Annotated in this window: 209 protein-coding genes, 4 pseudogenes and 1 riboswitch; of the genes and pseudogenes, 114 read left to right on the top strand and 99 right to left on the bottom strand. The window is 53.8% G+C overall.

Features of this window, described 5'->3' with window-relative positions; translation table 11 throughout:
• The 11 genes from QMZ65_RS16225 to QMZ65_RS16175 form a co-directional block, all read left to right on the top strand.
• A partial coding sequence (locus QMZ65_RS16225; protein ID WP_283216351.1) for a type VI secretion IcmF C-terminal domain-containing protein occupies window positions 1–266 on the top strand: 266 nt, incomplete at its 5' end.
• Window positions 266–1,846, top strand: coding sequence for a type VI secretion system protein TssA (tssA, locus tag QMZ65_RS16220; RefSeq protein ID WP_283216350.1), 1,581 nt, complete (start codon window positions 266–268; stop codon window positions 1,844–1,846). The genes QMZ65_RS16225 and tssA, both read left to right, overlap by 1 nt.
• 80 nt (window positions 1,847–1,926) lie before the next feature.
• The gene (locus QMZ65_RS16215; protein ID WP_202404593.1) at window positions 1,927–2,274 is read left to right on the top strand and encodes a hypothetical protein; all 348 of its coding nucleotides are present in this window, start codon (window positions 1,927–1,929) and stop codon (window positions 2,272–2,274) included.
• Window positions 2,275–2,466: 192 nt separating this feature from the next.
• Window positions 2,467–4,230 carry a type VI secretion system baseplate subunit TssF gene (tssF, locus tag QMZ65_RS16210; protein ID WP_283216349.1) on the top strand — a complete coding sequence of 588 codons (1,764 nt, stop codon included), beginning with the start codon at window positions 2,467–2,469 and terminating at the stop codon, window positions 4,228–4,230.
• Window positions 4,185–5,282, top strand: a complete 1,098-nt coding sequence (tssG, locus tag QMZ65_RS16205) for a type VI secretion system baseplate subunit TssG (protein ID WP_283216348.1) — start codon at window positions 4,185–4,187, stop codon at window positions 5,280–5,282. The genes tssF and tssG overlap by 46 nt, the downstream gene beginning before the upstream one ends.
• Window positions 5,257–5,796 (top strand): type VI secretion system lipoprotein TssJ, encoded by a 540-nt coding sequence (gene tssJ, locus QMZ65_RS16200; RefSeq protein ID WP_502921531.1) that lies wholly within the window; start codon window positions 5,257–5,259, stop codon window positions 5,794–5,796. The genes tssG and tssJ overlap by 26 nt, the downstream gene beginning before the upstream one ends.
• On the top strand, window positions 5,796–6,236 hold the full coding sequence (gene tssE, locus QMZ65_RS16195; protein WP_283216346.1) for a type VI secretion system baseplate subunit TssE: 441 nt from the start codon (window positions 5,796–5,798) through the stop codon (window positions 6,234–6,236). Before tssJ ends, tssE begins: the two co-directional genes overlap by 1 nt.
• Window positions 6,237–6,255: 19 nt before the next feature.
• Complete coding sequence (locus QMZ65_RS16190; protein WP_211728703.1) at window positions 6,256–7,383, top strand: VasL domain-containing protein; 1,128 nt, start codon at window positions 6,256–6,258, stop codon at window positions 7,381–7,383.
• Between the two features lie 150 nt (window positions 7,384–7,533).
• Entirely contained in the window at window positions 7,534–8,865 is a 1,332-nt protein-coding gene (locus tag QMZ65_RS16185; RefSeq protein WP_283216345.1) for a sensor histidine kinase, read from the top strand.
• A gap of 4 nt (window positions 8,866–8,869) precedes the next feature.
• Window positions 8,870–9,481 (top strand): response regulator transcription factor, encoded by a 612-nt coding sequence (locus QMZ65_RS16180; RefSeq protein WP_045834320.1) that lies wholly within the window; start codon window positions 8,870–8,872, stop codon window positions 9,479–9,481.
• An 86-nt stretch (window positions 9,482–9,567) separates the two neighbouring features.
• Window positions 9,568–10,041, top strand: a complete 474-nt coding sequence (locus tag QMZ65_RS16175) for a GlcG/HbpS family heme-binding protein (RefSeq protein WP_097118724.1) — start codon at window positions 9,568–9,570, stop codon at window positions 10,039–10,041.
• 130 nt (window positions 10,042–10,171) lie between these two features.
• Here the strand turns inward: QMZ65_RS16175 and QMZ65_RS16170 are convergent, their stop codons facing one another.
• The 3 genes from QMZ65_RS16170 to QMZ65_RS16160 form a co-directional block, all read right to left on the bottom strand.
• Window positions 10,172–10,954 carry a molybdate ABC transporter permease subunit gene (locus QMZ65_RS16170; RefSeq protein ID WP_283216344.1) on the bottom strand — a complete coding sequence of 261 codons (783 nt, stop codon included), beginning with the start codon at window positions 10,952–10,954 and terminating at the stop codon, window positions 10,172–10,174.
• A complete protein-coding gene (locus QMZ65_RS16165; protein WP_283216343.1) occupies window positions 10,954–11,877 on the bottom strand; it encodes an extracellular solute-binding protein in 924 nt (307 codons plus the stop codon). The genes QMZ65_RS16170 and QMZ65_RS16165 overlap by 1 nt, the downstream gene beginning before the upstream one ends.
• 114 nt (window positions 11,878–11,991) lie before the next feature.
• Window positions 11,992–12,552, bottom strand: coding sequence for a DsbA family protein (locus QMZ65_RS16160; RefSeq protein WP_283216342.1), 561 nt, complete (start codon window positions 12,550–12,552; stop codon window positions 11,992–11,994).
• Window positions 12,553–12,840: 288 nt separating this feature from the next.
• Between QMZ65_RS16160 and QMZ65_RS16155 the strand changes: the two genes are divergently transcribed.
• The 3 genes from QMZ65_RS16155 (at window position 12,841) to ahr (QMZ65_RS16145) (ending at window position 15,511) form a co-directional block, all read left to right on the top strand.
• Window positions 12,841–13,110, top strand: a complete 270-nt coding sequence (locus QMZ65_RS16155) for a hypothetical protein (protein ID WP_034830226.1) — start codon at window positions 12,841–12,843, stop codon at window positions 13,108–13,110.
• Window positions 13,111–13,220: 110 nt separating this feature from the next.
• Window positions 13,221–14,237, top strand: coding sequence for an NADPH-dependent aldehyde reductase Ahr (ahr, locus tag QMZ65_RS16150; RefSeq protein ID WP_211728700.1), 1,017 nt, complete (start codon window positions 13,221–13,223; stop codon window positions 14,235–14,237).
• Between the two features lie 257 nt (window positions 14,238–14,494).
• The gene (gene ahr, locus QMZ65_RS16145; protein ID WP_283216341.1) at window positions 14,495–15,511 is read left to right on the top strand and encodes an NADPH-dependent aldehyde reductase Ahr; all 1,017 of its coding nucleotides are present in this window, start codon (window positions 14,495–14,497) and stop codon (window positions 15,509–15,511) included.
• A gap of 43 nt (window positions 15,512–15,554) precedes the next feature.
• On the opposite strand, the gene QMZ65_RS16140 is transcribed toward ahr (QMZ65_RS16145), so the two are convergent.
• Both QMZ65_RS16140 and QMZ65_RS16135 read right to left on the bottom strand, forming a co-directional pair.
• Complete coding sequence (locus tag QMZ65_RS16140; RefSeq protein WP_097118728.1) at window positions 15,555–17,312, bottom strand: DUF2534 family protein; 1,758 nt, start codon at window positions 17,310–17,312, stop codon at window positions 15,555–15,557.
• A 62-nt stretch (window positions 17,313–17,374) separates the two neighbouring features.
• A complete protein-coding gene (locus QMZ65_RS16135) occupies window positions 17,375–17,791 on the bottom strand; it encodes a DUF2946 domain-containing protein (RefSeq protein ID WP_097118729.1) in 417 nt (138 codons plus the stop codon).
• Between the two features lie 186 nt (window positions 17,792–17,977).
• On the opposite strand from QMZ65_RS16135, the gene QMZ65_RS16130 reads away from it, so the two are divergent.
• Window positions 17,978–18,919, top strand: coding sequence for a D-2-hydroxyacid dehydrogenase (locus tag QMZ65_RS16130; RefSeq protein ID WP_160834155.1), 942 nt, complete (start codon window positions 17,978–17,980; stop codon window positions 18,917–18,919).
• 4 nt (window positions 18,920–18,923) lie between these two features.
• Here the strand turns inward: QMZ65_RS16130 and glsB are convergent, their stop codons facing one another.
• Window positions 18,924–19,850 (bottom strand): glutaminase B, encoded by a 927-nt coding sequence (gene glsB / locus QMZ65_RS16125; RefSeq protein ID WP_058962017.1) that lies wholly within the window; start codon window positions 19,848–19,850, stop codon window positions 18,924–18,926.
• Window positions 19,851–20,114: 264 nt separating this feature from the next.
• Here glsB and QMZ65_RS16120 point away from each other — a divergent pair, with 264 nt between their 5' ends.
• Entirely contained in the window at window positions 20,115–20,462 is a 348-nt protein-coding gene (locus tag QMZ65_RS16120; protein WP_283216340.1) for a cupin domain-containing protein, read from the top strand.
• A 100-nt stretch (window positions 20,463–20,562) separates the two neighbouring features.
• Entirely contained in the window at window positions 20,563–21,966 is a 1,404-nt protein-coding gene (clcA, locus tag QMZ65_RS16115) for a H(+)/Cl(-) exchange transporter ClcA (RefSeq protein WP_283216339.1), read from the top strand.
• Here the strand turns inward: clcA and QMZ65_RS16110 are convergent.
• Entirely contained in the window at window positions 21,963–23,159 is a 1,197-nt protein-coding gene (locus QMZ65_RS16110) for an L-talarate/galactarate dehydratase (RefSeq protein WP_097118733.1), read from the bottom strand. The genes clcA and QMZ65_RS16110 overlap by 4 nt on opposite strands.
• Window positions 23,160–23,358: 199 nt before the next feature.
• On the opposite strand from QMZ65_RS16110, the gene QMZ65_RS16105 reads away from it, so the two are divergent.
• Together QMZ65_RS16105 and QMZ65_RS16100 are read left to right on the top strand one after the other, a co-directional pair.
• On the top strand, window positions 23,359–24,372 hold the full coding sequence (locus QMZ65_RS16105; protein WP_283216338.1) for a LacI family DNA-binding transcriptional regulator: 1,014 nt from the start codon (window positions 23,359–23,361) through the stop codon (window positions 24,370–24,372).
• 93 nt (window positions 24,373–24,465) lie between these two features.
• On the top strand, window positions 24,466–24,930 hold the full coding sequence (locus QMZ65_RS16100; RefSeq protein ID WP_034830236.1) for a heme-degrading domain-containing protein: 465 nt from the start codon (window positions 24,466–24,468) through the stop codon (window positions 24,928–24,930).
• A 252-nt stretch (window positions 24,931–25,182) separates the two neighbouring features.
• Here QMZ65_RS16100 and QMZ65_RS16095 read toward each other — a convergent pair whose 3' ends face one another.
• From QMZ65_RS16095 to QMZ65_RS16075, 5 genes and pseudogenes are all read right to left on the bottom strand, one after another.
• Entirely contained in the window at window positions 25,183–26,496 is a 1,314-nt protein-coding gene (locus QMZ65_RS16095; protein WP_283216337.1) for a cytochrome c, read from the bottom strand.
• A 2-nt stretch (window positions 26,497–26,498) separates the two neighbouring features.
• A pseudogene (locus tag QMZ65_RS16090) lies at window positions 26,499–26,783 on the bottom strand (GMC oxidoreductase); the annotation flags it as partial.
• Window positions 26,767–27,339 (bottom strand): gluconate 2-dehydrogenase subunit 3 family protein, encoded by a 573-nt coding sequence (locus QMZ65_RS16085; RefSeq protein WP_283216336.1) that lies wholly within the window; start codon window positions 27,337–27,339, stop codon window positions 26,767–26,769. The pseudogene QMZ65_RS16090 and the gene QMZ65_RS16085, both read right to left, overlap by 17 nt.
• A 273-nt stretch (window positions 27,340–27,612) precedes the next feature.
• Window positions 27,613–28,437 carry a sugar phosphate isomerase/epimerase family protein gene (locus QMZ65_RS16080; protein ID WP_283216335.1) on the bottom strand — a complete coding sequence of 275 codons (825 nt, stop codon included), beginning with the start codon at window positions 28,435–28,437 and terminating at the stop codon, window positions 27,613–27,615.
• Between the two features lie 17 nt (window positions 28,438–28,454).
• Window positions 28,455–29,468 carry a LacI family DNA-binding transcriptional regulator gene (locus QMZ65_RS16075; protein WP_283216334.1) on the bottom strand — a complete coding sequence of 338 codons (1,014 nt, stop codon included), beginning with the start codon at window positions 29,466–29,468 and terminating at the stop codon, window positions 28,455–28,457.
• A gap of 453 nt (window positions 29,469–29,921) precedes the next feature.
• Here QMZ65_RS16075 and QMZ65_RS16070 point away from each other — a divergent pair, with 453 nt between their 5' ends.
• From QMZ65_RS16070 to QMZ65_RS16060, 3 genes are all read left to right on the top strand, one after another.
• Window positions 29,922–31,100, top strand: a complete 1,179-nt coding sequence (locus QMZ65_RS16070) for a Gfo/Idh/MocA family protein (protein WP_283216333.1) — start codon at window positions 29,922–29,924, stop codon at window positions 31,098–31,100.
• Between the two features lie 8 nt (window positions 31,101–31,108).
• Entirely contained in the window at window positions 31,109–32,050 is a 942-nt protein-coding gene (locus QMZ65_RS16065; protein WP_283216332.1) for a sugar phosphate isomerase/epimerase family protein, read from the top strand.
• A gap of 87 nt (window positions 32,051–32,137) precedes the next feature.
• Complete coding sequence (locus QMZ65_RS16060; protein ID WP_058962005.1) at window positions 32,138–32,488, top strand: ArsR/SmtB family transcription factor; 351 nt, start codon at window positions 32,138–32,140, stop codon at window positions 32,486–32,488.
• On the opposite strand, the gene QMZ65_RS16055 is transcribed toward QMZ65_RS16060, so the two are convergent.
• Entirely contained in the window at window positions 32,485–33,330 is an 846-nt protein-coding gene (locus QMZ65_RS16055) for an MBL fold metallo-hydrolase (protein ID WP_283216331.1), read from the bottom strand. The genes QMZ65_RS16060 and QMZ65_RS16055 overlap by 4 nt on opposite strands.
• Window positions 33,331–33,459: 129 nt before the next feature.
• Here QMZ65_RS16055 and QMZ65_RS16050 point away from each other — a divergent pair, with 129 nt between their 5' ends.
• Window positions 33,460–34,341, top strand: coding sequence for a LysR family transcriptional regulator (locus QMZ65_RS16050; RefSeq protein ID WP_283216330.1), 882 nt, complete (start codon window positions 33,460–33,462; stop codon window positions 34,339–34,341).
• Here QMZ65_RS16050 and QMZ65_RS16045 read toward each other — a convergent pair.
• A complete protein-coding gene (locus tag QMZ65_RS16045; RefSeq protein ID WP_058962008.1) occupies window positions 34,334–34,786 on the bottom strand; it encodes a GNAT family N-acetyltransferase in 453 nt (150 codons plus the stop codon). The two genes, QMZ65_RS16050 and QMZ65_RS16045, sit on opposite strands and share 8 nt — an antisense overlap.
• Window positions 34,787–35,003: 217 nt before the next feature.
• Between QMZ65_RS16045 and sfnG the strand changes: the two genes are divergently transcribed.
• Window positions 35,004–36,092: a dimethylsulfone monooxygenase SfnG gene (sfnG, locus tag QMZ65_RS16040; protein ID WP_058962009.1), complete on the top strand. Its 1,089-nt coding sequence runs from the start codon at window positions 35,004–35,006 to the stop codon at window positions 36,090–36,092.
• A 2-nt stretch (window positions 36,093–36,094) separates the two neighbouring features.
• On the opposite strand, the gene QMZ65_RS16035 is transcribed toward sfnG, so the two are convergent.
• From QMZ65_RS16035 to QMZ65_RS16025, 3 genes are all read right to left on the bottom strand, one after another.
• Window positions 36,095–37,285 (bottom strand): CynX/NimT family MFS transporter, encoded by a 1,191-nt coding sequence (locus QMZ65_RS16035; protein WP_211728692.1) that lies wholly within the window; start codon window positions 37,283–37,285, stop codon window positions 36,095–36,097.
• Window positions 37,286–37,414: 129 nt separating this feature from the next.
• Window positions 37,415–37,723: a CcdB family protein gene (locus QMZ65_RS16030; RefSeq protein WP_058962010.1), complete on the bottom strand. Its 309-nt coding sequence runs from the start codon at window positions 37,721–37,723 to the stop codon at window positions 37,415–37,417.
• A 2-nt stretch (window positions 37,724–37,725) separates the two neighbouring features.
• The gene (locus tag QMZ65_RS16025; protein ID WP_058962011.1) at window positions 37,726–37,965 is read right to left on the bottom strand and encodes a type II toxin-antitoxin system CcdA family antitoxin; all 240 of its coding nucleotides are present in this window, start codon (window positions 37,963–37,965) and stop codon (window positions 37,726–37,728) included.
• 154 nt (window positions 37,966–38,119) lie between these two features.
• On the opposite strand from QMZ65_RS16025, the gene QMZ65_RS16020 reads away from it, so the two are divergent.
• Window positions 38,120–38,650 (top strand): sterol desaturase family protein, encoded by a 531-nt coding sequence (locus QMZ65_RS16020; RefSeq protein ID WP_058962012.1) that lies wholly within the window; start codon window positions 38,120–38,122, stop codon window positions 38,648–38,650.
• Here the strand turns inward: QMZ65_RS16020 and crtB are convergent.
• From crtB to QMZ65_RS15995, 5 genes are read right to left on the bottom strand one after another with little or no spacing between them, the layout of a single operon-like run.
• Window positions 38,589–39,518: a 15-cis-phytoene synthase CrtB gene (crtB, locus tag QMZ65_RS16015; protein ID WP_283216329.1), complete on the bottom strand. Its 930-nt coding sequence runs from the start codon at window positions 39,516–39,518 to the stop codon at window positions 38,589–38,591. The two genes, QMZ65_RS16020 and crtB, sit on opposite strands and share 62 nt — an antisense overlap.
• Window positions 39,515–40,996, bottom strand: coding sequence for a phytoene desaturase (locus QMZ65_RS16010; protein ID WP_283216328.1), 1,482 nt, complete (start codon window positions 40,994–40,996; stop codon window positions 39,515–39,517). Before QMZ65_RS16010 ends, crtB begins: the two co-directional genes overlap by 4 nt.
• Complete coding sequence (crtY, locus tag QMZ65_RS16005) at window positions 40,996–42,162, bottom strand: lycopene beta-cyclase CrtY (protein WP_283216327.1); 1,167 nt, start codon at window positions 42,160–42,162, stop codon at window positions 40,996–40,998. Before crtY ends, QMZ65_RS16010 begins: the two co-directional genes overlap by 1 nt.
• Window positions 42,162–43,433: a glycosyltransferase gene (locus tag QMZ65_RS16000; protein ID WP_283216326.1), complete on the bottom strand. Its 1,272-nt coding sequence runs from the start codon at window positions 43,431–43,433 to the stop codon at window positions 42,162–42,164. Before QMZ65_RS16000 ends, crtY begins: the two co-directional genes overlap by 1 nt.
• A 14-nt stretch (window positions 43,434–43,447) precedes the next feature.
• On the bottom strand, window positions 43,448–44,353 hold the full coding sequence (locus QMZ65_RS15995; protein ID WP_097118748.1) for a polyprenyl synthetase family protein: 906 nt from the start codon (window positions 44,351–44,353) through the stop codon (window positions 43,448–43,450).
• 241 nt (window positions 44,354–44,594) lie between these two features.
• On the opposite strand from QMZ65_RS15995, the gene QMZ65_RS15990 reads away from it, so the two are divergent.
• The 5 genes from QMZ65_RS15990 to QMZ65_RS15970 all read left to right on the top strand — a co-directional run bounded on the left by QMZ65_RS15990 (window position 44,595) and on the right by QMZ65_RS15970 (window position 48,892).
• Window positions 44,595–45,536, top strand: coding sequence for a 2-hydroxyacid dehydrogenase (locus QMZ65_RS15990; protein WP_211728688.1), 942 nt, complete (start codon window positions 44,595–44,597; stop codon window positions 45,534–45,536).
• A gap of 117 nt (window positions 45,537–45,653) precedes the next feature.
• Complete coding sequence (locus tag QMZ65_RS15985; protein WP_283216325.1) at window positions 45,654–46,835, top strand: NAD(P)/FAD-dependent oxidoreductase; 1,182 nt, start codon at window positions 45,654–45,656, stop codon at window positions 46,833–46,835.
• A gap of 119 nt (window positions 46,836–46,954) precedes the next feature.
• Entirely contained in the window at window positions 46,955–47,980 is a 1,026-nt protein-coding gene (locus tag QMZ65_RS15980) for a Gfo/Idh/MocA family protein (RefSeq protein ID WP_283216324.1), read from the top strand.
• A gap of 100 nt (window positions 47,981–48,080) precedes the next feature.
• Complete coding sequence (locus QMZ65_RS15975) at window positions 48,081–48,572, top strand: GNAT family N-acetyltransferase (protein ID WP_283216323.1); 492 nt, start codon at window positions 48,081–48,083, stop codon at window positions 48,570–48,572.
• Between the two features lie 101 nt (window positions 48,573–48,673).
• Complete coding sequence (locus tag QMZ65_RS15970) at window positions 48,674–48,892, top strand: hypothetical protein (RefSeq protein WP_409566158.1); 219 nt, start codon at window positions 48,674–48,676, stop codon at window positions 48,890–48,892.
• 37 nt (window positions 48,893–48,929) lie between these two features.
• On the opposite strand, the gene mazF is transcribed toward QMZ65_RS15970, so the two are convergent.
• The 8 genes and pseudogenes from mazF to QMZ65_RS15930 all read right to left on the bottom strand — a co-directional run bounded on the left by mazF (window position 48,930) and on the right by QMZ65_RS15930 (window position 54,993).
• Window positions 48,930–49,262: an endoribonuclease MazF gene (gene mazF / locus QMZ65_RS15965; RefSeq protein ID WP_097118753.1), complete on the bottom strand. Its 333-nt coding sequence runs from the start codon at window positions 49,260–49,262 to the stop codon at window positions 48,930–48,932.
• Window positions 49,262–49,507 (bottom strand): AbrB/MazE/SpoVT family DNA-binding domain-containing protein, encoded by a 246-nt coding sequence (locus QMZ65_RS15960; protein WP_058961633.1) that lies wholly within the window; start codon window positions 49,505–49,507, stop codon window positions 49,262–49,264. Before QMZ65_RS15960 ends, mazF begins: the two co-directional genes overlap by 1 nt.
• A 113-nt stretch (window positions 49,508–49,620) precedes the next feature.
• Window positions 49,621–50,709: a mechanosensitive ion channel family protein gene (locus tag QMZ65_RS15955; RefSeq protein ID WP_097118754.1), complete on the bottom strand. Its 1,089-nt coding sequence runs from the start codon at window positions 50,707–50,709 to the stop codon at window positions 49,621–49,623.
• A 279-nt stretch (window positions 50,710–50,988) separates the two neighbouring features.
• Complete coding sequence (gene proP, locus QMZ65_RS15950; protein ID WP_160834133.1) at window positions 50,989–52,497, bottom strand: glycine betaine/L-proline transporter ProP; 1,509 nt, start codon at window positions 52,495–52,497, stop codon at window positions 50,989–50,991.
• A 459-nt stretch (window positions 52,498–52,956) separates the two neighbouring features.
• Window positions 52,957–53,421, bottom strand: a pseudogene (locus QMZ65_RS15945) (Qnr family pentapeptide repeat protein); the annotation flags it as partial.
• A gap of 22 nt (window positions 53,422–53,443) precedes the next feature.
• Window positions 53,444–53,926: a glutathione peroxidase gene (locus tag QMZ65_RS15940; RefSeq protein WP_283216322.1), complete on the bottom strand. Its 483-nt coding sequence runs from the start codon at window positions 53,924–53,926 to the stop codon at window positions 53,444–53,446.
• Between the two features lie 85 nt (window positions 53,927–54,011).
• Entirely contained in the window at window positions 54,012–54,242 is a 231-nt protein-coding gene (locus tag QMZ65_RS15935) for a cytoplasmic protein (protein WP_160834131.1), read from the bottom strand.
• Between the two features lie 4 nt (window positions 54,243–54,246).
• Window positions 54,247–54,993, bottom strand: a complete 747-nt coding sequence (locus QMZ65_RS15930) for a YggS family pyridoxal phosphate-dependent enzyme (protein WP_283216321.1) — start codon at window positions 54,991–54,993, stop codon at window positions 54,247–54,249.
• A 123-nt stretch (window positions 54,994–55,116) separates the two neighbouring features.
• Between QMZ65_RS15930 and ptsJ the strand changes: the two genes are divergently transcribed.
• Both ptsJ and QMZ65_RS15920 read left to right on the top strand, forming a co-directional pair.
• Entirely contained in the window at window positions 55,117–56,445 is a 1,329-nt protein-coding gene (ptsJ, locus tag QMZ65_RS15925; protein WP_097118759.1) for a MocR-like B6 salvage transcription factor PtsJ, read from the top strand.
• A 34-nt stretch (window positions 56,446–56,479) separates the two neighbouring features.
• The gene (locus QMZ65_RS15920; RefSeq protein ID WP_097118760.1) at window positions 56,480–57,199 is read left to right on the top strand and encodes a type 1 glutamine amidotransferase; all 720 of its coding nucleotides are present in this window, start codon (window positions 56,480–56,482) and stop codon (window positions 57,197–57,199) included.
• 165 nt (window positions 57,200–57,364) lie between these two features.
• Here QMZ65_RS15920 and pckA read toward each other — a convergent pair whose 3' ends face one another.
• Window positions 57,365–58,984: a phosphoenolpyruvate carboxykinase (ATP) gene (pckA, locus tag QMZ65_RS15915; protein WP_097118761.1), complete on the bottom strand. Its 1,620-nt coding sequence runs from the start codon at window positions 58,982–58,984 to the stop codon at window positions 57,365–57,367.
• Window positions 58,985–59,140: 156 nt separating this feature from the next.
• Between pckA and QMZ65_RS15910 the strand changes: the two genes are divergently transcribed.
• Window positions 59,141–60,031 (top strand): LysR family transcriptional regulator, encoded by an 891-nt coding sequence (locus QMZ65_RS15910; RefSeq protein ID WP_097118762.1) that lies wholly within the window; start codon window positions 59,141–59,143, stop codon window positions 60,029–60,031.
• A 153-nt stretch (window positions 60,032–60,184) separates the two neighbouring features.
• Here the strand turns inward: QMZ65_RS15910 and QMZ65_RS15905 are convergent, their stop codons facing one another.
• On the bottom strand, window positions 60,185–61,384 hold the full coding sequence (locus QMZ65_RS15905; protein ID WP_097118763.1) for an MFS transporter: 1,200 nt from the start codon (window positions 61,382–61,384) through the stop codon (window positions 60,185–60,187).
• Window positions 61,385–62,335: 951 nt separating this feature from the next.
• On the opposite strand from QMZ65_RS15905, the gene QMZ65_RS15900 reads away from it, so the two are divergent.
• Window positions 62,336–63,991, top strand: a complete 1,656-nt coding sequence (locus tag QMZ65_RS15900; RefSeq protein WP_097118764.1) for a methyl-accepting chemotaxis protein — start codon at window positions 62,336–62,338, stop codon at window positions 63,989–63,991.
• 232 nt (window positions 63,992–64,223) lie between these two features.
• Window positions 64,224–64,397, top strand: a complete 174-nt coding sequence (locus QMZ65_RS15895; protein ID WP_176505781.1) for a hypothetical protein — start codon at window positions 64,224–64,226, stop codon at window positions 64,395–64,397.
• A gap of 166 nt (window positions 64,398–64,563) precedes the next feature.
• Here the strand turns inward: QMZ65_RS15895 and QMZ65_RS15890 are convergent, their stop codons facing one another.
• The gene (locus QMZ65_RS15890; RefSeq protein ID WP_176505782.1) at window positions 64,564–64,803 is read right to left on the bottom strand and encodes a helix-turn-helix domain-containing protein; all 240 of its coding nucleotides are present in this window, start codon (window positions 64,801–64,803) and stop codon (window positions 64,564–64,566) included.
• Between the two features lie 715 nt (window positions 64,804–65,518).
• On the opposite strand from QMZ65_RS15890, the gene QMZ65_RS15885 reads away from it, so the two are divergent.
• From QMZ65_RS15885 to QMZ65_RS15880, 3 genes are all read left to right on the top strand, one after another.
• Window positions 65,519–67,333 (top strand): bifunctional diguanylate cyclase/phosphodiesterase, encoded by a 1,815-nt coding sequence (locus QMZ65_RS15885; RefSeq protein ID WP_097118896.1) that lies wholly within the window; start codon window positions 65,519–65,521, stop codon window positions 67,331–67,333.
• 1,621 nt (window positions 67,334–68,954) lie between these two features.
• Complete coding sequence (locus tag QMZ65_RS25370) at window positions 68,955–69,242, top strand: YmdA family protein (protein WP_502921532.1); 288 nt, start codon at window positions 68,955–68,957, stop codon at window positions 69,240–69,242.
• Window positions 69,243–69,424: 182 nt separating this feature from the next.
• On the top strand, window positions 69,425–70,327 hold the full coding sequence (locus QMZ65_RS15880) for a LysR family transcriptional regulator (protein ID WP_097118765.1): 903 nt from the start codon (window positions 69,425–69,427) through the stop codon (window positions 70,325–70,327).
• Between the two features lie 107 nt (window positions 70,328–70,434).
• Here QMZ65_RS15880 and QMZ65_RS15875 read toward each other — a convergent pair whose 3' ends face one another.
• A complete protein-coding gene (locus QMZ65_RS15875; RefSeq protein ID WP_097118766.1) occupies window positions 70,435–71,289 on the bottom strand; it encodes a helix-turn-helix transcriptional regulator in 855 nt (284 codons plus the stop codon).
• 116 nt (window positions 71,290–71,405) lie between these two features.
• Between QMZ65_RS15875 and QMZ65_RS15870 the strand changes: the two genes are divergently transcribed.
• On the top strand, window positions 71,406–72,815 hold the full coding sequence (locus QMZ65_RS15870) for an MFS transporter (protein ID WP_283216320.1): 1,410 nt from the start codon (window positions 71,406–71,408) through the stop codon (window positions 72,813–72,815).
• A 35-nt stretch (window positions 72,816–72,850) separates the two neighbouring features.
• Here QMZ65_RS15870 and QMZ65_RS15865 read toward each other — a convergent pair whose 3' ends face one another.
• Window positions 72,851–73,051 (bottom strand): hypothetical protein, encoded by a 201-nt coding sequence (locus QMZ65_RS15865; protein ID WP_202404597.1) that lies wholly within the window; start codon window positions 73,049–73,051, stop codon window positions 72,851–72,853.
• Between QMZ65_RS15865 and bamA the strand changes: the two genes are divergently transcribed.
• A complete protein-coding gene (gene bamA, locus QMZ65_RS15860) occupies window positions 73,020–75,458 on the top strand; it encodes an outer membrane protein assembly factor BamA (RefSeq protein ID WP_283216319.1) in 2,439 nt (812 codons plus the stop codon). The genes QMZ65_RS15865 and bamA overlap by 32 nt on opposite strands.
• 189 nt (window positions 75,459–75,647) lie before the next feature.
• On the opposite strand, the gene QMZ65_RS15855 is transcribed toward bamA, so the two are convergent.
• From QMZ65_RS15855 to QMZ65_RS15835, 5 genes are read right to left on the bottom strand one after another with little or no spacing between them, the layout of a single operon-like run.
• Entirely contained in the window at window positions 75,648–76,730 is a 1,083-nt protein-coding gene (locus QMZ65_RS15855) for an ABC transporter ATP-binding protein (protein ID WP_283216318.1), read from the bottom strand.
• 3 nt (window positions 76,731–76,733) lie between these two features.
• Window positions 76,734–77,675, bottom strand: a complete 942-nt coding sequence (locus tag QMZ65_RS15850; protein WP_097118897.1) for a carbohydrate kinase family protein — start codon at window positions 77,673–77,675, stop codon at window positions 76,734–76,736.
• Between the two features lie 8 nt (window positions 77,676–77,683).
• A complete protein-coding gene (locus tag QMZ65_RS15845; protein ID WP_097118770.1) occupies window positions 77,684–78,523 on the bottom strand; it encodes a carbohydrate ABC transporter permease in 840 nt (279 codons plus the stop codon).
• On the bottom strand, window positions 78,513–79,421 hold the full coding sequence (locus QMZ65_RS15840; RefSeq protein ID WP_097118771.1) for a carbohydrate ABC transporter permease: 909 nt from the start codon (window positions 79,419–79,421) through the stop codon (window positions 78,513–78,515). Before QMZ65_RS15840 ends, QMZ65_RS15845 begins: the two co-directional genes overlap by 11 nt.
• Window positions 79,422–79,430: 9 nt before the next feature.
• Window positions 79,431–80,678, bottom strand: coding sequence for an extracellular solute-binding protein (locus tag QMZ65_RS15835; RefSeq protein WP_097118772.1), 1,248 nt, complete (start codon window positions 80,676–80,678; stop codon window positions 79,431–79,433).
• 261 nt (window positions 80,679–80,939) lie between these two features.
• On the opposite strand from QMZ65_RS15835, the gene QMZ65_RS15830 reads away from it, so the two are divergent.
• Window positions 80,940–82,109: an ROK family transcriptional regulator gene (locus tag QMZ65_RS15830; RefSeq protein ID WP_283216317.1), complete on the top strand. Its 1,170-nt coding sequence runs from the start codon at window positions 80,940–80,942 to the stop codon at window positions 82,107–82,109.
• Window positions 82,110–82,236: 127 nt separating this feature from the next.
• Here the strand turns inward: QMZ65_RS15830 and QMZ65_RS15825 are convergent, their stop codons facing one another.
• Both QMZ65_RS15825 and QMZ65_RS15820 read right to left on the bottom strand, forming a co-directional pair.
• Complete coding sequence (locus QMZ65_RS15825; protein ID WP_283216316.1) at window positions 82,237–82,938, bottom strand: GNAT family N-acetyltransferase; 702 nt, start codon at window positions 82,936–82,938, stop codon at window positions 82,237–82,239.
• Window positions 82,939–83,330: 392 nt separating this feature from the next.
• Window positions 83,331–83,579 (bottom strand): hypothetical protein, encoded by a 249-nt coding sequence (locus QMZ65_RS15820; RefSeq protein WP_160834116.1) that lies wholly within the window; start codon window positions 83,577–83,579, stop codon window positions 83,331–83,333.
• Between the two features lie 363 nt (window positions 83,580–83,942).
• On the opposite strand from QMZ65_RS15820, the gene QMZ65_RS15815 reads away from it, so the two are divergent.
• From QMZ65_RS15815 to QMZ65_RS15805, 3 genes are all read left to right on the top strand, one after another.
• Complete coding sequence (locus tag QMZ65_RS15815) at window positions 83,943–84,401, top strand: acyltransferase (protein WP_097118776.1); 459 nt, start codon at window positions 83,943–83,945, stop codon at window positions 84,399–84,401.
• A gap of 107 nt (window positions 84,402–84,508) precedes the next feature.
• The gene (locus tag QMZ65_RS15810) at window positions 84,509–84,970 is read left to right on the top strand and encodes a helix-turn-helix domain-containing protein (RefSeq protein ID WP_097118777.1); all 462 of its coding nucleotides are present in this window, start codon (window positions 84,509–84,511) and stop codon (window positions 84,968–84,970) included.
• On the top strand, window positions 84,970–85,545 hold the full coding sequence (locus tag QMZ65_RS15805; protein WP_160834115.1) for a PIN domain-containing protein: 576 nt from the start codon (window positions 84,970–84,972) through the stop codon (window positions 85,543–85,545). The genes QMZ65_RS15810 and QMZ65_RS15805 overlap by 1 nt, the downstream gene beginning before the upstream one ends.
• Before the next feature lie 46 nt (window positions 85,546–85,591).
• Here QMZ65_RS15805 and QMZ65_RS15800 read toward each other — a convergent pair whose 3' ends face one another.
• Genes QMZ65_RS15800 through QMZ65_RS15790 form a run of 3 tightly spaced genes read right to left on the bottom strand, consistent with a single transcriptional unit; the run spans window position 85,592 to window position 89,965 of the window.
• On the bottom strand, window positions 85,592–87,382 hold the full coding sequence (locus QMZ65_RS15800) for an ABC transporter ATP-binding protein (RefSeq protein ID WP_283216315.1): 1,791 nt from the start codon (window positions 87,380–87,382) through the stop codon (window positions 85,592–85,594).
• Window positions 87,379–88,821, bottom strand: a complete 1,443-nt coding sequence (locus tag QMZ65_RS15795) for a M81 family metallopeptidase (protein WP_283216314.1) — start codon at window positions 88,819–88,821, stop codon at window positions 87,379–87,381. The genes QMZ65_RS15800 and QMZ65_RS15795 overlap by 4 nt, the downstream gene beginning before the upstream one ends.
• 10 nt (window positions 88,822–88,831) lie before the next feature.
• Window positions 88,832–89,965 (bottom strand): ROK family transcriptional regulator, encoded by a 1,134-nt coding sequence (locus QMZ65_RS15790; RefSeq protein WP_283216313.1) that lies wholly within the window; start codon window positions 89,963–89,965, stop codon window positions 88,832–88,834.
• Window positions 89,966–90,166: 201 nt separating this feature from the next.
• Here QMZ65_RS15790 and QMZ65_RS15785 point away from each other — a divergent pair, with 201 nt between their 5' ends.
• The 5 genes from QMZ65_RS15785 to QMZ65_RS15765 all read left to right on the top strand — a co-directional run bounded on the left by QMZ65_RS15785 (window position 90,167) and on the right by QMZ65_RS15765 (window position 95,882).
• The gene (locus QMZ65_RS15785) at window positions 90,167–91,702 is read left to right on the top strand and encodes an ABC transporter substrate-binding protein (protein ID WP_160834113.1); all 1,536 of its coding nucleotides are present in this window, start codon (window positions 90,167–90,169) and stop codon (window positions 91,700–91,702) included.
• Window positions 91,703–91,705: 3 nt separating this feature from the next.
• Window positions 91,706–92,626, top strand: coding sequence for an ABC transporter permease (locus QMZ65_RS15780; protein ID WP_283216312.1), 921 nt, complete (start codon window positions 91,706–91,708; stop codon window positions 92,624–92,626).
• A complete protein-coding gene (locus tag QMZ65_RS15775; RefSeq protein WP_283216311.1) occupies window positions 92,626–93,492 on the top strand; it encodes an ABC transporter permease in 867 nt (288 codons plus the stop codon). Before QMZ65_RS15780 ends, QMZ65_RS15775 begins: the two co-directional genes overlap by 1 nt.
• Complete coding sequence (locus QMZ65_RS15770; protein WP_097118785.1) at window positions 93,489–94,421, top strand: ROK family protein; 933 nt, start codon at window positions 93,489–93,491, stop codon at window positions 94,419–94,421. The genes QMZ65_RS15775 and QMZ65_RS15770 overlap by 4 nt, the downstream gene beginning before the upstream one ends.
• Before the next feature lie 228 nt (window positions 94,422–94,649).
• Window positions 94,650–95,882, top strand: a complete 1,233-nt coding sequence (locus QMZ65_RS15765) for an MFS transporter (RefSeq protein WP_160834111.1) — start codon at window positions 94,650–94,652, stop codon at window positions 95,880–95,882.
• A 38-nt stretch (window positions 95,883–95,920) separates the two neighbouring features.
• Here QMZ65_RS15765 and QMZ65_RS15760 read toward each other — a convergent pair whose 3' ends face one another.
• The gene (locus tag QMZ65_RS15760; protein WP_283216310.1) at window positions 95,921–96,799 is read right to left on the bottom strand and encodes a LysR family transcriptional regulator; all 879 of its coding nucleotides are present in this window, start codon (window positions 96,797–96,799) and stop codon (window positions 95,921–95,923) included.
• Between the two features lie 123 nt (window positions 96,800–96,922).
• Between QMZ65_RS15760 and QMZ65_RS15755 the strand changes: the two genes are divergently transcribed.
• Window positions 96,923–97,648 carry a pirin family protein gene (locus QMZ65_RS15755; protein WP_211728665.1) on the top strand — a complete coding sequence of 242 codons (726 nt, stop codon included), beginning with the start codon at window positions 96,923–96,925 and terminating at the stop codon, window positions 97,646–97,648.
• Between the two features lie 199 nt (window positions 97,649–97,847).
• On the opposite strand, the gene iolG is transcribed toward QMZ65_RS15755, so the two are convergent.
• Entirely contained in the window at window positions 97,848–98,846 is a 999-nt protein-coding gene (gene iolG / locus QMZ65_RS15750) for an inositol 2-dehydrogenase (protein ID WP_182057933.1), read from the bottom strand.
• Between the two features lie 238 nt (window positions 98,847–99,084).
• Between iolG and QMZ65_RS15745 the strand changes: the two genes are divergently transcribed.
• The 3 genes from QMZ65_RS15745 (at window position 99,085) to QMZ65_RS15735 (ending at window position 100,901) form a co-directional block, all read left to right on the top strand.
• Window positions 99,085–100,107 (top strand): LacI family DNA-binding transcriptional regulator, encoded by a 1,023-nt coding sequence (locus QMZ65_RS15745; RefSeq protein WP_283216309.1) that lies wholly within the window; start codon window positions 99,085–99,087, stop codon window positions 100,105–100,107.
• A 117-nt stretch (window positions 100,108–100,224) separates the two neighbouring features.
• A complete protein-coding gene (locus QMZ65_RS15740) occupies window positions 100,225–100,479 on the top strand; it encodes a type II toxin-antitoxin system Phd/YefM family antitoxin (protein WP_034831240.1) in 255 nt (84 codons plus the stop codon).
• Window positions 100,476–100,901, top strand: a complete 426-nt coding sequence (locus tag QMZ65_RS15735) for a type II toxin-antitoxin system VapC family toxin (protein ID WP_097118791.1) — start codon at window positions 100,476–100,478, stop codon at window positions 100,899–100,901. Before QMZ65_RS15740 ends, QMZ65_RS15735 begins: the two co-directional genes overlap by 4 nt.
• A gap of 265 nt (window positions 100,902–101,166) precedes the next feature.
• Here the strand turns inward: QMZ65_RS15735 and QMZ65_RS15730 are convergent, their stop codons facing one another.
• Both QMZ65_RS15730 and QMZ65_RS15725 read right to left on the bottom strand, forming a co-directional pair.
• Window positions 101,167–101,667: a hypothetical protein gene (locus QMZ65_RS15730; RefSeq protein ID WP_283216308.1), complete on the bottom strand. Its 501-nt coding sequence runs from the start codon at window positions 101,665–101,667 to the stop codon at window positions 101,167–101,169.
• 107 nt (window positions 101,668–101,774) lie between these two features.
• Window positions 101,775–102,449, bottom strand: coding sequence for a GntR family transcriptional regulator (locus tag QMZ65_RS15725; RefSeq protein ID WP_097118793.1), 675 nt, complete (start codon window positions 102,447–102,449; stop codon window positions 101,775–101,777).
• A 114-nt stretch (window positions 102,450–102,563) separates the two neighbouring features.
• Here QMZ65_RS15725 and QMZ65_RS15720 point away from each other — a divergent pair, with 114 nt between their 5' ends.
• From QMZ65_RS15720 to mdcH, 12 genes are all read left to right on the top strand, one after another.
• Window positions 102,564–103,244: a DUF2848 domain-containing protein gene (locus QMZ65_RS15720; protein ID WP_211728660.1), complete on the top strand. Its 681-nt coding sequence runs from the start codon at window positions 102,564–102,566 to the stop codon at window positions 103,242–103,244.
• Between the two features lie 11 nt (window positions 103,245–103,255).
• Complete coding sequence (locus QMZ65_RS15715) at window positions 103,256–104,599, top strand: amidase (protein ID WP_283216307.1); 1,344 nt, start codon at window positions 103,256–103,258, stop codon at window positions 104,597–104,599.
• A complete protein-coding gene (locus QMZ65_RS15710; RefSeq protein WP_283216306.1) occupies window positions 104,599–105,234 on the top strand; it encodes a DUF4286 family protein in 636 nt (211 codons plus the stop codon). Before QMZ65_RS15715 ends, QMZ65_RS15710 begins: the two co-directional genes overlap by 1 nt.
• Complete coding sequence (locus QMZ65_RS15705) at window positions 105,227–106,540, top strand: MFS transporter (protein WP_160834102.1); 1,314 nt, start codon at window positions 105,227–105,229, stop codon at window positions 106,538–106,540. The genes QMZ65_RS15710 and QMZ65_RS15705 overlap by 8 nt, the downstream gene beginning before the upstream one ends.
• 271 nt (window positions 106,541–106,811) lie before the next feature.
• Entirely contained in the window at window positions 106,812–108,467 is a 1,656-nt protein-coding gene (mdcA, locus tag QMZ65_RS15700) for a malonate decarboxylase subunit alpha (RefSeq protein WP_283216305.1), read from the top strand.
• A complete protein-coding gene (locus tag QMZ65_RS15695; protein ID WP_097118797.1) occupies window positions 108,467–109,318 on the top strand; it encodes a triphosphoribosyl-dephospho-CoA synthase in 852 nt (283 codons plus the stop codon). Before mdcA ends, QMZ65_RS15695 begins: the two co-directional genes overlap by 1 nt.
• Window positions 109,319–109,331: 13 nt before the next feature.
• Window positions 109,332–109,631 (top strand): malonate decarboxylase acyl carrier protein, encoded by a 300-nt coding sequence (gene mdcC, locus QMZ65_RS15690; RefSeq protein ID WP_160834100.1) that lies wholly within the window; start codon window positions 109,332–109,334, stop codon window positions 109,629–109,631.
• Complete coding sequence (locus tag QMZ65_RS15685; RefSeq protein ID WP_160834099.1) at window positions 109,624–110,460, top strand: biotin-independent malonate decarboxylase subunit beta; 837 nt, start codon at window positions 109,624–109,626, stop codon at window positions 110,458–110,460. Before mdcC ends, QMZ65_RS15685 begins: the two co-directional genes overlap by 8 nt.
• A complete protein-coding gene (gene mdcE / locus QMZ65_RS15680) occupies window positions 110,457–111,257 on the top strand; it encodes a biotin-independent malonate decarboxylase subunit gamma (RefSeq protein ID WP_283216304.1) in 801 nt (266 codons plus the stop codon). The genes QMZ65_RS15685 and mdcE overlap by 4 nt, the downstream gene beginning before the upstream one ends.
• Before the next feature lie 140 nt (window positions 111,258–111,397).
• On the top strand, window positions 111,398–112,357 hold the full coding sequence (locus QMZ65_RS15675) for an AEC family transporter (RefSeq protein ID WP_058961684.1): 960 nt from the start codon (window positions 111,398–111,400) through the stop codon (window positions 112,355–112,357).
• A 2-nt stretch (window positions 112,358–112,359) separates the two neighbouring features.
• Complete coding sequence (locus QMZ65_RS15670; protein ID WP_160834164.1) at window positions 112,360–112,968, top strand: malonate decarboxylase holo-ACP synthase; 609 nt, start codon at window positions 112,360–112,362, stop codon at window positions 112,966–112,968.
• Entirely contained in the window at window positions 112,965–113,864 is a 900-nt protein-coding gene (gene mdcH / locus QMZ65_RS15665; protein ID WP_160834097.1) for a malonate decarboxylase subunit epsilon, read from the top strand. The genes QMZ65_RS15670 and mdcH overlap by 4 nt, the downstream gene beginning before the upstream one ends.
• Here mdcH and QMZ65_RS15660 read toward each other — a convergent pair.
• From QMZ65_RS15660 to QMZ65_RS15630, 7 genes are all read right to left on the bottom strand, one after another.
• Window positions 113,846–114,793 (bottom strand): LysR family transcriptional regulator, encoded by a 948-nt coding sequence (locus QMZ65_RS15660; RefSeq protein ID WP_283216303.1) that lies wholly within the window; start codon window positions 114,791–114,793, stop codon window positions 113,846–113,848. The genes mdcH and QMZ65_RS15660 overlap by 19 nt on opposite strands.
• Window positions 114,794–114,890: 97 nt before the next feature.
• Window positions 114,891–116,264, bottom strand: coding sequence for a Fic family protein (locus tag QMZ65_RS15655; protein ID WP_202404588.1), 1,374 nt, complete (start codon window positions 116,262–116,264; stop codon window positions 114,891–114,893).
• Between the two features lie 256 nt (window positions 116,265–116,520).
• Window positions 116,521–117,366, bottom strand: coding sequence for a metal ABC transporter permease (locus QMZ65_RS15650; protein ID WP_283216302.1), 846 nt, complete (start codon window positions 117,364–117,366; stop codon window positions 116,521–116,523).
• Window positions 117,359–118,222 carry an iron/manganese ABC transporter permease subunit SitC gene (sitC, locus tag QMZ65_RS15645; protein WP_097118805.1) on the bottom strand — a complete coding sequence of 288 codons (864 nt, stop codon included), beginning with the start codon at window positions 118,220–118,222 and terminating at the stop codon, window positions 117,359–117,361. Before sitC ends, QMZ65_RS15650 begins: the two co-directional genes overlap by 8 nt.
• A complete protein-coding gene (locus QMZ65_RS15640; protein ID WP_160834095.1) occupies window positions 118,206–118,991 on the bottom strand; it encodes a manganese/iron ABC transporter ATP-binding protein in 786 nt (261 codons plus the stop codon). The genes sitC and QMZ65_RS15640 overlap by 17 nt, the downstream gene beginning before the upstream one ends.
• Window positions 118,988–119,857: a metal ABC transporter substrate-binding protein gene (locus QMZ65_RS15635; protein ID WP_283216354.1), complete on the bottom strand. Its 870-nt coding sequence runs from the start codon at window positions 119,855–119,857 to the stop codon at window positions 118,988–118,990. Before QMZ65_RS15635 ends, QMZ65_RS15640 begins: the two co-directional genes overlap by 4 nt.
• A gap of 276 nt (window positions 119,858–120,133) precedes the next feature.
• A complete protein-coding gene (locus QMZ65_RS15630; RefSeq protein ID WP_034830445.1) occupies window positions 120,134–120,571 on the bottom strand; it encodes a 6,7-dimethyl-8-ribityllumazine synthase in 438 nt (145 codons plus the stop codon).
• 177 nt (window positions 120,572–120,748) lie between these two features.
• Window positions 120,749–120,868, top strand: a riboswitch (TPP riboswitch).
• 115 nt (window positions 120,869–120,983) lie between these two features.
• Here QMZ65_RS15630 and QMZ65_RS15625 point away from each other — a divergent pair.
• The 8 genes from QMZ65_RS15625 to fepB all read left to right on the top strand — a co-directional run bounded on the left by QMZ65_RS15625 (window position 120,984) and on the right by fepB (window position 127,506).
• The gene (locus QMZ65_RS15625) at window positions 120,984–121,928 is read left to right on the top strand and encodes an FAD-dependent oxidoreductase (RefSeq protein ID WP_283216301.1); all 945 of its coding nucleotides are present in this window, start codon (window positions 120,984–120,986) and stop codon (window positions 121,926–121,928) included.
• Complete coding sequence (gene thiS, locus QMZ65_RS15620; protein WP_034830370.1) at window positions 121,912–122,109, top strand: sulfur carrier protein ThiS; 198 nt, start codon at window positions 121,912–121,914, stop codon at window positions 122,107–122,109. Before QMZ65_RS15625 ends, thiS begins: the two co-directional genes overlap by 17 nt.
• Before the next feature lie 3 nt (window positions 122,110–122,112).
• Window positions 122,113–122,871, top strand: a complete 759-nt coding sequence (locus tag QMZ65_RS15615) for a thiazole synthase (protein WP_283216300.1) — start codon at window positions 122,113–122,115, stop codon at window positions 122,869–122,871.
• An 8-nt stretch (window positions 122,872–122,879) separates the two neighbouring features.
• Window positions 122,880–123,845, top strand: coding sequence for a HesA/MoeB/ThiF family protein (locus QMZ65_RS15610; protein WP_283216299.1), 966 nt, complete (start codon window positions 122,880–122,882; stop codon window positions 123,843–123,845).
• Window positions 123,842–124,555 (top strand): ABC transporter ATP-binding protein, encoded by a 714-nt coding sequence (locus QMZ65_RS15605; RefSeq protein WP_097118812.1) that lies wholly within the window; start codon window positions 123,842–123,844, stop codon window positions 124,553–124,555. The genes QMZ65_RS15610 and QMZ65_RS15605 overlap by 4 nt, the downstream gene beginning before the upstream one ends.
• Window positions 124,539–125,273, top strand: coding sequence for an ABC transporter permease (locus QMZ65_RS15600; RefSeq protein ID WP_283216298.1), 735 nt, complete (start codon window positions 124,539–124,541; stop codon window positions 125,271–125,273). Before QMZ65_RS15605 ends, QMZ65_RS15600 begins: the two co-directional genes overlap by 17 nt.
• Window positions 125,274–125,282: 9 nt before the next feature.
• Entirely contained in the window at window positions 125,283–126,218 is a 936-nt protein-coding gene (locus QMZ65_RS15595; RefSeq protein WP_097118814.1) for an ABC transporter substrate-binding protein, read from the top strand.
• Window positions 126,219–126,546: 328 nt separating this feature from the next.
• Complete coding sequence (gene fepB, locus QMZ65_RS15590) at window positions 126,547–127,506, top strand: Fe2+-enterobactin ABC transporter substrate-binding protein (protein ID WP_283216297.1); 960 nt, start codon at window positions 126,547–126,549, stop codon at window positions 127,504–127,506.
• A gap of 43 nt (window positions 127,507–127,549) precedes the next feature.
• Here the strand turns inward: fepB and entS are convergent, their stop codons facing one another.
• The 4 genes from entS to fes all read right to left on the bottom strand — a co-directional run bounded on the left by entS (window position 127,550) and on the right by fes (window position 138,860).
• Window positions 127,550–128,806, bottom strand: coding sequence for an enterobactin transporter EntS (entS, locus tag QMZ65_RS15585; protein ID WP_283216296.1), 1,257 nt, complete (start codon window positions 128,804–128,806; stop codon window positions 127,550–127,552).
• Between the two features lie 70 nt (window positions 128,807–128,876).
• Window positions 128,877–137,261, bottom strand: a complete 8,385-nt coding sequence (locus QMZ65_RS15580) for a non-ribosomal peptide synthetase (protein ID WP_283216295.1) — start codon at window positions 137,259–137,261, stop codon at window positions 128,877–128,879.
• 53 nt (window positions 137,262–137,314) lie between these two features.
• Window positions 137,315–137,536 carry an MbtH family protein gene (locus QMZ65_RS15575; RefSeq protein WP_034830344.1) on the bottom strand — a complete coding sequence of 74 codons (222 nt, stop codon included), beginning with the start codon at window positions 137,534–137,536 and terminating at the stop codon, window positions 137,315–137,317.
• Window positions 137,529–138,860, bottom strand: a complete 1,332-nt coding sequence (gene fes / locus QMZ65_RS15570; protein ID WP_283216294.1) for an enterochelin esterase — start codon at window positions 138,858–138,860, stop codon at window positions 137,529–137,531. The genes QMZ65_RS15575 and fes overlap by 8 nt, the downstream gene beginning before the upstream one ends.
• A 300-nt stretch (window positions 138,861–139,160) precedes the next feature.
• On the opposite strand from fes, the gene QMZ65_RS15565 reads away from it, so the two are divergent.
• Window positions 139,161–141,350 (top strand): TonB-dependent siderophore receptor, encoded by a 2,190-nt coding sequence (locus QMZ65_RS15565; protein ID WP_283216293.1) that lies wholly within the window; start codon window positions 139,161–139,163, stop codon window positions 141,348–141,350.
• A 185-nt stretch (window positions 141,351–141,535) separates the two neighbouring features.
• Window positions 141,536–141,994: a hypothetical protein gene (locus tag QMZ65_RS15560; protein ID WP_097118821.1), complete on the top strand. Its 459-nt coding sequence runs from the start codon at window positions 141,536–141,538 to the stop codon at window positions 141,992–141,994.
• Window positions 141,995–142,032: 38 nt separating this feature from the next.
• Here QMZ65_RS15560 and QMZ65_RS15555 read toward each other — a convergent pair whose 3' ends face one another.
• Window positions 142,033–142,662: a LysE family translocator gene (locus QMZ65_RS15555; RefSeq protein WP_283216292.1), complete on the bottom strand. Its 630-nt coding sequence runs from the start codon at window positions 142,660–142,662 to the stop codon at window positions 142,033–142,035.
• A 75-nt stretch (window positions 142,663–142,737) separates the two neighbouring features.
• Entirely contained in the window at window positions 142,738–143,487 is a 750-nt protein-coding gene (locus QMZ65_RS15550; RefSeq protein ID WP_200680658.1) for a YoaK family protein, read from the bottom strand.
• A 218-nt stretch (window positions 143,488–143,705) separates the two neighbouring features.
• Here QMZ65_RS15550 and QMZ65_RS15545 point away from each other — a divergent pair, with 218 nt between their 5' ends.
• The 3 genes from QMZ65_RS15545 (at window position 143,706) to QMZ65_RS15535 (ending at window position 147,344) form a co-directional block, all read left to right on the top strand.
• The gene (locus tag QMZ65_RS15545; RefSeq protein WP_283216291.1) at window positions 143,706–144,608 is read left to right on the top strand and encodes a lipid kinase; all 903 of its coding nucleotides are present in this window, start codon (window positions 143,706–143,708) and stop codon (window positions 144,606–144,608) included.
• 290 nt (window positions 144,609–144,898) lie between these two features.
• On the top strand, window positions 144,899–146,800 hold the full coding sequence (locus QMZ65_RS15540; protein WP_283216290.1) for an acyltransferase family protein: 1,902 nt from the start codon (window positions 144,899–144,901) through the stop codon (window positions 146,798–146,800).
• A gap of 244 nt (window positions 146,801–147,044) precedes the next feature.
• A complete protein-coding gene (locus QMZ65_RS15535) occupies window positions 147,045–147,344 on the top strand; it encodes a helix-turn-helix domain-containing protein (RefSeq protein WP_034830328.1) in 300 nt (99 codons plus the stop codon).
• Here QMZ65_RS15535 and QMZ65_RS15530 read toward each other — a convergent pair.
• Entirely contained in the window at window positions 147,341–147,958 is a 618-nt protein-coding gene (locus QMZ65_RS15530) for a class I SAM-dependent methyltransferase (RefSeq protein WP_283216289.1), read from the bottom strand. The two genes, QMZ65_RS15535 and QMZ65_RS15530, sit on opposite strands and share 4 nt — an antisense overlap.
• A 59-nt stretch (window positions 147,959–148,017) precedes the next feature.
• Window positions 148,018–148,623 carry a hypothetical protein gene (locus QMZ65_RS15525; protein ID WP_283216288.1) on the bottom strand — a complete coding sequence of 202 codons (606 nt, stop codon included), beginning with the start codon at window positions 148,621–148,623 and terminating at the stop codon, window positions 148,018–148,020.
• 246 nt (window positions 148,624–148,869) lie between these two features.
• Here QMZ65_RS15525 and QMZ65_RS15520 point away from each other — a divergent pair, with 246 nt between their 5' ends.
• A complete protein-coding gene (locus QMZ65_RS15520) occupies window positions 148,870–149,058 on the top strand; it encodes a hypothetical protein (protein WP_283216287.1) in 189 nt (62 codons plus the stop codon).
• Between the two features lie 67 nt (window positions 149,059–149,125).
• On the opposite strand, the gene QMZ65_RS15515 is transcribed toward QMZ65_RS15520, so the two are convergent.
• On the bottom strand, window positions 149,126–149,791 hold the full coding sequence (locus tag QMZ65_RS15515) for a LysR substrate-binding domain-containing protein (protein ID WP_313374126.1): 666 nt from the start codon (window positions 149,789–149,791) through the stop codon (window positions 149,126–149,128).
• 33 nt (window positions 149,792–149,824) lie between these two features.
• The gene (locus QMZ65_RS25270) at window positions 149,825–150,025 is read right to left on the bottom strand and encodes a helix-turn-helix domain-containing protein (RefSeq protein WP_313374128.1); all 201 of its coding nucleotides are present in this window, start codon (window positions 150,023–150,025) and stop codon (window positions 149,825–149,827) included.
• A 152-nt stretch (window positions 150,026–150,177) separates the two neighbouring features.
• Between QMZ65_RS25270 and QMZ65_RS15510 the strand changes: the two genes are divergently transcribed.
• Window positions 150,178–151,497, top strand: a complete 1,320-nt coding sequence (locus QMZ65_RS15510; protein ID WP_283216286.1) for an LLM class flavin-dependent oxidoreductase — start codon at window positions 150,178–150,180, stop codon at window positions 151,495–151,497.
• 1,179 nt (window positions 151,498–152,676) lie between these two features.
• Window positions 152,677–154,800: a KAP family P-loop NTPase fold protein gene (locus QMZ65_RS15505; RefSeq protein WP_283216285.1), complete on the top strand. Its 2,124-nt coding sequence runs from the start codon at window positions 152,677–152,679 to the stop codon at window positions 154,798–154,800.
• A 253-nt stretch (window positions 154,801–155,053) separates the two neighbouring features.
• Here QMZ65_RS15505 and QMZ65_RS15500 read toward each other — a convergent pair whose 3' ends face one another.
• Window positions 155,054–155,218 carry a hypothetical protein gene (locus QMZ65_RS15500; RefSeq protein ID WP_283216284.1) on the bottom strand — a complete coding sequence of 55 codons (165 nt, stop codon included), beginning with the start codon at window positions 155,216–155,218 and terminating at the stop codon, window positions 155,054–155,056.
• A 218-nt stretch (window positions 155,219–155,436) separates the two neighbouring features.
• Complete coding sequence (locus QMZ65_RS15495; RefSeq protein WP_283216283.1) at window positions 155,437–155,922, bottom strand: SbmA/BacA-like family transporter; 486 nt, start codon at window positions 155,920–155,922, stop codon at window positions 155,437–155,439.
• Between the two features lie 1,096 nt (window positions 155,923–157,018).
• On the opposite strand from QMZ65_RS15495, the gene QMZ65_RS15490 reads away from it, so the two are divergent.
• The gene (locus QMZ65_RS15490) at window positions 157,019–157,999 is read left to right on the top strand and encodes an Abi family protein (RefSeq protein WP_283216282.1); all 981 of its coding nucleotides are present in this window, start codon (window positions 157,019–157,021) and stop codon (window positions 157,997–157,999) included.
• Between the two features lie 310 nt (window positions 158,000–158,309).
• Here the strand turns inward: QMZ65_RS15490 and QMZ65_RS15485 are convergent, their stop codons facing one another.
• The 5 genes and pseudogenes from QMZ65_RS15485 to QMZ65_RS15465 all read right to left on the bottom strand — a co-directional run bounded on the left by QMZ65_RS15485 (window position 158,310) and on the right by QMZ65_RS15465 (window position 162,127).
• Window positions 158,310–158,729, bottom strand: coding sequence for a bleomycin resistance protein (locus QMZ65_RS15485; protein WP_283216281.1), 420 nt, complete (start codon window positions 158,727–158,729; stop codon window positions 158,310–158,312).
• A 120-nt stretch (window positions 158,730–158,849) separates the two neighbouring features.
• Window positions 158,850–159,728 carry an AEC family transporter gene (locus QMZ65_RS15480; RefSeq protein WP_283216280.1) on the bottom strand — a complete coding sequence of 293 codons (879 nt, stop codon included), beginning with the start codon at window positions 159,726–159,728 and terminating at the stop codon, window positions 158,850–158,852.
• Between the two features lie 103 nt (window positions 159,729–159,831).
• On the bottom strand, window positions 159,832–160,020 hold the full coding sequence (locus tag QMZ65_RS15475; protein WP_097118832.1) for a YjfB family protein: 189 nt from the start codon (window positions 160,018–160,020) through the stop codon (window positions 159,832–159,834).
• A gap of 150 nt (window positions 160,021–160,170) precedes the next feature.
• Window positions 160,171–161,121 carry an aliphatic sulfonate ABC transporter substrate-binding protein gene (locus tag QMZ65_RS15470; RefSeq protein WP_283216279.1) on the bottom strand — a complete coding sequence of 317 codons (951 nt, stop codon included), beginning with the start codon at window positions 161,119–161,121 and terminating at the stop codon, window positions 160,171–160,173.
• Between the two features lie 100 nt (window positions 161,122–161,221).
• Window positions 161,222–162,127, bottom strand: a pseudogene (locus QMZ65_RS15465) (LysR family transcriptional regulator).
• A gap of 143 nt (window positions 162,128–162,270) precedes the next feature.
• On the opposite strand from QMZ65_RS15465, the gene QMZ65_RS15460 reads away from it, so the two are divergent.
• Together QMZ65_RS15460 and nfsB are read left to right on the top strand one after the other, a co-directional pair.
• Window positions 162,271–163,272 (top strand): zinc-binding alcohol dehydrogenase family protein, encoded by a 1,002-nt coding sequence (locus tag QMZ65_RS15460; RefSeq protein WP_160834370.1) that lies wholly within the window; start codon window positions 162,271–162,273, stop codon window positions 163,270–163,272.
• An 86-nt stretch (window positions 163,273–163,358) separates the two neighbouring features.
• The gene (gene nfsB / locus QMZ65_RS15455; protein ID WP_283216278.1) at window positions 163,359–164,012 is read left to right on the top strand and encodes an oxygen-insensitive NAD(P)H nitroreductase; all 654 of its coding nucleotides are present in this window, start codon (window positions 163,359–163,361) and stop codon (window positions 164,010–164,012) included.
• Between the two features lie 64 nt (window positions 164,013–164,076).
• Here nfsB and QMZ65_RS15450 read toward each other — a convergent pair whose 3' ends face one another.
• From QMZ65_RS15450 to QMZ65_RS15440, 3 genes are read right to left on the bottom strand one after another with little or no spacing between them, the layout of a single operon-like run.
• A complete protein-coding gene (locus tag QMZ65_RS15450; protein ID WP_283216277.1) occupies window positions 164,077–165,456 on the bottom strand; it encodes a heavy metal sensor histidine kinase in 1,380 nt (459 codons plus the stop codon).
• Entirely contained in the window at window positions 165,453–166,127 is a 675-nt protein-coding gene (locus tag QMZ65_RS15445; RefSeq protein WP_283216276.1) for a heavy metal response regulator transcription factor, read from the bottom strand. Before QMZ65_RS15445 ends, QMZ65_RS15450 begins: the two co-directional genes overlap by 4 nt.
• Window positions 166,128–166,153: 26 nt before the next feature.
• Window positions 166,154–166,915, bottom strand: a complete 762-nt coding sequence (locus QMZ65_RS15440; protein ID WP_097118838.1) for an alpha/beta hydrolase — start codon at window positions 166,913–166,915, stop codon at window positions 166,154–166,156.
• A gap of 251 nt (window positions 166,916–167,166) precedes the next feature.
• On the opposite strand from QMZ65_RS15440, the gene QMZ65_RS15435 reads away from it, so the two are divergent.
• Both QMZ65_RS15435 and QMZ65_RS15430 read left to right on the top strand, forming a co-directional pair.
• Entirely contained in the window at window positions 167,167–167,937 is a 771-nt protein-coding gene (locus QMZ65_RS15435) for a transporter substrate-binding domain-containing protein (protein ID WP_283216275.1), read from the top strand.
• A 24-nt stretch (window positions 167,938–167,961) separates the two neighbouring features.
• Window positions 167,962–169,050, top strand: a complete 1,089-nt coding sequence (locus tag QMZ65_RS15430; RefSeq protein WP_283216274.1) for a DUF2817 domain-containing protein — start codon at window positions 167,962–167,964, stop codon at window positions 169,048–169,050.
• Here the strand turns inward: QMZ65_RS15430 and QMZ65_RS15425 are convergent.
• The gene (locus tag QMZ65_RS15425) at window positions 169,035–169,805 is read right to left on the bottom strand and encodes a HalD/BesD family halogenase (RefSeq protein ID WP_283216273.1); all 771 of its coding nucleotides are present in this window, start codon (window positions 169,803–169,805) and stop codon (window positions 169,035–169,037) included. The two genes, QMZ65_RS15430 and QMZ65_RS15425, sit on opposite strands and share 16 nt — an antisense overlap.
• A gap of 98 nt (window positions 169,806–169,903) precedes the next feature.
• Here QMZ65_RS15425 and QMZ65_RS15420 point away from each other — a divergent pair, with 98 nt between their 5' ends.
• From QMZ65_RS15420 to QMZ65_RS15405, 4 genes are all read left to right on the top strand, one after another.
• On the top strand, window positions 169,904–170,803 hold the full coding sequence (locus QMZ65_RS15420) for a LysR substrate-binding domain-containing protein (protein WP_097118847.1): 900 nt from the start codon (window positions 169,904–169,906) through the stop codon (window positions 170,801–170,803).
• Window positions 170,804–170,905: 102 nt separating this feature from the next.
• Window positions 170,906–172,192 carry an SLC13 family permease gene (locus tag QMZ65_RS15415; RefSeq protein WP_283216353.1) on the top strand — a complete coding sequence of 429 codons (1,287 nt, stop codon included), beginning with the start codon at window positions 170,906–170,908 and terminating at the stop codon, window positions 172,190–172,192.
• Window positions 172,193–172,220: 28 nt separating this feature from the next.
• A complete protein-coding gene (locus tag QMZ65_RS15410) occupies window positions 172,221–173,078 on the top strand; it encodes an AraC family transcriptional regulator (RefSeq protein ID WP_160834379.1) in 858 nt (285 codons plus the stop codon).
• 34 nt (window positions 173,079–173,112) lie between these two features.
• Window positions 173,113–173,520 carry a DUF2000 family protein gene (locus tag QMZ65_RS15405; RefSeq protein ID WP_045833270.1) on the top strand — a complete coding sequence of 136 codons (408 nt, stop codon included), beginning with the start codon at window positions 173,113–173,115 and terminating at the stop codon, window positions 173,518–173,520.
• 26 nt (window positions 173,521–173,546) lie between these two features.
• Here the strand turns inward: QMZ65_RS15405 and QMZ65_RS15400 are convergent, their stop codons facing one another.
• On the bottom strand, window positions 173,547–174,890 hold the full coding sequence (locus QMZ65_RS15400) for an amidase (RefSeq protein WP_097118849.1): 1,344 nt from the start codon (window positions 174,888–174,890) through the stop codon (window positions 173,547–173,549).
• Window positions 174,891–174,894: 4 nt separating this feature from the next.
• Window positions 174,895–175,716 carry an MBL fold metallo-hydrolase gene (locus tag QMZ65_RS15395; protein ID WP_283216272.1) on the bottom strand — a complete coding sequence of 274 codons (822 nt, stop codon included), beginning with the start codon at window positions 175,714–175,716 and terminating at the stop codon, window positions 174,895–174,897.
• A 102-nt stretch (window positions 175,717–175,818) separates the two neighbouring features.
• On the opposite strand from QMZ65_RS15395, the gene QMZ65_RS15390 reads away from it, so the two are divergent.
• Complete coding sequence (locus QMZ65_RS15390) at window positions 175,819–176,742, top strand: LysR family transcriptional regulator (protein WP_283216271.1); 924 nt, start codon at window positions 175,819–175,821, stop codon at window positions 176,740–176,742.
• Window positions 176,743–176,804: 62 nt separating this feature from the next.
• On the opposite strand, the gene QMZ65_RS15385 is transcribed toward QMZ65_RS15390, so the two are convergent.
• Entirely contained in the window at window positions 176,805–177,485 is a 681-nt protein-coding gene (locus tag QMZ65_RS15385) for an SDR family NAD(P)-dependent oxidoreductase (protein WP_283216352.1), read from the bottom strand.
• Between the two features lie 132 nt (window positions 177,486–177,617).
• Between QMZ65_RS15385 and QMZ65_RS15380 the strand changes: the two genes are divergently transcribed.
• On the top strand, window positions 177,618–178,529 hold the full coding sequence (locus QMZ65_RS15380) for a LysR family transcriptional regulator (RefSeq protein ID WP_283216270.1): 912 nt from the start codon (window positions 177,618–177,620) through the stop codon (window positions 178,527–178,529).
• On the opposite strand, the gene QMZ65_RS15375 is transcribed toward QMZ65_RS15380, so the two are convergent.
• Together QMZ65_RS15375 and QMZ65_RS15370 are read right to left on the bottom strand one after the other, a co-directional pair.
• On the bottom strand, window positions 178,513–179,796 hold the full coding sequence (locus tag QMZ65_RS15375) for a histidine-type phosphatase (RefSeq protein ID WP_283216269.1): 1,284 nt from the start codon (window positions 179,794–179,796) through the stop codon (window positions 178,513–178,515). The two genes, QMZ65_RS15380 and QMZ65_RS15375, sit on opposite strands and share 17 nt — an antisense overlap.
• Window positions 179,797–179,856: 60 nt before the next feature.
• Window positions 179,857–180,891, bottom strand: a complete 1,035-nt coding sequence (locus tag QMZ65_RS15370) for a LacI family DNA-binding transcriptional regulator (protein ID WP_211729715.1) — start codon at window positions 180,889–180,891, stop codon at window positions 179,857–179,859.
• A gap of 216 nt (window positions 180,892–181,107) precedes the next feature.
• Here QMZ65_RS15370 and QMZ65_RS15365 point away from each other — a divergent pair, with 216 nt between their 5' ends.
• From QMZ65_RS15365 to QMZ65_RS15345, 5 genes are all read left to right on the top strand, one after another.
• Window positions 181,108–182,136: an ABC transporter substrate-binding protein gene (locus QMZ65_RS15365; protein ID WP_283216268.1), complete on the top strand. Its 1,029-nt coding sequence runs from the start codon at window positions 181,108–181,110 to the stop codon at window positions 182,134–182,136.
• 118 nt (window positions 182,137–182,254) lie between these two features.
• Window positions 182,255–184,477, top strand: coding sequence for an ABC transporter permease (locus tag QMZ65_RS15360; RefSeq protein ID WP_283216267.1), 2,223 nt, complete (start codon window positions 182,255–182,257; stop codon window positions 184,475–184,477).
• The gene (locus QMZ65_RS15355; protein WP_160834386.1) at window positions 184,474–185,535 is read left to right on the top strand and encodes an ABC transporter ATP-binding protein; all 1,062 of its coding nucleotides are present in this window, start codon (window positions 184,474–184,476) and stop codon (window positions 185,533–185,535) included. The genes QMZ65_RS15360 and QMZ65_RS15355 overlap by 4 nt, the downstream gene beginning before the upstream one ends.
• 14 nt (window positions 185,536–185,549) lie before the next feature.
• Complete coding sequence (locus tag QMZ65_RS15350; protein WP_160834387.1) at window positions 185,550–186,350, top strand: inositol monophosphatase family protein; 801 nt, start codon at window positions 185,550–185,552, stop codon at window positions 186,348–186,350.
• Between the two features lie 158 nt (window positions 186,351–186,508).
• Window positions 186,509–187,309, top strand: coding sequence for an AraC family transcriptional regulator (locus tag QMZ65_RS15345; RefSeq protein WP_283216266.1), 801 nt, complete (start codon window positions 186,509–186,511; stop codon window positions 187,307–187,309).
• Here QMZ65_RS15345 and QMZ65_RS15340 read toward each other — a convergent pair.
• Window positions 187,280–187,918 carry a LysE family translocator gene (locus tag QMZ65_RS15340; RefSeq protein ID WP_283216265.1) on the bottom strand — a complete coding sequence of 213 codons (639 nt, stop codon included), beginning with the start codon at window positions 187,916–187,918 and terminating at the stop codon, window positions 187,280–187,282. The genes QMZ65_RS15345 and QMZ65_RS15340 overlap by 30 nt on opposite strands.
• Before the next feature lie 195 nt (window positions 187,919–188,113).
• Between QMZ65_RS15340 and QMZ65_RS15335 the strand changes: the two genes are divergently transcribed.
• The 5 genes from QMZ65_RS15335 to QMZ65_RS15315 all read left to right on the top strand — a co-directional run bounded on the left by QMZ65_RS15335 (window position 188,114) and on the right by QMZ65_RS15315 (window position 193,309).
• Window positions 188,114–188,971: a MurR/RpiR family transcriptional regulator gene (locus QMZ65_RS15335; RefSeq protein WP_283216264.1), complete on the top strand. Its 858-nt coding sequence runs from the start codon at window positions 188,114–188,116 to the stop codon at window positions 188,969–188,971.
• Window positions 188,972–189,099: 128 nt separating this feature from the next.
• The gene (locus QMZ65_RS15330) at window positions 189,100–190,428 is read left to right on the top strand and encodes an aspartate aminotransferase family protein (RefSeq protein ID WP_283216263.1); all 1,329 of its coding nucleotides are present in this window, start codon (window positions 189,100–189,102) and stop codon (window positions 190,426–190,428) included.
• Entirely contained in the window at window positions 190,425–190,988 is a 564-nt protein-coding gene (locus tag QMZ65_RS15325; RefSeq protein WP_176505785.1) for a carboxymuconolactone decarboxylase family protein, read from the top strand. The genes QMZ65_RS15330 and QMZ65_RS15325 overlap by 4 nt, the downstream gene beginning before the upstream one ends.
• Complete coding sequence (locus QMZ65_RS15320) at window positions 190,985–192,004, top strand: C45 family autoproteolytic acyltransferase/hydrolase (RefSeq protein ID WP_097118864.1); 1,020 nt, start codon at window positions 190,985–190,987, stop codon at window positions 192,002–192,004. Before QMZ65_RS15325 ends, QMZ65_RS15320 begins: the two co-directional genes overlap by 4 nt.
• A 195-nt stretch (window positions 192,005–192,199) precedes the next feature.
• Window positions 192,200–193,309 carry a lactonase family protein gene (locus tag QMZ65_RS15315; protein WP_097118865.1) on the top strand — a complete coding sequence of 370 codons (1,110 nt, stop codon included), beginning with the start codon at window positions 192,200–192,202 and terminating at the stop codon, window positions 193,307–193,309.
• Between the two features lie 40 nt (window positions 193,310–193,349).
• Here QMZ65_RS15315 and QMZ65_RS15310 read toward each other — a convergent pair whose 3' ends face one another.
• From QMZ65_RS15310 to nthA, 6 genes and pseudogenes are all read right to left on the bottom strand, one after another.
• Window positions 193,350–194,249, bottom strand: a complete 900-nt coding sequence (locus tag QMZ65_RS15310) for an alpha/beta hydrolase (RefSeq protein WP_097118866.1) — start codon at window positions 194,247–194,249, stop codon at window positions 193,350–193,352.
• Window positions 194,250–194,440: 191 nt separating this feature from the next.
• Window positions 194,441–195,427 carry a HoxN/HupN/NixA family nickel/cobalt transporter gene (locus QMZ65_RS15305; RefSeq protein ID WP_283216262.1) on the bottom strand — a complete coding sequence of 329 codons (987 nt, stop codon included), beginning with the start codon at window positions 195,425–195,427 and terminating at the stop codon, window positions 194,441–194,443.
• Window positions 195,428–195,442: 15 nt separating this feature from the next.
• Window positions 195,443–195,901 (bottom strand): nitrile hydratase accessory protein, encoded by a 459-nt coding sequence (locus QMZ65_RS15300; protein ID WP_176505786.1) that lies wholly within the window; start codon window positions 195,899–195,901, stop codon window positions 195,443–195,445.
• A pseudogene (locus QMZ65_RS25265) lies at window positions 195,894–196,262 on the bottom strand (SH3-like domain-containing protein). The gene QMZ65_RS15300 and the pseudogene QMZ65_RS25265 overlap by 8 nt, the downstream one beginning before the upstream one ends.
• A 9-nt stretch (window positions 196,263–196,271) precedes the next feature.
• Window positions 196,272–196,574 carry an SH3-like domain-containing protein gene (locus QMZ65_RS25260; protein WP_097118870.1) on the bottom strand — a complete coding sequence of 101 codons (303 nt, stop codon included), beginning with the start codon at window positions 196,572–196,574 and terminating at the stop codon, window positions 196,272–196,274.
• Window positions 196,575–196,587: 13 nt separating this feature from the next.
• On the bottom strand, window positions 196,588–197,172 hold the full coding sequence (gene nthA, locus QMZ65_RS15290; RefSeq protein ID WP_160834399.1) for a nitrile hydratase subunit alpha: 585 nt from the start codon (window positions 197,170–197,172) through the stop codon (window positions 196,588–196,590).
• A gap of 447 nt (window positions 197,173–197,619) precedes the next feature.
• Here nthA and QMZ65_RS15285 point away from each other — a divergent pair, with 447 nt between their 5' ends.
• From QMZ65_RS15285 to QMZ65_RS15260, 6 genes are all read left to right on the top strand, one after another.
• Window positions 197,620–198,855, top strand: coding sequence for an urea ABC transporter substrate-binding protein (locus QMZ65_RS15285; protein ID WP_160834400.1), 1,236 nt, complete (start codon window positions 197,620–197,622; stop codon window positions 198,853–198,855).
• A gap of 12 nt (window positions 198,856–198,867) precedes the next feature.
• Complete coding sequence (locus QMZ65_RS15280; RefSeq protein WP_160834401.1) at window positions 198,868–199,737, top strand: branched-chain amino acid ABC transporter permease; 870 nt, start codon at window positions 198,868–198,870, stop codon at window positions 199,735–199,737.
• On the top strand, window positions 199,737–200,768 hold the full coding sequence (locus QMZ65_RS15275) for a branched-chain amino acid ABC transporter permease (protein ID WP_283216261.1): 1,032 nt from the start codon (window positions 199,737–199,739) through the stop codon (window positions 200,766–200,768). The genes QMZ65_RS15280 and QMZ65_RS15275 overlap by 1 nt, the downstream gene beginning before the upstream one ends.
• Window positions 200,765–201,496: an ATP-binding cassette domain-containing protein gene (locus QMZ65_RS15270; protein WP_166932726.1), complete on the top strand. Its 732-nt coding sequence runs from the start codon at window positions 200,765–200,767 to the stop codon at window positions 201,494–201,496. Before QMZ65_RS15275 ends, QMZ65_RS15270 begins: the two co-directional genes overlap by 4 nt.
• The gene (locus QMZ65_RS15265) at window positions 201,489–202,193 is read left to right on the top strand and encodes an ABC transporter ATP-binding protein (RefSeq protein ID WP_160867158.1); all 705 of its coding nucleotides are present in this window, start codon (window positions 201,489–201,491) and stop codon (window positions 202,191–202,193) included. The genes QMZ65_RS15270 and QMZ65_RS15265 overlap by 8 nt, the downstream gene beginning before the upstream one ends.
• Window positions 202,194–202,321: 128 nt before the next feature.
• Window positions 202,322–202,912 (top strand): ANTAR domain-containing response regulator, encoded by a 591-nt coding sequence (locus QMZ65_RS15260; protein WP_283216260.1) that lies wholly within the window; start codon window positions 202,322–202,324, stop codon window positions 202,910–202,912.
• A gap of 12 nt (window positions 202,913–202,924) precedes the next feature.
• Here QMZ65_RS15260 and QMZ65_RS15255 read toward each other — a convergent pair whose 3' ends face one another.
• Both QMZ65_RS15255 and QMZ65_RS15250 read right to left on the bottom strand, forming a co-directional pair.
• Window positions 202,925–203,860, bottom strand: a complete 936-nt coding sequence (locus QMZ65_RS15255) for a helix-turn-helix domain-containing protein (protein ID WP_097118877.1) — start codon at window positions 203,858–203,860, stop codon at window positions 202,925–202,927.
• Window positions 203,861–203,977: 117 nt separating this feature from the next.
• Window positions 203,978–205,372, bottom strand: a complete 1,395-nt coding sequence (locus QMZ65_RS15250) for an amidase (RefSeq protein WP_283216259.1) — start codon at window positions 205,370–205,372, stop codon at window positions 203,978–203,980.
• A 223-nt stretch (window positions 205,373–205,595) separates the two neighbouring features.
• Between QMZ65_RS15250 and QMZ65_RS15245 the strand changes: the two genes are divergently transcribed.
• On the top strand, window positions 205,596–207,017 hold the full coding sequence (locus QMZ65_RS15245; RefSeq protein ID WP_283216258.1) for a hypothetical protein: 1,422 nt from the start codon (window positions 205,596–205,598) through the stop codon (window positions 207,015–207,017).
• Window positions 207,018–207,124: 107 nt separating this feature from the next.
• On the opposite strand, the gene QMZ65_RS15240 is transcribed toward QMZ65_RS15245, so the two are convergent.
• On the bottom strand, window positions 207,125–208,027 hold the full coding sequence (locus QMZ65_RS15240; protein WP_283216257.1) for a LysR family transcriptional regulator: 903 nt from the start codon (window positions 208,025–208,027) through the stop codon (window positions 207,125–207,127).
• 100 nt (window positions 208,028–208,127) lie between these two features.
• Here QMZ65_RS15240 and QMZ65_RS15235 point away from each other — a divergent pair, with 100 nt between their 5' ends.
• Window positions 208,128–209,195: an SDR family oxidoreductase gene (locus QMZ65_RS15235; RefSeq protein WP_097118881.1), complete on the top strand. Its 1,068-nt coding sequence runs from the start codon at window positions 208,128–208,130 to the stop codon at window positions 209,193–209,195.
• 110 nt (window positions 209,196–209,305) lie between these two features.
• Here the strand turns inward: QMZ65_RS15235 and QMZ65_RS15230 are convergent, their stop codons facing one another.
• The gene (locus QMZ65_RS15230) at window positions 209,306–209,677 is read right to left on the bottom strand and encodes a hypothetical protein (RefSeq protein ID WP_283216256.1); all 372 of its coding nucleotides are present in this window, start codon (window positions 209,675–209,677) and stop codon (window positions 209,306–209,308) included.
• Between the two features lie 138 nt (window positions 209,678–209,815).
• On the opposite strand from QMZ65_RS15230, the gene QMZ65_RS15225 reads away from it, so the two are divergent.
• Window positions 209,816–210,166 carry a TonB family protein gene (locus QMZ65_RS15225; protein ID WP_058960242.1) on the top strand — a complete coding sequence of 117 codons (351 nt, stop codon included), beginning with the start codon at window positions 209,816–209,818 and terminating at the stop codon, window positions 210,164–210,166.
• 116 nt (window positions 210,167–210,282) lie between these two features.
• On the opposite strand, the gene QMZ65_RS15220 is transcribed toward QMZ65_RS15225, so the two are convergent.
• Window positions 210,283–211,014, bottom strand: a complete 732-nt coding sequence (locus tag QMZ65_RS15220) for an SDR family NAD(P)-dependent oxidoreductase (RefSeq protein ID WP_283216255.1) — start codon at window positions 211,012–211,014, stop codon at window positions 210,283–210,285.
• A gap of 100 nt (window positions 211,015–211,114) precedes the next feature.
• Here QMZ65_RS15220 and QMZ65_RS15215 point away from each other — a divergent pair, with 100 nt between their 5' ends.
• A complete protein-coding gene (locus tag QMZ65_RS15215; protein WP_097118885.1) occupies window positions 211,115–211,510 on the top strand; it encodes a winged helix-turn-helix transcriptional regulator in 396 nt (131 codons plus the stop codon).
• Between the two features lie 94 nt (window positions 211,511–211,604).
• On the opposite strand, the gene QMZ65_RS15210 is transcribed toward QMZ65_RS15215, so the two are convergent.
• The 5 genes from QMZ65_RS15210 to QMZ65_RS15190 form a co-directional block, all read right to left on the bottom strand.
• Complete coding sequence (locus tag QMZ65_RS15210) at window positions 211,605–212,249, bottom strand: hypothetical protein (protein WP_283216254.1); 645 nt, start codon at window positions 212,247–212,249, stop codon at window positions 211,605–211,607.
• Window positions 212,250–212,382: 133 nt separating this feature from the next.
• Window positions 212,383–213,012: an NrsF family protein gene (locus QMZ65_RS15205; protein WP_283216253.1), complete on the bottom strand. Its 630-nt coding sequence runs from the start codon at window positions 213,010–213,012 to the stop codon at window positions 212,383–212,385.
• On the bottom strand, window positions 213,005–213,556 hold the full coding sequence (locus QMZ65_RS15200; protein ID WP_283216252.1) for a sigma-70 family RNA polymerase sigma factor: 552 nt from the start codon (window positions 213,554–213,556) through the stop codon (window positions 213,005–213,007). Before QMZ65_RS15200 ends, QMZ65_RS15205 begins: the two co-directional genes overlap by 8 nt.
• Before the next feature lie 17 nt (window positions 213,557–213,573).
• The gene (locus QMZ65_RS15195) at window positions 213,574–214,803 is read right to left on the bottom strand and encodes a protein-disulfide reductase DsbD family protein (RefSeq protein WP_283216251.1); all 1,230 of its coding nucleotides are present in this window, start codon (window positions 214,801–214,803) and stop codon (window positions 213,574–213,576) included.
• Between the two features lie 15 nt (window positions 214,804–214,818).
• The gene (locus tag QMZ65_RS15190; protein ID WP_058960236.1) at window positions 214,819–215,391 is read right to left on the bottom strand and encodes a peroxiredoxin; all 573 of its coding nucleotides are present in this window, start codon (window positions 215,389–215,391) and stop codon (window positions 214,819–214,821) included.
• A gap of 144 nt (window positions 215,392–215,535) precedes the next feature.
• Between QMZ65_RS15190 and QMZ65_RS15185 the strand changes: the two genes are divergently transcribed.
• Together QMZ65_RS15185 and QMZ65_RS15180 are read left to right on the top strand one after the other, a co-directional pair.
• Window positions 215,536–216,078, top strand: coding sequence for a chorismate mutase (locus QMZ65_RS15185; RefSeq protein WP_160867171.1), 543 nt, complete (start codon window positions 215,536–215,538; stop codon window positions 216,076–216,078).
• A 226-nt stretch (window positions 216,079–216,304) separates the two neighbouring features.
• On the top strand, window positions 216,305–216,510 hold a 206-nt coding region (locus QMZ65_RS15180; RefSeq protein ID WP_502921530.1), incomplete at its 3' end, for a DUF8684 domain-containing protein.

The following is a 216,510-nucleotide window of genomic DNA, read 5'->3' as shown; positions in this document are numbered from 1 at the left end:
AGTATGGTGACATGCCGGGCAGCTGGGGCCTGATTCGCCTGCTGGATAAGGCTCAGGTCAGCGCCAATCCGGGCATCAGCAGCAGCTGGCGGCTCACCTGGCAGGCTCCCGACGGCCGCCCGCTGAACTACATTCTGCGAACAGAAGCGGGTGAGGGGCCGCTGGCGCTGCTGAAGCTGCGCAACTTCACGCTCCCGGCAGACATATTCATTATCAGTGACACACCGGAAGTGCCGGATGAAACTTTTGTCAGCGAGGAAGACTAATGCCACTGCAATCCCTGATTAATGCCTGCGGTGCGAATGTGGACCATCTTCGGGTGCTGGCCACGGAGTCTGTTTCGCTGTGGGAGCCGTGGCTGAAGCCCCTGGCGGACACTCACGCTACAGGGGAAGACCCGACCTACAACGATGCGTTCCAGCAGATGCAGGAAGAGATGAACCGTTTGTCTGGCGCGGATACGACGCTTATCTGTGCGCTGGCGGAACAGGTACTGACGACGGAAGCCAAAGACATCCGCGTGGCAGTCTGGTACTGCTGGGCGCGTTTGCAACGAGACGGTGAAGAAGGGTTTGCCGACGGTCTGGCCCTGCTTGCCGGCCTGCTGCAGCGCTTCGGTGATGCTTTGCATCCACAGCGGGCGCGCAGTCGTGAGGCGGCGCTGGGCTTTCCCGCCAGCGCGCGCGTGCTGGATACGCTGACGCTCTATCCCGAAGTGATGACATCTTCGGCGCAGCGTACCGTGGCGGCGTTGCTGGTGATTGATGACGTATGCAGAGCGCAGGGCGGGGCCGGCCTTGGTAGCCTTTACGGCGCGCTGGAGGCAAGGTTGCTGAGGGCAGGCGGCCCGGATGCGGTTGTGCCCCAGACGGCGGCAGACGGTCCCGCATCCCAGTCGTCTTCAGCCTCCGCCGCCCCCGCTCTGGCGGCTATCAGTTCCGGGCGTGATCTGCTGGACCAGGCACGAACGCTGGCCGCTTATCTGCGCGATCAGCCAGGCGGATGGCTGGCCGCGCATAGGCTGATGAAAACCATCCGTCATGACACGCTCAGCCAACTGCCACCGTTGTCCGGCGACGGCAAAAGCCGTATCGAGCCACCCAAGCCGGACCAGCGCGCACAGCTCAAGCGCCTGTGGCTGCAGCAGAGCTGGGCCGAACTGGCCGAGCAGGCCGACAGCCTATTCAGCCGGGGCGGCAATCACTTCTGGCTTGACCTGCAGTGGTATCAGCACCAGGCGCAGCTGCGCTCGGGCAATGCGACGCTGGCGGCGATTGTTCAGGACGACCTTAAGGGCCTGCTGTCGCGCCTCAACGGGCTGGAGACGCTGGCCTTCAGTGACGGAATGCCGTTTGCGGATGAGGTCACCATGGGCTGGATCCAGCAGCATGTGCTGATGTCTGCGGGAGTGTTTGGATCGGAGGCTGTCTCTGTGACTGCTGGCGCAGAGGATGATGTGTTGCAGCTGGAGAGCGAGGCCACTGACCTGGCAGACAGGGAGGGCATTGAAGCTGCGCTGGCCTGGCTGCAGCAACGGCCCGGCATAACGTCACCTCGCCAGCAGTGGTTATTACGTTTGCTGATGGCCAGACTTGCCGAGCATTTTGGCCGTCAGGAAATGGCGCTTCATCTGCTATGTGCGCTCGATACGCAAGCGGAGAACATGGTACTAAGCGAATGGGAGCCGTCTCTGCTGTTTGAAGTGAAGTCTCGCAGACTCAAAATGCTGCGTGCACGAGCAGTTAGAGGGGGTGCAGATAAGCTACAAACAAATAAGGAAATTGAGCTATTGATTTCAGGTCTTATTAGACTTGATCCCGCAAAGTCTGTTGCAATTTGTGGATGAGTATTTCGCTAACGACTAAGTGTGGTAATTAAGCCATATTTACTCATATCTAATATGTTTTTAATAACCAAGGTGGATTTATGCTTTCATTGATTCGTGTTGTCAATTTTATGGTTTCAATCCTATTCCTTATTGGAGGTGTGTTGAGTTTTTTCCTTGGTGGGATGTTGATAGGTATATTCCCAGAGTTTGCTGCTTTTTCAATGCTCTTTGCAATCCTTCCAATAGTTTTAATCTTCCTTTCAATTCTGGGCTTATATGGCGTGCTAAATAATAACATCAAAGTACAGATGGCTTTTGATATTTTATTGCTTCCATTCTGGAACGTAGGAACTGTGGTAGGTGCTGTTTGTTTAATCTTATTCTTAGTCGAGCGATATAAAGTCACTGGCAAATCGATTAGCTCCGACGCACCTGACAAGCCATAGTGTTTTCTCTAGTTTTTAATTTTGATTAAGATTGCTCGAACAAATCATTTAGCGAACTGTAGTGAGTGAAAGTTAAATTCATTTGAAAAAAAGGGTCGGTTTTATATCGCATAAAACATTCAGCTACATTGATTTTAATTGCCCCACAATAACTTCCAGTTGATACAGTCTATTTACAGAAATAATTTTATTATGAAAGACTTAACTCTACGCTATTACGATAACGAAATGCGCTATCTGCGCGACGCCGCCAGAGAATTTGCCGAAACTCACCCTGACCGCGCCGCCATGCTCAACCTGGACCGTGCAGGCACGCCAGATCCTTTTGTGGAGCGCCTGCTTGAAGGATTTGCTTTTTCCGTCGGTCGACTGCGTCAGAAAATTGACGATGACCTGCCGGAGCTGACCGAAGGGTTGGTCAGCATGCTCTGGCCGCATTATCTGCGCACGATCCCTTCACTGAGCATAGTGTCGCTCTCGCCTGATCTGCCGAAAATGAAAATGGCGGAGACCGCTCCCGCCGGGCTGGAGGTGTATTCCCGCCCGGTAGGCCCCAAAAATACTGTCTGCCACTACCGCACCACAAAGCCGGTTACGCTTAATCCGCTGTCAATCTCAGGCGTGGTCATGGGCACCGAGCCGGACGGACGCTCCGTGCTGCGCCTGCGCATAGCCAGCAGCGGGCAGGCGGACTGGAGCCAGTGTGACCTGCGTCATCTCAGCCTGTGGCTGGGAGAAGACGTGCCCGTGGCGACCGCGCTGCATCAGAGGCTGACCCGCCGTCAGGCCGCGATATACGTCCGCCTGGCCGGGCAGCAGGAGCGGATCGCCCTCAACGCCTGGTTCAGCCCGGGTGGATTTGGTGAGGACGACAGGCTGTGGCCAAAGGGTGACAGCGCCTTCAGCGGCTATCAGTTGCTGCTGGAGTACTTCACCTTCCCGGAGAAGTTTCGCTTTGTGACCCTGAACGGACTGGAAGCTATCCCTCTTCCACCCGGGCTCACGGGGTTCGATATTGAGGTGGTATTCAGTGAGGCGTGGCAGAGTGATTTGCCGGTGACCGATGCTTCGCTGAAACTGCACTGCGTACCGGTGATTAACCTGTTCACGCTGGAAGCTGACCCGCTGACGGTTAACGGACTGGAGAGCGAGTACCTGCTGCGCGCGAAGCGCCTGCAGGACGGACATACCGAGATTTACTCGGTGGATGCAGTCAGCGGTTCAGGGCTGACTGGCGCGGCAGAGTACGTTCCGTTCACCAGCTTCCGGCATCGGGGCGGCATGATGCGACGCCTCGCACCTGAGCGCTATTTTCATACGCGCGTTCGAAAAGGCGTGACCGGGATGCACGACACCTGGCTGATACTCGGCGGTCAGCAGTGGGAGGAGGGGGAGGAGCTTTCCCGCGATACGCTCTCGCTGCGCATCACCGGCACCAACGGCCAGCTTCCCCGTCGTGCGTTGCAGAGCACCCTGCTGGACCGCTGCGAACAGGTGTTGCAGACCCCTGTCACGGTGCGCAATCTGACTCGTCCGACACTTCCTGCTTATCCACCTGCTGAGGACCGCTTTCACTGGCGGGTGCTAAGCCACCTCGGTTCCGGCTTCATCAATATGATGAATAGCGCAGAAGTGCTGCGCGGCACGCTGGCGTTGTACAACTGGCAGGATGACGAACTCTGCAACCGCAGGCTGGATGCGATTCTTGACGTACAGCATCACCGTCTGCAGCGGTTTGAGTCTGGTTACCTGCTGCGTGGTCTTGACATTGAGGTGACGCTCGACAGCAGCGGTTTTAGCGGTGATGGCGACATACACCTGTTTGGCGAGATGCTCAACCGCTTCCTGTCGCTTTATGCAGACATGAACCAGTTCATTCAGCTCTCCTTGATTATCCGGCCTGAAGGAAAATGCATCCGGTGGAAAGAGAATCACAGTCAGCGCCTGCCCGGCTAATCGCGCGGCTGGGTGACCGGCTGCCTTACATGAATTTTTACCGCTTCTGTCAGCTTCTGGAAAGGAGCGATCCCGAGGCACCTGTGCCGGGCAGCACTTGGCAGGTGCGGCACGAGCCAGTGCGCTTCCGGCCTCATCCCGGCATGGGCTTTCCGGCAGGAGAAATTCGCGGTGCAGAAGCGCCCGCTCATCCGCATCTGCCGCCCACGGTACGCATTAATTTCATGGGGCTCTATGGCACGGCGTCTCCGCTGCCGTCGCATTACATTGATGATGTGACGCGGCAGCGCGAAGGGCACGAGGCCACGCAGGATTTCCTGGATATCTTCAGCCACCGCCTGACCACGCAGTTTTACCGCATCTGGCGCAAATACACCTACCCGGCAACTTTCGCTCCTGGTGGCACCGATGACACCTCTCAGTACCTACTGGGGCTGGCGGGTCTGGGGATAAGCGGCTGTGCGCAGAATATCGCGACGCCGGTCTCGCGTTTCCTTGCGCTGCTGCCGGTGATGCTGCTGCCCGGTCGAACCGCCGAAGGAGTCTCCTCGCTAGTGAAGCTGCTGGCACCGGACACGCGCGCGCAGGTCGTGCCCTGGGATTCACGTCGTATTCCCCAATCCTCAATACTGAATATGAGCACGCGCCACCCTGTCAGTCTGACGCATCGACCGGTGGTGGGGACGCATGCCACAGACGTCAACGGTCAGGTATTGCTGAGGCTGTTCACCGGCAACCCTGAGGAAGTCCGGGGATGGCTCCCCGGCGGGCAACTGCACGGCGACTTGATGGCGCTGTTGCACGTCTACCTGGGATCAAAGCTAGATGCGCGACTGGAGCTGTGCGTTTACCGCGCAATGATGCCTGTTGCACAGCTAAGCTGCCGGAAGGAGGGGGCGCAGCAACTCGGGCGCACGGCGGTGCTGCCTCTGACACAAATCACGGGCTCCCGCGAGTCTAACCAGATAACCATACAGCTCGGTCGCTATCAGCGCGTCCGGGTGCAACCTTCAAGGATCGAAACCGATGAACAGGGCGACTATCGCTGGTAAAATGCTTATCCCTCTTATGCTGGCACTGAGCGTCAGCAGCTGCGGTCTGACGCAGAAAGTATCAGAGGGCACCGTCTCCGTAACAAAATCCATTTTTTACAAGCAAATACGCACACTGCATCTCGATTTTCGCGCCCGTGAAGGGGCAAACCGCAACGCACAGGGTGCTGCGCTCTCAACCGTGGTGCGCATCTGGCAACTGAAGGACAGTAGCGCTTTTGACGCCTCAGACTACCCCTCGCTATTCACTGCTGACAGTCAGGTTCTGAAGGCGGACCTGCTGGCACAAAAGGACATCCGCATCCGCCCGGGTGAGTCAGTCAGTATTGATATGCCGATGGACGATAAGGCGGAATTCGTGGCAGTGGCTGGGCTATTCCTGTCGCCAGACACGCAGGATGATAAGTGGCGAATCTTACTGACCCGCAATGACCTCGATCCGGACAACGCGCGCGTGATTGAACTGGGTGACGGTACACTGACTTTGGTCGCGGAAAAGGCTAAAAGACCCTGATGATGCCTTCACTTTATGAGATCCTTTACGGCAATTTTAGTGGCGGGCTGGCGCTCGATGCCGTGAGCGAACGGGACCAGGTCATTCTTTCGGTGCTGGATAACCTGCAGCGCATCCTCAACACCCGCGCTGGTTCAATTGCACACATCCCCGACTACGGTTTGCCGGATATGACCCGCATCCTGCAGGGGATGCCGGGCACTGCGCACCAGCTGCTTCACACCTTTTCAAGCGTGTTGCTGAAGTACGAACCGCGCCTCAAGCGTATTGAGGTGGCATTGCTGGAACAAACGTTGCCAGGCGAATTGCGCTACGCCATTGAAGCCGAACTCACCGGTATTGGCCTGGTGCGCTACGGCACGGAATTCAAACCAGAGGGCAGAGTGTTGCTGCGTCACTTAAAGCAACAGCAGTTAATGGGCAGTGGTTTGACGGGATAAACAAGGAAGGTTGCTGAATATGAATCAGGTGATTAAAACCGGTGCAGATCCGCGCACCTTACCAGGCTATTCCCAGTTGCGGGAAGAGATGAGTAAGCTGACGCATCCCGCCCGGCCCGATGTTGATTGGGGGAAAGTGGAGAGACTCACGCTGGGGTTGTTTGAACAAAATGGACTGGAGTTGCAGAGTGCGGCCTGGTTCACTTTGGCGCGTGCCAACAACGCGGGTTTGAGGGGGCTCAATGAAGGCTTGAATCTGATTGACGCGCTGGTGGTACATCAGTGGTCGATTTTCTGGCCGCTGGCGATTGATGCGCGCGCCGATATCCTCAGCGTGATGTTTCGACGTCTGCAAAGTCTCTACCGTGGCTGGCAGGTGGTGGGCAGCGAGATGGCGGCGCAGCTATTAGAAACGGAGCGGTTGCTGATATCCTTGCGTGAAGCGTTGTTACGTTTTGGTATCAGGGAATTCGCGCAGGCCAATACGTTATTGCATCAGGTCAAACACTCCATAACGCAGCTTCAAGAAAGACTGCCCTCTCCGGTACAGCTTATTCCGGCAGCACTCAACAGTGAACACCACAGCCATCCGGCTCGCGTTTATGTGGTCTATCCTGATGCGGATGAGCAGCAAGACGCGCCCACAACGGCTTCATCATTAAAATCATTTGTGAGTGGGGCCTGCTGTGCCTTACTGGCTGGCGTTTTAGTCTTTGTCTGTGGCAGTTGGTATCGATACGAACAGCATCAGCACTTGATGGCCTCTCAAGCCCTGCTCGAACAACAGCGCAGAGAGAAACAAGCGATATCGTTGGAAAAATTACAGAGCTGGCATCGTGGTATGGCGCAGTTGGAAAATATGGCTGAACAACTCAATGGACTGGATAAAACTAAAGGAAAATATCTCACGGTGAGTGAGCTTAAAACGGGGATTTTTTCCGCGATGCAGGCCTTTAACCAGCAGATTCCGGTTGAAGAGCAACTTCGACGTTACGCTGAAGGTAACGGTGATCAGCTGAGTGAACAAACACAGACGGGATTACTGTTAAAACAGCTGATGTTTCGTTATCAACTCATACAACAGGATAACGCAGAGTCGCTTACCGATCGGGAAAAAGCCAATCTAAATCAAAGTCGTACCTGGTAGACTTCTGAAATCAGCGCTAAACCAGTAAAACTGATTGAATCCAATGGGTGGGCAGGTTACAACGTTGCAAAACTATGAATGGATGCTGGTGCAGTATCGACAACCCTCCTGACCCGGAGGGCTTTTTTATCGCTTTAACAACGGAAAACTATGCCTCACACTTACCGCCCATGGATGAAAAGGTATTGGCTGGTCTGGCTACTTCTCACGCTGGTGACTTTGTTCGCATTACTTGCCGAACAAATCCTGGATCAACAGCGCACGCGTGAAGCGGAATTCCATCAGCAGTTCAGTCGTATTGCGGCCTATTTAACGCAGAATGAAACTCTGTTGCCATTATTGACGGGTGATGAAAACCTCACTGAATTGCAGAAGAAATTTCCGCAAATCGTGCAGCTTGAGCACACACAGAACAGGCCGCTAACCGGCCCGCGGTTTGAAGATGCCAGCGAAGGACGGTACTGGCTGTATAACCCCTATCGACAATTCCGCATGCTGGTGGATTTGCATTTTGCCGTGCAAGCCCCAGAGGTCGGGCTGGCACTTGCATTTCATATTCATGCTCAGCCCGCAATATTAACTTCGGCCTATTCTGAAACGGCGCGCTGGCAATGGCAGCGTCCGTTTATCAACCTCTACCAACCTTTTCTAATTAAAGGCAGCGCGAATCCTGATTGGCGTGCGCTGCATGTCGCTCCGCCCCTGCTGGCTTTGACGTTGTGGCTCATCATCGGTTTTCTCGGTTGGGGATTATTGCGTCACTGGCGACAAAACGTCGAAATGCGTCTGCGGGCTGACTATTTCCAGCGCACGCGGCGTGAATCTTTGGGTGAATTCACGGCGGGTATCATCCATGAAATTAACCAGCCGCTCACCGCGATTAACACGTGGTTACACACCAGTCAGCTGCTGCTTAAGCAAGGCAAACACGATAGCCTGCCGCAGACACTCGGTGCCATCAGTTTACAAACTGAACGATTGGCCGGATTGCTGCAACGTTTTCGCGACATTGTCAGCGAACGCCCGGTGGCGATGACTGCGATCGGTGTTGAATCAACATGGCGGCGAGTCACGGTGCTATTACAACAAGAACTGGATGCGGGCGCTGTGGTGCTTCATCAGCAGTTTCAGCATGACCACGCGCGTGTTATCGGCGACGAACAATGGCTCGAACAGGTCTTTCACAATCTGCTACAAAATGCGATCCACATGCAGCAAGGGCAGGCGGATGCGTGGGTGGCTATCAATTCAGAACGCCTGGCGCACGAGATTAAAATCATCATCAGTGATAACGGACCAGGCTTTTCTGTCGAAGGATTAGCGCAGGCCTGTATGCCGTTTTACAGCTCGCGACCAGAAAGCATGGGGCTTGGCATGACGCTGGTTGAGAGCTTGATGTTACGCATGAATGGCCAGCTGCGGCTGGCAAACCGCGCCGAAGGCGGCGCGGAAATCACCCTAAATTTCCCACTGGCGGAGTAACGGAATGAGCGCAAAAGTTTGGTTAGTGGATGATGATTTGTCGGTGCGTGAATCATTGGGTTTTCTCTTGAGAACGCTGGAATATGACGTTGCCGACTTTGCTGATTTGGCCTCATTTGAGGCGGCTACGTCAGCGCAGGAACCGCTGCGCGGCTGTTTGTTGCTGGACGTCCGCATGCCGGGCATCAGTGGCCTTAGCTGGTTGGCAGAGAAGGGCGAAAGGCATCCGCTGCTGCCGGTGATCATCATGACCGGTCATGGCACGATTGAAGCCTGTCGCCGTGCGTTCCGTCAGGGGGCTTTCGAGTTCTACACCAAACCGTTAGAGATTGAACCGTTGCTGGAAAGCGTGCACCAGGCAATGCATGAAAGTGAACAGCGCGCGCAGCGCTGGCAGGCGCAACAGATTTTGCAGTCGCGTTTTGCATTGTTGTCGGTGCGTGAAAACGAAGTGATGCAACTGATGATTGCCGGGCAGACCAGCAAAGAGATAGCGCGTGATTTATCGCTGTCACCACGAACGGTTGAAGCCCATCGCGCCGCAGTTCTGACTAAACTGGAAATGGACAATCTTGCGCAACTGATTCACGCCTGGCAGCAACTTAACCAGGTATAACTACCTGGCAGAACGCGTGATCACCCGAATATTTATTAACCTGCTCTCATTTTACAGTGTCACCTAACATAACTCAGGAGTGACACATGACTATTCGCCTTTCTTTGATTGCTGCTGCGGCGGCATTTGTTTCTTTTGGCAGCCAGGCCGCCGTGACTGAATCCAATCTGTCATTGGCTGAGGCGCAAAAACTGGCCAGCGTAGCTATTCAGTCCTGCGCAGCAAAAAATTACAATGTCACCGTGACAGTAGTAGATCGCGCAGGTTTAGTGACTGCGGTACAGCGTATGGACAATGCCGGTCCGCACACCGTAGAAGCGAGCCGTATGAAGGCCTACACCGCGTTGAGTACCAGGAATCTGAGTGGCAAAGTGATGGAAACGGCACAGAACAATCCAGGCGCGCAGAATATGCGTGACGTACCAGGCTTTCTGCTGTTAGCCGGTGGCGTGCCGGTAAAAAGTGGTAATCAGGTGATTGGTGCGATTGGTGTCGGTGGTGCGCCGGGCGGTAATCTTGATGAGGCTTGCGCGCTGGATGCATTGAAAGCGATTGATTAAGTCATGATGGGCGCAATATATTGCGCCCATTAAGCACATGGTCTGTCGTGTCATTTCAATTAGCCTGTCCAACATAGCCTGTGCACGTCCTGCAGGCTACCCGCTACGGAATATCGGTTTCCCTGCCGCGCTATGACTCCACTGATGAACTGCCATAACGTACGCGTCTTGACGCCACAAAACACAGCAGCGGCACCGGTAAGGTAAACAACAGCAGCAACCACAGCAATACGTACACCGCATCAACGCCGTCATTTTGCAGATTATTATAAAGCTGTACCGGCATGCCCTGAGGGAAATAGGCGAAAATCATAACAATGCCGAACTCACCCATGGCGCGCACCCACGCCAAAGCGGTGGCAGAGGCCAAACCCGGCGCGGCCAGCGGAACCGACAAACGCCAAAACCGCTGCCACGGTGAGGCACCTAAGGTACGACCGGCATCCAGAATATCCTGCGGAACGCCCGCAAAGGCGGAACACGCGGTAGTGATGAAGTAGGGCAGTGCGCCGTACCATTGCGCCAGAATAAACGCGGCAGGATTGTTGACCAGCGTCCAGCCAAATTTCCCCAGTAATTCCCCCGGAACACTATAAGGTCCGTAAGCGCTCACCAGTAAAATTCCCATTGCCAGCGGAGGCGTCAGTAATGGAATCATCACCAACAGTTCCACAATGGCGCGCGCGCGGCCCTTTGCCTGCGACAACCACCACGCCACCGGCAATCCGCTGATAAAGATCAACAGCAGCGCAATCGCGCCCAATCCCAAAGAGGTGGAGATGGCACTGCCATCGCCCCAGGCAAGGTGCATGTGCTGCCATTGCGTAACGCCAATCAGGGTGACGAATGGCACTGCCAGCAACATCAGTGCTGGCAGTGACAACCAAAGCGCGGTGGCGTGACCGGTCTTCATTACTGATAAACAGCTCCGCCTTTCGGTGCGGCGTAACCATTCTGTTTAAACAGCGCCTGACCTGGCTGGCTCAGCATGAAATCGACAAAGGCTTTACCCGCTGCCGTACCGTGCGGGGCGTTTTTCAGCACTGCTGCGTAGTAAACCAGCGGCTGGGTATGCAGTACTTTATCTTTGCCCGCGCTGTCTTTGACGCTGAAGCTCACAGTGTCATACCACTGTTTTGCCATGTCTGGATTGCTCAGGTTGATCTCATCCGGCAGCGCCACGTAAGGCAGATGTGCGGAAATCACTTCACTCTCATAACCTGCCGCGGCATCGACCTGACCACTCTCCAGGCGAGCTAGCAGGCCGCCTTCGAGATGGGTCTGAGCAGGGTTTTGGTAGCCACCAAGAATTTTATCGGCGATGCCCGGCTGCTTGTAATACTTCTCAGCCAGCAGCAGGGTAAAGATAATGTTCTGGCCTTTTGGATCGTTAATCGGATCGGTGCGCCCGAACTTAATGCCCGGCGTGGCCAGCACTTTCAGCCAGCTGGCATCAGCGCCTTTGGCCTGTGCGAACTGCTGGGCAAATTTCCCTTTCGGGCTGTACGCCACCACAATGCTGGTGCTGGCAACCGGTACGGCACCATCAATCAATCCAGCATCTTTTAAGATCTGCATCGGGCCTGGCGTGATGGAGACGAACACGTCAGCAGTGATTTTTTTACTCGCCAGCAGACGTGCCATGCCGTATGCGCCCTGGCCTTGCCCTTCATATTTTCCGTCGTTCTGTTTGGCAAAGGCTGGACCTAAAGACTGGTCCATCACTTTCCCCATCGAACCAGCATAAGTTACGCGAATATCGGTACTGGCTTGTGCTTGCAGGCTGAGGCCCGCGGCGGCGGTTAACATCAATGCTGTGAGGTATCTGACTTGCATTCCCGTTCTCGCTATATAATTAGGTAGATAACGATTATCGGAAATTGTGCAATCAGTGCAAGCTGAAATCTGTTGCGAAATATGGGGATAGCCCGCCGGAGCGGGCTGACGACATCAGGCGAGAATACGCTGAGCCCAGGATTCAATATCATCACCGCTACCCATATCCAACTGCACCAGACCGTTGGTGATAAAGGTGGGTGAGACGTGAATACCGTTCTGGCGCGAATACTTGCAGTGCCACTTGATTTCATTTTGCAGCTCGGCGCGCAGGAACGGCGCATGGGCATCGATACCGCTATATTGTTGCAAACGATCAAGAATTTGGTGCGGTGTGGCGTCCATGTTCGGCCCATGACTGTGATCGGTGAACTCAAACTCTTCACGATGATCGGCGACCGCCTGCAGCACGCGTTTTGCAGCAGCTTTGCCCTCAGGCAAAGTGGAAGCGGCGAGGATGTAACGAACGATCAGTCCGGAATACATATGCCACGGCTGGGATTGCAGCCGAATCTTTAGCGTTATCTTATCTTCCCCCACCAATGCCAGCAGCGCATCCAGCTTATTAAAAGCACGGACTGAGAACGGGCAGGTAGGTTCCAGAAACACTTCAAACACTTTGGGGCCGTGGCCCCAGATTAATGGATCGGCGTGTAAAGCAGTGGTTTGACTCATATTCATTCCCTGTTGCGAGGTTAAACGTCGCCCTACTTTGGCAAAGCGCGGCGACGACAGCCAGCTTAGGTTTATGCTTTTTTGTTACAAGGACATTTGCGGTCGTCAGCACGATGCAAAATAAAAATCATTTTATAGATCCGTTAACTACAAGAATGTCCGCTGTTCCGGCATTTGCTCAGAAAATAAGCGGCTATAGTTATGCCAGCTTTGTTCTCTTTTTGTGCGGTCAGCGCCGCACGGTTTATTCATTTGCCTGGAGCCAATAGATAAGCAACGAGGTTCAATGTGTTTGCCGAAATATCCTGGAAAATCATCCATCAGGTCATTAACCAGACCATCGCGGAGATGGTGGATGAGCAGCAAACGTTGGATGTGATAACCCTGCGTAGACGGTTGCGTGAAATGGCCGAAAACGAAACAGATGAAGAGATGGTGCTGTGTTACTGGCAGGCCAGCAAAGTGCTGACGCGCTTGCCGGCCACAGTAACAGCCAGCCAGTTGGTTGAAGCGGCACGCCACGCTTTTCGCAGCCCACTCAATCATGATCCGCTTTAACCTTGAATGCTTTTCTTACAAATCGCGGATAATTGATTGATTTATAGTCATAATCCTGGCGTACGCTCTGCTAGACTAGTGAGTCGAAAACGCTGAAACAGAGGACAGTAATGAAAATCAAAAGTTATGCCGCGATGAATGCAGGCGAAGCGCTGGTGCCTTTTGAGTATGAGGCCGGTCCGCTGGCAGCTGAAGAGGTACAGGTTGAGGTCGATTACTGTGGCGTTTGCCACTCTGACCTGTCGATGATTGATAACGAGTGGGGCATCTCCTCGTTTCCAGTGATCGCGGGCCATGAAGTGATTGGTCGCATCAGCGCGTTGGGTGATGCCGCGCAAAACAAAGGACTGAAAGTCGGTCAGCGTGTGGGCATTGGCTGGACAGCGAAAAGCTGCCAGCACTGTAATGCCTGTATCAACGGCGAGCAGGTCAACTGCGAAAACGGTTCAGTGCCAACCATCATGAACAAAGGTGGTTTCGCCAGCCATCTGCGTGCTGACTGGCAATGGGTGATCCCGCTGCCAGAGTCAATGGATATCACCACTGCCGGCCCACTGCTGTGCGGCGGTATCACCGTGTTCAAACCGCTGCTGATGCACAACATCAATGCCACCAGTCGTGTGGGCGTGATCGGCATCGGTGGCCTTGGCCACATGGCGATCAAACTGTTGCGTGCGATGGGTGCGGAAGTGACTGCGTTCAGCTCCAACGCCAGTAAAACGGAATCTATCCTGGCGATGGGTGCGGATCGCGTGGTGAACAGCCGTGATCCACAAGCATTGAACGCGCTGGCAGGCCAGTTTGATCTGATCATCAGCACCGTTGCGGTTGATTTGGACTGGCAACCGTACTTCCAGGCGCTGGCACCGCACGGTAAATTCCACACCGTGGGTGCCGTGATGAAGCCCTTTGAAGTTCCGGCTTTCAGCCTGATCATGGGTGACCGTGCCGTGACAGGATCATCCACCGGTTCTCCGGGCCAGTTGCGTTCGTTAATGAAACTGGCATCGCGTGCTGACGTTGCGCCAACGGTAGAAGCGTTCCCGATGTCGAAAATCAACGACGCGCTGGATCATGTCCGCGCCGGTAAAGCGAATTACCGCGTAGTGCTGAAAGCGGATTTCTAACATGGTGATAAAGTCGGCAGCCGTGCCCTTGCAACTTCAATGTCAGATGAGGGTCCGACTATTGCGTTGCAGTGCAGCCATGCCGACCTGAAGTCTTACGGTGCGCAGCGTGCGCACCGATTCTTCGCCCCTCCATTCTTAAGCTGCATCGTCCTTCCAAACAGCATTCCCCTTACTAATAACCTGATTATTCAGCATTATATTGCTCATCACTTTGCTACTCTGATGCTCTATCGAGCAAAACTCCGAGGACAGCGATGAAGATTTCCAGCTATGCCGCTCTGCAAGCGGGTGAGGCGTTAGTGCCTTATGAATATGATGCCGGCCCGCTGGCAGCGGAAGACGTACAGGTTGAAGTCGATTACTGCGGCGTGTGCCATTCCGACTTGTCGATGATCGACAATGAGTGGGGCGGTTCACGTTATCCGTTGATTGCCGGACATGAAGTGATTGGTCGCGTGGCGGCGCTGGGAGAGGCGGCGCAAAACAAAGGGCTCAGCATCGGGCAACGCGTCGGTATCGGCTGGACGGCAAAAAGCTGCCATCACTGTGATGCCTGCATCGCAGGCGATCAGGTCAATTGCGAAAATGGCAAAGTCTCGACCATTAATAACCGTGGTGGTTTCGCCAGCCATCTTCGTGCCAATTGGCAATGGGTGATCCCGTTGCCCGAGTCGTTGGATTTGGCGTCTGCGGGTCCACTGCTGTGCGGTGGTATCACGGTATTTAAGCCGTTACTCATGCATAACATCAACGCCACCAGCCGCGTAGGGGTGATTGGTATCGGTGGGTTAGGACACATGGCGATTAAGCTGCTGCGTGCGATGGGCGCGGAAGTCACCGCCTTCAGCTCCAATGCCAGTAAAACCGACTCCATTCTGGCGATGGGCGCCAATCGGGTGGTAAACAGCCGCGATGCGGAAGCCCTGAATGCATTAACTGGTCAGTTTGATCTGATCATCAGCACCGTTGCCGTGGATTTAGACTGGAAGCCCTACTACCAGGCACTGGCGCCACAAGGCAAGTTCCACACGGTGGGCGCGGTGATGAAGCCGTTTGAGGTTCCGGCGTTCAGTTTGATTGTCGGCGATCGTGCGCTAACAGGATCTTCAACCGGTTCTCCCGCTCAGTTGCGTACCTTGCTCAAGTTAGCCGCCCGCGTGGATATCGCTCCACAGGTGGAGGAATTTCCGATGTCGCAGGTCAATGCCGCGTTAGAACATGTGAGAGCGGGAAAAGCCCATTATCGCGTGGTACTCAAAGCGGATTTTTAAGTCTCGTTGATGAGATGAGGTGCGCATCCTTGCGCACCAACCCTTATTTACCTTGTGGATCGCTTTCGCCCAGGAAGAAATACCACAACGGAATCGACATCAGTGCGGTGAACACTGCGCTGTATAAGGCAATCATCAACCCCTGCGTGATGTACATCGTCAATGACCAGTGGCTAAACGGGATACCGTATTGATCGATCACTCCGCCAATAATCGCATTGCTCATCACCGAAACGACAATCACCGCCAGAATGCACACGCCGCGCAGGAAGTTACGCATCTCCTTGCGCTTCACCGTAAAGCGAGCGCGAATAATGCCAAGCGGTGACTGCTGCGACGCCAGAATCTCTGCTTCGGTCATCGGAACACGTTGCTGTTTACGCCAGCGCAGAATATCGATCAGTAAAAACGCCAGCAGGCTTACGCCCATCACCGGCAGCGCATAACCCAGCGCCAACGCCACTATCAAGCAGGTGCCTTTACTGTAGTGCGGTATGGCGAGCCAGGTTTCGGTTAATGTTTTCGCCGGGCTGGCTTCCGCTTGCTGCGGACGGCGAGCCCACCACATGCGATAACCCAGCACGATCATCGTGCATAAACCAAGTCCAAAGAACGCCAACAGCAGTTGGTTAGGCAAGCCAAACAGCACGCCCATATGCGCATCCACGCCCCAGCGCGTCAGTTTTGCCACCAGTGGGAACTGGGCGAAATAGACGTGATCAACAATCGTGAAGTCCTGCGGATTTACGGAAACCGCATCAACCCGTGTCGGCCAGCTTCGATCGATTTCGGTCACTGCCCATGCTTTGTCCGCGCTTTTCGGCTGACGTAACTCTAGCTTACTGGCGCTCAATCCATCCTGGCGGGCGGCGTTGAGTACGCGATCCCAGTCACTGTCCGGCAGATTGTCAGGCATTGGCTTCGCGGGCTGTGCAACCGGTTTTGTCATTGATGACATCGACATTTTGGACATGTCCATATCCGACATATCCATATCAGGCATCCCTGGCATGCTGTGATGGTCAGCATGAGGATCGGCGGGCGCCGTATCGCCATTGAGTGAGGTGTTGACCTGCGGTGTCAGCCAGTTCAACTCCGTACGCCAGCGGTCAATATTATTACCCGCCCACTGCGACCAGGTTAAACCGGTGGCGGAGAAGAATACCAATCCCAGCACCAGCGTTAGACCCAGCGTGATATGCCAGTGGCGGCTAAAGGCGAATCCCTTGCGCGCGGCTTTCAGCTTACGTTTCGGGCGCGTGCCCAGCCACAGCACCACGCCGCCCAGTGCGGCAACCCACAACCAGGACGCCGCGAGCTCGCTGTAGTTGCGGCCAAAATCACCCAACAGCAGACTGCTGTGCAGCAGATCAAGCGTGGTACGCAACGGCAGTACACCGCTGGTGCCGTACACCGTCATATCGCCTTTAACTTTCAGGCTATAAGGATCGATAAACACCGCGCGAGACTGCGAAGCACCCAGTGAGGCATCGCTGAACTGTACGCGAGTGGTATCCGTTGCGCCTGGCGCAGGCCGCACAGCGTAAATGTGCTGTTTCTCACCTGCGTAGGCGCGTGCCGCGCTGATTTGCGCAGACAGTGGCTGCGCAGGGCCATTGGGTTGTGCCGTTAACGCATCGGAGTAGATGACGTTTTCCAGTTGTGGCGTCAGCACATAGAGCGTGCCGCTGAGTGCCGCGACAAAAATAAAGGGCGCGACAAACAGGCCAATATAAAAATGTAAGCGACGAAGTAGATTAAGCACCGCACCACGCGGTGCTGCAGAGTAAGCAGCAGACAAAGCCGTCTTCCTTCCGGTTAGAGAATGCCGTGACGCAAAAAGGTGCGTCGTTAATGATGTTATCAGCAGGAGAGAACAGCAGGCGGCGCACGCGGACGGTGTGTTGGGCTAAAGCGTCGGATCACCGGAGCCTGCAGAGGCGGCAGCGGTGGGGCGCGAGAAATCACCATCATCAGCCAGATGAACGGGATGAACACCCACATCATCAACGGCACATGCACCAGCAAGTCACAGTAGCCGCAGGCGAATTCACCGTCTTCCATCATGTGATGGTCCATGCCCGGCATCGCCATATCCATCATCATTTCGTGATGATGCATCGACATTTCAGACGTCATGCCGTGGGACGGCATATCCATCATGCGGCTTTGCCGTTCCATCAACGACTTCGATACGATCGGCGCGACAAACAGCAGCAGCACCGCCAGGATGGCGATACAGGCAGTCAGGCGCTGGCGAAGTTGATGTGAAAAGGTCATGGCGGCGACGAAATGATTCAACAAATGAGGCCGAAGTGTAACGCCATTGCCGCAGAAGGGTTACAGAAACTCAGGCTAATTTAGAAAAAATTCGCACCTTTTGAAAAAAGTCACTTTACGCGCTGTATTTGTTAACCTAAATGCAACCTGATGAGAACAGTGCGGAAACATGTAAACGGAGAAGCGATGAAAATAGTGATGCTGGATGGTGATACGCTGCCTACACCGCCGACACGCCCGGAGTGGTGTACGGAATGGGATTTTCGTGGAACAACGGCACAGCACGACATTATTTCTGCCTTAAAGGGCGCGCAGATTGCCATCACCAACAAAGTGCCGCTGCGCGCGGAAACACTGAAACAGTTGCCGGATCTGCGCTACATCTGTGTCGCGGCAACGGGTTACGACTGCATCGATTTGGATGCATGTCGTGAACGCGGCATTGTGGTCAGTAATGTGCCCGGCTACTCCACGCGAAGCGTCTCCGAAGGCGTGATTGCCGCCTTATTTGCCCTGCGTCGCCATCTGGTGGATTACGCCAACAGCACGCGCGCGGCCTGGCCTGCATCGTCGCATTTTTGTGTGCATCGCCAGCCGATTCAGGATATTTTCGGTGCGACCTTAGGGATTGTCGGCAAAGGCGACATCGGCAGCGCGGTGGGTGCGATGGCAGAAGCGCTCGGCATGACGGTACTCTACGCGGACCGCAAAGGCAGTTCAGCGCCGCGCGCTGGTTATGTTCCGTTTGAAGAGGTGCTGGCGCGTAGTGATGTGTTGAGCTTGCATTGCCCGCTGACGCCGCAAACTCAGCAGTTAATCGATTTGCAGGCGCTGGCGCAGATGAAGCCGTCAGCCTGGCTAATCAACACTGCACGCGGTGGACTGATCAATGAAACGGAACTGGCCCACGCGCTGCGTCAGGGTGCAATTGCCGGTGCAGCGCTGGATGTGCTCAGCAGTGAACCACCAGCAGCCGATCATCCGCTGTTGCAATCGGAAATTCCTAACCTGCTGCTGACACCACACATCGCCTGGGCCAGCCAGCAGGGAGTGAACAATCTGTTGCGCGGTATTGAAGCTAATCTCGAGGGATTTGCTCAGGGCAATCCAACGCATGTGGTGAGCTAAGCGCTTAAAAAATCGAGCGGCCCAGTCGCTCGGTGAGTTTCTCCAGCAGCGCGGTGCCCGCCAGAGAGTTACCGGAGTGATCCAGCGCCGGCGACCATACCGCGATACACATCTCACCGGGGATGACCGCGACAATGCCGCCACCTACGCCCGACTTCGCGGGCATTCCCACACGCCAGGCGAACTCGCCAGCACCGTCATACATGCCGCTGGTCATCATCAGCGCATTGACCTGGCGTGCCTGACGCGGTGAGATCACGGCCCACTCATCGTGCTGACTGCGTCCCTGGTTAGCGAGATAGAGAAAGGTGCGCGCCAGCTCTTCACAGCTCATGGAGAGTGAGCAGTAGTGGAAATAGGTTTCCATCACTTTGCTGACATCATTGTGGAAATTGCCAAACGACTTCATCAGCCAGGCAATGGCGGCATTGCGAGCCGAATGCTCGTATTCAGAGCGCGCAACCACACGGTCATAATTGATGTCGCTTTGCTGGGCCAGACGGCGCACAATCTCCAGCATACGCTGGCGCGGGGCAGTTAAACGACTCTCCAGCAAGTCACACATCACCAGCGCACCGGCGTTAATGAAGGGATTGCGGGGTTTGCCCTGTTCCAGCTCCAACTGCACCAGCGAGTTAAACGCCTGACCGGAGGGTTCCTTACCCACACGCTGCCAGATCTCGGCATCGTCATACAGCGTCAACGCGACCGTGAGTGACAGCACTTTGGAGATCGACTGAATAGAAAAACGCGTGGAAGCATCGCCAGCCTGAAAGCGCTGGCCATCGGGTGTGACAATGGCGATGCCGAGCTGATCGGCATCGACACCGGCCAATGCGGGAATGTAGTCCGCCACCTTGCCCTGTCGCGTTAAAGGACGGACTTCAGCGACAATTTCTTCCAGCAATCCATTCGTGAGTTCTGACACCAGATGGCTCCAATTTTCTTGTTTTTCCGTTTCAAATACGTTTGCGGCTTGTTTTATAGCGCATATCTGCAGTCATGAAGCCGCTATCAGCTGCGCAATCAATAGAATGGCAATCGAAGTGCGGTAGTAGAGACAGCATGATCTTTAAGGCCAGGATCATGGTGATTTGCCCCTAACTCGTCAACGGGCGACGTAAAATTCTGTGAGCCTTCCGGGTGAAGCCTGCGTTACAGTGCATAAATCCAGCAAAAACATCGGGCTCACATTATGTTGACCAATCTGTTGCGTGATTTTCCGTCAGCGGTGCAAAGCGGCAGCGCTGAAACCTTCGAAGCGCTGTTGTCACAACCCAATCTCCTGATTGAACGTATCGTTTCAACCGGACAGGCCAGTCCGCCAGATTTCTGGTACTGCCAGACACAAGGTGAATGGGTGATGATTTTACAGGGTTCGGCTGGATTGCAGTTGGAAGGCGAAAGCGAAGCGCGCACACTGTTACCCGGCGATTTCATCGATATTCCGGCAGGCTGCCGCCATCGCGTTTGCTGGACCGATAGCCAGGGCCCTACGGTATGGCTGGCGGTGCATTACGGAGAGCTGCCCAGCCAACCGTAAAATTCTGTTGCCAATGATTGCGTTACGCGATCGCCTGAGTTAGCTATGCTGACGGTTTTTCGTCGCGGGAGATGCGGCGCTGATGTAATTGAGGATCTGCATGTCTGTTTCGCAAAATGCCACTCAGCCTGAGAATACGATGCGCGCCGGGCGCTTTATGCTGCTGCAAAAGCTGTTGCGCCGCGATAAAACACCCGTGGCTTTATTGCTGCTCGCCGCACTGGTCGGTGTGCTTACCGGTTTGGTCGGTGTGGCCTTTGACCGCGCGGTGAATTTCATCCTGCATTCGCGCCTGAACTGGCTGGAAAACGCTGCCACTCATCCCCTTTTTAAGGTCCTGTGTGCTTTTCTGGTTTCCGCTGCTTTGGGGGCCATTGGTTATTATCTGGTGCGGCGATTCGCGCCGGAAGCGGGTGGTTCAGGCATTCCCGAAATCGAAGGGGCGCTGGAAGAGCTGCGTCCGGTGCGCTGGTGGCGCGTGCTGCCGGTGAAGTTTCTTGGCGGTATGGGAGCGCTGGGCTCAGGCATGGTGTTGGGGCGCGAAGGCCCAACCGTGCAGATCGGCGGCAATATTGGCGGTATGTGTCTGGATCTGTTCCGCGTTAAGTCGTCTGAATCCCGGCATACCTTGATCGCCACCGGGGCGGCGGCAGGATTGTCGGCGGCTTTCAATGCGCCGCTGGCCGGCATTCTGTTTATTATTGAGGAGATGCGTCCGCAGTTTCGCTACAGCCTGATTTCAATCAAAGCAGTGTTTGTCGGCGTGATCGTTTCCAGCATCGTATTTCGTTTATGCAATGGTAATGAAGCCATTATCAACATCGGCCAGTTGCGCGATGCGCCTACCAACACGCTTTGGCTCTATTTGTTGCTTGGCATCCTGTTTGGCGGCTGCGGTGTGGCGTTTAACCGCCTGATATTTCTCGCGCAGGATCAGTTTCAACGATTACATCAAGGCCGTATTGCCGCCTGGGTAATGTGGGGCAGCCTGCTGGCGGGATTGTGTGGTGTGCTTGGCCTGTTTCTGCCTGCTGCCGTGAGTGGGGGGATCACGCTGATTCCCGATTTCTCAGCGGGAAGTTACAGCGCGCTGGCCTTATTCGGTCTGTTCGTCCTGCGGACATTGGTGACAATTTGCTGCTTTTCTTCAGGCGCGCCGGGCGGGATCTTTGCGCCGATGCTGACGTTGGGCACCTTGCTGGGTACCTGTTTCGGTCAACTGTGCATTCACTGGTTCCCCGGTTATCAACTGGAGGCCGCGACCTTTGCCGTGGCTGGCATGGGCGCACTGTTTGCCGCTTCGGTGCGCGCGCCCTTAACCGGCATTGTGCTGGTGCTGGAAATGACCAACAACTATCAGCTGATTCTGCCGATGATCATCACGTGCCTGGGCGCAACCCTTGCTGCACAGTTCTTTGGCGGCAAACCGCTGTACTCTTCGATTCTGGCGCGCACGCTGGCTAAGGCTCAGCTCAGCGGTCACGCCAGCGCAAAGATCCACTAAGGACGTTTACCCACGCTGTGCGTCAGCGTGGTCCAGCGGCGCGCCTGTTCGCTAAGACTGAAGCCGAGGCCGTGACGATCGGATATCAACATACGGCCGTCACGCAGTTCTAACTGCTCATTGAACAGCGGGTTGAGCCACTCAAAATGCTCCAGCCAGGGTTCAATCGGATAGGCTGCTGCGAGATGAATGTGAATCTCCATCGCGAAGTGGGGTGCCAGTTTACGTCCGTGGCGCGCCGCCAGACCCATGATCTGCAGGAATGGCGTAATACCGCCCACGCGCGGCGCATCCGGCTGCACAAAGTCGCTGGCGTTGCCAAGGATGAGTTGCTCATGTTCACGGAAGCTGGTGAGCATCTCACCGGTGGCAATCGGCGTATCTAACGCGGCAGTCAATGCTGCGTGGCCTTCCACGTCATAGGCATCGAGCGGTTCTTCGATCCACACCAGATTGAATTGCTCCATCTTACGTCCCATGCGAATCGCTGTTTCACGATCCCACTGCTGGTTCGCGTCCACCATTAACGGGAAATCATCGCCCAGTGTCTGACGCACCGCAGTGAGGCGCCGCAAGTCTTCAGCGGTGTTGGGTTGGCCGACTTTGAGTTTGATGCCGCCAATGCCATTTTCACGCGAGATCGCCACATTTTTGATCACCTGATCAAGCGGCGTATGCAGGAAACCGCCCGAAGTGTTGTAGCACTGCACGGAATCACGATGCGCGCCGAGCAGCTTTGCCAGGGGTAATTGGGCACGCCGTGCTTTCATATCCCAAAGTGCAATATCAAACGGTGAAATCGCCTGCACCGCCATGCCGCTGCGGCCCACGGACGCGCCTGCCCACAGCAGTTTGGTGTAAATCTTGTCGATGTCGTTGGGATCTTCACCAATCAGCGCATCGGCAATTTCACAAGCATGGGCGTAAATGCCCTGGCCGCCCGCGCGTTTGGAATAGCTGAAGCCGATGCCCTGGAAACCGTCACGCGTTTCGATCTCCGCCACGATGATCGCCACTTCTGTCAGCGGCTTCTGGCGTCCAGTCAGCACTTTGGCATCGCTCACCGGTGTGGCCAGCGGCAAAAACGCCAGTGACAGATTGACCCAAACGATGCGGTCACCGCTCTCGGAGGCATTACCGGCTCCTGTTGTTTTGGCATAGCTTACGGCACTGGAATTCACACTCGACATGATGTTCTCCTGTAAATGATTGCGCTAACATTTTGAATCGGAGAAGACTATGCGCCAATAACGTTGAGCTTTAATGCAAAGCCGATCACAGAATGGACAATTCGGGGATTTAAATGATAGCCCTAACATTCTCAGCGTTTTGCGCTGGCTTTGATAGGGCGGCCTGCTATGCTAGCGCTATCTGCTTCTACCCTGAGCCGCCATGAAACTACGCAACCCCGAGCGCAATGCTGCCCCTACGCTGGAAGATGTCGCCCGCGTCGCGGGAATATCGCCGATGACGGTGAGTCGTGCGCTCAATTCCCCGCATCTGGTTCGACCGGCGACTGTCGCCAAAGTCAAAGCGGCAATCAGCGCCACCGGCTACATTCCCAACGCGCAAGCGGGCAGTCTGGCGAGCAATCGTAGTCGCCTGATTGCCGTTGTGGTGCCGCAAATCAATAACAACATGTTCGTGGACACCATTCAGAGCCTGAATGACAGCCTGAGTGCGCAGGGCTATCACATGTTGCTGTGCGTCACCGGTTATGAAGCGGAAACCGAAGCGGAAACCGTAGCCACGCTGTTGTCTCGCCGGCCGGATGGCATCGTGCTCACCGGTATTCATCACAGCGCGCAGCTGAAAAAAGTGTTGTTACAAGCCAATGTTCCGGTGGTCGAAATCTGGGATATGACGCCCACCCCCATCGATATGCTGGTAGGTTTTTCCCATGAAAAAATCGGCGCGCGCGTTGCGACCTACCTTGCCGAGCGCGGTTATCAAAAGCCGGGTCTGATATGGACGGATGATCGCCGCGCATTGCAGCGTAAACAGGGTTTGCTGGATGCGTTAACGGCATTGGGCATTAATCCGCTGGTCGACACTCCAGTACAACTCCCGGCGCTAATGGCACGCGGTCGCGAAGCCAGTTCGCAATTGCTGGAGCAACATCCGGATGTCGATGTGTTAGTTTGCAGTTCAGACACGCTGGCGCAGGGCGCATTGATGGCGGCGCAGGCGCGTGGTTTAAACATTCCGCAGCAGCTGGCGGTGATTGGTTTTGGCGACCTGGATTTCGCAGCGGCAAATTATCCGGCGATTTCGACGGTCCGCATTGACCGACACCGCATGGGCGAGCTTGCTGCAGAGCAATTGTTAAAGCGCCTGCAACATCAGACGGTGGATAATCCGATAATTGATATGGGATTTACCATGGTGTCGCGTGATTCAGGTTGACCCAAACTGAACTGCGATCTTCATCACATGCGAAAAATATCTTCCATGTTATAAAAATTGGAAAATAAATTTTATTTTGAGAGGATCCTATCAATGTCAGCACTGCCTTCATTAGAAACCCTGCTACAGCAGGAAGCTGAGCACCGTTTACCGCAGTTTGATTTCGATTTGGCCTGGCAAATTGGTCAGGGCATTCAACAGCGTGGCCGCGAAATGAATGCGCCAATTGCTATCGAAGTTTATGCTTTTGGGCAGGTGCTGTTTCTGGCGGCGTTACCCGGTTCCGCGCCCGAAAATCTGGAGTGGATGCGTCGTAAACGCAACACGGTGCTGTTGACCGGCCACTCTTCGATGTATGTAGGGTTCGCTAATGAGCAGAAGGGCGAACGTATGGCGCAGCAGCGTAACATTCGCCAGGAAGATTACACCGATCACGGTGGCTCCTTCCCGCTGCTCAGCCCGCAGGGCGCGATCATTGGTGCAGTTAGCATCAGTGGCTTACCTTCTGAAGACGATCATGCTTTAGCGCTGTGGGGAATCAACCAACTGCTGCGCTAATTCCGACGCAATGAGACGTCATCGAGCACAAAACTGGAAAGCCGGTTTAGCGAAAATGTTAATGGTTGTTGGATGAGGGGAGTGATACAGAGCGGCCTGTTTTTTAAATTCCGGTGAATGCTTACGGCAGCTCATTGTTGAACCCCCTACTCGTTGGCATGGTGTCCAATTTTCGGAATTCACTTCAGAGCTTGCGCCGCTATTCTTTGCACAGAAAGGAATAGCGGCGCGTTGATGAAAAACGAGAAGCCGTTATTTCGCTGCCGGTACTTTCAGCTTATCTCCCGCATCCGTGGCTTTGCGCAGCGTGGCAACATCGCTGGCTTTCACCTCGGCAGCCTCGTTGCCCCATGAATTGCGCACGTAGTTAAGCACATCTGCCATCTCTTGATCGTTCAATTTCCATGAGAAGGCAGGCATGCCGGCAGACGTTGGGCGTCCTTCGGTGTGCGGTGCGCGCGCGCCATCTAACAGCGCATGGATCATGTTGGTGGGATCATTCTGCATCGCGGTGTTACCCGCGAAAGCCGGCACCATGCCGGTGATACCTTCTCCCGACAAGCCATGACAGGCTGAACAGTCCACCTCATAGCGCAGTGCCGCCTGATCGTGTTTCGTCTTATCCATGACAAATGCAGTTGGCTTAGCCGTTGCAGAAGCGGGCAGGCTGCGCAAATAGGTGGCAATGGCTTTCAGGTCCTGGTCATTGAAATATTGTGTTGAGTGCTCAACCGCTTCTGCCATCGGACCGGCCGCAACACTCTCCCCGTTGGAGCCGGTTTTCAGGTAATCCGCGATCTGCTCATCGCTCCATTTTCCGATGCCAGCATGAGGATTCGGCGAGATATCAGGTGCATACCAAGTCCCTAAGTTGCCACCTTGCAGATACTGGCTGCTGATCTCTCCTCCTAACGCATTACGTGCGGTGTGACACACACTACAGTGCGCGGGGCCATCAACGATGTACTTACCGCGGTTCCAGGCATCATTCTGCGCACTCTGGGGCTTGAACGCTCTGTTATCAAAGAACAACAGGTTCCACCCTGCCATTGCCAGGCGAATGTTATACGGGAAGTTCATGCCAGCATTTTCATTGATGGCATTTTTCACCGGCTTCTGCGCGGAAAAATAGGCCCAGAGATCGTGCATGTCGGCATCGCTCATCTGCGTATAAGCGGTGTAAGGCATCGCAGGATAAAGGAAGCCGTGTTCGCCGCGTCCCTGACGGACCGCATTAAAGAAATCGTGCTCCGTCATGTTGCCGATGCCGGTTTCACGATCGGGTGAAATGTTGGAGGTTTGCAGTGCACCAAAGGGGGTGTCGATCTTGTAGCCGCCGGAAAAGTCCGCGTTGTGGCACGCCGCGCAATCCGCCAGGCGCATCACATATTCGCCACGTTTAATGGCATCTGCGTCACTGCTGTGGAAATCGGCTAACCTGACCTTATCATCAGCCACATTTGAACGTGAGCTGTCCATCACAACCCACATTCTGCCGGTCACGCCAATGGCGGCGACCACGGCCAACGCCGCGAGGGTATAGGTAATTTTCTTTGCCTTCGCCATGATTATGCCCCCACCAGCGGTGCCGGATTATTGATGTACTTCTGGTGGATAGCTTGCGCCGCACGCACCGCCAACGCCCCCACGGTGACTGTTGGGTTGTAGCCGCCATTGTTGGGGAAGGCCGAGGCACCGACCACAAACAAATTATGCGCATCCCAACTTTGCAAGTATGGGTTGAGCGCGGAAGTACTTGGATCGGCACCCATGACTGCGCCGCCAATGGTGTGCGAGCTGTGCTGCATGTAAGGGTTCCAGCTTTTCTCGGCTTGGTTATCGACCACAATGTGCTATTAATTCAAAGAAGGCCTGGCTATTCACCTGTGCCCCCAAATCGATTTTTCCGTCTTCCATTTTTGTGAGGAAATCATCAACCTGCTCAGCATTTAACGCATGGAAGGAGGATTGATATTTTTTTTGTGCCCAGTTTTCCAGCGCTTTTAAACCCGTTAAATAACGTTCCTTTGGTGCGGAAAGAAATTGAGGGCTGCCCATAATTTTTTCTTCGTTTTCAGGATGCAGTGGAGCTTGCAAATAAAGCGCGGCTCCTGAACCGTAATCCCCCGCTAACTGATTATCGAGGAACTCATTACAGCCCGCTTCAGTAGCTGAAGGCCCTGGCTTATCGGCCGGGATTAAACGATCAAAAATGGCTTGTAGATTCTGGCGATCCAGTGGGTTGGTGAGCACCTGGTAACCGTCTTGCCACGCTGGCTGTGGCAAATGGTCGGCACTGAGCTGGGTTTCCAGCGGCACATTGTGCAGCTCTTTGGCGCGCAGTTGCGGTGCCACGGCAAGTGAGGCGACAATACCGCTCAGCGAAAAGAGCGCTTCTCTTCGGTTCATACTTCTTTCCCTTGATCATTCCATCGTCTGATGGACACGGCAGATTAATATTGACAGAGCACGACGTTCCGGACATTCAGACATAGACCGGCCACACGTTAATTAGCGCGCAGCCGTCCACGACGAATCCATGTTCGTTATTATGATTTCTCAGAAAGTATTGAAAGACGTTATGCGCGTGTTGTTAATCAACACGCGATTCCGTAGGCTGGATTTTTCCCGCCATTGCCAAATGTCTTCACGGAAAACCCGTTATTCGGGCCTCCTTTATTTTTAATAAATATATTTTTTCATGTCGTCGATGCTGTGACGGGCAATATCCCAGAGATCATCTTCCCAGTTGCGCGGGCTCAATAATTCCGGTGACCATACGCCGTTGTATCCCGTGGCTTTCACTGCCGCCACCCAGGCTGGAATATCAACATCTCCCTCACCGAGCGCGTAATTGCGCTGGACCCATTCATCCCAGTCTTCGCCCGGATAGGCGGCGCGACCATCACAGAAATGCACACCGTAGATCAAATCCTTGTCCATGCGCGCCACTTCATCCGGTGTGGTGCCACCGCCGGCGTGCAGGTGCCAGAAATCGACCACCACGCCAAGGTTATCTTTGCCACTCTGTTTAATCAGATCCAGCGCGTGTCGCAGTGAATTGAAGGCAGTGAAGGCCACCACCTCTATCTGGAATTTAATGCCATGTGGCTTGCCGATATCGGCGATGGCGCAGAGGTTTTCCAGCAAGATGGCGTCACGTGCGGCGTCTGGCAGATGATCTAATTCGGTCAGCGCCATAATTTGTACCACCGGGCAGCGCAGTTCCACGGCCGCCTGCACCACTTTCTCCGCTTCACGCAGCAGGGCGGCACGTTCTTCTGGCTGGAAACGACCCATCCGCTTCAAAGCATTAATGCAGGTGATCTCAATCTGATACTTCGCCAGCAGATTACGATATTTTGCGTAACTGCCGCCGTTATCCAGATAGCGATACAGATGTTCAGGCAGAATCTCCAGTCCGCTGTAGCCTGTTTCGTGGGTGATGCGTAACTGAGTGACGGCATTGCTGTACCAGACAGAAACACCATGCAGTGGCAACTTCATCTCTCCTCCTTGTTACCTCAGGGTTTCAGGTGAGAGCGTCGTAAGCGCAATTCTCCCTGAGACCAAACACCACCTGGAGTGGCCTTTCCGTCAATCAAGCGGTTGAGGGCTTCATTGACAATTAAATCCAATCGCTGGCTAAACGTGGTCAGTTGCCAGCTGGACAAACTGGCTTCATCGATATCATCAAAACCCACCACCGCCATAAAACGGTTGCCTGCATGCTCTTTAAGCGCCTTCAATGCGCCGAGTGCCAAAATGTCATTCTCGCAAAACAGGGCGTCAACCCGCTGCTGAGGGGCGTGCGCGTTGAGATAATCACTCAGCACTTCATAACTCCGCTCACGAGAGTACTCGCCTGCAGTGAGCAGTAACTCCAGCGTCAATCCAGCCTCCTGGAGTGCCAGCTTTAGGCCATCCAGGCGCTGGGTATGATTGCTGCTGGTTTCCGGTCCCATCATATAGCCGATACGGGTGTAGCCCTGTGCCAGCAACAGTTCGCCCAGCTGTTTACCCGCGCGTAAACCGTCAACGTTCACCACATCGATATCGGGCTCGTCATTGTTTCGGCACACCTGCACCAGCGGAATCTGATGCATCTCGCGCGCCACGCTAATCAGTTCGTCGGTTAACACGGTGCCGAGAAACAGCAGGCCATCCACTTGCAACTGATCGGCGAGCGTCAGCACGGCGCTGTAATTTTTTCCGCTACCAATATTCAGTAACAACGCCATATAGCCGCGCTGTTGCAATTGACGTGTGACCATGTCGAGCATCAGCATCGAGTGAGGATTCTTCATCTCATCGATCACCACGCCGATAATGTGCGTTTTCTTCTGCGACAGGCTGCGCGCCAGCAGGTTAGGGCGATAGCCCAATTCTGCGGCGATTTTCAATATCTGTTCACGCGCCTTGTCAGAGATGGATGCACCGGGCGTGAAAGCGCGGGATACGGTCCATTTTGAGACGCCGGCAAGTCGTGCGACATCACTTGCTGTGGCTTTGTGGGGCTTCTTTGTTGGTTTATTCATAGCACCTGCGTAGGGATAAAAGGCGGAGTCCCCTGCATTGAACGTGAAAGCCAACTGAAAATAAACACCTAAGCGCAGGCAAATGAGGCAAATGACATTGAATAACCCTGTTTTTATGATGTTACGACCATGTTTGATCTTTGCACCCGATTGCAATGAGTTTTGCATTCGGGTGCAAATTTAACGGTTTTTGTGATCTTCTTCGCTGAATTGCATGTTGCCAGATTGACTAAAAAGTCGGCATCGCTGACATTCAGCGCTTGTAAGCACAAGAATCAACCTTTTTATGCCCGATTCTGATGCGATTTGCACTCGGTAGCATCTCGTGAAGTACGGCAGTACGTGCAGTGCAATGGATTCCAGTGCGTGAATAAATAACAAGAATCGGCAATAACAGATAAGAACATCTACCCTCAACCTAATTTGCACCCGGGTGCAAAAACAGGAGTGACTATGTTAAATGGTGAAAAACACATTCCACGCCCGCTCCGCTGGGCAATGATCGGTGGCGGCCGCCTGAGTCAGGTGGGTTATAAACATCGGTCCGGTGCCTTGCGTGACAATACCGCCTACCAGATGGTAGCCAGCGCCTTTGATATTGATGCTACACGTGGGCGCGAATTTGGCGTCAATCTTGGACTTGCGCCGGAACGTTGTTATGACAACTACCAGCAATTGCTTGAGGAAGAGGCAAAGCGTGACGATGGGGTGGAAGTGGTATCAATCGCCACCCCCAATGGCACCCATTATGAGATCACGAAAGCGGCGCTGAATGCCGGTATTCATGTGATTTGTGAAAAACCGCTGTTCTTCACCAGCGCGGAAGCGCAGGAGATTAAAGCACTGGCAGAGGCAAAAAAGCTCATCGTCGGCGTGACATACGGCTTCTCCGGCCATCCATTGTTGATGCAGATGCGAGCCATGATCGCCAACGGCGAGATCGGCGAAGTGCGTATGGTTGAGCTGCAATATACCCACGGCTTCAGCGCCAATGACAGTGCCGATAAATTTAGCGAAGCACAGAAATGGCGTGTCGATCCAAAAATCGCTGGTCCCTCGTTTGTACTGGGCGATATCTCCACTCACACCTTCTACATCTCGCAGCTGGTGCTGCCGCAGCTGAAAGTCAAATCGCTGCTGTGCGATCGCCAAAGCTTTATTCCCTCACGCGCACCGCTGGAAGACAACGCGATGGTGCTGATGCATTACGACAACGGGGCGGTAGGGCGCATGTGGGCGTCATCGATCAACGCCGGTTCAATGGACAGCCAAAGCATCCGCATTATCGGTTCACGCGCCAGTCTGGAGTGGAGTGATTACAACCCGGGCGAATTGAAATACGAAGTGCAGGGCCAGCCAAATCAACTGATGCATCACGGTATGCCGTATTTGCATGAAAGTGCGCTGGCGGATGAGCGTCAGGGTGCATTGCATACTGAAGGCCTGGCCGAGTCCTGGGCCAACATCTACCTCAAATTTGCCATCGCTATCAGTGCCACCCAGCGTGGCGATCAGCACACGCTTGATAACCTGATCTATCCCGACATTAATGCCGGGCTGGAAGGCGTGCGCTGGATTGAAAACTGTGTTCGTTCTGCCGACAACGGCGCGACCTGGGTCAACTACCAATAAGGACTGCCATGAAACTCTCTTTTTGTACCGACAGCCTGGGGCATCTGCCGTTTGAGCAAATGCTAGACAAACTGCTGGAACTGGGCGTTTACGGCGTTGAAATGACGACGGGTGGCTGGTCTTCTGCACCGCATTTGCCGACAGAAGCGTTACTGGGTAGTGCCACGCAGCGTCAAAACCTGCTGAAAGCACTGGAAACGCGTGGGATGTCGATTGCCGCCCTGAATGTATCGGGCAATCCGCTGGCTCCTGGTGAACTGGGGCAGAAACATAAACGCGATACCGAGAATGCCCTGGCGTTGGCGGGTGAGTTAGGGGTGAAGAAAATCGTCATGATGAGTGGGTTACCGCCTGCCAGCCCGCATGACACCATTCCCAACTGGATCACCTATACCGTGAGCTGGCCGCCGACACTGAAAAACTGCCTCGACTATCAATGGAATGAAGTGGCGATCCCTTACTGGCAAGGGCTGGTGGCGCGTGCGAAGCAAAGTGGGGTCGAGAAATTTGCGCTGGAGAACTTCAGCTCCATGCTGGTGTGGAATCCAGAGACCCTGTTCCGGCTGCGCAATGCGGTGGGCGACATGGTAGGGCTGAACCTTGATCCCAGCCATTTACTGTGGATGGGCGCCGATCCGATTGCCGCAGCTCGGGCGCTGGGGCCGGCGATTCATCACTGCCATGGTAAAGATGTGCGGATGGAACGGGGTCTGGTCAATATCAACGGTCTGCTGGAAACCAAACCGGTGGAGGATGTGGCAAACCGCGCCTGGAACTACGTTGCTGTGGGCTGCGGCCAGGATTTGCAATGGTGGAAGGAGTTCTTCTCGGTGGTCCGTATGATGGGCTACAACGACTGGGTCTCACTGGAAATGGAAGATCTCACCATGTCGGTGGAAGCGGGCATCACCTCATCGATTGCCGCGTTGAAACAGACCATCAGTCAGTAGGCGTTGAGCGCGGTGTGCTGCCGCGCTGTACATCCCGCATCCGCTGCCCGATACTTCGTGTTTATACGAACTATCATGAGGCAGCCTATGCTGGAAAATCACCCGCAGCGCGATGAAATCCGTCTGGAAAATGTATTGGCCGCGCTCGGCAATCCCCTGCGCATGAGTGTGGTCGCTATCCTGGCTGAGGGGGGTGAGCACACGTGCGGATCGCTGCTGAAGGGCGTGTCCAAATCCACTCTAACGCATCACTGGCGCGTACTGCGCGACAGTGGCGTCATCTGGCAGAAACCTTCAGGCCGTGAAAACCTCTTGTCACTGCGTCGTGACGACCTGGACGCACGCTTCCCCGGGCTGCTGGACGCATTTCTTACGGCGACCACGCAGGATGGTCTGACGCGTGGCACCGTCAACGACTTTCACAGCTCAGCGTCTTAATCCGTTTTTGGCCGCAACAGATAGCCGGAGCGCACATCACCCTCAATATAGCCAAATGCGGATGCGCCAAAGTGCATGCCTGCTACCCGCGTTTTGTCCCTTGAAACCTGTTCGATAATCGCTTTGCGCGTGGTTTCAGCCAGTGCCGGATCGTTATCAAAGGAAATGGAAACGTCTGGTCGGGCTAACTGGATATGCGGGTAATGCACAATATCGCCCCAGATCAGTAGACGTTCATTGTCGGAATCAATCAGATATCCGGTATGCCCCGGCGTATGGCCTGGCAGACTGATAGCCTGGATATCCGCAGTGATATTATCCTGCTCAATCAGGTGCAGGCTGGGCCGATAGGCCTCGAGCGTACGACGCACCAGCAAGGCATTTCTCTGAGTGCGTTCGTTGGCTGTTTCAAGCTTTTCATCATCCCGCCAAAATGCCGCTTCAGCCGTAGAGAGATAAAGTTGCGCATTAACAAAGGCAGGTTGACCGTTGGCTGTTAGTAAGCCGCCAATATGATCGGGATGGCAATGCGTGAGCAACAGAGTATCAATGGCGTCGGGGTTAACACCCAGCGCTAACAGATTAGGCTGCAATTCCCCGCCAATATGATTGACGGCGCCCATGCCGCTATCAATCAAGATCGTGCGTCCTTCACCGCGAATCAGATAACAGTAAATATGAATATCACCCGGCACATCGATACCCGATTGCGCTTGAATTGACTCTGCGCTGGGGATATCAATGCCGGAGAGCAGCGTAAGGCTGGCTTTCATGGTGCCATCACTGATAGCCGTGACCAGATAGTGACCCACGCGTTGTGAGGAGAAATGTTTGACCATCATTACCGCCTTTGTTCTTCACCGAAAGAGAAAACGCTGTTTAATCATTAAGCTGCATCAGCAATGAAATATTGCAGGGAACCGGCGGGTGTGACTATCATCCTTTTCGACTGAGTTGAGACCGAAAAAGCTGTGGACATTAAATTATTGCGATCTTTTGCTACTGTGGCGCTGCTGGAACATGTCGGTCAGGCGGCGGAAAAGCTGCATATCTCGGCATCCCCGCTGAGCAGGCAAATTCAACAACTTGAGAGTGAACTCGGCGTCACGCTGTTTCATCGTGAGAAAAAGCGTCTGCGATTGACGGAAGCAGGGCGAAAATTTCTGGATGAGGTCACGCCTTTTCTGCAACATCATGCGCGTCTCACCGATTATGGCCGCAGCCTGACGCAGACGGCCAGGGGGCGTCTGGATATTGGTTATGTTGAGGCGGCGATACATTCGCGCATACTGCCAGATGCCATTGCCCGGATTGATCAGCAAAGCGGCACCGCTATCCATCTGCACGCGATGCGATCCCAGCAACAACGCGAATTACTTGAGGAAAGGGCGCTGGATGTAGCGCTACTGCATACCCCTCCCGAAAAGGGCGACTGGTTTTTGCAGAACAAAGTGCTGACGGAACCGATTCTGTTAGTCATGCCAAAAGCACAAACCATCGCTACACCCACACCGGCAGATTTACAAAAACAGCGCTGGATAGCCGATCATGCGCACCTCAATCCAGCTGCGCGCGCCCGCTTACTGGCTGCATGTGAGCAAGCGGGTTTCCAGCCGGATATTACCTTTGAGGTGAACGGGCCGCTGGCTGCCCTGGCCTGCGTGGAAGCGGGCCTGGGGTTTACCTTCATTCAACAAAGCCTGGCGAGTCGGGTCGCAGATACCGTTTCACTGGTGATGCTGCCGTGGTTACCGCTGGAGATAATCTTATATGCTGTGTGGCGGAAGGACGATAACAGGCCGCAGATTCGGGAGTTTATTGACGCGCTACCGAGGAGGGATGCGCTCACTTAGTCGCGGCAATGAGCTGTAGCCGATGCGTGCTGATATCCTGATCCGCTAAGCAATGAAAACCCAACCGTTCATAGAAGGAATACGCTGCGTGCGGTGCATGGGTATTGATCAGAGCAAAATGGATGACCGCATCCTGAATGATCTGTTGCAGTAACAACGTTCCCAGCCCCATGCCGCGATAACATTGACCTAAATAGAGATGACGAACCCTGCCAGCCCGACAATTTGTCATGAATGGGTCCTGATTCAGCCCGCCAACACCAATCAGTTGATGGCATGAAAACAGCCCCAATAGTTTTTCGCCAGGGAGATCGAAACAATTGGTGCCGTTGCGCCAATTATCATCGAGCCTGCGAAGCATATTGAAACCCAGGTCGATGCTCTCCGCTTTGAGTGACGAAAATCCGGGGACATACGGGGTGATGGTTTCAACGCGCAGATTCAATTTCTTCTCCTCTCACTGTTGCAATGGCGACGGGCGTTTTACAACGGCTGTTGTATTTGCAACTTCTCACCCGTTAAGTAACGCTCCCATCTCAATAAAATCAACTGCTTAAATTCATGAAAATCTGGCACAGCTGCTGCATTACCCTTTATATATCGAAAAGATAGAACTTGATTGAAATTCATATTTTTAAGCTATATATCGACAGGAGAAGCCGATGTCAGATAAGAAACCCCTGCAATTTGCGTACTGGGTGCCCAATGTGTCCGGTGGATTGGTGATCAGTCAGATTGAACAGCGCACCCGTTGGGACGCGGAGTATAATCGCGAACTGGCAAAAATCGCTGAAAAGGCAGGATTCGACTATGCCCTGACGCAGATCCGATTTACTGCCGGATACGGTGCAGATAACCAGCATGAATCGGTGACCTTCTCACAGGACTTGCTGAGCCATACCTCAACGCTCAAAGTGATTGCCGCGCTGCTGCCCGGCCCATGGAATCCCGTGCTGGCCGCCAAGCAGATCGCTACCATCAGCCATCTTTACGGTCCACGCATTGCCGTTAACATTGTCAGCGGCTGGTTCCGGGGCGAATTTAAAGCGATTGGCGAACCCTGGCTCGATCATGAAGAGCGTTACCTACGGTCTGAAGAATTTATCCATTGCCTTAAAGGTATCTGGCGTGAAGACAGCTTCACCTTTGCCGGAGACTTCTATCGCTTCCGCGATTACGCATTAAAACCCAAACCTCTTTTACCTTTACCTGAAATCTTCCAGGGCGGCAGTTCCCGTGCAGCGCGTGATATGGCGGCACGCGTGTCGGATTGGTACTTCACCAACGGCAATACGCCGGAGGGCGTTCAGCAGCAAATTGAAGACATTCAGGTGAAAGCCATCACGCAAGGACATCAGGTTAAAATTGGTTTAAACGGTTTTGTCATCGCCCGCGATACAGAGCAGGAAGCACAGTCCGTCCTGCAGGAAATCATCGCCAAAGCCAATCCGGATGCCGTTAAAGGTTTCCAGCATGAAGTAAAAAACGCGGGAAGTGCGTCACCGGAAGGTGAGGGCAACTGGGCAAAATCGTCGTTTGAAGATCTGGTGCAGTATAACGACGGCTTTAAGACCAATTTAATTGGCACCCCACAACAGATCGCTGAGCGCATCATGGCGTTGAAGCAGGCAGGCGTCGATTTATTGCTGCTGGCCTTTTTGCACTTCCATGAGGACGTTGAGTTCTTTGGCCGCGAGGTGATTCCGCGAGTGCGTGAACTGGAACGTCAGGAAAGCCGGGTCTCCGCCTGATATCAAATATGGCGGGCGCGGCCCGCCAGTAGCGCCATCATCATCTGAACCACGGTAACCGCCAGTAACATGATCAGCGGCACCAGCCAGTTACCGCTGGCATCATGTAGCATACCGAAACACAGCGGGCCAAGTGCCGCCAGCCCGTAACCGACGCACTGCGCCATGCCGGAGAGTTTTGATGCCTGGCGATGATCCTGGGTGCGCAGATTAAACAGTGAAAGACTGATCACCAGTGACGCGCCTGCGCCCAATCCTGCCAGAATCAGCCACAAAAGTGACCATGACGGCAGCAGCAGCAAGCCGACCACCGCAACAAAGATCAGGAATGAAGCGATAAAGCCAATAGCGCGCTGATCTTTCAGGCGTTTGAGGGCGCTCATGCAGGCGAGATTGGAGACGATAGCGACGATCTGATAGACGAACAGCATGCCGCCTGCCTCAATCTGGCTAATACCGTTGTCTTGCGCAAACGGGGTGAACCAGCCAATCAGGGTATAGAACAGCAGTGACTGACTGGCCATAAACAGCGAAACTTGCCAGCCCAATGCTGAGCGCCAGGGCGATCGCGTCACGCTGTGGGTTGCTGCGGCGTGCACCTGCGGCCCCGACTTTTTCAGATAAGGTAGCCAGGCGAGCAGTGCGATAAACGCGGGCACCAGCCACACCGCGAGCGACAGACGCCAACCTGCGGAGCTGATTTCAGCCAGCGGCACCGCAATCCCTGATGCAATACTGGCTGAAATCCCCATCACCATGGCATACAACCCGATGTAGCGTGCCGTGTGCTCAGTAAAGTCACGCTTGATCAGCGGGGGCAACAGCACGTTAGCGGCGGCAATACCGGAGCTCAGAATTAGCGTGCCCGCCCACATGGCATTTTCACTGCCGGTAATGCGCAGCAACGACCCCAGCGTGATCAGCAGCAGCGAGCCCCACAAACTGCGTTCCAGGCCAAAGCGATTACCAAACCAGGCGGCAGGCGGTGCCAGCGTGGCAAACATCAGCAGCGGTAAAAAGTTGATCACGCCTGCGGCACTGGCGCTCAGACCAAAACTGGCGCGGATATTCTCCAGTATGGGGCCGGTGGCGGTGATCGGCGTGCGCAGGTTGGCAGCAGTAAGCAGCAACAGAAACAAAAAAAAACCCGCGCGTCGCAGGGCTGGATTTTGGGCAATAGTGGTATGGGACATATTTGCGCACCATAGAGTTGAGGCAGAACGATTCTGCATATGGTGCGTTGATTGACGTTAACGCTTACGCAGCAGTTCATTTCCGCTGAGGAGGGGAATACTAACGAGGGACGTTTGACATGTAAAGTTTCAAAATCCATCAAAGATAAAATCAATAGAATCTTTGATTTGCTGGCGATAAGGGCGCGCATCCATCACTTGTTTTCCTAACAGAGATGCGGGCACACTTGCCATTTCATGGGTCATGACGAGATAGCCTTCTCCCTCAATTTCGATGACGGGGTTAAGCCGTTTTACCTGACCAGCCTTAAGTCGATTCATAGGGTACAAAGGAATGACAATACGCGTTGTGAGCTGATCAATGATATCGCTTTGAACATCGACCAGATAAGGGTAAGCACTGTTTTTACTGGTGTTGTTATAAATCATGTACTGCATATTTAGAACGTCCTGTGTTCATCCGACAATAAACCATGCTCTTCAGTTATGCGGTTCAGTTCCTGTAAACCGGCACTATTTTCTTGTTTCCATTTTTCTGCAGCGGCTACCCGTATTTCTTGTCGCAAAGCCTCAGCAAGAATCGCGGATAAGTTTAAACCGGCCTCTCTGGCTTGTTGCAATAGCATGGGTTCGACGGTGACGCTGACGGTTTTCTTCTGGTTTACACTGGTATTAGGCATAAATCCCCCGTGTGGACTACACGTGTAGCAATGTCGATGAGTATGGATGAAAACTCAATTGCCATCAATCCAACAAAAATAAACGTTATTGACTTGCCTCTCGACCTATCCGCGTCCACTTTTAAAGCCTCTGTTCAACACAAATGGATGCACGATGCTTTGGTTATGGAATACGCTGATCCTGCTGGCGTCAGTGGTGGTGATGGAAGTGGTGGCGGCACTGTCGCATAAGTACATCATGCACGGATGGGGCTGGGGCTGGCATTTATCACACCATGAACCGCACGACGGCAAATTTGAACTCAACGATCTCTATGCCGTGGTGTTTATGTTCTTGGCGATTGCGCTGATCTACATCGGCGTAAACGGCTACTGGCCGCTGCAATGGATTGGTGCGGGCGTAACCTTGTACGGCGCACTCTATTTCATGGTACATGACGGGCTGGTGCATCAACGCTGGCCGTTCCGCTATATCCCGCGCAAAGGTTATCTCAAGCGTCTGTATATGGCGCACCGCATGCATCATGCGGTGCGGGGCCGCGAGGGGTGCGTCTCATTCGGCTTTCTTTATGCGCCGCCTTTGCATAAGTTGCAGGCGGCGCTGCGACAGCGGCATAAATCCGTTAACGCGGACGCTGCCACAACCCCTCAGGACGCGACTCCGGACGAGTCAAACGTGAAGTAAGCGCCAAGCCAGCACCTTTCACCAGCAGCGCCAGTTTTTCGCCGCTGCTGGTGCGTTGTCGCGCATCCCAGGCATGTGCGCCTGCATGTTGCACCTTCACCCCAATTTCACGATAGACGCCGCGTGCAGTGGCGATGGCCCATGCGGAGCGCAGCGGCAATCCGGGTAAGCCGGAAAGAGCAGAGTGATAATAGGGTTCTGCTTCGCTCACCAGTCGCGCGGCCAGTGGTGCCAGGGCAGCGCGATGTTGCGGATCGGCCAGATTCTGGCCGGTTAAGCCCGCTTGGTCCAGCCAGCTTTGCGGCAGATAGCAGCGCCCATTCTGCGCATCTTCAACGATGTCGCGGGCAATGTTGGTGAGCTGGAAGGCGAGCCCCAGATCGCAGGCGCGATCCAGCACCGCTTCGTCACGGACGCCCATCACACGGGCCATCATCAGGCCCACCACTCCCGCGACGTGATAGCAGTAGCGCAGAGTATCGTCGAACGTCACGTAGCGCGCCTCACGCGCATCCATCGCAAAGCCTTCCAGGTGATCAAACGCCAACTGTGGCGGCAACTGGTGAATTAACGCCACCTCCTGGAATGCTTTGAACGCGGGTTCATCCATGTGCGCACCGCTGTAAGCACGGCGGGTTTCAATTTGCAGATGCAGCATGCGCGCTTCGGCATCTTCTACCACATGTTGTGTGCCGCCTTCGCCCAGCGTTTGTCCATCAATCACGTCATCGCAGTGGCGACACCACGCGTACAGCATCAGCGTGCTGCGCCGCGTGGGCGCATCGAACAGTTTCGCGGCCGTGGCAAAACTCTTTGAGCCGATCGCCATGGTCTGAGTCACTTGCTCTAGCAGGGGTTGGCGATTCATCCAGCGAGATCCTCCTGCATCAGTTGCGCAGTGGCTTTCGCCGAGCCAATCACACCGGGTACCCCGGCGCCGGGATGTGTGCCAGCACCAACCAGATAGAGGTTGGCGATATCCGCATCGCGGTTATGTGGGCGGAACCATGCGCTCTGCGTCAAAATCGGTTCCAGCGAAAACGCTGAACCCTGATGGGCATGCAGCGTGTCGCGAAAATCAAACGGCGTAAACATGCGGTGCGTAACCAGTTGCTGACGTAGTCCCGGCATATAGTGCTCCTCCAGATAAGCAAAAATGCGGTCGCGTAAACGCGGTCCTTCCTGTTGCCAGTCGATCGCCGCCGTGCCGAGATGCGGCACCGGTGCCAATACATAGAAACTGCCACAGCCTGCCGGAGCCAGTGATGGATCGCTGGAGCAGGGTGCATGCAGATAAAGCGAAAAATCGTCTGAAAGCTGGCTGCTGTTAAAAATCTCGTCGATCAGCTCACGATAGCGCGGGCCAAAGCACACGGTATGATGCGCCAGCTGTGAATGCGGGTGATTCAGACCGAAATAGAGTACAAACAGCGAATTGCTCATGCGTTTACGTTTCAGTGAGGCCGCACGTTTGCTGGCGGCAGGATGCCCACGCAGCAACCGATCATAGGTATGCACCACATCGGCATTCGACGCCACCGCATTAGCTGCAAACCGGCGACCATCTTTCAAATGTACGCCACTTATGCGATTGCCCTGGGTTTCAAGCTGACTCACTTCGGCGTTGAGCAACAATTCGCCACCCATGTCGGTAAACAGCTTAGCCAGGCCTTGCACCAGCGCTCCCGTGCCGCCACGTGGGAACCATACGCCCCATTCGCGTTCCAGCGCATGAATCAAGGTATAGATCGAGGACGTTGCAAAAGGATTACCGCCAACCAGCAGCGAGTGAAAAGAGAATGCCTGACGCAGGTGATCGTCCTGTATAAATTTTGCCACCATACTGTAAACGCTGCGCCAGGCCTGCAAGCGGCCTAACTGAGGGCCAGCATGCAGCATGTCACGGAAATGCAAAAAAGGCACAGTCCCCAACTTAAGATAACCCTCTTTGAACACCTCGCGTGAATAGGCGAGAAACTGCCGATAGCCTGCGACATCGGCCGGGTTGAAGCGGGCAATTTGCTGCTCCAGCAACGGTTGATTATTGTCATAGTCGAGCTGTTTGCCGTCTTCCCAGCATAAGCGATAGAAAGGCGTAACCGGCATCAATTCAACATAATCACTGAGCGATTTACCGGCCAGCGTAAACAGCGCTTCAATCGCTGTCGGGTCGGTGATCACTGTCGGTCCGGCATCAAAAGTAAAGCCCTGTTCCTGCCATGCGTAGGCGCGTCCGCCGGGTTTATCGCGCTGCTCAAGTAGCGTGGTAGGAATGCCAGCTGCCTGCAGCCGGATAGCCAGCGCCAGGCCGCCGAAACCGGCGCCAATCACATAAGTACGTGTCATTATTTCTTCCCTGGTTTAGAAGAGGTCGTCATCAGTGCGCGCACCGCTTCGCCAATCGGCACCGGCGGTTTGCCACATAAAATGCGCGCTTTATCGCCGAGCTGGAGTTGCCCGGCGTAAAAGCGGCTGATTAATCCGGCATTCAGCCGATAAAAGCGCTGCATGACACGCCAGCGCTGGTCCGGGTGCCCGGCCAAGAACAGCATTCGATTGAGCAGCCGGAAAAAACGCTGTGTTCGCCACTGCTCGTGTGCAAACTGTTCGATGGCGCGACTGAGCGTTGTCGCATCACAGGGCAACAGTTGGGCAATGCGTTCAGCCAGCGCCAGTGCTGTGGGCAACGAGTAGCCCGTGGTGGCGTGAAACAAACCGGCGCGCAATCCACTGCACGGTTGACCACGCTGTTGCAGCCAAAAGGCATCAATATCGCCACTCAATGTTATTGGCAGTGAACCTTGCTCCTCACGCAGCAGAAGGCTCAAGCTCCAGTGATGCGCTTTGGCGTAATCGGCGATATTCAGCCGCGCGGTGTGCTCTGTCAGCGTGGGCTGATTAATGTAGTGCGTATCTTCAATTAAAAGACGATCTGTACTCAGCGGTAAGGTGTAAACAAAGCGGTAGCCCTGTTGTTGATCCACTGTCGCATCCATCAAGATCGGTTGTGTTAAACCGTGAGGCCTAGCCAGATGCCACTCCTGACCGATAAAGGCTTGATAGCCGAGTTGCAGATGCGGCGTGTGTTGCAGGCCGCGACCATCAATCACCACCGCAGCATGCAGTACGCGATGGTCGGCCAGGGTGACCTGAGTGGGGCGCACCTCATTCACCGGGGTATTGATCCAGAGATCATCCGCCATGACCTCATAAAGCCGTTGGGCAAAATCTGCAGAGGTGATTGAGCAATATTCTCCGCTGAGATTGCGGCGCAGTGAAGGGAATCGCACCTGATAGCCGGGCCAGCGGTGGGCAATCAACGGTTGCAGCCACTGTAGCTGATTGGGGCTGAGATCGTCCTGATGAAAGGACCAGGTATGATTACCTGCCGGATGCGCGTGACTTTCCAGCATCAGAATGCGCAACTGGGGTTGGCGCTGACGCAGCTTCAGCGCAATCAAGCCATTAGCCAGGCCGGCCCCCACTAAAATCACGTCATAATTCTCGGGCATCAGGTCGCCTCCGCCAGCACAACACGGTGTTGCCCCAATGCCTGCTCAACGATATCAGCGGCGCGCTCGCAACTGCCTGAGCGCTGCAGCTGCGCCTGAATCGGCGAGATACGCAGCCGATAGCCGTCATCCGTCAACAGTTGCTGCAGGTGCTGCTCCAGCTGATGCACGCGGCTAAAGCGAGACGCGCGATGACCGACACCGTGCCAGGCAATACGTGACGCCACGCCGGGTTGGTCAAAGGCCAGCGGCAGCGCCAGCATCGGGGTGCCCCATTCCAGTGACTCTAACGTGCTGTTGAGTCCGGCATGGGTGATAAACAGCTGCGCATGTTGCAGCGCGGCTGGCTGATCGAGAAAATCCGTCACCCACGCCGCACCGGCGCGCTTAAGCTGCTGCACCTGATTGGCGTCCAAACCGCCACAATGGGCAATCACCAACGAGAGCTGCTGGTTGCGGCACGCTTTTGCCAGATGCAGGAACAAGCGAAAACGATGACCTTGCAAGGTGCCAAAAGAGGCATAAACCACCGGCTGTCGCAATTCTGGCCAGGGCGCGCTGGCACTGCGGGGAGGATTCGATGCCTGCAGCAGACCCACAGCGTGAAAATGGCTGGGCAGATGCTGGCGCGGAAAATCAAATGCCGGAACGAGTTGGCTAATCTGCGCCAGCGGTGACAAACATTGATGCAGGCTGTGGCGATCGGGTAAACCCCATCGTTGCGCATGGTGGCTGATCACCGCGCCATGGCGCTGCATCAGGCGATCATAAATATCCTGACTGGCCTGAAAACGTTGCAGTGATTTTTCATCCTGACCAAAGCGAAACGGCATCACCGCCAGCGGTATGCCAGGCTCGCGATTCACCGGCAGCGCGCAGGCCACTGAAACAAAGGGAAGGTGCAACGCTTCTGCCACTAAGCCACCCGCCGCTTCCATCTGATCGGCAATCACACCATCGACTTGCAACGAGGTTAAACGCGCAGGCAGTTCACGACACAACATATCGGTGCTGGCGGCGATATCACTGATTACCCGCCATAACGAAAGGGGCGAGGCCAGATGCTGTAACACCCGTGCCAGAGAACCGGCGGGATGGCTGCGCTCACCTACGGTGCTGAATCCTATACATTCATCCGTTAGCAGGAGACGTGCATCATCCTGTTGCACAAAGGTGATGCGATGACCGCGCGCAATCAGCGTCTGTGACAACGCCTGCAGCGCGTGAAAATGGCTATACAGTGGCGGCGCAATCACGGCAAAGTGCCCCATCGGCAGTCCCGCGATCAGTGAAACATCGCCAGCTGTTGATTAAACAGGGCGTGCATATATTGGCGGGTCGCTATGCCACGATGGCAGGCGCAGGCGAGGTGCGCATCGGCACTGCGCAGATGTTCACGCAAGCGGCGCTCAGCACCTTCAGAACCGAGCATCTGTACCAGCGTCGATTTACCCTGATCCTGATTAATGTCCTTGCCGGTGTGTTTGCTGCCGTCGGCGAGATCATCGAGCAATTGGAAAGCCTGACCCAAATCCTGCGCGAAATAGCTGAGCTTCTGGCGCATAGCGGGGGTTGCTTCCGCGGCAATCGCCGCCATTTGCAAGGTGGCTCGGAACAGCACGCTGGTTTTGAGTTCATTGGTTAATGCGACGGCTTCCGGGCTACGCGATTGCGCGCCCTGATGCAGATCCTGGAATTGACCCTGCACCAAACCTTGTAAACCCACGGCAGAAGAGAGTTCGGCAATCGCCTCTGATTTCTGCAGGGCGGCTAAACCTGGCGCAACGGCGATCACTTCAAAGGCGCGGCTCAGCAGGGCAATCGCCGCCAGAATCGCCACGCTTTCGCCAAATTCGCGATGCACCGTTGGGCGCCCGCGTCGCATCTGAGCATTGTCCATGCATGGAATATCATCGAGGATCAACGACGCGGCATGCACCATTTCAACTGCGCAGGCGAGATCAAGAATGCCCTGTTGCGATGCTTTGCTGCCCATATCTCGCGCAGCCAACAGCAGCAGCAGTGGACGAATGCGTTTACCCGGTGCCAGTGCACCGGCGCGCATGGCGGCACGAACTTGATCGCTCGGCTGACCCGCAGGCAGCAGTTGCTCAAGATGCGTCTGCAATAATTGCTGCAAAGAGTGTAGTTCGTGTTCCGGGCTTGCGGTGATGTCGACATGGGCGGTCATAGCGGCTTTCCATGGTAAGTTGAATTGTTATGGTTTTTTTATTAACCGTAGACTGCGTAAGGTGAGTTCGCCAGCGCGCTCAACGCATTACGGTAAAAACAGATCCGAAATAAAACCTGATTCTCCACCAGGATTCATTGCACTTTCCCCGTGATCGTATTAGCGAAAAAAGTAACAAGGGTGCCGTAACATAAATTCATCCGGTAGTCTGAAACGACACGCTTATCCATCCAGGAAAATAATGATGTCTTCGCAACCTCATATTCTGATTATTCAGCCACTGATGCCGCAGCTGGACGAAAAACTCTCGCAACATTTTCATTGTCATCGTTTATATAATGAGCAGGACCCTGCGCTATTTCTTCAGCGCCAGGGCAAAGAGATTCAAGGCATAGTGACCCGCGGTGACGTGGGGGTAGAAACGTCGATTCTGGAACAGGTGCCGGCCTGTAAAGCGATTGCGGTGTTTGGGGTGGGAACCGATCGTATCGACCTGAATTACACCGCTGCACATGATATTCAGGTGAGCATCACCAGCGATATTCTTACCGATGATGTCGCCGATTTAGCCATGACGTTGACCTTAGCTTTTTCACGCAACCTGGTGGCCAATCATCAGTTCGCCCGCTCTGGCGCGTGGGAAAATACCGCTACTTCACTTTCCAGTAAAGCCAGCGGGAAACGCATGGGCATTGCGGGTTTGGGTGCGATTGGTCTTGCGATTGCCCGGCGTGCTGAGGCATTCGGTATGGAGATCGCTTACACCGCGCGCAGTCAAAAAGATGTGCCTTACCAACGCTGTGAGAACATAGAACAGCTGGCGGCGTTCAGTGATTTCCTGGTGCTGGCGCTGCCGGGTAGCCCGGAAAATATCCAGCTGGTGGACGCAAAAGTGCTGGCGGCGTTGGGGAAATCGGGTGTGCTGATCAACATTGCACGCGGTACGGTGGTGAATGAAAACGATCTTATCCAGGCATTGCAGCAGGGTGTGATAAAAGGCGCCGCGCTGGATGTTTTCCCACAAGAACCGATTATTCATCCTGCGCTGCGTGAATTAGATAATGTGTTATTAACCCCACATATTGCGAGTGCCACCCATGAAACCCGTGAAGGCATGGCGAATAATGTGCTGGAGAATTTGCTGGCCTATTTCTCAAATGGGAAAATGCTGACAACGATATAAATTTATTCTCTGGCATCAGAGGATTTTCTTATATCCTGCGCAGTAAGCGTTATATAGCAATTGCAATCTCTGCCGATGAACGTTGTTATGATAGGGCTATTCATTCAGGAGCCATTCATGACAACTCAAAAGATTGCGATAGTGGGCGGCGGCGTCATCGGTTTAGCGGTGGCGCGCGCATTAGCCTTGCAGGGCGTACAGGTTACGATTTTTGAGCAGCAGCATATTGGTGCCGGCACCAGCAGCACCACCTTCGCCTGGGTCAACTCCAATGGTAAACAACCCCTCAGTTATCACCAGCTCAATGCCCTCGCTATGGAAGAACATACTCGTTTGCAGCTTTCGCAAACCAATGGTCTGCGCTGGCTGGAAACCTGTGGTACCTGGGAGTGGGCGTCAGAAGGCGAGGCGCAGCAGAGGCTACTGCGGCGTGTTACCTCCCTGCAATCGCTGGGTTATCCCGCGCATGAGGTGACACCGGATGCGTTGCAGCGTGAAGTGCCGGATCTGCGTTCACAGGCGGTAAGTGGCAGCGTCTGGCATTTCCCAACGGAATCGGTATTGCATCCGACGCTGTATCTCTCGCGACTCTGGTCTGAAGCGCGTGCCAATGGGGCGGTATTGCATCAACAACATGCGATTGAACGTCTTAGCGAACAAGCTGATGGCGTCACGCTGCATCTGGTAAACGGTGAACAGTGGCAGGGTGATCACGTGGTGATTGCCACCGGGCGCTGGGCCAATCAACTGCTTAACACCCTTAATCTTGATTTGGCGCTGCTCGATACCAGCAAACCCAACGCGGTGGCCTGTAGTTTCCTGGCACGCACGGCGCCACAGCCGCTCTCGCTGGCAACCAATTTAATCTCTCCTCAGCTCAACGTGCGCCCGGATGGCGGCGGGCGGTTGTTATTACAAGCACTGGAACTGGACGATCTTACCGATCCTGCCTCGCCACCTTCGCTCCATGGCGATATTGCCCAGCAGTTCCGCGATCGCTACCACGCGTTGTTTGCAGATGCAGGCGAATTGCAGATTGAGAACATTGTGATTGGTCAACGCGCCAGACCGGCGGATGGATTACCTGCCATTGGCTACGTCACGCCTCATCAGCGTGTATATGTGGCAGTGACACACAGTGGAATCACATTGTCACCGTTGATTGGCAAGCTGGTGGCGCAGGAACTGGTGCAGGATCAGGCCAGTGAGTTACTGGCAGATTTCCGCCCTCAGCGATTGTTAGGCAAAAACGCCAGTGACTTTGCGCCGATTAAGCGCAACTTCCCTGCGGCACAGTAAAGCCATTTTTCCTAAAAATGATATTTTTGTGCCATTTTTGCGTGAGCGAGCAGTTTTAGTTGTTGCGATTATGTTATTACTGATTGCCTTACCACTCTCCTCTATCACAAGGAGGCAGCATGAAAATCGGTATCGTGGGCTATGGAACGGGCGGCAAACACTTTCACGCGCCATTCATTAATGCGGCTGAGGGCGTGGAGTTAGCGGGCATCGTGGCGCGTGCGCCAGCCACTATTGCACGCGTGAGAGCGGATTTTCCCGACATTCCGATCTATGCCAGCCTGACCGACATGCTGGTGGCAGGTGTCGATGCCGTCACGATCACGACACCACCGCAAACGCGCCGCGAACTGGTGCTGGAAGCGATTGCTGCGGGTGTGGCGGTGATTGCCGACAAACCCTTTGCACCCGACGCGAAAACGGGGCGTGAGTTGGCCAATGCCGCGAAAGCGAAAGGCGTCGTACTGAGCGTGTATCACAACCGTCGTTTTGACCATGATGTGCGCACGCTGAAAAAACTGATTGAGCAAAATCGCGTGGGAAAAGTGTGGCGTTTGCATAATCGTATGGATTTTGACGATGCCAATACCCTCGAAGGCGGCGAAACTGGCGGCCTGCTGCGTGATTTAGGCAGTCATATTGTTGATCAGGCGCTGTTCCTGTTGGGTCCGGTAAAATCAGTTTATGCTCAGCTGGATATTATCGACCTGCCGGAAGGGCCGACCGACGCCAGTTTTGTGCTGACGCTCACTCATCAAAACGGGACTAAATCCTATCTTTCCGCCACCAAACTGAATCGCTTTGTTTGCCGTGAGTTTCGTCTGTATGGCGATGCCGGTAGCTTTGTTTCACAAGGGACGGATGTGCAGGCGCAGGCCATTTTTGCGGGCCAGCGTCCGGCGGACGATCGGGATGCATGGGGCTATGAGCAGCCTGAGTGCTGGGGCACACTTAATACGCCGCAAGGCTCAGAACGGGTGCCTTCTGAACAAGGTGCCTATCACGCCTATTACGAAGCTTTTGCTCAAGCGGTACGCGATGGCAGTGAGCCTCCGGTGACGCCAGAGCAGGCGATTGAAGTCCTGGCGGTACTGGATGCTGCTTTTGTTAGCGCACGTGAAAATCGGGTTGTGGAAGTGATTTAAACGGTAGCGCTGCAGCAATGCAGCGCTCTATTCTCTTAACCTTTCCCCATGACACCCTGCTAATATGGCGCTCACGAGATGTTATGTTTAGAGGTCTGTTGTGTCGAATCTAAAGTTTCGAAGTGCCACCTTAGCCGATGTTGATCGCTGCTATGCCATTGAAATTAATGCCTACGAAGGCGATGAGGCTGCCACGCGCGAAAAAATCGCAACCCGTATAGCACACTATCCTCAAGGGTTTATGTGCCTTGAAAACGAGGGTCAAGTCATTGGCTTTATCAATGCAGGTTGCGCCTGGGATGTGGTGATGTCAGATGAGGAATTTAAGGAGTTAATCGGGCACGATCCTGCAGCACCTAACGTGGTAATTATGTCAGTGGTGCTCGATCCGGCTTATCAGGGTAAAGGTTACAGCACAATGATGATGCAACAGTTTATCAAGCTTATGAAGCAGATGGATAAGCAGACCATTCATTTGATGTGCAAAACCCATCACGTTGATCTGTATAAGAAGTTCGGCTATCAGTACATCAAACCTTCGGCGTCCGATCACGGCGGCATGGCGTGGCACGAGATGCTGATGACGCTGTGATTATTTTTTAACCAAAAATAATTCATCACCTGATCGCGATCATAAAATTACGCTGAAAACTGCTCAACCATGTCAGTTAAATCACATGCAACGAGGAGGTTATGATGCGTACTACACTGATGACCTTGCCGGAGGTGGCGCGCTATCTTGGCGTGCCCTCCGCCACTTTAGCCTGTGCGATTTGCAATCGTGGCACGCTAGAGAAAGTCCCGCTACCCGCCGCGGTTGACGATACCGCGCCGTTGTCCTGCCGCTGCTGGACGCCACAAGATGTCCGCCAGTTCAGGCTGGCGATGATGCGGGCGCGGCGTGGGCACTGAAGAACAACTGCCGGCTTCAGGCTGCAAGTTTTCGTGCTTATCCAATCAGCGCTTTCGCCTTGGCGCGAATCTCAGCCAGTTCATTCGATGTGACATGGCTTTTTTTCACCACTTTTCGGGCGTGCCAGTCAATGCTGGTCACCTGATCAGCCAGCGCGACACTCTCACGTGCGCCTGACAAGTTGACTTCAAAGGGATAACCCTTGGCCTGAGTGGTGCAGGGAACGCAAAGCAGCATGCCCACTTTGTTGTTATAGGCAAAAGGACTTAGGACGACAGCAGGGCGATGTCCACCCTGCTCGTGCCCCAGTGTAGGGTCAAAATCCAGCCAGATCAGGTCTCCGGCATCGGGTACAAAACGTGAAACCATTAGAGCAATTCCTTGCCAACTGAAGGTCCAAAATCAATTTTTTCATGGACGTTATCTTCAGTGATGCCGTCCAGCAGAGCATCAAGGGAATACTCCTTTTCTCTCACCGGGACAAGTATCAACTTGCCATCTTCCACGCTGAGTTCCAGTTTGTCGTCAACACTCAGCGCAGCAGATTGCATTACGCTGGCAGGGATGCGGATTGAAGGACTATTGCCCCATTTTTTTAACGTCACCGTGGTCATAACCAACCTCCTGCGAAATGTCGATACACTGTATATCATCGTTAAGGTTGATACAACGTAGCTACATCATTACCGCTTGAGCTGCCACCTTTAAACGCAGGAAAGCGTATCATCTAAGATAACGTTTTCGTGCTATTAGATACTCCAGTCTCGGTCAACGTCGCCCGCACATGAGGAAGACTCTGCGGGTAATTCTGTTGAATAAACTCAATCATCTTCTCACGCACATAGCAGCGTAAATCCCAGGCGGTTGGGGAGTTTTGTGCGGTCATTAATAAACGAATCGTCATGGTTTTGTCCGTAGTATCAGTCACCTGAAGCACCTGCGTTTGTTGATCCCAAAGTTTGGTTTCACTCAAGACTTTTTCAAAATGCTGACGCAGCGGTTCGAGTGGCATCGAGTAATCAAGATATAGAAATACTGAACCCAATATTTGGGCATTATTGCGCGTCCAGTTCTGGAAGGCGTTCTCGGTAAAGTAGGTAATTGGCAGCACCAGTCGGCGCAGGTCCCAGATACGCACTACGACATAGGTCAGGTTGATCTCCTCAATCCAACCCCATTCATTTTCAACCACAACCGCATCATCAATTTTGATCGGTTGTGTGAAAGCGATCTGAATGCCAGCAAACAAATTAACCAGTGATTTCTGCAATGCAAAACCGATAATGATGCCGGCCACCCCAGCTCCGGCGAGGATAGTGGTGCCGAATTTTCTCACGCCGGGAATGCTGATAAGAATTAGAGAAAGGCAGAATGATACAAGGAGGACAATCGCGACCTTTTTGACATAAATGATCTGGGTGCGAATCTTCCTGGCGCGCAGGTTGTTTGACAGATTAATATCATAGCGAATAAATAGCATGTCCTGCGCGACGTTGGTCAATCTTATTAAAATCGAGCACAATGACAATATTATGAAAACATTCAGCGTGGGGGTAATGAACGAAAGCGAATCGGGGTGAATATTTACATACTCGGCTCCGACGTTGATTAACATCAGTGGAATAAATAGAAACATTGAACCACGAAGATGCTTCTCAAGTGATTTGAATAATTTCCTGTCGCGATCCTGCCAGTAACGTATAAATCTAAGCAGTAAAAAACGAGCCAAAAAACCTGCGACAAGCGAAAGGGTGACAAGTAACACAGCAGGCACCCATGAAGGGGCGTCAGATAACTCATCAAATATCGATGGCATTATTTTCCCTCATTCTCAGCTGACAATATATCATTGTCAGGTAAATTACATATTCAGTAACCGTTGTCTATCCGGTTATCTGCTAACTATCTATTCGCTAATAATGAAATTAATTTAATACCCATCATTGATTCTGATGAAAACAATTTCATCATTATCGAGTTTTAATTAAAAATAGTGAATAAACCAACTCACTGAAAGTATAGACGATAATAAGTCTTCTGTGTCAGGAAGAGCGATTGAGGGGGGAATCCGCTGCCCTGAGGCAGCGGCTGTTATTTATTGCGTGATTTCGGGGTGCTGAGCAACTAAATTGCGGCGTTTATTTTTCAACTCCTCAATTTGTTCATCAATATCCTCGATGCGCTGCTCAATGCCATCATGATGCTCCTGCAGCAACTCTTTGGCTTCTTCAAGCGAGGAGGCAGCTGGGGTGTCACCATAGAGCGGTTTGTTAGCGGTTTCCCTCACGGTAAAACCGGTCACCACACCGATCGCACCCACTACCATCAGATACCATGCCGGCATATAAAGGTTGCCTGTCACTTCCACTAACCAGGCGGTAAGGGTAGGGGTAATACCCGCAACCAAAATGGAGATGTTATAGGTGCTGGCCAACGCGCTGTAACGCACTTCTGTCGGGAATAACGCGGGCAGGGTCGAGGCCATCACGCCAATCAGACAGTTGAGTATGACCGCCTGAATCAACAATCCGAAAAAGAGTGCGACTAAACTGTGATGAGTAATCAGCATAAAGGAGGGAATGGATAACAGCACCATTGCCACGCTACCAATAATGATAAACGGACGACGTCCAAATTTATCACTGAGTAATCCCATCACCGGTTGCACAAACAGCATCGCCAGCATGATAACGACAATGATTAAAACGCCACGGTCTTCTGAATAGTGCAGATTGTGGGTCAGGTAACTCGGCACATAAGTCAGCAGCATGTAATAAGCCACGTTGGTGGTGATAACGATGCCGATGCAGGAGATCAGATTTCGCCAGTGTTTGCGTGCAATCTCTTTGAAAGGAACAGAAGGGCCTTCACTCAAACCTTGCTTGGAACCTTCTTCCAGTGAATCCACATGTTTCTGGAATGCTGGGGTCTCTTCGAGCGCATGACGCAGGTAAAGGCCGACTAAACCTAATGGCAACGCCATAAAGAAGGGGATGCGCCAGCCCCAGTCATTGAAGGTTTCCTGGCCCAGGATCGTGGTGAGCAGCACAACCACACCGGCGCCACAGACGAAGCCAACCAGCGAACCAAAATCAAGCCAACTGCCTAAAAATCCGCGTTTACGATCGGGTGAGTATTCCGCCACAAAGATTGAAGCACCGGTATATTCGCCTCCCACCGAGAATCCCTGAACCATTTTTGCAATCAGCAGCAAGACCGGCGCCCAGAAGCCGATGGTGGCATAGGAAGGAATAAGTCCGATACTGAAGGTGCTGAAGGTCATCAATATGATGGTGATGGCCAGAATCTTCTGACGGCCGTATTTATCACCCAATACGCCAAAGAACATTCCCCCTAGCGGACGAATGATGAACGGAACCGAGAATGTGCCCAAAGCGGCGATGATCTGAATGCCAGGCGAGGCACCCGGGAAAAAAACTTTGCCTAAAACGGCTGCGACATAGCCGTATACCCCAAAATCAAACCACTCCATGGCATTACCCAGAGCGGCGGCGGTAATCGCCTTCTTGAGACGAGCATCATCAATGATTGTCACGTCCTTCAACCGCATCGGTTTAACCTTTTTACGTCTTAAACTAAGCATTCCCATTCCCTTAAAAATCAATTACTTTTGATTGATATCTAGTTATAAACAAACAGTAAAACGTCATAGTGAACCCAGCAAAAGCTCATGATCCTGATACAGCATAGACATAAATTTACAATTTGCCGGGAGAAACCCCGATTTAGCGGCTTTTTTAGGCTGACGTATATAAGTAATCGCGAAGATTTGAGACGTAAGGACGGGCGTTCTCAGTGGGCAAGACGGACTCACTGATGCTGGTTAAGCTCACAGGCCCCTAGGCATCGTCACTGCGCCTTCATTCCGTGACAGGAGTGAAGGCAACACGATGGGGTGAATAGTATATGGTCGACCATGCCAGACAATCGACCTTGTGCTGATGACTAGCGGTATTGCCATAATATGTTGTTTACTGGCAGTCCGTATTCATTCACTCAAGCAATGCGATAAATTTAAAATGAGTGGTTAACATGCAGCTTATTAATTAACAACCGAGATGCCAAGATGCTGCAATATTAATGAGGCCTGGTAGTTGTCCAGCTTCACGCCCTGCATATCAACTTCACGCACATCGATTTCACCTAGCTCCGAGTTAGTCAGATCGCAATAAGTGAAATTGGCAGAAGGCCAGTCAAATGAAGAAAACTCACCGCCTGAGAGATCTGAACCACTGAATGTTGCGCCCAGAATATGAGTACCAATCCAGCGGTTATCCCATAGCTCGCACTTCTCTAATACCACCTTGGATAAATTGGCGTAGCTGAGGTTTGTTTTGGTGATGTATGCACTGCAGAACCAGGTACGGGTTGTAATCATGTTCATGAAACTGGCACCGCGAAAATCGGCACCTTGTGCCATACAGCTACGAATCTCAATACCCAGCGCACTAACGTTTCTAAAGTCCGCCATGGAAAGATCGCAACTATTAAAGATGGCATCTTTCAGCGCGAATGACGCTCAGGAATGATTAGATTTCAAGTGCAGCTATAATCGCAGATTCCATTTTCTCTGGCGTGGTAAACGGTGCAAAACGCTTAATCGGTTTGCCGTCGCGTCCGATGAGGAATTTAGTGAAGTTCCACTTGATCCTACCGCCCAGCACGCCGGGTAATTCGTCTTTCAGATAACCAAACACCGGATGCGTAGCCGCTCCGTTGACCTCCACCTTCTCGAACATCGGGAAGCTTACACCGTAGTTAATGTGGCAGGTTTGCGAGATCGCGTCGGCATCACCGGGCTCCTGCTTTCCGAACTGATTGCAAGGGAACCCCAGCACCATCAGCCCCTGGGCGGCATACTTCTTATAAAGCGCTTCAAGGCCTGCGTACTGTGGCGTGAAGCCGCAATGGCTGGCGGTGTTCACTACCAAAACCAGTTTGCCAGCGTAATCAGCCATGGAGATAAGCTGGCCGCTCAGGCTGGTGGCGGTAAGTTGATGGAAAGTGGTCATGTTGGCTTCCTTAAAGCAGAAAACAGTTCGACGTCGACATTACCACGTTGCTTGAAGGCGCTGCTTGTCGATTGTCGCGATAGATTTATGCCTGGCGGAAAAGCTTTTCACTGCTTATAAGTTTGATACCCGTAGGGCTACTCTCAAGAATACGTTTTTCCTGATCCGAAACCCATCTGACAGTAGACCATCCCTCTTCGGCAGATAGTGCGCTCTGAATTTTTGTGATGAGTGCATCGGCCTGATGACTTTCACAGTCAAGATTACCGACCAGGTTGTTATTGAGGTACACGCTGAGGCGGTGCGTCGTGATCATTGCCTTAGTCTCCTGTTGGCCAGAAGTGATCATCTGGGAGCGAGCGGGCACCAAAAATGGCCTGACCTACGCGCACCACATTGGCGCCTTCTTCGATAGCGATTTCGAAATCACCCGACATCCCCATCGACAGCTGCAAATGGCCATACACATCAGCAAGTCCATCACGCAGTTTCCTCAAACGGATAAAGCAGGCCCGCACACGATCGGCATCTGAGCTGAATTCTGCCAATGTCATCAGCCCCATCACTCGCAGGTTTTTGAGCGGGCTCAGTTGTACCATGAAGTCCGCAACTTGCTCAGGAACCAAACCATATTTGCTCGGTTCAGCAGAGGTATTCACCTGCACAAACACCTCCAGCGTGCGGCCTTCAAGCTGTAAACGCCGATCCAGTATCACTGCCGTGTTGAGTGAGTCCAGAGCTTGAAATTCACTGGCAAATCTGGCAACCAGTTTGGCTTTGTTGGACTGAAGATGACCAATCACAGACCATCTCAAGTCAGTGAGATCTGACATGGCCTGCGATTTCCCCCATGCTTCCTGCACTTTGTTTTCACCCAGCAACTTACATCCGGCCTGATGCGCCAGACGGATATGGTTTTCATCCATGGTTTTACTGACGGGTAGCAGGCGAACGTCGGATACATCACGCCCCGCGCGCAGGCAAGCTGCATCGATTCGGGATTGCACGGCGGCCAAATTGTCGATGAAATCCTGCACACTCTCTGCGCGAGGCCAACGATTATGCATGTCGTGACGGGGCTGAGTGTCAGGATTTAAGGTTCTGATTTCGGTGTTTTTCATGGCGTATAGACAAGCGCTCAGCAGTCAATTAACATTGACCTAGGCTAAACTTTTATTTGTACCAGATCAATGAAGATAAACGGAAAAACAGCGGGTGATATTTTCGATCAGATTCGCGCAAAGATTCAGTCCGGTGAACTCGCGCCCGGCACGATGCTTCCTACACTACGTGATTTAGCCGGTGAGTTGGGCATTAATCGCAACACGGTTGCTCTGGCCTATAAGCGCCTCACGGATGCAGGTTTTGTGCTGTCCAGAGGCAGAAACGGCACCATTGTGCGTGAACCGATCGCGACGATTGATATTGAAGGCAGCGCACCGGGCCTGGCGATACGCGATCTCGCCAGTGGCAATCCTGCATCTTCGGTTCTTCCCTCTGTTAACCAACTTGTTACGCATATTCAAAATACACCGGGTTTGTACGGCGAACCGGAAATCCGCCCTGAACTTGAGGCGGCGGGTCTCGAATGGCTACAACCCGATCTCGATGTTCACTTTGAATTAAATTTGACCAACGGTGCGGTTGATGCGGTTGAGAGGGTGCTTGCCAGTTACCTGATTGCAGGCGATCGCGTGGCGGTTGAAGACCCCTGCTTCCTGAGTAGCATCAGCACCTTGCGGCACAATCGTCTGCAGGCTGCGCCTGTAGCAATGGATACGGAAGGAATGCAGATTGAGGCACTATCACGTCAGCTTTCTGCGGGCGTCCAGGCGGTGATCATTACCCCTCGCGCCCACAATCCAACCGGCTTTGGCCTGAGCGCTGGCAGGGCAGAGGGCATACGTACTTTGCTGGCAAGTTATCCGCAGGTACTGGTGATTGTGGATGACCACTTTTCTCTGCTCTCAACACAGGATTATCACCACATTGTTCCGGCAAATACCCGTAACTGGGTGCTCATCCGCTCCCTGTCCAAGTTTCTTGGTCCTGATATGCGCATGGCCTTTGTTGCCAGTGATGAAGAAACTTCACAGCGTCTGCGTCAACGCCTGAATGCCGGGACAAACTGGGTCAGCCATATTTTGCAAGATATGGCTGCGGGCCATATGCGTTCGCCTGACTTTCAGCAATCCATTCTGGCCGCACGCAGGCGCTATTTGGGCCAACGAGAATTGCTGGTCAGCGCGTTGAAACAGCACGGCGTCACCGTTTCAGAACATCACGACGGCTTAAACGTGTGGGTTCCTTTAGCGCACAACAGTGCGGCAACGGTAATGCAAATGGCGCAACGGGGTTGGCTGGTTCGCGGCGGAGAAGGATTCATGCTGGACAGCACGCGTTCAGGGTTACGGATCACCGTCTCTGAGCTTGATGCACCCGAAACTGAATTAATCGCAAAATCCCTGGCCGGGATTCTGTCACAGCAGCGTCAGATTCAGGCTACCAATAAGGTCTGAACAGGCCAGTACATTACTCATGGAGTTCTCTGCAATGCGCGTACATTTCATCGTACATGAAGATTTTGAGGCACCCGGCGCCTACGAAACATGGGCCATTAATCACGGCCATGATGTGTCTTACTCGCGGGTTTACGCCGGTGATAAGTTGCCAGGAGACGCGGAAGGTATCGATTTTCTGATTGTGATGGGAGGGCCACAAGATCCCTCCACCACATTAGCTGAATGCCCGCACTTTAATGCGAAAGGTGAACAGGCGTTGATTGCTTCGGCGGTTCAAACCGGTAAAGCCGTTATCGGTATCTGTCTCGGTTCACAACTGATTGGTGAAGCGCTAGGCGCATCTTTCGCTCACAGCCCTGAAAAAGAGATTGGTAAATTCCCGATCACGCTGACAGAAGAGGGTAGTAAGGACGAACTGTTCTCTCACTTTGCCAGCACGCTGGAAGTGGGGCACTGGCATAACGACATGCCGGGTCTGACGGCAGATGCAAAAATCATCGCTTACAGCGAAGGTTGCCCGCGCCAGATCGTGGCGTATTCAGACCGCGTATATGGTTTCCAGTGCCATATGGAACTGACGCTAGAGGTTGTGGAAATGCTGATCGCGCATTCAGAGAAAGATCTGAATCGCGCCGCAGAATACCGGTTCGTCAACACGCCAGAAGAACTTCGTGCACACGACTACAGCGAGATGAATCAGGTGCTGTTTGGCTTTTTAGATAAGTTGGAAGCTCGTTTTAAATCAGCATAAGCACTGAGTACGTCAGGCTAACTGTGCCTGGCATTCTTTCTGCTCTATTAATTAATAACGCTGCCCGGCGATTTTACGCGGGGCAGCGTCAGTTCAGTCAGCTTTTAGCGCCTCACTGGCGGCGACAGAGTGCCACTGTATGACATCCATCTTATATGCCATCAATTACAATTGCGGACCTGCCTGCGCAATACGCGCACCGGCCTCGTTGTTGCTGTACTGTTTGAAGTTATTGATAAACAGCTGTGCCAGTTTCTCGGCCGCTTCCTGCCAATCTGCCGGGGATGCCCAGCCGTTACGCGGATCGAGTGTGTTCACATCGACGCCAGCAATCTCCTGCGGAATGGCGAGGCCAAAGATCGGCAGTGTTTCTTCACGCATTGCGCCAGTTTCCCCTTCGAGGATGGCGTTGACGATCTGGCGCGTATCTTTCAGCGACAAACGTTGGCCTGCACCGTTCCAGCCGGTATTCACCAGCCACACTTCAGCACCGCTTTGTGCGACCTTTTCCTGCAGCACATCAGCATACTGCGTTGGATGCAGCATCAGGAAAGCCGCTCCGTAGCAAGCTGAGAACGTTGGCGTCGGAGCGGTAATGCCGCGCTCGGTGCCCGCCAGCTTGGAGGTGAAGCCAGAAAGGAAGTGATACTGCATCTGCTCTGGCGTCAAACGTGAAACCGGAGGGAGCACGCCAAATCCGTCCGCAGCAAGGAAGATAATGCGTGAAGGGTGACCCGCGCGAGACACCGGCTGCACGATATTCTCGATGTGCGACAGTGGATAAGAGACGCGTGTGTTCTCGGTTTTGCTGCCATCGGCATAATCCACGCTGCCATCTTCACGAACGACAACGTTTTCCAGCAGCGCGTTACGGCGGATAGCACCATAAATTTCCGGTTCAGATTCCGCTTTCAGATTGATGGTCTTGGCATAGCAGCCGCCTTCAAAATTGAATACGCCGTCAGCATCCCAGCCGTGCTCATCATCACCAATCAGCTGGCGACGCGGATCGGTCGACAGTGTGGTTTTACCGGTGCCGGAAAGGCCAAAGAACAGCGCCACGTCGTCTTTTTCGCCACGGTTCGCTGAGCAGTGCATTGACGCAATACCCTTCAGCGGCAGCAGGTAGTTCATCACTGAGAACATCCCTTTTTTCATTTCGCCGCCGTACCAGGTCCCGCCAATCAGCTGGATATTCTCTGTCAGGTTGAAGGCAACAAAGTTCTCCGAGTTTAACCCTTGCTCCTGCCACTGCGGATTGACGCAACCGGCGCCATTAATCACCGTGAAGTCCGGGTTAAAGCTTGCCAGTTCTTCGGCGGTCGGGGCGATAAACATGTTTTTGACAAAGTGCGCCTGCCAGGCCACCTCAGTGACAAAACGCACGGCCAGACGGGTATCCGCGCTGGCACCACACCAGGCATCCACGATATACAGCGCTTTCTCAGATAAGTGATCGGCTACCAGCGATTTCAGGTGTGCCCATACTTCAGTGGACATCGGTTTATTATCGTTGCGCCCCAGGCCAGCATCGGACCACCAAAGGGTATCTCGCGTCACATCGTCACGAACGATGTATTTATCGCGTGGAGAACGGCCAGTGAATTCGCCGGTATCAACGGTAACCGCACCAGACGTCGTCAATATTCCGCGCGCCGGGCCTTTAAGCTCGGCTGACGTTTCATGCTCGAACAGCAATTCGTAACTCGGGTTGTAAACAATCTCGCTGACATCGTTGATGCCAAGGCTTGAGAGATGTTGCATGACAGATTTAATTGCGCTCATAAAATACCCTGACTCATTGGATGATTGGCGAGGCGGCAAGGGCCGACCCGAGTAAGGGATGGATAGTAGCACTGGCTTTTTGATGCAGAAATTGCATATAAATCATTTGTCATGTAAAAAATGCATAGAATTGGGGGCTGCAATTGGAGAAAAGACGTGCTAAGTAACCTCGAAGTGAAGTGGTTCTATGATGTGATTGCATTAGAAGAATGCCGCAGCTTTACGCTTGCGGCAGAGAGACGAAATATTTCGCAATCCTCGTTTAGCAGAAGGATTCAGGCACTCGAATCGAACCTGGGTTTCAGCGTCTTTAATCGTGAAGTGAACCCGCCACAGTTGACGCCGCAGGGCAGGATATTTGTCGGCTATGCCAGGAACATGCTCGACGATATGGACTTCCAGATCAGCCGAATTAAGGGGGAAGATAAGCTTAAGCAGAGTATCCGTATCGATGCGGCGCCTTCGCTTTCCGTCCTGCTGCTGCCCGATATACTGGCGGATTACCGTGACAGCCCTGATAAAGTTTTCTTTGTTGAATCGATTAACGTCAACGATGCCGTATTTAACCTGAAAGAGGGGAAAAGTGATTTCATCCTGTCCTTTTATAATGAAGAGCTGATGAATTATCCGTTTATCAATCACAAAATTTTCGATTCCGCGCTGCACCTGGTTTCACCCTGTGACCAGCACGGTAAGCCGATTTTCTCCATCAATGGCGATACACTGCCGCTGGTCAAGTATGCCAATGACAGTTATATGGGGCGTCAGGTCAATCAGGTGATTGATCGCATACCCAATACCACCTTCATTCTGACCTTCGTTTCATCGATGAGCGAGTTGCTGAAGAGAATGATCCTGAAAGGCGATGCCGTTGGCTGGCTGCCGGATTACTCGATTCAGCGCGAGTTGGAGGAGAGAAGGCTGGCGATCATGGATCACAGCCTTTCGCTGAAGATATCGGCTTATGTTTATCGATCTGGCGCGCGTTTAAACCTGACGGCGGAACGTTTCTGGCGCTACGTTAAGGGGCGAAACATTGATGGCTAAAGTAAAATTTTATGCCTGAAAAGGATATTCAGGATAAAAATGAGCGCCAGGGATGTTTTTTGGGATTTTCATCAGCGTGATTAATACGTGTGATTCATGCGCTATGTCAATCAATCGCCATCATATTATTCCCAACAACGTTTTTTGTTCAGGCTAAAGTGATTTAAACACATGCTTGCTGAATATTATCCATATGAAAACGGCGCAAAGCGCAATGCCTGCCAAAACAAGATAGGCAAAGCTCCATGAGGTGTGGCTGACTATGGCACCAGCCAATGCCGGACTGAGTGAGGCTCCCAATCCCTGTAGCAACATAACGAGCCCAAGCGCGGCGTTGATATGTCCTGAACCATTGAATAATGAGGCGATAAGTCCGGGAACGGCAACGCCTAAAATACCCGCAGCGACACCGTCCAGTGCCTGTACGGGAAACAACACGAACTCATTGCTCCAGAACGACGCAATCGCCGCACGAAATGGCAGTACAATCAGCGCAATAACGACAAGTCTGGCATAACCATACCGTGATGCATACCTTGCGGTAAGCAATGCGACGGGGATCATCACCGCTTGAGAAATAGCGACCGTGAGGGCAGCATAGGTGCCAGGTGAAAACAGAGACTCCGTGGAAGAGGAGGCGACCTGCATGCTTAACATTGGCAGTTGCGCTGCATTGGCCAGATGGAAAAGAAGCAAGGTTATCCCTGTTACTGCCAGTTCAGGTCGCTTGAGTAATGCCAACACAGAGACAGACACGGTAGAACCTTCATGCTTTTCTATTCCTCTGGCCACATCGTGATCTATGTCGTTTTTGTTGATCGCTAAAGTGCATAAAACCGCGCACACCGCCATTGTGGTCATCAGCAAGAATACCGAACCGGTGCCCCAGATCCAGCAGGTGATGGCCGCCAGCACCGCCACCGTCATATTGCCGCTATGGTTAAAAGCTTCGTTTCGTCCCATCTGTGACAAAAAACCTTTTTGACCGGTGATACCTAAGGTGATACCCGCAATCGCTGGCGCGACGACAGCTGCCGCAATACCAGTAATAATTTGCGATAAAATAACCACAGCAGATGTGGGGAAATACCAGAGGGCGAGGGCGCTTAAGGTAATCAGCAGAGATGCAGTAACAATCAACAGTCGTTTAAAACGGGTGGCATCGACAATTATCCCTGCGGGGAAGGTAGCCAATAGTCCAGCTAATCCGCCCAATGTCATCACCAGACCAATTTCTTCCGCTCGCCAGTGGTGGGATACCAGAAAAATGCCCAGAAACGGCCCCAGCCCATCCCGCACATCAGCGATAAAGAAGTTGAGCAGACAGAGAACCTGCAGTGAACGTAATCTCATCAACACCCGCCCCGAAAAGTTTTATCGTCCTAAAATACCCTGCGCCTGGTCAGGGTTGATTGGCCAATCTTTTGATAATTTTGTGGCTGAGGAACCTTGTTGCTAATCGTCTTGAACCTCGCTCAAAAAATAGTGCTCATCTCACGCCTCGTCAACGTCCGCACCGCCTCGCTTTGCGGAACTCATGATTGAATTGAGGGCGTTTAAGTTCAAGGGGTAGGTACCAGAATAGGGCGTTTACCTGGGTTCGATGCCCTAACCTGCGGTTTCAAATGAGTGATAAGCATTGGTTCGCAATAGAATCGGTAGGGGGGTAATCAGTCATAATCTGTCTCCTTATGAGATGTGTGCTGCTCCTGTTGATAATGTGTGTAATCAGGGAAATCATGCAGTAAACATTAGCGCAAAATTGTCACTCACGCATATTTACTTAAGTCAGGCTTAATATAGACCATAGGGACGTGGCGATATTTACTGCTTAAGAACGCTTGTGGCGGGACGAGAGAAAAAGTCGAACAAGCGAAGGTTTCTAAGTCAGGAAAGCTCTATGATGATTGGCACGGGACTTCAGCGAATTTTTTTCAGCAACTCAGTTTAAAGTATTCGGAGTTTACGTATCACTATGTTTAGAAGAGATTTTCTGCCATTAATTTTGATTCGTAGAACCAGATTTTATTGTCCTGCCAATGATCCTCAGTCACAGTACAAACCAATTTGCGTCTTTCATCTCAATCTAACGCCAGGCCAAATGGCATTTGCGCTGAGTTCCCAGTTTAGTGAGCTTATCATCCAGAATGACAATAACGTTGAGTTCAACACTGCAGTGTGACGCTCCAATAGGATGGTAATTAATCATAAAATATTAATGCTAAGCATTTCATTCTCCCTGCCGATAACCTGATCAATTGAATCAGTTCACGTTTTTCCTTCTCTCAAATCAGGCGAATAAGCATGAATATTTCCCAGCGGTTAACCCTAATTTGCTCATTGTTATCTGCAGCAATTATTGCTGTTGTTATTACTTCTCTTGTGGTTATTTCAGGTTTTCAAACGCGCTTTCATTACATTCAGTCCAACGCTACTGCCTCTGTTATTGATCTGGGTAAATTGGTCAGTGGGTCTAACGAACTCACTATCTGGATGTACCGACACCTGACTTCACCAGACGCAGCGAGAATGTCTGACGTTGAGAAAGAGATTAATGCGCGGATAGATGAGATGAATGCCCTTAATCAATTTTATCTTGAGAATGAGATCTCTAGTGATGAGGACCGACGAATGACTGAGAGCGCAATAGCCACTATGAAAGAGCTCAGTAATAAACTCCCTGCCTTTCTGGAGAGTTCACGTGCCCTAAATAGTAATCTTTCGCTTGCGCTCTTGCAGGGCAATAATGGAGTCGGCCAGCTTGCTCGTGACCTGATTGTTGGATATAAGAAACAACTCCAACTTAATCTGGAAATTGGTAACGGACTGCGCAAAAAAAATGATCGCACCTACTTCCTCACCTTTTGGGGCATGCTGATAAGCTCAACGCTGGTCGTCGTTCTTCTGGGTGCGCTGGCCATGTTAACCATACGAAACATTCGCACCAGCCTTAGTGGCATGCGTACCGTTATGGAAAACGTCAGTAATAATCTGGATTTAACGCTGAGTGCAGATGAATCCCGTAGGGATGAAATTGGCCTGACATCCAAGGCTTTTAATCATCTTATTGCTGCTTTTTCAAAAGCCCTGTTATCTGTGAGCGCCTCTTCTGGCTCTGTCAGTACCGCATCGGCTCAGATTTCTGCCGGTAACGAGGATCTATCGTCCAGGACGGAAGAGCAGGCGGCCTCGCTGGAACAGACCGCTGCCAGCATGTCAGAATTGAGTGAAACTGTCCGCCAGACAGCGGAAAATACCCAGTTGGCCAGCCAGCTTTCACATAATACCCGCCTGATATCAGATGATAGCACGGATAAAGTTCAGGGCATGTTGCAGACCATGTCTGATATCAACAGCAGTGCGGTGAAAATTACCGACATTATTTCCATTATTGAAGGTATCGCGTTTCAGACTAATATTCTGGCGCTTAATGCCGCGGTGGAAGCTGCAAGAGCTGGTGAGCAGGGGCGTGGATTTGCCGTGGTTGCCGGAGAGGTGCGAAATCTTGCCCAGCGCTCATCCACCTCTGCCCGGGAGATTAAAGAGCTGATTGAATCTTCGATGCAGTTTGTTCGCACCGGTTCAGCGCAGGCTGAAGAGGTCGGCAACAATATGAACCGCATGAATGACGCCATCCGGCAGGTCAACGATCTGGTGAATGAAATCGCGGCTGCCGCTCAGGAGCAGACCTTGGGGATAGGGCAGGTGCACCAGGCGGTCAGCCAGATGGACGACGTGACACAACAAAATGCGGCACTGGTAGAGGAAGCCTCCGCAGCGTCCCACTCACTCATGGAGCAGGCCTCTACCCTAAATAATCTGGTGTCAGCTTTTACCCTGAACGCTCCGAAGGAGTTGAATTCCATCAACGCGGAAACATCCCGTACTTCAGTATCACGTCCATCGTTAAATCGGGCAGCACCTCAGGCAGATTTGGAAGGTAGCTGGCAAAGTTTTTGAGAAAATGACGGCCCGGTGAGCAAAACCGTCGGGCCCACTAAAATTTAAAATAAAACCGATATGAAAAATAATAATGGATAAAACGTCGTACCATCAATAACATCAGGAACTTATTCTTATCAGCGAGCATGCAAACGTGCTGCTATGGCAGATGAGGAATAAGAAATATGCCGACGTGACAACATTTATTAATAATTTAAATCACCTTGAGCGATATCAGAAGGTTATCCTCATGCTGTCAAAAGATTCAGTATTCTGGCAGTGGTTTAAAGAAAATGACACTGATCTTTTTATTCACACTGAAGCCATTCAACTCTCTTTCGGTATTCTGGATAATCTGATTGAAAATCTGCGTAACGCCTTTTTGATGTTCAAAAAAGAGTCGGAGTCAAGCAGCGCAGGATAGTTTCAGATTCATCTCTCTGTAGAAAAATAAAAAAATTACGGTAATTTCGGGCGCTTTACTGACGCATAATTTTATGAAAAAGTGAGGTGTCTTTCATGGTCATCTGCACATGTGTCCGAATTCGCCATCGCGTGCCTCATTTTTGAGGCATACTGAATCCAACATTTTATTTCCTGGCGTTCTGGATGACGGTATAAAAGGGATGTCGTCCGGCGAGGAGCAAAAGTAATTCGTATTCTCCCTGACTCAGCAGACCGGGATTTTTTGTGGCCTCCTTCATTTGCCATACGCGCAGGCTAAGATTGAACCTCTCCGCTGCTGCCTCTTGCGACAAACCCGCAGCCATTCGAAGCTCTCTGACATTGGAACTGACAATGACGGGGCGATTCATAATCTGATTTCCCAAAGGACACTCCTTACCTGTATGAGGTTTAAACATAATGATAAACATTAATTTTTTATGAATTTTTTATTACAATCAATTGTTGCGATGGTTCTCCGTCATGATGCCAAAACCATTCGGCATAAGGTTTAAATCTTAAACTCATCATTGATTTTCTTTATTTTAACGCCCGAATCAAAAATTTATAATTCCTTTCGCAGGTAATTCTTTATTTTTACTCAATCCTTACAAAAAGCACGTCAGCTGATTTAAGGTGTTGACGAATGAGCATTTATTCCACTCTTATACAGAAATAAGTCTGTGGCATAGAGCAATAAAAGCCATTTGAAAAAGCCACACTTGGAAGGTTATCGTGAAGACTTCGGTGGATTCCACGGTATGGCGCTAACGACTTAAGGTGAAAATTTTTGTAAATTTGTTTAGTCACTGTCATTCTTGCTTTATTTTCAGAAACCTCAGCTTATTTTGCTATATCTATCAATGGATAAAAATTGATGGGGCGGGAAATAAAACCTATTAAATTAGGGTTAAACCAAAATTTTTATCTGGTTTAATCGTTTCACTATGGTCATTAACTGGCACTAAAACCAATCACGCCTATAGTGAATTTTGATGAGGGAAGTCACCTGATTTTTTTCTGGTCGCATCTCTGAAAATGGCTTTTTACCGCTTTCAAATTTTTATTTCGCACCGGATCCAGGCCGGGGCGGAGGAACTCATGCTAATAAATCTTAACAGCGACATCGATCGCCGTGTGCGGGCGCTGAATGTGCTGCGCCACCCAGACGAAAGCCGCGACGAGGTGTTGTCCAAATTCGTGCAGCTAGCGAGCCAGGCCCTTGGCATTCCCGGTAGCTTTATCTCCGTACTCGATGACGACTACCAGCACGTACAGGCCGCACATAACTTTGCCCTTACACAATCGACACGCGAGAATGCCCTCTGCCGATATGTGGTGGACAGCGACAGCCCTGTCATTGTGCCGGATACAAGGCTGGACGCCCGCTTCGTTATGCATCCACTCATCGCTGGAGCCCCCTTCATAAGGTTTTATGCCGGCGTACCGCTGAAAAATCGTGAGGGTATCGTGCTTGGCACGCTGTGTGTCACCGATACCGCTCCTCACTCGTTCAGCGCGGAGCAGCTTGAAACCCTTACACAGTTGGCCTCGCTGGTGATGTCCTTTTTGGAGGGGTGGCACTCCGCCGGTTTTGTGGATCCGGTCACCGGACTTCCCAATCGCCAGCGTCTCATTCGCGACCTGCAGTATCTCGCTGCATCGCCAGACCCTGCGCCTCGCCGTCTCATACTCATAGACTGCATTGACATGCCGCGTGCCTATGAGCTCGCCCGATCAATTGGCATTGAGGCGTTGGAAACCCTGCTCAAGGATGTGGCTACACTGCTGCCGCTGCGCCTGCGGCCAGCCAAAAGTGAATCACTTTATACCATTGCCACCGGGCGATTTGCCCTGCTGACGCGAGCTGGCAGTCCCCTGAGCGCCGAGTGGATCGCAGAACGTATGGAGGGAATCAACGCCGAACTTGGGGACGGCATCTATTTAGCTCTCAGTACCCGCACAGGAGAGACAACTTTTGTCTGCGGAGAAACCCCAGCGCATGAAACACTTCGCCGTGCCATCAGCGCGCTGCATGAGGCCATTGCATTGGGTATGCCATCTATGCGCTTCAGCCAGACGTCCGATATCCAGTCCAGGGATGACGGAGTTTTGATGAACGATCTGGTCGCCGCGATCAGAGAAGATAATGGTCTGTGGCTGGCTTATCAGCCGAAAATATGCCTGCGGACCGGGCAGCCCTTGGGGCTGGAGGCACTGGTGCGCTGGCGCCATCCGCTTCGTGGCGAGCTCTCACCCGCGCTGTTTGTACCCCTGGCAGAGCAGACAGAGCTGCTCAGCAAACTGACGGGCTGGGTCACAGACCGTGCAATCGGCCGCCTAAAGAGGCTGCGCAACAGCGCCATCCAGCTTCCCATTACGATCAATGTTGGGAGCCACGATATTGCGCGCGAGGGTTTTGCCAGTATGCTGGAGGATAAGATGATCAGGTCAAAACTGCCCACCTCAATGCTGGGCATCGAGTGCATGGAGACCGAACGTATTATCGAAAATCCAACAGCTATGCGCGGGCTGGAAAGGCTGAAGCTGAAGGGATTTAATATCTCGCTGGACGACTTTGGCACGGGCTCCAGCAACATTGGTTATTTGAGGCGTATGCCTCTTGACATCATTAAGCTGGATCAGTCACTTATCAGTGAAATTTCATCGGATACCGCATCCCGTATCATTGCGCGCAGCATTATTAACATGCTGAAGGACCTTGACTATACGGTGGTGGCTGAAGGAGTTGAAGATGCAAATGTTGTATCCGCGCTGAAGGATTATGGTTGCGATCAAGCGCAAGGCTTTTTTTATTCTCGACCCCTGCCTGATGAGGAGATCGACAAGTGGCTTTCCTGGAAACTTCGCGACCAGTGCAGGAGTAATCTTCAACCCGGTTATACAGGTATCTGACCTGAAACCTGCGGGCTGGAAAGTATATACCGCGGTTCATGACCCTTAATTTTGCGCTGACAGCGCGCAGTAGGAGATTAACAATGCGCAGCCATGTCGATAGATCCAGTCATTACCATTGTGCAAGTGATATTGTATTGACGACTATAACAGGTGTGTAGGGCCGTAATTTACTGCGTTAAGCGTAGGCAGCCTTTCAAACCGACGCGCTTTAAACATGTATCGACCGTTTTTCTTCGACAACTCAGCTGCAAAGCACCGGAAATAAATGGCTCCCTGATGGGAGCCGAATTATTACCAAGGATTTAGTCGTCATGTGCCCTTTTGGGTACAGAAGGATTATCGCCATCTGCTATCGGGTCATCAGCGCAGCCTTGGAGAATGTTTTTCGTTACAGAGATGCGTCACACTTTTCACATTACAGTGAGGCATTGTTTCTTCAGGAAGTAAGGCTGCGGTATCACCGTCATACTTACAGAATCATTGTTTGTGAGCGATAAGCAAAAGACGGTCATTAGTCGTGCTTTTTAACGATGACTTCATTAACATCATTGAACAAACATGACCGATGGGAACGAGCCACAGTCAGTACATCCCTACCAATAGCGCATCAGAGGGGTATCGAATGGGATCATTATGATGAGTTTTATTGACGGTTTCTTATGAGAACTTAGCTTTCAAAGGAGGGGGATTATCTTAAAAGCCCCGACCATTGCAGCCATGGCTTTTAAGGTACGTCGGACTTCAGAATTGACATTAATAGACTTAATAGAATGATACTGCTATTTGTACTGCGTTTAAATGAACCCGTTTACTTCAGACAATATTGGGTATGAATACTAAAAGCCTCCCTCTATTTATCTCGTCAAACACTTGCCTTCGCTTTCAGAAACCGAGCGTGGCAACTTTAAACAAGCACATCCTCCATAGCGATATAGACTCTTTGATGCGTTGCCCGTTGCTGAGCCACTTACCGTACACAAAACACACCGTCAGCAGATAAAAAACAAGGCCTTACATCGTCGCGTTTTACTACCATTTTGCTAACCAGCACATTTATAACCAGGCCTGAAAGCAACTACATCCCAAACAATAAACTTCGTGGCCTTTAAAGCCAAACGGTGTTATTACAACTTAGTACTATTCAGAAACTTAATATCGATTTTTATTGTGCTGCTGGGTATTAATTTACTCATATAGAATTAGAGGTCAATAGTGTTTTTTAAAAAATGTTTTAATTTACAGCGGTAGAAAGGGTGCTGGATCCCGCTAATCATCTCTCGGTGATTGCAGTCAGCCTCCACGCCGGACCATTAAATTCTGATGTGCGGGACACCGATCTTTTGATACGACCTTTTTCTGACAAATTTTTTTCATTTTCATCGGTTTTCCTGATTCATTTAGCATTGAATTTCGTTATATTAATGATGCAGGTGAACAACATGCCTTTCTGTACAGCAAATGATCATCCCTTTTTTGACGATGTGAAAAGTCGCTGATGACCTGACCGTAGCCATGAGTATTGAAGGCGTAAGACCTGATTATATTTGATCTCAACACCTCTTTACTCATGAATGACGCTGACAATGTCTCATTAAACTCATGACGCCATTGTTACAAGATTATCTCACCAAGCAATAACCCAAATTCCGCCACTGCTTTTCTGAATGCAGACACCAGCGGAACGGTTACCTTTACGGGACTTATAGTCGAATCTACCTGTACCACGCAAACCTCTAATTCAATGGCGGAAATTACATGCATCCGTGACAGCCAGGTCACAACGGATAATGTAGAGTTCGATAAAGTTAATATTAAGATGTCGGTAGGGAACGTCATTTCAACGGCCCTGCTCAGACATATTAATGATAATAAAAAAGTTGCAATACTGGATGTGGATTACCAATAAACGATTTTTGTTATAGAGCTTATTAACAGACTTGAATGATAATTCATTTCCGTATTGCAATGGGGGCCTAAAATCAGGTGGGTTATAAACTCCTGCCTGTTTTCATAGTTCAGTCAGTGTGTCGCGAAAACAGGCGCTATAATCAATGCCAAAACCAAATGAGTATTGCACAGGGAGCAATAATGCAGGATGACGATTTTCGCCAACGCGAAGCGTTTTTAGCGGTGGTGCGTGCGGGCAGCTTTAGCGCTGGCGCGCGTAAGTTAGGACGTGATATCTCCGTGGTCTCGCGCCGCATCGCTGCGTTAGAAAAACGGCTGGGCATTCGCCTGATTGAGCGCACCACGCGGCGGATACGTCCCACGGAAGAAGGGCAGCGCTATCGTCAGAAGATCGAACTTGCTGATGAGCTATTGCGGGAAGCGGAAGAAGAAGCGCGGGCCCTGGCCGCGCGTCCAGCGGGCACCATCCGATTAACCGTGCCAGCCTCATTTGGTCGCAGCTGGGTGGCGCAGGCGTTGCCGGGCTTTTTGCAGGCCTATCCCGATATTCGCATCGTGCTGAATTGCAGCGACCGCTACGTCGATTTGCTGGGGGATAATTTTGATATGGCGATCCGCATCGGCGTGCTCACCGATAGCCGACTGATAGCGCGTAAGCTGGCGGATACCAGCCGAATGCTGTGCGTGGCGCCAGATTATCTGGATCGTCATCCCGCGTTAAGCCAGCCCCAGGACCTCCGCCAACACGACTGTCTGGGATTTACCCCAATGCACAGCTGGCCGGAATGGCGGCTGGAGAAAGGCGGCCATCAAATCGCGGTACCGGTGCAAACGCGTTTTGAAAGCGATGAAATGGATGCACTGGTGCTGGCCGCGCAGGCAGGCATGGGCGTATTACTGGCGGCCAACTGGCTGGTGCAAAAGGAGCTGGCCGAAGGATCGCTGGTGCCGGTGCTATCTGACTGGCAGGCGGTTGGGGAAGATGGCGTCTGGCTGATGAAACCTTCCAGCCAACTTCAGTCGGCGAAAATCAGTGCCCTGACCGAATGGCTGGTGGCCTGGTTTGCGGAAAAGCGCTGGTAATTCGAAGCCCTGACCTCACTCTGAGGTTGTGCGGCTGCAGCGGCCTGAAGACCGCTCCAGCCGTTTGCATCACTGGATGTTGAGCATAGTGTTGAGGAGGCCGATTTTTACCGTTTCATCAATTTCTGCAGTGACGCCGCACTCTGCTCATCATCCGGTACATACACCAGCAGGCGGTCGCCGTTGCGTGAAGCAGACCACCAGTTATTCTGGCGCAGCGTCATTTCACCCACTTCCTCGCGGTAAAAACGCTTCAGCCGATTTTCCACCTTGCCCAGTTCGTAGCGTTGCCAGGTTTGGGCAAATTCATCCGAGCTATTCAGCAAACGAGCGAGAAAACTTTCCCAGTGCGGATCGCCAAGGTGTTCGCCCATTTGCCCTCGAAACATCGCCACCATTTGTGGCATCACGTCGTCCCAGTCGCTCATCGCTTTGCGCCAGGCAGGATGATTGAACGCCAGCCAGATGCAGTTACGATCTTCCACAGCTATCCCGGCCAGATCCACATCCATCAGCGCACACCATGCGGCGTTGTAGCCAAGAATATCGAAACGCGGTGTTTCGATAATCGCCGGTAACTGGATCGCGTCCAGCATCTGCTGATTATGCGCCGCGATTTTGCAGCAGGCAGCGGCCACCCGTACCGATGGCAACGAGTGTCCGGCAAGGGAAAACAGATGCTGCGTCTCGACATCGTTGCACTGCAATGCCGTGGCAATGGCCGTCAGGGTTTTTGGCGAGGCTTTGATATCGCGACCCTGTTCCAGCCACGTATACCAGGTCACGCCGACATCCGCTAACTGCGCCACTTCTTCACGGCGTAATCCGGGTGTACGGCGGTGACGCATATGCGGCAAACCCAGACGATTAGGGTCGAGACTTTCACGACGCGTGCGTAAAAAAGTGCCAAGCAGTTTTCGATTGTTGTATTCAGCCGTGACGGGGGCAGTAGCCGTGCTCATGAGCAGATCTCCAAACGAGACGGGTAGTATTTATACCATGATAAACAAGCACTGGTACCCGTTTAATAGTTAGGTGATGCTATGCCGTACTGCACTTAAAAACAAGGTTAAAACCGATGCAAACATCGCAACTTCAACGCGCGGGACTGGTGGTCCTGCTGGCAGGGCAACTGCTGCCCATGATCGATTTTTCCATTGTCAACGTGGCGCTGGATGCCATGGCGCATACGTTGCGCGCCACATCGATTGAGCTGGCGCTGATTGTCGCCGTGTACGGCATTGCTTTCGCCATCTGCCTGGCGATGGGCGGACGCCTGGGGGATAACTACGGACGTCGTCGGATATTCCTGGCGGGAGTAGGGATCTTTGGTATTGCATCTTTATTATGCGGCATCGCCAACAGTGTCGGTCTGTTGATGTTTGCTCGCGCATTGCAGGGTGTAGGCGCGGCTTTCATCGTGCCGCAAATCCTCGCCACCATGCATGTCACCATGAAGGGCAGGGAGCACGCGCGCGCCATTGGCCTTTACGGCGGCATTGGCGGGCTGGCCTTTATCATTGGCCAGGTGTTAGGTGGATTCCTGATCAAAGCGGATATCGGCGGCTACGGCTGGCGCAGCGTGTTCCTGATCAACCTGCCGATTTGCCTGTTTGTGCTGATCACCGCGCGACGTTTTGTGCCTGAAACCCACAATCATCAGCGCGTGCCGGTGGATGTCAGCGGCACCTTGCTGCTTGCAGGCGCGATTGGCTGTTTGATGCTAGCGCTGGCGCTCGGTCCGCTGCTGCACTGGTCATGGCCGTGCATTCTGCTGCTGGTGCTGTTCCCGGTGTTATTGCATCGCCTGCGTCAGAGTTCACTGCGTCTGGAAGCAGAAGGTGGTTCGCCGTTGCTGCCCCCTTCGCTGCTGCGTCTGCCAAGCGTTCGTTTTGGTTTAACCCTGGCGGTGCTGTTCTTCTCCTGCTGGAGCGGCTTTATGTTCGCGGTAGCGCTGACGCTGCAGTCAGGCATTGGCTTAACTGCATTTCAGTCGGGAAACGCGTTTATCGCACTGGGCGCTGCCTACTTTGTCGGCGCGATGCGTTCAACGCGCATGGTGGAACGCTTTGGTAAACGCACCACGTTACTGACCGGTTGCGGCATCCAGATGGTCGGTTTGATTGCACTGATCGGGACTTTCCAGTTTGCCTGGCCTGATGTTGGCGTCTTTACCCTGATGCCGGCCACCATCCTGATTGGCTTTGGTCAGTCATTTATCGTCAGCACCTTCTACCGTATCGGCATGAGCGGTGTACCGCATCACCAGGCGGGCGCGGGCAGCGCAGTGTTATCCACCGTACAGCAATCGGCACTTGGCCTGGGCCCGATGCTGCTCGGAGGCGTGTTCACCCAGATAAATGTGCATGGCAATCATTTGGCGGCCATCTCCGGCACCCTTGGCGTCGAGCTGTTAATGATGGTGACGCTGGTGATTCTGACCAGTCTGAACCGTCGCACTTTCCAGCCGGTGACGGCGGAAGGGTAATCCTTATGCTGTGATTTCTGCAGCGGCTTTTCAGCTTACTGTAAGGTAAGCGAAAATCCGTTGATTGCGCTGAATTTACCTTTGGCGCAGTGGTCTTTTTTCCGGAACATATCGCCGCAACTAACGGGCTGAACCGCGTGTTCAGCCCGTTTTTTTGTGGTGCGGCAGAAATGCGTTGAATGGAAAACGGCAGGCTCATAGCAGATGAAAAAGATGTTAACCGGGTTACTTTTCATGGTAACCACCACAGCCTTTGGTGCAGACGATTTCACCCTCAGGGATATTCACTTTGACGGCTTGCAACGCGTCGCACCGGGTGCAGCAATGCTGAGTATGCCCGTACGCGTGGGCGATCGCGTCACACATGACGATATTCGTAACACCATTCGTGCGCTATTTGCCACTGGCAACTTTGAAGATGTGCAAGTGCTGCGCGATGGCGATGCGCTGCTCATTCGTGTGAAAGAACGGCCGGCCATTGCGAGCATTTCCTTCTCCGGCAACAAGGCAATCAAAGAAGATCAGCTGAAGCAAAATCTCGACGCCACCGGTGTGCGGGTCGGCGAAGCGCTGGATCGCACCACATTATCGGATATTGAAAAAGGGCTGGAAGATTTCTACTACAGCGCGGGTAAATACACTGCCAGCGTCGAAGCTGTGGTCACGCCGTTGCCACGCAATCGTGTCGACCTGAAGTTCGTGTTTACCGAAGGTGTATCCGCGAAGATTCAGCAGATCAATATTGTCGGCAATCATGCCTTCTCATCAGATGAACTCATCTCGCACTTCCAATTGCGTGATGATGTGCCTTGGTGGAATTTTATTGCCGATCAGAAATATCAGAAACAAAAACTGTCCGGCGATTTAGAAACACTGCGTAGCTATTATCTCGATCGCGGTTTTGCACGTTTTAATATTGATTCAACGCAAGTGAGTTTAACACCCGATAAGAAAAGTATTTATCTGACAGTCAATATTCATGAAGGCGATGTTTACCATATTTCCGATGTTATCCTGAACGGCGATATGGCGGGACACTCCGCCGAAATTGAGAAACTGGCCCATATACCGCCAGGGGCTTTATACAGCGGTGCCAAAATTACTGAGAACGAAGGCGCGATCAAAGCGCTGCTCGGTCGCTACGGCTATGCTTTCCCGCAAGTCAGTTCTCAGCCTGAAATTAACGATGCAGACAAAACCGTTAAACTGCATGTGAATGTTGAAGCAGGGCATCGTTTCTACGTGCGTCAGGTGAAGTTCAGCGGCAATGACACCTCGAAGGATTCGGTGTTACGTCGCGAAATGCGCCAGATGGAAGGGTCGTGGTTAGCCAGCGATGCGGTTGATCAAGGTAAGGCCCGTCTCAATCGTACCGGCTATTTCGAAAGCGTCGATGTTGATACCCAGCGTGTGCCCGGCAGCCCTGATCAGGTCGATGTGGTGTATAAGGTGAAAGAGCGTAACACCGGCACTTTCAACGTGGGTCTTGGGTACGGCACCGACAGCGGCATCAGTTACCAGCTTGGCGTCAGCCAGGATAACTGGATGGGTACCGGTAATACCGTGAGTTTTAGCGGCACTAAAAACAGTTATCAAACCTATGTTGAGATTGCTGCCACCAATCCTTACTTCACCGTGGATGGCGTGAGTCTTGGCGGTAAACTGTTCTACAACGACTACAGCGCCGAAGATAATGACCTGTCTGAATACACGCTGAAGAGTTTTGGTGCCAGCAGTACGTTAAGCTTCCCGATCAGCGAAAACAGTAATCTGAGTTCAGGGCTGGATTACACCTACAACCGCGTCAGTAATATGGCACCACAGGTCTCGATGTGGCGCTATCTGGGATCGCAGGGCATCCATCCGAAAGTGATCACCACCAATGAAGATGATGATGACGATTACGCCACCAGCGATGAGAAGTTTGTCGCCAATGACTTCTTCTGGAACATTGGCTGGAACTACAACTCATTAGACCGTGGTTTCTTCCCAACGTCGGGGGTTTCCGCTGGCTTTAATACCAAAGTGACGATCCCCGGATCGACCAACAGCTATTACAAAAGTACGCTGAGTGCCAACGCATACTTACCGCTTAGCAGTGACCATCGCTGGGTGTTGATGGGCCGCACCAAAGCGGGCTATGCGGATGGGTTCGGTGGCAAAGAAGTGCCGTTCTACGACAACTTCTACGCCGGCGGCTCCAGCTCCGTGCGCGGATTCTCATCCAATACCATCGGTCCAAAAGCGGCTTATTACAGTTGCACCGGCAGCGAAAGCAGCTATGGCAACTGTTCGGTGAATAAATCGGATGATGCGGTGGGTGGTAATGCGATGGCTGTGGCGAGCGCGGAGTTAATCGTCCCGACTCCATTTGTTAGCGATCGTTATGCGGATTCACTGCGCACCTCGTTCTTTGTCGATGCCGGTACCGTTTGGGATACCAAATGGGAAAATACCGCGGCAACGCGCGCGGCAGGCATTCCGGATTATGGTGATCCGAGTGAAATCCGTGTTTCCAGCGGTCTGGCATTACAATGGCAATCGCCGCTTGGTCCGCTGGTGTTCTCTTATGCCTTGCCGATCAAAAAATATGAAGGCGATAAGTCTGAGCAGTTCCAGTTTAATATCGGGAAAACCTGGTAGTGGTTATTTCTCTGTTAAAGAAAGAAGTAAGATTTACGTTATCTTTAAACAGAGAGAACAGAATAAAATAGCCGTTTGCGTAAAATAGTCAGGGTACGGTGCTTATGGAATGAGTGCCTGCCATCATCGTTGTTATGCATTTTCTATCAATATATTTCGCCACCCATTTGGGTGGCTTTTTTATATTATTTAACCTTCGCTCAGGCGTAATCCGCTTTCTGCATCAAACAGATGAATCTTCTCGGCGTTAAATCCAATACGAATCTGATCGCCACTCACCGCGCTATGACGCCCGGCGATTTGCATATGCATGGCGTGACCGTGCCATTCAAGGTGCAATAACGTTGATTCACCGGTGATTTCGACCACTTTTACTTTAGCTTGTGCGCGAGTTTCGGCTTCCAGTAAATCATGAGGACGCACGCCCAGCGTCACCTTAGCCCCTTCGCGATCGCGTGCCGCCGCATGCCAGCGCAGAGGTAGCGGTTGCCATAAATCCTGGCACTGCACACCCGGAATGCCAGCGCGGGTAATCAATTTCGCCGGTAACAGGTTCATCGGCGGTGATCCGATAAAACGCGCCACGAAGGTATCTGCCGGACGATCGTAGATCGCCAGCGGTGCACCCTGCTGCACAATGCGTCCCTCTTTCATCACCACAATCTGATCGGCCAGGGTCATGGCTTCCACCTGGTCGTGCGTGACATACACCATGGTGGTTTTGAAGCGTTGATGCAGGGATTTGATCTCCGCACGCAACTCCATCCTCAGCTGTGCATCGAGGTTGGACAACGGCTCATCAAACAAGAACACCTGCGGATTGCGCACCATCGCGCGTCCCATCGCCACACGCTGGCGCTGCCCACCGGATAACGCACGCGGATAGCGCCCGAGCAGTTTATCAATGCCGAGAATCCCGGCGATGCGTTCGATTTTGCTCTGCTGCTCTTCGCGCTTCACTTTCTTCACCTGCATATGAAACGCGAGGTTCTCTGCCACCGTCAGATGCGGATAAAGCGCATAGCTTTGAAACACCATAGCGATATCACGATCGGCGGGATCGCGATCGTTGATTGCCACTTTATCCATCATGATTGCGCCATCCGACAGGCTCTCCAGCCCCGCCAGCAGGCGCAATAAGGTGGATTTACCACAGCCGGACGGACCGACCAGTACGGTAAAACTGCCGTCGGGAATGGTAAGGTCGAGCGGATGCAGAACCGATTGTTTGCCGTAGCGCTTGGCCACTTTTACGAGTTCAACACTGGCCATGATTTAGCGCTCCTGTGCGGAAAGTTGCAGTTGATGCCAGTCGGGATAGCGACGTGGCTGGGTACTGATTGCCAGTGACGCCACCGCGATGCCCCATTGCAACGCGGTGGTGATATTCTGCTGATGCAGCAGCGCAGTGAGAAAACCGGCATTAAAGCTGTCGCCTGCGCCAATGGTATCTACCACGGTGACGGGCTTAGCGGGTTGATTGATGTGCTGATGTGATTGCCAGCAACCTGCGCCTTGCGCACCGCATTTGACCACGCAACCGCCGCGGCCGCTGAGTCGTTGTGCGAGTTGGGTGGCGGCCACGTTAAGATTCTCCGCGTCCATTAGGCCCAGCGTTTCGACCTCATTGAGCAGCAGCCAGTCACACAGCGGTAACCACTGCGTCATCTGCTGGCGAACCTCTTCGGTCCACCCCTGCGGCGGCCATCCGGTATCCACGGCGGTGGTAAATCCGCGTTGCTGCAACTCACTCAGTAACAGCGGGTATTCGTTGTAAAGTTGCAGGCACAGGAAGGTGCCACACAGCAGCACGATATCGCCTTCACTGGCACGCAGCGGCAGTTGATTCAGCACATCTTCGGCGGTGAGCCGCACGATATGGCCAAGATTACTGAGGAAGGATCGCTCGTGATCGGAGTGCGTCACACCCACGGTCAGTGAGGTTTCACAGTGATAGCGCGTCCAGTGGGCGACGCTGTGCGGGAAGTAACTGCCCAGCCAGGCGCTTAAGCCGTCATCGCCCTGATTTGCCACCGCACGATGACGCACCTGCATCGCTTCTAACGCTAACGCACAGTTGCCCGCCGATCCGCCCGGTCGCAATTCGCTGTGATTCATCATCACTTCGGTGCCACGCTGCGGCCAGTGGTCGAGGGTGCCCATAATCAAATCGACGTTAATATTGCCGACCACATACAGCGTGGCGGTAGAGTCCATGTTCATCTTCATCCTTTGCTCCCGCCGCTGGCGAGGCCGCTGACCAGTGTTTTCTGCAGCCAGATAGCAATAAACAGCGGTGGTACCGAGGCCAGAATCCCGACTGCTGCGATCAAACCATCATCGGTGGCGCGTCCGGCGGTAAAGCCCGCAATCGTCACTGGCAAGGTTTGTGCTGCGATGTTGCTGGTGAACAGCAGCGCATAGAAAAACTCATCCCACGCCAGCAGCCAGCCAAACAGCGCCGCTGCACCCAGCACTGGTTTTGCCAACGGCAGGGTAATACGCAGCAGTACCTGCCAGACACGCAAACCATCCAGCCGCGCCGCTTGCTCAATATCCTGCGGTAAGGCATCGAACTGGTTTTTCAGCATCCACGTCAGAAACGGCAGGATCAGCGAGCAGTAAACGATGATCAAACCGGGGCGCGTGTTAAGCAGATCAAACTGTTGCAGCAGGAAGTAGAGTGGCAGCACAAACGCCACTGGCGGCACCATATATATAGCGAGCGAGGCAAACAGCCAGCCATCGCGACCACGGTAGCGGGAGAAGCTGAACGCCGCCGGAATGGCCAGCAGCAGACAGATAATCGTCGCCCCGGTTGCCACTAACAGGCTGTTACCCAACGCATGCAGGAACAGTGTGCCGGGTTGGCCGGGTTCCAGTGACATCAATCGGCCGTAGCGACTGAAGTCCCACTGGCGCGGCAACCATTCCAGCGGAACCCGCGTGAGATCGCTGGTGGCGCTGACGCTCATCAGAAACAGCCAGCCCATTGGTGCGAGTACCGAAATTGCCACCAGCAGCGCGGCGGCATATTTGGCTGTGTTGCGTAATTTAGCCTTCATACGCGCTCCCTTTACGGCGCTGACGCCACAACAACAACATATAGAGGGTGATCAGCACGGCGCACAGCAGCGTCATCAGCATGGCGTAAGCCGCGCCGCTGCCCGCGCGCAAATAGCTGAATGACTCCTGATAAACGTAGAAGCTCAGGGTTTTAGTGCTATCGACCGGGCCGCCGCGTGTCATCACATAGATGATGTCGAAAATCTTGAAGGCATCGATGGTGCGCAGTACCAGCGCCACACTCAGCGGGCCGACAATCGCCGGGAAGGTAATGGCACGGAAGCGCCGCCAGGCAGATGCACCATCCAGACGAGCCGCTTCAAACAGATCGTCAGGGATGGATTGCAGCGCAGCCAATACCAACAGCGTCACCAGCGGATAGTTCTTCCAGACGTCGGCGAACATCACCGCATTGAGCGCCGAATCAGGCGACCCCAGCCAGCTGCGATAACCATCGATAATGCCGAGCTGAGTCAGCAGGGCGTTAATGCTGCCGTAGTCGGGGTTAAAGTTGAGACGCCACATCATGGCGTTGACGATGGTCGGCAGCGCCCACGGCAGAATCACCAGCACGCGCAAAATGTTGCGTCCGGCAAATTTCTGATTCAGCAGCAGCGCCACCAACACGCCAATCGCCCCTTCAAACGCTACCGAGACAACGGTGAAGTAGAGTGTGCGCCACAGTGAAGATTGAAAATCAGGATCGGTGATGGCGAACAAATAGTTCTCCACACCCACCCAGGCTGGCACTTCGCCGCTGCCAATGAGGGCAGCATCGGTGAAACTCAGCCAGATGGTGCGCAGCAGCGGCCAGGCGGTGAGCAACAGCATCACCAGCAACATGGGTGCTAACAGCACCCATGCCTGCCGTTGTTCGCGTTGACGCAAACTCAGCATGCTGACCCCTTAACGTAAACGCGCAGCACTTTTATCAACCGTCTGCATGGCCGCGTCTGGCGTGGCGCTGCCCACCAGCACTTGCTGCAGTTGCTGCTGCAAGGTGTTGGAGAGACGGGAATAATCAGCGGTTTCCGGGCGTGAAAGCATCACGTTCAATGATTTGTCCGCCGCCGCGATCAGGCTCTCCTGATTCTTCAGTACCGCAGGATCCTGATATGAGCTTTTCCAGATGGGCAGGCTCAGGGTAGCGTATTTGTTTTGAACCGGTTGCGAAGTCATGTAGCTAATGTATTGCCACGCCTGGTCACCGTGGGTGCTGCCTTTGGCGATGCCGAGCCCCATCGAACCGTTCACCGCACCAAATTTACCCGGCGCATCGCCTGGTGCCGGAACGATACCCACCTGACCGGCCACTTTGCTCTGCTTCGGATCGTTAGCCATGTTGTACATATAGGTCCAGTTCAGCGCGAACGCGGCATCGCCGTTGGAGAAGGCTTTGCGCACATCCTCTTCCAGATATTCGCGTGATGCTGGGTTACTCAGCCCTTCATCCAGCGAACTCTTCATCAGCTTGACCGCCTGCAATGAGGCCGGGCTAGAGAAATCGAGCTTGCCGTTGTTATAGAATTTGCCGCCAAAGCCAGATACCAATGTGGTGTAATCACACACCAGCGCTTCCGCCTGCGACCAGCTCCACACCAGTGGATATTTTACGATGTTCTTTTGTTTGATGATGCGTGAGTCATCAATCACCTGTTGCCAGGTTTGCGGCGGGGTGGTGATGCCGGCTTTCTCCAGCATCGCTTTGTTGTAATAGAGATATTTGGTATCCAGGATCCACGGCATGCCAAGGGTTTTGCCGTTATAGACCACGGTGTTCATTGCGCCGGGGAAGATCTTCTCTTTTTCGTCTGCGGCGATACGGCTGCTGACGTCCTGCAGCAGATCAAATTTGGTGAATTCCGCCGGCCAGATGGCATCAAACAGCACCACGTCATAACCGTTACCGCCTGCGCCACGCGCCGCGACAATTTTGTCGTGCAGCGCTTCGTACGGCACAAACTCCAGATTCACCTGCACATCCGGATGCGCTTTCTGGAACTCCTGCGTCATGGCGCGAATATCATTTTCGCTGTAAGCCGCCTGAGTCATAAACAGCGCATTGAGGGTGGTTGCGGCTGCCGCGCTGCCGGCGCTGGCTAACATGACCGCGATGGCACAGCCTTTCAATGTGGTCGAAAACCGGATTTTCATAACATTTTCCGCCTTGATGCAAGAAGAGGGTGTTTAATTAAATCAATTTGATTGATTTAATAACGCGCACAGGTTGTCAGGTTGCTGCAGCTGACATCAATGAACTAAAGCAAGTGACGTGCCAGGGCATAAATCTCGTTTGCCGCTGCTCACTACTCTGCACAGATTTTTGCGGCTGTCAGGTAAACAGGTTGTAAATTGTGTCGCCGATCATAGATATTGATGCGCTGGCAGTCGCGGGCGTGAGAAGAGGGAAGCAGGATGAAAACATCAGGAACCAATCTGGAGCATGCGCGCGCGCACAATCGCCGTGTGATCATCGAAGCGATCCGCCTGCACGGTGAATTGACGCGGGCTGAGCTGGCGCGACTCACCGCCTTAACCCCGCAAACCGTCTCCAATATCGTGGCTGAACTGGAAGCCGCCGAACTGCTTACCAGCCGCCAACCGCGCAAGCAGGGGCGTGGGCAACCGGCGATTCCGGTAATCCTCAATCCAGCCAGTGCCTTCTCCATCGGCATTCATCTCGACCACCAAACCCTGCTGATCGTACTGGTGGATCTCACCGGTGAAGTTCATTTCCGCCGCCTTATTCTGGTGCAAAAACCCCAGCCCGATGCCACTTTAGCGCGCATTGCGGAGGTGCTGGCAGAGATCAAAACGCAGCTCGGTGACCGCTGGCAGAAAGTCCTGGGGATCGGCGTAGTGATGCCGGGTCCGTTTGGCGTTGAGGGGATTTCCTCGGTGGGTCCCACTACCTTGCACGGCTGGGAGTCGGTCGATATCGAAGCAAGGCTGGCCGAAATGAGCGGCGTGCCGGTCACGCTGGAGAACGATGCCACGGTAGCGGCGATTGGGGAGCGTTTCCACGGCGTTGCGCGCCATCTCAACTCGTTTATTTATCTCTATATCGGCACCGGATTGGGCGCGGGTATTATCATGGATGGTCACGTTTACAGCGGCCATGCGCACAATGCTGGTGAAATTGGGCATGTGGTGGTGGAACCGGGTGGGCGCGAATGCTATTGCGGCAATCACGGCTGTCTGGAACGCTATGTATCACTGCAGGCGGCCTATGAATTCTGTGGGCTGGATCCGATGACGGCATTGCCGGATGATTTGCTGGAGGTGGATCCCGCGGTGTTCGACCACTGGATTGATACCGTGCTGACGCCATTGCGACAGGGGATCAATATGCTGGAGTGCATTTTCGATGCGGAGAGCGTGATCATCGGCGGTATGATGCCCGCCGCACTGCTGGATAAGATCATTCAGCGCCTGCCGCCGCTCTATCAGTCGGTGCGCGGGCGTTATCTTACCGGCTCACGTTTGAAAACGGGCATGACCGGCAGTGATACCGCGGCATTGGGTGCGGCGGCGTTGCCGATTTTTGACGAGTTTAATCCGCAGTTTCAGGTGTTGATGAAATGAGGACAAGAAGGAGCTGGCAAGGCCGGTTCCTGCCCTTAAATGACGTTGAAACAACGGAAATCCTGACTTGCCATCTGCCAGAATACTGTGCCTGACGCCTGCGCTGAGGCAGGTGACTTGATAGGATTTAACCTGCGAAAAATACGCTCAACTTTTGCTGCTCCCGGCCGTGCTCATCCATATTATCCGCCGCCAGCCAGGCCGATATCGCATGCTTCACCTGCGGCCATTCACCATCAATTATCGACAGCCAGTCGGTATCGCGATTGCGTTGTTTGCGTGTCATTGCCTGGCGGAAACGCCCTTCATAAGTGAAGCCAAGACGTTCCGCTGCCCGACGTGAGGCGAGGTTAGTGGAATCACAGCGCCAGGCGACCCGGCGGTAGCCCAGCTCAAATGCCTGTTTCAGTAACAAGTAGATCGCTTCACTGCCCAGCACGTTACGCTGCATCAGCGGCGACCAGGTGACATGACCAATCTCAATCGCACCGTTCTGGCCGTCAATATTGGCGAAACATACCGCACCGACCGCCTGCTGAGTGCGGTGGTCGATCACCGCGTAACTCACCAACCCGCTGTCCTGGCATTTCCCACTGATCCAACTTTCCATTTCGCTTAATGAAGCGGGTTTTGTCGCGCCCAGCCAGGTCCAGTCCCGATCGTCTGGTGCGCTTGAGAAGGAGGCAAACAAAGCGTGACTGTGCGCAGTATCTAACGGTTCAAGCGTACAAAAGCGGCCGTGAAGCGCAATAGCAGGAGGCGCGGCCAGCGGCTGCCAATCTGGCAGAGCAAAACCCATTGGCTGACCATATTGATTCAGTTGCGTCATCGTCTGTCCCTGCTGAGCTGAAAATTATGTGCAAAGGCACTGTGTTGCCTTAATACACTCAGTTTATAACAAGAAAATTATCGGGCGATTTAAAATCTTTTTTACGCATTACCGTAATGACATTTTGTACCACCCATAACTTGCCAACTTGTCTGTCATGGGTGACTGCACACGGAAAATGTAAATGTGTTGTATTGCACTTTAAAACAAACCGCCTACCTTCATCATAATCAATTATCGTAGAAAGGTGTGTTTGAATAAATATCTGAAATACGTTATCCAGTTCATGTAATGTAATGGATGGTTTATTACGCGGATCGTTTAGTCGTTCAAATGCGGCATGGAAAGTAAAATGAATTCTGGCGCAGTCTTCAGCGAGGATGTCATTGATATCAGCTTCCAAATTCAGGAGTTGTTGTTCCGTTATGGTCATAATGCTGCGCAGCAACCTCGCTCAGTTTGCGATTGAGCTCTTCATTTGAGAGTGCATGAACGGTCGTAACATGGGCGCTGTAGCTTAGCGTTCCCATCCGGACATCAAACTCTTCATTATCAAATGAATCGACAAAGACGGCGTTGCCGCTCTCAGCATCAAAGAATGAGGCGTAATTCTGCTCTATTTGCATGTCAAATTTAAACATACAGACTCCCAATCAAGAAATTCTCTTCGATTATAGATGACAGAAATTACACCTTTTATGCAGTTTTAGCGACAAGCCGATAAACAATTCGCGATGAGTTTATTATCCGCTGAGCAATGTGCAATATTTAAATGGTCGAAGTGTTAAAATAATTTCTATTTAAATCATATTGTTAACGGATCCGGTAACGAGAGTTAATACTGTTTAAATGCCATCTGTCTCGATTTTTAATTTTCAACTTGTTAGCTTTACAGTTTCCAAAACAGAGAGTATATGTTGTTAAAACGTGTAAGTAGATTCAGTCACATTATTAAAAAATATATCTCGGACGAGAATCTTCAGAACAAAACAAATGGAGCTAAAATGCAGCCAAATCTACGCGAAGTCGCAGTCAAAAACGTTGAAATCGGTAGTAACGTTACGATTTACCAGCCTGCGAACGTTTATGGCTGCACCCTGCAAGACGATGTCTTCATCGGTCCGTTTGTCGAAATTCAGGCACATACGGTGATTGGAAGAGGCACAAAGGTGCAGTCGCACACCTTTATCTGCGAATACGTTAGCGTGGGCGAAAACTGCTTTATTGGTCACGGCGTGATGTTCGCCAACGATATGTTCCGGGATGGCAAACCCAATGCCGATCGAGAAAGCTGGGCGCGCATCACGCTGGGTAACAACGTCTCAATCGGCAGTGGCGCGAGTATTTTGGCGGTCAGCATCTGCGATGGCGCGGTCATCGGCGCGGGCAGTGTGGTGACGAAAGACATTACGCAGAAGGGCGTTTACGCCGGAAACCCGGCGCGTTTACTGCGGTTGCTATAGTACAAGGAACAGACTGGTTGTTTCGTTTATTTCGGATGTTGTTTGTTTCGTTTGTTTCGATTAGTATTAGAGCGCTGTAATTCACGAACTAAGAAACTGGAAAACTCATGACAAACTCAATTCTGGACAATGTCAGCCTTCCGGCTCAGAAGGAAATTGAGGCCGCTCTACGTGGACAAAGAGAACTGGCGACTTTTCTCTCCACAAAGCTGGAGACACAAGTCATATCCATTCAGGATGCAAACGACGAAACTCACCAAATCGAGTTGCCAACCTCAGCTTTAACGTTGCTAATGAAGGTGTTGGGAGAACTGGCCGTTGGAAATGCGGTGCAGGTCGTTCCGGTTCATGCTGAATTAACCACACAGGAAGCAGCCAATATCCTCAATGTCTCACGGCCTCATATGGTGAAACTATTGGAAGAGGGGAAGCTGCCATATCATAAAACTGGCCGCCATCGCCGCGTGCTTTTTGCAGACCTGATGCGCTATAAAGCTCAGCGCGAAAGTGAAAGTAATAATGCTATGCAGGAGTTGGCTGACTTAAGCCAAGGACTCGGTCTTTACTAATGACTCACTCGCCTTATCCGGTTGTACTTGATGCCTGTGTTATTTATCCAAACATGCTTCGTGACTTGCTTATGCGACTTGGACTAAGTGGTTTATACATGCCTAAGTGGACCGCGACTATCCATGATGAATGGCAACGAAACTTGGTTAAAAATATGCCTGAAGTCACGCCGGACAAGGTTAAGCGTATAGAAGTGCTAATGGACAAAGCGCTTCCTGATGCTCTTGTGACTGGTTTTGAGCCGCTGATTTCTGGGTTATCACTGCCTGATGAAGATGACAGGCATGTGGTTGCTGCGGCAATAAAATGTAATGCAGAAGTCATAGTCACGTTCAATTTAAAAGATTTCCCGGGCGAGAATTTGGATGCGCTGGAGATTGAGGCGATGCATCCGGATGAATTTATTTTAGATTTAATCGATCTGAATCGAGCGCTGGTTTTAAAGGCGGTGCGAGAGCAGCGTACAAGCCTTAAAAATCCAGCAATCGGTTCAGAGGAGTATCTTACCTCATTGTTAAAGCTTGGATTGCCAATGACGGTAAGAGCTTTGGAAGCTTATAGCTTCATGATTTAGCTCGCATAATGCGGGCAGCATTATTGATTTATCTGTTGCGTCTGCTTTAACTCTCCATCACCCAATGCCCGGCGCTCACCTCGCGATAGCGCCGTGTTTCCGGCACAAACCCCAGAGCGCGCACCGGGCTTTTCAGCTCGCTAACGTCCATATGGCGCTTGAGATGACGTCGAGCTGGATCTGGAACCGGCACCGATGACAATAACTTGCGCGTGTAGTCATGCTGCGGATTCTCAAAGATCGCGGCGCGCGGGCCGATCTCGACAATCTCGCCCAACAGCATCACCGCCACGCGATGGCTGATGCGTTCCACCACCGCCATATCGTGCGAAATAAACAGATAAGACAGCCCTAGGCTGCTCTGCAGATCCAACAGCAGATTAATAATCTGCGCTTTGACAGTCACATCCAGCGCAGAGACGGATTCATCGGCAATAATCATTTTGGGGTCGAGCATCAATGCACGGGCAATACAGATGCGCTGGCGCTGACCGCCGGAAAACTCATGTGGATAACGTTTCATCATCGCCGAAGACAAACCCACACGTTCCATCAACTCCGCCGCCTTTTCCCGAGCAGCCTGTTTAGTGCCGAGCTGATGTTGCAGATAAGGCTCGGTCAGGGCTTCGAGAATCGACATCCTTGGATTAAGGCTGGCGAACGGGTCCTGAAATATCATCTGCATCGCCCGACGTAACTGGCGCAGTTCGCTGGAGGAGAGATTTAGCACGTCATAACCGTCGAAAGCGATCTCGCCGGCATCGGCTTTCACCAGCCGGGTGAGGGAGCGACCGGTGGTGGATTTTCCACAGCCGGATTCACCGACCAGCGACAAGGTTTCGCCGGGCATCAGATCGAAAGAGATATTCTCCACCGCATGCACCGCACCGGTTTTGCGGCTTAACAGCCCTTCGTGGATGCTGAACCGGGTGCTGAGGTTTTTCACCGACAGCAGCGGCTGTTGCGAAGCGGGGCGCTCAGGTAGCAGTGCCACCGCATCACCTTTCAGCGCAAACTTCTGCGGCCCCGAAATGCCACGCATCGCGCCGAGCTGCGGCACGGTAGCGATCAGCGTGCGCGTATAATCCGCCGCTGGCGCCGAGAAAATGTCCGCCGTGGTGCCGGTTTCCATCACATCACCTTGATACATCACCAGCGTGCGATCCGAGACTTCTGCCACTACGCCCATATCGTGGGTGATAAACAGTACCGCGGTGCCTTCCTCTTCCTGCAATGTCTTAATCAGGTCGAGAATTTGCCCCTGGATAGTGACATCCAGTGCGGTCGTCGGCTCATCGGCAATCAGCAGTTTTGGCCGCAACGCCAGCGCCATGGCAATCATCACACGCTGGCGCATGCCGCCGGAAAAGTGATGCGGATAATCATCGAAGCGTTTAGCGGCATTAGGAATGCGCACTTTCTCCAGCAGCTTCACCGTCTCTTCCCGCGCCGCCCGCTTACTGATGTTGCGATGGTTGATCAGGACTTCAGCGATCTGGTGACCAATGGTGAAAGAGGGGTTGAGGCTGGTCATCGGCTCCTGAAAAATCATCGCCACGGCGTTGCCACGAATATCGCGCATCGCTTTTTCGCTCAGATTCAGCAGGTCCACGCCGTTCAGCAGCACTTTGCCGGTCACGCGCGCGTGGCGCATATTCAGCAAGCGCATAATCGCCATCGACGTCACGCTTTTGCCCGAACCCGACTCCCCGACAATCGCCAGCGTCTCACTGGCGTTGATGGTCATCGATACGTTCTTCACTACCTCACGCCACTGATCGTCATGGCGAAACGCAACGGTGAGGTTTTCTACCTGCAAGACCGGCTCGTGACTCATTTGGCCGCCACAAAGCGAGCCGAACGGGTGCTGACCGGCAGAAATTCAAAGTCAGTGTCGAAAGGATAGGCAGGCTGCAGTTTACGTTTACGCGCCAGACGTTCGACGTACTGATCCACCACGCCTTCAGACAGCGCCATCAGGTTAGGATTAGCAAGTGGTGCCAGTTCCGGTGACAGATAACCCGATTTCACCACCACAATTTTTGCCTGCGCAGGATGAAGCCCCAGCAATTCAAAATCAGCGATATTGTGATAAGGGCGACGACGATCGGCGACCACCACCGTAATGCCGCCGGTTTTCAGCAGCGCCTGTTTAGCCAGCGAACGCGCATCATCACTCACCAGCAGGACTTCAAATTCTGCAGTAACTTTCCCCCCTGCGGGATCGAGCGTGGCACCGATCGTCAGAGTGAGTTTCGCCCCAACGCCTGCCGCAAAAGCAGCATCGGTGGCCGGTTTATCGGTGATTCCGGCGACGATCACATCCTGCGCGCCCTGGCGAATCAACTCTGCCAGCAGATTGGCACGATCGCCCACGCCACCACCGGTCGGGTTATCGCCCGAGTCGGCCAAAATCACCGGTGCAGTTTCACTGGCGATGGCCATTTTCACGCACTCTTCGGTGCTGCCTGTGACGCAGCCGAAGACAAACTCGTCGCGCGCCTGCCAGTATGCCAGCGCCAGTTTTGCTGCCTGTTCGGAAAGCACATCGGCGTCGGTACCGGTCATGATCGCCGCCGCAGTGGCGCGCGGTTCATCGGCCCAGACATAGCCGACCATCAGCGACGCATCCCAAATGTGGTCGATTTCATTGATACGCGGCAAACGCGCATACAAACTTTTTGCCGGTTCATCTTCGGTACTGGTGCGCTCACCGGGCAGCACCACCGGAATCGGTGCCCAAATCACACCGGGTTTCACGCCGGTTTGCAGGCTTTTCACCAGCATCGACACGGATCGACGCATGGTTTCTTCCACATCGATGTGCGGCGCCGTGCGATAGGTTGAGAACATATCAATGGCATCGATGATGCGCTGCGTCACGTTGCCATGCAGATCGTAACTGACGGTGATCGGACAATCCGGGCCGACCAGTTCGCGCGTGGCAGTAATCCAGTCACCTTCGGCATCTTCCATCCCTTCCACATACACCGCGCCGTGCATGGCGAGGTAGACGCCGTCCACCGGCAGCTGGGCTTGCAGACGGGTGAGAAAATCCTGCCTGAAGTCATCATAAGTGACCCGCGCCACCGGGCCACCGGCGATGGCGCGCGCATGGAAGGTCGGCAGAAATTCGGCATCGTAATTCTGCAGGAAAGCAAAGTAGGGGTTGGTCAGCAGATCGTCACCGCGCACGATGCGGAAGTCGTCGGCATAGTTCAGCACCGGGTTATACGTACTGCACTCCGTATGAATGCCACCAAAAGCAATGCGCATACAGCCTCCGCTAGTCGGGTAATTGAATGATAAATCGATATGCTGCCACGCTTGCCGCGGCGCGCGCCCAGCTCTGTTCGCTGATCACGATGCTGGAAATCGGGGTTTTGCCCATAATCGACGGCAACACGTGGCTATCGATGGATTGCATCACCACGGTTTTCAGTAAGCCGTCAAAAGCATCGGGTTGATGTGCGATGACGATCAATTCGGGATCGTTCATCTGAATAATGTTGGCGATCGAGAGGCCCAGCGCGTGACCAGCCTGATGCAGAATGGCGATGGCGGCACTGTTGCCTTTCACCGCCAGCGCTTCCAGTTCGGCGATGGTTTGGCTCTCCAGTGCTTTATCGCGCATGCTCTCGCGAATCGCGGTCAGCGAGGCGAGAGTATCCAGGCAGCCGCGTTTGCCGCATCGGCAAGGGCGTCCGCCGGGTTCGATGGTGCAGTGGGCGATTTCACCGGCCCCGCCGTGTGCGCCGCGATGCAGTTGACCCTGGAAGAAGTGTGCGGAACCGATGCCGTCACCATGGGAAATCAGGGTGAAGTTGCGCGCTTTTTTCGCCACGCCGAAGATCTTCTCGCTGACGGCCAGCGCTTTGGCATCGTTCTCCAGCGAGACGTCCAGCCCGGTTTGCTGTTTGAGCATGTCGGCCAGCGGGACATTCTTCCAGCCCAGAAGCGCTGATTGCACGCAAATTGCCTGATTTTCATCGACAAATCCGGAGAGCGTAACGCCCAGGCCAATTAATTGATCGGCTGAAATGCCTTTCTGCGCAATCAAATCGGGAATCGCTGCTGCTAGCGTCACAGTCAGCTGTTGGGGATCAGGATCGAGTGGCATGTGCGTGCTCGCCAGCACCAGTCCATGCATATCAATCAGCACTAAAACGACGTACTCGCCGAGTAGCGAGGCGCCGAGAAAATAGGCGCTGTCAGCACGCATTTTTAATAATACCGATGGCCGACCCTGACCACTGGATTCCGCCAGGCTCTCTTCCAGCAATCCGGCATTCAGCATCTCTTTGACCAGTGGGCTAATCGCGGCTTTGCTCAACTTCATATTTTCCGCAATAGCAGTGCGGCTCATGCCGTGCGAGGCAATAAGCAGACGCAAAATTTGCTGCTGGTGGGCATTGAGCATGTTGGTTCTCACTGCATTAGCGATATGACCTGACAATAATGAGGCTGGAAAACAAATTCAACGATATTTAGTTAATTTTCTGAACGCAGATCTAACTATAAGTAAAATATATGAACTTACGTATTGGCTTTTGTTCAGAGAGTGTGCCTTATATAGCGTTGTTAATTCACCTAACATTTCAATGATTCATTGAGGGCCTTCATGCAAAGCACATTCAAGCATTTAAAGGTACTGACGCTGGCCGGTTGTATCATGGCGTCACTGGCAAGCTCGGCGGCAATGGCCAGCCAGCTGGTGATTATGCAAAACGAACCGCCACGCAGCATGGATCCGGGCAACCAGACCGCTACCTTTACCGGCACGGTGCTCGATCCCATGTATGAAGGCCTGACGCGTCTGGGTGATGACGGCAAGATTATCCCTGCGCTGGCGCTCTCCTGGAGTGCGGATAGCAGCGGATTACACTGGACATTCAAGCTTCGCCCCAATGTGAAATTCCACGATGGCACGCCGTTTAATGCCGATGCGGTAGTGGAAAACTTCCAGCGCCATTTGGATACCAAACGCGGTCTGGCGGGCAGCGGTAAAGTTCGCACCTTTATTCAGGATGTGAAGAAAACCGATGATTTAACGGTTGAGTTTGAGCTGAAAAAAATCAATCCCGCCTTTTTAACCGTGCTGGCATCGGGACCAGGATTAATGGTCAGCCCTACCGCAGATAAAGCAGGCAGCATCAATAATAAAGCGGACGGCACCGGGCCTTATAAGCTGGAACAATATAAATCTGGCGAATATGTGCTGGAGAAAAAGAACAGCGATTATTGGGGTCAATCAAACGGCCCTGATGAAATTAAATGGACGTGGAGCAGTGAGCCTTCCGTGATGAATATGGCGCTGCAATCCGGCCAGGTCGATATTATTAACCCGGTGCCACCGCAATTCGCCGGCATGTTGAAAAACAATGCCAACGTTAATTTAAAACAGTCGCCGGGTGCGGCCGTGTTCTGGGTGGATCTGAATACGCAAAGCAAAGCGTTGAGCGACGTGCGCGTGCGTCAGGCGCTGAACTTTGCTACCGATCAGCAGGCGCTGGTGAAAGCCATCATGTTTGGTTATGCACAGCCGGCTAACTCTTCACTGGCACCGGTCGATGCCAACTACGATAAGAATCTGAAGGATTATCCTTACGATGTGCAGAAAGCCAAAGACTTGCTGAAAGCGGCGGGTTACCCGGATGGCTTTAGCATGTCAATTGCTGTTCAGGCACCCGATGCGCGCACCGCGCAGGTGTTGCAGGGGCTGTGGGCTAAAATCGGCGTGAAGTTGAATGTGCGCCAGATGGAAAGCGGCGTCTGGACCAAAGCCGCCTTCGCCGATGCCAAAGAGAAAGCCCAGCAGGGCACTGATGCAGTATTGGCGTCGTGGTCATCCGGTTTATACGGTTCCGACTTGCAGCTGCGCCCGCTATATCACAGCGCCAGCTTTGCACCGGGCGGCGCGAACCTCGGCTTCTTTAGTGATAAGCAAACTGATGACCTGATCGATACCGCCGCCTCCACGCTTGACGATGCGAAACGCAAAGATCTCTATTTCCAGGCACAGAAACAGATCAGCGGGCTGGCTCCGCAGGTGCTGCTGTTCTATCAGGATGATCTCTACGCCTCGCGCAAAAACATCAGCGGCGTCACCATGCAGCCTGGCGGACAGATTGTGGTTCGCGATGCAGTGAAGAACTGATAGATGAAAGCGTATGTCGCGAAAAAGGTGCTCTCGCTGCCGCTGATTATTTTCGGTGTGTCGATCATCGTATTTATCGCCATCCGCGCGTTGCCGGGGGATCCGGCACGCCTGATGGCGGGCCCGGAAGCGCCGCAGGAAGCGGTGGATAACATGCGCATCCGGCTGGGTTTGGATCAGCCGCTGCCGCTGCAGTACATCAAATTTGCTACTGAAGCACTGCACGGCAATCTGGGGGAATCGTTGCAGTCACAGCGCCCGGTAATCACCGAAATCAGCGAGCGTTTGCCCTACACCTTGTCGCTGGCGGCGCTGGCCTATCTGCTGGCGATTGCTATCGGCGTGCCTGCGGGCATGACCGGGGCGATCTATCGCCAGCGTATTCCCGATCAAATCGTGATGGTGCTGACCATTGCGGGCGCATCGATAGCCAACTTCTGGCTCGCGCTGCTGGCGATGAACTACTTTGCGGTGGAACTCGGCTGGTTGCCGCTGTTGGGCGCGGACTCCTGGAAGAACTACGTGATGCCGACCGTCACGCTGGCGATTTTACCCATGGCGATGATTGCCCGCATGACACGCTCCAGCATGCTGGATGTGCTGAGTCAGGACTATATTCGTACCGCCAAAGCCAAAGGCTTATCGTCGGCGAATATTCACTGGAAACATGCGCTGCGCAACGCCTTGATCCCGATTGCCACCATCGTCGCACTTAACTTCGGTAGCCTGATTGGTGGCGCCGTGGTGACGGAGTCGGTGTTTAACTGGCCAGGCATTGGCCGCCTGCTGGTGGATTCGGTGAAGTACCGCGACTACCCGGTGATTCAGGGCGTGACGCTGGTGGCGGTCACCGGCGTGGTGCTGATGAACCTGGTGGGTGAAATATTGATTGGCCTGCTCAATCCAAAAATAAGGTTCGACTGATGAACAGCCTCGATACCTCTTTGCTGCCGACACGATCGCGCCGTCGCCAGTTCCTGCGCATGCTACAAAACAATCCGTCGATAGCGATTGGCGGCGGATTGGTGCTGCTGGTGGTGCTGGCCGCGGTGTTAGCACCGCTGTTAACCCATTGGGATCCGATCGAACAGGATCTGCTGAACACCTTGCAGGCTCCCTCTGCTGCGCACTGGTTTGGCACGGACGACTATGGCCGCGACATCTTCGCCCGCGTGATTTATGGCGCGCGCATCACGCTGTTCGAGGTTTGTCTGAGCGTGGCGATTTCGATGGTGATTGGCATTCCGCTTGGCATCATCTCCGGTCTGGCAGGACGCAAAATCGATGCGCTGATTATGTGGGTGATGGATATTATTTTCGCCTTTCCTGGCATCGTACTGGCGATTTTGATTGTTAGCGTGCTGGGCGAGGGACTGGCCAATATGCTGATTGCCATATCGCTATTCTCGATTCCGGTCTATGCGCGCCTCAGTCGTAACCTGACGCTCGGCCTGAAAAACATTGAGTACATCGAAGCCGCACATATGTTGGGCGTGCGCTATCCGCGCATCATCACCCATTACATTCTGCGCAACTCAATCGGACCGCTGATTGTGCAATCGACGCTGACGGCGGGCGCAGTGGTGCTGTCGGCGGCCAGCTTGTCGTTTCTGGGGTTAGGCGTGCAACCGCCGATGCCGGAGTGGGGCACCATGATGAGTGATGGACGCAACTTCCTTGGGCTGAATATTTACGTGTCGCTGTTCCCCGGACTGGCGATTTTGATTACTGTGCTTGGCTTTAATGTGCTGGGCGACGGCCTGCGTGATGTGATGGATAAACGTTTATGAGTACAACACCGGCAGTGATCTGCCTCGATCTGGGCGGTTCGTTCGTGAAGTTGGGTGTAATGGATGCGCAGCAGCAGCTGACGATCCTCGATCAGCAAAAAATCCCGGCAGACAGCTGGCCGGATTTTACCGCGCTGGTGAGCCGCATGATCCAACAACATCAGCATTTCAGCACGGATTCACCGCTGGCGATCTCCACTGCGGGCATCGTGGCACCGGATAGCGGTGAGATGTTTGCCAGTAACATCCCAGCCTTTCATCAACGCAACCTCAGCCAGGCGCTGGGAGAGTTACTGCAACGTAAAGTGATCGTGCATAACGATGCCGACTGCTTCACTTTCGCGGAAGCGCAGGCAGGTGTGGGCAAAGGGCACAAAGTGGTGTTTGGCGCCATTCTCGGTTCCGGCGTCGGCGGCGGTTTGGTGGCAGATGGGCGAATCATCACCGGACAGAATGGCCTGACGGGTGAATGGGGCCATGGTCCGATTACGCTGACCGAAGTGGACATTGAAGGCGAGACAATACGCTTGCCGCGCCAGCCTTGTCCCTGCGGTCAAAAAGGCTGTCTCGATAGCTACGGCGGCGCGCGCGGGCTGGAGAATCTCCATCGCACTTTGCATGACGTTAATGCGAGCAGCATCGACATTATCGCCGGCTGGCAACAGCAGGAAGTGCAAGCTAATCGCACCGTTCAGGTGTGGTTACAACTGGTGAGTCAGCCGCTGGCTTACACTATCAATATCACCGGTGCATCGTTGGTGGCGGTGGGCGGAGGATTGGCTTCGGTGACAGCGTTGATGGAAGCATTGAATGAGGAAGTGCAGCGTTATGTGTTGCGCAGCACTCAGCATCCTTTGGTGGTGCCCGGCGCGTTTGCCCATAACGGCGGAATGATCGGCGCGGCGCTGCTGGCGCGGCAGGTTGCTTAACGAAAATGCACACACTGCAGCGGTGCCGGTCAACATACCCTTGCTTTGCGCCGTGTTGGGCGCAAGGCGGCTAATCAACGATTAATTAGCAGCCACATAATTCTCTGCCATCGAATTTTCATTTAAATCAGTTATCATGTTCCGCTAAATCCTTTCAGTCTCAACGATGGTGGCCTTCAATGCCGCCACGATTGTGATTGGATTCTTCACCTGCGTTACTGGAAAACCATGTCATCTGCACAACCTCAACTTAATCAGCTGCCGGAGCAGGCATCGCTGCCACGCGCCAGTGTGCTCAAAGCGCTGTTTGCGCTCGGCACCGGTGGCTTTGCCATTGGTACCGGCGAATTCGTCATCATGGGCCTGCTGCCCGATGCCGCCACCGGCCTCAATGTTTCTATCCCTACGGCGGGCCACCTGATCAGTATCTACGCGCTGGGCGTGGTGATCGGCGCACCGCTGTTGGCTGTGCTCGGTGCTCGCGCTTCACGTCGTAACTTCCTGATGACGCTGATGGGCCTGTTTGCCGCGGGTAACCTCTTTAGCTCGGTAGCACCGGGTTACTACTCAATGCTGCTGGCGCGTTTCCTCGCCGGTTTCCCGCACGGCACGTTCTTTGGTGTCGCCGCATTGGTCGCTGCTGGATTGGTGGAGCGCAGAAAACGTGCTCAGGCCGTTTCGATGGTGCTATTTGGCCTGACGATCGCCAACCTGCTTGGCGTGCCTGCGGTTACCGCGATTGGACAGGTGTTTGGCTGGCGTGAAGCGTTCGCCATTGTTGGCGTATTAGCGCTGTTGACCATGGTGCTGGTGGGCATGTGGGTGCCGAACGTGGCGGGTGACAAAACCGCCAGTCCGTTGCGTGAACTCTCGGCGCTGACGCGCAAGCAGGTGTTGCTGACGCTGGCGATTGGTGCGATCGGCAGCGGCGGCTTGTTCTCGGTGTTCAGCTACGTGAAACCTACGCTGACCGAACTGGCACAAATGCCAGTGAGTTGGATTCCGGTGGTGCTGGCGCTGTTTGGACTCGGCATGATTATCGGCAACGTGGTGGGTGGTCGTCTGGCGGATCGTGGACTGGAGAAAACCATTCGCATGGTGCTGATCTGGTCGGTGCTGGTGCTGAGTGCCTTTGTGTTCACCGCGCACTATGCGTTTGCCGGTTCACTCAACGTGATGCTGGTCGGTACCATGGTGGCGCTGGCGAGCGTGCTGCAAATCCGATTAATGGATGTGGCGGGCGATGCGCAGACCATGGCGGCGGCGCTAAATCACTCGGCATTTAACCTGGCGAATGCGCTCGGCGCATGGCTGGGTGGCGTGACCATTTCTGCGGGCCTTGGCTGGCAGTCTACGGGTTGGGTCGGTGCGATTCTGGCGGTGTTGGGCTTGTTGATTCATGGTATCGCGGTGCGCGATGCACGGAGAAAGTCGATTACGTTTGCGCATGAAAGCGCCTAGTTGATTCTTATCGGGCGGCCATCAGGTCGCCCGTTTCATTATCCTGCCAACTTTTCCTGCAAAAACGCCATAAATACTCGATTCACTTCGCTGCGCTGACGATGCTGTGGATAGAGCGCGTTCAGGTTAAGTGAGGAAGGCTGCCACTCATCCAGCACGATCATCAAATCACCGCTGGCTAAGGCCGGTGCCACGATAAACTCCGGCAGCAGAATCAGCCCCAATCCGGCCACCGCCGCATCACGTAACATCTCACCGTTATTGCTCACCATCGGGCCTTGCACCGCCATCACCTTGCGTTGTTCACCGTTAAACAGTTCCCAGCCGGTCTGACTCTCACGGCCGTAACGCAGGCAAGCGTGATGGAGCAGATCCTCCGGTTCACGTGGTGCGCCCGCGCCCTGAATGTATGACGGACTGCCGCAGATCACGCGGCGAAATACGCCCAGATGTTTGGCGATCAAGCTTGAGTCGGGCAGGGTGCCAATACGGATCGCCATATCAAAGCCTTCACCGACCATATCGACGTAGCGGTCCGCCAACTCCACCTGGAACTGCAATCCGGGGTGCTGACTGAGGAACTCGGCGATATACAGTGACAAATGGCTGATGCCAAACGACATCGGAACACTAAGACGAAAGCTGCCTTGCAACACCTGTTGCCGGCCAGATACCGCCTGCTGGGCTTCCTGCACATCATCGAGAATACGTTGCGCATGTTGGGCAAAGAGTTGGCCGTTATCCGTCACCGACAGTTTACGCGTGTTGCGATTCAGCAGACGCGCACCGAGTGATTCCTCCAGCGCGGCAATACGGCGGCTGACGTATTGCTTCGACAGCATCAACTGTTCGGCGGCGGCGGTGAAGTTACCGGCTTTAATTACTGCGACATAAATACGAAGATCTTCTATCTGCATATTGTCCACTTTTCGGTGACAGTCATTGTCAGTTTAGCGCATTGTTGGGCAAATTAGTTTACGTATACTTGTCCTCATTCGGAAGGGCAAGCGTCTTTCCACCGCACATTTGAGGAGCAAACCATGATTGAACAACGTCTGTCAGAACAACGCGGAGTGGGTGACCACGGTTGGCTGAATTCACATCACACTTTTTCCTTCGCGAATTACTGGGATCCTAAACAGACCGGCTTCTCCGATCTGCTGGTAATCAATGACGACCGTGTCGCACCGGGTCGTGGCTTTGGTGCGCATCCACACAACAATATGGAGATCATCTCCTATGTGCTGGACGGCGCGCTGGAGCATAAAGATTCAATGGGCACCGGTTCGGTGATCGTCCCCGGTGATGTGCAGTTGATGAGCGCGGGTAGCGGTGTGACGCACAGCGAGTTCAACCACTCGAAAAGCGACAACGTGCACTTCCTGCAAATCTGGATTGTACCGGGCGAGCGCAACACCCAGCCGGGCTATCAGCAGATCTCCGTGCCAGAGAGCGAGAAACGCGGGCAACTGCGTTTGATTATTTCGCCGGAAGGGCAAGAGGGCAGCCTGAGCGTACGTCAGGATATCCGCATCTATGCCGGTTTCTTTGATGGTGCTGAGCAGCAGACCTTCGCACTGGATGCCGATCGTTACGCCTATATTCATGTGGCGCGCGGCAGCATCGAAGTTAACGGTGTGAAATTCAAAGAAGGTGACGGTGCGCGAGTGCGTAATGAGAGCGCATTGCACTTCGCCCATGGTGATAACGCAGAGGTGCTGCTATTCGACCTGCGTCCGCTGGAAGTGAATCATCCACAGCGTTAAAACAAGCCAGGGCGTCTTAACGGACGCCCTGAAGCCTATGCGTTTTGCTTGCTTAACGTCGGCATGAATGAGCAACACAATGCTGCCTATGTCGCGCTGACCGGTTTGCTTAAGCTTCAGTGAGCTTTCAATCAAGCTTCCATCTTGATGGCGAGTTGAAGAAGGGACGTACCAGGGTTCGCCCCTTATCAGCACCGCCTTACAACAGCGACTGCGGTGCGACCGGTTTGCCGGTTTTCAATGACTCGAGCGCTGCATCCGCCAGCAACAACGCCTGCAACCCATCATTCCCGCCGGGGTACTGGCCTTCGCCTTTTGCCAGCGCCTCAATGAGGGTCGCCAGTTCATTGCGGTAAGCATCGGCATAACGCTGCAGGAAGAAGTGCTGCGGCTTCTGTGCCACCACGCCATTTGCCACGGATTTCACCAGCTGTGATTCCAGCTGATTCGTTACCTGCAACATCCCTTCGCTGCCGTGTACTTCAATACGCTGATCGTAGCCGTAGCTGGCACGACGGCTGTTGGTGATCACCGCCATCTTGCCGCTGGCGCAAGTGAGGGTGACAACGGCGGTATCGACATCGCCCAGCGCTTTAATTTCGGGATCAACCAGCGCCGCCGCGCTGGCATATACCGATACCGGCTCTTCATTTAACAACCAGCGCGCCATGTCGAAATCATGAATCGTCATATCACGGAACAGGCCGCCAGAGACTTTAACGTACTCGGCAGGCGGTGCGCCTGGATCACGCGAGCTAATGGTCACCAGCTCGGTTTCACCAATCTCGCCATCACGCAGACACGCCTGCAAATGCGCCATGCTCGGGTCAAAGCGACGGTTAAAGCCAACCATCAATGGCACGCCTGCTTCACGCACCGTGGCTAAACAGCTCTGCACGCGCTGCAAACTTAAATCCACCGGCTTCTCACAGAAGATGGCTTTTTTGGCGCGCGCGGCGGCTTCAATCAAATCTGCATGGGTGTTAGTGGCGCTGCAAATCGCCACCAGATCAACCGAACTGTCTGCCAGAATGGTGTCGAGATCTGCCACTTTGGCACCGTATTTCTCTGCCAGCACATTAGCAGCAGGGGCGTAGACATCCATCACATACGCCAGACGACATTGCGGATGCGCGGCGATATTCCCAGCGTGGATCTGTCCAATACGGCCAGCACCTAAGAGAGCAACATTGAGCATTTTTTAATTCCTATGAGGGCGACAGGTGATGGCGCTATTAAGCGTATTGGTGAAGTTTTAAGTCAAAGCAAAGCCTGAAACGGATGCTAAAAGGATGAGGCCGATCACATGAAAATTTGAGGTTAATGACCTCAAATATATGTTTGTTCGCTGGATTCATGGAGTTATAACAATTTGATTATCAGTGACTTATCAAGCTACTGTTTCATCCATGAGGTGAAGGACATCAGGAAATATCATGACGCTGCAAAACTGGAAATCGCCATCCATTAAAGCCATCGCGCAGGAAGCGGGCGTGAGTCCTGCCACCGTTGACCGTGTGCTCAATGGCCGGCAAGGCGTGCGCGAGGTGACGCGCAAGAAAGTTGAAAATGCCATGGTGCGGTTAGGACTGAGTGGCACAGAAGACCCTCGCGGAGCGGCAAAGCGTATCGCGATTGTGTGTGAATCCGGCACCAGCTTTGTCGCGCAGCTTGAGTTTCATGCACGCGCGGTAATGCGCGAGCGTCCGCAACTTCACATCACACTGGATACGTTGCCGAGTGCGCAATTCCACGCTGACCGCTTTAGCAAGCTGATTGAACGCCGCGCTACTGAAGCCAGCGGCATTATTCTGGTGTGTCGCGATGACGTGAAGATCAACCGTGCGGTTAAAGCCGCCATTGATGATGGTGTGCAGGTGATTTGCCTCACCAGCGATCTGCCCAATTCGCGGCGTACTGCTTATGTGGGTATCGATCAGACCGCTTCAGGCGCGACTGCCGGTTGGTTTATGGGCCGCATGCTGCCGCCGCAGCAACCAGGCAATATTCTGCTGATTTGCAGTTCGACCTATCGCACCCAGGAGGAGCGCGAGATCGGCTTTCGTCGCGTGCTGCGAGAGGCTTTCCCGTGGCTGACGATTCGCGACCGCGTCAACATTAACGACGAAGCCGCAACCGCCTGGCACAGCGTGAAAAAGTGGCTGGAAGAGGGCAAACCGCTGGCCGGAATTTACAACACGGCGGGCGGCAACGAAGGCGTAGCTAAAGCGTTAGAGGCATTTGGTGTACAGGATCAGGTGATCTTCGCCGGGCATGAGTTGAGTGAATCGAGTCGCTTGCTGCTGGAGAAAGGGACCATGGATATGGTGCTGGGGCATGACATGCGGCGCGAGATCGAGCAGTGCCTGGCGATATTTGAAAAGCCGCTGAGTGAGCGCTTGCCGGAGGATGTGAAAACGCCGCTGCTAATTTATCACCGCTATTCTTATTTTTCTTGAACTTCAATCAGCTAGATTTCCAGTACCCTTGAAACATGCTTATTTTCAGCATGGTGTTGAAATATTGTGCAGCTGACGTATCATGTAGTTATGTTTCTACATTCTCAGGAGGCTGTTATGGGTATCTCAACAATTTCGAGCCGTTCGTTCAATCAGCAGGTATCAGCTGCGAAAAAACTGGCGGAGGAAGGCCCTGTATACATCACTGATCGCGGAGAACCAGCCCACGTATTGATGACGTTTGAGGAATATAAAAAGCTAACGGGTACACGACGCAATATCCAGGATGCACTTGCTATGCCCGGTGTCGCTGATATCGATTTTGATCCTCAACGAGTGGACATAGACTTCAGGGATGTGGATTTTTCATGAGATATTTGCTTGATACCAATGTCATTTCGGAAATGCGTAAGGCAAGGACGCCCAAAATTGATCCACAAGTATCCAACTGGACGGATACGGTAGATGCGGGTGATATGTTCATATCAGCGATTACGATTATGGAGATCGAAAAAGGCATCCTTCAGGTGTTGCGAAAGGATGTGCGTCAGGGAGAAATGCTACGCGAATGGTTTGCATCAGTGGTATTACGTGAGTTTTCAGGCCGTGTACTGCCTTTTGATGCCGAAACTGCCATTTATTGTGCGAGCCTCCATGTACCCGACCAACGTTCCGCGAATGATGCAATGATCGCGGCCGCTGCCTTTCGTCATGATATGACTGTAGTTACGCGAAATACCAGGGACTTTGAAGGACTAGGCGTTATGTTGCTCAATCCATGGGAGTGGCAATAACATCATCAGAACACATTTAAGAACCAGAATAAAATAATAAGACTAATAAGACTAATAAGACTAATAAGACTAATAAGCGATATGTAGCTATTTTAATTGCAGGGTTATTTAATTGAACGAAATCCGGCGCTTTTATTGACCGGTATCTATCAGCCTCGTATTTCTTATATCCAGGTCAATAACTGTATTATCGAACTAAATGTCATTTACCAACGTCAATGAATTATTAATGCAGAGGGGCTGAGCCTTCATTTGCTCTGGCAGTTTATCCATGTCCAACCCCTTCGATTTCGTCCCTTGCGGCTTCAATCACCCGCTCTGAGTGTTTAGCCAACATATCCTGTGGGCGTTGACCACCAAGAAAGCTGTTCACTGACAAGAACCAGAACGCTATTCCCCAACCATCTTTATGATCTGCGAATATCTTCAGCACATCAGAGAGCGCTTTCAATGGTCGAAATTGCGTATTGCGATCCAGACCGTAATCCGGGAAGTAATCAATGCCATTGTGGTGAATCGCAAATATCTGGCCGCTTTTTTTCCATTTGTTCGGTTGAGCACTGGGATTGGTAGTACTCAAACCGGCTAACTGCGAGACGTCAGCGGCGGTTAACCAGTTCCCACTTTCCAACACGGCTTTACGTGCTTGCAACAGCATGGCCGCTTCTTTCATCAGGTGTGGTGAGGCAGGGGCCTTGGGCAGCATCGATCCAACCAATATCTCGAGTGACTGCTTCTCCTGCCACTCTTTAAAAACTTCAAACATGGTTAAAGCTACAGTAGAAATATTTTCTGTCAGCGCCCAGCCGCCGCAATCCGGTTGCTTGGTTTCCTACAAGATATAAGCGGCAGGGTGGAGAACGGCGGTAGACATCAAGTCGAAAGCAGGGCGCGCTTAAACGAGAAAATATGAGCACGGGCCGCATCGGCCGCGCGTTGCTTATCGCCAGACTTCAGCGCCTCAATAATCTCATTATGCTCCGCAATGACTTCATCCATATGGACAACATTGGACAACGTTGTCGCCCAAAAGCGCTGTGCCTGCGCATGAATCACACTCAGAATATCTGACAGCCGACTGTTTCCGGCGATATCGGCCAGCACCTGATGAAATTCGCGATCCAGCAACATCATTTCCTCGCGACTACGTGATTCGCTCGCTCTGGCGATTTGCTGGTTCAGTTCGCGCAGCTGTTGAATGTGTGAATCAATAACTTTCTGACTGGCTAGCTCAACACACAGGGTTTCATTGACCAATCTCACCTCAATTAACTCCAGTGCATCATCTATCGACAAAGGTGCCACCATCACGCCTTTGCGCGGGATGATCTGCAACAGCCCCTCGGTGGCCAGCCGATGAATCGCTTGATTGATCGGCGTCCGACCCATTGCCAAATCATCCATCACCTGAGCGGTATTTAAATACTCCCCTGGTTTGTAGCGAAGCGTGATGAGCTTGTGCCTGAACGCCAGATAAGCCTGTTCATTCAAAGAGAGGCTCTTTTCCCGGCTGGCTGGGTTCACATTTTCAGTAACTGACTCACTCATCACGACGTTCCTTTTTTTGCCAATGAGACATATTACACAAAAATCTGGCATGAAAATCGCTAGTTTGAAAACACAGTGAAATTTCACAGTGATTTTTCAAATGGAGATCATCACATGCACCTTCAGTTCACAACCGGCGATAAAGCCGCTAGCACGCTCGATGTCGAGGTTTCCCATTTCATTATTGCGGGTTGGGCCGGACGCGATAGTGATGCGGTGTTGCACCATATCAGGGAGCTTGAGGCTCTGGGTGTGCCCGCTCCCGGTGCAGTACCGTTGTTTTACCGCGTTGCGACCAATCAACTGAGCCAACAGCCACTGCTGGAAGTGGTCGGCGATGAAACCTCCGGGGAAGCTGAGCCCTTTGTGTTTTTCCATCGGGGCGAATGGTGGGTCTCCCTCACTTCAGATCACACCGATCGTTATCTGGAAACCTTCAGCGTTGCCCTTTCCAAACAGGCCTGTATTAAACCGGTTGCCAGTAAAGCCTGGCGCATGAGCGAGGTGGTTGAGCACTGGGATACGCTGGAGCTGACCTCGTGGATAAAAGAGCAGGGCGAGTGGGTTGTTTATCAGCAGGGCACGCTGGCCTCATTACTCACGCCGCAAGATCTACTGGCCCGCTATCTGAACGGCAACACCGCACAAGAAGGATTGGCAATGTCCTGCGGCACGCTGGGTGCGATTGGCGGTATTCGACCTTCCAGCGAATTTCGCATGGCGTTGCACGACCCGCGCCTGAATCGCACGCTTGAACACGCTTACTGCACTGGCGCGCTGCCAGTGGTCGCTTAAGGAGCATGCTAATGACCACACTCTGGCAAGCAAGTCAGCAGCTTCAGGCAGGTAATGCGTCTCCTGAAGCTTTTACTGAATCGGCATGGCGCGCAGCGCAGGATCCGTCAAAAGAGGGGGATCTTGTTTTCACCACCCGCTATGCCACCCAGGCCGCTCAACAGTCAACAGCAGCGAGTGCGCGCTGGCAAACACAGCAAGCCTTCAGTGCTATTGATGGGCTGCCTGTCAGCATCAAAGATCTCTTTGATGTGCAAGGCGAGCCAACCACGGCGGGTTCACATTTGCTCCTGAATGCAGAACCGGCAGCAGCGAATGCCCGCGTGGTCGATCGCTTACATCAGGCTGGGGCGGCGATTATCGGTAAAACCAACATGACCGAATTTGCCTTTTCCGGGCTGGGTATCAATCCGCATTACGGCACACCGGCTAATCCGTGGCGTCGCGAAGACAAACGCATTCCGGGCGGTTCTTCTTCTGGTGCGGCTGTCGCCGTGGCAGACGGCATGTGCCTGGGCGCTATCGGTACTGACACCGGTGGATCGGTGCGTATTCCTGCTGCGCTGTGCGGCTTGACCGGCTTTAAACCCACCGCGAATCGCATCAATCAGGCGGGTACGTTACCGCTCTCTGCCTCGCTCGACAGCATCGGCGTGATTGCCCATGACGTGCGCAGCTGCTGGCTGCTGGACAGCGTCATCGCGGAACAGCCGCTTGAACTCCAGCAGGTGGAGTTACGCAGTGCTCGTTTCGCTATCCCGCAGACCCGCGTGCTGGAGGGACTCGACGAAGACGTTGCGCAAGCCTGGAAAAGTGCCATCGAAGCACTGGAACAGGCCGGTGCCACCCTGGTTGCACTGCCGCTTGAAGAGCTTGATGAGTTGAACAGTATGAATGCGCGTGGCGGCATTACCGCTTACGAGGCATGGCAATGGCATCAACAATCCGCACTGGCGCAACCCGAAGCTTACGATCCTCAAGTGTTAGCGCGTGTGCAGCGCGGCAGTTTGCTGACGGAGCAAGATGCCCGTGAACTTCATCAACAGCGCAAAGCGTGGCAGCACCGCATTAATAGCGCGCTGGCAGACTTTGACGCCTTACTCATGCCCACCGTTCCGCGTATCGCACCGACCCTCGCTTCTCTGGAGGATGCGCAGCAGTACATGGAGGTCAACGCGCTGATGCTGCGTAACACCAGCGTAATCAACATGCTGGACGGCTGTGCACTCTCTTTACCCTGCCATCAAACCGGTAGTGCGCCGGTTGGCCTAAGCCTTGCTTCTGTTCATGGTGATGACGCCCGCTTAATCAGCTGGTCGCTCGCCGTGGAAACTGCCCTCAACTGGAGATCCTGATGATGACTCAATCCCACGGCATGCTGTTTGTCGCCACTAACATTGGCGCTGAAGACGAAGCGGACTTCAACCAATGGTATGACCATGAACATGTAGAAGAGCGCGTCGCGATTCGTGGCTTCTTAAGCGGAACGCGCTATCAGGCTATCCATGCCGAGCGCAAATATCTTGGCCTGTATGAAACCGAGGCGCTGGAAGCCTTTACCAGTGCGGATTATCACGCAGCCTTCACTCGCCAGACCGAATGGTCAGTGAAAAATCTGCAAAAGATGGTTAATCCAATGCGTCGGGTCAGCGCGATCACCCATAAGCATGGCAAAGGGACCGGCAGCCATCTGGCGGTGGTGACGCTGAAAGCGCTGGATGCCAGCGTGTTGACTGCGTGGCAGCAGCAAATTAGCCATACCCCGGGCTATGTTGCCTCCAATTTACTGACCCCGGATGTGGCGCTCAGTTCTCCGTTGCCGATGGAGAGTAAAGGACAGCGGCAGATGCTACCGATGCTACTGATTCACTGCAGTGACGCATCAAGCTGTGACCAGTTGGCCGCACACGCGGCGGAATTGATGACCGGCGATGTTCAACGCTATGCCTTTAGCTGGCAGTTAACTAAACAGGAGTTGGCACATGGCTAATACAGACTCTTCATTGCAGCAGACGGTGCGTGATAAGCGCACGGCTTCGAAAACCGGGCGCCTGGCCGCTGCCAGTTCCATCGGCACCGCGCTGGAATGGTACGACTTCACCGTCTACAACATTATGGCGGCACTGGTGTTTAACCATGTGTTCTTCCCCAGTTTTGATCCGCTGGTTGGCACCATTCTGGCGTTTTCGACCTATGCGGTAGGTTACATTTCACGTCCGCTGGGCGGTTTTGTGTTTGGTCATCTGGGGGATGTCGCAGGGCGCAAAGCCGTGTTGATCATCACGCTGGTGATCATGGGCGTCACCACCGCCTTAATGGGCTTGCTGCCAGGCTATGCGGTGTGGGGCATCTGGAGTCCGGTGCTGTTGGTCGCGCTGCGTTTTGTGCAGGGTATTGCACTGGGCGGTGAATGGGCGGGTGCCGTTTTACTGTCGATGGAGCACGGTGATGCTGATAAACGTGGGCGTAATGCATCTTTTGCACAGGTGGGGCCTTCCTGCGGAACCTTGATTGGCACCGGGTTTATCACCCTGGTGACGGTGATGATGAGCGGCGATCAGTTCCAGGCATGGGGCTGGCGCATTCCGTTCCTGCTGAGTCTGCTGCTGGTGCTATTTGGATTGTGGCTGCGTCGTGGCGTGGAAGAGACACCGACCTTTGTCGCGATGCAGGTTGCGGAAAAAACGACGCATACGCCACTGAAAGAGGTGTTTGTCAACTATTCGAAACAGCTGCTGATTGCGGGGGGATCGCGTATCGGTTCTGATGTGCTCTACGCGCTGGTGGTGGTGTTTACCCTGACCTATGTCACCACCGTGCTGCAACTGCCACGCCCTTTGGCTTTGATGGCTACGATGTTAGGTGCAATAGGGAATGCGATCACCGTCCCGATGTTTGGCGCGCTATCTGATAAATGGGGACGCCGCCCGGTGTACATCACTGGCGCAGTGTTGGCGATCATCTGGTCATTCGTGTTCTTCGTGCTCCTGGACAGCACGCAGCCGGTGCTGATTGTGCTGGCGGTGATAGGGGGTCTGCTGATCCACGCAATCATGTATGGCCCACAAGCCGCGTTCGTCACTGAACAGTTTCCCAGCCACGTTCGCTATGCCGGGTCATCACTGGCTTACACGCTGGCCGGTATTGTCGGTGGAGGGTTTGCGCCGTTGATTATTACTACGCTGTATAAAGAAATGGGCAGCACGCTGTGGGTGTCGCTGTACGTTACGCTGGCGCTGCTGATCACGCTGTTTGCCGTGTGGAAGGCAAAAGAGACGGCACATAAGCCGTTGTAACTAAGTGGATTACGGCAGTCATTGAGTGTGGGTGGCCTTAGGGCCGCCCACAGCTACCTGACATTATTCACATCTCCACCCCTTACTCCTCCCAAAGCAGCGGTACACAATTCTCCCCACTAATCGTTGACCAACCGCAAATTTCTGTCATCTCAATCATTACTCTCAGGCTAACGATCCCACCTTCAGGTTGATTGATGGCATCACCGCTTAAGACCACACTTACCTGCGTTGACGTAATCAAGCGATTCGCTCATTCAGGAGGTTAGTCATGTCATCAGGACAACAAACGGCGCGGGTGTGGAATACGCGCCGTACCGAGAAACAACGGCGACAGGCGTCGTTGCCGGTGCAGGGCAAAGTATTACCCACCGATCAAATGGTTGAGATGCTGGAAAAATTAATCTCGTCTGGCGACCGCGTCGTACTGGAAGGCAATAACCAAAAACAGGCCGATTTCCTCTCACGTATGTTGGCCGAGGTTAACCCGAAAAAGGTGCACAATCTGCATATGATCATGCCGAGCGTGGGTCGCAGTGAACACCTCGACATCTTTGAAAAAGGCATCGCCCGCAAGCTCGATTTCTCCTTTTCCGGCACGCAAAGTCTGCGTATTTCGCAGCTACTGGAAGACGATCAGCTGGAAATCGGCGCGATTCATACCTACATCGAACTCTACTCTCGCCTCTACGTAGACCTCGCACCGAATGTCGCGCTGATCGCCGGATACAAAGCTGACCGTAAAGGCAATCTCTACACCGGGCCAAGTACCGAAGACACGCCAGCACTGGTCGAAGCGGCTGCTTTCCACGACGGGATTGTGATCGCGCAGGTTAACGAACTGGTGGACGACGAGTGTGATCTGCCGCGCGTGGATATTCCTGGTTCGTGGATCGACTACGTAGTAGTAGCTGACAAACCCTTCTTTATCGAACCGCTGTTTACCCGCGACCCGCGTCTGATCAAACAGGAACACATCCTGATGGCGATGATGGCGATCAAAGGCATCTACGCCAAACATCAGGTGCAATCGCTCAATCATGGCATTGGTTTCAACACTGCCGCCATCGAATTGCTGCTGCCAACCTACGGTGAGCAACTCGGTCTGAAAGGCAAAATTTGTAAACACTGGACGCTGAACCCGCACCCCACCTTAATTCCCGCCATCGAAAGCGGCTGGGTCGAGAGTGTGCACTGCTTCGGTGGTGAACTGGGGATGGAAGAGTACATCCGCGCGCGCCCGGATATCTTTTTCACCGGGGCCGATGGTTCGATGCGCTCTAACCGCGCCATGTGCCAGCTGGCAGGTCAGTATGCCGTCGATATGTTTATAGGCTCAACGCTGCAAATCGATGGCCTGGCAAATTCCTCAACGGTTACGCGCGGTCGCCTTTCTGGCTTCGGTGGTGCGCCAAATATGGGCCACGATCCGCACGGTCGTCGCCATGCCACTGCCGCCTGGCTGGCAATGAAAAATGGCGAAGATGCCATGGAACGCGGCCGCAAGCTGGTGGTGCAGATGGTGGAAACCTTCCAGGCAGGCGTGAAGCCGACCTTCGTAGAAAAACTCGATGCCATTGAAGTGGCGAAAAACTCTGGAATGCCGCTGGCGCCGGTAATGATCTATGGCGATGACGTCACGCATGTGCTGACCGAAGAAGGTATTGCCTATCTGTATCGCGCGCAGGATCTCGAAGAGCGTCGGGCGATGGTGGCGGCGGTGGCCGGAATTACCGATATCGGTCTGGGCGTGGATGCCAAACGCGTCGCTGAACTGCGTCGTAGCGGCAAAGTGGTGTTCCCGGAAGATCTTGGGATTCGCCGATCTGATGCCACGCGTTCGCTGCTGGCGGCCGGTAGCGTGGCCGACCTGGTCGAATGGTCTGATGGCCTTTACAACCCACCGGCAAAATTCCGGAGCTGGTAATGAAACGACTTGCGCCGCAATCGGTTGAAAGCCACCTGCATCAACTGGCACAGCACGCCACCGATTGCCTGATCGAAGAAGTGAACCTGACGCCCAAGCCGGGGCTGGTGGATCGTCGCGGCAGCGGCGCACATCAGGATCTCTCGCTGGCGCTGATGGAGCGTTCTGCCCGCAGCCTGACCCCGACCTTTTATGCGCTGGCGCAACAGTGCTGGCAGCGTCCAGCGGATATCGCACTGCGCGAAACCGTGGGCCGCCTTGGTCGCGAAGGGGAGCGTCAGATGATGGCTGCCACCGACGGGGTGAATACCCATCGTGGCGCGATCTGGGCATTGGGTTTGCTGGTCAGCGCGGCGGCGATGCGCGGCGGTGAGGCAAGCAGCGATCAACTCTGCACTCGTGCCGCTGAACTGGCTTGTTTACCGGATCGCCACGCACCCAAAACCTTCAGTAAAGGGTTACGTGCCGTGCATCGCTTTCAGGTGCCGGGCGCACGTGAAGAAGCGCAACAGGGCTTTCCGCATATCACGCAGCTGGCATTGCCGCAGTTGCAGCGCAGTCGAGAAGCCGGGGCCGATGAAACCGAGGCGCGGCTTGATGCGTTGATGGCGATTCTTACCTCGCTCAGTGACACCTGCGTGCTCAACCGCTCAGGCATGAACGGTTTGCTGACCTTACAACGTGGTGCGCACGCGGTGTTACAGGCGGGTGGTACTGCGCACATAGCGGGTCGTCAGGCTTTACAACAACTGGATAGCGCGATGCTGGCGCTGAATGCGTCTCCCGGCGGCGCGGCTGATTTACTCGCCGCCACGCTGTTTATCGATCGCGTCAGCATCGCCACTCATTGATTAAGAGGTTGCTATGGAAAAGATAACGTTGTCTTACCCGGCACGTCGCACGCTTAGCGGAAATGCGCTGGCGGGCGTAGTGGGATCGGGTGATATGGAAGTGCTGTACCGCGCGGATAACAGCGCCTTGCTCAGCGTGGCGATCACCACCTCGGTGGATAACAGCAAAGCGCGTTGGGATGCGTTGTTCAGCCGCCTGGCGGAACTGACTGAGCTACCGGCGGGCCAACTGGTGATCCACGATTTTGGTGCCACGCCGGGCGTTGCGCGTATTCGCATCGAACAGGTGTTTGAGGAGGTGAACCATGCGTGATGACAGCAGCTTTATCGAATTACGCGCCCGTCAGCGTGCGCTGGCATTGCTGGACAGCGGCAGTGCGCGCGAACTGCTCGATCCGTTCGAAGGCGTGATGTCTCCCTGGCTGGAGAAACAGGGCATTGTGCCACAAGCCGATGACGGCATGGTGGTGATGAAAGGCACGCTTAACGGCAATCCCACCGTGGTAATTGCCATTGAAGGCACCTTCCAGGGCGGCAGCATGGGGGAAGTCTCCGGCGCAAAAATGGCGGGTGCACTGGAGCTGGCGGCTGAAGACAACCGCAACGGCATTCCGACGCAAGCCATATTGTGTCTGGAAACCGGTGGTGTGCGGTTGCAGGAGGCCAATTTGGGGCTGGCGGCGATTGCGGATATTCACGCCGCCATCGTCGATCTGCGTCAATACACACCGGTGATTGGCATTGTTGCCGGGACCGTTGGCTGCTTTGGCGGAATGTCGATTGCCGCCGCGCTGTGCAGCCATTTGATTGTGACGCGTGAAGCACGTCTGGGATTGAATGGCCCGCAGGTGATTGAGCAGGAAGCGGGCATTGATGAGTATGACTCGCGTGACCGCCCATTTATCTGGAGCATGACCGGTGGCGAGATTCGCTATCAAAGCGGGCTGGTCGATGCGCTGGTGTCAGACGGTGTCCAGGCGATGAAAACGGCAGTGGATGCAGCGTTGGCGCAAGGGGTTCCGGCACAGCATCGCAGTGAAAACTATGCATTTTATCTTGAGCGTTTAAGCCATTTCGATACCGCTCAACAGGCCAGCACAGCCACCATTCATCAGGTCTTCCATCCGGAGGTGAAATCATGAGCGTACACAACAGTCGGGGTGAGCTGTGGCTCAGCCAGTTAACCGGCGGCGCTGCCAGCCACACAGGGCTTTGCCCGTCCGTGCAGGTCGCGGATGCCGAACTTAATGGCGAAACCGCTCGTTTCATTGCTGTCGTTCCGGATGCGCACAATCGCTATCCACGCGCTGCGCAAGGCGAAGTCGGTTTGCTGGAAGGCTGGACGCTGGCAAAAGTGGTGCAAGAGACCATTGCGGAAGACGCCGCAAACGCAGTGAAGCGACCCATCATTGCGGTGATTGATGTGCCAAGTCAGGCTTATGGCCGCCGTGAAGAGGGCTTTGGTATTCATCAGGCACTGGCGGGCGCTGTGGGCGCTTATGCACAAGCGCGTCTGGCCGGGCATCCGGTGATTGGGCTGATCGTGGGTAAGGCAATGTCCGGCGCGTTTCTGGCGCACGGTTATCAGGCCAATCGACTGATCGCGTTTAACGACCCGGCCGTGCAGGTGCACGCCATGGGTAAAGCCTCGGCGGCGCGTATCACCCTGCGTACCGTGGAAGCGCTGGAGAAACTTGCTGCCAGCGTACCGCCGATGGCCTATGACATCGGTAATTACGCCACGCTCGGCCTGTTGTCATCTCTGCTGGACATCACCCATCCGGATGCGCCGACGGCCGAAGAGATCACGCGTGTTAAAGCCACGCTGGCGGAAGCGATTGACGATACGCGCCGTGTGCCGGGTCGAGGTTCGCGCCTGGCGGCACCGAATCGTCAAAGCTCGGCACTGGTGCGTGAACGTCTGCGCGCCAGTTGGTAATACCCTAATAATAAAAAGCATTAAATCAACCTGCCGGCTGTCAGTATGCCGGACGCACGCGGCGTCCGGCCTCTGCGGCAACTGATAAATTCAACACCATCGCGTCAGTACTCACTCTTTTAATAACAAACAGGTGATTTATGACTTACGTGATTCTGCATGCTCTGGCTCCGATCTTCATTATCATGTTGCTCGGATTCTGGGCCGGCAAAGCCAAAATGGTTGATAACAAGAACGTCTCTTTGCTCAATATTTTTGTGATGGATTTTGCGCTGCCCGCCGCGTTGTTTAGCGCCACGGTACAAACGCCGTGGAGCGGGATTGTGGCGCAGATGCCGCTGATTGTGGTGCTGACGCTGGCGATGTGGGTGGCCTACGCGGTGCTCTATTTTGTTGCCACTAAAATCTTCAAAAAGTCGCCACAGGATGCGGCTGTATTGACGCTGACTGTGGCGTTGCCTAATTACGCAGCGCTAGGTTTGCCCATCCTTGGCAGCGTGGTAGGAGAAGGTTCGGCGACATCGCTCTCTGTTGCCGTCTCCATTGCCTGCGGTTCAGTGCTGATGACCCCCTTCTGCCTGCTGATTCTCGAACGTGAAAAAGCGCGTACCGCCGGGGAAACACAGCGTTCAACGCTGGCGATGCTGCCGGTGTTGATGTGGCGTTCGGTGAAAAAACCGATTGTGCTGGGACCGCTATTGGGCGTGGTGCTGTCAGCCATTGGCATCAAAATGCCGGATTTGGTGCTGGCCGCGATCAAACCGCTCGGTCTGGCTGCCACCGCCGCCGCACTGTTCCTGACCGGGGTGATCCTCTCGGCACGTCAGCTGAAAATCAACAGCATGGTGATCAGCTCGACAGTGACCAAACTGCTGATCCAACCGTTACTGGCGTGGGGCATTGTGATGTTGTTTGGTTTGCACGGCACCGTCGCGATCACCGCGATTCTGATGATTGCGCTGTCAGCCGGTTTCTTTGGTGTGGTATTTGGTAATCGCTTTGGTGTGCAGTCACCGGATGCCGAAGCGGTACTGTTACTGAGTTCGCTGCTGTCGATTGTGTCACTGCCGCTGTTTATTAGCCTAACTTCAGGAATGTAATGATGAATATCCGCCCACACGATCTGCTCTGGCTGCACGCTGATACCACGCTGCTCGACATTAAGGAAAGCTGGGTGGCGCAACAGTGGAACGCTCAGCAGCCGGTCGTGGTGCGGCGTGATGTGATGCGGCAGGATCGCATTCCGATTGGCGTGCGTGGCAGTGCACGCCATCAACGGGCGGCGGGATGGGTGCGGGAGCAGGATGTGCTGCGGATTGATACACCGGAGGGGCTACTGGCGCATGCAAGCGATTCTGTGTTTCGCGCATTACCCACGGTTGAGGCAGTGATGAAACTTCATCAGCAGCGCTGGTCATGGTCGTGGGGCGTGACCGGCAGCACGGGATTCGCTCTGGCGACCGGGTTGCCGGTGCTGCATGCCACGAGCGATCTCGACCTGTTAATTCGCGCACCGTTGCCGTTGCAGGCGGAGGAATTTAAGGCCTGGCAGCAGCAACTTGCACGTTTACCCTGTCGTGCAGATACCCAGATAGAAACGCCGGTGGGGGCGTTCGCGCTTAATGAGTGGCTGCGTGAGGGGCGCGTGTTGTTAAAAACCGCGCGCGGTCCCCGTCTGACACATCTTCCCTGGACGGAGGAAATCGAATGAAAACCCTGTTCACTTTTCCGGGACAAGGCACGCAACGGCCTGCCATGTTGCAGTCGCTGCCACGCGATAAGACCTGGCAGGTGGCGCATCAGGTACTGGGTGATGACCTGTTGCAGCTCGATTCGGCTACCGCACTGCAACATACGCGCGCAGTGCAGCTGGCGCTGCTGATTGCGGGCGTGTCGGCGGCGCGCCAGCTAATCGCCAGCGGCGTGCAACCCGCGATGGTGTGTGGTCTGTCGATCGGTGCGTATCCTGCGGCGGTGATCGCCGGTGCTTTGGATTTTGCCGATGCTCTCCAACTGGTGACACTGCGCGGTGAACTGATGGAGCAGGCGTATCCGCAGGGCTATGGTTTGACGGCGATCAGTGGTATGACGCTGGCACAAGTCGAAGCGCTGGTGGATGGGCAAACCAGTTTTATCGCCAACATCAATGCTGAAACACAGATTGTGATAGCGGGTAGTGACAGTGCCATGGCGGCAGTGGCGCAGCAGGCGCTGGCGCAGGGGGCACAGCGAGCGCAGCGGCTGGCGATCAGCGTGCCTTCACACTGTGCACTACTAGATAGCCCCGCGCAGCAACTCAAAGCCGCTATCGATAAGGTCAGGTTGCAACGTCCACAATTCGCTTATCTCAGCGGCAGCAGCGCCCGCGTTCTCTGGCAGCCGGAACGGATTGCTGACGATCTGGCGATGAACATGGCGCGCAGCGTGCGCTGGCATGACGCGATGGTGGCGGCGAAAGAACGCGAAGTGCGTCTGGTGATTGAGATGCCGCCCGGTGAAGTGCTGACGGGCTTAACGCGCAGCGTGCAGTGTCAGGGCGAATGTATTGCCCTTGAGCGCAGCGGCGCTGAACTGGCGCTGCGTCTGTTTCAGCGGCTGGCGCGCTGAACCTTTTCCTGCAAACTCAGGGCGAACATACGCCCTTCAGCCACCAGTGCCAGCAGATTTGGATCATGTTCGCGGTTGCGCGGAAACACGATAGCGATCTGCTGTCGCATTTGATACGACTCGGCTAAGCGGAGAAAACGCAGATCGTTTTCATACTGCTTACGCATCCTGCCCGGTACCAGCGAATAGCCCATGCCGGCCTGCACCAGACTGAGCATCGAGAAGATGTCATTCACGCGCGTGACGATGTTGGGTTCAAAACCGGCCACGTGGCAGGCTTCCTGAAAACCGGCAAAGGTGGCAAAACCTTCGGCTAGCGAGACAAAGGGTTTGTCACTGTAGCTGCGCAGATCGATATCTTCCTCGCTTTTATCATCGCCACCCGCTGGCACGGCGAGGAAGATGTCATCCTGGAACAGCGCGACCTGCTCAAAAATCTTTTCATCAATCTCGGCTTCGCTGACAGAAATGATAATCGCATCCAGCTGATTGTCTTTCAGCGCGCGCAGCAGCAAATCATTAGAACCCATGGTGAGGTTGAGTTCTAACTCGGGGCGGCGCAGTTTCATTTTCATGATCAGACGCGGCACGGTTTCCAGCGACAGAGAATATAAGGTGCCCACACGCAGATGCCCCAGACCGATACCTGCAGTGCGTCGTGTTTCATCAATGCCCTGACTCAGCGTGGCCAGCGCTTCCCGGCTGTATTCCAGCAGCGTCGTAGCGGCGGGCAGTGCCACCAGGTTGCGGCCTTTATGTTCAAACAGCGGACAACGCAAACTCTCTTCCAACGTGTGCAGCGCACGATGCACGCTCACGGTGCTGATCCCCAGCGTTTCTGCCGCTCTGGCGAGGTTTTCCGTTTCCATGTAGCAGCTGAAAATCAGCAGCTTGCGGATGGTGAGATCATTGTCGAGGGTCAGTTTCATGCCGGTTTCATATCGTCATCAGAGAGGGCACTATAACGTTAAGCCGCGATGCGGGTTAGCCAAAAACGGGTATGTACGATGTATGTCGGCCTCACTACTAACCTGGCCGCCCCTGACGGATCCACTGCTCCGTTAGCGATATTGATAGACGATATCGGGCACAATTTAACGTACTCAATATGCGTAGCTCGTTCTGTAAAAGCTGCATGAATCGCGCTCTGTCTTCAGGAGCAAGATCAATTACCTGCATCGCAGAGTCAATATTCTGACCCTCTGCAACGATTAAGCGAATAGTGGTGTTTAAATCTTCTCTGTGACGAAGTCTAAACGGATCCGGAACGCCCATGGCTTCCAGTGTGACGGCATAGCGTTTGATTGAACGACGATATAAATGTTCGAACAACTCAACGGCTAAAGTCACGTCACGTTTTTCATAAATCCCCATCATCGCGTAGGCATAGCTTGTGACATCAGCATCAAGAAAGGAGAGTGGAGCACTATTGTAGATCATGAGTGGAATATTTGCGGCCAGCCTGCTGGTTCTTTTATTCCCGTCTTCAAAGGGTTGCAGATAAGCGATATTGACCCACAGGAAAAAGGCTGACTCCACAGGATTATTAATCAGCCGTGATTTTTTGATAATGATGTCGAACATTTCTTGTAACAGGAACGGTGCCTGTAGTGGAGTGTAGGTCGTTCCCGAAATATTCACGATTTTGCGTCTGATCGCTCCCAACTCGTCAGAATTTGACAATAAATCATGCATCAATAAAGCATGTAAGTTGCTGATTACCGGCCCAGTTAATCCAGATTCAGGGACTGCATCGACCAAAAACTCTATTGCCTGTTTATGATTAAGCAGCATGACGGCATCTAAATCATTTGATGCCGCGCCACTTTTGAACAGTTCTTCGGTGGCCAGCAATGAATATCGGTTTCCTTCAAGTTGAGAAGATGACCAGGACAAATCAATGAGCAATTGCTCCAGAACTTTTCGCGCGTAGGTACCTGCGGGTTGTTGCCCTGCCATTTTTCCTTCATTCATCAAGGCCAGGGCTAGCGTCTGAGGCAGTAGGAACGTTTCGTTCGGAATATAATTGTCCACGAAGCTTCGGTCATACCCGGAAATATCCCTGACTGACAGAGGTAAATTTAGATATTGATGCAATGATTGAGCTGTAGTGAGGGAAGAGGAATGATATTCAGGGGTCTTCTCCGTCACCGATGAACCGTATTGGGGTAGCTTGTTCAAGGGCGCCAGCGCGGTATACCGAGTCCCCCGTCCTACGCCGTGCCGGGTAATTTTGCTTTGACCAAGCAAAACCTCGATATGCCGTTTGATCGTAGAACGACCCACACCAAGCCGGCCCGCGAGGTCACCGGAACTAAGCGAAGACTCGGCACTTGCGATAGTTGAGAGAATTTGGTGTTGAAGGTTTGAAAGATCATCTGGGGAGGTTGGCTGGATCAAAATCGTATGCCTCTGGGATTAGCTTAAAATCCATAAATCAGAAATCTACCTGGCCCGTGCTTTGCACTCGCTGAAAGCTTAAGACCAGGTAGATTTGTGGCCCATATTGAACGTTAATGGTCCATGATATCGATATTTATGGCCCACACTAAACATTTACGGTCCATTATAAATATTTTACAGCCCATTTTACTCATTATCGGCCCAATAAATTAAATTTATGGCCCAATCTTGAAATTTGCGGCCCGGAATCACTTTATTTGATAGCCGCTAACCCGCGACCATTCGCTCTCTCGCGCCAGCTCACACTCACAAACGTCACCACAAATAACAGGCTATACAGCACCACGATGGTGGGGCCCGGCGCGCTATCGAGGAAGAACGACGCGTACACTCCGCAAAATCCAGTCAGGATGGCAATCAGCGCCGCCAGCAGCATGACCTGTAAGAATCGCCGCGCCAGTAGCAGTGCGATCGCTCCTGGCGCGATCAGCATGGCGATCGACAAAATCACTCCCACCGATTTCAGCGCGGCAACGATGGTGAGCGCAATTAAACACAGCAGCCCATAATGCATCACATTAGCGTTGATGCCACAGGCGCGCGCCTGTTGTGGGTCAAAGGCATGCAGCAACAGATCGCGCCATTTCACACTTAGCACCAGCACCACCAGCAGCGCAATGGCGGCGGTTTGTGCGATATCCGCCCAGCCAATACCCAGCATATCGCCGAACAGAATGTGGTCGAGATGGACTTCCGGTTTCAGTTTTAGGTAGAGCACCAGTCCGGCACCAAACATCCCCGAAAACACAATGCCCATCACGGTATCAGGCTTGATGCGGCTGTTCTGGCTGATAAAACCGGTGGCGAGCGCGCACAGCATGCCCGCGATAAAAGCGCCAATCGCAAAAGGAAAGCCGATCCACCACGCCAGCACCACGCCGGGAAATACCGCGTGACTCATGGCATCGCCGAGCAGTGACCAGCCTTTTAACACTAAAAATGCGGACAGCATGGCGCACGGCAGCGACAAAATCAGCGTGATGATCAGCGCCATATTCATAAATTCGAATTCGAAAGGACTCAGCAGTATTTCAATCATTGAGGTTGATCTCCTGCGCCAGACGAGCGCGTCGCCGGGCCGCCAGCACGCCATGTTTAGGCGCAAAGACGAACGCCAACAGGAACACCAGAGTCTGCGCCACCACGATCACGCCGCCAGTGGCACCATCAAGGAAATAGCTGCTCCACGCGCCAAGGAAGCTAGTGATGCTGCCGATAGCCACGGCAATCATCAACAAACGCGGGAAGCGATCGGTGAGCAGATAAGCGGTGGCGCCGGGTGTCACCACCAAACAAATCACCATAAAGGCGCCAACGGTTTGCAATGCGGCGACGGTGGAGGCAGCGAGCAGGGTAAAGAACAGGATCTTTAAGCCGGTGGTATTCAGCCCAAGTGAGCGCGCGTGGCTTTCATCAAAGAACGTCACCATCAAATCTTTCCACTTAAGCAGCAATAACGTCAGCGTCACCACGCCGATGGTGCCGAGCTGCCAGATATCGGCGGGCGCCACCGCGAGGATGTTGCCCAGTACGATGGTTTGAATATTGACCGACGTCGGATTGAGCGACACCAGAAAGAGCCCGATGCCGAAGAAGGAGGAGAAGATCAGTCCGATGATCGCATCCTCTTTCAGGCGCGTGCGCTGGTTAAGGAATAGCATGCTGCCTGCCGCCAGTCCGCCGGAGAGAAAGGCACCGAGTGAGAAGGGCAACCCCAGCATGTACGCGCCAGCTACGCCCGGCACTATCGAATGTGACAGCGCATCACCAATCAGCGACCAGCCTTTCAGCATCAGAAAGCAGGAAAGAAACGCGCAAATCGCCCCGACCAGCGCGGCGATCCACATCGCATTCAGCATGTATTGATAGCCAAACGGCTCAATAATCCACGACATGATCCGCCCCCGGTTGCGCGGCTATCTTCTGCAACAGTGCGGCATTGCGCTGCTGTACCTCACCGTCAAAGGTGCGTGCCAGATTGGCGGCGGTAAAGGTGCCGCGCAGCTCGCCGCTGGCTAGTACGGTGTTTTTCACCAGCACGCAGCGGTCGCAGTAATCAGGAATGGTGTTGAGGTCGTGCGTGGAGACCAGCATGGTGCGGCCCTCATCGCGCAGCTCCTGCAACAGGGCGATGATCGCCGCTTCAGTTTTGACATCGACGCCGGTGAAAGGCTCATCCAGCAGGATGATTTGCCCACTCTGCGCCAGCGCACGTGCCAGGAAAACACGTTTTTTCTGCCCGCCGGAGAGTTCACCAATCTGACGATGGCGGTAATCACTCATCCCAACGCGTGCCAGCGCCTCATCCACGCGGCGTTTGTCCTCCGCACGCGGGATACGCAGCATGTTCATATAGCCGTAGCGGCCCATCATCACCACATCTTCCACCAGCACCGGGAAGCTCCAGTCCACTTCTTCCGACTGTGGCACATAGGAGACGATATTGTGTTTCAGCGCACGCTTCGCGGGCATCTCTGCCAGCGTGACCTGACCCGTCGAAAGCGGCACGAAGCCCATAATCGCCTTAAACAGTGTGGATTTCCCGGAGCCGTTGACGCCCACCAGCGCGGCGATGCTGCCCGCTGGCACGGAGAAAGATGCCTGACGCAGCGCAGTGTGACCGTTGCGGTAGGTGACGCTAACATCCTGCACGTTTAGGGTCATTTTTGGCTCCCGGCGGTGATGCCTTTGGCTACGGTATCGGTGGTCACGCGCAGCAGATCAAGGTAGGTCGGAACCGGCCCGTCACTGTTGCTGAGAGAGTCAACATACAGCACGCCGCCGTAGTGAATACCCGCTTCACGCGCGACCTGTTGGGCCGGTTTGGCGGAGATGGTGCTTTCGCTGAAGATAGTCGGGATGTGGTTGGCTCTCACCGCATCAATCACTTTGCGCACCTGTTGCGGTGTGCCTTGCTGATCGGCATTGATCGGCCACAGGTAAAGCTCTTTCAGACCCAAATCACGTGCCAGATAGGAAAAAGCGCCCTCACTGGTCACCAGCCAGCGCTGGTTTTCCGGCAGTTTTTCAATCTCCGCGCGCATCGGCGCCAGGGTTTGCTGGATTTGCGTTTTATAGCGATCCGCATTGGCCTGATAAACGGCGGCATTGGCAGGATCGTATCTTTGCAGTGCGTTACGGATGTTATCGACGTAAATCAGCGCATTGTCTGGAGACATCCAGGCATGCGGGTTGGGTTTGCCGTTGTAGGGGCCTTCGGTGATGCCCAGGGGTTCAATGCCTTCTGTCACCGTAACTTCCGGCACGCTTTTCAGGCGCTGGTAGAAGCGGCTAAACCACAGTTCCAGATTAAAACCGTTTACCAGGATTAAATCGGCACCCTGCGCGCGACGAATATCGCCGGGGGTTGGTTGGTATTCATGGATCTCCGCACCGGGCTTGGTGATGGATGTCACTTCGGCGGCATCACCTGCGACGTTCTTTGCCATGTCTGCGATCACCGTGAAAGTAGTGACCACTTTGAGTTTGTCGGCAGCAAACGCCGAAGTGCTCATCGCGAGCGTAAGCATCACAACCGATACAACGTGCCTGATCAACATAATCATCCCCTGAGAATTATAGCCTGTGCTATACATTATAGTGAATGCTATGAATGTGAAGTGTTTTTGTACACCTTTTGCTGTTTACGACAAAAATTTACGTAAGTTGAAGTAGCCGAGGGGAATAAAGAAAGTGGCTTATGCGATTTTTGAAATAACGTAGAACATATTGTTCTTAAGGGCAGGGAGGTATTATTGAGAGCAAGAACACTTCACCACGAATAATGAAGTGTTCCTGAGAGGGAATTAATCGATCGACAAATTATGAATCGCCAGCGCAGCACGCGCGGCCTCTTTGCCTTTCTTAATAAAATGTTCGGTATAGAAGTTTTCCAGCACATCGACCGGCTGGAAATTGTGCGGCGTCAGTGAGACAGAGAATACTGGCACATTGGTGGTCAGCTGAACGTTCATCAGGCCATCAACCACGGCTGCAGCAACGAAATCGTGACGATAGATACCGCCATCCACCACCAGCGCAGCCGCTACAATCGCGTCGTATTTACCGGTTTCCGCTAAGCGTTTTGCCAGCAGCGGCATTTCAAATGCGCCCGGCACTTCCAGCACTTTTAATTCCGCTTCAACGTTCTGTGCTTTTAATTCTTGCTCAAAACCCACCAAAGCATTATGCACAATCTCTTTGTGCCAACCGGCTTTAATAAAGGCAATTCTAATATTTTTCATAATGAGTCCAACATCACCTGTAATTTCTTTGCGCTTGAAAAGTAGCAATAATGCCTTTGTATACCATATGTTACGTTTTCGATCCAGAACGTGCACGTAGCGATAAATGCCATGCGATGATGTGATGGCTGTCTGCGGCAATCCGTGCTTGACGGCGACCTGCACCTGCAATACAAATAGACGCGTCGGGGGAGTCTCGCCAGAGAGACTGAGAGGCTAAAAGCGCAATGCGCGGCTTAGCGACCCTTTGAACCTGACCCAGTTGATACTGGCGTAGGAAGACTGACAGCACCGCTCAGGTGTTGTCTGGCGCAGAGGATCGCTCGCGCCCTTTCCCTCCTCCTGTATCTGCGGGTCTCAGTCAACACTGAGAGGCCGATGTGAATTCCCTTTATATCCCGGATAACCTGCTGTGAGCCGCTGGACGGTATTAGGCTGCGGCGTGGCTGGTCTCTGCGTGGCGACGCTGCTGGCTGAACGCGGCGAAGAGGTCGACGTCATTGGCGACGACTCCCGCCAGCCTGCTTCCTGGTTTGCTGGCGGCATGCTTGCACCCTGGTGCGAATCCGAAAGTGCACCGCAGGAAGTGATCTCTCTCGGTCAACACGCTGCTGGCTGGTGGCAACAGCGTGTCAGCAGCGTGGCACATCAGGGAACGCTGGTGGTAGCGCCACCGCGCGATAGCCAGGAACTGACTCGCTTCGCACGCATGACCGAACAGCACCAATGGGTCGATCCCGGTGAGCTTGAACCTCTGCTGGCCGGGCGTTTTGCGCGTGGGCTGTTTTTTGCCGAGGAGGCGCATCTCGACCCGCGCCTGGCGCTCACCGAAATGCGCGAAAAGCTGTTACAGCGCGGCGTGCGTTTTGATGCACAACACCCTTCGGGTCGGGTGATTGATTGTCGTGGCATGCATGCCAAAGCCGACCTTCCGCGTCTGCGTGCGGTGCGTGGCGAGATGGTGATTCTGCACAGCGAAGAGGTGCAGTTCTCGCGTCCGATTCGTCTGTTGCATCCGCGCTTTCCGTGCTATCTGGTGCCGCGCAGTAACGGCCATTTCATGCTGGGTGCCACGATGGTGGAAAGTGACGATGACAGCGCGATCAGCGCACGCGCCTTGATGGAACTGCTCAGCGCGGCATACGCCATTCATCCTGCTCTTGCCGAAGCCCGCGTGGTGGAAAGCGGCAGCGGTTTACGTCCTGCTTATCCGGCCAACCTGCCGGAAATCCATTATCAAAACGACACTTACTATCTTAACGGCATGTATCGCCACGGTTTTCTGCTGGCGCCAATGATGGCAGAACAACTGATGCAGCGCCTTTTCGGGGAACAATCCTATGAATATTCAGCTTAACGGCCGGGCGATCCGCACTGAGGCCAGCACGCTCAGCGAATTGCTGATCGAGCAGCAAATTGATGCCGCCTGCGTTGCCAGCGCTTTCAACGGCAACTTTGTACCTAAAAGTCAGTACAGCAGCCAGCAGCTGGAAGAGGGCTGTCAGTTGGAAGTCTTGTCCCCGATGCAGGGAGGTTGAAACATGTTTTACGATTTCACTCCCCAGTCACGTTTTCTGCTTGGCACCGCGGGCTATCCATCACCGGCGATTCTGCAACAGGCCATTGCCGCCTCTGGCACGGAAATCATCACTGTGAGTTTGCGTCGTGAAGGCGCGGCGGGTGCGGCTTTTCGCGAGATGCTGACCGGGCTGGACATTCGCGTGCTACCGAATACCGCAGGCTGCCACACGGTGAAAGAGGCGGTAACCACCGCGCAGATGGCGCGCGAGCTGTTTAAAACCTCGTGGATCAAACTGGAGGTAATTGGTCATGCCGACACGCTCCAACCCGATCCTTTTGCGCTGGTTGAAGCGGCACGCATCCTGTGTGCGGATGGTTTTCAGGTCTTCCCGTACACCACCGAAGATTTGATCGTCGGTGAGAAGCTGCTGGAAGCCGGTTGTGAACTGCTGATGCCGTGGGGTGCGCCGATCGGTTCCGGGCAGGGCCTGCGCAACATTGAAGGATTACGCGCGATGCGGGCATGGTTCAGCGACATCCCGTTGATAATTGATGCAGGCATCGGTGCGCCATCACAGGCCGCACAGGCGATGGAGATGGGCTTCGATGGCATCCTGCTCAATACCGCTGTGGCGAAAGCCGGCGATCCGGTTGGCATGGCGAACGGTTTCCGTCTGGCGATTGAAGCGGGGCAGGCCGCACGCAGTGCTGGTTTGATGGAGAAGCGCGATATGGCGGCAGCTTCAACACCGATCTTCGGTCTGGCGAGTTTGAGTTAAGGAGCCCCATGGATCGCTATCAACGGCAGATGATGCTGCCGGAAATCGGTGTCGAAGGTCAGCAAAAGCTGGTGGATGCGCGCGTCCTGGTGGTGGGGGCAGGCGGGTTGGGCGCTACATTACTGCCGCAGCTGGTTGGCGCAGGCGTCGGTTTTATCCGCCTGTGTGACGACGATGAAGTGGCCTTACACAATCTTCATCGCCAGACGCTGTTTACGATGCAGGACATCGGTCACAGCAAGGCAGCACGTGCGCAACAGGCGCTGTTGCAACGTAATCCCGAGGTGCAGATAGAGGTGGTGCCACGGGCTATCGGCGCCAGCGATCTGCCGCACCTCCTCACGGATATCGATCTGGTGATTGATGCCGCTGATAACTTCGCGGTGACCTATCAACTCTCCGACGCCTGTCTGGCAACGCAGATTCCTTTGATCAGTGCATCAGTATTAGGTCGTCAGGGCTACGTCGGTGGCTTCTGCGGCAGCGCGCCGAGCTATCGGGCACTGTTTCCACGCTTGCCCGCCTCCGCAGCCAACTGTAACACCGCAGGCGTGATGGGACCGGCAGTGGCGACTTTGGGTGCAATGCAGGCGCAGATGGCACTCAGCGTGCTGTTGGATCTGCAACCTTCACCCCTCGGCAGTGTGATCAACTGTGACTTCATCAACTGGCATATGCGCGCATTTCGTTTTGACGGCGCGGAAGAGCCAGAAAACAGCGTGCCCTTTATCGATGAGCAACTGCTGACGAAAGATGATTGCATTGTCGAGTTGCGCAGTGTGGAAGAAGCCCCCGTCAGTGTAGCGAACATTGTCGAACGCATTCTGCCGCACGCCCTAGTCGATTGGCAGCCGCCGCAGGATCGGCGCATCGTGCTGGTATGTGCCAGCGGCATTCGCGCGGCGCAGGCGGCCTCGGTGTTGGAAGCGCGAGGGTTTACCCGTCTGGCAATGTTGGCGGCAAAGCGACTATGAATCCGATCGGATTTAATGACATCACCTTTAGCTGGGGCGAACAGGCGCTGTGCCAGCAACTCAATCTGCAACTGCGCGGCGGTAAAACCACGGTGCTATTAGGGCGTAGCGGCATTGGGAAAAGTACTTTATTGCGGCTGGTGGCGGGTTTGCTGCAGCCGCAACAGGGCGAAATCAGTGGCTTACCGGGCAAAGTGGCGTGGATGGGGCAACAGGATTTGTTGTATCCGTGGCTGACGGTGCTGGAAAACGTGATGCTTTCCGCTCGGCTCAACGGTGAAAAACCGGACCGCGCGCGTGCGTTGGCGCTGCTTAAGCAGGTGAAGCTGAGTGAGGTGGCGCAAGCCTCACCGGATAAGCTTTCAGGCGGGATGAGGCAGCGTGTGGCACTGGCACGTACACTGTATGCCCAACGCGAAGTGGTGCTGATGGATGAGCCCTTCGCCACGCTGGATGTGATGACCAAACTCAGTCTGCAAACCCTGACTGCCATGCTGCTCAAGGGCAAAACGGTGCTGCTGGTTACGCACGATCCGCTTGAAGCCTGCCGTATGGCCGATGACATCGTGCTGTTGCATGGCCAGCCGTTAGCGGTTGAAAGCTGGCCGGTGCCTGCGGGTGATGCTCCCCGATCCCTTGATGATCCTCGCCTGCTACAGGCGCAGGGCGAACTCTTTTCCCGACTGAATCAAGATGAAAAAACTGTTTAGCGCGATCTATCTGATCGCGGTGCTGCTGTGTGGCTGGCTGCTGGCGCGGCACCATGGCGTGCCTGACTTTTTGCTGCCTTCGCCACTGGCGGTGTTGGAGGCATTATGGCTGCATCGCAGGCTGCTGGCGCATCACGCGCTGTTTACCCTGGCAGAGATTGTGCTGGCGCTGCTGCTGGGCGTTGGGACGGGCGTGACGCTGGCGGTCCTGATGGCAGGCAGCCAGACGCTGCGTCGCGTGCTGTTTCCGCTCGTGACCGCCAGCCAGGCGATTCCGGTGTTTGCGCTGGCGCCACTGCTGGTGTTGTGGCTGGGATTTGGCATCGCCTCCAAGGTGGTAGTCGCGGCGTTAATCGTTTTCTTCCCGCTGTGTCTGTCGCTATTTGATGGCCTGTGCCGTACGCCCTCCGGCTGGCTGGAACTGGCGGGCACGCTGAATCCTTCACGTGCGCGGATTTTCTGGCACGTGCGCTGGCTCGCAGCGCTCCCGCAGTTCTTTTCCGGTTTGCAGATGGCGGTGGTGCTGGCCCCGATTGGGGTGGTGATTGGCGAATGGGTCGGTGCCAGCAAAGGGCTGGGCTATCTGATGATGCAATCCAACGCTCGGCTGGAAACGGCCACCAGCTTTGCTGCTTTGTTGCTGTTATTGATGCTGGCGCTGCTGCTCTCCGGCGGCGTCGCATTGCTGCGTAAAAAATTCCTCTGGCACTCAACATAAGGACGTCCCTTGAACACCCTACGTAACGCGATTACCGCTTTGCTGCTGCTGGCGACCACCAGCGCGCACGCCGAACAAAAAGTTCGCCTGCTGCTCGACTGGTTTGTGAACCCTAACCATGCAGCCATTTTTGCCGCGCAGTACAGCGGCGCTTTCAAGAAGGAAGGGCTGGATGTCGAGATGATCGCCCCGGCTGATTCGGCGTCGGTGCCGCTGCTGCTGGCGGCAGGCAAGGCCGATCTGGCAATCAGCTACCAGCCACAGCTTTACACGCTGGTAGAGAAGGATGTTCCGGTGATCCGCGTGGGCACGCTGATTGGTCAGCCGCTGAATACGCTGACCACCGTGTCCAGCGATATCCATTCGCTCAAAGATTTAGCGGGTAAAACGCTGGGTTACGCGGTGCCAGGATCGGAAGATGTGGCGATCCGCAATATGCTGAAATCGCAGGGCGTGGATGTCAATTCGGTGAAATTAATCAGCCTGAATATGGATTCCACTTCGGCGCTGCTGACGCACAAAATCGATGGCGCGATGACCATTTTCCGCAATTACGAGCTGATCGATTTGCAGGATAAGGGCGCGAAGCCGGTGGTGTTTAAACCCGAAGATTATGGTGTGCCCGCTTATGATGAGCTGATCATTCTGGCGAACAACAAGAGCGCCGCCCAGGACAAGCGTATTCCGGCATTCTTACGCGGTCTGGACGCGGGTGTGGTGTGGTTGCGTGCGCATCCGGAAGAAGCCTGGAAGGCGTTTATTAAGCAGTATCCTGAGCTGAACACCAAACTCAATCATCAGGCCTGGGAAGCGACATTGCCGCTGTTTGATGGGCACAGCGCCACCTTTGATAAAGCAAGGTATCAGGCGTTTGGTGAATATATGAAAGCCAACGGGCTGATCAAAGATGTGGCGCCGATGACGCGCTACTCGCTGGAGCAGTAATCGCCTTGCGGGCTGGTTAATTAGCTGGCCCGCAACACACTTTCATCTTTCATCCTTTATGCTCTAACCTGCAGAACGCAGAACGCAGAACGCAGAACGCAGAACGCAGAACGCAGAACGCAGAACGCAGATCGCAGATCGCAGAACGCAACCACTAGCCCATTCGGCACGACCACTCAATCTTCATCCGCGCTCCAGCATCAAATTTCACCAATCACCAACCACTCCTCGGCAACTTTCCTCAGCCCCTGGCCGCCAAATCCTCTTGCACCCCATCTTTATTTTGATAATGATATCCATTCTCAATTATCAAGTGATGGATAACCTGATGCGTCTGCCCGTTCTGGCTTTACTCTTCTGCCTCATTTCCGTGTTTAACCAGGCTACCGCCGCTGAAAATTCAGCCAGCTGGCCTCGCACCATACCCACTCCGCAAGGCCCGTTCACCTTACAGCAGCCACCGCAGCGCATTGTCTCCACCAGCGTGACGTTGAGCGGCACCTTACTGGCGATTAACGCGCCGCTGATTGGGTCTGGCGCCACCAGTCGCAACAGCAGTGTGTCCGATGCCCAGGGCTTCTTTACCCAGTGGGGGGAGGTCGCCAAAGCACGTCACGTCAAGCCGCTCTATGTTTCCCAGCCCAACGCGGAAGCGATAGCCGCGGAGGCACCAGACCTGATCGTTATCGCGGCTACCGGTGGAGACTCTGCGCTGAAACTCTACGATCAGCTGAAAACCATCGCGCCCGTGCTGGTGGTTGATTACGGCGATAAGAGCTGGCAGGCGCTGGCGTTACAGCTTGGCAATATCACCGGTCACGAAGCGGAGGCGAAGCAGGTGATTGCAAAGTTTGACCAACGCGTCGAGACACTGCGCAGCAAAATTACCCTGCCGCCACAGCCCACCTCGGCGATTGTCTATTACGAAGATGGGCGGGGCATGAATGTGTGGACGCCGGCTTCGGCGCAGGGAGAATTACTGAAAGCGTTGGGCTTTACGCTGGCGATGCCGTCTGCCAACTTGCAGGGCAGTACCAGCATGGGCAAACGCAACGACATCATCCAACTCAATGGCGAAACGATGGCGGATGGCGTCACCGGCAATACGCTGTTGCTGTTCGCCGCCGATGAAAAAACGGTGCCGCAGGTAGCGAAGAATCCGTTCCTCGCGCATTTACCCGCTGTGCAGCATCACGACATTTTTGCCATGGGTAACGATACTTTCCGCCTCGATTACTACAGTGCCAGCAATATGCTCAACAGCATTGAACGGCAGTTCGTGCACTAATCGGCAGCAATATACTCAGCAGTATAGAACGGCAGTTTGTGCACTAAGCAGCGGCTTGCTCAGTGGCCGGTGGTTCTTGCTGCAGCTGTGCCGAGCGCAAACCGCGTGCGGCCAGCGCGACCAGCAGCAGTAAACCCGCCGCCACGCCGCCGAACCACAGCACGCTGTTGAGCGCGCTGAATGCACGTGCCAACGCGCCGAGTCCTAATGCACCCAGCGAATCGCCACTCACATCCTGCGCGGTGCCCAGGCTGTTGACCCGACCCAATAGGGCATCTGGCGTGTGGTGCTGAATCAAAATAAATTGCAGCAGGGAAGCGATAGCATTGCTGTAGCCATAAGCCACCAATGCCAGCAACGCCGGAATCAGTTGGCTATACAGCCCCAAAGAAGCGATGCAACCGAAGGCAGCCAGTGCACTAACCAGCAACACCAGGCCTGGTCGTGACAACTGTCGCACCCAGCCGCTGGTGAATGCGCCGATCATCGCACCCAGCGGCACGGCGGAATACATCAGCCCGAGCGCTGAGGCATCAACCTGCCATGCTTGCGCCAGCGCCGGGAACAGGATGCGTACCGCGCCCACCATACTCACTAGCAAGCCGACCAGTACGGCGGCACCCACCACATTATGCCGGCAGACAAACTGAATGCCGCTGGCGAGCGCGCGCAAAGGGTGTTCAGGCTCCTGCTGCTCCGGTTTCATCGCGGGCAACCGCACCAGCGGGATCAGCGTCGCTAAGGTGCCGAGGGCGGCCACGGCAAAGGCCCAGCCGACGCCCGCCGCCACGATGATCATGCCACCCAGCGCCGGAGACAAGATCGCCCCCAGTCGCACGGTTAACATGCTCAGCGCACCGGCTTCCGCCAGATGCTCGCGTCCCACAATTAACGGAATCACCGCCATCAGCGCTGTCATGCCCAGCGCACCAAAAAATCCGTCCCAGAAGGCGAGCAAATAGAGCGCCCACAATGAAGGGGCAGGACTAAACGCGTTCAGGCTCAGCAACACAAAACCGATACCACAGGTGCCACGCGCAAACAGGATCAGCTTGCGGCGATCATAACGATCCGCCAGCACGCCCCCGAGCAGCAGGCCAATAAACATGCCGATACCATCCAGCATCACGGCGACGCCGACCTGCAAGGTCGAGCCGGTCATGGCCTGAATCTGGATCGGCACGCCCACTGCCAGCATGCCCAGCGCAAATACGGATAGCATGCGGGCGCAGAAGATAGCGCGAAACGCGGCGTTGTTTTTCAGCAGGCTGAAATCTAGAAGAATTGAAGGCTTAGCCATAAATATCCATTGTTAAAACGAGCAGGGGCGCACATCAGTGCGCCCACATTAAGTGGCCAAAGGCCGGGTGTTATGAGCGACTCTCAGATAACAAACGATTGATCAGCGGACCCAGCACTTTCAGCGAGGTGGCAGACAAAATGTCAGCGTGCTCGCAATCCAGCGGCCAGATTTCCAGGTCTGAAACAAACGGTTTCCAGGTCGCCGGCACATCCATGTCGGCAGGCAGGGTTTTCTCCGCCATAAACAGCGTGGCTTTACCGGCATAACGCGGCGTACGCGCTTCCGCCAGCCGTGCGACTGCGTCCTTGTAGTTGGCGACGATGGTGCTAAACATCGCGGCTTTCTCGGCACGTAACAGGGAATCGCGCTCATCTTCAGTAGCAGCCATAAACTCGGCCTGTTCCCGCGCCACTTCCTGCTCCGCCTCTTCAGCATCGGGCGTGCGCCAGTCCTGTCCTTCGGCCGGGTAAGTATCCAGCAGACCAAGGAAGGCCACGCTTTCGCCATTGGCCTGCAGGCGCGCCGCAATGCCTTGTGCCAGCGTGCCGCCCAACGAGTAGCCCAGCAGAAAATAAGGCCCATGCGGCTGCTGCTCGCGAATCACAGCCAGATGGCGATCGCACATGGCTTCTACACTTGTACAGGCTGCGATAACACCCGCCGGGCGCGGTGATTGCAGCCCCACAATCGGGAAATCGCCGTCGAGATAGTGCAGCAGCGCGCTGTACTGCCAGGCGAACCCTGATGCCGGATGGATGCAGAACAGCGTCGGCCCCTGACCGGCACGCAGTGGCAGCAGTTCCCCGTTGCCGCTGCTGTCGCTGGCATCGCCTGATAACAGCGCTGCCAGTTTCTCCACGCTGCGTGCGGCGATGATCTGTCCGACACTCACCGGCTGCGCTACACGGCGGCGCATTTCTGCTGCCAGTCGCATCGCCAGCAGTGAATGACCGCCCAGTGCGAAGAAATCGTCGTCGGCATACACCTGCTCACATCCCAGTAGCTGCTGGAACAGTTCTGCCAGCATCTGCTCGTGAGGCGTTTCCGGCAGACGGCCAGCCTGCGTGCTGCGTTGCGGCATCGGCAGGGCTTTACGATCCAGTTTGCCGTTGGCGCTGAGGGGCAAATCGTCCAGCAGCAGATAGCTCACCGGCTGCATATGGGCAGGCAGGCGGGTGCTCAACTGCTGTTTAATTTGATCGATATCCAGTACCACGCCAGGTTGTGCTACCAGCCAGCCGAGCAGCTGGCGATTATCGACGCCCGCCGCCGCCTGTTGTGTCAAATTGCGCGCAGCCACGACTGCTTGCGCCACGCCCGGCAATGCCACCAGCGCCTGCTCAATTTCACCCGGTTCAATGCGCTGCCCGCGCATCTTCAGCTGATCGTCGCTGCGGCCCAAATACTCCACGGCACCATCCTCGCGCCAGCAGGCGATGTCACCGGTGCGGTACATACGTTCGCCATCGGCAAATGGGGCGGCAATAAAGCGTTGCGCGGTGAGATCGGCGCGATGCAAATAGCCATCCGCCAGCTGGATGCCGCTGAGATAGAGATCGCCCGGCACGCCAACTGGCACCGGGCGCAGCAGGTTATCGAGGATATGCAGTTGGGTGTTCCACACCGGACGACCAATCGGCACGCCGGGGCCATTCAGACCTTCGAGCGCGTTACCGCTGGCCGGTTGCCAGGTGACATCCACGGCGGCTTCGGTCGGGCCGTACAGATTATGCAGCGGAGCCGCGATCACCTGCTGATAGCTGCGCGCCAGATCGCAGGCCAGCGCTTCTCCGCTGCAAAATACGCGGCGCAGTGAAGCGCAGGCGAGATCGGTTTGCGCACTGACATGCCCGACAAAGGCGGCCAGCATCGACGGAACGAAGTGCAGGGTGGTGACCTGATAATCGTCAATTAACTGCCACAGCGCCTGTGGATCGCGATGGGCATCCGGTGGCGCCATCATTAGCTGTGCGCCGGTCATCAATGGCCAGAAGAACTCCCACACCGAAACATCAAAGCTGCACGGCGTTTTCTGCAACACCACATCGTCGCTGCGCAGTGGATAGCTGGCCTGCATCCAGCGTAAGCGGTTAACGATGGCGCGTTGATTGACCACCACGCCTTTCGGCTTGCCGGTTGATCCTGATGTGTAAAGCACATAAGCCGGGCGCTGCGCATCGGGTTTAGGCAATGGATGACGTGCCACAGTCTGTGCGCTGGCAAGGCGATCGAACATCATCAGAGTGCCAAAGTTGGCGAATCGACTTTCCAAGGCCGACTCGGTGATCACCACCCACGGTCGTGCATCGTCCACCATGTACGCCAGACGTTCATCGGGATAGCCAATGTCCAGTGGTAACCAGGCTGCGCCTGCCTGCAAGATGGCGGTAAGGGCAATACTCAGGCGAACCGAACGCGGCAAGGCAACGGCAACGATATCGCCTGGCATCACGCCCGCTTCGATCAGTCGATCGGCCAGCAATGTGGCCTGACGCTGCATCTCGCGGTAGCAGAGCTGATGCTCAACATCACACAGCGCCAGCGCGTCCGGTGTGCGTGCGGCTTGCTGGGCGATGGCTTGTTGTAGGGTTTCATTTTCCAGCTGCACGCCGGTGTTATTGACCCACTCGAGCAGCGATTGCTCGGCGAGGGTTTGCAAACGCCACTGCGTTAACGGCAGATCTGGTGTGGTCACCAGCTGCTGTAACAGCAGCAACAGGCGTTCAGCCAGACGGTCGGCATCGGTGACGCAAGCGCGGTATTCCATTAATAGCGTCAACTGTTCACCCGGCAGCACCAGCAGCGTCAACGGATAATGGGTATAGCCGCGGTTGTGGATCGCGTCGCAGCGCACCTTCGCGTTGGCGTCGAGTAATGTCTGATTATCAGGATAGTTCTCCACCACCAGCAGGGTATCAAATAGCGTACCCGCACCCGCCAGCTGTTGGATTTCAGCCAGTCCAAGGCAATCCTGCTCAATCAGCTGGATCTGACGATTTTGGTGCGCGGCTAACTGCTCCAGCAACGGGCGTTGAGTATCAAACCGCACGCGCACCGGCAGCGTGTTACTGAACAGACCGACATGTTGATCGATCCCTTCAATCTGGCCGAAACGACCTGAAACCGGCGCGCCAAATATCACGTCCTGCTGACCACTGGCAATCGACAACATCATGCCCCACAGGCCCTGCATCACGGTGTTGAGGGTCAATCCGCGAGTGCGGCACAGCGCATAGAGTTCGCGCTCCAGCGAGGCGTCCAGCGTAATGCGTTTTTCCTGAACAGCACTCTCGGCGGCATTGGGATATAGCAATGTGGGCCGCACGTCGCGCAGGCACTCTTGCCACTGCTGGTGAGCCTGATGCTCATCACGCTGGCTAAGCTGGCGCACGATGTCGGCATAATGGGTGCGTTGGGCGGCCAGCGGCTGTTGACGCAATGCGCTAAGTAAATCGTTTAAAATCACCGGCGTTGACCAGCCATCCACCACCAGATGATGCGCATTGAGCAGCAGCGTCCAGCGTGCTTCATGGCGATGCGGGATTAGCGTCGCCTGCAACATCACCGGCTGCCGGAACAGATCCTGTGACAGCGCCTGATGTTCAGTGGCGTCAATATCCTCGACTTCCAGCACCTGTAGCGGCCAATGCAGATCGCCTTCCGGCAGCAACTGCAAGGGTTGCAGACTGAGTTCGCTATCAAACCTGGCGGCGAGCTGCGGATGGCGCTGCAACACCTGATTGAGCGCCTGCTGCACCGATGCTACCGACACATCACCGCTGAGGGTTAATCGCGTCAGTGAGTTATAGCTGCCTTGCGCGCCACTGGTCTGCGCGTGGAACAGTAATCCTTTCTGCAACGGCAGCAGCGGCAAGACGTGGCTAAAGGCCCCGTGACGTGCGCGCAAACGTTGCAGCAGCGCATCATCAACGCCTTCAAGATTGATTTCCGCAGCGACCAGCGTGTTGGCGGCCTGCTGTGGCTGTTGCTCTGCGAAGTGGTAAAGCTGTTGCGCACCCAGAGCGATGGCCTGATGCAGTTGCTCAATCTGATCGGCATGCAAGACGCCCTCCGCCCAGCTCCAGTTCAGCGCCAGCTGCTGGTCATCAACAAACACGTTGAGTTCCAGTGCGTGCTGTAACGGCATGGCATCGTCCTGAATCACCGCAAAAGTGTCGCGGAACTGCTGCGCGGTCCGCTGAGGCTGCCAGTGACCGGCGGATTGAGTGAAGCGGCCGAGATAATTGAACAGCACCTGTGGCGCATGGTCGGCGGCCAGTTTCGCCAATGTAATGCCACGGTGGGCATCCAGCCAGCGCAGTTGGCCATAACCGATGCCGCGATCCGGCACGGCACGCAGCGCGGATTTCACCGCGCGCACGCTGTCATTGAGGTCGGCCGAAGCAGGCAGGGCGAGCAGCAGAGGAAACTCCGCTGTCAGCCAGCCCACCGTGCGCGCCAGATCCTGATGATCGTGCAACTCGGCACGGCCGTGTGACTCCAGCGTAACGCGTTGTGACGCACTGCCGTTCATGCTGCGCAGCGCCAGTGAGAGCAGCGTCAGCAGTAACTCTTCGCTGGTGGCACGGAACTGCTGCGGCAGGGTATTCAGCAAGGCAGAGCTGGTGGCCACATCCAGCAGGGTGCGCTGATGCAAGACACGTTCGTTACCCGTTAAGGCTCGCTCACCCAGCGCCGGCAGCGGCTGTTCCAGCATGCGTTGCCAGAACGGCATTTCGCTGGCGCGTGATGCCAGGTTAGCCAGCAGCGTAGCGGACCAGTCATGCAGTGAGGTCTCTTCGGCAGGCAAGGTGATCGGTGCACCGCTTAGCAGTGCATCACCGGCCTGTTGCAGTTCATCCAGCAATACTCGCCATGACACGCCATCCACCACCAGATGGTGCAGCGTTAACACCAATCCGCAGCTTGCACCTTGTGTCTGGAGCAGGGTTGCCTGTAGCAATGATCCTGTCGCCGGATCGAGGCGTGCTGCATCGTCACGGAAGGCCTGATCGGCGGCCTGGTCATATGCTGACACTTCGATAACACGACAACGCGCAGGGCGCGCAGAGAGCGATTCGCCCACCACTAACTGCTTATCACGCGTGAAGGCGTTGAGGGCTGGATGCGTGTTGGTAAGCTGTTCAATCAGCTGTTCCAGCTGCGCGAGTTGCAGCTCTGGCGGCACCGACAGCAGCACGCCGTGGGCGAAGCGCGCGTTAATGCCCGCCTGCGCATGGAACCAGTGCAGAATCGGCAGACCACCAATCGCGCCCTGTTGCGACACGCGGGCATGTTGAGTGTGTTGCGTTAGAGGGGCGAGATCTTGCGCCATACGTGCGGCGGTGCGTTCGGCAAAAATGTCACGTGGGCGAAGCATATAACCAGCGCGGCGAGCGGCGGTGCTGAGGCCCATTGCCGAAATACTGTCACCACCGAGTGAGAAGAAGTCATCTTCTGCGCCGACGCTCTCCAGCCCGAGCAGGCTGGCCATCGCCTGGCAAATTAACGCTTCCTGCGGGGTGCGCGCCGCGCGGCTTTGCTGTTGCTGAGCCTGATGGGGTTTCGGCAGTGCCTGGCGGTCGATTTTGCCATTCACATTCAGTGGTAGATCATCCAGCACCATCAGCACGGCTGGCAGCATATAGTCCGGCAACTGGCTACCCAACTGCGCCAGCAAGCGGTTGCTGATTTGCGGATCGGCGCGCAAGGCATCATCCTGCACCGAGCAGTAGCCAATCAGACGGTGCGTGGCGCCCATCACTTCGGCAATCACCACTGCGGTACTGACTTCGGGCAGCGCCACCAGCGCGTTTTCGATTTCACCGAGTTCGACGCGGAAACCGCGCACTTTGATCTGGTGATCCACGCGTCCGATAAACGCCAGTTGACCATCCTGACGCCAGCGCATCACATCGCCGCTGCGATACATCACCTCGCCTTCGCGGAAGGGGTTAGCCACAAAGCGCGCGGCTGTCAGATCCGGGCGGCGCAGATAGCCGCGCGCAATGCCGGTTCCGGAGATGTAGAGTTCGCCGGTGCAGCCAATCGGTACTGGACGCAGCTGGCTGTCGAGCAGATAAACCTGGCTGTTACCCACCGGGCGGCCAATTACCGGCTGCGGAGAAGCCAGCACGCTGGCACCGAGGGTATCAATGGTGTACTCAGACGGGCCGTAGTAATTGTGGATTTCCATCTGATGCTGTTGCTGCATCAGTTTCCACAACGTCGGCGTGGCCGCTTCACCGCCAATCATGACAAACGCAGGGCGGTGGTTTTCCGCTTCCAGTAATCCGCTGTCGATCATCTGAGAGAAGAATGACGGCGTGATGTCCAGCAGATCGACCGGCACCGCGTTCATCTGCTGAATCAAACCCCAGGCATCGCGACGTAGTTCTTCGTCGAAGATATTCAGCTCGCAGCCCATCAGCATGCAGAACAGCGGTTCCCACGAAGAGTCGAATGAGAACGACGCGGTATGACCGGCGCGCATGCGGCGCGGGTTGCTGGCGTGGAAGCGGTCAATCGCCGGTCCAAACAGATGTTCGCGATGTGACAGGAACAGATTCAGCAATCCCTGATGTGTGCTCATCACGCCTTTTGGCCGGCCGGTGGATCCGGAGGTGTAAATCATATAGGCAAGATCGTCGCCGCACAGCAGAGTGCTCGGTACGCTGGTCGGCTGTGCCGCCAGTTCGCTCTCCAGCTGATCGATGCACAGCGCGGGAAGGGCCGGCATCTGCGCCAGTGTCGTGGAGTGAGTCAGCAATAATGCGGGTTGCGCATCGTCACACATTAGTGCCAGACGTTCGCGTGGGTAGTCAAGATCCAGCGGCATGTAGGCCGCGCCGCTCGCCAGCACACCAAAGATGGCGACCAGCGAATCCACTGAGCGCGGAATACCCATCGCCACCACGTCGTCTGCTTGTAAGCCACGCGCCATCAAGGCATGTGCCAGTTGCATGGCGCGGTCGGTCAGCTGGCGATACGTCAGTGACTGTGTGCCACAGACGACTGCCGTCAGGTCAGCGCTTTGTGCCGTGCGTTGCAGCAGCATATCCACGATGGTGGTCGCCCCCGCAGGCGGGGTGATTTTCGGGCCAGTGGACCAGCGCTGTAAATCAGCCTGTTCGTCTGGAGCAATGATCGAAAGCGTATCCAGAGTGGCTTCGGGTTGTGCAGCGAACTGCGTGAGCAGATGACGAATACGGTCTGCGTGACGCTGTAACATTTGTGCGTCGTAGCGCGCAGGGTTAGCCACCAACGTTAACTGCAATGCGCCATCACGGAAGCCCACTTCAAACTCGATATCGTCAACCGGGCCCATGGCTAAGGTGTGGGTCGCCGCCGGAATGCCATCGAATTGCAGATCATCATGGTAGACCTTGACGTTAATCACCGGCCCGTAAAGCTGTTGGCTGCTGCCGACCAAACCCAGATCGCGACGCAGTTGCTCTGCTTCATAGCGCTGATGACGGCGTGCTTTGCGGATTTCCGCCTGTACCTGCTGCAGCAGCGCGGCTAAATCGGTGTGATGAGGGATGTCGAAGATCAGCGGCAGCACGTTGACCACCGGCCCCAACGTCGTCAGTGCCGCTGAGCCCATGCGGCGCATAAACGGAAAGCCAATCGCTAAGCGCGAGCTGCCGCTAATGCGCGCCAGATAAGCCACCAGCAGGGCACTGACAATATCGCCTTCGCTGCAATCCTGGAACGCCACGTGCTGACGCAACGTTGTCAACTCCGGCAGCACGACGTGGCAGCTGATCGGACGATCGCCAGCATCCGTTACGCTTTCACTGGAGAGCGTTAAAGTTTCGGGTAGTTCAGCCGCATAGGTCTGCCAGTGGCTGGCGGAACGGGCAAACGCCGGGGATACTCCCCACTGCTGATACTCATCAATCACCTCGCTAAACGGCGTGAAGGTTGAAAGTGAGGGTTCTTCGCCACGACACAGTTCGGCATAGATGGCCGCCACGCGCTGCGTCAGCGCTTCGAAACTGAAGCCATCAACCAGCAGATGGTGATATCGCTGATACCACCACCAGCTGCCATCACCCACGCGCATTAACACGTGGCGATACAGCGGCTTATCACCGTCGGCCGCCAGTTCGGCGCGCAGATCGGCCTGCATCAGTTTATGCGCCTGACCGGTGGCGTCCGCGCGCTGGCTGAAGTCATGCCACTCCGGCAGCACCAGTGCCTGCGCGCCAAACCATTGCGCGGGATTCCCGTTTTCATCGAGGCCAAAGCGTGCCTGCACGGTATCGGCTTCCGCCATCGTCTGGCGGATGGCGCTGTCCAGGGCGGCGCGGTTGATGTCGCCGTGCAGCACGCTGTAGTGCGCCACGGTAAATTGATTGCGCTGCTGCGCAATAGCGTCAGCGATCCAGATGCCGGGCTGAGCCGCCACCAAAGGATACGCAGGTGAATGCGTGATTAACGATGCCAAAGGAATGTTCCCGTCTAAAAAAATCGAAAAAGGAAAAGTTAAAAAGCGAAAAATCAATGTGCGCTGGACGACGTCTGTTGCGTCGCTGGTCGCATGTCCTGCCAGTGTGTTTCGATGTACTCAATCGCTGCGGCACGCGGCAGCGGACCCGCCACGTTTTGCCAGCCCGCAGGCACCTGAGCAAATGCGGGCCACAGGCTGTACTGTTGGCGCGCGTTGATCAGCACCAGAAAATCGAGCGCGTCGTTATCAAACGGATTTTGTTGTTCAGACATGGTGGTTACCTTTTGAGGTTGGGTCAGAGAGAAGATCGGCCAGCAGCCAGCGGCAGCCGTCGATCAAGCCGCCGCGCCAGCACAGCGCGTCGTGCCCTCCGGCGTAGCAGCGGAAAAACAGTTCATGTCCAGCGGCTTCGAGTGCGGGACGTATTTGTTGATTCACGAACAACATGTCCTGCTCGCGATCGCCGACTTCCTGGAAAATCTTCAACTTGCCAGCGGGCAGGGCGTTGTCCTGTAAGCGCTGCAACAGCAGACCCGGAGCGTGCCGTTCACGGTTAGCGTAATCGCGGATGTATTGCAGATGCGGCCACCAGAACGAGCCGGATTGCGTGAGGATGCGGCCAAAACGCTCTGGCCAATGCAGGCCAGCATAGAGCGCCGCGAGGCCACCATAGCTTTGCCCCGCCACCAGCGTGCGGCAGCCATCGCTGCTGAACGCGGCATGCTGACGGGCCAGCGGCAACAGTTCCTGTTGCACCGCCTGCCAGAAGGTTTCGTTGCAGGGCAGCTCAACCTCGCGATGCTGGCTATCGATTACGTCGATAAACAACCAACAGGCAGGCGGCAGTTCGCCGGCATCGGTGACCTGATCGAGGGCGCTGAAAATCGGCTGTCCGTATACCCAATTCTGCCCATCCAGCAGAATCGCCAGCGGGCGCTGATCCGGTTGCGCAGTCTGTCCGGTGGTGTAAAGCCAGACGTGACGCGTGACATTGAGCAGATCGCTGTGCCACTGCAAAGTTTGCAGGCCATCCGGCCAGGTTTCGGCTAAACCGGCATCCAGCTGTTGCCAGGCGGATTGATCAGGCGCCTCGGGCATATGCGCATTACTCAGCGCAAAGCGGCGGCTGCTCAGAAACGGGGGCGAAGGATTCAGCATGTCGGGGATCGCCAGCGGCATCAGCGAGATCCACCACTTGCGTTGCAGCACCCGGCAGGTTTCGTCACTGCCGCAGAACAGCGGGGGCATATGGTCATCCGTCACCGGGATCAGGCTATAGCTGCCACGCCAGTCAGATTCGATCTGCGTCGACCAATGCCAGACATCACTGTTGCCGACGCGAACCAGGGATTCGGGGGCCTGGCTGTGATGGTCGGTGACGCCGTTTATATCGACATAGACCCTTTTTGTAGACGATGACTCGGAACGGCCCTCGGGATCGCGCCAGAAGAAATGCATGTGCGTTTCGCCATCAGCCTCATGCTCAATCACCGGCGTACCCGCCTGATGAAGCTGTTCCCACCAGCGATGGCTGCCGAGATCGTCCTGCTGTAACCACTGGGTAACTGTTCCAGTGGGCAACCAGATTTGCGTCATTAGTTCTGCGTCACTGAGAAACATCCTGCAATCTCTCTCCACATTTTCTTCAAAGACTTTACATTAACAAACGTAATGCAAATGCTATTGATAACGATTTACATTTGCAATATTATTTTTGCGCCGAATAAATCCCCTATTTTTCAGATGATTATTCTGAAATAGGCTTTTAAGGGGGATTCAGGGCCGCGTTTTGCGAGAGGAAGTTATATTTCAATCCGTTACAGCTTTCGCCGTTGGGTGGAGGGGAATGGACGGATTATTTCTTCGACAAGGCAGTTTGAAATAGAGATGGCAACTATGTCCGTTAAAGCAAAAAATTTAGCAATACCTGCTGTGGCACTTCCGTTCAGATTCTCCCGTCTCCACCTGTCACTGGCCTCAATTCTGCTGGTGGCGCCTGCCACTTTCAGCGTCGCGGCAGAAGAGACCATCACCGTGAATGCAGATGCGCGTGAAAGCGTGACGTCTCCACTGCAAGGCTATGTGGCGAAAGAGAGCGCTGCAGGTACCAAAACCTCAACGCCACTGCGTAAAACCCCGCAATCGATTTCGGTGATTACGCGTGAGCAGATGGACGATCAGGCAGCGCCGTCGGTAGCGGATGCTCTGAGCTACACCAGCGGCGTGCTGACCAACTACCGTGGCAACTCGAACCGTAACGATGAAATCATCGCGCGTGGTTTCCGCTATGCACCGAAATTCCTCGATGGCTTGAGCTATGGCTTATCCGGCCAGGCTGGCGCGGCAGGACAGATCGACCCATGGTTGCTGGAGCGTGTGGAGATGATTCATGGCCCGGCATCGGTGTTGTACGGCCAGGTGAACCCCGGCGGTGTCATCGCGATGACCAGCAAGCGCCCAACCGCGCAGAGCATTCATAAAGTTCAGCTCAGCACCGGTAATCAGCATCTGGGCGAAGCGGCGTTTGATTTCGGCGGCAAACTGAATGACGACAACACGCTGTTTTATCGTCTGAACGGTATTGCCAGCACCAAACATGAGTTCGTGAAAGATAACAAACAGCAGCGCATGGCGATTGCCCCCGCGCTGACCTGGCTGCCAAACGCGGACACCAGTTTCACCTTGCTGACCATGTATCAAAACGAGCCAAAGGCCGGATATCGTAACTTCCTGCCTGCCAACGGCACGCTGTTTAACACCAGCGCGGGCTACATTCCTTACGATTTCAACGTCAGCGATCCGAGCTTTAACGAAGCGAAACGCGAGCAGACTTCGGTTGGCTACATCTTCGAGCACAACTTCAACGACAACATCAGCTTCACGCAGAATATGCGTTACAGCAACATGGATGAGTCGTACAAATACCTGGTCTATACCTTCGATGTGGATGGCAGTGACCATCAGATCAACCGTCGCCCACAGCATGACAAAATTAAGTCCAAAGAACTGGGTATTGATAACCAGGTGAAAGCGACCTTCGATACTGGCAACGTTGCGCATACCGTGCTGGGCGGGCTGGATTACAAATGGAGCGATGTCGATAACAAACTGTGGCGCGACAGCGGTGATCAGTACATTCTCGACTGGGCGAATCCGACCAGCGTGACGATCAATGAGAGCGATCTGGCGTTGAACACCAGCACGCGCAAAAAGCTCGATCAGGTTGGCGTGTATTTGCAGGATCAGCTGGAATGGAATCAATGGAATCTGCTGCTGTCCGGTCGCCAGGACTGGTCAGAAGTGCGCACGCAGGATCGCATTGAGAACACCTCCACCCAGCAAAATGACAGCAAGTTCACCGGCCGTGCCGGTCTGTTGTACGCCTTCGATAATGGCCTGTCGCCGTATGTCAGCTACAGCACCTCGTTCGAACCGAACCTGAGCACCGGGGCGCCGGGTAGCGATCCGTTCGCACCGACTACGGGTGAACAGACGGAGATCGGTATCAAATATCAGCCAGTGGGTTGGGATGCAGTGTTCACCGTTTCCGCGTTTGATATCACGCAGAAAAACATCACCTCTTACAACAGCGAACTGGGTTACAACGAGCAGATCGGTAAGGTGAAGTCCAAAGGTATCGAGACGGAAGCGCACGCGCAAATTACCCCCGAAATTAAGGTGATGGCGGCTTATACCTTTACCGATGCAGAAACCAAAGAGAGCAACACCGCGGCGCAGGTTGGCAAAACGCCTTCCAGCATTCCGCGTCATGCCGCATCTGCCTGGGGTAGCTACAGCTTCCTTGATGGTGCGCTGAACGGACTGACGCTCGGTAGCGGCGTGCGTTACACCGGCACGGCCTGGGCGGATTCCATCGGTCAGGACAAGGTTCCACACTACACGTTGTATGACGTGATGGCGAAATATGAGCTGGGCGAAGCGGCGAATTCACTGCGTGGCACCACGCTGCAGCTGAACGTGAACAACGTGGCCGACAAGCACTATGTTGCCTCCTGCAGCAACACCAGCGCGTGCTTCTACGGCAGTGGTCGTTCGATTGTGGCGTCTGTCAGCTACAGCTGGTAAGCGTGATAAGGCAGGGCGTCCTTGCGGGCGCCCTGGTTTTATCCATTTGCATTCCGTGCTGTGTTCCTGCAGATGAAACACCTGGAGACAGGTTTTCGGATAATACTGGATTTGTGTGACTGTCATCACTCCGCGAGGCACGCTAAAATGATCGCTTCTCATTTAGCAAAAGGTTTTTCGTCACGATGTTTTCGCGTTTCACTTTGGCCGCTCTGACGGCCGCACTCATGCTTACCGGTTGTGCACGTCACGCCGCAGACAGCAACGCTACCGCGCAAGCTGACGCTCCAGCAGCGGCGCCCATCGAGAATGACAACATTCCTTCCCAGTTTGATAGCGGCCCGACCGTGATCAACGTTTCTCATCTGATCACGCGTACCGATGACGGGTCTTCCGTTTACGTGACGGTAGATGGTCAGGATGCCGGGCTGCTGCAAAAAGGCGAGAATAAAGAGATCCGCGTCAGTGAAGGCAAACACCAGGTCGGTGGTTACGTGCAGACGCTGTTTGGTTTTGGCAAGGTGACCATCGCATCGGTGGATGTGACCACCGACACCAAAGGCCCAAAGAACGTGGTTTATTCGGTGACGCGTCAGAAGCCGACCTTTAGCGAAACCCAGGCCGCTGCGCCAAACAACTCCTGATTTGCAAGCGGTGCTGCGCTTGCCAGCACCGCCCCCGTTTAATTCCGGCTAAACACCAGTTTCAATCCCGCAACGGCGAAGCAGCAGGCCAGCAGCGCATCCAGCCCACGGCGGATACGGCGATAAAATGCCGCCATCACCGCAGTGGAGAACAGCACGGCATAGCCGCAAAACACCAGCACGCAGATTGTGGCACAACCGGCGATGATCATCGGTAAGGTTGAAGTCGCTGCATCCGGTTTCAGTGCCACCGACATGATCGCCACCCAGGTCAAAATCGCCTTGGGATTACCGACGTGCATCAAAATCCCCTGACGAAACAGCCTGGCAAAGGCGACTTTATCGCCGTTGGCGCTGAATTTATTCGCATCAGGACGGCGTAAAGCCGATTTACCCGCCTTATAGGCCAGCCACAGCAGATATAAGCCACCGCCGATTTTCAGCACAATCAAGAGCTGAGCAAAGGTTGCCAGTACGGTTAACACGCCGCAGGCTGCCAGCAGCGCCCACATCATCGAACCGCTGATCACACCACTTGCCAGCGCCAGTGCGGCACCGCGTCCTTTCTTCATTGCCGTGCCCATAATCGCCATATTGCTCGGGCCAGGGCTGGCGGTGGCAACAAAATAGGTGGTGTAGATCAGAATCAATTCGTGTGAAAGCGCCATGTCGTCCTCTGCGATGAGATTGTTCTGCTTTTGTTATATCGCCTGCATCGCAGAATGACTACTGCTGATTCCGTCTTAAGAAGGGATCGCTTTGGCGTAGCTGCGACTTTTCACTTTATAAAGCGTGAAAACAATCGATAGCGTGGCAATCACCACCAGAATCAATCCGGGGCCAATCAGCGATCCAAAGCCTAACGCATTGAAGATCAGCAGGCCGACAATGCCACCGGTGAGGAAGGAGAAGATGGTCACCAGATGGGTATTCAGTTGCTGCTTAAAAGCACGAATATTTTTGGAAGGATCGCGACGTAATAACGCAACAAATACCGAACCGATTGAAATGCCTGCATCTGTCAGCGTGCCGGTAATATGGGTAGAACGAACACGACCGTTGGAAAGTTGAGTCGAGGTGGAGTTATGTACACCCATTAAGAAAGCAAGCAGCAGCAATATTTCGCCGTTATTATTCGATGAGAAATAATAGATTTCGAACAGTGACGTCAAAATTAACAGCACACCTTCCACCAGCAGAATGCAGCTAAATATGGTGCGAAGCCCATTAATCACCCCAAGCACCACCGAAATCCTCGCGACAACCGCGCCCGTGACAAAGGCGCCGATCATGGCGATAAATACCTTGAGGTTGCGAATATCCATCTCATTCAAATCGCTGGATATTTGCGCGATGTTACCGGACATATGTGAGGGAAAAAAGCCAAAGGCGGCTAACGCCATGGCGTTCAATAATCCTGCTGATGTGGCAAGGCACAGGGCGAGATTACGATCTTCAACGTGTGTTCTGGTTCGCTTCAGTTTTATCAGCATAATTCACCCTTGCTCATGGAGAGTATTGTGATAACGCAATGCGTCAAATCTGGTGTTCGCCAGTGAATAAGTGAAGCACAAAAATCTTAAGAGGATCTTAATAACTTTCAGATATAGAAAAATCCTATTATGGGTGTAAAGATATCTAAGGAAGATTGCCAGTTGCGTTATCTCTGTTTACTTTCGCCTGATGTTTTTAATTTCAGAGAAATATCACAATGACCATTTCTGGTGTTCAACCTGAGCAGCGGCGCGCGCTACTGCTGGTCAATCGTCGGGCACGTCGCGGTGCGCAGTGGGCGGATTTGGCGCATCAGCAATTATCGGCTGCAGGCTATTCCCTGATTACCCCGCACGAAGATGATGAACGCAGTTACAGTGAATTGATTCTGGCGCATCAGCATCAGGTGGATGTGGTGATTGTGGGCGGCGGCGATGGCACGCTGAATGCGGCGGCACCAGGGCTGATGCAATCCCGCTTGCCGCTGGGCATTTTACCGCTCGGCACGGCGAATGACTTTGCCCGTACGTTAGGCATTCCTTTTAATCTGGATGCAGCGATAAACATCATCGTCGCAGGGCATACGCGGCGTATCGATCTGGGTGAAGTTAATGGTCACCTGTTTTTGAACGTGTCCAGCGTTGGGTTTTCTGCCAGCCTTGCGCGAAATCTCACCGCAGCAGCCAAGAAAAAGTGGGGCACAGCGGGTTATGCGCTTGCGGCTTTACGCCTGCTGCGGCAAAGCCGTCCGTTCAGCGCCATGCTGCATTATGATGGCCAGCAGGAAGCGATTAAAACGGTGCAGTTTTCGGTGGGCAACGGCCGTTTTTACGGCGGTGGGATGACGATAGAGAAGGATGCTGCACCCGATGATGGTCGTCTGGATGCTTATAGCCTCGAAGTGCGCCACTGGTGGCAAATTCTGGCGCTTTTTCCTTACTTGCGCCGTGGCACGCATGGTCGCTGGGGCAGCGTGCGTACGCTGAGCGGCACTCAATTTAGCCTGCACACCCGGCGTACGCATGACATTAATGCTGATGGGGAAATTATTGGCCGCACGCCTGCGCACTATCGTTTAATTGAGGGGGCGATTTCGGTATTAGCACCAGATAAACCTTAACAATTCACTATGCTGGAACGTTAATATCGGCTGATGAGAGTGTGCCACTATTCTGAATATCCAGAACTCATTTCATTTAAGTCAATAATCAGTTCGTTAAGGTGTTCCTCTTTTTACCTCTGACAACCTGATGATAATTCGAGGTGTCATTCGATCACCTTGAGATAAATCATCGGGTGCACAGTTCCATTTCTCGTATGATGGCGATGAAATGACAGACCTTTCATCGATTGCCGCGCCTTATCACAATCTTTACATTATCCTGAAAACCTCTTTCAGGGATCATCCCAATGAATTTCCGCTCTGACATAAACGGGCTGCGTGCCTATGCGGTTATGTTAGTCATCCTCTACCACTTTGGTTTTACCCAGGTGAGTGGGGGATTCCTCGGTGTGGATGTGTTCTTTGTTATTTCTGGTTATTTAATGACGGGAATTATTCTCTCGCGACTTAATCATCAGAAATTTTCACTGATGGCTTTCTATGCCGCGCGCTGCAGGCGAATTATCCCGCCATTAATGGTGCTGTGCGCAATATTAATGTTGATGGGTTATTTCCTGATGCCGCCAGACGAGTATCAACGCATGGCGGAGCATGCGGTCTCCAGCCTCAGCTTTATATCCAATGTGGTCTATTTCAAACAGGGCGGTTATTTTGATACCGGATCGGTATATAAATGGTTGCTGCATACCTGGTCGTTAAGCGTTGAGTGGCAGTTTTATTTGTTATTACCTTTGGCGTTGATGTTCACCGCGCGTTTCCTGCGCCAGCAATTTGCCTGGGTGATGAGCATAGCGGCGCTGTTGTCGTTTGGCCTGGTGCTGGCGATGGTTGCTGCTGATTATCATCTCACCGCCACCTATTATTTGTTGCCCACCCGCGCGTGGGAAATGCTGGTTGGCGGATTAGTTTATCTGGCACTTAAAACACGACTGAGCGGGCAGGGGTGGGTTCCACCACTGAGTATTCTGGCGCTGATTTTGTGTGCGCTGAAATTTGATGAGAATATCGCGTGGCCCGGCATCATGACGTTGATACCGGTGATGTTCACCGCGCTGATCCTTCATGCGGGGGTACAGAACAGTCGGTGGTTAAATCATCGCGTGATGCAGCACATCGGTAAAACGTCTTATTCGATCTATTTATGGCATTGGCCCTTGTGGGTGTTCTGGCATCTGGCGGACTGGCCGGTCACGTTCGTCAGCCAGGTATTACTGATCCTACTGTCACTGGCTGCCGGTTGGGCTTCTTACGTCTGGGTTGAGAACAGGCAAAGCTGGTTCAGCCGGAAAACCTTTATCGCGCTGGGACAGGCTGCTGTGGTGATGTTGTTCGGTGTGACGATCGTTGCGAGGGCGGGAATCCCTTCGCGCCCGCCCGCCGTGGTGGCCTCAATCGATCACTATTCACAGCAACGCTTTGCGCTGGCTAAAAATTGCTTTGTACTTAGCGGCATCACATCACCACAGTGCGTATTTGGCGATGCCAGAAGGGTGAATCTGGTGGTGCTGGGTGATAGCCACGCCGCCGCCATGTTGTCCTCGATTGTGGCCAGCGCGGGAACGCAGGATGGCGTGGTGTTCATCGCACAGTCTGGCTGTCCTTCAGTGCCGGATATTCAACGCAGCGCCAGCCCTGATTGCGGTGGCTTTGTAAAAGCGGCAATGGCTGATATTGAACGCAAATACCCCAACGCATCGGTATTGATCATCAATCGCATGTCGTTTTATCTGCACGGCGAATATGGCAGCGGCAGCAGCGCACCGACCTATAGCTTCAGGCAGGACGGCAGTTCTGTTGCCGCCTACCAACAGCATTTTGGCGCCGCAGTGAAACAGCTCGCCAGCCATCATCGCGTCTTTATCATGACGCCGGTGCCGGAATTCGGTTATGACGTGATTTATCGCATGTCACGCGATGCGATGCGCGGCAAAGTGCTGACCATTCAGCAATCTCGCGCTGAGTATCAATTACGTCATCAGGACGCGCTGGCAATGCTCAACAAGATCGTGGCGCTCTCACCTAACATCACCTTGCTGGATGCCTCGCAGGGATTGTGTGACAGCCGTTACTGCTACGGAGCCAGAGAGAATGTGCCGCTGTATCGCGACGACAATCACCTTTCGGAAGTGGGGAACAAAAGTCTGAGCGGGGTGTTTGCAGGGATGTGGGGGATCATTGAGGGGCGGTGATTTGTTAATCAACCCTACTAAAGTGTTGTAAATAAATATGTTTTTAGATATGCATCTAAATTTTTTGCAACAACGCGACAAAAATACTCAGAAATAATGAAGCGGGCTCTCGTTTATAACACTTGACTGCTAATGAGTCAGGAATGGCTCAATATAGATTGTAATATATATATCCTTGTATAGACTCTAATCTATAAGGATGAATGGTGTGGAGTGTTTTAGGCAACGAACTAAGGGCTAAAAAATGAAAACGTTAGAAGACCTGATGGCGGATTTAACGCCTGAGGAGCTCGTTCAGGTCAATGATAAAGTGGTGGCAATGCGCCTGGACTCCCAACTTTATAAGTTACGCGAGGCGCTGCAAAAAACGCAAAAGCAACAAGCGGAAGCCATGGGTATCGCTCAACCGTCAGTTGCAGCAATTGAAGCGCGCGGCGAAGACCTGAAAATTGCCACCTTAAAGCGTTATGTTGAGGCGCTGGGCGGGCAATTAACGATTGGCGTAAATATGCCTGGCGGCCAGCACGTGGATTTCGCGCTTTAAGCAGTTTCGTTTTTCTGAGCCAGCCACACCGTTCTGCCACCGCAGGTGGCATCTTCGGTGATCTGATTAACCACGTTGAAACCGTTATCCGACAGCAGTTGGCGGAATTCATCGTGATCCAGACTGGCATGATAGAGCGGACGGTCAAGGAAAGTGCCCATTGCTTCGCCGTCGCCGTGCCCGCTGGTGAACATTAATGCCGCGCCAACCTGGGCATGCTGAGCAAAACGTGGAAACATCGTGCGTTGGTTATCGCGCGTCAGGTGGAAGAAGCTGTCCCATGCGATGATGCCGTTAAAAGTCTTCTCAAGTGCCAGCGTGCGCATATCGGCAACATGCCACTGCGCCTGTGGGAACCGTTCACGACAGCGGGTGATCATCGGCTCGGATGCATCTACTCCCGTGACCTTAAATTGCTGCTGTAAAAAGTACTGCGCAATTGGAATACCTGCACCGCAGCCCACATCCAGGATCTCACCGCCAGCAGGAATCAGATCCAGAAAACGCGCCAACCAGTGCTGCTCGATGAAGTGCTTAATGCGGTAGTTATCCCAGACTTCGGCACCTTCCCGATACAGATCAATAATATGTTCAGCTTCTTTCTCGTGATTCATGATTTGGCTTCATGTGAGGTGGAGGGGGGAATCATAATGCTCAGCATTCTCTTGCGAAATCATATCGCTTCCTTATCTGAATTTTTTTCTAGCTCACGCTTAACGGCGCTCAACGTTCTGCGCCGAATCAAACCACTTCCCGCTCTTATCGCCAGCCAATAAGTTGCCATCTTAAAGTGAGAGGCTTTGTCGGGGCAGTGGATGAACGTTTCCGTAATAAGTTCGGACTGGCTGTCATTAATGATATTAACTTGATAGCGCAGCAACAGCTTTGCAGCACCCGGCCGCGCGGGCTGCTGATACTCTTCAGCGTCTGAAATGTTTTCCAGACCAAAGTCGGCGCGCCAAAACTCCCCTCTTAACCCATAGCAAAGTTCAAAATCAGAGGCGTGAAGAAGCGTGAAGGTTTGCAGACCGAATTGATCATCCTGGGATACAGGGGCCTTTCTTTGCAGTTTACGCGGCAACTGTCGTATCGACATCAATGCCCGGATCACCGCATCATGCTCAAGATCGAAGGCCTTGATAAGCGGCATGATCTTTTCCGGGCTGGTGGTTTGGATTAGCGCGCTGTGTTTTTCGTGGAACTGGAAATCAGGCAGGTAGGGCGGAACGTCACTCCAATTAGTCAGCATTTTCTTTGACACAAAACCCAGTGAAATCATCCTTAACCTCGTTTTGGGGTGTTAATGCAGAGCCCGTTGCATGCGGCACATGTTCACTAACATAGACAGGTTGACTGCGAAATTAAAGAATGGAATGCGCACTCGCAAGGGAAGGGGGGCCTGTAGCGGGTCATCCTAAGGATGAAAATGCGCCCGGTGGCGCATTTTTTTTGCGACTAAGGAACCAACCGGAGATATCCTGCACTGAACAAGATTCGCCCACTCAAATTTCGGAGAAGAAAATCGATGAAAAGCGCAACTGCAAAGTCCTATAAAAAAGCGAACGAGATGTTGAAAAGTGGCGAATTCAGGGAGGTTGTTCTGGATTTCAACATCAGTGCCGATGAATTTTTTGAACTTGCGGATCGCTGGGCAGAACGAGGAGCCAAAATCAAAAAAGAAGATGGCTCGTTTGTTATCAGGCTAGCTAAATGATGGTCAGCAAAAGTTAAAAATTGCGATCTACGCAACGTCGGACGAGGCGAAGTCCGCGTGGAGCAGGTCATAAGGCCTCAATAACAACAGACAGGCGCTTCATCACGTGATGAGCTGCCCGGGATAGCTGTCTTGTAGAGTTAATGCACAGCCCCAGAATCAGAGGACGCAGCGGCCTGTTCTTTAGAGGAACAAAATGTAAACGTCCCGCTTTGACATCTTCCATGACGTCGAGCCAGCACAGCACACTCACGCCGGCTCCTCCCGCAATGAGCGCTTTAATCAGGCGGATATCATTGCAGGAGATAGCGGTTTCAGGCAGCTGACGTGCATGGGCATAAATTGATCGGACACGTTCGTGAACGACCAGTGATTTACCTGGAAGAATATGCTTTTCTTCATTCAGGTCAGACAGGGAAAGCGCCACATTATCCTTAAATCTGTGCTGAGGCGGCAGAACAATGCCCATCTCGATCTCTGCGAAGGCGAACACTTCAAGTCCGACAAGGCTTTCCGGGTCGAGAATCAGTCCAAAATCAATTTCGGAATCCCGTACCTGCTGTGTGACTACTGCGCTGCTTTCAACATTTAGCTGGAGATCCAGCCAGCTATGCTCTTGAGCAATTGCAGAAATCTCGTCACAGAGTTGGCCCTCCGTCAAAGCCTGAACCAGCCCGATACTGACCTTACCGCGCCTGAGCCCCTTAATCTCATCAAATCTATGTTTTGTCACGTTAAAGTCACGTTGCCAGCGGAGTAGGTCGGTTTAGAGAAGTTCACCTGCCGTTGTCATACGCATGCCTCCCGGCAGTCGCTCAAACAAAGGTATACCCAGATCTTCTTCCGCCTGGAGGATCTGCCGATTAATGGCTGAAGCGGAAACGTGCAGCCTTTCCGCTGCTTTTCGAAGACTTCCATGGCGCGCAACCTCCATAAAGTAGGCTGCAAAACGGGAAAACGGACTCATGGCGACTCTGTATAGTTTTATGCAACAGGTACGTGCATTTATGCTGATGGATTAGTACACCTTAAATTACCCATACTGTCATGGCAATGCACAGGCTAATCATCCAGGCGATGAGATCGCGCTTTCGCACAGTACTAATAAGAGGTGAGTTTATGACACAAAAGAAGCTTCATTTAGCCTTGTTCCTATTCCCGGGATATCACCTCGGAGCCTGGAGATTGCCGGACGCCATTCCTGAAATAGATCTGGACATCGACCATCTGGTGCACGCAGCACAGCTTGCAGAAGCCGCCAAACTGGATGCCATTTTTTTCGAAGACCAGGCCGCCGTGCGTCGCAGTAATGACATCCTGGCGGGTGACAAATACGGTGCGGCTAACCCTCGTTCAATTCACTTTGATCCTACGATGGTGCTGCCGCTTCTCGCAGCCCATACCTCACGATTGGGTCTGGCTGCCACAGCCACGACGACGTTTAACGAACCGTTCAACATTGCGCGTCGGTTCTCAACGCTTGATTTTATTAGCAAGGGGCGCGCGGGATGGAATTTAGTCACTTCGTTTAACGAAGATGAAGCTCAAAACTATGGCCTGGATGCCCATGTGGGTCACGCAGACCGCTATGGAAGGGCGGAAGAGTTCGTCGACGTTGTTAACGGCCTCTGGGAATCATGGGACGAGGATGCTATCACGCGGGATAAGCAGAGCGGTGTTTACTTCGATGTTGATAAGATGCATTTCCTTCAGCACCAGGGGACGCATTTTAAAGTTCGTGGTCCACTTCCGATGGGGCGCAGCCCACAAGGGCGACCTGTTATTTTTCAGGCCGGCGCATCAGAGCCCGGTCGGGCGCTGGCGGCACGAACGGCTGATGTGGTATTTACACTGCAATCCACCATTGAAGGCGGGCGCGCATTTCGTGATGACATTCGTCGGCGCGCTCAGGAGTTCGGGCGCTCACCCGATTCAATCAAAATCCTGGTGGGGCTTACTCCCATCATTGCCGAAACAGACCAGAAGGCCAGAGAGCTGGCCGACCAAATGTTAGCCCTGATTCCAGATGACATTGCCCTAAGTAATTTGAAACCACTGGCGGGTGGGGTAGATTTTCGCCAGTTCGACCTTAATGAACTCGTACCAGAACTGCCAGAATCGAACGCGGGAAAATCGCACCGGGACGCAATTATGGCGATTTCCCGAGATAAAAATCTCTCCGTCCTTGAAACCGCCCGCTACTTCGCGGAAGGCAGTTATCTGAAAGCCATCGGTTCCCCAGCCACGGTTGCCGATCAGATGCAAGCCTGGCTTGATGCCGATGCCTGTGATGGATTCCTTGCTGTGCCCACTCATTTCCCAACAGGGGTAGAGGCATTAACTGGACTTCTAGTGCCGGAACTGCAACGACGAGGCATCTTTCGTACCGAATATGAAGGAACCCATCTGCGGGACCACCTCGGACTGAATAAATATTGATTGATAACAGAGGGTAAAAAGATAACAGTGCTGACCTGCTCCCCATTTATTCACACTGAATGCTGTTAGCAATGTCCGCAGAGCCAGAACTGCGAACATTGGCTGTTGTGGATGTCTGCTCTGTGCTGTGAGTTCAATGGCTCATAGCGGACCATCCTTACTCGTTAATGTTTAATTCTTTCGCCATCAGACTCCTGTAGCATGCCCGGAACGCGATTTGTGGCAGTTCGGCGGAGCTTACGTGATGATTAGCGTATAGCTGTAACACCATGAAAGGGAAACTTCCTAAACCACTGTATTATCTAATTTCATCCCTTAACAACCGAGTGAAGACAAAGAGAAAACGCCACCGGACGGCAGCTTGAACGCCAGTCCTGATCGGCCATGTAGGTGTGGCGCTAAGGTAGCCCAGATGTTGAACTGGCCGACGATCGCAAGCCGTATACATGAGGGTTGAAATCACGCACATGATTTCGCTTAACACAGCTGGCTGCCAGTTTTGATGCCCTTGTGAATGGGTAGGTGAACGATGTCCCTAAACTAGCGGGCTGGGAATGAAGTTACATCTGGCTGGTGTGCTGCCAGACTAAAAGTTCATAGCAAATTTGACAGCTGTTGTTCACAAACGGAGCAGGTATCAGAATTCCTATTTCGTCTAAAGGTACGCCGGAACAACCAGCATATGAACAGCTATATGGCAAAGAACCACAAAGCCTACACACCGTCCTCAGATAGTGGCCTTAACCAGATAGGGCTTGTTTGTAAAATTGATGCCCAGCGGTAGATAACTGATAAAGCAATTCTAAAGGAAAAGGAAATATAGGATGCATGCAGAATCATCCTGTATTTTATTTAAAATCCTAGAATAAAGAAAGAACTGTGTGCCGGCAAAAATGAGTAAGACACTTCACACACAAACGCAAGGTAATTTTACATCACCTTGATATCGTGTTTTAACATGCTCCTTTAATTAACACTAGAATACCCCTACTTTTTATTTCCTGATTTTTCACACTAAAAACATATAATATTCAGCGGGTCTGGTAGTGCAGCAACAGAGAAATTGAATAAGTGTTGACAATACATACGTCCAAGATCCATCGAAAGTTGTGCGGTTTCGTAACCTATGCTTTAATATTCAGGCATCTTAGGCTAGCTACTCTTTAGAATGGACTAAAAATGGGTAAATATCATAACGATCAGCCGATACATGGTGGGCATAATGATCCTGATTTATTGAATAGGCTCAATTTTGCTAACCATCTCGCGAATGTACTCTTACTTAACCACGATGATGATTGCCTGACAGTATCTCTTGAAGGAGAGTGGGGGTATGGGAAAACTTCTGTGATAAATCTGGTTAAGGGGGCTTTAAATGAAAAAAAGCTCTTCCCCATTATTATTGAATATAATCCATGGCTGGCTGGCAAACCTGAGTCATTAATTCAAGACTTTTTACTTCAGTTTTCTTCGCAGCTTAATATTAAAGATGGGTCAGATTTAGCATTAGAAGCATCTAAGGAACTCATAGGCTATTCACATTTATTCAATGTGGCAAAGCTAGTGCCAGGAACAGAGCCATGGGCTTCAATACTTGGAAAACTATTCTCTAATTTTGGAAGTGCTGCAAAGAAGATTTCCGACTTAAAAAAACTTGATCTTATAGGGAAGAAAAAACAAGTAGCCCATGCATTAAAAAAAATAAAACGTCCGATAATAGTAATTATTGATGACATAGACAGATTAACTCCATCTGAGACATTCCAAGTCTTGCGATTAGTGAAAGCAGTAGCAGACTTCTCAGGGACAGCATTTTTGTTAGCATTTGATGCAAACTATCTTGCGACAGTCCTGAGTAAGAACGATATCGTTAATGCATCTGAATATATCAATAAGATAGTACAACTCAGAGTACCGTTACCAGTTATCTCTGATAGAGGAATGACTGAAATTTCCAACTTGGAATTCGAGAACCTGAGTGATAAGAACCTGACCGGTAGATTTGAAAGCGACCAAGAAAGATTGAGTTGGATATACCATAATTATTTTAAATATTTGATTAAAAACCCCAGGGAACTGAAAAGGTGCTTCAATCATCTCAGGTTTGTACTCGAACAGGTAGAAGGTGAAGTTTGCTTCTCTGATATTTTTGCACTATCACTCCTTGCCACTAAGTCTAACATGGTCTATGAACATATTAAAAGTACACCTGAAGCATATATAGGGAAACGTTTTTCAAACGATGGTCTTATGATGGATAAACCTAAAGACATTGTAAAATCATATGAGGAAGAGCGAGAAAAAAATTTAGCATCCTTTGGCGAAAAAGAACGTGGCCTTTTATGTGGGCTTCTTGGTGAAATATTTCCACTACTGTCAAGTGGTGGCTTTTCTAGCTATGGGGTTTCAGATGATGACTCTGCAGGAAGAGTCTCAGCCCCACAAAGGCTACATGTAGCATTCCATTACACTACACCAGTTGGGTATTTATCTGATCAAGAGATACTCGATTTTATTAATGGTCACATTGACAGAACTGAATTCCTCGATCGCGTAATAAGTGATGAATCCGATGATAGGTTTTTTGAAATGATGACGAATTACGCAAGCGAGTGTAAAGAGCATAGTTTCGAGGTGCTGACATCTGTTTATAACGCATTTCTATTCTCTGATAAACTCATACATTCACTTGAGAGTAATTACGGATTTCTTTCAAAAAATATTTATCAAAAGATGAATTGGCTAACAAATCAACTCATTGAAAAGAGTGAGGAGAAATTCAAGTTAATTAAACAACTTGTCAGTAGGTCAGAAAATGCTCCTTTGGCTGCTGATATCCTTTATAAATCCCGAAATCAGGCTCGTAAAAAAGAGCATGACCTTCAATGGGTTTCTGAAGAGCAGTTACAGGAACTGGAGGAGATCTATCAAAAAATGGCCTCCACAGTTCTTATCAGTAAAGCATTTGTTGACAACCACCTCGAATCACACATTTTTTACGAATTAAAAAGGTCCTCAACATCTTTCGCATCCGATGTACTGTCGTCAATAACCGATAATGATAATGGATTAATAAGGCTGGCAGAGATTATAGGTAACTCTGGAAGTGACTCATCAAATGGACCTTACGTTCATATTGATGAAGAAAGCATGGGAGATATCATAAACATCCAAGACATCAGAAGAAGAATAATGAAAACCGATTTTTCTGAACAACCTGTTCATGTTCAAGCTGTATTTCAAAGTATTCTTGACGGTAAGAAATACTACCTAAGAGATGGGAGTTCAGGTGAAATCTGGTAGCTATCGTCAGACTGAATTTCATCATTTTACTGTCCATTTCTTGGTTACCGCAAAGGTGTAGAAAGGTGGCTGTTACTCCAACCAGCAGCTAATGGCAGCTACTGTGTATTTCCGATACTAAAACGCCGGAGGCTATGGCTTCCGGCGTTTAACAATTCAGTTAAAATAAGGACGTTAAGTACCTTACGTCAGAATCGAGATACTCAGCTCGCTTAAGCTCCAACTATGTCTCGAAATGATTATCACATTCGCCCTAGTGTGACACAGCGATAACCGTGCAGTCTGGCAGTTTGGCTTTAATGAGAGAGAGCATTTCATCGGCTGACTGTGCATCAAGGCTGCTGGTGGCCTCGTCGAGCCAGAGGACGTCAGGCCTCAGATAAATGGCGCGGGCAAAAGACAGGCGCTGTTTCTGCACACCAGACAGGATGTGTTCCCAGCACAGCTGTGCATCGAGACCGATTGCCCACTCTCCCAGTCAACATTCTTCGAGCAATTGTGTCAGTACTGCGGTATTGCTGTTGGCAGGTTCAGGATAGCAGATGAGTTCCCTCAGCGTTCCCTGCTCAAGAAAGGCTTTCTGCGGCAGCAACAGACTCTAACCCTGCTGCCTCTGCCATTCCCCACAAACCATGGCTAGATCCCGCTCAGGATGCGTAACAGTGTGAACTTTCCGATGCCGCTTCGCCCTAAAAGCTTGTTCCAGCTACCCGCAGCAAAGCTAAAATGGACCCCGTCCAGAAGTCTCTCGCCCTGTGACGTAGAAACTGTCAGCGCCCGCGCCAACGTTGTCTGAGCAAGAGGGCTGTCTGCGTAACCCTGCTGACACTCGTCAATTGCCTGTCGAAACTGCTCTAGACGTTCAATACTGGCCGAGAGTTGAACTAGGGCTTTATACATCCGGATAAACCAGTTCATTGCACCATGCACTTGGCCGAAGGCAGAACGGACCTGCATCAGTTCGCCAAGCGTGATGGTTTTAGCCATACAGAGCGGCAGCGCAGCGAACACCGGGACAATCAGGCTGATGAGACTATAACCTGTCGTGAAGAAACCCAGATTGCGCTCTCCGTTCATCAGCGCGAGCCAGTTATGCACAATGGAACCGAATGCACGCTGCAATTGTTGTTTCTCCCAAGATTCAAACTGATAAAGCGCGATCTACTCTGCGTTATCATGTTTACTCAGCAATGAGGCACTGAAATCGGCCTCAGCACCTTGTTTCTGGTAGTTGAGCTCGTGAAGGCGTTTACCGATAAGATGCGTTACAAGGCTGCCCACCAGCGTATAAACCACCGCCACCTATACTAGATAACCTTTAATGACCCACTCCTGACCAAAAAGAGTGAATGTCTGCACGCAGGACAACTTCCACAGAATAACCACGAATGAGCCTAACTGGGCGCTGGTTATCAGGAACGACACTAGCAGGCTGATAGTTTTATCCACGAAGAAATTGATGTCCTAAGTAATACGCTGACCGGGGTTATAAAATTTTCCCGCAAGCGCCATCGGTAAAACGCTTTTTTAGCAAGCCAGCTATCCAACAGTTCTGAGGTCAGAGCCTTGCGTCAGCGAATGAGTAGAAGCCGTGTAAACCAGTCCTGATACACAAACACGCCAATGTATATGAGGATGTAAACGCAGTACTCGTTCACGAGACCATAGACGCGAGACCCGTCAAATTTACCCAGTGCGTCGTAAAATTACTCACTCCAATCATTGATCAGCACGTTCAGCCAGACAATCGACCCACCCAGTCCGACAATTACCGCCAGCAGCAGCCAGACCGTATTCAGTTTCTTCTTCATTGCTGATCCTCTTGTGGTAGGACCGTGTAGCTAGCCGGTTCTGTTAATGCCGTCACCGGCCTATACAGCCTCAATGTCGGTCTGACATTGCCCTTAAGACAATTTCTCATCCTTAGCGTGAGGGTAAATTGACTTAAGCCCAGTTGAACCAAAATTTTTTCATGTGTCCCGATCTATATTGCGCGCACTATATTTTGTGTCATCCGCTGTGGGTTGATACTACATATAGTGAATCAGACCCTATTCAGGCCTTAGCTTTAAGAGCTGTGTGTGACATGTCACGTTGACTTGTTTTAGAAATCAGGTAAATTTTATCGCAACAGAGCCCGATCCCCTGTTTCTCCTGACATACGTGTCTGTGAGTCTCACGGTCGGGCCTTTTATTATCTGATACCCATGAATCCGCAATGATTGCTGCCAAACCGCATAAGGAATATGACCAACAACTTGACCTTCTGCTCAGCCGTGGGATGTTGGTTCAGGATAACGACCGGGCGATGAGAAAGTTGTCTCAGGTCGGCTATTACCGGTTATCAGGATTCTGGTACACCTCAAGAATTCTCCGCACAAATGATGAAGGCCTGTCTTTCAGAAGCGACGATTTTCTAAAAGGAACCTCATTCGAGCAGGCTTATGACCTGTATCTTTTCGATAAAAAGCTCAGACTGCTGATGATGGATGCGCTGGAGCGTATTGAGATCCACATTCGCTCGATCATTGCTCATGAAGTCGGACGCAATGACCCGCTAGGTTATAAAAATCCGGCCTTCATCAATCAGCGTTTCCTAAACGATTCGGGCACAAGTACCTTTGATAAATGGCTGTCCAAGCAGGAGCAGAAGATAAAGGACAGCCGCGATGATTGTATCGTCTGGCACCTGCGCGAGAACAAAGAAATCCCTTTCTGGGTCGCTGTAGAAACATGGGATTTTGGCCAGATGTCAAAATACTATGCAATGCTGAACGGCGGCATGCAGGCAAAAATCGTCAAAAGGATGGGGCTTGATAATAAGCAGATGTTCTCAAAGTGGCTGCAGTGCCTGAACTTACTACGCAACCGCTGCGCGCACCACTCCCGCATCTGGAACCGTAAGCATCCGCCCGTTCAGATTCCCCAGAACGCCTTCTTTAATAAATTGCGTATTGAAGGGGGCATTAATGAACGACTTTACAGTGCGATTTGCATCATCTGGTATCTGGTCAGAATGATCGGACCTGGTTCAAAATGGATCCGCCTGGTCGCTGACCATTTTGACACCAAACCTAATATGCCAGGCTGTTCTTTTACGTCGATGGGTGTCCCGAAAACAGGATTTCCCAGGATTCGATTCGGCGATGCTCTTGGATTTGTTCAGGCGGATAATGATCCACTCCAGCAGGATGCCTAAATCACCCAGTGGTCAAACCCGTGGCTTACTCAATGGCTTTGGACGCAGCCATTATTTCACTGTGAAATCGTAACAGGCAACAGCATAACCGACCCGGTAACCTGCCAATTATAAGAAGGTATGCCATCAGACCCCAACCTCAGGCCCGAAACGCCTATTCGGCAGTTCGGCGAAACTTATCGGCCCGTCTGACATGCTCCCAGTTAATTGACACAAAACGCTGTTAGCAATGCCCGCAGATCGCTCAAAGCGCCCCCCAGCCTCAGGAAGCCATCACTCAAAAAACCGCCCCCAACATCCACATTCACCCTCACTCAACAAACTGACAAAAACGCAAAAGATAGCCATCCGGATCCTGAACAAGAAACTCTCTCTGACAAGCAGTTTTATCTCCAATCCGATAAGTGTTTTCACGCAGCTCCCGATACAGTGGCACGCCACTTTTCCTCACCCGCGCCAGCACACACGCAATATCATCCACTTCTATCTGGAAATTCACGCCACGCCCCAGCGGTTTGACGAGTTCTGCGGTATTCCAGCCTTCGGCGTGAAACTGCTCAAGCATCAACTGTGCTTCGCCGAGGTTGATGTAAGCAAATTCGGGGTCGCTTCGTCTGACCATAATCTGGAATCCCAATACTTCAGTGTAAAAATGCAGTGAGGCAGTAAAGTCGGTCACGGTCAGTTCGGGCACCATTCGGTTCCAGTAGGGTTCATGCTGAACTGTCATTGCTTATGTCCTTTTAAATTGCACGACCTAAAGCTGATGCCGCGAAACTTTTTGCTCATGTCGCGACAAACGATAAATGAGTGGCTAAAGAGCATCAGGTTAACCCGCTTAAACATCTCTTCAACCCCATATCCCTAACGCTCTGCCACCCAAAAAAGCACCCGAATAAAGCGCTATCGCGACGATGCTGATACAAGTCCCACATGAAATCGCCCGCGCTGAATTTCCGGTGCCCAGATAATGCGTCTCTAGCACGATAATATTGGCTGCCGGGGGAAGCAGACAGAAGAGATAAAGCGTTGCTGGATTTTGCGTAATAAGTGGTGCGTTGAACTGATTGGCTATTAGCAGCAGCAACGAAATCAGCACAGCAAAAACTATTGAGCGAGTGATAAACGGACGCAGTTCGAGTCGAAAATCGCGCATCGATATTGTCGTCTTTGAAAGCCAGATGCCCAACACGGCCATGCCAAGAAAACTCATCATAAATTTGGCAATTTGATACAGGCTATCGAAGTATTGAGCCACTTGATTACTGAATGGAATCAATGCTGCGCCGATCATCAGAGCGACGACGGGCGGGGTGCGCATCAACGCGATTGGATTAAATCTCTCGCCGGAGAGCATGCCTGCACCCAGCGAGTTTCCGACTATTGAGCTGCCGACGTAGGCGGCAATAATAATAGTCGCAGCATCATTGCCGAATAACACGCTAGCAACGGGCAGACCCAGCCAGCCGATATTGAGATAGCTGAAACACAGGTTTTTAATGGGATCAGTGAAAACATAGCGACCTGCCAGCAACAGCACCATCATGCATATCGCGGTGGCAACAATAATGGTGCTCATGCTGTGGAAGCGGGTCGATATATTAAAAATGATCACGATGGGAATAGCGATGCGCGTCAATATCCATGACGCAGCCGTTTTGCAATCCCAGGCGGTTTTGCCCAGCAACCATCCGGCAAACAGATAGATAAGCGGAAAGAAAATCGTCACGAAACGTCCCTGATTAGCGTGTCGACCACTCCCTGAAGTAGGGAGTGGTTAAAAATACACGCTATCAGAGGTCGTTCAGTGAGTGCAACGATGCAACGCGAGTTTATGCGGTGGTATTGATGTTGCGGCCAACTGCCGGATTGGCAGGCAGTTGCGGAATCGAATCAAGAATTCCTGCTGCCATCGACTGCTGATTATCCAGGGTCTTTTTCAGTACCAGGGTGCTCACTTTACTGCTGAGGTCCATATTATCCAGACCGATAGCCAGTGAAGTAATCTGTGATACATCCATCTTGCTCTCCTTTAAAACGACTAATGGGGGGCGGAAACGGCTTTGAGAAAGCCTGATACGTCTATCGGCATTCGCGGGCAAAGCTTCAATGCGATTTACGGACATGCCCGATGCCAACCGGCTTAATCAACTCATTCTCTGGCAGGGCGGCTATTTCGCCTGCGGCTGCCAGGTGCCCACATCCTGCGCATTAATCGCTTTCGGCAGCAGCTTCGCCTGATAAAACGCATCTGCAATCTTTTGCTGCTCAGCCAAATCGCTCTTGTTTACCGGCTCGATTTGATAGCTGCGTTGCTGGTTCGCTTGTTCCACCGTGGCGAGCGGCAAATTACCCCACAGCGGAGAGAGAATCTTGGCTGCATCCGTTGGATGTGCTTTCAGCCATTGTGCTTCCTGATCCAGCGTCTTATACACAATGCCCAGCACCTCAGGATGCTTCTGCGCATAAGGCGTCGATACCAGATAGTAGCGCTGATAACTGGCGAGACCTTTGCCGCTCACCAGCACGCGCGTGTGCTGCTCCACTTTAGAGCTGGTGACAAAGGGTTCCCAGGTCACCCACGCATCAACGCTGCCGTGTTCCAGCGCGGCACGTCCATCGGCAGGCGTCAGCCATGCAGGTGTGACATCACTGAATTTCAGTCCCGCCTTTTGCAACGCGGCGATCAGCAGATAATGGCTGCCAGCCGCTTTGGTAACGGCAATCTTTTTACCTTTTAAATCCTGCAGTGATTTGATGCTGGAATTAGCGGGCACCAGAATGGCCTGAGCTTCTGGAGAGGGCGTTTCGCGCGCGTAATATGTGAGGTCGGCGCCTGCCGCTTGCGCGAACACCGGCACGGTATCGGCGACATCAGCAGAGAGGTCAACGTTGTTGAGATTCAGCGCCTCCAGCAGCGGTAAGCCGCTGGTGAACTCGTGCCATGTCACTTTAATGCCGCGCTCGGCGAGCACCTTATCCAGATCGCCACGCTGCTTTATCAGCGTCAGCAAGGTGGAAGATTTTTGATAGCCGATGCGAAGTGTCTCTTCGGCATTGGCGCTGGCAAGCAGTGAGGAGAAAAGCAGTGAAGCAAGTATTGTCTTTGTAATGTTGCCCATGTGAGTCCCTGAAGGTTTTATCAATTTTTTAAAAATGATAAAGCTGCTCACGAGGCAATCAAAACCGCAAGTTCGCATAAGCTCTGCACATTTACAGCTATCAAAGTTGCGCGGTAATCGCCCGCAAATGCTCCCGTAATACGCTATGCAGCGCCCGAATCGCAGGAGAGAACTGCTTACGATGCGGGCAGATTAAATGCAGGGGCGTGCTTTCGCCGGGAATCTCAGGTAGCACCCGTTCCAGGCGGCGCTGCTGGATATCTTCACAGACATCAATCCACGATTTATATGCGATGCCCATGCCATCGATAGCCCAACGGCGCGCCACTTCGGCGTCATCACACAGCAGGCGACTTTTCACCGTGATTTGGCGGCGCATACCTTCCTGCGGGAACGTCCATTTGTCATAGACATGGCCGCCCATCACAAACGGCAGGCAGTGATGCTGGGCTAAATCCTCCAGCTTCTGCGGGCGTCCATGTTGGTCGAGATAAGCTGGCGATGCCACCATAATGCGTCGATTATCCTCGGCCAGCGGTAGTGCCACGTAACTGCTGTCTTCCAGTTTGCCGTAGCGAATGGCGATATCTACCGGATCGCGGAACACATCACTGATTTGATCGGATAACGATAACCGGACCGACAAGGCAGGGTGCTCACAGCAAAATTCGGTAATCAGCGGCAAGAGAATATTGCGGCCAATATCGGAAGGCATCGCGATTTTAAGCTCACCGCTCAGCGCGTCTTCATGACTTTGCAGGCTATCAGCGCCCGCTTGCATCAAGGCCAGCATCTCCTGCGCTTAGGGCAGATATTTTTCACCCTCTGCGGTTAAGCGCAGGCTACGCGTAGATCGCGCAAACAGGCGACGATCCAGTTCTCGCTCCAGTCGCTGAATCGCGGCGCTCACTTGCCCCGGCAGCAAATTCACTTCACGGGCCGCGCGGGAAAAGCTGCCCAGTGCTGCCGATCTTACAAACAGCGTGACATCTTCCAGTCGGATCATTTTCTTACTCATCGTCAAAACAGACAGGGATTTTCACTCTAAGAGTGAAAGTGTTGCTGTGCAATCGGCATTTTTCCTCAGCGTGCAGGCCGCTATGCTGAATCCAACTTACCTAACACCCTGATGAATTGAGGAACGGCTTGATGAAAGCGATTGTTTATAGCCAAAACGGTTTACCGATTTCCGATGAAAATGCGCTGTACGAACTGGATGTCGCCCAACCGCAGCCGGGCGCGCGTGACCTGCTGGTAAAGATCCACGCCATTGCCGTAAACCCGGTGGACACCAAAGTGCGTAACGGTGCGCCCACCGATAAACCGCGCATTCTGGGTTGGGATGCGGTCGGCGTGGTGGAAGCGGTGGGTGAGGCGGTCACGCTGTTCCAGCCGGGCGATGAGGTGTTTTACGCAGGCGATATTACCCGCGCGGGCAGTTATGCCGAATATGGGTTGGTGGATGAACGCATTGCCGGCCATAAACCCCGCACGCTGAATGATGCCGATGCCGCCGCGTTGCCGCTGACATCACTCACCGCATGGGAATTGCTGTTTGATCGTCTGGAAGTACAGACGGATGACAATGCTGCACTGTTGATTATCGGAGCAGGCGGCGGTGTGGGATCGATCCTGACGCAGCTGGCGCGCAAGCTGACCAACCTCACGGTGATAGGCACCGCATCGCGGCCCGAAACCGCGGATTGGGTGCGCTCACTGGGCGCGCATCATGTGGTTAATCATCAGCAGCCGCTGGGCGAACAGCTGGCGGCCATTGGCCACCCGCAGGTGCGCTATGTGGCTTCATTGACGCACACCGACAGCTATTACTCCCAGCTGGTAGATGTGCTGGCCCCACAGGGCAAACTGGCCCTGATCGACGATCCTGAAACGCTGGACGTGGTGCCGCTGAAGCGCAAAGCCATCTCGCTGCACTGGGAGCTGATGTTCACCCGTTCACTGTTCCAGACCCGCGACATGCAGCGTCAGCACGATATTTTAGAGCGCGTAAGCCAGTTAATTGATGACCAGACGCTGCAAACCACGGCAGGCGAACATCATGGCACTATCAACGCGGCCAATCTGCGCAAAGCCCATGCGCTGATTGAAAGCGGGCGTGCACGCGGCAAAATCGTGCTGAGCGGCTTTTAACCCTTGAAACACAATTCGTTAACCGCCGTGTAAGCGCGGCGGTTAAGGTAACGGCACTTTTAAAATAATCGATTCAGGAGATTGCCATGACACTTAATGACGCAGTGGCTCGTCGCCACACTGTAAAAGCCTTCGCCAGTGGTAAAAGCTTGCCGCAGGAAGAGATCGAAACATTGCTGAACGTGCTGCGTAACAGCCCGTCATCCGTCAACTCTCAGCCATGGCATTTTGTGATCGCTTCCACGCCAGAAGGTCGTGAGCAGATCGCGCAATCCACTACCGGCGCCTTTGTTTATAACGGCCCAAAAGTACTGAATGCTTCCCATGTGATCGCGCTGTGCATGCGCACCGATCTGGATGACGCACATCTGCAAAATGTGCTGGCGCAGGAAGAACAGGATGGGCGTTTTGCCAAACCAGAAGGTAAAGCCGGTCAGGATAAGAGCCGCCGTGGTTATGTCGATATGCACCGTTACGAGCAGCGTGATATCCCGCAGTGGATGGAGAAACAGGTTTACCTGGCGCTCGGTGGTCTGCTGCTAGGTGCCGCGATGTTAGGGATTGATGCGACGCCGATGGAAGGTTTTGATCAGCGTGCGCTGGATCAGGCGTTAGGCCTGCGTGAGAAAGGCTTTACCAGCGTGGTACTGGTATCGTTGGGCTATCGCAGCGAAGAAGATTTCAATGCGGCATTGCCAAAATCACGTTTGCCGCGCGAAGAGATTTTCACCTTTATTTAAGCGGTTGCGGCGCAATTTTTTGCGTGGTTTTAACCCCGCGCGATGAATCGCGCCGCTACACGTTTTATCGCGGAAACCGCAAACTGAACCGGTTCATCCCGTTCTCACTGCTCACCGCACAGCTGCCGTGATGCAAGCGCATGATGCTGCGCACAATCGATAATCCCAATCCGCTACTGCTTTGATGTCGTGAGGCATCGGCGCGCCAAAAGCGATCAAACATGCGTGACTGCTGTTCAGCACTCAACGCTGCGCCTTGATTCTCCACCACCAATTCGATCCCCTGATCGCGCACCGCACTTAACACGCGAATGGTGGTATCCCGCTCGCCATAGCGCAAGGCATTCGCCATCAGATTCGCCAGTGCTCGTTGCAGCAGCTGCGGATCGGCGCGCAATTCTCCTTGCATGCGCATCTCCAACTGCATGTTGTGCTCCTCGGCCATGCCATCAAAATAGTCCTGCAACTTCTCCCCAAGCTGTGCCAAATCGATGGCTTGCCAATCCATCGCCTGGCTTGCGTCTTCCGCTTTAGCGAGGAACAGCATGTTATCGATCATTTTCGCCAGTCGCTCCAGTTCCTCGTAGTTGGAGCCCAGCAGTGCCTGATAATCACCGACGCTACGCGGCTGGCTCAGCGCCACCTCAGTCTGACCGATTAAGGTGCCAATCGGCGTGCGCAGATCGTGCGCCATATCCGCAGAGACCTGGCTGAGTTGCTGGTAGCCCATTTCCAGACGACTGAGCATCTGGTTGAAGGCAGCGACCAGCGGTTGCAGTTCTGACGGGGCATCGCTGAACTGGATACGGTGCGATAAACGCCGCACGTCTATGGCATCAGTTTCCGCTGCCAGCCGACGCAATGGCGATAAGCCGCGTCGCACCAGCCAGATGCTCAATAATGCAACCAGCAGGGCTGCCAGTGCAGTTGATACAATAATCTGGTCGCGATAGCTGTTCAGCGTTTGGGTACGGTCGCTCATCAGGCGGCCGGTGATGATCTCAATTTGCCCATTACCATCACGCGTCGGCGCTAAGGCGGCGGCGGAGATAAAAGGGGTGCCATCCTGCGCTTGCTGGTGATGCACTGAGGTCAGACTGAGTGGCTGATCGGCGGGCACGGGCGTGATGTCGGGCATCGGTCGTGCGCCTGGATTGACCACAATCAGCGGCGGTTGACCTGGAAAGCGCAGCACCAGCAAAGACTCCGTATTGCCCAGCATATTGGCAAACAGGCGCGGTTTTTGCTGGATCAGCGTGATGGCGTCTTCATCGCGCAGCAGCGTACGAATCTGATCAATGCGCGTCAGCAGTGCCGCGTCATCGCGTACACCGATCTGCTTCGCCAGCGACTGATACAACGCAATGCCGCTCAGGGCAAAAATCACGATCACCGCAGTGCTGAGCAGCAAGGATAATCGGGTGGCGAGCGAAAGTTTAGTCATGCTTCAGCTTCGCAGCGATACCCAACGCCGTGCACGGTGTGAATCAACGGTTGAGCAAAGGGGCCATCGATCTTCTGGCGCAGGCGTTTTACTGCCACGTCGACCACGTTGGTGTCGCTATCAAAATTCATATCCCACACGCGTGAGGCGATCACCGTGCGCGTCAGCACCTCGCCGGGATGCAGCATAAACAGATGCAGCAGGTTGAACTCTTTGTTGGTGAGGTCGATGCGTTGCCCCGCGCGCTCCACCCGACGTTTAGGGATATCGAGTTGCAGATCGGCCAGGGTCAGCACATCGGGAAGTTTTTGCTGGCCGCCGCGCCGCAGTTGCGTGCGGACGCGTGCCAGTAGTTCCGCAAACGAGAAGGGCTTCACCAGGTAATCATCCGCGCCCAGTTCCAGCCCCTTGATGCGATCTTCTAACGTGCCTTTAGCCGTGAGGAAAATTACCGGCGTCTGGATCTGTTTATCCAGCGCGGCCATCACCTCCCAGCCGCTCATGCCGGGCATCATCACATCGAGTAAAATCAGGTCGTAATGATGCTCCTGCGCATAGAACAAACCATCTTGCCCATTTTCCGCTACATCCACGATGAATCCCGCTTCGGTTAATCCTTTGCGCATGTAATCGCGCGCTTTGGCTTCATCTTCAATCACCAAAATTTTCATGCGCATCTCCGGGCGGAATAAGTGGGTTAGGGCTGCGCCTGCTGAGCGGCCTGTTCAATCAGTTTCGCCACATCATCAGGATGAGATTCATACACCGAGTGGCTGGCGCCCGCGACTTCAACCGTGTGGCTGTGCGCGCGTTTGGCGTACATCCGCTCCAGATCAGGGTTAATGATTTTGTCAGCTTTCGCCACCATGTACCAGCTAGGCTTGGTCTTCCACGCCGGGTCTGGAATGTTGGCGGTGAACACGGCGGCATTGGTTGGCATCTGCGCGTGGGCTTCAAAATCCGCCTGCGCAGCCGGTAAGTCGGCGGCGAAATCGCTGTGGTAATTTTCTGGCGCGATGGTCAGGTAGCCATCAGTCGATTTGGCAAACGGATGCGCGCTGTTGGGGAACTTCTTGCCGTTGATGGCTTCGGTTTCGCCGTTATCCAGCGCGTGCGCGGCGATATACACCAGACCCACCACCTTGCTGTCATTTCCGGCTTCGGTGATGATCGCGCCACCATAACTGTGGCCGACCAGAATCACCGGTCCATTCTGCTGATCGATGATGCGGCGTGTCGCCGTGACATCTTCCGGGAAACCGGTCAGCGGCTCCTGCACCAGCGTCACTTTATAGCCATCGTGCGTCAGGCGGTCATACACCGGACGCCAGCCTGCGCCACCCACAAATGCACCGTGTACTAACACAATATTCTTCACCGGCTGCGCTTTGGCTTGCGCCGCGCCGCCTGCCATCGCCAATAAAATGCCCGCTGCTAACGTCAGTTTTTTCAGTTTCATGATCGTGCTCCAGATAAGGAAGGTTCGGGCACAGGATATGAAAACGGCGCTGACAGCAGGGTGAGCGAGTTATGACAAAAGAATGACAGGGGGTATTAAGTAATTTTTAATGGGGTGTGAAATTCCTCTAACCTATTAATCAATATAAGAATTCACTCTACATAAATCCATTATTTTAATGGTGGTAATGTTTCCCTCATGTTATTAACTCTGGATGCCAATATGAATTTACCTGCCTGCTGGAGATAACAATGAAAAAGAGTTTGTCCTTCGCGTTACTGCTTTCACTGGGCGCTTTCAGCACCTTATCGTTTGCTGAGCAGACGTTGCGCTTTGGTGTTGATCCCACTTTCCCTCCGTTTGAATCCAAAGCCAGTGATGGCTCACTTAAAGGATTTGATATCGATTTGGGCAACGCCATTTGTGCCCAGGCAAAAGTAAAATGCCAGTGGGTGCAGATCGGCTTTGATGGCAGCATTCCGGCACTGCAGGCGAAGAAGTTTGATGCAATTCTGTCGGCGATGTCGATGACAGAGAAACGCCGTGAGCAGGTGGATTTCAGCAACATGCTGTATATCACGCCGAGTGCGTTGCTGACGCCAAAAAACAGCACGCTGACCGAAGATATCAGCACGCTGCGCGGTAAGAACATCGGCGTGGCGCAGGGCACCATTCAGGAAACCTACGCCAAAGCAAAATGGGTGACGCAGGGCGTGAATATTGTGTCCTATCCGAACCAGATGGAGATCTATCCCGATCTGGTCGCGGGGCGACTGGATGGCACTCTGGCGAATGCGGTGTCTGCGGATCAGGGTTTCCTGAATACGCCGGAAGGCAAAGATTACGTCATCAAAGCCACGCTGGTGGATAAAGAACTGCTGGGCAACGGTGTGGGAATTGGCCTGCGTAAGGGCGATACCGTGCATCTGAAGCTGATCAATGATGCGCTGGCCGAACTGCACAACAACGGCACTTACGATCAGCTGGCGAAAAAATATTTCAAGTTTAAGGTCTATCCGTAATCGCCCTTATTTACAGGAAACAGCATGTCAGATTTGCCGCATTATTCGTCCCAACGTGCCCGTTTTGTTGCGGCAGTCGAGCGCCAGCAAGGTGCTTTGACTTCCTATCCGCATCCGCTGCCGGGCCCACAAGGTGAAACGCTTTACACCGATGTCGCCGTCATTGGCGATCCCGGTGCCAGCAAGTTGATGATGATCATCTCGGGTACACATGGTGTCGAAGGCTATTACGGATCGGACAGCCAGATTGAGTGGCTCAATCGCTTCAGTCTGACTGCTTTGCCCGATGACACCGCGATTGTGCTGCTGCACCTGTTGAATCCCTGGGGAGCAGCCCATTTGCGGCGCGTCAACGAAGACAACATCGATCTTAATCGCAATTTTATCGATTTTACTCAGCCAGCCCCCGCCAATCCGGAATACCCGTCATGGCACGGGATTTACCACGGCGATCGGACACAAGCTGATGAGCTGTTAGTTAAAACCCTTAACGGCGCAGGCTGGCTGGCGGTGAAACGGGTGGTGGAAGCCGGGCAATACCAATTCGCTGACGGTTTCTTCTACGGTGGAAAGCAACCGAGCTGGTCTTATCGCACCATGCAAACCATCATCGCCGACCATTTATCGCAGGCAAAAACCATCCTGAGCTTCGATCTGCATACGGGAGCCGGAGCATGGGGGCATCCAATGTTGCTCTCGATTGCTGAGCAGCAGGTCGCTGCGCATCAGTGGGGAAAATCACTGTATGGCGAGTGGTTAACGTTACTGTTTACCGGCGCAGGTCGTGACAGTGTCACCGGAGTGACCGCGACCGCAACGGGTTATCTGTCGCAGTTCCTGCTGGAATCACTGCCGCAGACGCATATCTTGCCACTGGTGGTGGAGTGCGGAACGTATCTCGGCGAAGAGATGCATCGTCGCGTGCGTGACGATCATTGGCTGCATTTGCAGGGCGACCCGGCCAGTGAGTCAGGGCGTGCGCTCAAGCAACAACTGGTAGAGGGCTTCTGGCCAGCAGACCGCGACTGGCGCGATCTGGTGGCTTTTCGGACCCAGCAGATTTTTGTGCGTGGCTGGCAAGGTTTGTTAAACGCCGATCACAAGCGACCATAAAAAGTCATGCGCGCCGTTTCCGACAGGGCGATGCCAGGCTGTGTGTTGTACGCCAGCACGGCCAGCATGCGTGTGATGTCGCCTTCGGTTGGTGTTACACGATGCATCGAGTTGCGGCCACGGAACAGCACTAAGTCACCCGCTTCAATCGCCAGCGCATCGACCGGCTGGCGCTGATCCAAAACCGCCGCCACGCCATCAAAGTTCATCTCACCGGCATCGGCATCGCGCAGATCCTTCACATACTGGAATACACCACCCGCGCGGGGTTTCTGCACCAGCAGGGTGATGGCGAAGGAGGAGTTATCGAAGTGCCAGCCGAGTTCCTGACCATCGGGCGCGTAATGCAGATTGATGGACGAGAGCGGATCGGCATAAGGATAGAGCGCGGTTTCACCCAGCACGTCGCACAGGAAACTTTTAAACAGTTCGTCGTTGTACAGCTGGCGCAGCGGCGATTCGGCGGCGATCACGTCGTCGGTAATACAGCCTTTGGTACTGATCACATCACGATTGCGCGGATGGTCAGCGTCATACGCCTCGTCTTTCTTCATCAGATAGACGTTATGCTTGCTGAGGGTGTGATAGGCCAGATGGCGCTGAGCGTTTCCTTCGGCAATGATGCTTTGCAGCGCGTCGGGTTGTAAAAACTGGCGCAGAACCAGCGCGCCATGCTGGTTGAGCTGTTCACGGCATTCACGTCGCCAGTCGGCGTCGGCCAGGGGGTGCAGATCGAAACGAATCAATGCAGACATAGCAACAGTTCTCATTATGACAGGTGTGTTATCACAGTAACTCACTGATATGTTAGTGCGTAACGATATAAATTTAATGCCCTGCTAAGGAAACTTTAATGCCCTCACAGTCACCTCGTTTACCGAAAATCAGCGTAATCCAGTCATTTAAGGTGGCGGCGGAGTTAGGTAGTCTGGCAAAAGCCGCCGCGCAACTGGCACTGACGCCTGCGGCGGTGAGTCAGCAGATCCGGCAGCTAGAGGAACAGTTGGGCAGCGCGCTGTTTGTGCGTACGCAGAGTGGGGTCATGCTGACCGAAACCGGTAAAGAGTATCTGCGCTATGTGACGGAAGCTTTTGATATTTTGCATCTCGGTCAGCAAAACCTGCGTCATGTGGCGGCGATGCCCAAGCTCACGCTCTATTCACTGCCCGCACTGGCCTCGAAGTGGTTGCTGCCTAATATTGCGCAGTGGCGCGTTCACTGTCCCGACATTGATTTATCGCTACACGGCACCCATGCGCAGGTGGATTTTAATGCCACACCAGCTGACTTTGTCATTTGCTTTGGTGAGGATCGCTATCCCCAGCTTGATAAGCAGCGTCTGTTTTTGGATGAGGTGGTGCCCGTGGTGAGCCCCAGGCTGTTGCAGCAGTTTCCATTAGAAAACGTGTTGCAACAGGCTCCATTGATCCATCTTGATTGGGGCAACGAAGGGCGCTTTCTGCCGGACTGGCGAAGTTGGTATCTGGCCAAAGGGATGGCGGAACCCGCATCACAGCCCGCGTTAAGTTTTAATCTCACCTCATTGGCGATCGATGCTGCGGTGGCAGGCGCGGGTTTGTTATTAGGGCAGAAAAGGCTTATCGCTGCAGAGCTGGCACGAGGCGATTTAGTTATGGTTGATGCGTTAAGCCTGCCATTAAGTAAACCCTATTTTCTTGCCTGGCCGCAGCGTTCGCGCAGCCAGCCGGGCAGTGAAGCGTTAATAAACTGGCTCGGACAGCTGGCAATTTAACAAACTGTTAACTGACTCAGCATTGCAAATCGTGGATTGCACTATGCTTATTCGCTTTGTGCGACGGATCGTAGACAGGGAGTTCAGTCAGTGACTTTAGATATGCATTTCTGGCTTACCACGTTGGTCATAGCCATCACCATTTTGCTGTGGGCAAGTGCACGCCTGCCGGAATATCTCACAGCGCTGCTGTTTTTTGCCGCCGCCACGCTGCTTAACATCGCCCCGACCAGCACCATCTTCAGTGGATTCGCCTCTTCAGCCTTCTGGCTGGTATTGAGCGGTTTTGTGCTCGGCGCTGCGATCCGCAAAGTCGGGCTGGCACAACGCTGGGCTAACTATCTGGTGGTGCCACTCAGTCAGAGCTGGCCGCGCATGGTCGTTGGCACTCTGGTGCTGACCTATCTGTTGGCATTGGTGATGCCTTCCAATATGGGGCGCATCGCTTTGCTGATGCCGGTGGTGCTGGCGTTGGGTGAACGGGCCGGAATTAAAGCTGGGAGCCGTGGCAGCATTGGTCTGGCGCTGGCGGTGGGTTTTGGCACATTCCAGCTCTCCGCCAGCATCTTACCGGCTAATGTGCCCAATATGGTGCTGAGCGGCGCTGCTGAAAACGCCTATCAGATCCATCTCCAGTGGCTGCCCTGGTGGCTGCTGCATATGCCGGTGGTGGGGATTGGCAAGGGGATGGTACTCGCAGCCGCAATTCTGTTCCTGTTTCGCGCGCAACCTCAGCCCGTGCGCCATCGCGATCAACTTGAGCCGCTCAGCCGCAGCGAATGGCGGTTGATGGGCCTGTTGGCTATCACTCTGTTGCTGTGGATGACCGATAGCCTGCACGGCTTGCCCGCCGCATGGATTGGTCTGGCGGCGGCGTGTATTTGTCTGCTGCCGCGCATCGGCTTTCTCTCAGGAGATGATTTCGCCAGCGGGGTTAATTTCCGCACCTGTATCTATATTGCCGGTATTCTCGGGGTGGCGACAGTGGTGGTGGATTCAGGACTTGGCCGACTGATTGCCAATTTGCTGCTCAGCGTGTTGCCACTGCAGGATCACGCTTCGTTTGGTAATTTCGCGGTGCTTAACTCGCTGGTCTCGCTGCTCAACTTTGTGCTGACTGCCAACGGCGTGCCAGCGATGGTGACGCCGATCGCGCAAGAGTTGGCAACCGCATCCGGCTTTTCTCTGATGAGCGTCGTCATGATGCAGGTGTTTGCCTACGCGACGCCGCTGTTGCCTTATCAGGCTTCGCCAGTGGTGGTGGCGATGGGGCTGGGTAATGTGCCTGCCAAAGCGGGCCTGCAACTGTGCGTGCTGGTGTTTATCTTCAGCGTGCTGTTGCTGTTACCACTGGATTATCTCTGGTTCAGGCTGCTAGGCTATGCCTGACTTTCCCTCACTGCCTGAGCACGCCGTTATGTCAGCCAATAATGATTGGGTCGATTTTCGTCGCGATGACGAAACCGGTATCGAAAGCGTCAACGCGCATTTTCGCGGACACGCCTACGATCCGCACGATCACGACGAATTATTGGTGGGCGTGACGCAGCAGGGCTTACAACGTTTCAACTGCCATCGTGCATTGCACACCAGCACACCGGGCCGCGCCATTTTGATTGAGCCGGGCGCGGTGCATGACGGCCACGCCCCTAACGAAGAGGGTTTCACCTACACCATGCTCTATCTGCCGCAGCGTTGGGTGGCAGAGATGATGCAGCGACGCGGTCTGGGGGATGTCTCCAATATTGAAGGGGCGTTTCGCCACACGCTAAATGATGATGCGCTGCTGGCCAGTGCCATCCAGCAGGCGTGGTTTTCAGTGCATCACAGTGAAGGGCGACTGGCGCGCGACCAAAGCCTCGATCATCTGATGACGATGCTTTCCCGCCATCTTGAAATCAAACCCAATGCGCAATCAGGTGCAGCGATGCAGCACATGCAGCTATTACGCGACTATCTGCACGATTTTATGGCGCAGGATATAGGGCTGGATGAGTTGTCACGGCTGGCGGGCATCGATCGCTTTAAGCTGACGCGTCAGTTTAAGCAGGCGTTTGGTCAGTCACCGCATGCCTACCTGGTACGGCTGAGGTTGCGCAGCGCACGTGTGCTGCTGGCGCAGGGCATTGAGCCGGTGCAGGTTGCCGCTCAGGTTGGTTTTGCCGATCAGAGCCATTTAGGGCGTTGGTTCCAACGCGCCTACCGCATGACACCGGCCTCCTATCAACGACAGTGCACAAACGTTCTATATCCCACCCCCGCGACTCTTAGATGATACTGTTTTAGACCCCATCGGAGAGTAGTGACAGATGTTTGATACCAAAATCGCCCTGATTGTTCGTGATGATTTAGCCACCTGGCAGCGCCTGAATGTGGTGGCCTTTCTCGCCACCGGCATTGCTTCTGCCGCGCCTGACATGATGGGCGAACCTTACGTGGATGCGAAGGGGCGTCAATACGGCAATATGGCAGGCCAGCCGATGCTGGTGTTTGCGGGTGATGTCACGGGATTACAACGGGCTCATCGCCAGGGTTTGGAACGGGAGTTGACGGTGATCCCGTATGTGGAAGCGATGTTCGCCACCGGACATGATGCCGCCAACCGCGAGGTATTCATGGCTGAAGATGCCGACAACCTGAACCTGGTCGGCATCGCGATTCGTGGGCCAAAGAAAGCAGTGGATAAGGCGATTAAAGGGCTGTCACTGCACGGATAAACGCGGTCGCCCCTGCGGCGACGCTTTCATTTATTCAGCGATATGCGCAGCTCGATGGCTGCAGCTGCGCGCAGCAACAAGTCTTCCCGGCCACGCAGCGCCAGCAATTCGACGCCAATCGGCAACCCGTCGTCGCTCAGGCCAGCGGGAATAGAGATAGCTGGCGCGCCAGTCACTGCGGAAACCAGCGCATTGCTGCCTTCCTGCATCTCGCCGTGTTTGACTGGCGCACGGCGCACCACCGGGTAAGCCAGCAGGTTAATGTTGTGCTGGTCGAACATCGCCACCAACTGCTGGTAAAGATCATGTTGGCGCTGCTGCACCCGTGCATAACCTTCGCTGGCCGTGCCAGGATGTACCGCGCGGGTCTTAAACACGGTTTCGAGCTGAGGATGATACAGCCCGGATGCAGCGATATCCGGCAGGGTATAGAACTGCGCCTGCGGCTTATCGGCTAAATACTCTGCCAGCGCTTCAGAAAATTCATAACCGATGATATTGGCATCAGCCGCTAACGTCTCTAATTCTGGCCAGCTCAGTGTCGCGGGTGCGAACCCGGCCACGGCAGCCTGCACCGCCTGGTTAATCTCATCTTCATCAGCGGCAAATCCTTCCTGCCAGATGCCAACCCGCAATGCTTCTCCCTCCGTAGCAAACGTCTTGCCGCTGAGCACTTCGCTGGCGATGCGGAGGTCGGCCGCAATGCGTGTCAGCGGGCCGGGGATATCCTGAGTGGGTGACAGCGGCACAATTCCAGATGTGCTAAGTGCACCTCGTGTCATGCGTAAGCCGAACAGGCCATTAAACGCGGCGGGTATACGCACCGAACCTGCTGTGTCGCTGCCAATGGCGAGCGGCACATAACCGGCGGCAACGGCAACCGCGGAACCGCTACTCGAACCGCCCGGTGAACGACCTTGCTGCCAGGCATTGTGAGTAAAGCCGCTCAGCGATGAGGCGCCAGTAATGCCCGCTGCCAGTTCATGCATCGCAGTTTTGCCGATCAAAATCGCGCCTTGATTGCGCAGTCTGGTGACCAGCGGAGCATCGTTATCAGCGATGACGTCACGCAACATCACCGAACCCGCGCTGGTGGGCCAGCCTTGTACTTCAATATTGTCTTTAATCAGCACCGGGATGCCGTCCAGCTGACCCCACGCCTCACCGCGTTGACGGCGTGTATCACTCCGTTCTGCTGCCGCACGCGCGTCATCCGCAAACAGCCAGGTGATGGCGTTGTAGCGCGGCTGGTCTGCCTCACTTATGCGCTGCAGTGCGAAGTCGGTCAGCTGGCGCGCGGTAACATCACCGCGTTGCAGTGCCAGGGATAAGTCGCTCAGCGACGCGGTGAGATAATCAGCGTATTGCATCCGGTCAATCCTCAAGTGGAGTCCATTGCCCATCAGGCGCAACACGGCCCAAAGAGCTGCTGTGAAAATGGGAACTGAACCAGATTGCCTGATGTTGCTGGCACCAGTCTATAACGCGTTGACGTGAAGCCATCGCGAGCGGAAGGTCTTCACAGAACAGCGAGTTCCAGTGCGGGTGGTGAAATTGCACCGGATGGTGCATCACATCGCCGGGGAAAATCGCATATTCGCCCTGGCTTTCCAGCACAATCGACGCGTGATCGATGCTGTGACCCGGCGTGGAAATATAGCGCAGCACGCCGGCGAACAGAGGAGATTCCTGCACATTGATGGTCTGCAGCTGGTCGCGTTCGATCAGCGGCAGGATACTGTCGCGATACAGTTCCTGACTGGCGGGATCGTCCTGACAGTGCTGCAATTCCGCCGCCGAGCAGACATAACGCGCGTTGGGGAACAACGGCTGCCACTTACCGTCCACCCAGTGCGTATTCCAGCCAACATGATCGGTATGGATGTGCGTCATCAATACCAGCGTGACTTCAGCAGGATCCACGCCCGCCCGTGCCAGATTTTCGACATAAGGCGTATTCAGCTGATGGAATAATGGTTTGTTATCCCGATTGCGCCCATTGCCGGTTGCGGTATCAATCAGAATAGTGTGTTCAGCGGTACGCACCACCCAGCTGTGTATCGACACTTCAGCCGGCTGTTCGGCAAAGGCGTCACTCATCTCAGAACGATGTGCCTTAAACAACGCCCCAAACGGAAAAGCGGCGCGCTGCTCAGTGATTTTTTCAACCCGGCACTCGCCCACCTGAATCTTCATGTTGTGCTCCACTTGATAGAGGACGCGTTCAACAGCGTCCGTGACAGTAAGTTGAAAGTCACTATACTGAGGCGGATAACATTATTTAAATCGATTAAAATCATGAAAAACATCAATGAAAATGATTTCTCTCGTATCGACCTCAATCTGCTGGTGGTGTTGATGGTGATGTGCGAGGTACGCAGCGTCACGCAGGCCGCCAATCGCCTTTACCTCGGCCAGCCAGCGGTGAGTGCCGCTTTGAAAAGGTTGCGTGAAATGTTCGATGATGCGCTGTTTATCCGCACGTCATACGGCATGACACCGACGCCGCGTGCCGAACAATTAGTGCAGCAGTTCGCACCGCTGATGCAGGGGCTGCATCGGGTGATCTTCACGCCCGATGCATTTGATCCACAGCGTGATAACCGCCGTTTTCGCATCGGCATCAGCGATTGGCTGGAACAGTGGTTGATGCCTGATTTGTTAGCGGAACTTGCCATTGCCGCGCCCGGTGTAGATATTCATGTCGTCGCTGCCGATCCCTGGCAGGCGATTCCGTTAATGGAGCAGCAGCAGGCAGATGTAGTAATCACCGTTGGGAATGAAGTTAGTCGTGACTTAACCCGCGAGAAAATCGGCTCGGCGGGTTTTCGCACTGTGTGGAGCTGCCAGCAAATTGCACTGGAACGCCTTACGCTGGCTCAGTTTGTCGGTCATCAGCATGCGCTGGTGTCTTATCGCGGTGCCAGCGAAAGTGCCCTTGACCATGCTCTGCAGCGCCTGGGTAAATCCAGACGTGTAAGCTATGTCACGCCGCACTTTTCCAGCTTACCGCTGCTACTCCAGCAGATGCCGCTGTTCGCCACGGTGCCGCAAGGGCTGGCTCCTGCATGGTGCCAACGCTATGGCTTGAATGCTGCGCCGGTGCCGGTTGAGATGCCGGATTATGAGCTGAGCTTGCTATGGCACAACGCGCAGCAAGACGACCCGGCAAACCGCTGGTTGCGGGAGACATTGCGACAACTGCTGCTGCGAAAAATTTAATGCGGCGTTTAGGCCGCTCGTGCGTTGGCAGCGATTCACAGGAGGACGGCCAACAGAAAACATCACCACGGCACGACGCGGCCGAGGTAATCGAGATAATGCAGCCCGGTGCGGCCCGCATACGCCTCCATGGTGTTGAGCAGATTGGGGATGCTCTCATCGATGGTCAGGCGAGCTTCCGGCCCGCCTATATCGGTCTGCACCCAGCCTGGCGCCATTAACAGCAAGGTGCGCGCATCCTGATGGCGTGCGGCAAAGCTGCGCATAAACATATTCAGCGCTGCTTTGCTGCCACGATACACCTCGTAGTTGCCGTTAGTATTGTTGGTGAGACTGCCCTGACCGGAAGACATCACTGCAATCGTGCCACTGGCGCTGACCCGATCTTTAAAGGTTTCGATCACACGCAACGGGCTGAGCGCATTGGTGACCATGACACGGGTGAACTCCTCGGTTGAAACGTCGGCAATGGTTTCCCGATCGTCATTTTTTACTCCGGCATTGACGAACAGCATGTCAAACTCCGTGTCCGCCAGACGTTGATGCAGGGCGCTAACCTGCTCGGGGTCCGTAATATCCACCGTTTCTACCGTCAGCTGTTGCGGATAGCGCGCAGCCAGCTGCGACAGTTTATCGGTAGAATGGGCTCGCCCGGTCGCCACAACCTGATAGCCTCGCTGTAGCATGGTTTCTGCCAGTGCGAATCCCAACCCGCGTGACGCGCCAATCAATAATGTTTTCATCATGTGTTCCTCAGTGGAGTCGATGAGAAAAGTCTAGCGCGGAGTGAGGGGAGGCGGAACACGCAGCTTGTGCAGTGATAACCTGCACTGAACGCCTTGTTATGTCGCCCGACATCCAGCAGGATATTGACCATGAACACCACCGATCTGAATTTACTCACGGCACTCGACGCGCTGCTCACCACGGGCAGCGTGGTGGGGGCGGCACGCCAGTTGAACCTGAGCGAATCCGCGATGAGCCGCACGCTGGGTCGCCTGCGCAATGTCACGGGCGATGCGTTATTGGTACGGGCCGGCCGCCAGATGGTGCTGACCCCTTATGCAGAAGCGATACGGGAACGGACGCAGCGTACGTTGCGGGAAGCACATGCCGTGCTCAGCCCGGATGCTGAAACGCTGGATTTAGCACAACTGAATCGCTGTTTTAGGTTGCGCACCAACGAAGGCTTTGTCGAAGCGTTTGGCTGTGCGTTGATTGCTGCTGTGACCGAGCAGGCACCGAAGGTCGAGTTGGTCTTTGTGGCAAAGCCGGAGAAAAGTGATCGTGAATTGCGTGATGGCAGCATTGATATAGAGATTGGCGTGCTCGGCAATATGGGGCCTGAAATCCGCTTGCAGGCGCTGTTTCGCGATCATTTTGTCGGCGTGGTGCGCGCGGACCATCCTTTGACACAGCAGATGGACATCACCCAATTGGCCCGATTTGGCCATATTGTCGCGTCTCGTCGCGCAGAACGGGGTGGACCGATCCATGACGCCATCGAGCAAGCCGGATTGCAGCGCAAGGTTGTTGCTGTTGTGCCGGCTTTCTCTGCCGCTGTGGCGCTGGTGGTCGATTCGGATTGGGTGGCGCTGGTGCCCCGTTCGCTGGTTGCACATCACCCTTTGATCGCTCACAGCCAGGCGTTAGCGATGGTTGAGTTGCCCTTTGCCACGCCGGAAATGACAGTGTCACAAATGTGGCATCCTCGACTGGAGAATGATGCCGCGCATCGCTGGTTGCGCGGCGTGGTGAAACAGGTTTGCGTTATGGCGCGTAACTGATCGGCGTAATGGCGGTAGGATCAAGTTGCTGACCGAATTTTGCTAACGTGGATGCCATCGGGCACAGCGTACCCACCTCGGTGACCCGACAGTCAGGCGTTCGCCACTCTTCTCGCAGCAGCGGATGCGCTTGATCGACAGACTGTAGATGACGAAGGTCGTCGAGGCTTTGTGCCTGGAAGTAAACATGCAGCCAGCGCTTGCCGCTCTGCTTATCGCGCCAGCGTTCAAACACCAGGCTACTGCCGGGGGGAATGTTGCCGCGCGTGTAGCCCGGCAAAGTCCAGGTGAAGCCCATCAACGTGCGCACCATCGCGATGTTAGTGTCATGTGCGACAAACAGCAGCCAGCGTGCATCCGGCACGGCATCTGAAACGGGGCTGACACCCTGTTCAACACCCTGAATCATTTCATTCAGCAGAATGGAGCCACGCTTTTTCGCCGTATACAGCACGTCGTTGCTAAGATCGTAATTGGCGGTTAACAGCGGCAGCACGGCGGTGATTTGCGCGGAGTGTGTAATGTTGCCCCACGCCAGTTGATCCGCTGGCAGATTTTCATTCCAGCCCAGACGTAACGTTTCAACCATACTGGCGAGAACGCTCAATCCCTGAATATAGGTTTGACCGCCTTTGCTCTGTTTGATCTGCCACGGCTTGTCGAAGAAGGTGCAATCAGTGCCAGACTGACACACCGCACTCTTCAAAGCCTGAACCGCAGGTTGCAACGCTTGCTGACGTGCCGCCAGATCGCCGGTGGCAGCGGTCACGGCGGCAAATTGTTGTGTGGGATCGGTATTGGTGGCCGGGAACGCTTCGGTCTGGAACAAGGGATCATCTTCACCTGCCACGCGATGCACCGGGACGCCACAGCCAGGAAACGCACCGTCCACCAGCGCCTGGGCGGTGGCGCGGGTACGCTGCAATGGGCTGGCGCGAACATACACCTCCTGCGCCTGTGGACAGCCTGAGGTCAGCAATCCGAGCTGGCGATAATGATCGCCTTCCCAGCGCCCCTTGTTTACTACGGCAGCGTAGCCGTGCCCGGTCAATTCGCCATCGTGCGTGGTCCAGGTTGTCCACGGGCGCTGGGTCGCTGCTTCAATCTCTTTGCGGTTGCCGGGCGTGGGCGGGCGAATACCATGTCGGCTCAGTTCTACCACCTTTTCCAGCTGATACTGCGCTTCTGCCTGTGCCGGTGAGGCGTTTAACCACATCGAACAGGCAATCAACAGGCCTGCGGAAATCTGATTCCTGGGAAGGTTCATCGTGATCCTTATGCGAAAATGTTGCGCTTATGCAGAACGGGGATAATTAGCTGGCTAGGTTCAGGCACCACGTACCGACCCGCGCCACACCACATCGGCCTGGTACAGCAAGCTGTCATGCTGTTGTTCGGTTTGCGGAGTAAAGCCGGTCTCATCGGCCTCGGTTTGCATCAGCCAGTTCACAGCATCGCGTGCAAATTGCTCAACCGGCTGGGCAAAGGTGGTGAGATGGTAAGAAGACCAACCCGCTTGCGCGATGTTGTCATAGCCAATCAGGCACAGGTCCTCGGGCACGCGCAGGGCAAAGCGGTGGCGTGCTTCATCCATAAATCCGCAGGCAACCAGATCGGTCACGCAAAACACGGCGTCGGGGCGGTGATGCTGAGTCAGCAATCGGTGCGCCAGAATTTGTCCGCTTTCGTAAGAGGTCGAGCCAAATCGTTCGATGGTGACTTCCATCCCCACGCGCTGCGCTTCGGCAACAAACGCTGCTTCGCGCTTCATCAGGCTGGGTGTGCCCGCCAGAGAGTTAGCAAAGGCGAGGTGGCGACAGCCAGCACGCTGAAACGCCATCACCGCCGTGGCCGCCGCACGTTGTGCATCCAGGTTGATGCTCAGCGAGCCGGGCAGCGCTTCATCGCGGTTTATCAAAATGATGCGCTGTCCATGCTGATAGCACTGGCGGGTAATGGTGCGATCCGGCATGCCGGAAAGGATGATCGAGGCATCCGCACGAAAGTTGATCGCCTGCTGTAATGCGGCTGACACGCTGTTGTCGGAACGATCAGTATTGATCAACATGGCAATTTTTCCCGCTTCCTGCAGAAACTGCGTCAACCAGCGAACCAGGCTGGCGCGATAGGGGGTAGCGATCTCGGAGACAACTAAACACACAATCCCACTGCGATTACGCACCAGGCCGCGCGCCAGATGATTAACGTGATAACCCAACTCCTGTGCGGCTTTCATGACACGTGCTCGCATGGCAGAGGATACGCTGGCACCCGGTGTAAACACGCGCGATACCGCAGAACGCGATACGCCAGCGCGCTCTGCCACATCCTGGGCACTCACCACGGTTTTATCACTCAGCATGCTCAACTCCTGTGCAAACATCGGTTGAAAAAGAGTCTGCCTCAAATTGCAAAGCTGTGCAAACCGTTCAGAATCTAATTTGTTGCATTTTTGTGACACAACCTATCAATTGCATCGCAAGCCATTTGACAGCTGTTTTTTTGTTCATTACTACTTTGCACAGATGTGCAAAAAAGGTGCCAGTGAAGCACCACCCTACAATCAAAGGAGAACACCATGCGAGCCACCTTAATCGCCGTCGCACTATCCCTCTCTTGTACTGCACTGCCTTTCGCTGCCTCTGCGGCGGGCAACCTCAACATGGTTTGTTCCGCTGACGTGGTGGTGTGTGAACACATGACACGCATCTTCAGCCAGAGCCATCCGGATATCAAAGTCAGTATGGTGCGTTTGTCGGCGGGGGAAGCGTATGCGCGTTTACGCAGTGAAGCGCGTAATCCGCGTACCGATATCTGGTGGGCCGGTACCGGCGATCCGCATATGCAGGCGGCCGATGAGGGGTTAACGCAAGTGTACAAATCTCCACTGCTTGACCAGCAGCAGGATTGGGCACAAAAACAGGCTGAAAACTCGGGCTATCGCACGGTGGGAATTTACGCGGGTGCACTGGGCTGGGGCTATAACACCAAACTGCTCGCCGATAAAAAACTGAAAGAACCCACTTGCTGGAAAGATCTGCTGGATCCCGGCTTTAAGGGGGAAATTCAAATCGCTAACCCTAACTCCTCCGGTACCGCCTACAACACACTGGCCACCCTGGTGCAAATTATGGGAGAGGAGCAGGCCTTCGATTACCTGACAAAACTCAATGCCAACGTCTCGCAATATACCAAGTCCGGCTCCGCGCCAGTGAAAGCTGCCGCGCGAGGCGAAACCACGGTTGGTATCGTGTTCATGCATGATGCTGTTGCGATGCAGGTGGATGGCTTCCCGATCAAAACCGTCGCGCCCTGTGAAGGCACGGGTTATGAGATTGGCTCAATGTCGATAGTGAAAGGGGCGCGCAACCTGGCCAATGCCAAGGTCTGGTACGACTGGGCGCTCAGTGCGGAGGCGCAGTCGCACATGAAGGAAGCGAAGTCCTTCCAGCTACCGTCAAATCGCAACGCGGAAATTTCGGAATACGCCCCGCGCTTCGAAAACATCAAACTGATCGATTACGACTTCAAAACCTATGGCGACTCCGCCAAGCGCAAAGCGCTGCTCAGCCGCTGGGATAAAGAGATTGGAGCCAGCGCACAGTGATGGCCTGACTGCGTGAACCCGCGCCACATCCTGCGAGATCCTATCCTTGCCGTGGCGCCTTTCAACACATCATTCCACTGCGAGCCGGAGAGGCAGACTCTCCCTCTTGAGGTGTTTTATGCATGCAAATAATCGTCGGCTTACCGGCGCACTGTTGATCGGCCTGGCATCTCTACTCTTGCTGCCGTGGTATAGCCTGGAAGCCGGCTTTTTTGATGGCGGCTGGTTGTTCAATTTGTGGCGCGATCCTGCTAATGCGCCCGCCTTGTGGCAGGTCAGCTCACATCCGTGGCTGGCGATTGCAATGACCTTGTTCGCGCTCTGTGCCGCGTGTGGATTACTTCCCTCTGGCGCGCGCAGCCGCCTGATGCTGTTATTTAGCGCACTGGGCGTCATTTTTCTGGTGATTGAAGGACATGCCATCGGCTACAGCAGCTGGAGCTGGTTATGGCTGGAAAACCGCTTCGGGGCACTGGAGCAGGGCCAACCGGCGATGGGCGCGGGTGCACTGCTGTTGATGACCACCTTTTTGCTGCTGTTTTCGTTTGCGCTGGCCGAGCGAGGCGTGTTGAAAGGCGATGCCTTTGTGGTGGCGTCCCTGGTATTACTGACCGCGCTGGTCAGTATTTTTGTGCTCTATCCGGTGCTGAGCATGTTTGTGGTCTCGGTGCAGGACGTTGACGGCAGTTTTAAACCCGACGGACTGATCAGCAATATTCAGGATCCTTCAATCTGGAGTCTGGCCTGTTTGAAAGGAGGCACCTGCGGTACGGCCTGGCGCACGCTGTGGCTGGCGCTGATGACGGCTTCTGGTTCTACGTTATTGGGGCTGGCCTTTGCGCTGGCCGCCACGCGCACGCCGCTGCCCTGTAAAAAAGCGCTGCGTATGCTGACCATTTTGCCGATTATCACGCCGCCGTTTGTGATTGGTCTGGCGCTGATTCTGCTGTTTGGCCGTTCAGGCGTGGTCACGGAATATCTGGCGGCGCTGTTTGGCATCGAACCTGGACGATGGCTGTATGGTTTAACCGGCATCTGGATTGCGCAGGTGCTGTCATTCACGCCTATCGCGTTTCTGGTGCTAATTGGTGTGGTCGAGGGGGTAAGCCCTTCACTGGAAGAAGCCTCACAAACGCTGCGCGCCAACCGCTGGCGCACCTTCAGCCGCATTTCCCTTCCTTTAATGGCGCCCGGTCTGGCCAACGCTTTCCTGATCAGCTTTATCGAAAGCATGGCTGATTTTGGTAACCCGATGGTGCTGGGCGGCAGTCACGGTGTGCTCTCCACCGAAATCTTCTTCTCGGTAGTCGGCGCGCAGAATGATCCCAGTCGGGCAGCGGTGCTGGCGATGATTTTACTCAGCTTCACCCTGGCGGCGTTCGTACTGCAGCGTTGGTGGTTGGGCGGCAAAAATTTCGCCACCGTCACCGGTAAGGGCGACGGCGGCAAACATGGTCAACTGCCCAGACTATTACGCTATGGCGTGTATGGCATGGTGATCCCGTGGGGGCTGTTCACGTTGGTGATTTACGGCATGATCGTCGTCGGTGGGTTTGTGCAGTCATGGGGGCTAAATGACGCCCTCACTGTCGAGCATTATGTGCGAGCTTTCCGTGTCAGCAGCAGTGACGGGCATCTGCTTTGGACCGGCGTGGCGTGGAACTCGTTCTGGACCACGCTGGAGATAGCGCTGATTGCCGCGCCGCTCACCGCGATTGTCGGCTTGCTCACCGCCTGGCTGATTGTGCGACAGAAGTTTGCCGGCCGTCAGACGTTTGAATTCTTGTTGATGCTGAGTTTCGCTATTCCGGGCACGGTGATTGGTGTGAGTTATGTGATGGCGTACAACTTGCCGCCGCTGGAGATCACCGGTACGGCTCTCATCCTGATTGCCTGCTTTGTGTTTCGTAATATGCCGGTGGGGGTGCGCGGGGGCATTGCGGCCATGAGCCAGCTGGATAAAAGTCTCGATGAAGCCTCACTGACGCTCGGTGCCAACAGTTTCCGCACACTGCGAAAAGTGGTGCTGCCGTTACTCAAACCGGCGATCAGCGCCGCATTGGTGTACGCCTTTGTCCGCGCCATCACTTCCATTAGTGCCGTGATCTTCCTCGTTAGTGCGCAATACAACATGGCGACCTCCTACATTGTCGGGCTGGTGGAAAACGGTGAGTACGGTGTGGCGATTGCTTACTCCACGGTATTGATTGTGGTGATGCTGCTGATCATTGGCGTGTTTCAGTGGCTGGTGGGTGAGCGAAAACTGCGTCGCGTTGCGCGCCCCGTGGATATCGCCGTGCCGTCGACTTCAACTTCGTTAACCCAGGAGAGAACCGTATGACCAGTATTAATGCGGGTTCCGTGGTATTTGAGCATGTCACTAAACGTTTTGCAGGCTTCAACGCCTTGCCGGATCTGTCACTGACGGTGGAACCTGGCACGCTGGTTACGCTGCTTGGCCCCTCTGGTTGCGGCAAGACCACCACGCTGCGCTTGCTGGCGGGGCTGGAACATCCCACCTCCGGGCGCATTCTGATTGGCGGTAAAGACGTAACACATTTGCCTGCCAACGAGCGCGATGTGGCAATGGTGTTTCAATCTTACGCGCTGTTTCCCCATATGAGCGCGCTCGACAACATCATGTATGGGCTTCAGTCCTCGGGAATGAACAAGCGGGAAGCGCAAGACCGGGCGCGCGAAGGATTGAAACTGGTGGGACTGGAAAACCAGGGCCAGCGATTGCCGTCTGAGCTTTCGGGCGGTCAGCAACAGCGTATTGCAGTGGCGCGTGCGTTGGTGCTGGAACCGCAGGTGCTTCTGCTGGATGAACCCTTATCCAATCTTGATGAACGTCTGCGTCGCCGTGTGCGCACCGATATTCGCGAGCTACAACAAAGGCTTGGCTTTACCGCAGTCTATGTCACGCACGATCAGGAAGAAGCGCTGGCGGTGTCTGATAAAATTATTGTCATGAAAGAGGGTGATATTGCCCAGCAAGGCGCACCAGAAAGCCTTTACCACGCCCCGAATTCGGTGTTCATCGCTGATTTTATGGGGGAAGCCAACATTCTGCCGTGCGAAGTCGAGCAAGTGGAGGGCAACGATGCGCTGGTGCGGCTGGGAAATCTGCGTTATCGCGTGCGCGGTAACGGCGTGCCAACCGGCTCGGCCCAATTGTCGGTGCGTCCGCAGTTTATTACGTTGCACAGCGATGGGCAGGGAGCCTTGCAAGGCGAAGTGACCCACAGCACATGGCTGGGTGATCACATCGAATATGAAGTGGCCACGCCGCTCGGTTCCTTGTTTATCGTTGATGCGCAGATGGAGCAGCGTCTGCCGCTGGCTTCTGCCGTGGCGATTGATTTTAAACCTCAGGGATTAGCCCTGATTGCCGGATAATTTAAGGACAGATAATGAGTGACACCGTGAATGACGCGCTGCTGGCACGTTTGATTTTGGCAGAGAAAGTGGCACGCGCAGGGGGCGAGAAGGCGCTGGAGTATTTCCATCATCGCGACACGCTGGTGGTCGAGACCAAGTATGATCTGCAGGATGTGGTGTCTCGTGCTGACCGCGAAGTCGAGCAGATGATCGATCAGCAGATTCGCGCCCAGTTTGCCGACGACGGTTTCCTGGGGGAAGAGTACGGATTGCAGGAAGGCACATCGGGATACACCTGGGTAGTTGATCCGATTGATGGCACCAGCCCATTTTTGAACGGCATGCCAAACTGGTGCGTCTCCGTCGCGGTACTGCATGACGGTGTGCCAGTGATCGGGGTGATCTATGCGCCAACCTATCAGGAGTGCTATGTGGCGGCGTTGGGGCAAGGCGCGACGTTAAATGGCCGTCGTTTGCAGGTTGATCCAACCCGCACGCTACAAAACCATGTCACTGGCTTTGGCGCTAACAGCCACGTTAGCCCTGTTGAAGTTGGCAATATTCTGGCCTCATTGCTGGAGGCCGGGGGCAACTTTATCCGTATCGGCTCTGGCGCACTGATGCTGGCGTGGGTAGCCGCTGGCCGCGTAGTGGGCTATTACGAACCCTATATGCATGCATGGGATTGCCTGGCGGGCTACTGCCTGGTGAAAGAGGCGGGCGGCTGGTATCACCCGTTCAATACCGAAGGCGAACGTTTGCTGAAGGGCGCTCAGGTGCTGGCGGTGGCGCCTGGCGCGGAAGCAGATTTGAAACGGATTGCGGGAATTTAAATGCTGCCTTCTCTGTCGGGAGCCGTTGTCGCTACGCGGCTCCCGGCAAACGCTCTAAAACAGCACTAAAGCTAATCAGCCCGCTATAACTCAGCAGCATTGCAATTCGACCGTGGCGATGCTGTTATAACCCATCACCATATTTACCGGGTAATCGCGTGTCGCTCTCCTCATCAGAATGGTTTAGCCGCAATGGCATTGAATGTTCGCGCGTGAAAGCCGCTGGCAGCCGCTTTCCACGTCATCTGCATGATGAATATGTAATTTGCGCTAACCTCAGCGGGCGCGAAGAGATTTGGCTCGATGGCAAAGTCTCTGACGTGTTTGCCGGGCAGGTGACGATTTATAATCCCAGCGCGATTCAGTCCTCCTTATTCAGCAATGATCCGGTGAGTTTTATCAGCATTCACTTGCCGCAGGTGATCTTATCCGAAATGTTTGGCACCACCGCTGCGCCCGCTTTGCGCGAAGGGGTGTTCCATGACGCGCGGTTGTTTCAGGCGATCACTGAATTCGACCAGGCCGCGCGCACAGGAGATGAGTTACTGCTGGAACAACAGCTGCTGTGGCTGTGTGGTGAACTGCTCGACGATAAACAGAGTGCCGAGCAGGGGGAAGTGCAGATTATCGAACAGGTGAAGCAGTTTCTTGGTGAACACTTGCACGAGAAACCGCAACTGGATGCGCTGGCGCAACGTGCCGGGCTGAGTAAATATCATCTGGTGCGTCGTTTCACCCAGCTCACCGGGTTGCCACCGTTGCAATACCATATGCAATTGCGGCTACAGCAGGCGCGGGAACTGTTGCGCCGTCGGGTACATCCGCAGGAAGCCGCGCTGCAACTGGGTTTTTACGATCAAAGCCACTTCATTAACGCCTTTCGCAAAGTAATGGGTACCACACCACACCATTACGCCCAGCAAATTGCCTCAGCCCAATTCAAACTCCCGATAGCCTGACACCATCACATAGGCGGCGAAGTAGCAGAAGATCAGCGCCGAGGCGAGATAGGAGTATTTTAACAGGCGCTGCCCCAACAGCTTACCGCCCATGCTGCCCACCAGGCATAACACACAGGTCCAGACCACTCCCGCGATAAAGAACCCACCGAGGAAAGAGGAGGTGGCATTGACGCTGCCGTGCCCCATGCGAGCAATCAGTGCACCGCCCACGCTGGCAAACCATAAAATCGCCGTGGGAGATGACATCGCCAGCACCACGCCACGGCTGAACTCGCGCAGTAACGAACGATAAGGCTGTTGCTCCGTTGGGGGTAACGCCGCGTCTTTACGCAGTGCAGCGATCAACATTTTACCTGCGAACCACAGTAGTAATAATCCACCGCCAATCCACAACACCCAGCGTACCGCCGTAAACTGCAACACCACCGCCATGCCAGCCAGCGCCAGCAGCGCATAAATCAGGTCGCCAATGCAGGTGCCAATCCCTAACCAAAAACCGTGAAAATAGCCGCGCTGCATCGCGAGGGTAATCATGGCGATATTGGCCAGCCCAATATCAAGACACAACGATAAACTCAGCAGAAAACCATTTGAAAACTGCAGCATAGCAACAAGCCTGTCCTTATTTTTTTTGTAAGCGGCATTAAACCACGGCACGAATCACACTGTATTGGAAAGAATTGCGCCACCGCGCCCGGAGCACCACGGCATTCGCTCCAGGATGAATCGTCTCTGCGTCTGGTTTTCTCGCCGTCGCAATTATGTTTATATGCATCCATCTGCCATTAACGACCAAACGCCATGAATCTTCGGGAAAAAATTGTCGGCCAGTTCAGTGAGCTGTCACCAGAACTGCAGCGCGCGGCTGAGTTCTCTCTGCAAAATGCCAATCAGCTGGTGGTGCAATCGATGCGCGCGTTTGCCGTTGAAGCCGGTGTGAAACCTGCCACGCTGCTGCGCCTGGCGCAGCGTTTGGGCTACAACGGCTGGGGCGAACTGAAAGATGCCTTCATTGATGACATTGGCCTGCGCAATGATACATACGTATCCAAGGCCGAAAAACTGATCGCCAAAGGAACACAGCCGCAGCTGTATGATGAGGTGTTTAGCGCGCATCAGGCCAATCTGGCCTTTACGCAAAACGAAAATCAGGCGGAAATGGAACAAGCTGTGACCCTGCTCGATGCGGCTGATAACGTCTATATCTGCGGCTTTCGCGCCAGTTTTCCCATCGCCTGGTCGCTGTTTTATGTTTACCGGCTCTTCAATCGTCAGGTCTCGTTGATTGATGGCCTGGCCAGTAATATCGAAGTGTTTACCCGTGAACTCACCGCCCAGGATTGTGTGCTGCTGACCAGCTTTGCGCCTTATTCCCGTGAGTCACTGGATGTGCTGCACGCCGCGCAGCAGGCAGGCGCAAAGATCATCGCGATTACCGATTCACCGGTTTCCCCGCTGGCGCAGGCCGCCGACTGCACCCTGTTATTCTCTATCGACAGTCCGTCGTTCTTCCCCTCAGTGGTCTCTGGCATGGGGCTGGCAGAGTGCTTACTGGCAATGCTGGTGGCGCGCCATGGCCGTGATGCTGTGCATAAAATCGAAAATGCCGAACGCTATCTGATTGAATCTGGGGCATATGTGGTGCCTGGCAAATCCTGAGGCATGATTCATTTGTATCCGTCATAAGAAAATATAATGCATATGAATCATTATTGCATTGACGTGATCCAAATGAATCCTGCAAGATGCGCTTAATTACCGTAGCGTATTCAGGAGCAGTACCCAGTATGAGCCACATTATTCACCGCAGTTTGCGCAGCACGCCCGCCGTGGCTGCTCGCGCCGAAGGGGCGTACATCTTCGATAAACAAGGAAAGCAGTATCTCGACGCCTGCTGTGGTGCTGCCGTTTCCTGCTTAGGCCACGCACATCCTGATGTGTTAGCCGCGATGCATCGTCAAATCGACCAACTGGCCTATGCTCACACCAGCTTTTTTACCAGCAACACCGTTGAGCAACTCGCTGAACAGTTGACGCGCACGGCGCCTGGCGATCTCAACTACGCCTATTTCGTTTCCGGTGGTTCGGAAGCCGTGGAAACCGCGCTGAAATTAGCGCGTCAATATTTCGTTGAAATCGGGCAGGCGTCACGTACCAAATTCATCGCGCGCAAGCAGAGCTATCACGGCAACACGCTGGGTGCATTGGCCGTCGGCGGCAATGAGTGGCGCCGTCGCCAGTTTGCCCCATTACTGATCGACGTGATTCGCGTGTCAGCCTGTAATGAATACCGCGATCTTCGTGCTGATGAAACGCAGCAGCAATACACCACGCGTCTGCTTAATGAACTGGAACAAGCAATTGTTGATGCCGGTCCGGAAACCATTATTGGTTTCTGCGCTGAAACGGTAGTGGGTGCCACCACCGGCGCGACTCCGCCGACGCCAGGTTATCTGAAAGGCGTGCGCGCACTGTGCGATAAATACGGCATCTTGTATATCGCCGATGAGGTGATGTGCGGTATGGGACGCACCGGGACGTTGCACGCGTTTGAACAAGATGATGTGGTGCCGGATCTGGTCACTATCGCCAAAGGGTTGGGTGGCGGTTATCAGCCGATTGGTGCCGTGCTGGCCAGCGAAAAGATCGTCTCAGCACTCCAGTCGGGCAGTGGTCTGTTCCAGCACGGTCATACTTATATTTGCCACGCTACGGCGGCTTCAGCGGCACTGGCCGTCCAGCAGGTGATTGAACGCGATAACCTGCTCGATGCGGTGAAGCAGCAGGGCGCGTATCTGCAAAATGCTTTGCGTGAAGTGCTGGGCGCATTACCGCATGTGGGCGACACGCGTGGGCGCGGCTTATTTGCCGGTGTGGAACTGGTGCGCGATAAAAAGAGCAAAACCCCGTTCGATCCTGCACTGAAACTACATGCTGGCATTAAAGCCAACTGTATGGCTCGAGGCCTGATGGTGTATCCGATGGGCGGCACCATTGACGGGCAGTATGGCGACCACATCCTGATTGCTCCGCCATTTATTATTACGCCGAGGCAGCTCGATTTTGTGGTGGATACGCTGGCAACCGTGATACGTGAGGAGACCGGTAAATTATGATTAATCGTTTGCCGCCGCTGGCGGAGCACGAGTGGGACGACCAGCAACGTCCACTGGCAGAAGAGATCATAAACGGGCCACGTGGTGCGCTGCTTCCACCCTTTGAACCACTGCTGCGCAGCCCTGAGCTGATGGCACACGCGCAGCGCATGGGAGAGTACCTGCGCTATCGCAGCGCGCTCGGTCAGCGCTTATCGGAACTGGCGATTCTCATGACGGCGCGTCACTGGTCGCAGCCGGTGGAGTGGGCGATTCATGCTCCGATAGCACGTGAGAAGGGGATCTCTGCCGCCGCCGTACAGGCCATTAATGAGAAGCGCCTGCCCGATGACTTAAAGCCGGATGAGTGGGTGATTTACCACTTTTGCCAGCAACTGCATCAACAGCAAAAAGTCACCGACACCTCCTGGCAACAAGCCATCGATTTATGGGGCGAAAAGGGCGTGGTGGATCTGATTGGCATTAACGGTTATTACAGCTTCCTCTCGATGATCATGAACGGCGCACAGACGCCTGCTCCAGATTCTTCAGACATTCTTTTGCAAAGTGCATCAATATGAAAAAAATCGCAATCCATGGTTCCGCCTTCGAAATTGGTCAGCAACTGGGTGAATTTGGCCGTGAAGCCTGGCATCAAAAGCTGACGCTCACCGCACTCTGCCAGACAGTGACAGCCATGAAAGACGCCGACCAAACGGTGGCCATGCGCGCGTTGGTCCAGGCGCACTATCGGCTGATCTGGCAGGAGCTGGAAGGGCTGGCCGCAGGATTACAGGCGCCGATTGAGGAGGTTTTTGCCTGGAACTGCCGTGGCGATTTAGTACGTTCAACCTCGGATGGATGTACCACCGTGGCGGGACAGCGTGCTGATGGCGTGTTAACTATCGCGCACAATGAAGATGGTTTTCCTCAATTACGCGATGACTGTGCCATCGTCAGCATCCGTCCGGATAGTGGGATGGCGTTCACCAGCTTTGCTTATCCGGGGTCGATTTGCGGTCATACCGTTGCCGTAAACGAGAAGGGCGTGGTGAATACGGTGAATAATATTCGTGCACTGCATCGTCCGGAAGGAGTGCCGCGTCAAATCCTGGCCCGCGCCGCGTTGAATGCGGCCACGCTGGATGAGGCCATCGCAATCCTGACCACACCACCGCGCGCCGGATCGTTCCACCATACGCTCGGACAGATGGGCGATAGCCGTCTCTTTAGTGTGGAAGCCACGGGGTCGGGTTGCTCCGTAACGCCACTGACCGCAGTGTTCGCCCATGCCAATCACCTGATTCATCCGCAACTTGATGACGTGGAACAGGTGATCACTGCCAGCTCCGGATCACGCCAGCAGCGGTTAATTGAGTGGCTGGAGACGCAAACGCAGCTGGATGGCGATGCAGCAAAAGCGATTCTCTCTGACCAGCATGATGCGGTGCTGCCCATTTATCGCCTTTCGCCGAACGATCCGGATGAAGAGAACACCCTGGCGACAGCGGTATTTACGCTGCATACCAAACAAGTTGACTGGCAGATATTTACCTTGAATCGTGATGAGCCAGAATTTAAAGGCACGATTTCCTAAAAACTAATCTGCTATATTGTGAACCCGGTCACCCTGGCCGGGCGCTATTCAAATTAATCCCACTATAGTCGTTAAACATTCCGATTATGGTGGGGTACGAAAATGAATAGAAATAAAAAAGCCACATTCAGCGGTTTAGCATCAAACATAACCATGGCATTATCCTTAGCTGTTTTTTCACTGGCGGGGAGCGCTATGGCAAATGCCGCGGAACATCATCAAATCGCTTTGGTGGGTACCTGGACGTCGATTCCAGATGCCCCATTAGAGCAGAAACCGGATCATCCTAGCGAAGGTTTATATCGCCTCAAGGTGAATGCGGATGGCACTTTAACACCACTTGATGTGGTCAAAATGAAAAGCCCGTCATGGATTGTAAAATCCCAGGATGGCCGCTTTGCCTATACCACCAATGAAGAAAACGCTGGGGCCGTTACCGCACTGTCCATTGATAAAAGCGGTCAGGTGAAAGTGTTAAATGCGGTGGATAGCCATGGGCAACAGCCGACGCACGCCACCATAAGCCCGGATGGTAAGTTCCTGTTTGTCGCTAACTACTCGGTGGCGAAAGGCGGCGCGGGCGTCTCGGTGTTCCCGATTCATCATGACGGTAAACTGGGTGAGCAGGTGCAGCACTTTGCTTTCGACCACGGCACGGGCGCGGTGAAAGGGCGTCAGGATGGCGGTCACGCACACTCCACAACCTTTACCCACGACGGTAAATATCTGTACGCTGCCGATCTCGGCGGTGACAAGCTCCATGCCTATCGTTATCACGCCAATAAGGCTGAGCCTCTGGAAGCGGATACCGCGCATGACGTGACCTTTACCGAAGGTTCTGGCCCGCGTCATATGGTGTTCTCACCAGATGGCAAACATGCCTACGTCACCACCGAAATGGCCGGTGAGATCGCGGTATTTACAGTGAAAGACGATCACCTGGATCGCAGCAATACCGTGAAGCTGAACAGTGAAAATAACAGTGCTGAATACCGTAGCGGCGGCGGAATTATTCTCAGTCCGAACGGTAAATATGTGATTGCAGCGAATCGTGGTTCAGATAATAAGCTGTTGGTGTTTAAAATTGAGGCGGATGGCCAGTTAGGCAAGCCGGTCAGTTATAAAGCCAACGGCATTGAACCTCGGGCGTTCTCATTTGATGGCAGTGGAAAATATCTCTATGTCACTAACGTGTTCACCAACAATATTTCCCTGTTCCATTTCGATGAAAAGAGCGGTGAGCTGAAAGCAGCGGGCGATGCAGCAAAAATATCCACGCCCACTGATATAAAGTTCTTTAATTAAGCCGTTCGGTGGGCGCATTTTTTGCGCCCACTTCTTCTCGCTATTTTGCCTGTGACATTTCCAGCAGCGCCTCTTCCATTGATGCACCAAACATTTGTCCGTGGGACAGTCCCGGATAAAGTTGATAGCGTGCGGCTGTGCCGTTCTCTGCCATACCTTCGATAGTGGTGCGCACCGCGCGCAATACTTCAGGTTCCGCCGTGTTGCTATCGCTGCGGCGATCGCCATTCCCTTCCATCAAAGTGATCTGCTTATTACTGGCTTTGCGGGTCTGCATCTCACCTAATAGAGAATGGTACCCCTGGCCAATCGACGGGCTGGCTGCGAAATAGCGCGTAAACAGCTGAGAGGAGAGATAGCTGTCGAGTGCAAACAATCCGCCGTAAGAGTGGCCCCACAGCGCGCGTTGTTGATGATCGACATGCACACCTTTCTGCGCTGCGGCCAAAATACGTTGCTCTAGCAAGGTGCGGAATGCGCTGCTGCCGCCGCCCTTGCGACCGCGACTAAAAGTGTATCCTGCATCGCCATGCTCTTTGTCAAGCGGGGTGTAATCGTAAGTTCGCGCGTTTACCTCAAACGGCAAAGTGGTTTGATACCCGACCACCACCAGAACCGGAGGGTTGTCTGCCGAGAGTTTTTGCAGCAGCGGATCGGTCAGCCTGTCCATTACCGCATTGCCATCCAGCATCGTGATCAACGGGTAGCCAGATGGCGGAGGCGCTTTATCTGGCACCGCAGTCCAAACTTTGTAATGCCGCTGGCCATCAGCCGAGTCATATTCACTGATGGAGAAGTGGTAATAAGCGGAGCCTTTGTCGGCGATATTCGGGCCGAGTGGCGTCATATTCGGGCGTGCAAACGCGCTGGTGGTGACACTGCTGAGCAACAATAGCAGCAGGACAATGGGACGGTTTATCGCTGAAAATCTATAAAGCATTGAAATCCTTATTCTATTGGTTATTGGTACATATCACTTTGCACCATAATGAGAATGATTCTTGATTTCAATTCTTTTTACTGATGGCAGCCTGTTTCAGAAAAGGCTTTTTTGACAGGATGTTGAACCTGACAGGGGGGTCTAACACGAGCTGATGCCAGAAACAGGGCGGCACAAAGCCGCCATTGTACTTACAGCGCCCGACGCTTAGCCCGCTGTGAAAACAGTAGCCATACACCAATGGACGTTATAATCAGCACCCAACCCATCTGACTGATGATTGCTTCCATCACGCCATCCAGCGCAGGGGAGATCAGCGTGTTGAGTTGTAACACCGTCGACACTTCGTAACAGCCAATCGCGAAGGCCACCACAATTGAGAGTGATGAAATGGCGAGGGTGTAAGTGAGGCTGCGCAACGGATCGAATTGCGACCAACGATACAGTTTCAACATCATGACGCCATCTGTGGTATCGATCAGCATCATGCCGGCAGTGAATAAAAGCGGCATCAACATGATGTGCAGCATCGCTTCGCCACCCGCTGCGTGGTTGGCGGACATACCGAAAATCGCCACTTCGGTTGCTGTATCAAAACTAATGCCGAACAGGAAACCGATGAGGAACAAATGATGGCTTTTGCTCACCATGCGAAACAGTGGCGCGCATAGCCGGGTGAGCACGCCGTGGTGATGGCTCTCCTGCGGGACCCGCGTTACATCGCCACGCAGCAACCGCTGACGTTGGCGAAAACATTGCCACAAAGTGCGGGAGTTAGCCCAGGCGAGTAGCAGCAGAAAAGCACCGGAGATCAGTGTGCTAATCATGCCGCCAATCTCTTTCACGCCGGGAAACATCTGCTGCAAAGGTTGCGTGGTCAAAGCGAATATCAGGCAGGCGATCAGCACCACCGAAGCGTGGCCGAGTGAGAACCACATACCTGCGGTAAACGGGCTCTTGCCCTCATTACTCAACTTGCGCGTGGCATTATCAATGGCGGCGATATGATCGGCATCGACGGCGTGGTGCAAACCAAACAGATAGGCTAACAGCGCGACACTCTGCGCGGCCGGTGAATGCTGAAAAGTCACCAACGGCGTACCGATGACCAGCAAATTAAACAGCATGGCGCCACCAATCACCGCAGCGCCTTTTTGCTTATGACTCAGCACCTTCATAAAGACTCCTGAGAATTACCCGACAGCGGCAAAGACGCGCAGCGGTTGGATCAGTGGCTGCGCGGCGTGATGGTCGTGATGATGATGATGATGATGGTCATGATCATGCGGGTGGTCGGGCGGACAGCTGGCGGCAGCGAGATCCACCGGGCTGCCATGGGGCGTGTTGAGGAAAGCCTGGCGCCACTGCTCTTCACGAATCAGCAATTCTGACATCGGAATCAATTGATGTTGTGACAGGATCTTTTCCAGACAGCTCAGCCATTGCCGATAATAGGCGGTATGGGCGCTTTCATCGCTGCGCTGCGGGAAGTCGCGGATCTCCTGGGCAAATTGTTCCACCCATTGTGGCCAGCTAAAATAGCCGCGTTGAGACAGGGCCACCGCGATGACAAACGCATCGGCTTCCCAGGGTTGTGCAAAGGTGGGATCGGCTTCGTTCACCTGAGCAATAATCGCGTTTAACTCATCCATGCGCAGCATCCTCACATCTGCCCTGAATATAGTCGGACCAGACGCTCAGGTGGACGCTGAAATTCTCGCTATTCTCTCCCCACAAATCGGCGGCAATGAATTTCACCAGGTAGACGTACTGCGGTTTCTCCTATTGCTCTGCGACCAGCGCATCGGGAAATACGCAGGCACCGTAGTTGGCAACAATCACGCCCTTTTTACCACGCGCATAGCGCGGCAGGCGTGTATGACTCAGCGGATTTAAATTATGCGTGATAATACTATCACCCGGTTGATATTGCGGTTCGACCTCAACATCACGATGGTAATTGGGCGGTGTAGTAATTAAATCCAGGTAGCCCTGAGGCGAATAAGTATTCATGTTGTATCCTCAGGCGGAGAGTTCGCTGAGACGCTGCTGCAATTCTTGTTCAGTGAATACGCCGGTTTTACTCATCAACTGCTCAATGGCAAATAACCAGTGTTCGTAATAACTGGATTGCAGATATTCCGTTACGGACATTTTCTCAATTTCATAACGGAAATCATCAAGCACGATTTTTCCGCTCATAAAGAACACCAGCGTGGTGGCGAAAATATCTTTTTCCCATTGGCTGTGAAAATGAGGCTCATCGGCTTCAATCTCGATTGGACCTAAATTCTGCATGCCGCCGCAATCGTGGATATTATTCATGGTGTTTCTCCGCTTAAAGCGTGCGTGTGCCGATCATGGAGTCGCGTGTGACCAATGCGGCCAACTCGCTCTCACTCATGCTTTCACTGTCAGCAGGGGGCTGTGGCAGCACGAAGTAACGGATTTCGGCATTGCTGTCCCATACGCGAATCTCCTTATTGGCCGGAATTTCAGTGCCAAATTCTGCTAATACGCCACGGGGATCAATCACCACACGTGAACGATAGGGTGTCGATTTAAACCAGATGGGCGGCAAGCCCAGCACCGGCCACGGGTAGCAAGAGCAAAGCGTGCACACCACTACGTTGTGCACGCTGTCGGTATTCTCCAGCACGTGCAGGGTAGCGGCTTCAAAGCCGGAGAAGCCGAGTTCATTCACCGCCTCGCGGCCATTTTCCAGTAAGCGTGCTTTGAAGGCGGGATCGCGCCAGGCTCTCGCCACCACCTGCGCACCATTGCGGGGTCCTACTTTGGTTTCGAAATAATCCACGATGGTGTCAGTGACCTCCTGACTCAGAAATCCCTTTTCTGCCAACAGGGATTGGATAGCACGGATCTTTAACGCGGCATCCGAAGGTAATACCGAAGGGTCCGACATAATGGCTCCTCAAAAGATTTTTTACTGATGAGATGAATGAGTGTGTGAGAGACGTTAACGCTTCTGGTAATTACATCTTTGTTAATGCTGCCATTCGCTGTGTTTGAGCGGACAGCGCAGTGTTTAAAAATTTAATTGCACCCTTCTGGTGCTGATTGCTTTAATTAAGTGCAGAAAAGTGAGAGGGCTAAAATTAATTAAAGGTGGGCGGGATTAAATGCAGTAATACTTCTCATCGCTTTCGCTTCTGCTGGCAGAGAATAAAGATAATTTGAACGGCCACGTGGGTTTTGGCCCGCTTATTGCTAATCTAAAAAACGTGCCCCAATGTTGTGGCCCTTTTCTCGTATTAATGCAGACAGCGCTGTCTGTTTTATCCGCTTATCTCTTCCGGTTCCCGGAATACATCATCTCTATTTATTCCAATAACTTCATTGCGAGGGTGCTATGGCTATTAGTCGTCGTTCATTTATTCAGGGATCGGCCGTATCCGCATTGGGTCTGGCTGCAGGGGTTGTACCGAAATTCACCTTAGCCGCTGACAGCAAAGACGCCATCAAAGTGGCGAGCATTCTCGACCTGTCAGGCGGGCTGGATATTTATGGCAAGCCGATGTCCAACGCCATCAATTTAGCTGCAGATGAGATCAACGCAGCAGGGGGATTATTGGGCCGACCGCTGCAAATCATCAATTACGACGCGCAATCCAATATGCAGCTCTACGCGCAATACGCCCAGCAGGCCGCGCTGAAAGACAAAGTGGCGGTGGTGCACGGCGGCATCACGTCTGCGTCGCGCGAGGTGATTCGTCCGGTATTGGATCGTTTCCGTTCGCTCTATTTCTATCCTGCGCAGTATGAAGGTGGCGTCTGCGATCGCAACTACTTCTCTTCAGGCTCAACGCCCGCACAAACCGTGGAGAAACTGGTGCCGTACGCCATGAAGAAGTGGGGCAAGAAAGTCTATGTGCTGGCGGCGGATTACAACTACGGCCAGATTGTTTCGTCATGGGTGAAGAAGTCGGTGCGTGACAACGGCGGTGAAGTGATGACGGTGGAGTACTTCCCGCTGGATGTCACGGACTTCGGTGCCGCCATTTCAAAAATCCAGAGCGCTAAACCAGACATGGTGTGGTCAGCACTGGTGGGCGGGGCGCACATCTCCTTCTACCGCCAATGGCATGCGGCAGGCATGAGCGGCAAGATTCCCATCGCCTCTACCGTATTCGGCGGCGGCAATGAACACATCATTCTGTCGCCGGAAGAGAGCAACGGCATTCTGGTGGCAGCGAACTACATGCAAGAAATTCCGTCTGCCGAGAACAAAGCCTTTGTCGATAAATTCCATGCGCGTTACGGCGACATGTACATCAGCGATCTGGCGATGGGCGCGTATCAGGGCATGTTGATTTGGGCCGAAGGGGTGCGTAAGGCGGGCGACATCGACCGCATGAAAGTGATCGAGGCGCTGGAGTCGGGCGTCACACTGACCTCGCCAAGCGGTCAGCTGAGTGTCGATCCCACCACGCATCACTGTTCGCTGGACGTGCACATTGCCGAGGTGGAAAACCATCAGATGAAGATTCTGGAAACCTTCACAAACCAGGCACCGGTTGATACCGCCATGGTGTGCGACCTGAAGAAAAATCCACGTGATACCAAACAGTATCAGATTGAGCTGTAACGGGAGGCGCTAATGGATCTGTCGGTTATCTATGGCATCGAAGTGCTGAATGCCATCGCGGTGCTGGTGATCATGAGTCTGGGGCTGGCGGTGGTGTTTGGCATGATGAAAATCGTCAATATGGCGCACGGCGAATTTATGATGCTGGGCGGCTACAGCGCCATTATGGCCACTAACCACCTTGGCGTGCCGATCTGGATCTCCATGCTGGTAGTTGCGCCGATTTGTGTTGGCGTGTTTGGCATGGTGATTGAACGCGTCATTATTCGTCATCTCTACGGCAGGATGATCGACACCATGCTGGCCACCTGGGGGTTGAGTCTGGCGTTGATCGGTGCCGCGACCATGCTGTTTGGCAACACCACGCTGGGCATCAGCTCGCCGCTGCCCAGCGTGAATGTGGGAAGTTACAGCACCAGCGGCTATTCGCTGTTTATGATTGTGTTTGCGCTGTGTCTGGTGGCGGCATTGTGGCTGTTGCTGCGCTTCACCACATTGGGATTGTGCGCACGTGCCACCATGCAGAATGCGCGCATGGCGGCGGCGCTAGGCAGCAATCCCGGTAAAATCTACAGCCTGACCTTCGGTCTGGGAGCCGCGCTCTCCGGATTGGGTGGCGCGCTGCTGGCACCGATCACCGGCGTGATACCGACCATCGGCGTTAGCTTTATTGCCAAAGCCTTTATCACGGTAATCGGCGGGGGCAGCGCCATCATCGCCGGCACGCTGACCTCTTCCACGCTGTTTGGCACCATTTCGCAACTGGTGACCTATCTCTCCACGCCGGTGTTTGGTGCGGTGGCGCTGCTGTTGAGTGCCATTGTGCTGCTGCGACTGCTGCCGCACGGTATCACCGGGCGCTTCTTCAGGAGATCGCTGTAATGAAACTGTTTTCGGAAAAAGTGCGCATTGTGCTCAGTGCCCTGATGCTGATCCTGCTGGCGTTTTGGCTCGCTGGTGCGATTGAGCTGTACACCTTGCTCTCCATTACGGTGTTTTTAGTGATGGGACTGTTGTCACTCAGCCTGGCGTTTATCTGGGGCTACGGCGGCATCCTCTGTTTTGGTCAGGCGGCATTTTTTGGACTGGGGGCCTATACCTACGCCATTTGCGCCATTAACTGGGGGGATTCCACCTGGGCGGTGGTGATGGCGATTCTCCTGCCCACGCTGTTCTCTCTGCTTCTCGGTTACGTGATCTTCTACGGCGGCGTCAGTGATGTGTACCTCGGCGCGATCACGTTAGCCGTGAGCCTGGTGCTGTTTAACTGGGTAAACTCCACCTCGGGCAGTGAATACCATATCGGCGAAGCGCTGCTGGGTGGGTTCAATGGTATTCCGTCAGTGCCGACACTCAACATGCCATTCCAGCCAGATGCCATTTTGTCACCGGAGGCGATCTTTATGGTGACCGCCGGTGCGTTGGCGCTCTGCTATGCGCTGCTGAAGTTTGTGCTGCTCAGCCGCTTTGGCAAAACGGTGGTGGCCATTCGGGAAAACGAACAGCGCGCAGGACTGCTCGGCTACAACGTGCCGGCACATAAGCTCGTCACCTTTGCCATTGGCGCGGCGATTGCCGGGTTAGCTGGATGCCTGTACGTCAACTGGGGTGCCTTTGTCAGCCCCGGGGTGTTTAGTATCAGTCAGTCGGCACAGATCATCATTTGGGTGATCGTCGGGGGGCGCGGCACGTTGATCGGTCCGGTGATCAGCTGTGTGCTGTTGCAGTGGATGGTGACACGGCTGGGCGCGCAGCAAACGGTGGATGTCAATCTGGTGCTCGGCGTGATTCTGGCAGTGTTTGTGCTGCTGATCCCCGGAGGCATTTTACCGACCTTACAACGGCTGTGGCGACGCAAGCGTCCGAACACGCTGCCTGCAACCCGCACATCGGTGAGTGAGGTGAAACCATGACGGCAACAGTCCTATTGGAAACCCGCAAAATGGGCGTCAGTTTTGGTGGTGTGCATGCGGTGAAGGAGGTGGATTTCACCCTGCATGAAGGGGAGCTTCGCTGCTTGATCGGCCCGAACGGCGCGGGGAAAAGCACCTTTTTCAAAATGCTCAGCGGTCAGGTAACGCCCACGCGCGGTGAGTGCCGCTACCGCAATCAAGTGATCTCCGGCAAACGCCCGTGGGATATTGCCCGGTTGGGTATCGGCATCAAAACTCAGGTGCCGAGCGTCTTTGAAGGGTTGAGTGTTCGGGAGAATCTGTGGCAGGCGGCAGCCAATAAGCTGGCGAAAGCAGCTCTGTCCTCCGCAATTGATCAGGTGTTGCACGATATCGGACTGGAAGATCATCAGGATGCCGTGCTCTCTGAACTGGCGCACGGGCAGCGACAGTGGGTGGAGTTAGGGATGATCCTGATTTCTCGTCCGCAACTGGTGTTGCTGGATGAACCCGCCGCAGGCATGACGCATCAGGAAGTGCGTAAAACCGCCCAGCTGATTAAAGCGATCAATCAACAGAGCACTGTGGTGGTGGTGGAGCACGATATGGAGTTCATCAGCATGATCGCGCAGCAGGTCACGGTGTTTAATCAGGGCGCGGTGCTGGCGGAGGGGACTTTCCGCGAGGTGACGCAGAATCCTCTGGTGAAAGAGGCGTATCTCGGCAATCTGGAGATTAAACATGCTTGAAATAAAAGAGATGGTCTCGGGCTACAACAAAATTCCGGTCCTGCACTTGTCCGAGCTGTTTGTCGGGGCGAAATCCTTCACCGGTGTGTTAGGACGCAACGGCATGGGAAAAACCACGCTGCTGCGCACCATCATGGGAGAGCTACCTGCCTGGCAGGGAACAATCGCGCTCAACGGCATTGATATCACGCGCTATCAGGCCCACCAACGGGCGGCGGCCGGCATCGGTTTTGTGCCGCAAGGGCGACAGATCTTCCCGCTGCTGACGGTGGAAGAGAACCTGCGCATGGGCTGCGTGAAGCACTTTTCGCGTGCGGGTCAGATCATCGAGCAGATGCTGGAGATTTTCCCGCGCCTGAAACGTTTACTGGCTCAACCGGGCGGGGCGCTCTCGGGCGGCGAGCAGCAACTGCTGGCGTTGGCGCGCTGTCTCTGCGGGCAGCCCCAGCTGGTGTTGCTGGATGAACCAACCGAAGGCATTCAACCGAATATCTGTGAGGAGATCATCGAGACGCTGCAGCGGCTGAGGCATGAAATGGATATCTCGATCATTCTGGTAGAGCAGGATATTGAGTTTCTGTATGCGTTATCGGATCGGATCCATGTGATTGAAAAAGGGCAGATTGTGCAGCAGATTGATCCGCGCGCCCAGCCGAGTGCCAGTGTGGCAGAGCAGTTTTTAGGGTTTCACGCCTAAATCGTGGAAGCGGGACGGGGTGCATGCCCTGTCTCGCCTGACACAGCACCCGGCAGCAGCAACACAGCATCGATTGCCTGACTCCTCTAACGTGATGCTTCGAACTTCAGAATGCACACGGGTGAAACATGAATGAGCCATCTTTGCTGAAAACGCTTGCGGGTGTGCGGTTGCATATTTTCCATCCTGATTCGCAAAGCGTGCGGGCTTTTTGTGCCTCGTTGACGCAAATCGGTTGTCACGCACAACACAGCTGGCCGCCTGTCGCCGAACGTCCGGCTGACGCGCAACTGCTGTTGGTGGCGATTGAAAATCACCACGAGGCGGTATTAACGCCGCTGTTTCGTTCATTGCAACAGCATCACACACCGGTGATTGCACTGGCGAACTGCCACGATGCGCGCTTGTTTCCGCTGCTAATGAAACTGCAACCCGCTGCCATCGCCGAGCGAGAACTAAACCCCTTTGCCTTGATTGTGCAGATCATCGGCACCTGGCGATCCGCCCAGCAGAATGCCCAGTTGCGGGGTGAACTGCAGGCTCGCCAACAGCGTAAACTGAGGAATGAGCGACTGGCGCAGGCTAAAGGCGTGTTGATGCAGACTTTCGGTCTGGATGAGTCGGGGGCATATCGCTTTATGCGTACCGAAGCGATGAACACGCGCAGCAGCCTGGAATTTACTGCTGAGCGTGTGATCAGTCAGTTGCAGAAAGGGTAAAACAAAACGCCGTTACGCCTCGGTTTGTCTCAGCAGACTGCTCGGGGTGTAACCAAAGGCTTTGCGGAAGGCGAGACTGAAATGCGACATATCGCTAAAGCCGTGATCTAGCGCCACCTGCGTGATGTTGCGCGCTTTACCTTCGGCTAGCGCCTTGCGACACGCCAGCAGGCGCTCCTGCCAGACAAAATTCATCGGCGTGGTGCCGTGTGCAGCAAACACGCGGCTGATGGTGCGCGGTGAAACATGATGGGCATTGGCAATTTGCGCCATGGTCAGGTCCGCTTCCTGCAGATTTTGCCGTAAATAACTCACCACCCGCGAGTAAAGATCCGGTTTTAGTGCGTCATCGCCTTTCTGCAAATTGACACTCACCGAGATCATATTGATCAACGTATTGGCGAACTGTTCCGCGAGAAAGGTGTTCTCACTCTCCGCGTTAAAGACAAATGCCTCTTCCAGTAATTGCTTGAGTGAGGTCATTCCGGGACGACTAAGATCCAGCGTTTTCCCCGCGAGCCGGGCAATCGCTGGTGCCTCTTTTTCAATCATCTGGCGCGGCAAATGCACAATGTTGATGGCCACGTTATCCATGGCGAAATCAAAGGGCGTTGCGGCATCGTAAATCACCACATCCCCTGCGCTCACCCGTGACTGGTTATCGTTTTGCCGCAATGTCCCGATGCCGGAACGAACGTAGCCGAGATAAAAATCATGATTAGGATGGCGGCGAATGCACTCGGTGGTGCGTTGCCACACCAGCGCGGTTTGTGACACGTGGTGTGCGATATCGACATGGCCCAGCATGGAATAACCAAAGCTGCCGGAAAAAGTACCGGCATTAACCTGACGCGCCTCGGCATTAATCAAGCGCGAACAGACGGCATCGCGCCAGGCATCAAAGCGGTGGCGATTATCTAAGTGATCCGTGGTGAACGTTTCTTTCATGGCAACATCCCCTAAACCTGGCGAAAAGGGTGAAATCACAATAAACCAAGCAAGTTTCAGGCCATATCGACATGAAAAGGCCGCACCCGAAGTGCAGTGCGGCCAAAATAAGCAGCTTTAGATAGCAGGATGTTTTTTATGCCATTCAGTGACTTGCTGATAAGCCCAGGCGCCCTGAATCATTGCGGTTTCATCGAAATGGGCGGCGACTAACTGGAAACCAATGGGTGCACCGGCGGAAGTCATGCCACATGGCAGGGTGATGGTGGGATGCCCGCTCGCGTCAAATGCACTGGTATAGCGCAATACGCCGTTAAAAAGTGCCTGATCGGTACCAAAACGGGTCATGGTGTCCCAGGTTAATCCGGCATAAGCGGTGGCGGGTGCCAGAATCAAATCCACTTTGCTGAACAGGGCAGAAATATCGCCACGCAGTGCCGCACGGCTCAGCAGCAGGCGCTGATACTCCAGTGCGGAGACCTGATGGCCAAGATCCAGCAGACCAGATAACCCTGGACCGTATTGATCTTTCTGCGCCGGATAGGTCTCTTCATGCGCCAGGGCGGTTTCCACTGCACAGAGCGCACTCCACTCGGCGGCGGCTTTTTCCGTGTCTGGCACAGTGATGTCCACGAAGGTGGCACCCAGCGATGTCAGGGTAGCTATCGCCGATTCCAGCGCGGCACGGGTTTCCGCATCCACCTTCTCTAACGTCCAGCCTGCATCCAGTCCGATGCGCATTTTGCTAACGCCGTGCGTCATCAACGCCAGGTAGTCCGGCACCGGCTCGCTGCTGGAGGTCGGATCTTTATCATCGCGCCCGGCAATGGCTTGCAGCATCGCAGCGGCATCGCCTGCGGATCGTGCCATCGGACCGATGTGATCGAGCGACGCCGCCAGCTCACAGGCACCGTGGCGCGTGACGCGACCCCAGGTCGGTTTGATGCCGGTCAGTCCGTTGGCATTTGACGGGAAGCGAATGGAGCCGCCGGTATCGGTGCCAATCGCGCCATAACAGAGTCCAGCCGCAGTCGCGACGCCAGAACCGCTGGAGGAGACACCGGTCCAGAGGGCGCAGCCCCAGGGGTTATTAGGGCGGGTGATTTCCGGATGGTGATCGGCAAAGGCGCTTTCAGTTTGCGTCAGCTTGCCGAGGATCACCGCACCGGCAGCGCGGAAACGATCAACCACCGTGGAGTCTTCTGCCGGATAGTGATCCTTGTGGATGATCATGCCGTGGCTGGTGGGCGCATCTTTAGTCCAGATTAGATCTTTTAAGGCGATCGGCACGCCGTGCAGCGGGCCACGCAATTTGCCAGCTGCAATTTCCTGATCCGCCTCTGCCGCCTGTTTTAATGCACTGTCGCGCATCACGTAGAAATAGCTGTGCAGATCGCTATCCAGTGTGTCGATGCGCGTTAATAGTGATTCAGTGACCGCTACCGAGGTGATGTCGCCAGACTGAATCAGGCGTCCAATTTCCAGCAAGCTTTTGTAATGCAGATTGTTCATCGCGACCTTACCTCTGTTTAAGGGGGGCTACCTGTGCGGTAGACAATGTGTTGATCAACAACGTAAATCAGACGCGCGGGTTCGGCTGTGTTTAAGCAGACAGATGCTGTGCCAGAAGTGCCAGCGGTCTATCAGGAGCTGGCGTTAACCGGAGGGGAACATTAAAGCATGGCGATATGATGCCGATAACCTTCAGGAATAGTTCACAAGAAGGATTATTTTGATGCTAAATGGGATTGGCAGCAGCGTTCTACGCAACCTGATTTCTGCGGGTTCAAGCGTAAATACCACCGCAAACAGCAATGCAGCACAAAACCACTTACAGGCTGAAGCGTCCACGAAAGTGACCTTCAGTGAAGCAAGCGAGGCGATTGCCGCCATCTATAAAATTGTGCCAGCACAGGTACAGAGCAGCGGCACGATCAGCAGCAATTTACAGGCGCAACTCAACGCGGCGTCACAATCGGGCGGCGTTGGTATGAACGGTATCGGCAGCAGTTTGCTTAAAGGCCTGGTGCAGAGTGGTGACAATGTCACGTTAAGCGTGCCCGCAACCTCATCAGCCAACGGCACCAGCAACAGTCAGAGCGCGGTGGCGCTCACCGTGACCACACAATCGGGGATTGAGGTGAGTCTGCAAATGACACGCCAGCAGGGTGGACTGGTGGTGGAGCTGAATACCAGTGGGGGCAAGCTTAACAGTGATGAAGCTACAGCTATCAGCCAACTCTCCGACGGGTTGCAACAAGCGCTGGACGGTTTGGATGCAGGGACAACACAGCTAGATATCAGCGACCTAATGAAGTTTGATAGCTCACAGCTGAAAAGTGTCGATTTGAAGACCGATCTGCGTAATGGCGACAACGTGACGCAATCGCTCAATCTTCACGCGGATGATAACGAGCGCTGGCTCGGTTTTCACAACGGGGATGTCAGTATCAAGCTCGATACGGATGTGTCAAAGCTGACTCAGGCAGGCAGCGCCGAGCAGCAGGCCGCCGCACTCGATCAGTGGTCTGCCAAATTTGATCAGGCCGCAACGCGTGGGCACGGCGATCGCGACATGCTGAACCTCTTCAAAGCCAGCTTCCGGACGCTGAATACCACGCAAGGACAGGCTAGCCACAGCGTGAATACCCAGCGAGTGATCTCCATTGATGCTAATGCCGCTAAAAACGGTGCCATTAGTGGATTGGCCGATTTTTCCGCCAGCTATCAGCAGACGCCGCGTTCTGATAATCCTTATAAACCGGAGGAGCAGGACACTTTCTCTTTAGAGGTCGCGCAGCAAACCCGCTCGCAACAGCACACTGATACCCAGGATTTGACACAGGATACGCTGTTCAAACTCAAAGCCAGTTTCCACACCGCACTGGATTCAGACGGGGCAGCGAAACTGACGGCACTTAAGTCATCTCAAAATTACCGCTATCATCTGATTGACGATAAAGAGCGTAGCCAGACCGTGGTTTCGCAGAACAAAAAAGGTGAGCTGACAGCACAGACTACGCAGCAACTCACTCAGCATGAAACGGTGAAAAGCTATCAGCAAGCCAAGCTTATCGATAGCGTGGAGATCCCGCACGGCGAGAAAAAGGTCTCATCTCAGAATTACGCCCGCGCACTGTTTGACCCTGAAAATTAAACAGGATCCCCGGTGCGATCCTGATACGGGGACACTGGCCCGCTAAAAAAACCTGCACGTCATTATGGTCGCGCTCGCGGTAGCAGGCGGCCTTCAGGCCGCCCACCTCAGCGAATCTGTAATTCCTCCAGCGCGGTCAATAGCGCATCGACTTTTGGCAACAGCTGCTTGCGGCGCGGCCATATCAGCGTCAGAGCCAATCCATCGGGCTGTTGCTCCGGCAAGATAATCTCCAGTTCACCGCGCGCCAGCGGCTCGCGCACCAGCCAGGAGGGCATCTGCGCCACGCCTAATCCGCCACACAGCGCCTGCACTTGTGCATCCACGTCACCCAGTGCCATCCGGTGTGGCACATTGCGCCAGTGCGGGTGGCCATCTGAAGTGGTGAACAGCCAGGGCTTGCTGCTGCCATCCACGCGTTCATACATGATGGCCTGATGTTGCAATAGCTCGCTTTCATTGTGAGGACGTCCATGGCGCGCCAGATAATCGGGTGCAGCGCAAAACACCATGCGCTCGCGACCCATCTGACGGCAGCCAAGCGAGGCCGGTACATCCGGCGATCCGCCAATGCGCACCGCGACATCGATCCCCTCATCAAACAGATCGATAAAACGATCCGAGAAGGTGAGATTGAGTTCCAGCTCGGGATGTTGCTGACAAAATGGAATCAGCAGCGGCATGACGCCCAGTCGGCCATAAGTATTTGGCACCGCCACGCGCAATCGCCCCGAAGGAATGGTGCGCTGCGCCGCCAGCACCGCTTCGGCTTCGGCCAGCTCCTCCATAATGCGCAGGCAGGTTTGGTAGTAGGCGTTGCCTGCATCGGTGAGCTTCAGACTGCGCGTGGTGCGTTCCAGCAAGCGTGAGCCGAGTCGCGTCTCAAGTCGCGTGACGCTTTTACTGACGGCCGAACCGGTCAGGTGTAAACGTTCTGCCGCTGCCGCGAAACTGCCGCTTTCGACGCTGGCCACAAAGGGTACGATATCTTTCAGGCGTTGATCGTGCATCTATTCGTGAATCCAGGTTATGAATGATGTGAATTAAAGCCAGAGATAGGAATTGAATTCTCTATTAGGCTAATGATTACCGAAACCGAGGAGAATTGAAATGCAAAAGCAAGCGTTAATTGTCGGCATTAGCGGTGTGATTGGGCGTGCGCTGGCGGAAAAACTGCAAAGTGAAGGATGGCAGGTGACCGGATTGTCACGCGGGCGCGGTGCGATCCCCGAAGGGTGCCGCAGTCTGACCGCAGATCTGACCGATGCTGACGCGGTCAGCACTGCACTGTCACAAGAGAAGCCTGATGCGGTGTTCTTTAGCGTCTGGGCGCGTCAGGAGAACGAAAAAGAGAACATTCGCGTGAACGGCGGCATGGTGCGTAATGTGATTGAAGCGCTGGGTGAGCGCCTGAACGGTGCGCACGTGGCGCTGGTGACCGGGCTGAAACACTATCTGGGTCCATTTGAGGCGTATGGCAAAGGAGCTGTGCCGGTGACGCCGTTCCGTGAAGAACAGGGACGCCAGCCGGTCGATAACTTCTACTATGCGCAGGAAGATGAAATCTTTGCCGGTGCCGAGCAATATGGCTATCGCTGGAGCGTGCATCGCCCGCACACCATCATCGGTTATGCAGTGGGCAACGCCATGAACATGGGGCAGACGCTGGCGGTGTATGCCACGCTGTGTCGCGAGAAGGGCTGGCCATTTATCTTCCCCGGCTCGCCGGAACAGTGGAACGGTATTGCTGATGTGACTGACGCCGGTTTGCTGGCGGAGCAGTTGTTTTGGGCAGCGACGGCGGATGAAGCAGCGAATCAGGACTTCAACGCGGTCAACGGCGATGTATTCCGCTGGAACTGGCTGTGGCCACGACTGGCCGCTTACTTTAACGTTGAAGCCGCCGCGTATCCTGCACAGATGATGCCTCTGGAAGGGCGCATGCAACAGGCCGCCGACGCATGGCGTGAAATTGCCGCGCGCGAACAGCTGCAAGAGGCGGACGTTAATAAGCTGGCTTCGTGGTGGCACACCGATGCGGACCTTGGGCGTCCAATGGAAGCATTCACCGACATGAGCAAAAGCCGCAAAGCGGGATTCATCGGCTATCGTTCCACGCTGGATTCGTTTATTGCGCTGTTTGATCGGCTGAAAGCGGAGAAGGTGATTCCGCAGTAGCTTTTTTTCATCGTGACCGGTTATCCAGGTGCGCATCAATGCGCACCTTCATGAACAACAACTCATAATATTTTGGGGCTGTAATATCCGACATGAGGTATCCGAGCCCTTTAGTCCAACAAATCTTCCCTGTCTTCCCGTTCCCGTATTTTACGCATTACAGGCCGGACGTCGTTACTCAGGTATGCCATGGTGGTGAGAAACACCATGCGTTGCTTATCAAAATTCTTGCGATAAAACATAAAGCGTAGACCGGGTGCACAGACCAGTAATTCAACACCTTCGTCCATAAGCGTTTCAATATTTGATTCTGTGGTGTCGCGAGTGAAGCGCCAGTTCAATTGGCGTTTATCGATCGCCTTCTGCACTGCGGCGATATATTTATCTTCGCGAAAATAGGCAAACAATCCGCCACTCACTCCGAATCCCGGTGTTCTTAACAATGTTGGACTGGGCATGTAGATAAATACGATGTTTTTCATTGACGATTATTCCTTAATCTTGATGGATGAACATGCTAGCAGAAGCCTAATGAAGGATTCTTTACGCTAAACTGGCGCTATCTTGTTGATATCATGTGATGATAACATGAGAATGATTCTCAACAACAGGAGGTTGTTATGTTTAAGGTCATACCCATCATTCTCACTCTGGCATTATCAGGTTGCACCACTTCATCCGCCAATAAAGCACAGCCTAAAGCCCTGCGAATGGATAAGCCTGAATATCCTTTTTATGCTGCAAAGAATCATATCGAAGGAAAGGTGCAATTTTTTTATGATGTCGATGCGCAAGGGAAGGTCAGTGAAATGCGCATTGTGCAATCCACACCCGACCATCTGTTTGATGACGCGGTTATAAGAGCGGTGAACAAATGGCGATTTGAAAAAGGCCATCCCGCTAAAAATATTCCAATGAAAGTGGTGATGCGCGTGAGTCCTCCGCCCAATATCAGTGATTCGATGTTGTGATGGGTGAGTGATCTTAGAGCGCCTAAGGTGTGGTGAGAAAAGCATACTGATTTCGAACCGTGTCTGCCCTGAAATGAAGTGACAGCCATCATGCGATGGCTGTTTGTATGCCGCATCTAAACCTGGGTCAATCCACCATCAACGCAGATCTCAGCACCCGCGATGTAACTGCTTTCATCACTGGCAAGGAACAACGCAGCATTCGCCACCTCTTCCGGTTGTGCCATTCTGCCGAGCGGTATGGCGCTGGTGAGTCCATTTCGAACCTGTTCTGAAGCTGCTGCCATCATTTCAGTATCCACAGGGCCGGGTGCAACCACATTGACGCGGATACCGCGTGCGGCGAGTTCACGGGTCCAGGTGCGGGCAAAGGAGCGCAGAGCGGCTTTGCTGGCAGAGTAAACACCATAGCCTTCCGTGCCAATCACATCCGCAATCGAGCCAATCAGAACCACGCTCGCACCCGGTTTCAGCAGGGGCAACGCAGCTTGTAAGGCAAAGAGCGGCGAGCGCACGTTAAGTCCGAAAATCTGCTCGTAGTGAGACTCACTGATCTCGTCTAACCGGGCGTATTCCGACATACCCGCATTGATCACCAACACATCCAAATGGCCTGACGTGCTTTTGATGGTGTCCATAATACCGACCAGCTCTTCGTTCTGACTAACATCGGCGCGTAATGGCTTCGCGATGCCGGATATCTTGCGGCTGGCAGTAGCTAATTCTTCTTCACGACGGGAGGTAAACCAGGTGGTTGCTCCTTCGCTGGCGAAACGCTGGCTGATCGCCAAACCGATACCTTTTGCGCCGCCCAGTACCACGGCAACTTTGTTTTCTAATCTGCTCATCTGCAATGCTCCTTTAAGAGTGGAACCCAGATGATATAAAAACTATACTTGATATCAATTACGCACTTAGTTTATATCAGATATATACGGGTATATCGCCATGAATGAGAAAACTGACAAGCCTTTGATTGATATCGGTAAAACCCGACCTGTTTTGGAAAACATCACCAATAAATGGTCGATATTAATTCTCACCGTGCTTTGCACACAGCCCTCAAGGTTCAATGAGATTCGCCGCAGACTGGAGGGGATTACCCATAAAGCACTGGCGGATGCGCTCAAACGTCTGGAGCGCAATGGTCTTGTGAACCGTAAAGTGCTGCCAACTTCGCCGGTGAGCGTGGAATACAGCATCACACCTTTAGCGCAGACGCTGCAGCAGCCCTTTATGGCCCTGGCGAGTTGGGCGATGGAGTACGGCCCGGTGATGGAACAGGCTCAAGCCGCTTACGACATTGCTCGTAATGAAGAAAAGAAGGTGGCGGAAGAAGCCTAATGGTTGGGTTTTAATTAGATGAACTCAGAAAGACGGGCAGCGCGATATTTTACACTTCATGCGCTGCCGTTTACTCACCTTTATTTTTACCTGTTTATATAACAGGGACGGATAATGCTGAGACTTTTTCTTTAGCCTCAGCAATCAAAATAATCCCCTGCAAGGATTCATCAGGATGAACACTCCATATTTTACTTTCGGGGATGCAAATGCCGTCATAACGTATTTTGGTGCCGTCGTAGGGATAAAATTTACCTTCGTTTATATCTAAAACAAAAACCTGCAACAGACGAGACTTCTGCGCAATGTGTTTCCAAAGTGCTTTTCCGTCTTCATAGTGGTGATGATCACTCATCAGCGTGATATTTTGATGCACCACCAAGGTTTCATACATGCGGGTTGCAAGACCAAAACCTTGCATGATCTCTTGTACCACAACCCCTTCAACCTGCAGCGCGGCAGCATCCTGCCAGAATGACTTTACGCTGAGCCCATCAAAATGTTCAACGCGAATCAGTTCCAACGTAGCAATGACGCGATGACGTAAATCGTTCTCAATTAATGCTGGACCAGCATCGACGACTGCTGAAAAAGGTGTTTTTCGATCATAGATAATCCAGTAAGTAGAACTACCCATTTCAAACTCATCAATAATCTCAAAACGTCGTTGTAATGTATTGGGGCTGTATGACATTGGCATTATGGCCATATTTGAATCCCCCTTGTTAAGCACTGGCATGTGTATTCCTTCACTTGATTGCCTCTCTCCATTAATTAACTTAACACATGAAAGGATAGGGATGAGGTGGATTTAATGAGAGCCAGACTCCTGTTTTCTATTTTAATAGGGAGAATGACATCCTTTTATCACCTCAACCCAATCTTACCCAGCGACGACCAAGCAGCACTGTCATAACGATAATCACCACAATGGCGGCTAGATGCATGACAAAATCCATCGGATGCAGATGCACCGGATGGCAAAACGCCAGCATGGTGACGGCCATGCAGGATATGCCCAGTCCGGCCATCGCCAGGCTGCGTACCGGATGGAGTGCACGTGTCTTGCGTAAACTGGCAATCATCAGCACCATCATCGGTGTGCTCACCACTAACAGGAAGGTAAAACAGCGCGTGCTGTCATTATCATGTGCCTCCACTACGGCGTGCGGGATACTGCTCAGGCTCAATCCCAACCACAATAAACCCAGCGTCAGCAGCACTTTCCAACTGACACTGCGGCGACCAGGGATGCTCATGTTGAACGCATTACGAATCGCAAACAAGCCGAGCACAAACGCCAGCGCCAACTGGATGAGCGCGCGCATCGCACCGGGTTGTGACCAGTCGGTGAGGGTGCGCTGCACCAGAAAACTGGCGGCGATGCCGCAGGGCAGTGCCAGCAGCAGCCACATCAAGACACGCCAATAAGTCGGCCGCATCGGTTGAACGGGCTGCATGTCGCGGCTGAGTTTTTCGATTAACAGGTCATGATTATTCATGGTGTGCTCCAAAGCGACGCAGATTACCTAGCGCGCGATGCAACAGCGATTTCACCGCTGCCACACTTAAATTGTTATGTTCTGCCGCTTCCGTCAGGCTCATTTCGCGCAGGTGAACATGCTCGACAATCTCGCGCTGGCGCGAGGGAAGCTGGCGCAGATAGCCAGCCAGTTCCTCTTGTGTATCCAGCGATGGTGCCTCTGGCGCAATGGCAGCTTCAGTTAGCGTTTCTTCATGGACTTCCCATTGCTGATGGCGTCCGCGTCGCCGCAGGGCATCCACGGCGCGAGCGGAGATGATGGCCATCAGCCAGGGTAAGAACGGGTAGGCAGGATCATAGGTGTGACGCACCCGATGCACCGTTAGCAGCACATCCTGAATCACATCTTCCACTAATGCCTGGTCGGTGAGTTGTTGGCGTATTTGCCCGCGTATCACCGGCACTAATGCTTTGAGCAGTCGGGTGTAGGCGAGCTGATCGCCCGCCTGCGCCTGTTCCATTAGCGCGGGCCAACTTTCGCGCGCGCTATCACTTGCTTGCATAATCCGCCTTGAAACAATTACGCCTTGGTGCTGGCCGCTTGCAGCGCATTCACCACAATGCTCGGTGTCAGCACTTGCGGCAGCACTTTTGGCGGCCCGCCATCGGCGGGGTAAACCAGATACATCGGCAGTCCGCCCTGACCAAACTCGCTCATGGCGTCATCGACATCGGGATTAAACTTGGTGGAGTCCGCCACCATATACACCGTACCGGTTTTTGCCAACGCGTCTTTAACTACCTGCGTCGAAAGGGAGGTTTTTTCATTCACCTGACAGGTAATACACCATGAGGCGGTGAAATCGACAAAGATGGCTTTACCGTGTCCACGTTGAGAGGCGACGGCTTGCGGTGTCCACTTCTCTTTAGTGAGCTGGCTGGCTACCTGGTCACCTGCCAGCGCTGCGCCCGGTTGAATTAACTGCGGCAGTGGGGCCAGCACGGCGATAACCAATACGGCGGTCACGGCGAACAGCACTTTATGGCCTTTACCGGCAAAGCGGCGATGTTGCGCCATCCCATATAGCCAGCCCGCGAATGCTACCACCACTGAGGCTACTAACAGTGTAGCCAATGCCGCGCTGCCTGCCTGTTGCGCGAGCACCCATACCAGCCAGGCATAAGCGCCAAACATTGGGAAGGCTAAACCGCGCTTCAGTACATCCATCCATGCGCCTGGACGAGGCAAGAATCTCGCCAGCTGAGGGAAAAGAGAAATCAGTGTGAAAGGCGCTGCGAAACCGAGTGCCAGGGCGAAGAAGATCACCAGCGCCACAGCAGGGGGTTGCACCAGGGCATAGCCGATCGCACTAGCCATAAACGGTGCCGCACAAGGGGTGGCAACCAAAATTGCCAATACGCCAGTGAGTGCAGAACGTAAGAAGGCGCCGCGATTGATTTCAACGGATCCAACACGTTGTACCGACAGGCCCACTTCAAATACGCCAAGCAGATTGAGCGCAGCGGCGAGGATCACCAGTGACAGCAGTGCAATCACCAGGGGGGACTGTAACTGGAATCCCCAGCCTACAGCAGCACCGCCTGCACGCGCGGCCAGCAAAATACCCGCCAGCGCCATCATGGTAACGATCACGCCCAGTAAAAAGCCTAAACCTTCACGACGCGCGTTGGCGGCATTGTCAGTGTGGCGCAACAGGCCGAGCGCTTTAAGGGAGATGACCGGAAAGACGCAGGGCATTAAGTTCAGAATGATGCCGCCAATAAAGGCGGCCAGCATGGCGGTTAACATCGCTGGCCTCTTTGCTTAGTTAGTTTGCGGATGTGCAGCGTCGTACTGCTTCACGGCGGCGAGGGCTTTCTCAATGTGCGTATCCGGGTTTCTATCAGTGTAACTCAGCAGGATGTCGCCATTAGGCGCAATAACATAAGAGGTACGATCGGAAAGGGTTTTGCCTTTCATCTGCATGGTGGTTTGATACTGAGCGGCCACTTTTGCACCTGGGTCGGCGGCAACAGCGAATTTGTCACGGCACTCCAGTTTAGAGAAATCGCTCACCTGATCGGTATTGCCTGCAGTCACACCAATAACTGTGGCGTGCATTTTGGTGAAGTTGTCGGTGGCTTCGGCGAAGTCATGCGCTTCAATCGTACAGCCCGCACTGAATGCGGCCGGGAAGAAGTAAAGCACCACTGGCCCTTTTTGCAGCGCTTTTTGCAGCGAGAAGGTCAATGGTTTGCCAGCTAATGCACCTTGCAGTTCGAAATTTGGTGCCTTTGCACCAACCGGCAGCGCGGCGCTGGCATTAAAAGCGGTGGCAGAGAGGCCCAATGCGGCGGTGATGCTCAGAGTACAAACGAGGGTTTTAAACGATTTCATTATCTGCTCCTGCGATGTAAGGGAGGTCCGGTTTTAGTGACTCAATACATCAGTTCGCTGGAGGGGGCGAAAAGGTTTCGGTGCCAGTAAAAAAAAGTTAAATTAGCGACGCAATGTGACTCATGGAAAAAGAGGCTAAGAGAGATGAATCGGAATTATTTCAGTAAAATCATTTTGTTAATTGGGTTATCTTGCTCGGCCACCGCGTTGGCGGCACCTGTCATTGATAGCGATGTGGCTTCCCTGATCAATCAACGCCTGTCCTATATGAAGGATGTGGCCGGTTATAAAGCCGCCAATCATCTTGCGATTGAAGATCTGCCGCAAGAAGAAAAAGTGCTGGCCAGTGCTGTGCAGCAAGCCGAAAAGCTGGGCTTAGCGGGCGAGTCTGTGAAACCCTTTGTGCAGGCTCAGATGGATGCAGCAAAAGCGATTCAATATCGCTATCGCGCAGATTGGCTCTCCACACCTGAACAAGGTTGGCAGCCTTTGCCGCTGGATCAGGTCAGAAGCAAAATTAATGTGCTGAGCGCCAGCATTCTGAGTGGTATCCGTGCGCAGTTAGCGCAGGGCAAACCCTTCACCGATAAAGCCGCCTTTCTGCACACGCTTGATCAAGCGAATCTGGAACAGGGTGATAAAACGAGGCTGTGGGAAGCCCTGCAGAAAATTAGTCTGAAGAAGTAACGGTTATTCATAAGAGGCGTAATAAGATTACGCTTCTCTAGTATGTCATTTACCTCTCAAACTGCAATATTATCCACGATATCCCCACCTGGGGATAAAATTCAGATGACCAACGATCCACTCCGCCACCTTTTCCTTATAACCCCAACTGAACTCCCTATGTCCTGCTCAAGAATCCCCTCTGCTATAACTGCTGCGAGTTGATAACGCGTAGGAAAAGGTTTTCATGGATATTCGTAAAATTAAGAAACTGATCGAACTGGTTGAAGAGTCCGGCATCTCCGAGCTGGAAATCTCTGAAGGCGAAGAGTCAGTTCGTATCAGCCGTTCACCTGCTAATGCCGGCTACCCGATGATGCAACAGGCTTATGCTGCGCCAGTGATGCAGCAGCCTGCGCTGGCGACCGCCGTTGCACCTGCAGCCGCTGCGCC

The organism is Pantoea sp. EABMAA-21, assembly GCF_030053335.1.
Classification (GTDB): domain Bacteria; phylum Pseudomonadota; class Gammaproteobacteria; order Enterobacterales; family Enterobacteriaceae; genus Pantoea; species Pantoea communis.
This window is presented reverse-complemented; position numbering and strand designations above follow the sequence as displayed.

Coding starts and splice junctions, on each gene's coding strand:
- QMZ65_RS16120 (WP_283216340.1), top strand. CDS start 20,115: ATGTTGACCAATCTGTTGCGTGATTTTCCGTCAGCGGTGCAAAGCGGC.
- QMZ65_RS15805 (WP_160834115.1), top strand. CDS start 84,970: ATGACTCACTCGCCTTATCCGGTTGTACTTGATGCCTGTGTTATTTAT.
- QMZ65_RS16065 (WP_283216332.1), top strand. CDS start 31,109: ATGAAACTCTCTTTTTGTACCGACAGCCTGGGGCATCTGCCGTTTGAG.
- QMZ65_RS15745 (WP_283216309.1), top strand. CDS start 99,085: ATGACGCTGCAAAACTGGAAATCGCCATCCATTAAAGCCATCGCGCAG.
- QMZ65_RS15195 (WP_283216251.1), bottom strand. CDS start 214,803: ATGTTAACCGCCATGCTGGCCGCCTTTATTGGCGGCATCATTCTGAAC.
- QMZ65_RS15315 (WP_097118865.1), top strand. CDS start 192,200: ATGGCAAATGCCGCGGAACATCATCAAATCGCTTTGGTGGGTACCTGG.
- QMZ65_RS15695 (WP_097118797.1), top strand. CDS start 108,467: ATGAAACGACTTGCGCCGCAATCGGTTGAAAGCCACCTGCATCAACTG.
- QMZ65_RS15605 (WP_097118812.1), top strand. CDS start 123,842: ATGAATCCGATCGGATTTAATGACATCACCTTTAGCTGGGGCGAACAG.
- QMZ65_RS16215 (WP_202404593.1), top strand. CDS start 1,927: ATGCTTTCATTGATTCGTGTTGTCAATTTTATGGTTTCAATCCTATTC.
- QMZ65_RS15470 (WP_283216279.1), bottom strand. CDS start 161,121: ATGGGCAACATTACAAAGACAATACTTGCTTCACTGCTTTTCTCCTCA.
- QMZ65_RS15735 (WP_097118791.1), top strand. CDS start 100,476: ATGAGATATTTGCTTGATACCAATGTCATTTCGGAAATGCGTAAGGCA.
- QMZ65_RS16080 (WP_283216335.1), bottom strand. CDS start 28,437: ATGAAGTTGCCACTGCATGGTGTTTCTGTCTGGTACAGCAATGCCGTC.
- QMZ65_RS16105 (WP_283216338.1), top strand. CDS start 23,359: ATGAAACTACGCAACCCCGAGCGCAATGCTGCCCCTACGCTGGAAGAT.
- QMZ65_RS15900 (WP_097118764.1), top strand. CDS start 62,336: ATGAATATTTCCCAGCGGTTAACCCTAATTTGCTCATTGTTATCTGCA.
- QMZ65_RS15675 (WP_058961684.1), top strand. CDS start 111,398: ATGACTTACGTGATTCTGCATGCTCTGGCTCCGATCTTCATTATCATG.
- QMZ65_RS15440 (WP_097118838.1), bottom strand. CDS start 166,915: ATGAAACTGAAAAAACTGACGTTAGCAGCGGGCATTTTATTGGCGATG.
- QMZ65_RS15525 (WP_283216288.1), bottom strand. CDS start 148,623: ATGATTTCACTGGGTTTTGTGTCAAAGAAAATGCTGACTAATTGGAGT.
- tssF (WP_283216349.1), top strand. CDS start 2,467: ATGAAAGACTTAACTCTACGCTATTACGATAACGAAATGCGCTATCTG.
- QMZ65_RS15300 (WP_176505786.1), bottom strand. CDS start 195,901: ATGGATGAGTTAAACGCGATTATTGCTCAGGTGAACGAAGCCGATCCC.
- QMZ65_RS15635 (WP_283216354.1), bottom strand. CDS start 119,857: ATGCTTACGCTCGCGATGAGCACTTCGGCGTTTGCTGCCGACAAACTC.
- mdcC (WP_160834100.1), top strand. CDS start 109,332: ATGGAAAAGATAACGTTGTCTTACCCGGCACGTCGCACGCTTAGCGGA.
- QMZ65_RS16185 (WP_283216345.1), top strand. CDS start 7,534: ATGCCTCACACTTACCGCCCATGGATGAAAAGGTATTGGCTGGTCTGG.
- QMZ65_RS16165 (WP_283216343.1), bottom strand. CDS start 11,877: ATGCAAGTCAGATACCTCACAGCATTGATGTTAACCGCCGCCGCGGGC.
- QMZ65_RS15320 (WP_097118864.1), top strand. CDS start 190,985: ATGAAAAAAATCGCAATCCATGGTTCCGCCTTCGAAATTGGTCAGCAA.
- QMZ65_RS15185 (WP_160867171.1), top strand. CDS start 215,536: ATGAATCGGAATTATTTCAGTAAAATCATTTTGTTAATTGGGTTATCT.
- QMZ65_RS15475 (WP_097118832.1), bottom strand. CDS start 160,020: ATGGATGTATCACAGATTACTTCACTGGCTATCGGTCTGGATAATATG.
- QMZ65_RS15875 (WP_097118766.1), bottom strand. CDS start 71,289: ATGAGCACGGCTACTGCCCCCGTCACGGCTGAATACAACAATCGAAAA.
- QMZ65_RS15555 (WP_283216292.1), bottom strand. CDS start 142,662: ATGGCGCTTTCACACGAATTGATTCTGATCTACACCACCTATTTTGTT.
- QMZ65_RS15240 (WP_283216257.1), bottom strand. CDS start 208,027: ATGCACGATCAACGCCTGAAAGATATCGTACCCTTTGTGGCCAGCGTC.
- QMZ65_RS15840 (WP_097118771.1), bottom strand. CDS start 79,421: ATGCTGAGTTTGCGTCAACGCGAACAACGGCAGGCATGGGTGCTGTTA.
- QMZ65_RS16180 (WP_045834320.1), top strand. CDS start 8,870: ATGAGCGCAAAAGTTTGGTTAGTGGATGATGATTTGTCGGTGCGTGAA.
- QMZ65_RS15970 (WP_409566158.1), top strand. CDS start 48,674: ATGATGCGTACTACACTGATGACCTTGCCGGAGGTGGCGCGCTATCTT.
- QMZ65_RS15565 (WP_283216293.1), top strand. CDS start 139,161: ATGTCCGTTAAAGCAAAAAATTTAGCAATACCTGCTGTGGCACTTCCG.
- QMZ65_RS15990 (WP_211728688.1), top strand. CDS start 44,595: ATGATGTCTTCGCAACCTCATATTCTGATTATTCAGCCACTGATGCCG.
- ahr (WP_283216341.1), top strand. CDS start 14,495: ATGAAGATTTCCAGCTATGCCGCTCTGCAAGCGGGTGAGGCGTTAGTG.
- QMZ65_RS15285 (WP_160834400.1), top strand. CDS start 197,620: ATGGCTATTAGTCGTCGTTCATTTATTCAGGGATCGGCCGTATCCGCA.
- QMZ65_RS15575 (WP_034830344.1), bottom strand. CDS start 137,536: ATGTCTGAACAACAAAATCCGTTTGATAACGACGCGCTCGATTTTCTG.
- QMZ65_RS15350 (WP_160834387.1), top strand. CDS start 185,550: ATGAGTGACACCGTGAATGACGCGCTGCTGGCACGTTTGATTTTGGCA.
- QMZ65_RS15705 (WP_160834102.1), top strand. CDS start 105,227: ATGGCTAATACAGACTCTTCATTGCAGCAGACGGTGCGTGATAAGCGC.
- QMZ65_RS15435 (WP_283216275.1), top strand. CDS start 167,167: ATGAAAAAGAGTTTGTCCTTCGCGTTACTGCTTTCACTGGGCGCTTTC.
- crtB (WP_283216329.1), bottom strand. CDS start 39,518: ATGAATCGCCAACCCCTGCTAGAGCAAGTGACTCAGACCATGGCGATC.
- QMZ65_RS15830 (WP_283216317.1), top strand. CDS start 80,940: ATGAAAACATCAGGAACCAATCTGGAGCATGCGCGCGCGCACAATCGC.
- QMZ65_RS15250 (WP_283216259.1), bottom strand. CDS start 205,372: ATGAACAATCTGCATTACAAAAGCTTGCTGGAAATTGGACGCCTGATT.
- QMZ65_RS15230 (WP_283216256.1), bottom strand. CDS start 209,677: ATGAAAAACATCGTATTTATCTACATGCCCAGTCCAACATTGTTAAGA.
- QMZ65_RS15255 (WP_097118877.1), bottom strand. CDS start 203,860: ATGAAAGAAACGTTCACCACGGATCACTTAGATAATCGCCACCGCTTT.
- proP (WP_160834133.1), bottom strand. CDS start 52,497: ATGCTTAGTTTAAGACGTAAAAAGGTTAAACCGATGCGGTTGAAGGAC.
- QMZ65_RS15200 (WP_283216252.1), bottom strand. CDS start 213,556: ATGCAAGCAAGTGATAGCGCGCGCGAAAGTTGGCCCGCGCTAATGGAA.
- thiS (WP_034830370.1), top strand. CDS start 121,912: ATGAATATTCAGCTTAACGGCCGGGCGATCCGCACTGAGGCCAGCACG.
- QMZ65_RS15685 (WP_160834099.1), top strand. CDS start 109,624: ATGCGTGATGACAGCAGCTTTATCGAATTACGCGCCCGTCAGCGTGCG.
- QMZ65_RS15405 (WP_045833270.1), top strand. CDS start 173,113: ATGTTTGATACCAAAATCGCCCTGATTGTTCGTGATGATTTAGCCACC.
- QMZ65_RS15545 (WP_283216291.1), top strand. CDS start 143,706: ATGACCATTTCTGGTGTTCAACCTGAGCAGCGGCGCGCGCTACTGCTG.
- QMZ65_RS16010 (WP_283216328.1), bottom strand. CDS start 40,996: ATGACACGTACTTATGTGATTGGCGCCGGTTTCGGCGGCCTGGCGCTG.
- QMZ65_RS15770 (WP_097118785.1), top strand. CDS start 93,489: ATGAGTACAACACCGGCAGTGATCTGCCTCGATCTGGGCGGTTCGTTC.
- QMZ65_RS15800 (WP_283216315.1), bottom strand. CDS start 87,382: ATGAGTCACGAGCCGGTCTTGCAGGTAGAAAACCTCACCGTTGCGTTT.
- QMZ65_RS15450 (WP_283216277.1), bottom strand. CDS start 165,456: ATGACTAAACTTTCGCTCGCCACCCGATTATCCTTGCTGCTCAGCACT.
- QMZ65_RS15370 (WP_211729715.1), bottom strand. CDS start 180,891: ATGCTGAGTGATAAAACCGTGGTGAGTGCCCAGGATGTGGCAGAGCGC.
- QMZ65_RS15490 (WP_283216282.1), top strand. CDS start 157,019: ATGATTGCTGCCAAACCGCATAAGGAATATGACCAACAACTTGACCTT.
- tssG (WP_283216348.1), top strand. CDS start 4,185: ATGCATCCGGTGGAAAGAGAATCACAGTCAGCGCCTGCCCGGCTAATC.
- QMZ65_RS15335 (WP_283216264.1), top strand. CDS start 188,114: ATGAATCTTCGGGAAAAAATTGTCGGCCAGTTCAGTGAGCTGTCACCA.
- QMZ65_RS15760 (WP_283216310.1), bottom strand. CDS start 96,799: ATGCAGATAGAAGATCTTCGTATTTATGTCGCAGTAATTAAAGCCGGT.
- QMZ65_RS16130 (WP_160834155.1), top strand. CDS start 17,978: ATGAAAATAGTGATGCTGGATGGTGATACGCTGCCTACACCGCCGACA.
- QMZ65_RS15205 (WP_283216253.1), bottom strand. CDS start 213,012: ATGAATAATCATGACCTGTTAATCGAAAAACTCAGCCGCGACATGCAG.
- QMZ65_RS15380 (WP_283216270.1), top strand. CDS start 177,618: ATGAACACCACCGATCTGAATTTACTCACGGCACTCGACGCGCTGCTC.
- QMZ65_RS15385 (WP_283216352.1), bottom strand. CDS start 177,485: ATGAAAACATTATTGATTGGCGCGTCACGCGGGTTGGGATTCGCACTG.
- QMZ65_RS15855 (WP_283216318.1), bottom strand. CDS start 76,730: ATGGCCAGTGTTGAACTCGTAAAAGTGGCCAAGCGCTACGGCAAACAA.
- ptsJ (WP_097118759.1), top strand. CDS start 55,117: ATGAAGATAAACGGAAAAACAGCGGGTGATATTTTCGATCAGATTCGC.
- QMZ65_RS15430 (WP_283216274.1), top strand. CDS start 167,962: ATGTCAGATTTGCCGCATTATTCGTCCCAACGTGCCCGTTTTGTTGCG.
- QMZ65_RS15885 (WP_097118896.1), top strand. CDS start 65,519: ATGCTAATAAATCTTAACAGCGACATCGATCGCCGTGTGCGGGCGCTG.
- QMZ65_RS15600 (WP_283216298.1), top strand. CDS start 124,539: ATGAAAAAACTGTTTAGCGCGATCTATCTGATCGCGGTGCTGCTGTGT.
- QMZ65_RS15510 (WP_283216286.1), top strand. CDS start 150,178: ATGACACAAAAGAAGCTTCATTTAGCCTTGTTCCTATTCCCGGGATAT.
- QMZ65_RS16020 (WP_058962012.1), top strand. CDS start 38,120: ATGCTTTGGTTATGGAATACGCTGATCCTGCTGGCGTCAGTGGTGGTG.
- mazF (WP_097118753.1), bottom strand. CDS start 49,262: ATGGTTTCACGTTTTGTACCCGATGCCGGAGACCTGATCTGGCTGGAT.
- QMZ65_RS15815 (WP_097118776.1), top strand. CDS start 83,943: ATGCAGCCAAATCTACGCGAAGTCGCAGTCAAAAACGTTGAAATCGGT.
- QMZ65_RS15935 (WP_160834131.1), bottom strand. CDS start 54,242: ATGATCACGACGCACCGCCTCAGCGTGTACCTCAATAACAACCTGGTC.
- QMZ65_RS15505 (WP_283216285.1), top strand. CDS start 152,677: ATGGGTAAATATCATAACGATCAGCCGATACATGGTGGGCATAATGAT.
- QMZ65_RS16070 (WP_283216333.1), top strand. CDS start 29,922: ATGTTAAATGGTGAAAAACACATTCCACGCCCGCTCCGCTGGGCAATG.
- QMZ65_RS15765 (WP_160834111.1), top strand. CDS start 94,650: ATGTCATCTGCACAACCTCAACTTAATCAGCTGCCGGAGCAGGCATCG.
- QMZ65_RS16170 (WP_283216344.1), bottom strand. CDS start 10,954: ATGAAGACCGGTCACGCCACCGCGCTTTGGTTGTCACTGCCAGCACTG.
- iolG (WP_182057933.1), bottom strand. CDS start 98,846: ATGCTCAATGTTGCTCTCTTAGGTGCTGGCCGTATTGGACAGATCCAC.
- tssJ (WP_502921531.1), top strand. CDS start 5,257: ATGAACAGGGCGACTATCGCTGGTAAAATGCTTATCCCTCTTATGCTG.
- QMZ65_RS15960 (WP_058961633.1), bottom strand. CDS start 49,507: ATGACCACGGTGACGTTAAAAAAATGGGGCAATAGTCCTTCAATCCGC.
- QMZ65_RS15260 (WP_283216260.1), top strand. CDS start 202,322: ATGAATGAGCCATCTTTGCTGAAAACGCTTGCGGGTGTGCGGTTGCAT.
- QMZ65_RS15865 (WP_202404597.1), bottom strand. CDS start 73,051: ATGAAAAGTAACCCGGTTAACATCTTTTTCATCTGCTATGAGCCTGCC.
- QMZ65_RS15375 (WP_283216269.1), bottom strand. CDS start 179,796: ATGAACCTTCCCAGGAATCAGATTTCCGCAGGCCTGTTGATTGCCTGT.
- QMZ65_RS15355 (WP_160834386.1), top strand. CDS start 184,474: ATGACCAGTATTAATGCGGGTTCCGTGGTATTTGAGCATGTCACTAAA.
- QMZ65_RS15810 (WP_097118777.1), top strand. CDS start 84,509: ATGACAAACTCAATTCTGGACAATGTCAGCCTTCCGGCTCAGAAGGAA.
- QMZ65_RS15540 (WP_283216290.1), top strand. CDS start 144,899: ATGAATTTCCGCTCTGACATAAACGGGCTGCGTGCCTATGCGGTTATG.
- QMZ65_RS15245 (WP_283216258.1), top strand. CDS start 205,596: ATGCTAAATGGGATTGGCAGCAGCGTTCTACGCAACCTGATTTCTGCG.
- QMZ65_RS15940 (WP_283216322.1), bottom strand. CDS start 53,926: ATGACCACTTTCCATCAACTTACCGCCACCAGCCTGAGCGGCCAGCTT.
- QMZ65_RS15420 (WP_097118847.1), top strand. CDS start 169,904: ATGCCCTCACAGTCACCTCGTTTACCGAAAATCAGCGTAATCCAGTCA.
- QMZ65_RS15235 (WP_097118881.1), top strand. CDS start 208,128: ATGCAAAAGCAAGCGTTAATTGTCGGCATTAGCGGTGTGATTGGGCGT.
- QMZ65_RS15395 (WP_283216272.1), bottom strand. CDS start 175,716: ATGAAGATTCAGGTGGGCGAGTGCCGGGTTGAAAAAATCACTGAGCAG.
- QMZ65_RS15995 (WP_097118748.1), bottom strand. CDS start 44,353: ATGACCGCCCATGTCGACATCACCGCAAGCCCGGAACACGAACTACAC.
- QMZ65_RS16035 (WP_211728692.1), bottom strand. CDS start 37,285: ATGTCCCATACCACTATTGCCCAAAATCCAGCCCTGCGACGCGCGGGT.
- QMZ65_RS25260 (WP_097118870.1), bottom strand. CDS start 196,574: ATGAATAATATCCACGATTGCGGCGGCATGCAGAATTTAGGTCCAATC.
- QMZ65_RS15710 (WP_283216306.1), top strand. CDS start 104,599: ATGATGACTCAATCCCACGGCATGCTGTTTGTCGCCACTAACATTGGC.
- QMZ65_RS15615 (WP_283216300.1), top strand. CDS start 122,113: ATGTTTTACGATTTCACTCCCCAGTCACGTTTTCTGCTTGGCACCGCG.
- nthA (WP_160834399.1), bottom strand. CDS start 197,172: ATGTCGGACCCTTCGGTATTACCTTCGGATGCCGCGTTAAAGATCCGT.
- QMZ65_RS16085 (WP_283216336.1), bottom strand. CDS start 27,339: ATGAACCGAAGAGAAGCGCTCTTTTCGCTGAGCGGTATTGTCGCCTCA.
- QMZ65_RS15520 (WP_283216287.1), top strand. CDS start 148,870: ATGAAAAGCGCAACTGCAAAGTCCTATAAAAAAGCGAACGAGATGTTG.
- mdcH (WP_160834097.1), top strand. CDS start 112,965: ATGAAAACCCTGTTCACTTTTCCGGGACAAGGCACGCAACGGCCTGCC.
- clcA (WP_283216339.1), top strand. CDS start 20,563: ATGTCTGTTTCGCAAAATGCCACTCAGCCTGAGAATACGATGCGCGCC.
- bamA (WP_283216319.1), top strand. CDS start 73,020: ATGAAAAAGATGTTAACCGGGTTACTTTTCATGGTAACCACCACAGCC.
- sitC (WP_097118805.1), bottom strand. CDS start 118,222: ATGTCGTGGATTATTGAGCCGTTTGGCTATCAATACATGCTGAATGCG.
- QMZ65_RS15905 (WP_097118763.1), bottom strand. CDS start 61,384: ATGAGATTACGTTCACTGCAGGTTCTCTGTCTGCTCAACTTCTTTATC.
- QMZ65_RS15460 (WP_160834370.1), top strand. CDS start 162,271: ATGAAAGCGATTGTTTATAGCCAAAACGGTTTACCGATTTCCGATGAA.
- QMZ65_RS15610 (WP_283216299.1), top strand. CDS start 122,880: ATGGATCGCTATCAACGGCAGATGATGCTGCCGGAAATCGGTGTCGAA.
- QMZ65_RS15870 (WP_283216320.1), top strand. CDS start 71,406: ATGCAAACATCGCAACTTCAACGCGCGGGACTGGTGGTCCTGCTGGCA.
- QMZ65_RS15725 (WP_097118793.1), bottom strand. CDS start 102,449: ATGAGTGAGTCAGTTACTGAAAATGTGAACCCAGCCAGCCGGGAAAAG.
- QMZ65_RS16190 (WP_211728703.1), top strand. CDS start 6,256: ATGAATCAGGTGATTAAAACCGGTGCAGATCCGCGCACCTTACCAGGC.
- QMZ65_RS15365 (WP_283216268.1), top strand. CDS start 181,108: ATGCGAGCCACCTTAATCGCCGTCGCACTATCCCTCTCTTGTACTGCA.
- QMZ65_RS15920 (WP_097118760.1), top strand. CDS start 56,480: ATGCGCGTACATTTCATCGTACATGAAGATTTTGAGGCACCCGGCGCC.
- QMZ65_RS15280 (WP_160834401.1), top strand. CDS start 198,868: ATGGATCTGTCGGTTATCTATGGCATCGAAGTGCTGAATGCCATCGCG.
- QMZ65_RS15825 (WP_283216316.1), bottom strand. CDS start 82,938: ATGACGCAACTGAATCAATATGGTCAGCCAATGGGTTTTGCTCTGCCA.
- QMZ65_RS16100 (WP_034830236.1), top strand. CDS start 24,466: ATGTCAGCACTGCCTTCATTAGAAACCCTGCTACAGCAGGAAGCTGAG.
- QMZ65_RS15485 (WP_283216281.1), bottom strand. CDS start 158,729: ATGACAGTTCAGCATGAACCCTACTGGAACCGAATGGTGCCCGAACTG.
- QMZ65_RS15930 (WP_283216321.1), bottom strand. CDS start 54,993: ATGCATAATCGTTGGCCTCGCGCAGAGAGTGTGCAGGATTTCATCGAC.
- QMZ65_RS16025 (WP_058962011.1), bottom strand. CDS start 37,965: ATGCCTAATACCAGTGTAAACCAGAAGAAAACCGTCAGCGTCACCGTC.
- entS (WP_283216296.1), bottom strand. CDS start 128,806: ATGGCTAAGCCTTCAATTCTTCTAGATTTCAGCCTGCTGAAAAACAAC.
- QMZ65_RS15325 (WP_176505785.1), top strand. CDS start 190,425: ATGATTAATCGTTTGCCGCCGCTGGCGGAGCACGAGTGGGACGACCAG.
- fes (WP_283216294.1), bottom strand. CDS start 138,860: ATGACGCAAATCTGGTTGCCCACTGGAACAGTTACCCAGTGGTTACAG.
- QMZ65_RS15190 (WP_058960236.1), bottom strand. CDS start 215,391: ATGAAATCGTTTAAAACCCTCGTTTGTACTCTGAGCATCACCGCCGCA.
- QMZ65_RS15660 (WP_283216303.1), bottom strand. CDS start 114,793: ATGAAACTGACCCTCGACAATGATCTCACCATCCGCAAGCTGCTGATT.
- QMZ65_RS15445 (WP_283216276.1), bottom strand. CDS start 166,127: ATGAAAATTTTGGTGATTGAAGATGAAGCCAAAGCGCGCGATTACATG.
- QMZ65_RS15270 (WP_166932726.1), top strand. CDS start 200,765: ATGACGGCAACAGTCCTATTGGAAACCCGCAAAATGGGCGTCAGTTTT.
- QMZ65_RS16075 (WP_283216334.1), bottom strand. CDS start 29,468: ATGAATAAACCAACAAAGAAGCCCCACAAAGCCACAGCAAGTGATGTC.
- QMZ65_RS15640 (WP_160834095.1), bottom strand. CDS start 118,991: ATGACCCTAAACGTGCAGGATGTTAGCGTCACCTACCGCAACGGTCAC.
- QMZ65_RS15215 (WP_097118885.1), top strand. CDS start 211,115: ATGAATGAGAAAACTGACAAGCCTTTGATTGATATCGGTAAAACCCGA.
- QMZ65_RS15225 (WP_058960242.1), top strand. CDS start 209,816: ATGTTTAAGGTCATACCCATCATTCTCACTCTGGCATTATCAGGTTGC.
- QMZ65_RS15310 (WP_097118866.1), bottom strand. CDS start 194,249: ATGCTTTATAGATTTTCAGCGATAAACCGTCCCATTGTCCTGCTGCTA.
- QMZ65_RS15730 (WP_283216308.1), bottom strand. CDS start 101,667: ATGTTTGAAGTTTTTAAAGAGTGGCAGGAGAAGCAGTCACTCGAGATA.
- ahr (WP_211728700.1), top strand. CDS start 13,221: ATGAAAATCAAAAGTTATGCCGCGATGAATGCAGGCGAAGCGCTGGTG.
- QMZ65_RS15895 (WP_176505781.1), top strand. CDS start 64,224: ATGCTGTCAAAAGATTCAGTATTCTGGCAGTGGTTTAAAGAAAATGAC.
- crtY (WP_283216327.1), bottom strand. CDS start 42,162: ATGCCCGAGAATTATGACGTGATTTTAGTGGGGGCCGGCCTGGCTAAT.
- QMZ65_RS15400 (WP_097118849.1), bottom strand. CDS start 174,890: ATGCAATACGCTGATTATCTCACCGCGTCGCTGAGCGACTTATCCCTG.
- QMZ65_RS16060 (WP_058962005.1), top strand. CDS start 32,138: ATGCTGGAAAATCACCCGCAGCGCGATGAAATCCGTCTGGAAAATGTA.
- QMZ65_RS15275 (WP_283216261.1), top strand. CDS start 199,737: ATGAAACTGTTTTCGGAAAAAGTGCGCATTGTGCTCAGTGCCCTGATG.
- QMZ65_RS16095 (WP_283216337.1), bottom strand. CDS start 26,496: ATGGCGAAGGCAAAGAAAATTACCTATACCCTCGCGGCGTTGGCCGTG.
- QMZ65_RS15390 (WP_283216271.1), top strand. CDS start 175,819: ATGAAAAACATCAATGAAAATGATTTCTCTCGTATCGACCTCAATCTG.
- QMZ65_RS15845 (WP_097118770.1), bottom strand. CDS start 78,523: ATGAAGGCTAAATTACGCAACACAGCCAAATATGCCGCCGCGCTGCTG.
- QMZ65_RS15880 (WP_097118765.1), top strand. CDS start 69,425: ATGCAGGATGACGATTTTCGCCAACGCGAAGCGTTTTTAGCGGTGGTG.
- QMZ65_RS15785 (WP_160834113.1), top strand. CDS start 90,167: ATGCAAAGCACATTCAAGCATTTAAAGGTACTGACGCTGGCCGGTTGT.
- pckA (WP_097118761.1), bottom strand. CDS start 58,984: ATGAGCGCAATTAAATCTGTCATGCAACATCTCTCAAGCCTTGGCATC.
- nfsB (WP_283216278.1), top strand. CDS start 163,359: ATGACACTTAATGACGCAGTGGCTCGTCGCCACACTGTAAAAGCCTTC.
- QMZ65_RS25270 (WP_313374128.1), bottom strand. CDS start 150,025: ATGAGTCCGTTTTCCCGTTTTGCAGCCTACTTTATGGAGGTTGCGCGC.
- QMZ65_RS15210 (WP_283216254.1), bottom strand. CDS start 212,249: ATGCCAGTGCTTAACAAGGGGGATTCAAATATGGCCATAATGCCAATG.
- QMZ65_RS15850 (WP_097118897.1), bottom strand. CDS start 77,675: ATGGACTCTACCGCCACGCTGTATGTGGTCGGCAATATTAACGTCGAT.
- QMZ65_RS15780 (WP_283216312.1), top strand. CDS start 91,706: ATGAAAGCGTATGTCGCGAAAAAGGTGCTCTCGCTGCCGCTGATTATT.
- QMZ65_RS16135 (WP_097118729.1), bottom strand. CDS start 17,791: ATGACCTTTTCACATCAACTTCGCCAGCGCCTGACTGCCTGTATCGCC.
- QMZ65_RS15550 (WP_200680658.1), bottom strand. CDS start 143,487: ATGCTGATAAAACTGAAGCGAACCAGAACACACGTTGAAGATCGTAAT.
- QMZ65_RS15415 (WP_283216353.1), top strand. CDS start 170,906: ATGCATTTCTGGCTTACCACGTTGGTCATAGCCATCACCATTTTGCTG.
- QMZ65_RS15650 (WP_283216302.1), bottom strand. CDS start 117,366: ATGATTGAAATACTGCTGAGTCCTTTCGAATTCGAATTTATGAATATG.
- QMZ65_RS15755 (WP_211728665.1), top strand. CDS start 96,923: ATGATTGAACAACGTCTGTCAGAACAACGCGGAGTGGGTGACCACGGT.
- QMZ65_RS16175 (WP_097118724.1), top strand. CDS start 9,568: ATGACTATTCGCCTTTCTTTGATTGCTGCTGCGGCGGCATTTGTTTCT.
- QMZ65_RS15670 (WP_160834164.1), top strand. CDS start 112,360: ATGAATATCCGCCCACACGATCTGCTCTGGCTGCACGCTGATACCACG.
- QMZ65_RS15720 (WP_211728660.1), top strand. CDS start 102,564: ATGCACCTTCAGTTCACAACCGGCGATAAAGCCGCTAGCACGCTCGAT.
- QMZ65_RS15265 (WP_160867158.1), top strand. CDS start 201,489: ATGCTTGAAATAAAAGAGATGGTCTCGGGCTACAACAAAATTCCGGTC.
- QMZ65_RS15530 (WP_283216289.1), bottom strand. CDS start 147,958: ATGAATCACGAGAAAGAAGCTGAACATATTATTGATCTGTATCGGGAA.
- QMZ65_RS15330 (WP_283216263.1), top strand. CDS start 189,100: ATGAGCCACATTATTCACCGCAGTTTGCGCAGCACGCCCGCCGTGGCT.
- QMZ65_RS15740 (WP_034831240.1), top strand. CDS start 100,225: ATGGGTATCTCAACAATTTCGAGCCGTTCGTTCAATCAGCAGGTATCA.
- QMZ65_RS15535 (WP_034830328.1), top strand. CDS start 147,045: ATGAAAACGTTAGAAGACCTGATGGCGGATTTAACGCCTGAGGAGCTC.
- tssE (WP_283216346.1), top strand. CDS start 5,796: ATGATGCCTTCACTTTATGAGATCCTTTACGGCAATTTTAGTGGCGGG.
- mdcA (WP_283216305.1), top strand. CDS start 106,812: ATGTCATCAGGACAACAAACGGCGCGGGTGTGGAATACGCGCCGTACC.
- QMZ65_RS15425 (WP_283216273.1), bottom strand. CDS start 169,805: ATGTCTGCATTGATTCGTTTCGATCTGCACCCCCTGGCCGACGCCGAC.
- QMZ65_RS15305 (WP_283216262.1), bottom strand. CDS start 195,427: ATGAAGGTGCTGAGTCATAAGCAAAAAGGCGCTGCGGTGATTGGTGGC.
- QMZ65_RS16055 (WP_283216331.1), bottom strand. CDS start 33,330: ATGATGGTCAAACATTTCTCCTCACAACGCGTGGGTCACTATCTGGTC.
- QMZ65_RS15790 (WP_283216313.1), bottom strand. CDS start 89,965: ATGCTCAATGCCCACCAGCAGCAAATTTTGCGTCTGCTTATTGCCTCG.
- QMZ65_RS15410 (WP_160834379.1), top strand. CDS start 172,221: ATGTCAGCCAATAATGATTGGGTCGATTTTCGTCGCGATGACGAAACC.
- sfnG (WP_058962009.1), top strand. CDS start 35,004: ATGTCAGATAAGAAACCCCTGCAATTTGCGTACTGGGTGCCCAATGTG.
- mdcE (WP_283216304.1), top strand. CDS start 110,457: ATGAGCGTACACAACAGTCGGGGTGAGCTGTGGCTCAGCCAGTTAACC.
- QMZ65_RS16030 (WP_058962010.1), bottom strand. CDS start 37,723: ATGCAGTACATGATTTATAACAACACCAGTAAAAACAGTGCTTACCCT.
- QMZ65_RS16000 (WP_283216326.1), bottom strand. CDS start 43,433: ATGGGGCACTTTGCCGTGATTGCGCCGCCACTGTATAGCCATTTTCAC.
- QMZ65_RS15980 (WP_283216324.1), top strand. CDS start 46,955: ATGAAAATCGGTATCGTGGGCTATGGAACGGGCGGCAAACACTTTCAC.
- QMZ65_RS15955 (WP_097118754.1), bottom strand. CDS start 50,709: ATGCCATCGATATTTGATGAGTTATCTGACGCCCCTTCATGGGTGCCT.
- fepB (WP_283216297.1), top strand. CDS start 126,547: ATGCGTCTGCCCGTTCTGGCTTTACTCTTCTGCCTCATTTCCGTGTTT.
- QMZ65_RS15340 (WP_283216265.1), bottom strand. CDS start 187,918: ATGCTGCAGTTTTCAAATGGTTTTCTGCTGAGTTTATCGTTGTGTCTT.
- QMZ65_RS15220 (WP_283216255.1), bottom strand. CDS start 211,014: ATGAGCAGATTAGAAAACAAAGTTGCCGTGGTACTGGGCGGCGCAAAA.
- QMZ65_RS15985 (WP_283216325.1), top strand. CDS start 45,654: ATGACAACTCAAAAGATTGCGATAGTGGGCGGCGGCGTCATCGGTTTA.
- QMZ65_RS15715 (WP_283216307.1), top strand. CDS start 103,256: ATGACCACACTCTGGCAAGCAAGTCAGCAGCTTCAGGCAGGTAATGCG.
- QMZ65_RS15820 (WP_160834116.1), bottom strand. CDS start 83,579: ATGTTTAAATTTGACATGCAAATAGAGCAGAATTACGCCTCATTCTTT.
- QMZ65_RS15360 (WP_283216267.1), top strand. CDS start 182,255: ATGCATGCAAATAATCGTCGGCTTACCGGCGCACTGTTGATCGGCCTG.
- QMZ65_RS15835 (WP_097118772.1), bottom strand. CDS start 80,678: ATGAAAATCCGGTTTTCGACCACATTGAAAGGCTGTGCCATCGCGGTC.
- QMZ65_RS15775 (WP_283216311.1), top strand. CDS start 92,626: ATGAACAGCCTCGATACCTCTTTGCTGCCGACACGATCGCGCCGTCGC.
- QMZ65_RS15560 (WP_097118821.1), top strand. CDS start 141,536: ATGTTTTCGCGTTTCACTTTGGCCGCTCTGACGGCCGCACTCATGCTT.
- tssA (WP_283216350.1), top strand. CDS start 266: ATGCCACTGCAATCCCTGATTAATGCCTGCGGTGCGAATGTGGACCAT.
- QMZ65_RS15795 (WP_283216314.1), bottom strand. CDS start 88,821: ATGCGCATTGCTTTTGGTGGCATTCATACGGAGTGCAGTACGTATAAC.
- QMZ65_RS15630 (WP_034830445.1), bottom strand. CDS start 120,571: ATGAAAAATATTAGAATTGCCTTTATTAAAGCCGGTTGGCACAAAGAG.
- QMZ65_RS16160 (WP_283216342.1), bottom strand. CDS start 12,552: ATGAGTCAAACCACTGCTTTACACGCCGATCCATTAATCTGGGGCCAC.